This window comes from Micromonospora sp. NPDC048040 (assembly GCF_055587185.1).
The window spans coordinates 1-195983 of sequence record NZ_JBVJGT010000008.1 but is presented as its reverse complement, the minus strand read 5'-3'; the positions used below and the strand labels follow the sequence as shown (position 1 = coordinate 195983).

Annotated in this window: 171 protein-coding genes and 2 pseudogenes; 100 read left to right on the top strand and 73 right to left on the bottom strand. The window is 73.9% G+C overall.

The window, feature by feature from the left end; translation table 11 throughout:
- Positions 1–110 precede the first annotated feature (110 nt).
- The 4 genes from ACZ6O2_RS12165 to ACZ6O2_RS12150 form a co-directional block, all read right to left on the bottom strand.
- On the bottom strand, positions 111–2900 hold the full coding sequence (locus tag ACZ6O2_RS12165; protein WP_466022842.1) for a hypothetical protein: 2790 nt from the start codon (positions 2898–2900) through the stop codon (positions 111–113).
- 76 nt (positions 2901–2976) lie between these two features.
- A complete protein-coding gene (locus ACZ6O2_RS12160; protein WP_466022841.1) occupies positions 2977–3249 on the bottom strand; it encodes a cupin domain-containing protein in 273 nt (90 codons plus the stop codon).
- 26 nt (positions 3250–3275) lie between these two features.
- The gene (locus ACZ6O2_RS12155; protein ID WP_466022848.1) at positions 3276–4226 is read right to left on the bottom strand and encodes an LLM class F420-dependent oxidoreductase; all 951 of its coding nucleotides are present in this window, start codon (positions 4224–4226) and stop codon (positions 3276–3278) included.
- Positions 4227–4228: 2 nt separating this feature from the next.
- The gene (locus ACZ6O2_RS12150) at positions 4229–5014 is read right to left on the bottom strand and encodes an ABC transporter ATP-binding protein (RefSeq protein ID WP_350704120.1); all 786 of its coding nucleotides are present in this window, start codon (positions 5012–5014) and stop codon (positions 4229–4231) included.
- Positions 5015–5326: 312 nt separating this feature from the next.
- Here ACZ6O2_RS12150 and ACZ6O2_RS12145 point away from each other — a divergent pair, with 312 nt between their 5' ends.
- Together ACZ6O2_RS12145 and ACZ6O2_RS12140 are read left to right on the top strand one after the other, a co-directional pair.
- Positions 5327–6355, top strand: coding sequence for an ABC transporter substrate-binding protein (locus ACZ6O2_RS12145; protein WP_466022840.1), 1029 nt, complete (start codon positions 5327–5329; stop codon positions 6353–6355).
- Positions 6356–6536: 181 nt separating this feature from the next.
- Positions 6537–7352 (top strand): ABC transporter permease, encoded by an 816-nt coding sequence (locus tag ACZ6O2_RS12140; protein WP_466022847.1) that lies wholly within the window; start codon positions 6537–6539, stop codon positions 7350–7352.
- Between the two features lie 191 nt (positions 7353–7543).
- On the opposite strand, the gene ACZ6O2_RS12135 is transcribed toward ACZ6O2_RS12140, so the two are convergent.
- Positions 7544–8725, bottom strand: a complete 1182-nt coding sequence (locus ACZ6O2_RS12135) for an ABC transporter substrate-binding protein (protein WP_466022839.1) — start codon at positions 8723–8725, stop codon at positions 7544–7546.
- Positions 8726–9174: 449 nt separating this feature from the next.
- On the opposite strand from ACZ6O2_RS12135, the gene ACZ6O2_RS12130 reads away from it, so the two are divergent.
- The 4 genes from ACZ6O2_RS12130 to ACZ6O2_RS12115 all read left to right on the top strand — a co-directional run bounded on the left by ACZ6O2_RS12130 (position 9175) and on the right by ACZ6O2_RS12115 (position 13769).
- The gene (locus ACZ6O2_RS12130; RefSeq protein WP_466022838.1) at positions 9175–12309 is read left to right on the top strand and encodes a sensor histidine kinase; all 3135 of its coding nucleotides are present in this window, start codon (positions 9175–9177) and stop codon (positions 12307–12309) included.
- On the top strand, positions 12306–12713 hold the full coding sequence (locus ACZ6O2_RS12125) for a roadblock/LC7 domain-containing protein (protein ID WP_067359650.1): 408 nt from the start codon (positions 12306–12308) through the stop codon (positions 12711–12713). The genes ACZ6O2_RS12130 and ACZ6O2_RS12125 overlap by 4 nt, the downstream gene beginning before the upstream one ends.
- A gap of 86 nt (positions 12714–12799) precedes the next feature.
- Positions 12800–13165 carry a DUF742 domain-containing protein gene (locus ACZ6O2_RS12120; protein WP_350704113.1) on the top strand — a complete coding sequence of 122 codons (366 nt, stop codon included), beginning with the start codon at positions 12800–12802 and terminating at the stop codon, positions 13163–13165.
- Positions 13146–13769: a GTP-binding protein gene (locus tag ACZ6O2_RS12115; RefSeq protein WP_350704111.1), complete on the top strand. Its 624-nt coding sequence runs from the start codon at positions 13146–13148 to the stop codon at positions 13767–13769. Before ACZ6O2_RS12120 ends, ACZ6O2_RS12115 begins: the two co-directional genes overlap by 20 nt.
- Positions 13770–13835: 66 nt before the next feature.
- Here ACZ6O2_RS12115 and ACZ6O2_RS12110 read toward each other — a convergent pair whose 3' ends face one another.
- Both ACZ6O2_RS12110 and nirD read right to left on the bottom strand, forming a co-directional pair.
- Complete coding sequence (locus tag ACZ6O2_RS12110; RefSeq protein WP_350704110.1) at positions 13836–14924, bottom strand: uroporphyrinogen-III synthase; 1089 nt, start codon at positions 14922–14924, stop codon at positions 13836–13838.
- Entirely contained in the window at positions 14925–15275 is a 351-nt protein-coding gene (nirD, locus tag ACZ6O2_RS12105) for a nitrite reductase small subunit NirD (RefSeq protein ID WP_466022846.1), read from the bottom strand.
- Between the two features lie 209 nt (positions 15276–15484).
- On the opposite strand from nirD, the gene ACZ6O2_RS12100 reads away from it, so the two are divergent.
- The 6 genes from ACZ6O2_RS12100 to glmM all read left to right on the top strand — a co-directional run bounded on the left by ACZ6O2_RS12100 (position 15485) and on the right by glmM (position 19794).
- Entirely contained in the window at positions 15485–16201 is a 717-nt protein-coding gene (locus ACZ6O2_RS12100; RefSeq protein ID WP_466022837.1) for a methyltransferase domain-containing protein, read from the top strand.
- Positions 16202–16403: 202 nt separating this feature from the next.
- Positions 16404–16661, top strand: a complete 258-nt coding sequence (locus ACZ6O2_RS12095) for a DUF6364 family protein (protein WP_466022836.1) — start codon at positions 16404–16406, stop codon at positions 16659–16661.
- Positions 16651–16944 (top strand): type II toxin-antitoxin system PemK/MazF family toxin, encoded by a 294-nt coding sequence (locus tag ACZ6O2_RS12090; RefSeq protein WP_350680954.1) that lies wholly within the window; start codon positions 16651–16653, stop codon positions 16942–16944. The genes ACZ6O2_RS12095 and ACZ6O2_RS12090 overlap by 11 nt, the downstream gene beginning before the upstream one ends.
- Before the next feature lie 453 nt (positions 16945–17397).
- Positions 17398–17841: a 50S ribosomal protein L13 gene (gene rplM / locus ACZ6O2_RS12085; RefSeq protein WP_350704107.1), complete on the top strand. Its 444-nt coding sequence runs from the start codon at positions 17398–17400 to the stop codon at positions 17839–17841.
- Between the two features lie 20 nt (positions 17842–17861).
- The gene (gene rpsI, locus ACZ6O2_RS12080) at positions 17862–18329 is read left to right on the top strand and encodes a 30S ribosomal protein S9 (protein WP_350680952.1); all 468 of its coding nucleotides are present in this window, start codon (positions 17862–17864) and stop codon (positions 18327–18329) included.
- Between the two features lie 109 nt (positions 18330–18438).
- Positions 18439–19794, top strand: a complete 1356-nt coding sequence (glmM, locus tag ACZ6O2_RS12075; RefSeq protein ID WP_350704106.1) for a phosphoglucosamine mutase — start codon at positions 18439–18441, stop codon at positions 19792–19794.
- A 109-nt stretch (positions 19795–19903) separates the two neighbouring features.
- On the opposite strand, the gene ACZ6O2_RS12070 is transcribed toward glmM, so the two are convergent.
- Together ACZ6O2_RS12070 and ACZ6O2_RS12065 are read right to left on the bottom strand one after the other, a co-directional pair.
- Positions 19904–20653: an ABC transporter ATP-binding protein gene (locus ACZ6O2_RS12070; protein WP_466022835.1), complete on the bottom strand. Its 750-nt coding sequence runs from the start codon at positions 20651–20653 to the stop codon at positions 19904–19906.
- 2 nt (positions 20654–20655) lie between these two features.
- On the bottom strand, positions 20656–23484 hold the full coding sequence (locus tag ACZ6O2_RS12065) for an FtsX-like permease family protein (RefSeq protein ID WP_466022834.1): 2829 nt from the start codon (positions 23482–23484) through the stop codon (positions 20656–20658).
- Between the two features lie 98 nt (positions 23485–23582).
- Between ACZ6O2_RS12065 and ACZ6O2_RS12060 the strand changes: the two genes are divergently transcribed.
- The gene (locus ACZ6O2_RS12060) at positions 23583–24188 is read left to right on the top strand and encodes a PadR family transcriptional regulator (protein ID WP_466022833.1); all 606 of its coding nucleotides are present in this window, start codon (positions 23583–23585) and stop codon (positions 24186–24188) included.
- A 20-nt stretch (positions 24189–24208) separates the two neighbouring features.
- Here ACZ6O2_RS12060 and ACZ6O2_RS12055 read toward each other — a convergent pair whose 3' ends face one another.
- The 3 genes from ACZ6O2_RS12055 to ACZ6O2_RS12045 form a co-directional block, all read right to left on the bottom strand.
- Positions 24209–25405: a pyridoxal phosphate-dependent aminotransferase gene (locus ACZ6O2_RS12055; RefSeq protein WP_466022832.1), complete on the bottom strand. Its 1197-nt coding sequence runs from the start codon at positions 25403–25405 to the stop codon at positions 24209–24211.
- A gap of 31 nt (positions 25406–25436) precedes the next feature.
- The gene (locus ACZ6O2_RS12050; protein ID WP_350704098.1) at positions 25437–25949 is read right to left on the bottom strand and encodes an MmpS family transport accessory protein; all 513 of its coding nucleotides are present in this window, start codon (positions 25947–25949) and stop codon (positions 25437–25439) included.
- 259 nt (positions 25950–26208) lie between these two features.
- Entirely contained in the window at positions 26209–26664 is a 456-nt protein-coding gene (locus tag ACZ6O2_RS12045) for an MmpS family transport accessory protein (protein ID WP_466022831.1), read from the bottom strand.
- 218 nt (positions 26665–26882) lie between these two features.
- Here ACZ6O2_RS12045 and glmS point away from each other — a divergent pair, with 218 nt between their 5' ends.
- The gene (gene glmS, locus ACZ6O2_RS12040) at positions 26883–28796 is read left to right on the top strand and encodes a glutamine--fructose-6-phosphate transaminase (isomerizing) (protein WP_350704094.1); all 1914 of its coding nucleotides are present in this window, start codon (positions 26883–26885) and stop codon (positions 28794–28796) included.
- Between the two features lie 166 nt (positions 28797–28962).
- Here glmS and ACZ6O2_RS12035 read toward each other — a convergent pair whose 3' ends face one another.
- Positions 28963–30546 (bottom strand): alpha/beta hydrolase, encoded by a 1584-nt coding sequence (locus ACZ6O2_RS12035; protein WP_466022830.1) that lies wholly within the window; start codon positions 30544–30546, stop codon positions 28963–28965.
- Between the two features lie 185 nt (positions 30547–30731).
- Entirely contained in the window at positions 30732–31028 is a 297-nt protein-coding gene (locus tag ACZ6O2_RS12030; protein WP_466022829.1) for a hypothetical protein, read from the bottom strand.
- 175 nt (positions 31029–31203) lie between these two features.
- On the opposite strand from ACZ6O2_RS12030, the gene ACZ6O2_RS12025 reads away from it, so the two are divergent.
- The 14 genes from ACZ6O2_RS12025 (at position 31204) to ACZ6O2_RS11960 (ending at position 45485) form a co-directional block, all read left to right on the top strand.
- Positions 31204–31572: a holo-ACP synthase gene (locus tag ACZ6O2_RS12025; protein WP_350704088.1), complete on the top strand. Its 369-nt coding sequence runs from the start codon at positions 31204–31206 to the stop codon at positions 31570–31572.
- Positions 31573–31622: 50 nt separating this feature from the next.
- Positions 31623–33092, top strand: coding sequence for an NAD(P)H-hydrate dehydratase (locus ACZ6O2_RS12020; protein WP_350704086.1), 1470 nt, complete (start codon positions 31623–31625; stop codon positions 33090–33092).
- 96 nt (positions 33093–33188) lie between these two features.
- Entirely contained in the window at positions 33189–34307 is a 1119-nt protein-coding gene (gene alr, locus ACZ6O2_RS12015) for an alanine racemase (protein WP_466022828.1), read from the top strand.
- Positions 34304–35395 (top strand): alpha/beta fold hydrolase, encoded by a 1092-nt coding sequence (locus tag ACZ6O2_RS12010; RefSeq protein WP_350704082.1) that lies wholly within the window; start codon positions 34304–34306, stop codon positions 35393–35395. The genes alr and ACZ6O2_RS12010 overlap by 4 nt, the downstream gene beginning before the upstream one ends.
- Positions 35392–35874, top strand: a complete 483-nt coding sequence (gene tsaE / locus ACZ6O2_RS12005; protein ID WP_466022827.1) for a tRNA (adenosine(37)-N6)-threonylcarbamoyltransferase complex ATPase subunit type 1 TsaE — start codon at positions 35392–35394, stop codon at positions 35872–35874. The genes ACZ6O2_RS12010 and tsaE overlap by 4 nt, the downstream gene beginning before the upstream one ends.
- A 60-nt stretch (positions 35875–35934) precedes the next feature.
- On the top strand, positions 35935–36636 hold the full coding sequence (gene ung / locus ACZ6O2_RS12000) for a uracil-DNA glycosylase (protein WP_350704078.1): 702 nt from the start codon (positions 35935–35937) through the stop codon (positions 36634–36636).
- An 86-nt stretch (positions 36637–36722) separates the two neighbouring features.
- Positions 36723–37574, top strand: coding sequence for a maleylpyruvate isomerase family mycothiol-dependent enzyme (locus ACZ6O2_RS11995; RefSeq protein WP_350704076.1), 852 nt, complete (start codon positions 36723–36725; stop codon positions 37572–37574).
- Positions 37575–37620: 46 nt separating this feature from the next.
- Positions 37621–38298 (top strand): tRNA (adenosine(37)-N6)-threonylcarbamoyltransferase complex dimerization subunit type 1 TsaB, encoded by a 678-nt coding sequence (tsaB, locus tag ACZ6O2_RS11990; protein WP_357455348.1) that lies wholly within the window; start codon positions 37621–37623, stop codon positions 38296–38298.
- Complete coding sequence (rimI, locus tag ACZ6O2_RS11985) at positions 38295–38759, top strand: ribosomal protein S18-alanine N-acetyltransferase (RefSeq protein ID WP_350704073.1); 465 nt, start codon at positions 38295–38297, stop codon at positions 38757–38759. Before tsaB ends, rimI begins: the two co-directional genes overlap by 4 nt.
- The gene (gene tsaD / locus ACZ6O2_RS11980; RefSeq protein WP_466022826.1) at positions 38752–39798 is read left to right on the top strand and encodes a tRNA (adenosine(37)-N6)-threonylcarbamoyltransferase complex transferase subunit TsaD; all 1047 of its coding nucleotides are present in this window, start codon (positions 38752–38754) and stop codon (positions 39796–39798) included. Before rimI ends, tsaD begins: the two co-directional genes overlap by 8 nt.
- An 18-nt stretch (positions 39799–39816) precedes the next feature.
- A complete protein-coding gene (locus tag ACZ6O2_RS11975) occupies positions 39817–40071 on the top strand; it encodes a hypothetical protein (protein ID WP_350704069.1) in 255 nt (84 codons plus the stop codon).
- A 148-nt stretch (positions 40072–40219) separates the two neighbouring features.
- Positions 40220–41920, top strand: a complete 1701-nt coding sequence (locus tag ACZ6O2_RS11970; protein ID WP_466022825.1) for an ABC transporter transmembrane domain-containing protein — start codon at positions 40220–40222, stop codon at positions 41918–41920.
- Complete coding sequence (locus ACZ6O2_RS11965) at positions 41920–43698, top strand: ABC transporter ATP-binding protein (protein ID WP_466022824.1); 1779 nt, start codon at positions 41920–41922, stop codon at positions 43696–43698. Before ACZ6O2_RS11970 ends, ACZ6O2_RS11965 begins: the two co-directional genes overlap by 1 nt.
- 209 nt (positions 43699–43907) lie before the next feature.
- Positions 43908–45485 (top strand): Na+/H+ antiporter, encoded by a 1578-nt coding sequence (locus ACZ6O2_RS11960; RefSeq protein ID WP_466022823.1) that lies wholly within the window; start codon positions 43908–43910, stop codon positions 45483–45485.
- 97 nt (positions 45486–45582) lie between these two features.
- Here the strand turns inward: ACZ6O2_RS11960 and ACZ6O2_RS11955 are convergent, their stop codons facing one another.
- The 6 genes from ACZ6O2_RS11955 to ACZ6O2_RS11930 form a co-directional block, all read right to left on the bottom strand.
- Complete coding sequence (locus tag ACZ6O2_RS11955) at positions 45583–46764, bottom strand: ROK family protein (RefSeq protein WP_466022822.1); 1182 nt, start codon at positions 46762–46764, stop codon at positions 45583–45585.
- Between the two features lie 28 nt (positions 46765–46792).
- Complete coding sequence (locus ACZ6O2_RS11950; RefSeq protein ID WP_466022821.1) at positions 46793–48049, bottom strand: sugar ABC transporter permease; 1257 nt, start codon at positions 48047–48049, stop codon at positions 46793–46795.
- Positions 48046–48864 (bottom strand): ATP-binding cassette domain-containing protein, encoded by an 819-nt coding sequence (locus ACZ6O2_RS11945; RefSeq protein WP_466022820.1) that lies wholly within the window; start codon positions 48862–48864, stop codon positions 48046–48048. Before ACZ6O2_RS11945 ends, ACZ6O2_RS11950 begins: the two co-directional genes overlap by 4 nt.
- Positions 48865–48972: 108 nt before the next feature.
- Positions 48973–50070, bottom strand: a complete 1098-nt coding sequence (locus ACZ6O2_RS11940; RefSeq protein ID WP_350704054.1) for a sugar ABC transporter substrate-binding protein — start codon at positions 50068–50070, stop codon at positions 48973–48975.
- A gap of 193 nt (positions 50071–50263) precedes the next feature.
- Positions 50264–50743: a Cys-tRNA(Pro) deacylase gene (ybaK, locus tag ACZ6O2_RS11935; protein ID WP_466022819.1), complete on the bottom strand. Its 480-nt coding sequence runs from the start codon at positions 50741–50743 to the stop codon at positions 50264–50266.
- A gap of 50 nt (positions 50744–50793) precedes the next feature.
- Positions 50794–51978 (bottom strand): THUMP-like domain-containing protein, encoded by a 1185-nt coding sequence (locus ACZ6O2_RS11930; RefSeq protein WP_466022818.1) that lies wholly within the window; start codon positions 51976–51978, stop codon positions 50794–50796.
- A 249-nt stretch (positions 51979–52227) separates the two neighbouring features.
- Here ACZ6O2_RS11930 and groES point away from each other — a divergent pair, with 249 nt between their 5' ends.
- Both groES and groL read left to right on the top strand, forming a co-directional pair.
- On the top strand, positions 52228–52542 hold the full coding sequence (groES, locus tag ACZ6O2_RS11925) for a co-chaperone GroES (RefSeq protein WP_089012574.1): 315 nt from the start codon (positions 52228–52230) through the stop codon (positions 52540–52542).
- 70 nt (positions 52543–52612) lie between these two features.
- Positions 52613–54259 carry a chaperonin GroEL gene (gene groL, locus ACZ6O2_RS11920; RefSeq protein ID WP_350704048.1) on the top strand — a complete coding sequence of 549 codons (1647 nt, stop codon included), beginning with the start codon at positions 52613–52615 and terminating at the stop codon, positions 54257–54259.
- Positions 54260–54412: 153 nt separating this feature from the next.
- On the opposite strand, the gene ACZ6O2_RS11915 is transcribed toward groL, so the two are convergent.
- Complete coding sequence (locus tag ACZ6O2_RS11915; protein ID WP_350679881.1) at positions 54413–54796, bottom strand: WhiB family transcriptional regulator; 384 nt, start codon at positions 54794–54796, stop codon at positions 54413–54415.
- Between the two features lie 253 nt (positions 54797–55049).
- On the opposite strand from ACZ6O2_RS11915, the gene ACZ6O2_RS11910 reads away from it, so the two are divergent.
- Positions 55050–55880, top strand: a complete 831-nt coding sequence (locus ACZ6O2_RS11910; protein WP_466022817.1) for a helix-turn-helix transcriptional regulator — start codon at positions 55050–55052, stop codon at positions 55878–55880.
- Between the two features lie 158 nt (positions 55881–56038).
- Here the strand turns inward: ACZ6O2_RS11910 and ACZ6O2_RS11905 are convergent, their stop codons facing one another.
- Positions 56039–56449: a DUF5319 domain-containing protein gene (locus ACZ6O2_RS11905; protein ID WP_350704042.1), complete on the bottom strand. Its 411-nt coding sequence runs from the start codon at positions 56447–56449 to the stop codon at positions 56039–56041.
- A gap of 185 nt (positions 56450–56634) precedes the next feature.
- Between ACZ6O2_RS11905 and guaB the strand changes: the two genes are divergently transcribed.
- The 4 genes from guaB to ACZ6O2_RS11885 all read left to right on the top strand — a co-directional run bounded on the left by guaB (position 56635) and on the right by ACZ6O2_RS11885 (position 62388).
- Positions 56635–58197: an IMP dehydrogenase gene (gene guaB / locus ACZ6O2_RS11900; RefSeq protein ID WP_350704041.1), complete on the top strand. Its 1563-nt coding sequence runs from the start codon at positions 56635–56637 to the stop codon at positions 58195–58197.
- Positions 58198–58226: 29 nt separating this feature from the next.
- A complete protein-coding gene (locus tag ACZ6O2_RS11895; RefSeq protein WP_350704039.1) occupies positions 58227–59345 on the top strand; it encodes a GuaB3 family IMP dehydrogenase-related protein in 1119 nt (372 codons plus the stop codon).
- 49 nt (positions 59346–59394) lie between these two features.
- Positions 59395–60819 carry a M1 family metallopeptidase gene (locus tag ACZ6O2_RS11890; protein WP_466022816.1) on the top strand — a complete coding sequence of 475 codons (1425 nt, stop codon included), beginning with the start codon at positions 59395–59397 and terminating at the stop codon, positions 60817–60819.
- A gap of 105 nt (positions 60820–60924) precedes the next feature.
- Positions 60925–62388 (top strand): M1 family metallopeptidase, encoded by a 1464-nt coding sequence (locus ACZ6O2_RS11885; RefSeq protein WP_350704035.1) that lies wholly within the window; start codon positions 60925–60927, stop codon positions 62386–62388.
- A 6-nt stretch (positions 62389–62394) separates the two neighbouring features.
- On the opposite strand, the gene ACZ6O2_RS11880 is transcribed toward ACZ6O2_RS11885, so the two are convergent.
- The gene (locus ACZ6O2_RS11880) at positions 62395–63522 is read right to left on the bottom strand and encodes an LCP family protein (protein ID WP_466022815.1); all 1128 of its coding nucleotides are present in this window, start codon (positions 63520–63522) and stop codon (positions 62395–62397) included.
- 135 nt (positions 63523–63657) lie between these two features.
- Between ACZ6O2_RS11880 and ACZ6O2_RS11875 the strand changes: the two genes are divergently transcribed.
- Positions 63658–65355 (top strand): FAD-dependent oxidoreductase, encoded by a 1698-nt coding sequence (locus ACZ6O2_RS11875; protein ID WP_466022814.1) that lies wholly within the window; start codon positions 63658–63660, stop codon positions 65353–65355.
- A gap of 145 nt (positions 65356–65500) precedes the next feature.
- Entirely contained in the window at positions 65501–67054 is a 1554-nt protein-coding gene (guaA, locus tag ACZ6O2_RS11870; RefSeq protein ID WP_350704029.1) for a glutamine-hydrolyzing GMP synthase, read from the top strand.
- A gap of 7 nt (positions 67055–67061) precedes the next feature.
- On the opposite strand, the gene ACZ6O2_RS11865 is transcribed toward guaA, so the two are convergent.
- Positions 67062–67406: a PspC domain-containing protein gene (locus ACZ6O2_RS11865; RefSeq protein ID WP_466022813.1), complete on the bottom strand. Its 345-nt coding sequence runs from the start codon at positions 67404–67406 to the stop codon at positions 67062–67064.
- Positions 67407–67550: 144 nt separating this feature from the next.
- Here ACZ6O2_RS11865 and ACZ6O2_RS11860 point away from each other — a divergent pair, with 144 nt between their 5' ends.
- From ACZ6O2_RS11860 to ACZ6O2_RS11850, 3 genes are all read left to right on the top strand, one after another.
- Positions 67551–68498 carry an NUDIX domain-containing protein gene (locus ACZ6O2_RS11860; protein WP_350704025.1) on the top strand — a complete coding sequence of 316 codons (948 nt, stop codon included), beginning with the start codon at positions 67551–67553 and terminating at the stop codon, positions 68496–68498.
- 128 nt (positions 68499–68626) lie between these two features.
- The gene (locus ACZ6O2_RS11855; RefSeq protein ID WP_466022812.1) at positions 68627–69535 is read left to right on the top strand and encodes an NUDIX hydrolase; all 909 of its coding nucleotides are present in this window, start codon (positions 68627–68629) and stop codon (positions 69533–69535) included.
- 425 nt (positions 69536–69960) lie between these two features.
- Positions 69961–70878, top strand: coding sequence for a CDP-alcohol phosphatidyltransferase family protein (locus tag ACZ6O2_RS11850; RefSeq protein ID WP_466022811.1), 918 nt, complete (start codon positions 69961–69963; stop codon positions 70876–70878).
- Positions 70879–70949: 71 nt separating this feature from the next.
- On the opposite strand, the gene ACZ6O2_RS11845 is transcribed toward ACZ6O2_RS11850, so the two are convergent.
- The 3 genes and pseudogenes from ACZ6O2_RS11845 to ACZ6O2_RS11835 all read right to left on the bottom strand — a co-directional run bounded on the left by ACZ6O2_RS11845 (position 70950) and on the right by ACZ6O2_RS11835 (position 74642).
- Positions 70950–72203, bottom strand: coding sequence for a phosphatidylserine decarboxylase (locus ACZ6O2_RS11845; protein WP_350704019.1), 1254 nt, complete (start codon positions 72201–72203; stop codon positions 70950–70952).
- A gap of 502 nt (positions 72204–72705) precedes the next feature.
- Positions 72706–72966 (bottom strand): annotated as a pseudogene (locus ACZ6O2_RS11840) (hypothetical protein); the annotation flags it as partial.
- Positions 72963–74642, bottom strand: a complete 1680-nt coding sequence (locus tag ACZ6O2_RS11835) for a PspC domain-containing protein (protein ID WP_466022810.1) — start codon at positions 74640–74642, stop codon at positions 72963–72965. The gene ACZ6O2_RS11835 and the pseudogene ACZ6O2_RS11840, both read right to left, overlap by 4 nt.
- 172 nt (positions 74643–74814) lie before the next feature.
- Between ACZ6O2_RS11835 and ACZ6O2_RS11830 the strand changes: the two genes are divergently transcribed.
- From ACZ6O2_RS11830 to ACZ6O2_RS11820, 3 genes are all read left to right on the top strand, one after another.
- Positions 74815–76080: a PspC domain-containing protein gene (locus tag ACZ6O2_RS11830; protein ID WP_350704015.1), complete on the top strand. Its 1266-nt coding sequence runs from the start codon at positions 74815–74817 to the stop codon at positions 76078–76080.
- Positions 76080–76766 (top strand): response regulator transcription factor, encoded by a 687-nt coding sequence (locus ACZ6O2_RS11825; protein WP_350704013.1) that lies wholly within the window; start codon positions 76080–76082, stop codon positions 76764–76766. The genes ACZ6O2_RS11830 and ACZ6O2_RS11825 overlap by 1 nt, the downstream gene beginning before the upstream one ends.
- A gap of 189 nt (positions 76767–76955) precedes the next feature.
- Complete coding sequence (locus ACZ6O2_RS11820) at positions 76956–78113, top strand: thioester domain-containing protein (RefSeq protein ID WP_466022809.1); 1158 nt, start codon at positions 76956–76958, stop codon at positions 78111–78113.
- A 76-nt stretch (positions 78114–78189) separates the two neighbouring features.
- Here ACZ6O2_RS11820 and ACZ6O2_RS11815 read toward each other — a convergent pair whose 3' ends face one another.
- Positions 78190–78924: a PIG-L deacetylase family protein gene (locus ACZ6O2_RS11815; RefSeq protein ID WP_466022808.1), complete on the bottom strand. Its 735-nt coding sequence runs from the start codon at positions 78922–78924 to the stop codon at positions 78190–78192.
- Positions 78925–79353: 429 nt separating this feature from the next.
- On the opposite strand from ACZ6O2_RS11815, the gene ACZ6O2_RS11810 reads away from it, so the two are divergent.
- From ACZ6O2_RS11810 to ACZ6O2_RS11790, 5 genes are all read left to right on the top strand, one after another.
- Entirely contained in the window at positions 79354–80997 is a 1644-nt protein-coding gene (locus ACZ6O2_RS11810; RefSeq protein WP_466022807.1) for a peptide ABC transporter substrate-binding protein, read from the top strand.
- A gap of 146 nt (positions 80998–81143) precedes the next feature.
- Positions 81144–82070 carry an ABC transporter permease gene (locus tag ACZ6O2_RS11805; RefSeq protein ID WP_350704006.1) on the top strand — a complete coding sequence of 309 codons (927 nt, stop codon included), beginning with the start codon at positions 81144–81146 and terminating at the stop codon, positions 82068–82070.
- Between the two features lie 75 nt (positions 82071–82145).
- Positions 82146–83123 (top strand): ABC transporter permease, encoded by a 978-nt coding sequence (locus tag ACZ6O2_RS11800; RefSeq protein WP_466022806.1) that lies wholly within the window; start codon positions 82146–82148, stop codon positions 83121–83123.
- Between the two features lie 26 nt (positions 83124–83149).
- Positions 83150–84172: an ABC transporter ATP-binding protein gene (locus tag ACZ6O2_RS11795; RefSeq protein WP_350684244.1), complete on the top strand. Its 1023-nt coding sequence runs from the start codon at positions 83150–83152 to the stop codon at positions 84170–84172.
- The gene (locus ACZ6O2_RS11790) at positions 84165–85178 is read left to right on the top strand and encodes an ABC transporter ATP-binding protein (RefSeq protein WP_350704002.1); all 1014 of its coding nucleotides are present in this window, start codon (positions 84165–84167) and stop codon (positions 85176–85178) included. The genes ACZ6O2_RS11795 and ACZ6O2_RS11790 overlap by 8 nt, the downstream gene beginning before the upstream one ends.
- Positions 85179–85322: 144 nt before the next feature.
- On the opposite strand, the gene ACZ6O2_RS11785 is transcribed toward ACZ6O2_RS11790, so the two are convergent.
- Positions 85323–85712, bottom strand: coding sequence for a chorismate mutase (locus ACZ6O2_RS11785; protein ID WP_466022805.1), 390 nt, complete (start codon positions 85710–85712; stop codon positions 85323–85325).
- Between the two features lie 264 nt (positions 85713–85976).
- Complete coding sequence (locus tag ACZ6O2_RS11780; RefSeq protein WP_466022804.1) at positions 85977–87827, bottom strand: bifunctional metallophosphatase/5'-nucleotidase; 1851 nt, start codon at positions 87825–87827, stop codon at positions 85977–85979.
- A gap of 301 nt (positions 87828–88128) precedes the next feature.
- On the opposite strand from ACZ6O2_RS11780, the gene pcrA reads away from it, so the two are divergent.
- Positions 88129–90534, top strand: coding sequence for a DNA helicase PcrA (gene pcrA, locus ACZ6O2_RS11775; protein ID WP_350703996.1), 2406 nt, complete (start codon positions 88129–88131; stop codon positions 90532–90534).
- Positions 90535–90591: 57 nt separating this feature from the next.
- Here the strand turns inward: pcrA and ACZ6O2_RS11770 are convergent, their stop codons facing one another.
- Entirely contained in the window at positions 90592–91353 is a 762-nt protein-coding gene (locus ACZ6O2_RS11770) for a M23 family metallopeptidase (RefSeq protein ID WP_466022803.1), read from the bottom strand.
- A 274-nt stretch (positions 91354–91627) separates the two neighbouring features.
- Positions 91628–92347: a M23 family metallopeptidase gene (locus ACZ6O2_RS11765; RefSeq protein WP_350703993.1), complete on the bottom strand. Its 720-nt coding sequence runs from the start codon at positions 92345–92347 to the stop codon at positions 91628–91630.
- 452 nt (positions 92348–92799) lie between these two features.
- Here ACZ6O2_RS11765 and ACZ6O2_RS11760 point away from each other — a divergent pair, with 452 nt between their 5' ends.
- The 3 genes from ACZ6O2_RS11760 (at position 92800) to sucD (ending at position 95773) form a co-directional block, all read left to right on the top strand.
- Positions 92800–93204, top strand: coding sequence for a cobalamin B12-binding domain-containing protein (locus ACZ6O2_RS11760; protein ID WP_350684229.1), 405 nt, complete (start codon positions 92800–92802; stop codon positions 93202–93204).
- A gap of 500 nt (positions 93205–93704) precedes the next feature.
- Positions 93705–94883: an ADP-forming succinate--CoA ligase subunit beta gene (sucC, locus tag ACZ6O2_RS11755; RefSeq protein WP_350703991.1), complete on the top strand. Its 1179-nt coding sequence runs from the start codon at positions 93705–93707 to the stop codon at positions 94881–94883.
- Between the two features lie 2 nt (positions 94884–94885).
- On the top strand, positions 94886–95773 hold the full coding sequence (gene sucD, locus ACZ6O2_RS11750) for a succinate--CoA ligase subunit alpha (RefSeq protein WP_350684227.1): 888 nt from the start codon (positions 94886–94888) through the stop codon (positions 95771–95773).
- 46 nt (positions 95774–95819) lie between these two features.
- On the opposite strand, the gene ACZ6O2_RS11745 is transcribed toward sucD, so the two are convergent.
- Positions 95820–96086 (bottom strand): hypothetical protein, encoded by a 267-nt coding sequence (locus tag ACZ6O2_RS11745; RefSeq protein WP_350703990.1) that lies wholly within the window; start codon positions 96084–96086, stop codon positions 95820–95822.
- Positions 96087–96242: 156 nt separating this feature from the next.
- Between ACZ6O2_RS11745 and ACZ6O2_RS11740 the strand changes: the two genes are divergently transcribed.
- Positions 96243–97547 carry a cell division protein PerM gene (locus ACZ6O2_RS11740; RefSeq protein ID WP_466022802.1) on the top strand — a complete coding sequence of 435 codons (1305 nt, stop codon included), beginning with the start codon at positions 96243–96245 and terminating at the stop codon, positions 97545–97547.
- Between the two features lie 64 nt (positions 97548–97611).
- Here ACZ6O2_RS11740 and ACZ6O2_RS11735 read toward each other — a convergent pair whose 3' ends face one another.
- A complete protein-coding gene (locus ACZ6O2_RS11735) occupies positions 97612–98211 on the bottom strand; it encodes a DUF4190 domain-containing protein (RefSeq protein WP_466022801.1) in 600 nt (199 codons plus the stop codon).
- 20 nt (positions 98212–98231) lie between these two features.
- A complete protein-coding gene (locus tag ACZ6O2_RS11730; RefSeq protein WP_350703985.1) occupies positions 98232–98534 on the bottom strand; it encodes a CD225/dispanin family protein in 303 nt (100 codons plus the stop codon).
- Between the two features lie 182 nt (positions 98535–98716).
- Here ACZ6O2_RS11730 and purN point away from each other — a divergent pair, with 182 nt between their 5' ends.
- Positions 98717–99337 carry a phosphoribosylglycinamide formyltransferase gene (gene purN, locus ACZ6O2_RS11725; RefSeq protein WP_350703983.1) on the top strand — a complete coding sequence of 207 codons (621 nt, stop codon included), beginning with the start codon at positions 98717–98719 and terminating at the stop codon, positions 99335–99337.
- The gene (purH, locus tag ACZ6O2_RS11720) at positions 99334–100905 is read left to right on the top strand and encodes a bifunctional phosphoribosylaminoimidazolecarboxamide formyltransferase/IMP cyclohydrolase (RefSeq protein WP_466022800.1); all 1572 of its coding nucleotides are present in this window, start codon (positions 99334–99336) and stop codon (positions 100903–100905) included. The genes purN and purH overlap by 4 nt, the downstream gene beginning before the upstream one ends.
- 131 nt (positions 100906–101036) lie before the next feature.
- Here the strand turns inward: purH and ACZ6O2_RS11715 are convergent, their stop codons facing one another.
- The 5 genes from ACZ6O2_RS11715 to ACZ6O2_RS11695 form a co-directional block, all read right to left on the bottom strand.
- Positions 101037–102065: an ABC transporter ATP-binding protein gene (locus tag ACZ6O2_RS11715; protein WP_466022799.1), complete on the bottom strand. Its 1029-nt coding sequence runs from the start codon at positions 102063–102065 to the stop codon at positions 101037–101039.
- A complete protein-coding gene (locus ACZ6O2_RS11710) occupies positions 102049–103086 on the bottom strand; it encodes an ABC transporter ATP-binding protein (protein ID WP_350703977.1) in 1038 nt (345 codons plus the stop codon). The genes ACZ6O2_RS11715 and ACZ6O2_RS11710 overlap by 17 nt, the downstream gene beginning before the upstream one ends.
- 53 nt (positions 103087–103139) lie before the next feature.
- Positions 103140–104096, bottom strand: a complete 957-nt coding sequence (locus ACZ6O2_RS11705) for an ABC transporter permease (protein ID WP_350703975.1) — start codon at positions 104094–104096, stop codon at positions 103140–103142.
- A complete protein-coding gene (locus tag ACZ6O2_RS11700; RefSeq protein WP_350703973.1) occupies positions 104089–105027 on the bottom strand; it encodes an ABC transporter permease in 939 nt (312 codons plus the stop codon). The genes ACZ6O2_RS11705 and ACZ6O2_RS11700 overlap by 8 nt, the downstream gene beginning before the upstream one ends.
- 85 nt (positions 105028–105112) lie before the next feature.
- Complete coding sequence (locus ACZ6O2_RS11695) at positions 105113–106717, bottom strand: peptide ABC transporter substrate-binding protein (RefSeq protein ID WP_350703971.1); 1605 nt, start codon at positions 106715–106717, stop codon at positions 105113–105115.
- A gap of 429 nt (positions 106718–107146) precedes the next feature.
- Between ACZ6O2_RS11695 and ACZ6O2_RS11690 the strand changes: the two genes are divergently transcribed.
- Together ACZ6O2_RS11690 and mdh are read left to right on the top strand one after the other, a co-directional pair.
- Positions 107147–108007 carry a bifunctional methylenetetrahydrofolate dehydrogenase/methenyltetrahydrofolate cyclohydrolase gene (locus tag ACZ6O2_RS11690; RefSeq protein WP_350703969.1) on the top strand — a complete coding sequence of 287 codons (861 nt, stop codon included), beginning with the start codon at positions 107147–107149 and terminating at the stop codon, positions 108005–108007.
- 171 nt (positions 108008–108178) lie between these two features.
- Entirely contained in the window at positions 108179–109129 is a 951-nt protein-coding gene (gene mdh / locus ACZ6O2_RS11685) for a malate dehydrogenase (RefSeq protein ID WP_350703967.1), read from the top strand.
- Between the two features lie 59 nt (positions 109130–109188).
- Here mdh and ACZ6O2_RS11680 read toward each other — a convergent pair whose 3' ends face one another.
- Positions 109189–109995, bottom strand: a complete 807-nt coding sequence (locus ACZ6O2_RS11680) for an MBL fold metallo-hydrolase (protein WP_466022798.1) — start codon at positions 109993–109995, stop codon at positions 109189–109191.
- A gap of 135 nt (positions 109996–110130) precedes the next feature.
- Here ACZ6O2_RS11680 and ACZ6O2_RS11675 point away from each other — a divergent pair, with 135 nt between their 5' ends.
- Positions 110131–111348: an NADP-dependent isocitrate dehydrogenase gene (locus ACZ6O2_RS11675; RefSeq protein ID WP_350703963.1), complete on the top strand. Its 1218-nt coding sequence runs from the start codon at positions 110131–110133 to the stop codon at positions 111346–111348.
- A gap of 387 nt (positions 111349–111735) precedes the next feature.
- Here ACZ6O2_RS11675 and galT read toward each other — a convergent pair whose 3' ends face one another.
- The 4 genes from galT to ACZ6O2_RS11655 all read right to left on the bottom strand — a co-directional run bounded on the left by galT (position 111736) and on the right by ACZ6O2_RS11655 (position 116905).
- Positions 111736–112812: a galactose-1-phosphate uridylyltransferase gene (galT, locus tag ACZ6O2_RS11670; protein ID WP_466022797.1), complete on the bottom strand. Its 1077-nt coding sequence runs from the start codon at positions 112810–112812 to the stop codon at positions 111736–111738.
- A complete protein-coding gene (locus ACZ6O2_RS11665) occupies positions 112809–113630 on the bottom strand; it encodes a DeoR/GlpR family DNA-binding transcription regulator (RefSeq protein ID WP_350703959.1) in 822 nt (273 codons plus the stop codon). The genes galT and ACZ6O2_RS11665 overlap by 4 nt, the downstream gene beginning before the upstream one ends.
- 103 nt (positions 113631–113733) lie before the next feature.
- Complete coding sequence (cysC, locus tag ACZ6O2_RS11660; RefSeq protein WP_466022796.1) at positions 113734–115263, bottom strand: adenylyl-sulfate kinase; 1530 nt, start codon at positions 115261–115263, stop codon at positions 113734–113736.
- Between the two features lie 139 nt (positions 115264–115402).
- The gene (locus tag ACZ6O2_RS11655; RefSeq protein ID WP_350703956.1) at positions 115403–116905 is read right to left on the bottom strand and encodes a glycosyltransferase family A protein; all 1503 of its coding nucleotides are present in this window, start codon (positions 116903–116905) and stop codon (positions 115403–115405) included.
- 225 nt (positions 116906–117130) lie between these two features.
- Between ACZ6O2_RS11655 and ACZ6O2_RS11650 the strand changes: the two genes are divergently transcribed.
- The 5 genes from ACZ6O2_RS11650 to ACZ6O2_RS11630 all read left to right on the top strand — a co-directional run bounded on the left by ACZ6O2_RS11650 (position 117131) and on the right by ACZ6O2_RS11630 (position 121326).
- Positions 117131–118045, top strand: a complete 915-nt coding sequence (locus ACZ6O2_RS11650) for an ABC transporter ATP-binding protein (RefSeq protein ID WP_350703954.1) — start codon at positions 117131–117133, stop codon at positions 118043–118045.
- The gene (locus ACZ6O2_RS11645) at positions 118038–118916 is read left to right on the top strand and encodes an ABC transporter permease (protein WP_363701158.1); all 879 of its coding nucleotides are present in this window, start codon (positions 118038–118040) and stop codon (positions 118914–118916) included. The genes ACZ6O2_RS11650 and ACZ6O2_RS11645 overlap by 8 nt, the downstream gene beginning before the upstream one ends.
- Entirely contained in the window at positions 118913–119872 is a 960-nt protein-coding gene (locus ACZ6O2_RS11640) for an ABC transporter ATP-binding protein (protein ID WP_466022795.1), read from the top strand. The genes ACZ6O2_RS11645 and ACZ6O2_RS11640 overlap by 4 nt, the downstream gene beginning before the upstream one ends.
- A 2-nt stretch (positions 119873–119874) precedes the next feature.
- On the top strand, positions 119875–120585 hold the full coding sequence (locus tag ACZ6O2_RS11635) for an ABC transporter permease (protein ID WP_466022794.1): 711 nt from the start codon (positions 119875–119877) through the stop codon (positions 120583–120585).
- A gap of 114 nt (positions 120586–120699) precedes the next feature.
- On the top strand, positions 120700–121326 hold the full coding sequence (locus tag ACZ6O2_RS11630; protein ID WP_466022793.1) for a hypothetical protein: 627 nt from the start codon (positions 120700–120702) through the stop codon (positions 121324–121326).
- Positions 121327–121363: 37 nt separating this feature from the next.
- Here ACZ6O2_RS11630 and valS read toward each other — a convergent pair whose 3' ends face one another.
- Positions 121364–123928, bottom strand: coding sequence for a valine--tRNA ligase (valS, locus tag ACZ6O2_RS11625; protein WP_466022792.1), 2565 nt, complete (start codon positions 123926–123928; stop codon positions 121364–121366).
- A gap of 56 nt (positions 123929–123984) precedes the next feature.
- Here valS and ACZ6O2_RS11620 point away from each other — a divergent pair, with 56 nt between their 5' ends.
- Entirely contained in the window at positions 123985–124644 is a 660-nt protein-coding gene (locus ACZ6O2_RS11620) for a nitroreductase family protein (RefSeq protein ID WP_466022791.1), read from the top strand.
- Positions 124645–124707: 63 nt separating this feature from the next.
- Here ACZ6O2_RS11620 and ACZ6O2_RS11615 read toward each other — a convergent pair whose 3' ends face one another.
- From ACZ6O2_RS11615 to ACZ6O2_RS11595, 5 genes are all read right to left on the bottom strand, one after another.
- On the bottom strand, positions 124708–126285 hold the full coding sequence (locus ACZ6O2_RS11615) for a trypsin-like serine protease (protein WP_466022790.1): 1578 nt from the start codon (positions 126283–126285) through the stop codon (positions 124708–124710).
- Between the two features lie 136 nt (positions 126286–126421).
- Positions 126422–128290, bottom strand: a complete 1869-nt coding sequence (locus ACZ6O2_RS11610) for an ABC transporter ATP-binding protein (RefSeq protein WP_350703939.1) — start codon at positions 128288–128290, stop codon at positions 126422–126424.
- Positions 128287–130107 (bottom strand): ABC transporter ATP-binding protein, encoded by a 1821-nt coding sequence (locus tag ACZ6O2_RS11605; protein ID WP_466022789.1) that lies wholly within the window; start codon positions 130105–130107, stop codon positions 128287–128289. Before ACZ6O2_RS11605 ends, ACZ6O2_RS11610 begins: the two co-directional genes overlap by 4 nt.
- Positions 130108–130155: 48 nt before the next feature.
- Complete coding sequence (locus ACZ6O2_RS11600) at positions 130156–130656, bottom strand: methylated-DNA--[protein]-cysteine S-methyltransferase (RefSeq protein WP_350703935.1); 501 nt, start codon at positions 130654–130656, stop codon at positions 130156–130158.
- Positions 130653–132113: an AlkA N-terminal domain-containing protein gene (locus ACZ6O2_RS11595; protein WP_350703933.1), complete on the bottom strand. Its 1461-nt coding sequence runs from the start codon at positions 132111–132113 to the stop codon at positions 130653–130655. Before ACZ6O2_RS11595 ends, ACZ6O2_RS11600 begins: the two co-directional genes overlap by 4 nt.
- Positions 132114–132255: 142 nt before the next feature.
- Here ACZ6O2_RS11595 and ACZ6O2_RS11590 point away from each other — a divergent pair, with 142 nt between their 5' ends.
- Together ACZ6O2_RS11590 and ACZ6O2_RS11585 are read left to right on the top strand one after the other, a co-directional pair.
- Positions 132256–132738, top strand: coding sequence for a hypothetical protein (locus ACZ6O2_RS11590; protein ID WP_350703931.1), 483 nt, complete (start codon positions 132256–132258; stop codon positions 132736–132738).
- A gap of 49 nt (positions 132739–132787) precedes the next feature.
- A complete protein-coding gene (locus ACZ6O2_RS11585; RefSeq protein WP_466022788.1) occupies positions 132788–133522 on the top strand; it encodes a Type 1 glutamine amidotransferase-like domain-containing protein in 735 nt (244 codons plus the stop codon).
- 3 nt (positions 133523–133525) lie between these two features.
- On the opposite strand, the gene ACZ6O2_RS11580 is transcribed toward ACZ6O2_RS11585, so the two are convergent.
- Positions 133526–134086: an exonuclease gene (locus ACZ6O2_RS11580; protein WP_466022787.1), complete on the bottom strand. Its 561-nt coding sequence runs from the start codon at positions 134084–134086 to the stop codon at positions 133526–133528.
- A 133-nt stretch (positions 134087–134219) separates the two neighbouring features.
- On the opposite strand from ACZ6O2_RS11580, the gene ychF reads away from it, so the two are divergent.
- On the top strand, positions 134220–135305 hold the full coding sequence (gene ychF / locus ACZ6O2_RS11575) for a redox-regulated ATPase YchF (protein WP_350703927.1): 1086 nt from the start codon (positions 134220–134222) through the stop codon (positions 135303–135305).
- A 230-nt stretch (positions 135306–135535) separates the two neighbouring features.
- On the opposite strand, the gene ACZ6O2_RS11570 is transcribed toward ychF, so the two are convergent.
- Positions 135536–136402 (bottom strand): SDR family oxidoreductase, encoded by an 867-nt coding sequence (locus tag ACZ6O2_RS11570; protein WP_466022786.1) that lies wholly within the window; start codon positions 136400–136402, stop codon positions 135536–135538.
- A gap of 118 nt (positions 136403–136520) precedes the next feature.
- Between ACZ6O2_RS11570 and ACZ6O2_RS11565 the strand changes: the two genes are divergently transcribed.
- The 4 genes from ACZ6O2_RS11565 (at position 136521) to ACZ6O2_RS11550 (ending at position 139229) form a co-directional block, all read left to right on the top strand.
- Positions 136521–137135, top strand: a complete 615-nt coding sequence (locus ACZ6O2_RS11565) for a TetR/AcrR family transcriptional regulator (protein ID WP_350703924.1) — start codon at positions 136521–136523, stop codon at positions 137133–137135.
- An 84-nt stretch (positions 137136–137219) separates the two neighbouring features.
- Entirely contained in the window at positions 137220–137681 is a 462-nt protein-coding gene (locus ACZ6O2_RS11560; protein WP_466022785.1) for a hypothetical protein, read from the top strand.
- A complete protein-coding gene (locus ACZ6O2_RS11555) occupies positions 137668–138228 on the top strand; it encodes a DUF3995 domain-containing protein (RefSeq protein ID WP_466022784.1) in 561 nt (186 codons plus the stop codon). The genes ACZ6O2_RS11560 and ACZ6O2_RS11555 overlap by 14 nt, the downstream gene beginning before the upstream one ends.
- On the top strand, positions 138225–139229 hold the full coding sequence (locus tag ACZ6O2_RS11550) for a YwqG family protein (protein ID WP_466022783.1): 1005 nt from the start codon (positions 138225–138227) through the stop codon (positions 139227–139229). Before ACZ6O2_RS11555 ends, ACZ6O2_RS11550 begins: the two co-directional genes overlap by 4 nt.
- Positions 139230–139591: 362 nt before the next feature.
- Here the strand turns inward: ACZ6O2_RS11550 and ACZ6O2_RS11545 are convergent, their stop codons facing one another.
- Together ACZ6O2_RS11545 and ACZ6O2_RS11540 are read right to left on the bottom strand one after the other, a co-directional pair.
- Positions 139592–139954, bottom strand: a complete 363-nt coding sequence (locus ACZ6O2_RS11545; RefSeq protein WP_091103067.1) for a PH domain-containing protein — start codon at positions 139952–139954, stop codon at positions 139592–139594.
- Between the two features lie 79 nt (positions 139955–140033).
- The gene (locus ACZ6O2_RS11540) at positions 140034–140918 is read right to left on the bottom strand and encodes a LysR family transcriptional regulator (protein ID WP_350704165.1); all 885 of its coding nucleotides are present in this window, start codon (positions 140916–140918) and stop codon (positions 140034–140036) included.
- A gap of 87 nt (positions 140919–141005) precedes the next feature.
- Here ACZ6O2_RS11540 and ACZ6O2_RS11535 point away from each other — a divergent pair, with 87 nt between their 5' ends.
- Together ACZ6O2_RS11535 and ACZ6O2_RS11530 are read left to right on the top strand one after the other, a co-directional pair.
- Positions 141006–141368: a DUF1801 domain-containing protein gene (locus ACZ6O2_RS11535; protein ID WP_466022782.1), complete on the top strand. Its 363-nt coding sequence runs from the start codon at positions 141006–141008 to the stop codon at positions 141366–141368.
- A complete protein-coding gene (locus tag ACZ6O2_RS11530) occupies positions 141365–141757 on the top strand; it encodes a VOC family protein (RefSeq protein WP_350703914.1) in 393 nt (130 codons plus the stop codon). Before ACZ6O2_RS11535 ends, ACZ6O2_RS11530 begins: the two co-directional genes overlap by 4 nt.
- Before the next feature lie 12 nt (positions 141758–141769).
- On the opposite strand, the gene ACZ6O2_RS11525 is transcribed toward ACZ6O2_RS11530, so the two are convergent.
- Entirely contained in the window at positions 141770–142075 is a 306-nt protein-coding gene (locus ACZ6O2_RS11525) for a 4a-hydroxytetrahydrobiopterin dehydratase (protein ID WP_350703912.1), read from the bottom strand.
- A 183-nt stretch (positions 142076–142258) separates the two neighbouring features.
- On the opposite strand from ACZ6O2_RS11525, the gene ACZ6O2_RS11520 reads away from it, so the two are divergent.
- On the top strand, positions 142259–142699 hold the full coding sequence (locus ACZ6O2_RS11520; RefSeq protein WP_350703910.1) for a (deoxy)nucleoside triphosphate pyrophosphohydrolase: 441 nt from the start codon (positions 142259–142261) through the stop codon (positions 142697–142699).
- A gap of 76 nt (positions 142700–142775) precedes the next feature.
- Here the strand turns inward: ACZ6O2_RS11520 and ACZ6O2_RS11515 are convergent, their stop codons facing one another.
- The 6 genes from ACZ6O2_RS11515 to ACZ6O2_RS11490 form a co-directional block, all read right to left on the bottom strand.
- On the bottom strand, positions 142776–143873 hold the full coding sequence (locus ACZ6O2_RS11515) for a succinate dehydrogenase/fumarate reductase iron-sulfur subunit (RefSeq protein ID WP_350703908.1): 1098 nt from the start codon (positions 143871–143873) through the stop codon (positions 142776–142778).
- Positions 143873–145825 carry a fumarate reductase/succinate dehydrogenase flavoprotein subunit gene (locus ACZ6O2_RS11510; protein ID WP_350703906.1) on the bottom strand — a complete coding sequence of 651 codons (1953 nt, stop codon included), beginning with the start codon at positions 145823–145825 and terminating at the stop codon, positions 143873–143875. Before ACZ6O2_RS11510 ends, ACZ6O2_RS11515 begins: the two co-directional genes overlap by 1 nt.
- A 12-nt stretch (positions 145826–145837) precedes the next feature.
- Positions 145838–146644, bottom strand: a complete 807-nt coding sequence (locus tag ACZ6O2_RS11505; RefSeq protein WP_350703904.1) for a hypothetical protein — start codon at positions 146642–146644, stop codon at positions 145838–145840.
- A gap of 386 nt (positions 146645–147030) precedes the next feature.
- Positions 147031–148485: a metallopeptidase TldD-related protein gene (locus ACZ6O2_RS11500; protein WP_466022781.1), complete on the bottom strand. Its 1455-nt coding sequence runs from the start codon at positions 148483–148485 to the stop codon at positions 147031–147033.
- Positions 148486–148674: 189 nt separating this feature from the next.
- Complete coding sequence (locus ACZ6O2_RS11495; protein ID WP_466022780.1) at positions 148675–150111, bottom strand: TldD/PmbA family protein; 1437 nt, start codon at positions 150109–150111, stop codon at positions 148675–148677.
- Between the two features lie 113 nt (positions 150112–150224).
- Entirely contained in the window at positions 150225–150773 is a 549-nt protein-coding gene (locus ACZ6O2_RS11490) for a Uma2 family endonuclease (protein WP_466022845.1), read from the bottom strand.
- A 273-nt stretch (positions 150774–151046) separates the two neighbouring features.
- Here ACZ6O2_RS11490 and ACZ6O2_RS11485 point away from each other — a divergent pair, with 273 nt between their 5' ends.
- The 5 genes from ACZ6O2_RS11485 to ACZ6O2_RS11465 all read left to right on the top strand — a co-directional run bounded on the left by ACZ6O2_RS11485 (position 151047) and on the right by ACZ6O2_RS11465 (position 157163).
- On the top strand, positions 151047–152102 hold the full coding sequence (locus ACZ6O2_RS11485; protein WP_350704163.1) for an ABC transporter ATP-binding protein: 1056 nt from the start codon (positions 151047–151049) through the stop codon (positions 152100–152102).
- Between the two features lie 55 nt (positions 152103–152157).
- Positions 152158–153261, top strand: coding sequence for an ABC transporter ATP-binding protein (locus ACZ6O2_RS11480; RefSeq protein ID WP_466022779.1), 1104 nt, complete (start codon positions 152158–152160; stop codon positions 153259–153261).
- Positions 153258–154265 carry an ABC transporter permease gene (locus tag ACZ6O2_RS11475; protein WP_350703894.1) on the top strand — a complete coding sequence of 336 codons (1008 nt, stop codon included), beginning with the start codon at positions 153258–153260 and terminating at the stop codon, positions 154263–154265. The genes ACZ6O2_RS11480 and ACZ6O2_RS11475 overlap by 4 nt, the downstream gene beginning before the upstream one ends.
- 10 nt (positions 154266–154275) lie before the next feature.
- Complete coding sequence (locus tag ACZ6O2_RS11470) at positions 154276–155262, top strand: ABC transporter permease (RefSeq protein WP_393261362.1); 987 nt, start codon at positions 154276–154278, stop codon at positions 155260–155262.
- A gap of 158 nt (positions 155263–155420) precedes the next feature.
- A complete protein-coding gene (locus ACZ6O2_RS11465) occupies positions 155421–157163 on the top strand; it encodes an ABC transporter substrate-binding protein (protein ID WP_466022778.1) in 1743 nt (580 codons plus the stop codon).
- A gap of 135 nt (positions 157164–157298) precedes the next feature.
- On the opposite strand, the gene ACZ6O2_RS11460 is transcribed toward ACZ6O2_RS11465, so the two are convergent.
- On the bottom strand, positions 157299–159440 hold the full coding sequence (locus ACZ6O2_RS11460; RefSeq protein ID WP_466022777.1) for a S9 family peptidase: 2142 nt from the start codon (positions 159438–159440) through the stop codon (positions 157299–157301).
- Between the two features lie 86 nt (positions 159441–159526).
- Here ACZ6O2_RS11460 and mshB point away from each other — a divergent pair, with 86 nt between their 5' ends.
- The 3 genes from mshB to ACZ6O2_RS11445 all read left to right on the top strand — a co-directional run bounded on the left by mshB (position 159527) and on the right by ACZ6O2_RS11445 (position 161460).
- On the top strand, positions 159527–160453 hold the full coding sequence (mshB, locus tag ACZ6O2_RS11455; protein ID WP_350703887.1) for an N-acetyl-1-D-myo-inositol-2-amino-2-deoxy-alpha-D-glucopyranoside deacetylase: 927 nt from the start codon (positions 159527–159529) through the stop codon (positions 160451–160453).
- A gap of 17 nt (positions 160454–160470) precedes the next feature.
- Positions 160471–160914, top strand: coding sequence for a hypothetical protein (locus tag ACZ6O2_RS11450; RefSeq protein WP_466022844.1), 444 nt, complete (start codon positions 160471–160473; stop codon positions 160912–160914).
- A 78-nt stretch (positions 160915–160992) separates the two neighbouring features.
- On the top strand, positions 160993–161460 hold the full coding sequence (locus ACZ6O2_RS11445; RefSeq protein WP_350703886.1) for a hypothetical protein: 468 nt from the start codon (positions 160993–160995) through the stop codon (positions 161458–161460).
- Positions 161461–161644: 184 nt separating this feature from the next.
- Here the strand turns inward: ACZ6O2_RS11445 and ACZ6O2_RS11440 are convergent, their stop codons facing one another.
- The gene (locus ACZ6O2_RS11440) at positions 161645–162595 is read right to left on the bottom strand and encodes a GNAT family N-acetyltransferase (RefSeq protein WP_466022776.1); all 951 of its coding nucleotides are present in this window, start codon (positions 162593–162595) and stop codon (positions 161645–161647) included.
- A gap of 79 nt (positions 162596–162674) precedes the next feature.
- Here ACZ6O2_RS11440 and fdxA point away from each other — a divergent pair, with 79 nt between their 5' ends.
- From fdxA to ACZ6O2_RS11410, 6 genes are all read left to right on the top strand, one after another.
- A complete protein-coding gene (gene fdxA, locus ACZ6O2_RS11435; protein ID WP_089005361.1) occupies positions 162675–163001 on the top strand; it encodes a ferredoxin in 327 nt (108 codons plus the stop codon).
- Complete coding sequence (dapC, locus tag ACZ6O2_RS11430) at positions 162998–164104, top strand: succinyldiaminopimelate transaminase (protein ID WP_466022843.1); 1107 nt, start codon at positions 162998–163000, stop codon at positions 164102–164104. The genes fdxA and dapC overlap by 4 nt, the downstream gene beginning before the upstream one ends.
- A 273-nt stretch (positions 164105–164377) precedes the next feature.
- Positions 164378–164989, top strand: coding sequence for a hypothetical protein (locus tag ACZ6O2_RS11425; RefSeq protein ID WP_350703882.1), 612 nt, complete (start codon positions 164378–164380; stop codon positions 164987–164989).
- Positions 164989–166014, top strand: a complete 1026-nt coding sequence (locus tag ACZ6O2_RS11420; RefSeq protein WP_466022775.1) for a prephenate dehydrogenase — start codon at positions 164989–164991, stop codon at positions 166012–166014. The genes ACZ6O2_RS11425 and ACZ6O2_RS11420 overlap by 1 nt, the downstream gene beginning before the upstream one ends.
- A 142-nt stretch (positions 166015–166156) precedes the next feature.
- On the top strand, positions 166157–166801 hold the full coding sequence (locus ACZ6O2_RS11415) for an SIMPL domain-containing protein (RefSeq protein WP_350703879.1): 645 nt from the start codon (positions 166157–166159) through the stop codon (positions 166799–166801).
- Positions 166801–167448, top strand: a complete 648-nt coding sequence (locus ACZ6O2_RS11410) for a nucleoside/nucleotide kinase family protein (RefSeq protein ID WP_466022774.1) — start codon at positions 166801–166803, stop codon at positions 167446–167448. The genes ACZ6O2_RS11415 and ACZ6O2_RS11410 overlap by 1 nt, the downstream gene beginning before the upstream one ends.
- Before the next feature lie 31 nt (positions 167449–167479).
- Here ACZ6O2_RS11410 and ACZ6O2_RS11405 read toward each other — a convergent pair whose 3' ends face one another.
- Complete coding sequence (locus ACZ6O2_RS11405; RefSeq protein WP_466022773.1) at positions 167480–170107, bottom strand: hypothetical protein; 2628 nt, start codon at positions 170105–170107, stop codon at positions 167480–167482.
- A gap of 103 nt (positions 170108–170210) precedes the next feature.
- Positions 170211–170768, bottom strand: coding sequence for a sugar O-acetyltransferase (locus ACZ6O2_RS11400; RefSeq protein WP_466022772.1), 558 nt, complete (start codon positions 170766–170768; stop codon positions 170211–170213).
- A gap of 96 nt (positions 170769–170864) precedes the next feature.
- On the opposite strand from ACZ6O2_RS11400, the gene ACZ6O2_RS11395 reads away from it, so the two are divergent.
- Positions 170865–174245: a S8 family serine peptidase gene (locus ACZ6O2_RS11395; protein ID WP_466022771.1), complete on the top strand. Its 3381-nt coding sequence runs from the start codon at positions 170865–170867 to the stop codon at positions 174243–174245.
- Between the two features lie 51 nt (positions 174246–174296).
- Here the strand turns inward: ACZ6O2_RS11395 and dapD are convergent, their stop codons facing one another.
- Positions 174297–175253, bottom strand: a complete 957-nt coding sequence (dapD, locus tag ACZ6O2_RS11390; RefSeq protein ID WP_363706708.1) for a 2,3,4,5-tetrahydropyridine-2,6-dicarboxylate N-succinyltransferase — start codon at positions 175251–175253, stop codon at positions 174297–174299.
- Between the two features lie 130 nt (positions 175254–175383).
- Between dapD and dapE the strand changes: the two genes are divergently transcribed.
- Complete coding sequence (gene dapE, locus ACZ6O2_RS11385) at positions 175384–176457, top strand: succinyl-diaminopimelate desuccinylase (protein ID WP_350703868.1); 1074 nt, start codon at positions 175384–175386, stop codon at positions 176455–176457.
- A 154-nt stretch (positions 176458–176611) separates the two neighbouring features.
- On the opposite strand, the gene ACZ6O2_RS11380 is transcribed toward dapE, so the two are convergent.
- Positions 176612–176776: a hypothetical protein gene (locus tag ACZ6O2_RS11380; RefSeq protein WP_350703867.1), complete on the bottom strand. Its 165-nt coding sequence runs from the start codon at positions 176774–176776 to the stop codon at positions 176612–176614.
- A 155-nt stretch (positions 176777–176931) separates the two neighbouring features.
- Here ACZ6O2_RS11380 and ACZ6O2_RS11375 point away from each other — a divergent pair.
- The 7 genes and pseudogenes from ACZ6O2_RS11375 to ACZ6O2_RS11345 form a co-directional block, all read left to right on the top strand.
- A pseudogene (locus tag ACZ6O2_RS11375) lies at positions 176932–177771 on the top strand (LOG family protein); the annotation flags it as partial.
- Between the two features lie 147 nt (positions 177772–177918).
- Positions 177919–178464, top strand: coding sequence for an LOG family protein (locus tag ACZ6O2_RS11370; RefSeq protein ID WP_350703865.1), 546 nt, complete (start codon positions 177919–177921; stop codon positions 178462–178464).
- Between the two features lie 79 nt (positions 178465–178543).
- Positions 178544–182095 carry an ATP-dependent helicase gene (locus ACZ6O2_RS11365; RefSeq protein WP_466022770.1) on the top strand — a complete coding sequence of 1184 codons (3552 nt, stop codon included), beginning with the start codon at positions 178544–178546 and terminating at the stop codon, positions 182093–182095.
- Between the two features lie 103 nt (positions 182096–182198).
- Positions 182199–185675, top strand: a complete 3477-nt coding sequence (locus ACZ6O2_RS11360) for an ATP-dependent helicase (RefSeq protein WP_466022769.1) — start codon at positions 182199–182201, stop codon at positions 185673–185675.
- Between the two features lie 206 nt (positions 185676–185881).
- Complete coding sequence (locus tag ACZ6O2_RS11355) at positions 185882–186085, top strand: cold-shock protein (protein ID WP_067374184.1); 204 nt, start codon at positions 185882–185884, stop codon at positions 186083–186085.
- Between the two features lie 222 nt (positions 186086–186307).
- Positions 186308–187654 (top strand): DEAD/DEAH box helicase, encoded by a 1347-nt coding sequence (locus ACZ6O2_RS11350; RefSeq protein WP_466022768.1) that lies wholly within the window; start codon positions 186308–186310, stop codon positions 187652–187654.
- Between the two features lie 231 nt (positions 187655–187885).
- Positions 187886–188074, top strand: coding sequence for a hypothetical protein (locus ACZ6O2_RS11345; protein ID WP_350703858.1), 189 nt, complete (start codon positions 187886–187888; stop codon positions 188072–188074).
- Between the two features lie 138 nt (positions 188075–188212).
- Here the strand turns inward: ACZ6O2_RS11345 and ACZ6O2_RS11340 are convergent, their stop codons facing one another.
- From ACZ6O2_RS11340 to ACZ6O2_RS11325, 4 genes are read right to left on the bottom strand one after another with little or no spacing between them, the layout of a single operon-like run.
- Entirely contained in the window at positions 188213–188662 is a 450-nt protein-coding gene (locus ACZ6O2_RS11340; RefSeq protein WP_350703856.1) for an RrF2 family transcriptional regulator, read from the bottom strand.
- A gap of 1 nt (position 188663) precedes the next feature.
- Positions 188664–189548 (bottom strand): ABC transporter permease, encoded by an 885-nt coding sequence (locus ACZ6O2_RS11335; protein ID WP_466022767.1) that lies wholly within the window; start codon positions 189546–189548, stop codon positions 188664–188666.
- On the bottom strand, positions 189538–190317 hold the full coding sequence (locus ACZ6O2_RS11330; protein WP_350703852.1) for an ABC transporter ATP-binding protein: 780 nt from the start codon (positions 190315–190317) through the stop codon (positions 189538–189540). The genes ACZ6O2_RS11335 and ACZ6O2_RS11330 overlap by 11 nt, the downstream gene beginning before the upstream one ends.
- Positions 190314–191378, bottom strand: coding sequence for an ABC transporter substrate-binding protein (locus tag ACZ6O2_RS11325; protein ID WP_466022766.1), 1065 nt, complete (start codon positions 191376–191378; stop codon positions 190314–190316). The genes ACZ6O2_RS11330 and ACZ6O2_RS11325 overlap by 4 nt, the downstream gene beginning before the upstream one ends.
- 263 nt (positions 191379–191641) lie before the next feature.
- Between ACZ6O2_RS11325 and ACZ6O2_RS11320 the strand changes: the two genes are divergently transcribed.
- From ACZ6O2_RS11320 to nudC, 3 genes are read left to right on the top strand one after another with little or no spacing between them, the layout of a single operon-like run.
- A complete protein-coding gene (locus ACZ6O2_RS11320; RefSeq protein ID WP_466022765.1) occupies positions 191642–192952 on the top strand; it encodes a M16 family metallopeptidase in 1311 nt (436 codons plus the stop codon).
- A gap of 55 nt (positions 192953–193007) precedes the next feature.
- On the top strand, positions 193008–194351 hold the full coding sequence (locus ACZ6O2_RS11315) for a M16 family metallopeptidase (protein WP_466022764.1): 1344 nt from the start codon (positions 193008–193010) through the stop codon (positions 194349–194351).
- Positions 194348–195286, top strand: a complete 939-nt coding sequence (nudC, locus tag ACZ6O2_RS11310; protein ID WP_350703844.1) for an NAD(+) diphosphatase — start codon at positions 194348–194350, stop codon at positions 195284–195286. The genes ACZ6O2_RS11315 and nudC overlap by 4 nt, the downstream gene beginning before the upstream one ends.
- 164 nt (positions 195287–195450) lie before the next feature.
- Here the strand turns inward: nudC and ACZ6O2_RS11305 are convergent, their stop codons facing one another.
- Positions 195451–195723, bottom strand: coding sequence for a hypothetical protein (locus ACZ6O2_RS11305; protein ID WP_350704157.1), 273 nt, complete (start codon positions 195721–195723; stop codon positions 195451–195453).
- Positions 195724–195983 lie beyond the last annotated feature (260 nt).

The window sequence follows — 195983 nt, the reverse complement described above, 5'->3', positions numbered from 1 at the left end:
CCCCCCCCCCCCCCCCCCCCCCCCCCCCCCCCCCCCCCCCCCCCCCCCCCCCCCCCCCCCCCCCCCCCCCCCCCCCCCCCCCCCCCCCCCCCGCTCGGGCTGGGGCCCAGTCAGTCGCGATGGTGGCGGCCGGTGGACCGCAACGACCGCCGACCGCTCCCCTGCTCGGGCTCGTTGTCCGCGGTCGGACCGCTCAGGCCGGCGACCCAGTCCACGTATTCCTCGTCCTGTGCCGTCAGCGGCTCGGACTCCCGGTCCGCCGGAGCGTCCTCGGCCCGGGACCGGTTGCGCCGGAACAGCCCCAGCCGACCACGTGTCCGGCCCTCGGGCTGCTCGGCCGGGCCGCCCGACGCCGCGCCGTCGGCCGGCGTCTCGGGCGCCTCGGCGGCAGCGGTCCCGTTCCCCGACGCGGCGTCCACCGGCGCCGGCGTGGGGCCCCCGGGTCGCGCGGTGGCGAGGGCGTCCCAGTTCGCCGCCCGGGCCAGGTCGGGCAGCGGGGCCCGGTGCCGGGGCCGGGGCGCCGGCTCGGGCGTGGGCCCCGCGGCGGCCGGGCGGGGCGCGTCGAGGGCGTCGTCGGGCCCGACCCGGGGCGCTGTCGGCCACGCCGGTCCGGACTGCCAGGGCGGCCGGAACGCCCGATCCGGCTCGCCGACCCGCCCGGTCGCCGGCTCGTCGGCGGGGAAGAGTGGCACCGCGTGCGGATCGCTGGCGTCCGGCTCGTGGGAGTTGGCCCTGGACGTCGTGCCGAACAGGTCGGTGGCCCCGGCGGTCGGGGCGGCTCCGTCGATCCGCTCCGCTTCGTCGATCCGCTCCGCTTCGGTGGCCGGACCGACTTGGGTGGTGGAACCGAGTTCGCTGGTCGGACCAGGTTCGGTGGCCGGCCCGGCTTCGGTGGCCGGCCCGGCTTCGCTGGTCGGACCGACTTCGGTGGTCGGACCCACCTCGGTGGTCGGGGCCGGGCCGGCGGCACTGCTCGCCGTCTGAGCGGTTGTGTCGGCCCCGGCGGGCCCTGTCCCTGCCGCAGCGGTGGTCGCTGCCGCAGCCCCAGCCCCGGGGCGCGGCGTCGCCGGTGGGGGAGCCGGATCGGCGGGGGAGTCGATGACTGCGGGCGTCGGGTCGGCGCTGTTCGCCGCCGCGGCCGCCGGCTGTTTCGTCGACCGGGGCTTGCGGGTGCGGCGGGGCTTGGGGGCGGCCGGGACGGTCGGCGGCGCGGGGGGCGGGGCGGCCTCGGCCGCAACCGGTGGGTGCTCGCCCGCAGCCGTACGGGCCTGGGCGCCCTCGTCAGCGCGGTGCTGCCTGGCGGCGGGCACGGCCTCCACCGGGGGCGGCGATCCGGCCGCTCCCGTCGCGTCCGTAACCGCCGGTACCGGCGATCCCGCCGTATCCGTCGCCGCTGGCGACTCGGCCGATCCCGCCACATCCGTCGCCGCCGATGACTCGGCAGCGGCCACCGCATCCGTTGTCGTCCGCGACCTGGCCGGGTGTGCCGCTTCGGCGACCGTCGGGGCCGGCGATCGCGGTGGGGGCACCGTATCCGTCTCTGGGTGCGCCGCGTCCGTGATCGGCGGGGGTGGTGATCCGGTAGCGGGCGCGGCGTCCGTTGTCGCCGGTGACCCGGCTGCCTGCGCCGCGTCCGTGACCGTCGGAGGTGGCGACCCGGCAGAAGCCAGCGCGTCCGTGATCGGCGAGGATGGCGACTCGGCAGAGGCCGCCGCGTCCGTGACCGCCGGGGGCGGCGATCCCGCGGCCCGGTCCGGGGCCACGGAAGTCGGGGCCGGAGCGGCGGCGGGTGTCGTCGGGACGGTGGTGCCGTCGGCCGGCCAGTCCCAGTGCGCCGGGACGGCCCGGGGCGGCGGGGCGTCGTCGCCGGCGGTCCCGCCGGAGTCCGTACCCCCATGCCGGTCGGCGGCGACGCGCCCGGCGTCGGCCAGGTCGACCGTCGCCGGCTCGTCGGCCCCGGCGGCCGGCTCCGGGGCGTGCGGCAGCGCCCCGGCGGGCAGCGGGCGCAGGATGTCGGTCGGCTCGATGGCGCCGCCGGGGGCGGTGCGCGTGACGAGCGGCCAGCGCAGCAGCGCGGCGGCGGCCGAACCGAGCGCGCCGGTGGCCACCGCGAACAACGCCCCGTAGTACGGCGTGAGCTGGTAGCGGTCGGTCGCGTCGCCCGGACCGGCGGTCAGGTAGGCGAACGCCACCAGCACCGGACCCACCACCCCGATCGTGCCGCTGACCAGCGGCGGGTGGCCGCGCCACCGGGCCAGCCCGCCGGTCGCCGCGCCGGCGAGCAGCGCCACCAGGGGCAGGATCACCAGGGCCAGTCGCTGGGCCGCGCCGGCGTCGAGCCAGGCCGGCTCCAGCACCCCGAGTCGTACGCTGGGCAGCGGCCCGGTCGAGGCGACCGACGGCGCCGTCGACAGCAGCGCCAGCAGCCAGACCGCGCCCGCGACCGCCGCCATGTTCCATCCCACCGGCGGCCGGAGCAGGACGGCGAGTGCGGCGCCCGCGCCGGCCAGCGCGCCGAGGATGGCGCAGATGCCGACGGCCCAGACCGGGTCCATCGCGACGAGTTCGGCGGCCCGGGCGGGCTGCATGCAGAGCGGCGCGACGACGGTCGCGCCCAGCGCGGCGCCGCTGGCGACGGCGAGGTGGCGGCCGGTGCCGGCCACCATGCCGTCCCGGCGGGCGAGGCGTTCGGTGAGCACCGCGCCGACCACGGCGGCGCTGGCGGCGAACCAGCCCGCCCAGACGAGCTGGGCCGGCCAATGGTTGACGGTGGCGCCGGTGAAGGTGCCGCCGAGCCGGACAATGCCGAAGCCGAACGCGACGCCGAGCTGACCGGCCCCGGCCAGCAGGCTCACCCCGAGCGCCGTGAGCAGCAGTCTGCCCCAGGTCCGATAGGCCATGTCCGGCACGTTACGCACCTGTTGGGCAGGTCGCCACCGGCGCGCCGCGAGCGGGGTCGACCCGCCCGGCCAGCGGTTACTTCAGCTCGACCAGCCGCGGCAGGCACGTCGTGTCGCCGACGTTGGTCGACATGTGCCCGGCGCCCGGGTCCCGGTGGACCACCCCGCCGGTCGGCTCGTCGGCGTCGATCGTGGTCCCGTCGATCGTCTGCACGACGTCCTTCGCGCCCTGGACCGCCACCACCGGGTACGGGTGGTCGTGCCGGTGCAGCGGCTGCTGCTCGCCCGGCTCCAGCCGGATGTGCCACACCCGGACCCGGTCGTTCCCGTACACGATCTCCTGGCCCACCGGGCCGAGTTAGAGCTGCGCGTCGGTCACCGGGTTGCGTCCAGCCGAGGGAGCACCTCGGCGGCGATGAGCTCCAGGTGGTCGAGGTCCGCGAGGTCGATCAGCCGAAGGTGCACCCGCGTGGCTCCGATCGCGGCGAACTCCCCGATCCGGTCGACGAGCTGCGCGGGCGAGCCGACCACCGGGTCCTCCGGCGGCAGCGCGCTCTTGACGTGCAGCGGGGCGGCCCGGCGCTGCGCCTCGGCGTCGGTACGGCCGATGGCGACCAGGATCCCGGCGGAGAGCGTCAGCGGGCCGCGCCCCGAATCGGCCCGGCCGGCCCGGTCGCAGGCCTCCCGCACCCGCTCGTACGCCTCGGCGGTCTCGTCGACGGCCTTGAACGGCACGTTGAACTCGTCGGCGTACCGGGCGGCGAGGTCGGGGGTGCGCTTCGGGCCGCGTCCGCCGACGATGACCGTCGGCCCGGGCACCTGCACGGGCTTCGGCAGCGCGGGGGCGTCGACCAGCCGGTAGTGGTCGCCGGTGAAGCTGTACGTCTCGCCCGGCGGGGTCCGCCACAGCCCGGTGATGACCTCCAGCTGCTCGGCCAGCCGGTCGAAGCGCTCGCCGATCCGCGGGAACGGGATGCCGTAGGAGTTGTGCTCCCGCTCGTACCAGCCGGCGCCGATGCCCAGCTCGACCCGGCCGCCGCTCATCTGGTCGACCTGGGCCACCATCACCGCCAGCGGGCCGGGCAGCCGGAAGGTCGCCGACGTGACCAGGGTGCCGAGCCGGATCCGGGTGGTCTCCCGGGCCAGTGCGGCCAGGGTCAGCCAGGCGTCGGTCGGGCCGGGCAGCCCCGGCTCGTCGCCCATCGCCTGGTAGTGGTCGGCGCGGAAGAAGCCGTCGAACCCGCCGGCCTCGGCCAGCCGGGCGAAGCGGAGCTGGTCGTCGTAGGTGGCGCCCCGGTGCGGCTCCGTGAAGACGGTGACCCGCATGCTCATCGCCCCTCAGTGCCGGCCGCCGCCGGCAGGTCCCGCTCCATGAGGAGCTCGTGCAGGTCGGCGCTGACCCGGGCGACGTCCGCCAGGTGCGCGTTGCGGCCGAGCGTGCGCGGCCGGGGGATGTCCACGTCGACCACCTTGCGGATCCGGCCGGGCCGGGGGCTGAGCACGACCACCCGGTCGGCCAGCAGCACCGCCTCGTCGATCGAGTGGGTGACGAAGACGACGGTGGCCTGGGACTCCATGTGTACCCGCTGGAGTTCGCCGGAGAGTTCCTCGCGGGTGAGCGCGTCGAGCGCGGAGAACGGCTCGTCCATCAGCATCACCCGGGGCTCGCCGATCAGCGACCGGCACAGCGAGACCCGCTGCTGCATGCCGCCGGAGAGCTCGTGCGGCAGCCGCTTCTCGAAGCCGCCCAGCCCGGCGAGTTCCAGCAGCTCCCGGGCCCGTTCGCGGTGCTTCGCCCGCTTCCAACCGAAGATCTCCACGGGGAGCAGGACGTTGTCCAGCACGGTGCGCCAGGGGAGCAGGGCCGGCCGCTGGAACAGCATGGCGATGTCGGGGCGGGGCCTGGTGATCGGCGTACCGGCCACGGTGATCTCGCCGTCGGACACCGGCAGGAGGCCGGCGATCAGGCGCAGCAGCGTGGACTTGCCGCACCCGGAGCGGCCGAGCACCGCCACGAACTCGCCATCGGCGACGTGCAGGTCGATGCCGCGCAGCGCCTCCACCCGGCCACTGCGGCCGTCGAAGGTGCGGGACACCCCGGACAGGCGGATCATCTCCGGCGGCCTCCCTGAGTCTGTGATCAGCAGTCGCGGCACAGGGTATCCGGCCTGCCCGCACGTCGCATCGTCCGGGGTGGATCACCTGGCCGATCCGCAGTGGATGGCGGCGGGCCGTCACGGGCGGACACGAGTTGTGTCCGTACCGCAACCCGATACGGCTGGCACCGCAAAGGTTGTTTTCTCGTACGCTGTGCCCGCGATGGATCCCCTCACGACGGTGGAGCCGGCAACCCCTCCGCCGGCCCGCCGGACAACCCCCACCGGGCGGCGGCGAGCCGTACCGGTCGGAAAGGACATGGTGTACTGATGAGAAGGCTGACCCGTACGGTCGCCACAGCCGCGCTGGCCACCGCCCTCGCCCTGGTCTCCGCGTGCAGCGGCTCGGACTCCGGCGACGGCGCCAAGGGCGGCAACGGCGGGGCGCTGGAGAAGGTGACCTACCTCACCTCGTTCGGCAACTTCGGCCGTGACTCCTACGCCTGGGTGGCGAAGGAGAAGGGCTTCTTCAAGGAGGCCGGGTTCGACGTCGAGATCAAGCCGGGGCAGGGCACCGGCATGGTGATCCAGACGATCGTCGGCGGGCAGGCCGACTTCGGCCCGATCGACCTCACCGGTGGGCTGCTCCAGTTCGGCAACGGCCAGGCCAAGGACTTCGTCGCGGTCGCCGCCATCCAGCAGCGCACCATGGCCGCCATCGCGACCGTCGAGGGCAAGGGCATCGCGTCGCCGAAGGACCTGGAGGGCAAGAAGCTCGCCGACACCCCCACCTCCGTCGTCCGCAACCTCTTCCCGACGTACGCCCGGATGGCCGGCGTGGACGCCAACAAGGTGACCTGGGTCAACGGCGAGGCGCAGGCGCTGATCGGCACCCTCGCCGCCGGCACGGTGGACGGCATCGGCCAGTTCGTCGTCGGCCAGCCCACCATCGAGACCGTGACCAAGAAGAAGGCCGTCCTGCTGCCGTACAGCAACGTGATGCAGGACCTCTACGGCAACGTGCTGATCACCTCCTCCAAGATCGCCAAGGAGAAGCCGGAGATGGTCAAGCGGTTCACGCAGGCCCTGATGAAGGGCCTCGAGTACTCGCTGGCCAACCCGCAGGAGGCGGGCAACATCCTGAAGAAGAACGTCGACGCCGCCAACCCGGCTGCCGCCGCCGCCGAGCTGCAGCTGATGGCCGGCTACGTGCGGTCCAGCAACTCCGGCACCCAGCTCGGCACGCTGGACAGCGGCCGGGTGGCCAAGAGCATCGCGATCCTGCAGGGCGCGGGCCAGCTCAAGCAGAACATCACCCCCGACCAGATCATCGACTTCAGCCTCGCGCCGAAGGCCTGATCGACGCCGACAGTGCGGCGGGGGTGTGACCCACCGGGATGACCGGAGGGCGCACCCCCGCCGCGTGCCGGCCCTGGCCGGCAGGAGAGGAGGACCCGTGACGGAGACGACAGGTACCCGGTCCGACCCGACCGAGGCGGGGCGCGAGGCCGTCGCTCCGGCCCCGGCCGGCGCGCCCGGGGTGGCGACGCCCACCACGCCGCCGGTTGCGGCGGCCGCCCGCCGGTCCGGCGTACGCCCGGCGGCGGTCGGCCTGCCGCTGCTCGGCGCGCTGATCGCGCTGACCGTCTGGTGGCTGGTCACGTCGGTGCTGGAGCTGGTGCACCCGGCGTCCCTGCCGCCGCCGCAGGCGGTGTGGAGATCGTTGACGGCGTCGGCCGACGTGCTGCTGCCGGCGCTGGGGGTGACCACCCTGCTGACGCTGGTCGGCTTCCTGCTCTCGGCGGTCGCCGGGGTGCTGATCGGGATGGCGCTGGCCGCGTCCCGCCGCGTCGAGCGGATGTTCGCGCCGCTGCTCGTGGCGGTCAACGCGGTGCCGAAGATCGCCCTCGGCCCGCTGCTGGTGGTCTCGGTCGGCTGGGGGGAGAAGCCCATCCTGACCATGGTGTTCCTGCTGTGCTTCTTCCCGATCGTGCTCTCCACCGCGACGGGTCTCACCACCACCCCGGCGGACCTGGCCGAGCTGGCCAGGTCGCTGAACGCGTCGTGGTGGCAGGCGTTCCGCAAGGTGCGCTTCCCGGCCGCGCTGCCGCAGGTCTTCGTGGGCCTCAAGGTGGCGATGCCGCTGGCCGCGATCGGCGCGGTGATCGGCGAGTTCTACTCGGACAAGCCGGGGCTGGGCTACCAGATCCTGCAGTACAACGGCATCGGCGACACCGCGACCGCCTGGGCGGCGATCGTGCTGATCGCGCTGATGAGCATCCTGCTCTACAGCGCTCTCTCCCTGGTCGAGCGGCTCGCGCTGCCCTGGGTCCGGGCCACCACGTCGGCCCGGTGACCCACGGCGGACCGGTGACCCGGGTTCGACCGGTGACTGCGGACGTCGACCGGTGACCCGGCGTCTACCGGTGACCCGGCGTCGACCGATGGCCCGCTAGACCAGCCAAGGTGTGGCCCGCCGTACCCGGCGCAGGGATCAAGCCTGACCGCCCGGAGCCGGGTACGGCGGGCCACACCGCCCCACCACCCTCACCCCGCGAGGCGCCACCGGCCGTTGCGGGCGACCAGGGTGGTCAGGGCCTGCGGCATCAGGCCGGAGTGGTTGTCCGGCGTCATCCGGATCGGGCCGGACAGGCCGTCCATCTGCGACGTCTCCAGCACGTCGCGGATGCCGTCGCGGTCCACCCGGCCGGGCTCGCCGCCGGCGCGCAGTTCGGCGTCGGCGATGAGCTGCACGGCGTCGGCCGCGAACGAGGACGAGCCGTTGTAGCCGCCGAAGCGGGCGGTGTAGTCCTGGAACCACTGCCGGCGGGCCGCCTTCGCCGGGGTGGTGGCGATGACGTCGTCGATCACCATGGTCTGGGTGAAGACCAGGGTCGCCCGCTCGGTCGCCCGGGCGGCGGTGCCGAGGAAGAGGTCGCCGGCGGCCGCCGCGTCGAAGAAGAGCGATCCCTTGAACTTGGCCTGCTGGGCCGCGGTGGCGGCGAGCGCCGCCTGCTCCGGCGAGGTCCACACCACCAGCGCGTCCGGCTCGTCCTCGGTCAGCGCCTTGATCTGCTCGCCGACCTCGGTGTCGGTGGTCTTGACCGATTCCGCGCCCGGTGGCTTGATGCCGCTCTTCGCGAACTCGCTGCGCAGCGCGGCCAGCCCCTCGCGGCCGTAGTCGTCGTCGCTGTACAGCACGCCGGCCGTCTTGACGCCCTTGCGTTGCATCTCGACGGCGAGGGCGGCGGCGCTGTCGGCCGCGTTGGGGGCGAGCTTGAACACGTACCGCCGGTCGGCGATCGGGCTGGACACCGCGCCGGACGAGGCGAGTGCAATGGTGGGAATTCGCTTCTCGTTGATGGTCCGGACGGCGCCGACCGCGCATTCGTTGCAGCCGCCCATGATGATCGCGCTGACTTGCGAATCGGCGCTGAAGTCACCGATGTTGCGCAACGACTCGGCCGGGTCCGACCGGTTGTCCTTCACCTTGAGTTCGATCCTCCGGCCGTTCAGCGCGCCCGAGGAGTTAAGTTGCTCGATCTTTAGTTCCAACGCCCGCTGGTACGCCTTGCCGGCGGTCGCCGCCGCGCCGGAGAGTTCGAGGTCCGCCGCGATGACGATGGGACTGGTGTCCTGCTCGTCCGCGCCGAACTGGCAGCCGGTGAGCGTGGTGGCCAGCACGGCCGATGCGAGCGCCGCGGCGGTCGCGGAGCGGATGGTGCTCAACTCAGTCCTCCAGATGCGGCCCGGGGCGCTGCCCGGTCACCGCCGGGTTGTTTCCGTCCTCAGTGGAGGAACGGTATCGGTCTGCCGTACGGTGTGCGCGAAGCCTGCAAAACCTTGCCAACGCCGGGCCCTGTGGTCAAGCGCGCACGTCGGAGCCGTTTCGGGACGCGCATCCCACATGGTGGGGCCGCGAGAAGTTTGCCGGCGCTCACTAATCCGACACGGATGACCACTCTGGAGTTACATGCCCTGTTCACGGGCATGAAGAATTGAAGGTATTAGTTGACCGGATCACGGGATGCGTGCCCTCCGACCGTTTCTTTCCCCACTGCGGCTTCCCAAACTGGATCGCTTCTGATGAAATCGCGGCCGTGCCGCGTGTGGCGCAGTCCGCTGCACCGGGCGCGAGTCGGCGGGGCAGGCGTGGAAGAAACGACGGAGGCGATGTCGTGAGCACCGGACCGACGACCCTGCCCGGCGGCGGCGGCGAGAGCGAGCAGTCGAAGCGCCGGAGGATGCCCCGGCTGCGCGACGCGCGGATCCGCTCCAAGCTCGCGCTGATCCTGGTGGTGCCGGTCGCCGCGGTGATCGCGCTGGCCACCGTCCGGCTCATCTCCGTCGGCGAGGGCGCCCTGGACGCGACCCAGGCCCGGGCCGTCACCGCGCTCTCCATCGACATCTCCGCGATGACCCAGGACCTGCACGCCGAGCGGATGGCGGCGTCCGCCTTCCTGGCCGCGCCGCAGCAGAAGGCCGACGCCTACAACCTGCGGGTGCGCAGCACCGACGCGCGGATCGACGCCTACCGGGCGGAGCGCGGGCGGATCGGCGAGGTGCCGGCCGCCGTCCGGAACCGGCTGGCCACCATCGACGAGCACCTGGAGACGCTGGCCGCCACCCGGCAGAAGGTGCTGGACCGCCAGCAGATGGCGGTCGCCGAGGCGGCGCTGCGCTACGGGGTCATCATCACCGACCTGGTCGCGTACGGCGACGGGCTCGCCCAGCTGCCCGGCGAGGAGCGGCTGGCCGACGCCCGGCGTGCGGTCGCCGCGTTCGCCCGCGCCAAGGCGGCCGTCGCCGAGGAGCAGTCGGTCGCCTTCACCGCGCTGAGCGCCGGCTCGCTCGACGAGGAACAGTTCTCCTCCTTCGTCGCCACCCTGACCAGCCAGCAGGAGGCGCTGCTCGCCTTCTCCCTGGCCGCCGACCCGACCCAGCGCGCCCTCGTCGACGGCACCGTCTCCGGCGACGCGGTCACCCTCGCCGACCGGGTCGCGGCCGACATCACCCGCTCGGTCGGGCAGCGCCCGCTGGTGACCGCCCAGGAGGCCACCGCCGCCTTCGGCGCGGTCAACGACCTCATGCGGTGGGCCGAGATCCGGCTCCAGGACCGGCTGCTCGACCAGGCCGACCAGGCCCGCGCGGACGTCATCCGGCAGGCCGTCGTCGAGTCGGTGCTGGTGCTGCTCACGCTCGCGATCGCGGTCAGCCTCGCCGTGGTGCTGGCCCGCTCGCTCAACCGCTCGCTGCGCCGGCTGCGGGAGGGCGCCCTCTCGGTGGCCAACCACGACCTGCCGGACGCGGTGAAGCGGCTCCAGAACGTCGGCAACGTCGGCGACGGCGGCGTCGACGAGATCGTCCGGGAGGTGCGCGACCCGATCCGGCTCGACAGCCGCGACGAGGTCGGGCAGGTGGCGCTCGCCTTCAACGTCGTGCACCGCGAGGCGGTCCGCGTGGCCGCCGAGCAGGCCGCGCTGCGCACCAGCGTCTCGGCGATGTTCCTCAACCTGGCCCGGCGCAGTCAGACCCTGGTCGACCGGATGATCGGCGAGCTGGACGCGATCGAGCGCGGTGAGGAGGACCCGAAGCGGCTGGCGCAGCTCTTCGAGCTGGACCACCTCGCCACCCGGATGCGCCGCAACGACGAGAACCTGCTCGTCCTGGCCGGCGCTGACTCGGCCGTGCCGCGCCGCGACGACGCCCTCCTGGTGGACGTGCTGCGCGCCGCGCAGTCCGAGGTCGAGCTCTACAACCGGATCGAGTTCGGCACCGTCGACACCGACATCTCGGTGGCCGCGCACGCGGTCAACGACGTGGTCCGGCTGGTCGCCGAGCTGCTCGACAACGCCACCCGCTTCTCGCCGCCGACGACGACCGTGGTCGCCGACGGCCGGCGCATCCGGGACTACGTGCTGATCCAGGTGGAGGACCGGGGCCTCGGCCTGACCGACGAGCAGTTGGACTCGCTGAACCGCCGGCTGGCGGCCCCGCCGAGCGTCGACGTCGCGGCGTTCCGGCTGATGGGTCTGGCCGTGGTCAGTCGGCTCGCCTCCCGCTACGGCATCCGGGTGGAGCTGCGTCGCAACGTGGAGGGCGGCACCGTCGCCCAGGTGACGCTCCCCGCCGCGACGGTGGTGCTGCCGCAGCTCCCCAGCCGCGACCAGCAGATCACCCGGCCCCGGCAGCCGCTCGCCGTCGAGCAGACGCCGCTCACCCCTGTCGGTCTCGGCGAGCCGCTCGCCGGAACGGGGCGTACCGCCACCCTCACCGACCAGTGGCGGTCCGCGCCAGCGCCGTGGCAGGCGCCCGAGCAGGCGCGGGACGCCGCGTCCCCGGTGCAGGCCGGCGGCCTGACCGGGACGCCGTCGGCCCCTCCGGCGACGCCGGCCCAGCCGACCTTCACCGGCGGTGGGGTCTCGGTCGGCACGCCGACCGTCGCCTACCCCGCGATCGAGCCGCTGCCCAAGCGTGTCCCCGGGGCGGAGGCCACCGCGCCGGCCGCGCCGGTGCTGCCGGCCGGCCCGACCGCCGGCCAACCGGCCACCACCCCGCTGCCGGCCGGCCCCGCCGCGGCCGGCGGATTCGGAGCAGGCGCGGGCCGCGGCCTCGGGGCCAACCTGGCTGCCACCGCCCCGACCGCGCCGATCACACCGGCCGCGCCGATCACCCCGCGCGCCGAGCTGCCGGCCGAGGCGCCCATCTTCCGCGAGATGGAGGCGGTGTGGTTCCGCTCGCACGGCAACGACGCCACCGCCATCTTCACCCGCCCGGACTTCAGCCAGCCGCCGCAGGCCCAGCCGTCCGCCGGCCAGCCGGCCACGGCCCAGCCGACGACGGGCGAGTCGCGCCCGCCACGGCTGCCCACGCGTACGCCGGGCAGCACGGCCACCCCGCCGCCCGCGCAGCCGCCGCCGGCGTACACCCCGCCGGCCCCGGCCCCGGCGCGGCCCGTGACGCTGGACGCGACCCCCGCGACGCCGGCCGCGACGCCGGTCGCGGACCCGCCGACGGCGGCGCCCGCGGCGGACGCGGACGCCTGGCGGACGGCGGCCGACGAGGGCTGGTCCCGGGCCAGCCGGGCCGCGGAGCCGGCCGCCGCCGGCACCACCCGGTCCGGGCTGCCCAAGCGGGTGCCGCAGGCGCAGCTCGTGCCCGGCGGGATCGAGCCCCAGGGCGGCCGCGACCGCAGCCGGCGCACCCCCGACGAAGTACGGGGTCTGTTGTCGGCCTACCACCGCGGCGTGCAGCGCGGCCGGGCGGCCGGAACGGACCAGAACAGCACCTCGACCAAGGAGACGAGTCGATGAACAGGCCAGCGGCCATGCAGGACATGAGTTGGTTGCTCACCAACTTCGCCGACAGCGTGGCGGGTATCGCCCACGTGGTGGCGGTGTCCGCCGACGGGCTGCTGCTCGCCTCCTCGCGGGACCTGCCCGCGGACCGGGCGGACCAGCTCGCGGCGATCACCTCGGGCGTGGTCAGCCTGACCGAGGGCGCCGCCCGGATGTTCAGCGCCGGCGGTGTGCTGCAGACGGTCATCGAGATGGACAGCGGCTACCTCTTCCTGATGTCGATCAGCGACGGCTCGTCGATGGCGGTGCTGGCGGCCCGCAGCTGCGACGTCGGGCAGGTGGGTTACGAGATGGCGCTCCTGGTGGAGCGGGTCGGCGCGGCGCTGGTGCCGCTGCCCCGGGACGCCGTGCGGTCGTAGCCGGGTTGCGACGCGGGCTCCGCGTCGGCGAGGGACGAGGAGACCGGTGCCACAAGGGCCCGGCCGGGAAAGGGAGGTGATCGCGGATGGACCAACGGCGCGCGGACCCGCGCGGCGCGCTGGTACGGCCGTACGCCGTCACCCGCGGTCGGACCGAGGCGCAGATGGACATCGCCCTGGAGGCGGTCCTGTCGGCCACCCCAACCCAGGTCGCGGAGTCCCGCTTCGCGGGGCACGACAAGCACCGCATCGCCACCGTCTGCGAGGGGCGGGCGCAGTCGCTGGCCGAGATCGCCGCGTACACCCGGATGCCGCTGGGCGTCACCCGGGTGCTGGTCGCCGACATGGTGGCCGAGAGCCTGCTGACGCTACACACTGCCGCTCCCGCCGAGGGGTTCGAGGAGCGGATGGAAATCCTTGGAAGGGTGCTAAGTGGACTTCGCAGGCTATGACCCCGCCGGGGCCCGCCAGAGCCGGGGAATCATCTCCGCGAAGATCGTGGTCGCGGGCGGCTTCGGCGTGGGAAAGACGACCCTGGTCGGCGCGATCTCGGAGATCACCCCGCTCAGGACCGAGGCGGTGATGACCGCGGCCGGGGTCGGCATCGACGACCCGTCCAAGGTGCCGGGGAAGCAGACCACCACGGTCGCCATGGACTTCGGCCGGATCACCATGGCCGAGGACCTGATCCTGTACCTCTTCGGCACGCCCGGCCAGACCCGGTTCTGGTTCATGTGGGACGAGATCATCAAGGGGGCGGTGGGCGCGGCCGTCCTCGTGGACACCCGCCGGATCACCGACGCCTTCGCGCCGCTGGACTACTTCGAGAACCGCAGGCTGCCGTACGTGGTGGCGTTGAACCGGTTCGACGGCGCGCCGCAGTACGAACTGGAGGAGGTCCGGGAGGCGCTGGCCATCTCGCCGGACGTGCCGCTGGTGTTGACCGACGCCCGGCACCGGGAGTCGGTCAAGCAGGTGCTGGTGACCGTCGTGGAGCACGCCATGATCCGCCTCCAGTCCGAGCACGGCCGCGGCTTCCCGGCTCGGGTCGGCTGAGAACGGCCACGGCTGGACGGTGCCCGTGGCCGCCCCGGTGCGGGCGGCAGGGGCCGCCCCGCCGCGTCAGTCGACCCGGAGCCGGTAGCCGCGCTTGACGACGGTCTGTACCACCCGGGGCGCCCGCAGCCCGGCGCGCAGCCGGGCGACCGCCATCTCCACCGCGTGCTCGTCGGCGCCGCGCGGCAGCGTCCGCAACAGCGCGGTCCGGGACAGCACCCGGCCGGGGGAGTGCGCCAGCGCCCGGAGCACGGCCATCGGCGCCGGGGCGAGCGGGCGCAGCTCGCCGTCGACCACGGCGGCGTGCCCGCGCAGGGTGAGCAGGTGGCCGGCCGCCCTCAGGGTGACCGTGCGGCGCGGCAGCTCGTCCACGATGGTCCGGACCAGGGCGCCCAGCCGCGCCCGGGACGGCGCGCTGACCGGCACCCCGCGCCGCAGCAGCGGCTCCGCGGTGACCGCCCCCACGCAACTGGCCAGCACGTCACGCCGGAACGCGTCCAGCACCGCGTCGCCGCGGTCCCCGGCGGCGCGCAGCAGCGCCTCCGCCGCCGGGGCCGAGGTGAACGTGACGGCGTCGACCAGCCGGCCGGCGACCAGGTCGATCAGGCGGTGCAGCGGGGCCGGGTCGGTCGGCGCCGCCCACCGGTAGACCGGCACCTCGATCACGGTGGCCCCGGCCGCCTCCAGCGCCGTCGTGCACTCCGGCTGCCGCTCGCCGTGCAGCTGCATGGCGATCACCTGCCCGGCGACGCCGCGCCGGCATAGGTGGTCGACCACCTCGTCGCAGCTCTCCGATTCCGGTGACCACTGGTCGTGCAGGCCGGCGGCGCGGATCGCCCCGCGCGCCTTCGGGCCCCGGGCCACCACGTACGCGCCGGCGAGGACGCCGCGCAGCGGCTCGGCCAGCCCCCAGCCCTCGGCGGCCGCCAGCCAGCCGCGCATCCCGATGCCGGTGTTGGCCATCAGGATGTCGGGTGGCCGGTCCAGGCAGGCCCGGGTGGCTTCGCGCAGGCCGGTGTCGTCGGCCAGCGGCACGATCCGCAGTGCCGGGGCGATCACCACCCGGGCGCCCCGCCGCCGGAGCAGCGCGGCGAGTTCGTCCCGCCGGCGGTCGGCGGTCACCCCGATGGTGAAGCCGGCCAGTTCGTCGCGCATTCACCCCTCCTGTCGCAGCCGCACCTCGACCAGACCGTCCCGGCAGCGCACCTCGTGCCGGGGCACGGCGACCCCGGGCAGGTCCAGACGGACCCCGGTGCGCAGGTCGTACGCCTGCTTGTGCAGCGGCGAGGCGACCGTCGGCACCCCGCCCCGGCTGCCGACGACGCCTCTCGACAGCACGTACGCCCGGCCGACGGGGTCGAGGTTGTCGCGGGCGAACAACCCGTCGGCGGTGCGGAAGAGGGCCACCTGCACGGCGTCGACCAGCGCCGCGACGCCCCGCTCGGGCTCCAGCCGGTCGAGCGGGCAGACGGGCCTCCAGACGCGCGTCGTGGCGGCCGGGACCATGGCGGTCGCCACCTCCCGGGGCCTCCGCTCCGGTCGAGTCGCCGCCCGTGCACCGTCCGTCATGCCGGCAAAGCGTGCCGGCGGGCGGTTTCCGGTCCGGGTCCCGTCTGTTTCGGTCCTGTCAAGAGCCCCTCACACCGCACCGGAGCGGCGAGCCGAATCGCGGCGCTTATAATGTGAGACAACTGTCCCGGGATATGGGCTGCGACATGGGTGTGAGTGCGGCCTTCGACGCGGTGGCCGGCAGCTACGACGAGGCCCGCCGGCGGCTGGTGCCCTGCTTCGACGCGTTCTACGGCACGGCCGTGGAGGTGGCCGCGCCGCCGCTGCGGGCCGCGCTGGCGTCGGGGCGTACCCCCGAGGTGCTGGACCTGGGCGCGGGCACCGGGCTGCTGTCGCTGCTGCTCGCGGCGGCGGTGCCGGGGGTGCGGCTGACCCTGGTCGACGCCGCGCCGGCCATGCTCGCGGTCGCCGCCGAGCACCTGCGGGCCCGGTCGGTGCCACACCGCACGGTGACGGCCGACCTGGCCGACCCGCTGCCCGCCGGTCGCTACGACGCGGTGGTCAGCGCGCTGGCCATCCACCACCTCGACGATGCCGGCAAGCGCACGCTCTACCGACGTGCGGCGGCGGCGTTGGTGCCCGGCGGCGTGTTCGTCAACGCCGAGCAGGTCGCCGGTCCGACCCCGGAGCTCGACCGGCGCTACCACGAGGTGTGGCTGGCGCAGGTCGCCGCGCTGGGCTCCGGCGCCGAGGAGATCGCCGCCGCCGAGGGCCGGATGGCGTACGACCGGCCGGCGCCGGTCGCCGCGCAGTGCCGCTGGCTGGCCGAGGCGGGACTGGCCGACGTCGACTGCTTCTTCAAGCAGTGGCGGTTCGCCGTGTTCGGCGGCCGACGTGGGCCCGACGCCGAGGCGGCCGGCTGACCGGGCGGCCTCGGGGACCGGACGTGTGGATGTGCGGGACTGTCGAGCTGCCCCGGTGGGCGGGGGCCGGGCTCGGCACGTTGATGCTGGCGCGGCGCACCGACCGGATGGTCGCCACGGGCCAGCCGGGGGCTTTGTCTGGTTTGCCGGCTGGCGGCGAGCGGGATGACTGCCGGTCGTACCGCTGGGTAGTCTGCACGGCATGACTGCCAAGGTGACCCTGTCGTTCTCCGACGAGACGATCGAGGAGGCCCGGCGGTTCGCCAAGCGCGAAGGGCTCTCCCTGTCGGCGTGGATGGACCAGGCGGCCCGGGAGAAGGCGCTGCGCGAGGTCTTCACCGCGCACGCCGCCGCCGTCGGCCGGGCCGGGCTCGACCTCGAGTCCGCCGCCCTCGCCGACGCCCGCGAGGTGGGCATGGTCGACGACGTGCTCCTCGGCGGGCGCCCGCGTGCTGCGTAGGGGCGAGGTCTGGCGCATCGACGGCGCCCGGGAACGGCTCGGGCTGGTGATCAGCTCCGACGTCTACAACTCCACCGACGTGCCGATCGTCATCGTGGCCGAGGTGGTCGAGGAGGCGCTGCTGCGCGACTCGCCCCTGGCGGTGCCGATGGGCGCGTACGTGGTGATGCCCGACCGGCTCTCCTCGCCGATGAAGAAGTGGTTCACCGAGTGCGTGGACGTCGCCGACACCGAGACCATGCTCCGGGTCGGCCGGGCGTTGCGCATCCTGCAACAGCTCTGACGCTCGGCGTGCCGGCGGTGCAACTCGTCGGGCTGGCGGTGCTGGCGACGGCGGGGGCCGCGTACCCCCGACTGGTGCCGGGGCCCGGGTGACCTTCGGGAACTTCGTGGCGACGGCGGCCGGCGCGTCGCTGGTGCTCTTCGCCACCCGGGAGCAGCGCGGACGCGGTGTATGTCGCCTTCGTCGTGGCGTACGCCGTGTGTTTCGGGGCGACCTGGTTGGTCTACCAGCGGCTGGGCCCGCGCCGGTCGGCCGGGGTGTGACCCCGGCTATGCTCTGTGACGGGCCAGGCGGGGCGGTACCCCGTTTTGACCTGCCGACGGGGCGGCGGGTATCGTTGCCTGCTGTTGTACGACATCCAGAGGCGTGCCGCCTGAGGTACGCTTGGTCGTTCGTGCGCGCCCGGTAACCTCGGCGCGCGACCCCAGACCGACGACGAGACAAGGTATACCTGTGCGTACGTACAGCCCGAAGCCGGGTGAGATCGAGCGTCAGTGGCACGTCATCGACGCCTCTGATGTCGTGCTGGGCCGCCTGGCCACCCACGCCGCCACGCTGCTGCGCGGCAAGCACAAGCCGACTTTCGCGCCGCACGTCGACACGGGCGACTTCGTCGTCATCGTGAACGCGGGCAAGGTGGCGCTGACCGGCAACAAGCGGCAGCAGAAGGTCGCCTACCGCCACTCCGGTTACCCGGGTGGTCTGAAGCAGGTCGGCTACGACGAGCTGCTGACCAAGCGTCCCGAGCGGGCCATCGAGCTCGCCGTCAAGGGGATGCTTCCGCACAACAAGCTCGGCCGTAAGCTCATCAAGAAGCTGAAGGTCTACGCCGGTGCCGAGCACCCGCACGGCGCGCAGCAGCCGGTGCCGTTCGAGATCAAGCAGATCGCGCAGTGAGCGCGGGCGAAGGAATCAGCATGACCGACATCACCGCCACCGAGGTTGCCCCCGAGGAGGCCACCGAGGCGCCGGCGCCCGTCGCCCGCGCGCCTCGTGGTGACCGGCCGATTCAGACCGTGGGTCGCCGCAAGGAGGCCATCGTCCGGGTCCGCATCGTGCCGGGCACCGGCAAGATCACCTGCAACGGTCGGGACCTCGAGGCCTACTTCCCGAGCAAGGTGCACCAGCAGCTGATCAAGGACCCGCTGGTCACCGCCGAGAAGCCGGAGGCGTTCGACGTCATCGCCAACCTGCGCGGCGGCGGCACCACCGGTCAGGCCGGCGCGCTCCGGCTGGCCATCGCCCGGGCCCTGATCGTCAGCGAGCCGGACGACCGTCCGGCGCTGAAGAAGGCCGGCTTCCTCACCCGGGACGCCCGGGTCAAGGAAAGCAAGAAGTACGGCCTCAAGAAGGCCCGTAAGGCTCCCCAGTACTCGAAGCGCTGACCTTCAGCGGCACGTTGTACTTCTGACGAACGGCCGGGTCGCCTCCCCTCGACGGGAGGCGGCCCGGCCGTTCGCCTTTCTCTGGACCGTTCATCGGAGGTTGGCGGGTATGGGTCGGTTGTTCGGCACGGATGGCGTACGCGGGCGGGCGAATGCGGATCTCACGCCCGAGTTGGCGCTCGCGGTGGCGGTCGCCGCCGCGCACACGCTTGCCGAGTCGGACAAGAGCCATCCCCCGCTCGCCGTGGTCGGCCGGGACACCCGGGCCAGCGGCGAGATGCTGGAGGCCGCCGTCGTGGCCGGGCTCACCAGCGCCGGCGCCAACGTGGTGCGGGTGGGCGTGCTGCCGACGCCGGCCGTGGCGTTCCTCACCGCCGAGGCCAAGGCAGACCTGGGCGTCATGCTCTCCGCCTCGCACAACCCGATGCCGGACAACGGGATCAAGCTCTTCGCCGCCGGCGGGCACAAGCTGCCCGACGAGATCGAGATGCAGATCGAGTCGGCCGTCGCGGCGAACGCCACCACCGCCTGGGAGCGGCCGATCGGCGCCGGCGTCGGCCGGGTGCACGACCTGCTCGACGGCGCCGACCACTACGTGCAGCACCTGGTCGGCACCGTGCCGCACCGTCTCGACGGGATCAAGGTCGTGGTCGACTGCGCCAACGGCGCGGCCGCCGAGGTGGCGCCGGTGGCGTACCGGGAGGCCGGGGCCGAGGTCGTCGCGATCCACGCCGAGCCCGACGGCCTGAACATCAACGACGAGTGCGGCTCCAACCACATCGAGGCCCTGCGGGCCGCCGTGGTCGAGCACGGCGCGCACCTGGGCATCGCGCACGACGGCGACGCCGACCGGTGCGTCGCGGTGACCGCCGACGGCGACGAGGTCGACGGCGACCAGGTGATGGCGATCCTCGCCCTCGCCATGCGGGAGGCCGGCACGCTGACGCAGGACACGCTGGTCGCGACCGTGATGAGCAACCTGGGCCTGCGCCTGGCGATGTCCCGCGAGGGCATCCGGCTGGTCGAGACCAAGGTCGGCGACCGGTACGTGCTGGAGGAGCTGCGGGCGTCCGGGCTGGCGCTGGGCGGCGAGCAGAGCGGCCACATCGTGATGCCCGCGTACGCCACCACCGGCGACGGCGTGCTGACCGGGCTGCACCTGATGTCGCGGATGGCGGCGACCGGCAAGTCCCTGGCCGAGCTGGCCGGCGTGCTCACCCGGCTGCCGCAGGTGCTGGTCAACGTTCCCGTCGGCGACCGCACGGTCGGCGCGGCCGCGCCCGCCGTCCGGGCCGAGGTCGAGCGGGCCGAGGCGGAGCTGGGGGAGACCGGCCGGGTGCTGCTCCGCCCGTCCGGCACCGAGCCCCTGGTCCGCGTCATGGTCGAGGCCGCCACGGAGCACGTCGCCCGCGAGACGGCCGAGCGCATCGCCGGCGCGGTGCGCGTCGCCAGCCCGACCGCCTGACTTCTCCCTTCGGTCCGGGTTCGCCGCCGGCGGGCCCGGGCCGTCGCCTTTCCGGAGCGGTCGGGAGCCGGCCTGAGTCCTCCGCCAGGGGCGGCTGCCGGCGGCCGGTCTACAGGCGCAGGCCCGCGGCGCGCCGGAAGGTGGCCGCCGGGTCCTCGCCGTCGGTGAGGTCCACGTCCTCGACGATCCGCCCGTCGCCGAGGCGGATCAGCCGGTCGCACCGGGCGGCCACCGCCCGCTCGTGGGTGGCGAGCAGGATCGTCATGCCGTGCCGGTCCCGCAGGTCCAGCAGCAGGTCGAGGATCTGCCCGCCGGTGGCCGAGTCGAGGTTGCCGGTCGGCTCGTCGGCGAGCAGCAGCCCGGGGGAGCCCATCAGCGCCCGGGCGATCGCGACCCGCTGCTGCTGACCGCCGGAGAGCTGGGCCGGCAGGGCCCGTTCCCGCCCGGCCAGGCCCACCGCGTCGAGCAGCTCCCGGGCCCGGGCGGCGTGGTCGGCCCGCCCCCGGCGGGGCAGCATCGGCGCGATCACGTTGTCCAGCACGGTCAGCGCGGGCAGCAGGTGGTAGCGCTGGAAGACGAAGCCGACCCGCTGCCGGTACCGGGTCAGGGCCGACCGGCCGAGCCCGGTGATCTCCAGTTCGTCCACGGTGACGGTGCCGCCGTCGACCTGCTCGATCGCGCCGATCATGTGCAGCAGCGTGGACTTCCCGGAGCCGCTGGGCCCGGTCAGCGCCACCACCGTCCCGGCCGGGATCTCCAGGGACACGTCGTCGATCGCGGTCACCTGCTGCGGGCCGGCCCCGAACCGTCGGACCAGCCCGGCGACCCGGACCGTGCTGCCCACCGTCGTCGTCTCCATCGTCACTCCTCCGCGAGCAGTCGTGCGGTCGGCAGCCGGCGCAGCAGCGCGGCCGGGACCAGGGCGGCCATCGAGGTGACCAGGACACCGGCCACCGCCACCAGCGCGGCGACCGTGACCAACGCGCCGGGCAGGGCGCCGACCAGCCAGGCCGCCCCGGCCAGCCCGAGGCCGGCACCGGTGACCGCGCCGAGCAGTCCGAGGGCCAGCCCCTCGTACCCGATCAGGCGGCCCAGCGCGGCGTCGCTCCAGCCGACCGCGCGCAGGGTGGCCAGTTCGGCGGCCCGGTCCCGGATGTTCAGGTAGAGCACGTCGGCGACCGCGGCGGCGCCGAGCAGCACCGTCGCGACGGCGGCCATGGTGTCCGCGCCGCGCACGCTCAGCGACACCGTGTCGCCGAGCAGGCTGCCGACGATGGCGCCGCGGAACGCGTACCCGGCGGCGGCGACCAGGGTCAGCGCGGCCACCCCGATGGCCAGGGCGCCGGCCCCGAGCAGGGTGCGGCCGGGCGTGCGGGCCAGGTTGGCCAGGGCCAGGCCGGCCAGGGTGCGCGGCCGGCGCACCCAGCGCGCCGTCGCCACCGCCGGGCGCAGCGCGGCGGCCGGGTGGGCACGCGCGGCCCGCAGGGCCGGCGTCAGGCCCGCGACCAGTGCCAGCAGCAGCGCCACCGGTACGGCCAGCGCCGCCCGCCGCCACCCCACGTCGATGCCGAGCGCGGCCCCGAGCGGGATCGCCAGCGCCAGCGAGAGCAGCCCGGCCGCCAGCCCGAGGGCGGCGACCTCGCCGAGGATCAGCGCGCCGATCCGCCGGGCCGGCCAGCCCAGGCAGGCGAGCACCGCCAGTTCGGACCGCCGGTCCCGGACGGCGGCGGCGACCGCGTTGCCGAGGAAGAGCGCGCAGACCACCAGCACCAGCACGAAGAGCGCGACGCTCTTTCGGTCCACCGCCTTCGTGATCACCGAGGCGACCCCGAGTGCCGACCAGTTCTCGGTCAGCCGCAGCGCCGGCCGGCCGAACGACCCGGCGGGCAGCTCCACGGCCTGCGGGGTGGGGGACGAGCCGAGCGTGATGTCGACGTCGAGCCCGGTGACCTGGGCGATCCGCTCGGCGACCAGCCGGACCTGTTCGGCGGCGCGTTCGTTGTAGCCGCCCACGTCGGCGACCCGGACCCGGATCGCGCTGATCGGGGCCTTCGCCTGTGGACTGCCGCCGCCCGCCAGCAGCGCCGGCACGCTGTCCAGGTTGGTCAGCAGCAGCGGCGGGGCGGAGAAGTGGCCGGCGGGGTTGCCGCCCGGCTCCAGCGGACGACCGCCCAGGGCGTCCCGGCTGCGGGCGTCCGCGCCCTGCGCCGACGGCGGCTCGTACGTCTCCAGCGGCACCCGCCCGAGGTCGCTGAAGCCGGTCAGCTTCTCCGGGTCGAAGACCCCCACGGCCCGCCAGCCCCGGTACAGTTCGCCCGGCGCGCCCTTCTTCAGCGGGAGCTTGCGCAGCGACCGCGCCCCCGTGTCCTCGGCGAGCCAGGGGCGCGGGAAGGGGTTGAAGGTGAACTGATCGCCGTACACCTCCGGATCGGCCGCCGGGAGCGCACCGACCCGCAGCGTGCCGTCGGGCAGCCGGTCGTACCGCGTCGGCCCCGCCTGGACCATCGCCTGGAGCTGGCCGAAACAGCAGCCGGCCGGGGAGAGGCCCGCGGCGAGCCGGGTGCGCCAGCCGGCGGCCACGTCGTGCCGGGCTTCGCCGGCGGGCAGCTCGGGGCCGCGCCGCAGGGCGCGCTCCAGCGCGTCGAGTTCGACGCCGGCCGGTCGGGCCGCGGGCAGCCGTGTGAAGCTGGCGCGCAGCTCCTCGTCGACGAAGGGGGTGCTGGTCGCGAGCACCGGCACGTTGAGCATCTCCGCCGAGCCGGTCCGCTTGACGGTCGTGGTGTCGTCCGGGCCCAGCGCCCGCCCGTCGACCACTGCCCCGCCCAGGCCGACGAGACGGTCCTCGGCGGCCGGGTCCACGGCGGCGAGCAGGAGCGGCACCGTCAGGCTGACCGCGATCCGCAGCCGGTCCGAGGTGGACGAGGGGCCCGTACCGCCGTCGGGGAAGACGCCCCGGCCGGCCTCGAACCGGCCGTCGGGGAGCAGCCGCACGGCCACCAGCGACCACGCCTCGCGTTCCGAGTACGCGCCGGGGCTGCCCAGGGCGTACCGGGGGTCGCAGACGGGCCGGGTGCGGCCGTCGGGCAGCACCTCGCGCGGCGAGGGGCCGCACACGTCGGCCCACGGATAGCTGCGTCCGTCGGTGTACGGCGTGGAGTCGCTGGAGTGGGACACGTCCGTGCGGGGGTAGATCAACGGGTGGGTGGTGACGTACACGTAGCGGGACCGGCCCGGCGCGCCGGAGAGGCCGCGTTCGGCGACGAAGCGGGGATCGATGCGGATGACCTGCCGGTCGAGCGACCGGTCCACCGCCCCGGTCAGGTCCAGCGGGGTCGGCACGGGGGCGGTGGAGTAGCCGAGCATGGCGATGGGGGCGGCGACGTCCACCCCGGTGACCGCCTTCACCTGCTCGTACTGTGCCATCGTGATGCCGCCGAAGAGGCCGGAGAGGTAGTTGGGCTGGACCAGCCGGCGTTCGGCCTCCAGCGGGGTGCGCGCGCCCTTCGGGCGGACCAGGATGTCGTAGGCGGCCTCGGTGTTCCGTTCGACGGCGCCGGTGACGGCGAGTCGTGAGGTGGTGGTGGCGCCGGTCAGGACGACGAAACCGGTGGTCGCCACCAGCACGCCGACCAGCAGCGCCACCGACCGTCCCGCACGGCCGCGAAGCTGCTTCCAGACGATGTTGAGCATGTCGCGCCTCCCCGTGTGCTGAACACACTGTGCGCGATACATTGTGACAATGCAAGGCCCATCGGGGTGGGCCAGCCCGGATCGGATCGGAGAAGACGGTGGCGATACAGCACGCGGTCCTGGCCCTGCTCGCCGGCGGCCCCAGCTACGGCTACGAGCTGAAGGGCGCCTTCGAGGAGGCGGTCGGCCCGCAGTGGGGCCCGCTCAACATCGGGCACCTCTACCAGATTCTCGACCGGCTCTCCCGGGACGGCCTGGTGGTGGCCGAACGGCATCCGCAGCCGGTCAAGCCCGACCGGGTGGTCTACGAGATCACCCCGGACGGTCACGCCGAGCTGGACCGCTGGCTCGCCGAGCCCAGCCCGCGCAGCGGCGGGTTCCGGGACGACTTCTTCCTCAAGGTGACCGCCGCGGCCCGGTCCGGCGACCCGGCCACCGTGCGGACGGTGCTCGGCAACCAACGCGGTCACCTGATGCGGGAGCTGCGCAACCTCGACGGGCTGCGCCGCCGGGCCGACGACCCGGTGGTCGGCCTGCTGCTCTCGGCGGCGAGTCGGCACGTCGAGGCCGACCTGGCCTTCGTCGACGACGCCGAGGGGGTGCTGCTCGCCGACGGCGGCGCGGTGGTCGCCAGGCTTCGGGCGTCCCGCTCGGAGGGGACGCCGGCGGAGCGGGGGAGCGGCCCGACCCGCGCCGCCGGCTGACGATCAGGCGCAGGCGCCGGTCACCGCGTGTCGGTGAGCCGGCGCAGCCGGGTGACGGCCTCGGTCAGGACCTCCGGGCGCTTGCAGAAGGCGAAGCGGACCAGCCGGCGACCGGCCTCGGCGTCGTCGTAGAAGACCTGGGTCGGGACGGCGACCACCCCGCACCGCTCGGGCAGGGACCGGCAGAACTCCACGCCGTCGCGCCCGCCCAGCGCGGTGACGTCGGCGGTGACGAAGTACGTCCCCTCCGGCGCCAGCACCTCGAACCCGGCGTCGGTCAGCCCGCCGACGAGCTGGTCCCGGCGGGCCTGCATGCCGTCCCGGAAGCCCGTGAAGTAGTCGTCCGGCAGGGCCAGCGCCACCGCGACCGCCGGCTGCAACGGCGCGGCGTTGACGAAGGTGAGGAACTGCTTCACCCGCAGCACCGCCGAGACCAGCGCCGCCGGCCCGCTCACCCAGCCGACCTTCCAGCCCGTGCAGGAGAACGTCTTGCCGGCCGAGGAGATGCGCAGCGTCCGCTCGCGCATGCCGGGCAGGGTCGCCAGCGGCACGTGACCGGCGGCGGCGTCGGTGAAGACGAGGTGCTCGTACACCTCGTCGGTCACCGCGTACGCGCCGTGCTCCCGGCACAGCTCGGCGACCAGGGCCAGCTCGTCGGGGGTGAACACCTTGCCGGTCGGGTTGTGCGGCGAGTTCAGCAGCACCAGCCGGGTGCGCGGGCCGAACGCGGCGCGCAGGGCCGCCGGGTCGAAGGCGTACCGGCCGTCGGCGGCGGGACGCAGCGTGACCGGGCGCCGGACCGCGCCGGCCAGCGCGATCGAGGCGGCGTACGAGTCGTAGTACGGCTCGAAGCAGACCACCTCGTCGCCCGGCTCGCAGAGCCCGAGGACCGCCGCCGCGATCGCCTCGGTGGCGCCCGCCGTCACCACGATCTCGCCGTCCGGGTCGTACTCCAGCCCCCAGAACCGGCGCTGGTGCGCGGCCACCGCCGCGCGCAACGCCGGGACGCCCGGCCCCGGCGGGTACTGGTTCTGCCCGGTGCGCAGCGCCTCGGCCGCGGCGGCGAGCATCTCCGCCGGCCCGTCGGTGTCCGGGAAGCCCTGGCCGAGGTTGACCGCGCCGGTGCGCACGGCCAGGGCGGACATCTCGGCGAAGACGGTCGTCCCGAACGCGCGCATCCGCGCCACCAGCGGGTCGACATCGGCGGTGGTCGTCACGCCCGCCAGCCTACGGACTCCCGGCCCGGGTTCAACCCGTCGTCCCCTTGTTGCAGGTGACCTGCCACCGGCCGCCGTCCGCGGCTACGGCCCGGCCGTCGACGGTGATGCGGCAGCCGATCGTGCTGTTCCGGTCGGGGCCGGTGGCCAGCACCATCACCCGCTCGGCGTCGTGTGCGCGCAACCGCATCCGCCAGGGCAGGGTGACTCCTTCGGTCTGGACGAAGTCACCGTTGGCGTCGTAGTACTCCACGTCGGCTGGCCCGCGGCCGGTCACCTCGTAGACGACGGTGACCGTGCCCGGCCCGTCGGAGGGCGTCCGTGCCGGTGCGACAGTCCGTGCCGGCACGGCCGGCGGAGTCGTCGGGGCCGGCTCCGCCGTCGGCCACCCGCCGCCTGCCGGTTGCTGGTACGGGCGGGGCAGGTGGGCGAGCGGGCGGTCCGGGTCGCCCCCGTCGGCGGTGCTGACAAGGCGGTCGGCGAGGCCGAGACAGGCGCAGATGCCGAAGACGACGACCGCGCCGGCGGCGACGCGGAGGTCCACCGTGGGAGGGCGTTTGCCCGGCGCGCGCGGGCCGGAGGGGGCCGCATCGGGTGCGGGCGGGCCTGCCGGCGGGGTCGGCTCGGGCGACGGCGTGGCGTGGGACATGGCTGTGCTCCGGGAAGGAGGGCGGGGCGGCCGCGAAGGGGTCCAGGGCGGTCGCCGGTCGATCACGCTGCGGACCGGCGGCTCACTCTAGACGGGCAGGCGTCGATCCGATGCCGGTTGCCGGTCGGTCCGCACGGCGCGGACGGGTACGGCCTCACGGGGCGCAGGTCAGTCGCCACGCGCCGGCGGTAATGGTGTCCTCGGCCGGTGGGCGCCCGGTCACCGAGGCCCGGCAACTGAACTGTCCTCGGTAGTCCAGCACCTGCGACGCGATCAGCATCACCCGCGCCTGACCGTCCGCCGTGAACGAGTGGCGCCACGGGAGTCCCTGACGCTCCAACTGGTGGAGAGTGCCGGCGGCGTCGAAGTACTCGATGTCCGCCGGACCGGTTCCGAACACCTCGTACACGACGGTCACCGGGCCGCTCGGCGTCGGTGAGGGCTCGGCCGAGGTGGCGGCCGGCTGCGGGACGGCCTCCTGCTCCGCTCCGCTGGAGAGCGTGCAACCCGTCGTCGTGAGCAGGCCGCAGGCGAGCAGCGCGGCGACCCGCATCCGCCGGCGTCGTCGGGGGTCGGCGGGTCGGGCAGCGGCGGAACGGGGCGTGGACATGCGGCTGCCTCTCCTCCGGGAAACGGGCGCGCGGCCGTCAGGGTGCCGTACGCGGCCGACGCGGGCAAGCCACTTCCCGTGCGGGTTTCGCCCCCGGCGTACGGGGGTGGCTGTTTGTCCTCCCGGGTCCCGCCCGTTACCCGATCGCTCAAATTCAGTGATCGTTTACCCGGCTTTCGCGCACACGCGATGAGCGGAACTGGGTTAGGCTGCGGGACATGTGTGGAATCGTGGGTTACGCCGGCGCGCGCCCGGCGCTCGGAATCGTGCTCGACGGACTGCGGCGGCTGGAGTACCGCGGCTACGACTCGGCCGGCGTCGCCATCGTCTGCGACGGCGAGCTGCTGACCGAGAAGAAGGCCGGCAAGCTGGCCAACCTGGAGAAGGTGCTCTCCGAGCGGGCCGCCGAGGACCCGACGTCCTGCGCGGCCAGCCCCATCGGCATCGGGGACGGCACCACCGGCATCGGGCACACCCGGTGGGCCACCCACGGCGGCCCGACCGACCGCAACGCCCACCCGCACCTCGCCCCCGACGGCCGCGTCGCCGTGATCCACAACGGCATCATCGAGAACTTCGCGAAGCTCCGCGCCGAGCTGGAGGCCGACGGCGTCCAGTTCAGCAGCGACACCGACACCGAGTGCGCGGCGCACCTGCTCTCCGCCGCACTGGCCGACCTGCGCGCCGCCGGCCACCCCGAGGGCCCGCAGCTGCTCGCCGCCGGCATGCGGGTGGTCTGCCAGCGCCTGGAGGGCGCGTTCACCCTGCTCGCCGTCGACGCTGCGGTGCCCGGCGCCGTCGTCGGCGCCCGCCGCAACTCGCCGCTGGTCGTCGGCCGGGGCGACGGGGAGAACTACCTCGCCAGCGACGTGGCCGCGTTCATCGAGCACACCCGGGACGCGGTGGAGCTGGGCCAGGACCAGATCGTCCTCATCACCGGCGACACCATCGAGATCACCGACTTCTCGGGCCAGCCTGCCAGCGGCAAGGACTTCCACATCGACTGGGACTCCTCGGCCGCGGAGAAGGGCGGCTACGACTGGTTCATGCTCAAGGAGATCGAGGAGCAGCCCCAGGCCATCGCCGACACCCTGCTCGGCCGGCTCACCGACACCGGCGAGATCATGCTCGACGAGGTCCGCCTCAGCGACCAGGACCTGCGCGACGTCGACAAGATCTTCATCGTCGCCTGCGGCACCGCCTACCACTCCGGCCTGGTCGCCAAGTACGCCATCGAGCACTGGACCCGGATCCCCTGCGAGGTGGAGCTGGCCAGCGAGTTCCGCTACCGCGACCCGGTTCTCGACCGGTCCACGCTGATCGTCGTGATCTCGCAGTCCGGCGAGACGATGGACACGCTGATGGCGCTGCGGCACGCCAAGGAGCAGAAGGCCCGCGTCCTGGCCATCTGCAACACCAACGGCTCCACCATTCCCCGCGAGTCCGACGCCGTCCTCTACACCCACGGCGGCCCCGAGATCGCCGTCGCCTCGACCAAGGCGTTCCTGACCCAGCTCGTCGCGTGCTACCTGATCGGCCTGCACCTGGCCCAGGTGCGGGGGATCAAGTTCGCCGACGAGGTGGCCGCCGTCGTCGAGCAGCTCCACCGGATGCCGGGCAAGCTGCGCGAGCTGCTGGACCGCATCGAGCCGGTCCGTGAGCTGGCCCGCGACCTCAAGACCGAGCCGACCGTGCTGTTCATCGGCCGGCACGTCGGCTACCCGGTGGCCCTGGAAGGCGCGCTCAAGCTCAAGGAGCTGGCGTACATGCACGCCGAGGGCTTCGCCGCCGGCGAGCTGAAGCACGGCCCGATCGCCCTGATCGACAAGGGCACCCCGGTGATCTGCATCGTGCCGTCGCCTGTCGGCCGGGGCATGCTGCACGACAAGGTGGTCTCCAACATCCAGGAGGTGCGGGCGCGCGGCGCCCGGACCATCGTGATCGCGGAGGAGGGCGACGAGGCGGTCGTCCGCTACGCCGACCACCTGATCTACGTGCCGCGTACGCCGACACTGCTCGCGCCGCTGGTCACCACCGTGCCGTTGCAGGTCCTCGCCGCCGAGATCGCCGCCGCCAGGGGGCACGACGTGGACCAGCCCCGCAACCTGGCCAAGTCGGTGACGGTCGAGTGACGCCGGCCGGCGGCGGGGCGCCCACCGCGCCGCCGGCCGATCCCGGGACCCCTGGGGACCCGCTGCCCGTCCGGGGCCGTTCGTCGCCGAGGTCTCAGGTGTCGTCGCCACGCTCAACGTCTGGGTGGGCGGCGGGCGGGTCGTCCGCGAGTGCGAACAGGTCGCGTCAGCGGCCGAGCACCACGCGGGCCATGCCGTCCAGCGCCGGGTTGTCGGCCGCCCAGTAGCCGCTGTGCCCGTGCCGGCCGCTGGGGAAGGTGCGCCCGCCGAAGCCCGGGTGGGCCGGGTCCTGGCCGAACCACAGCTCGCGTTCCGGCCCGCCGGCCAGCCGGGCGGCCCCACCGAGCGGCGACGCGGCGAGCAGAGCCTGCCGGGCCAGCTCGTCCGGCGGCCGGGCGAGCCGGATCACGTCGTCCGGCGCGGTGCTCGCCCAGACCTGCCCGGGTGGCAGGCCCAGCTCGGCGGCGTGCGCGACCCCCACCCCGGGCGAGCCGACGAAGACCAGCGCGTCGGCGTCCAGCCCGTGGTCGCGGGCGGCCGTGCCGACCACCAGCGAGCCGTAGCTGTGGCCCAGCACGGTCTGCCGGCCCGACGGCCCGTCGTGGGTCGCCCGCAGCCCCTCCTGGAACCGGTGCAGCGCCGGGCCCGCGTCCCGGGCCTGCCCCGGCCAGGCCGCCTCGTGCAGGAAGTCGGGGGCGTCGTAGTCCAGCCAGAGCACCGCGGCGGTCTCCTCCTCCGGCGCGATGTCGGCGCAGCGGGACAGCACCCGCGCCGCCCGGCCCAGCTCGCCGGGCGCGTCGTGCAGGCCGGCGGTCATCCCCGGCACGTACGTCAGCGTCCGCGCCGCCCGGTCCGGGTTGCCCAGCGCCACGACCGCGCGGCCCTCGCCGGCGGTGTCCAGCCCCAGCAGGTACGCCCGGGGCGCCTCGCCGGCGGCCAGGCGCCCGGTCAGCGCGTCCAGCCCCGCCAGTGCCCGCTCGACCCGCAGCAGCCCGGCCAGCTCGACCGGCCCGCGCGGCACCCGCTCCAGCAGGCGGCGCCGCGCGGCGACCAACTCCTCCCGCCGCGCCCCGAGCAGCAGGCGGTTGGCCTGGTCGCGGGCGGCCACCGGCACCCCGTCGAGGCGCCCGACGAGCGCCGCCTCGTGCGCCACCAGCCACCGCCGCTGGGCGGGGGTGAGCCCGGCCCACCACGCCCGCACCGCGGCCGGGGTGGCGCCGGGCGGGGGCCGTCCGGGCGGCGGCGGGGCGACCCACGTCGACCGGGCGGCGGCGGACAGGGCGTCCAGTCGGCCGGCCGCCTCCCGGTCGGCCGCCCCGGCCAGCGCCAGCGCCTCCCGGATCGCCGCGCCCACCCCGGCCGCGACCTGCCCCGACCGTGGGGAGGCCGGCGCGCGGGCGGGATCGGCGGCGACCCGCCCCTGCCGGTCGACCAGCAGCCCGGCGCCGTCCGCGCGCGTCACCGCGGCGGCGAGCCGGGCCTTCGCCGCCCCCAGCCGACCGGCGAACTCGGCCAGCGCCTGATCGGCCTCGATCAGGGCGGGGGAGACCGTGGTCAGCTCGGTGCGCAGCGCCGCGAGCCGGGCGTCGGCGGCCCCGCCAGCGCCGCCCGACCAGTCGGCGCGCAGCGCCGCCGCCCCGGCGGACAACTCGTCGGCCCGGCGCCCGACCCGGTCGGTCAACCCCCGCCAGGCCGCCCCGGCGGCCCGCCAGGCATCCGGGTCGACCGCCCAGAGCTGCCGGTATCCCACGGCCGGCGCCCGCTCGGCGGGGTGTGCCGGCCGCCCGGACGGCCCGGCTCGGCCCGGTGCCCGCTCGGCGGGGTGCGCCGGCCGCCCGGCGGGGCCCGCTTGGCTCGCCGCGGGTGGTGCCGGCGCAGCTCCGGCCACCAGTGGTGCCGACCCGGTATTGCCCGCTGCCGGTCGTGCCGGCGCGGTCACCGGGCGAGGGCGGCGAGCCGGCCGGCCGCCCGGTCGTCCACGGACTCGTACGCCTCGGCCGCGGCCCGCACCGCACCGGCCGTCGCGGCCACCTGGGCGCCGAGCGCGCCGAACCAGGAGTGCACCGCCGACTCCAGCCCGGGCAGCGCCGCCCCGGCCGCCCACTCCGGGGTCGGCACCACCAGCCCGGTAACCCCGGCCAGCCCGTGCCCCAGCCGGTACGCGTCGTCGTCGAGCGCGCTCGCCGCCCGGCGCAGCGCGTCGGGTCGTACGGTGATCGGCTCCTCGGTCATCCTCGGCCCCCGTGCCTCGCGGAACATCGACGACCGGAACGCTAGGCGGCGTCCACACCCCCGCAGGCGCCCTGTGGACGACGGCCCCGGCGGGCGGACACCCGTCGTCCACAGGTGTTGCCCGGCCCCGAGCCGGCGGCTAATGTGCGGCCGCCCACGCCGGTAGGGTGAGCCCGTGATCGTCGCTGTCGGCATCGACGTCGTCCTGGTCGAGCGGTTCGCCCGGGCCCTGGCGCGGACGCCGCTGCTCGCCGACCGGCTCTTCACGGAGGCCGAGCGCTACACCAGCTCCGGCAACCCGCGTTCGCCGGAGTCGCTGGCCGCCCGGTTCGCCGCCAAGGAGGCGGTCGCCAAGGCGCTCGGCGCGCCGGCCGGGCTGAGCTGGCACGACTGCGAGATCGTGCCGGACCCGGACGGCCGCCCCTGGCTGACCGTCTCCGGCACGGTCGCGGCGGCGGCCACCGAGCGCGGGGTCAACCGCTGGCATCTCTCGTTGTCCCACGACGGTGGGATCGCCTCGGCCATGGTGGTCGCGGAACGGTGATCGGAGCGCGCCGACCTGGCGCGCCGGGAAGCTCGGACGGGGGCGGTGGCGTGAGACCGGTGTGGCGGGTCGCGGACGTACGCGCGGCGGAGGCGGGGCTGACGGCCGCCCTTCCGCCCGGGACGCTGATGAAGCGGGCCGCCGCCGGGCTGGCCCGCCGCTGCGCGCTGCTGCTCGCCGACCGGGGCGGGGTCTACGCCGCCCGGGTGCTGCTGCTGGTCGGCTCCGGCGACAACGGCGGCGACACGCTCCTGGCCGGCGCGCACCTGGCCCGTCGCGGCGCGGCCGTGTCGGCGCTGCTGCTCAGCCCCGGCCGGGCGCACGCCGAGGGGCTGGCCGCGCTGCGGGCCGCCGGCGGGCGGATCGTGGATCGGCCGCCGGCGACGGTCGACATGGTGCTGGACGGCATCGTCGGGATCGGCGGGCGGGGCGGGCTCCGGGACACCGCCGACCAGCTCGCCGCCAGCCTGGTGCGGCACTGCGGGCGCGACGGCGCCCCCGCCACCGTGGTCGCGGTGGACGTGCCCAGCGGTGTCGCGGTCGACACCGGGGACGTGCCGCTGACCGCCACCGGGCGGCCGAGCGCCGTCCGCGCCGACGTGACGGTCGCGTTCGGCGCGCTGAAGCCCGCGCTGGTGGTGGGCCCGGCCGCCGCGCTCGCCGGTCAGGTGGAACTGGTCGACATCGGGCTGGAGCCGTGGCTGCGTGGCAGCCCCGCGCTGCGCGTGACCGAGTGGTCGGACGTCGTGGACTGGTGGCCCCGGCTCGGCCCGGCGTCGGAGAAGTACGCCCGGGGCGTGGTGGGTGTCGCCACCGGCTCGGCCACCTACCCCGGCGCGGCGGTGCTCTCGGTCGCCGGGGCGCTGGCCGGCCCGACCGGCATGGTCCGCTACGCCGGCTCCGCCCGGGCCGACGTGCTGCACCGGCACCCCTCGGTGATCGCGACCGACCGGGTCGCCGACGCGGGGCGGGTGCAGGCGTGGGTCTGCGGCTCCGGGCTGGGCACCGGCGAGGAGGCGGCCCGGGAACTGCGCGCGGTGCTCTCCGCCCCGGTGCCCGTGGTGCTCGACGCCGACGCGCTGACCCTGCTGGTCGACGGCTCGCTCGCCGACCGGCTGCGCAGGCGGGACGCCCCGATCGTGGTCACCCCGCACGACCGCGAGTTCACCCGGCTCTGCGGGGAGACGCCGGGCGCCGACCGGGTGGCGGCCACGCTGCGGCTGGCCGCCTGGATGAACGCCGTGGTGCTGCTCAAGGGCGACCGCACGGTGATCGGCACGCCGGACGGCCGGGCGTACGTCAATCCGACCGGCACGGCGGCGCTGGCCACCGGGGGCACCGGCGACGTGCTGGCCGGGCTGCTCGGCTCGCTGCTCGCGGCCGGGCTGGCGCCGGAGCGCGCGGCGGCCTCGGCCGCGTACCTGCACGGGCTGGCCGGTCGGGAGGCGGCCCGGGGCGGGCCGGTGACCGCGCCCGACGTGGCCGACGCCCTCCGCCCGGTCCTCGCCCGTCTCGGCTGACCGCAGCGGCTCCGGCGGCCTGGGCCGGGGAGATCAGCCCGCAGCGGCTCCGCCGGCCTGGGCCGGGGAGATCAGCGCGGAAAGTAGGCTGGGGGCATGTGGCAGGCCGAGGTGCGGGTGGATCTGGACGCGATCCGCGAGAACGTGAGCCGGCTGCGGGCCGGCACCGCCGCCGAGTTGATGGCGGTGGTCAAGGGCGACGGCTACGGCCACGGCATGGTCCCGGCCGCCCGCGCCGCGCTGGACGCCGGGGCGGACTGGCTGGGCGTCTGCACGCTGGACGAGGCGCTGACGCTGCGCCGGGCCGGGATCACCGTGCCGGTGCTGGCCTGGCTCCTCGCGCCCGGGCTGCCGCTGCACGAGGGGGTCGCCGCCGGGGTCGACCTCGGCGCCGCCAGCCTGCCCCAGCTCGACGAGATGGTCGAGGCGGGCCGCGCGGCCGGGCGACCGGCCCGGCTGCACCTCAAGATCGACACCGGGCTGTCCCGGGGCGGCGCGACCGTCGCCGACTGGCCGGCCCTGCTCGACGCCGCCGCCAAGGCGCAGGCCGACGGCCTGGTCGAGGTGGTCGGGGTGTGGAGCCACTTCGTCTACGCGGACTCGCCCGGCCACCCGACCATCGACCGCCAACTCGCCGTCTTCCACGAGGGCATCGGCATGGCCGAGCAGGCCGGCCTGCGGCCCCGCTACCGGCACCTGGCCAACTCCGCCGCCACGCTGACCCGACCGGACGCGCACTTCGACCTGGTCCGGCCCGGGCTCGCCATCTACGGGCTCTCCCCGGTGGCCGGCGAGAGCTACGGGCTGCGCCCGGCGATGACCGCCCGGGCCCGGGTGATGCTCGCCAAGCGCGTCCCCGCCGGCTCCGGCGTCTCGTACGGGCACACCTACACCACCGACCGGGAGGCGAACCTGGCCGTGGTGCCGCTCGGCTACGCCGACGGGGTGCCCCGGCACACCTCCAACAGCGGGCCGGTGCAGCTCGGCGGCCGGCGGCGGCGGATCTCGGGCCGGGTCTGCATGGACCAGTTCGTGCTCGACTGCGGCGACGACCCGGTGGCCGCCGGCGACGTGGTCACGCTCTTCGGCAGCGGCGCCGGCGGCGAGCCCACGGCCGACGACTGGGCCGAGGCGGCCGGCACCATCAACTACGAGATCGTCACCCGGTTCGGCAGCAGCCGGGTGCCCCGCGTCTACGACGGCGAGCGCCCGTGACGTCCCGTTCCCGGATTCCGCTGCCCCGCTCCGGGCACGCCCGGGCCGCCGTGGGCGCGCTGGCCGCCGTCGGGGTCGCCGCCGCCGGGCTCGCGGCCGGCGTCGCCACCGAACGCGCCCTGGTCCGCAAGCTCAAGTCCGACCCCACCGACCGGTACGCCGACGAGGTCTTCGGCGAGCAGCGGTACGACGAGGCGTTCCGGCTGGAGATGCCCGACGGCACCGACATCCACGTCGAGGTGGTCGAGCCGACCCGGCCGACGCCCGGCAACCCGACCGTGGTGCTGGTGCACGGCTTCTGCCTGGACATGGGCACCTTCCACTTCCAGCGCAAGGTGCTCGCCGAGCGGGGCGAGCACCGGATCGTCGCGTACGACCAGCCGGGGCACGGCCGGTCCGGGCGGCTGGAGACGGGCGAGTACGACCTCACCGCGCTCGGCCGGACGCTGCGCGAGGTGATCGACCGCGTCGCCCCGGAGGGGCCGCTGGTGCTCGTCGGCCACTCGATGGGCGGCATGACGATCATGGCCTTCGCCGAGCTGTTCCCGGAGCTGTTCGGCGACCGGGTCGTCGGCACCGTGCTGATGGCCACCTCGGGCGGCCTGCTCGCCGAGACCAAGCTGGTGGCGCCGGCGCTGCTCGGCCGGGTCGGCGCGCCCGTGCTCTACATGGTCGGCAACGTCACCCGCTACGGCGGCACGGTGATCGACCGCGCCCGCAAGTCCACCACCAACGTGGCCTGGCTGCTCACCCGCAGATACGGCTTCGGCACCCGCCACCCCAGCCCGGCCCTGGTGTCGTACGTCGAGACGATGAACTCGCGCACGTCCGCCGACACGGTGACGCGCTACCTGCGGACGCTGGCGACGCACTCCCGCTTCCCGGCGCTCGCCGCGCTGGCGGACACCCCCGTGCTGGTGGTCGTCGGCGACAAGGACATGATCACCCCGGTGACCCACTCGGAGGAGATCGTCCGGCGGCTGCCGCACGCCGAGTTCGTCAAGATCTCCGACAGCGGGCACGTGGTGATGCTGGAGCACGCCGACGAGGTCAACGCGGCACTGACGCGCTTCCTGGAGGAGCTGTGACGCATGTCGTCGAGCTGCCGACGGTCGACGACACCCACGGGTTCGGGCGGCGGCTGGCCGGGCTGCTGCGCGCCGGCGACCTGCTGCTGCTGACCGGGCCGCTGGGCGCCGGCAAGACCGCGTTGACCCAGGGCATCGGGGCCGGGCTCGGGGTGCTCGGCGACATCACCTCGCCCACCTTCGTGATCGCCCGGGTGCACCCACCGGATCCGGCCCGGGGCGGCACGGTGGCGCTGGTGCACGCCGACGCGTACCGGCTGGGCGACGCCGCCGATCCGCGCGCCGAGATCGACGACCTCGACCTGGACGCCTCGGTGGACGAGTCGGTGACCGTGGTCGAGTGGGGCGAGGGCCTGGTCGAGCAGCTGGTCGAGGCACACTTGCGGGTGCGCGTCGACCGGCGTGACGACGACACCCGGGTGGTCGAGCTGGAGCCGGTCGGCGGCGACTGGGCGCAGCGCCTCGCCGCCCTCGGGTGAGCGCTGTCGTACCGTCTGCCTAGAGTGCGCGGGACGGATTCGACAGGCGAAAGGTTGCCGATGCCCGACGACGCCCCCACCCTGGACCTGCTGGCGCTGCTGCCGGAGGACTGGCGTGCCGTGCTCACCCCGCACCTCGACCCGGCCCGCACCGCCGAGCTGGCCGCGTTCGTCGCCGGGGAATACGCGACCCGCACCGTCTTCCCGCCGGTCGACGACCTCTTCTCGGCCTACCGGCTCTGCGCGCCGGCCGACTGCCGGGTGCTGATCCTCGGGCAGGACCCGTATCACAAGGCGGGGCAGGCGCACGGGCTCAGCTTCAGCGTGCGGGAGGGCGTGAGCGTGCCGCCGTCGCTGCGCAACGTCTTCAAGGAGCTCGGCGAGGACGTCGGCGTGCCGAAGCCGCGCAGCGGCAACCTGAGCGGTTGGGCGGCGCAGGGCGTCCTGCTGCTCAACTCGGTGCTCACCGTCCGCGAGGCCACGCCCGGTTCGCACGCGAACCGCGGCTGGGAGGAGTTCACCGACGCCACCATCCGGGCGCTCGACGCGCTGGACTCCCGGGTGGTCTTCCTGCTCTGGGGCGGCTACGCGCGCAAGAAGGCCGCGCTGGTCACCAACCCGCAGCACGTGGTGCTGGAGGCCGGGCACCCCAGCCCGATGAACCCGCGCGGCTTCCTGGGCAGCCGGCCGTTCAGCGCGGCCAACAAGGCCCTCGCCGACGCGGGCCTGCCCACGGTCGACTGGGAGCGCTCGGCCGGCTGACGAAGTCCGCAAGCTGCGGGTCACCGGGCGGCGACCGTCCGCTGTAGCCTGTGCCTCCAGCGGTCGGCGAGCCGGGAGGCGGGCGGATGACGGCGACGGTCAGCGACGAACGGTGGCGGGTGGCGCGGACGGCGCTGGCGGAGCAGACAGACCGCTTCGTCGATCTGGTCCGCGCCGCCCCGCCGCAGGCCATGGCCACGGCCGACTGGTCGGTGGCGGACACGCTCGCCCACGTCGGCTCCATCGCGTGGCTGTACGTCTGCCTGGTGGATCCGGAACGCCCGCTCCCACCGGTGCCGGGCGTCGACACGCTGCTGTCCGGGACCACCGTCGACACGGTGGCGGACTTCAACGACGTGATGCTCGGCCACCTCACCGAGCGCGACCCGCAGCCCCTGCTCGACCGGTTGCAGGCCGACGTGAAGCAGTTCCTGGTCGCCTGCGAGGGGCGGCGCCCCGACGAGACGGTGCCGTGGCTCGCCGGGGCGCAGGTTCCCCTCGCCGGGCTCTGCGCCCACCTGGTCAACGAGGTGCTCATCCACGGGCACGACGTCGCCCGTGCCACCGGGCAGCCCTGGGAGATCCCCAGCCCGCACGCCGTGCTCTTCCTGGAGCTGTTCCTGGCCGGCGTGGTCCGACACGGCTACGGGCGGCTGATCGACGGCGGCTCGCCGCCGAGCGAGCGCCGCATCGTGGTCGAGTTCCGCTCGGCGTACGCGGCCCCGGTCCGGCTGCTGCTGCACCGGGGGGTGGTGTCGTTCGCCGAGCCGGACGCCCGGCCCGACGTGCGGATCGACCACGATCCCGCCACGCTCAGCCTGATGATGTTCGGCCGGATCAGCCGGGCCCGGGCGGTGCTCAGCGGCAAGGTGCGCATCAGCGGGCGGCGTCCCTGGCTGCTGCCGGCCTTCCAGCGCAAGTTCCGCACCCCGAGCTGACCCGCGTCGCCGGGGCTGCCGACCGGGGCGGCTAGGCTGGCTTACCGTGCTCGTACTGGTGGTGGACAGCTCGACGCCCGCGGTGACGGCGGCGCTGGTGGAGGTCACGGCGGACGGCGTCGCGACGCGGGCGTACCGCTGCACGGTCGACGCCCGCGCCCACGGCGAACTGCTCGCCCCACAGGTCGACGCGGTGCTCGCCGACGTCGACGCCCGCCCGGCCGACCTGGGCGCGATCGTCGCCGGGCTCGGCCCCGGCCCGTTCACCGGGCTCCGGGTGGGGCTGGTCACCGCCGCCACCATGGGCCAGGTGCTGGGCGTGCCGACGTACGGCGTCTGCTCGCTGGACGCCGTCGGCCACCCGGCGGCTGCCGGCGAGCCGGTGCTGGCGGCGAGCGACGCGCGCCGCCGGGAGATCTACTGGGCGGTCTACGACGGCGCGGGCCAGCGGATCGTCGGGCCGGAGGTGTCGGCCCCGGCGGTCGCCGCCGAGCGCGCCCGCGGCCTGGCCGTCACGGTCGCGGTCGGCGACGGCGCGCACCGGTACGCGGACACCCTCGGCCTGCCCGTGCGGGCCGAGCCGCGCTACCCGGACGCCGGCGTGCTGGCGACCCTGGCCGCCGAGCGGATCCGGGCCGGCGCCCCCGGTGAGGCGCTCACCCCGCTCTACCTGCGCCGGCCGGACGCCGTGGCGGCGACGGCCCGCAAGCCGGTCCTGCCATGACCGGGGTGCGCCTCCAACGGTTCCGGTGGTGGCACATCGACGAGGTGCTGCCGATCGAGGCGGACCTGTTCGGCGCCGAACAGTGGTCGGCGGCGATGTTCTGGAACGAGCTGGCCAACGGGCACTTCTACCTGGTCGCCACCGACGACGACGGCACCGTGCTGGGCTACGCCGGGCTCACCGCGGCCCCGCCCGACGAGGCGTGGGTGCAGAACATCGCGGTACGCCGGGACGCCCAGCGGCGCGGCATCGGCCGGCTGCTGCTGGAGGCGCTGCTCGCCGAGGCGGCCCGGCTCGGGTCCCGCAGCACCCTGCTGGAGGTCGCGGCGGACAACGCCCCGGCCCAACTGCTCTACGCGGCGTACGGCTTCGAGCCGATCGGCGTGCGGCGCGGCTACTACCAACCGAGCAACACCGACGCGCTGGTCATGCAGCGCACCCGGGAGGTGGGCGATGACTGACGAACCCCTGGTCCTCGGCATCGAGACGTCCTGCGACGAGACCGGCGTCGGCATCGTGCGCGGGCACACGCTGCTGGCCGACGCGCTCGCCTCCAGCGTCGAGCAGCACGCCCGGTTCGGCGGGGTGGTGCCCGAGGTGGCCAGCCGGGCGCACCTGGAGGCCATCGTGCCGACCATGGACCGGGCGCTGAAGGAGGCGGGGGTGACCCTCGCCGACATCGACGCGATCGCGGTCACCTCCGGCCCGGGGCTGGCCGGCGCGCTGCTGGTCGGGGTGGCCGCCGCCAAGGGCTACGCGCTCGCCGCCGAGAAGCCGGTCTACGGCGTCAACCACCTGGCCGCGCACGTCGCCGTGGACACCCTGGAGCACGGCCCGCTGCCCGAGCCGGCGATCGCCCTGCTGGTCTCCGGCGGGCACTCCTCCCTGCTGCTCGTCGACGACCTGGCCCGGGGCGTCACCCCGCTCGGCGCCACGATCGACGACGCGGCCGGCGAGGCGTTCGACAAGGTGGCCCGGCTGCTGGGCCTGCCGTTCCCCGGCGGGCCGTACATCGACCGGGAGGCCCGGGCCGGCGACCCGGCCGCCATCGGCTTCCCGCGCGGCCTGACCGCCGCCAAGGACCTCACCGCCCACCGCTACGACTTCTCCTTCTCGGGACTGAAGACGGCGGTGGCCCGCTGGGTCGAGGCGCGGCAGCGGGCGGGCGAGCCGGTGCCGGTCGCCGACGTGGCCGCGTCCTTCCAGGAGGCGGTCTGCGACGTGCTGGTGCGCAAGGCGCTGGACGCCTGCCGGGCCAACGGTGTCGAGACGCTGGTGATCGGCGGCGGCGTGGCGGCCAACTCGCGGCTGCGGGCGATGGCCGAGCACCGCGCCGCCAAGGACGGCATCCGGGTCCGGGTGCCCCGACCGAGGCTCTGCACGGACAACGGCGCGATGGTCGCCGCCCTCGGCTCGCACCTGGTCGCCTCGGGTGTCGCGCCGAGCCGGCTGGACCTGCCCGCCGACTCGGCCATGCCGCTGACCACCGTCAGCGTGTGAGACTCAGGGACGGATGACGTGATCGTGCGGATGTGGGAGGCGCGGGCCGAGCCGTACGGCGTCGCCGACCTGATCACCTGGGTCTGCGACACGGCGCTGCCGGAGTTCGAGCACGACCCGATGCACCTGTCCAGCGAGGTGTTCTCCTCCACGGACCATCGGGTGGTGGTCATCTCCAAGTGGCGCAGCAATCCCCGCCCGCTGCCGGAGCCGCCGGCGATGCTGCTCGCCCGCCCGCCGCACTCGTGGGACTTCACCCAGGTCGACCGCTGACCGGCGTGCCGCCGTTCGACGTGGGTCGCGGCGTGCCGCCGCCGTTCGGCGTGAGCCGGGGCGTGCCGCCGTTCGACGTGAGCCGGGGCACGTCGCGGCGGTAATTGGTTGGCGGCCCGGCCGGCCGGCCGCCTAGCGTCGGTGGGTCATGCGCTTCTCACCGGCCGGCGACCCCGGCACACCCGACACCCGCTCGGCGACCCGCTACCTGCTGTGGCTGGCCGGGCGGCACAAGGTGCTGTTCACCGTCGGCATCCTGCTCGGCGTCGTCTGGATGGTCGCCCAGGCGCTGGTGCCGGCGGCCGTCGGCCGGGCCGTCGACGGGCTCACCCGCGGGGACGAGGACGCGCTGCTCACCTGGGGGCTGGTGCTGCTGGGCCTGGGCGTGCTCCAGGCGGTCGCCGGGATCCTGCGGCACCGCTGCGCGGTGCACAACTTCCTCGCCGGGGCGTACCGGACGGTGCAGCTGACCGTGGGCGCGGCGAACCGGCTCGGCGCCGCGCTGCCCCGCCGGGTGGCCGCCGGCGAGGTGGTGAGCATCGGCACGGCCGACATCAACCAGATCGGCTCGGCGATCGACATCACCGCCCGGGGCACCGGCGCCGTCGTCGCGATCGTGACCGTCGGGGTGATCCTGCTCGGCGCCTCCCTGCCGCTCGGGCTGGTCGTGGTGCTCGGCGTGCCGCTGCTGATGGCGGTGGTCGGGCTGCTCATCCGACCCCTGCACCGGCAGCAGCAGGCCTACCGGGACTCCGAGGGGGCGCTGACCACCCGGGCCGGCGACATCGTCTCCGGGCTGCGGGTGCTGCGTGGCGTCGGCGGCGAGCCGATGCTCTCCGCCCGCTACCGCGCGCGGTCCCAGGCGCTGCGCGCCGACGGCCTCCGGGTGGCCCGGGTCGAGTCGCTGCTGGAGGCGGCGCAGGTGCTGCTCCCCGGCGCGTTCCTGGTGCTGGTCACCTGGCTCGGCGCCCGGTTCGCGCTGCGTGGCGAGATCAGCGCCGGCCAGCTCGTGGCGTTCTACGGCTACACCGCGTTCCTGGTCAGCCCGCTGCGGCAGCTCACCGAGGCGGTGGACAAGCTGACCCGGGGGCACGTCGCCGCCCGGCGCGTGGTGCGGCTGCTGCGGCTCGACCCGGAACTGGTGGACCCGCCCCGCCCGGCGGCGCTGCCGGACGGCCCCGGTGAGTTGGTCGACGTGGAGTCGGGCGTGACCCTGCGGCCCGGCCGGTTCACCGCGCTCGCCGCGACCGCGCCCGAGGACGCGGCGGCGATCGTCGACCGCCTCGGCCGGTACGTCGACTCGGACGCGACGCTGCACGGCGTACCGCTGCGGGCGCTGCCGCTGGCGACGGTGCGGGAGCGGATTCTGGTGGCCGACAACAACGCGCACCTGTTCACCGGCCCGCTGCGCGCGGAGCTGGACCCGCACGACCGGGCCGACGAGGCGGCGATCGCGGCGGCGCTGGCGGCGGCGAGCGCGACGGACATCGTGGAGGCCCTGCCCGACGGGCTGGCCAGCACCGTGGCCGAGCGGGGGCGGGAGTTCTCCGGTGGCCAGCAGCAGCGGCTGCGGCTGGCCCGGGCGCTCGTCGCCGACCCGGAGACCCTGCTGCTGGTCGAGCCGACCAGCGCCGTGGACGCGCACACCGAGGCCCGCATCGCCGAGCGGCTCGGCGCGGCCCGGGCCGGCCGGACCACCCTGGTCTGCACCACCAGCCCGCTCGTGCTGAGCCGCGCCGACCATGTGATCTTCGTGGAGGACGGCAAGGTGGTGGCCGAGGGGACGCACACCGCACTGCTCGACGGCGAACCGCGCTACCGGGCGACGGTCAGCCGGGGGGAGGACTGATGGCCGCCGCACTGCCGGTCGCCGACGCGCGCCAGGTGCGCCGCTACGCCCGTACGCTGGTGCGCCGGCACCCACGCGCGCTCGGCGTGGCGCTCGGCCTGCACGCCCTGGCCGCGGCGGCCGGCCTGGTCGCGCCGTGGCTGCTCGGCGACCTGGTCGAGGGGATCTCCCGGGGCACGACGGGCGTCACCGTCGACCGGATCGCGCTGCTGATCGCCGGCTTCGTGCTGGCGCAGTCGGTGCTGGTGCGGTTCGCCCACCTGGCGTCGGCGCGGCTCGGCGAGCGGGTGCTGGCCGAGCTGCGCGAGGAGTTCGTCGACCGGATCCTGGCGCTGCCGCTGGCCACCGTGGAGCGGGCCGGGACGGGCGACCTGCTCACCCGGACGTCCCGGGACGTCTCCGCGCTGTCCCGGACGGTCCGGTTCGCGGTGCCCGAGACGCTGATCGCGGTCGTCACCGGCTGCTTCATCGTCGGCGCGCTGCTCCTGGTCAACCCGCTGCTCGCGGTGCCCTGCCTGGTCGCGGTGCCGCTGCTGTGGGCCGGCACCCGGTGGTACCTGCGCCGCGCCCCGGACGGCTACCTGCGGGAGAACGCCGCCTACTCCGACATCACCGACGGGATCAGCGAGACCGTCGAGGGCTCACGCACCACCGAGGCGTTGCGGCAGGAGGCGCGCCGCCGGGCCCGCACCGACGCCGACATCCGCCGGTCGTACGCGGCCGAGCGCTACACCCTGCGGCTGCGCACGGTGTTCTTCCCGGTCACCGAGATCGGCTACGTGGTGCCGGTGGTCGCCACGCTGATCATCGGCGGCTGGTTCCACCTGAAGGGTTGGGTGAGCCTCGGCGAGGTCACCGCCGCCACGCTCTACGTTCAGCAACTCATCGACCCGGTCGACCGGCTGCTCTCCTGGCTGGACGAGTTGCAGGTCGGCGGCGCCTCGCTGGCGCGCCTGCTCGGGGTGGCCGACGCCGACGCCCCGACCACGTCCCCGGCCCCGGCCGGGGCGCCGACGCGGGCGGGCACCGACGTGCCGGCGGGCGACCGGCGGCTCGCCGCCCGGGACGTCCGGTACGCGTACCGGACGGGGCGGGACGTGCTGCACGGGGTGACCCTGGTGCCGGAGCCGGGGGAGAAGCTGGCGATGGTCGGCCCCTCGGGCGCCGGAAAGTCCACCCTCGGCCGGCTGCTCGCCGGGGTGCACGCGCCCCGTTCCGGCTCGGTCACCGTGGCGGGACGGCGGCTCGACGAGCTGCCCCTGGCCGAGCTGCGGACGCACGTCGCGCTGGTCACCCAGGAGCACCACGTCTTCATCGGCACGCTGCGGGACAACGTGGCGATGGTCCGGCCGGGCGCCGACGAGGCGGCCGTCCGGTCGGCGCTGGCCGCCGTCGACGCGCTCGACTGGGCCGACGCGCTGCCGGACGGGCTCGACACGGTGGTCGGCGCCGGCGGGCACCCGCTGTCGCCCGCGCAGGCGCAGCAGTTGGCGCTGGCCCGGCTGGTGCTGGCCGACCCGCACACGCTGGTGCTGGACGAGGCCACCTCGTTGATCGACCCCCGGGCCGCCCGGCACCTGGAGCGCTCCCTCGCGGCCGTGCTCCAGGGCCGGACGGTGATCGCCATCGCGCACCGCCTCTTCTCGGCGCACGACGCCGACCGGGTCGCGGTGGTCGAGGACGGCCGGATCATCGAGATCGGCCCGCACGACGAGCTGGTCGCCGCGGGCGGTTCCTACGCGGCCCTCTGGCGCTCCTGGCACGGCACCCGCTCCTGACGCCGTCCGCCCGTCACCGGCCCTGACGCCGACCGCCCGTCACCGGCCCTGACGCCGTCCGCCCGTCACCCGCTCCTGACGTCGCGCCGCCCGTCACCCGTTCGACGGTTCGGCGGTGCCGCGTCCGCGTGCCGTACCACGATGTTGCCAGTGGCAGGCGGTCGCGCACCCGCCACTGCGGCGCGGCCGGCGGGTGACGGGGGAGCGACGTGGGCGGTCTCGAACTCATCGTGGTGCTGGGCGTCACGGTGCTGGTCGGCACCACCCTCGGCGGGCGGTACAGCGTGGCGCCCCCGGTCCTGCTCATCGCGATGGGCGCGCTGTTGGCGCTCCTGCCGCCGCTGTCGCACGTGGCGCTGGAGCCCGAGGTGGTGCTGCTGCTGTTCCTGCCGGCGATCCTCTACCGGGAGAGCATCACCACCAGCCTGCGCGAGATCCGCACCAACCTGCTGGCGATCACGCTGCTGGCGGTGGGGCTGGTGGTGGCGACGATGGTCGCCGTGTCGCTCGTCGCGCAGCGGCTCGGCATCGACCCGGCCGCGGCCTGGGTGCTCGGCGCGGTGCTCGCGCCGACCGACGCCGCGGCGGTCTCCGGCCTGGCCAAGCGGATGCCGCGCCGCATCCTCACCACCCTGCACGCGGAGAGCCTGATCAACGACGGCACCGCGCTGGTGCTCTTCACCGTCGCGGTGGGCCTGATCGTCGGGGGCACCGAACCGAGCGCGCTCGGGCTCGCCGAGCGGTTCGTCGGTGCGTCGGCCGGGGGCGTCGTCGCCGGCCTGCTGGTCGGCTGGGCGGTGATCGTGGTCCGGCGACGCCTCGACGATCCGCTGCGCGAGGGCGCGCTGAGCGTTCTCACGCCGTTCGTCGCGTTCCTCCTCGCCGAACTCGTCCACGCCAGCGGGGTGCTGGCCGTGGTGGTCGCCGGCCTCGTGCTCTCCTACGCGGCCCCCCGGGTCGTCCGGGCCCGCTCCCGGGTGCTGGCGTACGCCTTCTGGGACCTCGCCACCTTCCTGATCAACGGGGGGCTCTTCGTGCTTCTCGGGATGCAGATCCCGCGCGCGCTGCGCGGCCTCACCAGCCTGTCGACGGCGCGGGCGCTGGCCATCGCGGTCGCGGTGACCTGCGTCGTCGTGGCGACGCGGATGCTCTGGATCCACCTGGCGGCGTTCGGTTTCCGGGCCGCCAACCGCCGCCCGTCGCTGCAGGGTGAGCAGGTCGACTGGCGGGTGCGTACGGCGGCCGGGTGGGCGGGGTTCCGGGGCGCGGTGTCCCTCGCGGCGGCCCTCGCGGTGCCGGTGACGACCCCCACCGGCACGCCCGTCCACGGGCGTGACCTGATCATCTTCACGACCGCCGTCGTCATCCTGATCACGATGCTGATCCAGGGCACCACGCTGCCGGCCGTCGTCGGGTGGGCGGGTCTGGTCGGCGACACCCGGCGCGTCGACGAACTGCGCCTGGCCCGGACACGGGCCACGGAGGCCGCCCTGGCGGCGCTGCCCGAGGTCGCCGACCGGCTCGGCGCCGGGCCGGACGCGGTCGACCGGATCAGGGCCGACTACGAGCAGCACCTCGACGACGTCCGCTCCGCCGACCGGGGCCGGTCGGCGGAGCAGGCCCGGGACCTCGACCGGCGGCTGCGGCTCGCCGTACTGGAACACAAGCGCCGCGAGATCACCAGGTTGCGGGACACGAACCAGATCGACGACATCGTGCTCCGGGACGTGCAGGCCGTCCTCGACATCGAGGAGATACGGCTGCTGGGACCGGAGCCGAACGAGTAGCCCGCCACGTCGCCCGGCTCCCGCGGAACCCGCCTGCCCGGTGCGGCCCGGTGGGCGGGTCAGGTGCGGCGGAGCACGCCTCGACCGTCCGTCGTCCTCAACCGACGTCGAGCGGGTCGGCGAGCAGCCGCTCGAAGGCCAGCTCGGCGGCGCCGATCAGCGCCGCGTCGTCGCCCAGCTTCGGGGTGCGCAGCCGGACGTGCTCCAGGCAGGCCGGCAGGGCGATCGAGTTGAGCCGGCTGCGTACCTGGGCGGCGGCGGCGAGGTAGAGGTCCCGCATCGTGCCGCCGAAGATGACCAGCTCCGGGTTGAAGATGTTCACCAGGTTGGCTACCCCGAAGCCGAGCCAGTCGCCGGCCTGGCGGACGGCGGTCTGCGCCCGGGCGTCGCCGCGGTCGGCGGCCTCGAAGACGGCCAGCAGCGCGTCCCGGCCCCGCGCGTCGGTGCGGCCGGCGGCGCGCAGCAGCGCGTGCTCGCCGATCTGGGTCTCCCAGCAGCCGCGGGAGCCGCATTCGCAGGGCGCGCCGTCGGGGACGACCACCATGTGCCCGACCTCGCCGCCGTAGCCGCCGTGCCCCGTGAGTCGGCGGCCGCCGGCGATGATGCCGGCGCCCACGCCCACGTCCCCGTACAGGTAGATGACGTTGTCGCAGCCGGCCGCCGTGCCGCGCGCGTGCTCGGCGAACGCCGCCACGTCGGCCACGTTGCCGACCGTGACCGGGACCTCGCAGCCCAGTTCGGCGGCGAGCGCCGCGCCGATCGGCTCGTCCACCCAGCCGGTGGTCGGTCCCAGCCGGACCAGCCCGTCGTCGCGGCGGACCATGCCGCAGACCGCGACGCCCGCGCCGACGCAGACCGCGTCGGCCGGCACGGTCTGCTGCATCTCCTTGACCGCCCCGGCCAGCAGCGGCGCGGCCTCCGCGGCGGTCAGGCCCCGGGGGCGTTCCTGCTCCCGGCGGTCGAGCACCGCGCCGCCGAGGCCGACCCGCGCGGCCCGCAGCCGGTCCACCTCGATGCTGTACGCGTACGCGTGCACCCGCTCCGACTCGGGCCGGACGACCAGCGACGGCCGTCCGGCCCGGCCGGTCTCCTTCGGCGTCCCCTCGCTGACCAGCCCGGCGCCGGCCAGGTCGGCGGTCAGCGCGCCGATGGTGCTGCGGTTGAGCCCCAGCGCGCTGGTCAGTTCCGCACGGGTGGTCGCCCCGTGGATGTGCACGTACCGCAGCAACGCGCCCAGGTTCTGCCGGCGGATCTCGTCCTGGCTCGGTCCTGCGCGCATTGCTGTCGTCACTTCCGTGGTGCGGTGGTCAGCGGGTGCCGGTGGCCGTGGAGCGGCGACGCGACAGTGCGTCGACACCCGCGGCGAGCAGCAGCACCAGCCCGGTGAACACGTACTTCAGCCCCGAGCTGAGGTTGAGCAGGCTCATGCCGTTGATGATGACCGCCACCACCGCGCCCCCGAGCACGGCGTTGATCATCCGCCCCTTGCCGCCGAAGAGGCTGGTGCCGCCGATGACCGCCGCCCCGACCGCGTACAGCAGCACATTACTGCCACCGGTGTTCGGGTCCACCGACCTGTCGCGGCTGGCGGCGATGATGCCGCCCACGGCCGCCATGGTCGAGCAGATCACGAACGCGGAGATCCGGATCCGGTCCACGTTGATGCCGGCCCGACGGGCGGCCTCCTGGTTGCCGCCGACGGCGTACAGGTGCCGGCCGTACGTGGTGCGGGTCAGCACGAACGTCCAGCCGACCAGGAGCACGGCGAGGATCGGCACCACGATCGGCATGCCCCGGTTGGAGCTGATCAGCGGGTTGATGCTGCGCTCCTGGTTGAGCACGTACACCGCGAGGCCGAGGACGACCGCGAGCGCCGCGATCCGGGCGGACACCACGGCGAGCGGTTCGGCGACCAGGCCACGGGCGACGCGGTTGCGGTGCCGCAGCAGTTGCGCGGCGGCGTAGCCGGCGACCGCGACGGCGAAGAGCACCCACCCGATCAGCGGCGGCACCCAGCGGTTCTCGATCGCGATGATCGTTTCGTCGCGGATGGTGATGTTGCTGCCCTCCTCCATGAGGAGGAGCACCACGCCCTGGAACGCCAGGAAGCCGGCGAGCGTGACCACGAAGGACGGGATGCCCACCTTGGCGACCAGGATGCCGAGGGTGAGGCCGATGACCATGCCGGTCGCGAGCGCGGCGGCCACCGCGACGTACCAGGGATGGCCCAGCACCGTCGCCACGTTGGCGAGGATCGCCGCGCAGACGCCGCTGGCGAAGCCGGCGGAGAGGTCGATCTCGCCGAGCAACAGGACGAAGATCAGGCCCATCGCGATCGCGGTGACCGCCGCGCCCTGCGTGAACAGGTTGGCGAAGTTCGCCGCCGAGAAGAAGACCGGGCGGACGATCGCGAACACCGTGCAGAGGACGACCAGGCCGATGACGGCCGGCAGCGAGCCGAGGTCGCCCCCGCGTACGCGGGCCAGGTAGTTGCGGACGTGACCGCCGACGGTGGGTGCCGGGGCGACGGCCGCCGGCCCTTCCTTGCGTACTGCGGTGGTCATCGGAGGGCCTCCGGGTTGCTGGCGACGGGCTGCCCGCCGTTGTCGGTCTGCCCGTTGCCCCCGCCGAGGCCGACCGCGCCGGACCGGCCGGCGGTGATCAGCTCGACCACCTGGGCGTGGGTGATGTCGGTGGTCCTCACCTGGGCGACCATCTGGCCGAGGTAGAGCGCGGCGATCCGGTCGGAGACGGCGAAGACGTCGTTCATGTTGTGTGAGATGAGCACCACGGCCAGTCCGTTGTCGGCGAGCCGGCGCACCAGTTCGAGCACCTGCGCGGTCTGCGCGACGCCGAGCGCGGCGGTCGGCTCGTCCAGGATGACCAGCCTGCTGTTCCACAGCACCGCCTTGGCGATCGCCACGGTCTGGCGCTGGCCGCCGGAGAGGCTGGAGACGTGCTGCCGGAGCGACCTGACGGTCCGCACGCTCAGCCCGGCCAGGGTCTCGGCGGCCATCTGCTCCATGGTCGGCTCGTCGAGCACGATGCCACTGCGCTTCTCCCGGCCGAGGAACATGTTCTGCACGATGTCGAGGTTGTCGCAGAGCGCGAGGTCCTGGTAGACGACCTCGATGCCGAGCGAGGCCGAGTCGCGCGGGCTGTTGACGGTCACCGGGCGGCCGTCGAAGAGGAACACGCCAGCGTCGGTGGGATGGATGCCGCTGATGCACTTGACCAGGGTCGACTTGCCGGCACCGTTGTCGCCGACCAGCGCGGTCACCTCGCCCGCGTGGGCGGAGAAGGCGACGTCGCGCAGGACCTGGACGGGACCGAAGCTCTTGTCGATCCCGCGTAGCTCCAGCAGGGGGATTGCGGACACGGGGGTCTCCTTCGGGCGGCGGGGGGAGGTCGGATCCCGTCCGGCGTGCGCGCCGCCCGGCACGGGGAGGTCCGTGCCGGGCGGCGCCGCCTGGAGCGGGTACGGGGGTCAGCTGATGCCGGCGTCGGCGCAGAGCTTGGCGTACGCCCCGGCGCAGACCTCGTCCTTGGTCACGAAGCCGTCGGCGATGACGTCCTTGACGTTCTCCTTGTAGATCGCCTTCGGGGTGAGCAGCACGGCGGCGACGTCCTTGCCGCTCTCCGGGTCCTTGACGGTCTGGCCGGTCTCCTTCCGCTCGCCCATGGCCAGCGCGATGGCCAGGTCGGAGGCGGCCTTGGCCTCCTCGCGGATCGCCTTGTAGACGGTCATGCACTGGTCGCCGGCGAGGATGTTCTGCAGGCCCTGCGGGGTCGCGTCCTGGCCGGTCACCGGCACCTTGCCGTTGAGCTTGTTCTTCTTGAGCACCGAGATGGCCGCGTTGCCGAGGCCGTCGTTGGCGGCGAGGACGCCGTCGATCCTGCCCTGGGTCGAGGTGAGCATCTGCTCGAAGATCACGCCGGCCTGCGCGTTGTCCCAGTCCGGAACCGCCTGGTCCGGGCCCTTGGTGTACTCCTTCGAGTCGAACTTCGGCTTGAGCACCGAGTCGTACCCGTTCTTGAACAGGGTGGCGTTGTTGTCGGTCGGGGAGCCGTTGAGGTACGCCACGACCGGGTTCTTCGCGCCCTTGTCGGTCAGGCACTTGCTCAGGCCCTCACCCTGGAGCTTGCCGACGGCCTCGTTGTCGAAGCTGACGTAGTACTCGGCGCCGCCGCCGAGGGTGAGCCGGTCGTAGTCGATGGTCGCCACGCCCTGGGACTTGGCCCGCTCCAGCACCGCCTTGCCGGTGCCCGAGTCGAGGTTGACGATCATCAGCGCGGTCGCCCCGTTGGTGATCATCTGGTCGGCGATCGTGGAGAACTGGGACTTGTCGCCCTGGGCGTTCTGGATGTCGTACTGGACACCGGCCGCCTTGAACGCCTCCTCCAGGAACTTGCGGTCCGCGCCCTCCCAGCGGGCGGAGGACTTGCTGTCCGGGAGGATCACGCCGATCTTCGGGGCCCGGGTGCCGCCGGCCTGGTCGCCGCCGCCGGTCTCGTCGCCGCAGGCGGTCATGCCGCCGGTGGCGAGCAGGCCCACGGCGGCGAGGGTGAGGAAGCCCTTGCGCATGTGCAGGGTCCTTTCGGGGGTGGGGATGATGCTGGTTTGTTGTGTCCGGCAACGTATTCCGCGTCACACCGCGGACACAAGGGTGCCGAGGTGGCAAGTTTGTTGTCGGCAGTAACAATTCAGCAACGTCTCTGTCGCCCGGCCGTCGCCCTGCGCGGGAGCGCTCTCCCGCCGGCTCCGGGAGCGGCGCAGCTCAGCGGGCGGACAGCGGGGCCGTGGCCGCCCCGGTGAGGGCGACCAGGTCCTGTGGGGCGAGCTGGAGCTGGAGGCCGCGCCGGCCCGCCGAGACGTAGACGGTGGGATGGTCGAGCGCCGACGAGTCGAGCACCGTGGGCAGCCGCCGGCGCTGACCGAGCGGGCTGATCCCGCCGCGCACGTAGCCGGTGGCCCGTTCGGCCACCGCCCGGTCGGCCATGGCGGCCCGCTTGCCGCCGACCGCCGCGGCGAGCGCCTTGAGGTCCAGCTCGCCGGTGACCGGCACGACCGCCACGGTCAGCGCGCCGTCGACCTCGGTGACCAGCGACTTGAACACCCGCTCCGGCGGCACCCCCAGCGCCGCCGCGACCAGCGCGCCGTAGTTCGGCGCGTCGGGGGAGACGTCGTACGGATGCGTGCTGTGGGCGATCTTCCGCTTCGTCAGCAGCGCGGTCGCCGGAGTGCCCTGTCCCGCCATGACCGTCAAGCTAACCCGGGTCCGGGTGACCCGCGAGCCGATAAGGCCGGCTACCCGACCGGCCGGCAGACCAGCGCCGTCGGCGCCCCGGCGACCCGGGTCAGCACCAGGCTGGCCGCCTCGTCGCCGGCCAGCCGCAGATCCCGCCGCAGCTTCTCCGGCTCCAGCGCGGAGCCGCGCTTGAGGATCTCCACCCGCCCGACCCGGCGCTCCCGCAGCAGCGCCCGCAGCCGCTTGAGCGAGAACGGCAGCACGTCGGTGACCTCCAGGCAGCGGGCGAACGGGGTCGCCGCCGGGGCGTCCGCGTAGAGGTAGGCGATGCTCGGGTCGGCCAGCGTCGAGTCGAGGGTGCCGGCCAGCTCCGCGACCAGGTGCGCGCGGACCACCGCCGGATCCGGGTCGTACAGGAAGCGGCGGACCGGCCCGACCGGCGCCTCGGCGTCGCCGGAGCCGGTCAGCGCGTGCGCGGCGGCACCGCGCAGCAGGGTGGCCCGGCGGGGGACCTCGGCGAGCCGGCCGCACCACAGCGCCGCCTCGACCAGGTCGCCGTCCGCGCTCACCCACTCCGCCTCGGCGCCCGCGGGGATCAGCGCGTGGTCGATCCCGGGTGCCACCTTCACCACCGTGTACGGCACCCGCGCGGCCAGGCCGACGACGAAGTCCCAGGGCGGGGAGTAGGCGTTCGGGTCGAAGACCCGCCGCCCGGTGCCCGCCTTCCGCCGCGCCGGGTCGCAGAACACCCCGTCGACCCGGCTGACGTCGAACGCCGTGGCGTCGCCGCACTCCACCGTGAACAGCTCGGCCAGCCCGGCCGCCGCCGCGTTGGCGGCGGCCATCGCGGCGGTCACCGGGTCGGCCTCCACCCCGTACACCCGGATGCCGGCCCGCGCGGCGGCGAGCGCGTCCGCGCCGAGGCCGCACCCGAGGTCGGCCAGGGTGCGCACGCCGGCGGCGCGCAGCCGGCCGGCGCGCCGCGCCGCGACGGGGCCGCGGGTGGCCTGCTCCAGCCCGGCCCGGGTCAGGAACATCCCCGCCGCCGCCGGCCCGAACTTGCCGACCGCCCGGCGGCGCAGCTCGGCCTGGGTGAGCGCGGCCGCCGCCAGCGCGGGCGGCATCCCGGCGGAGCGGAGCGCGGCCGCCGCGGCCAGCGGGTCGCCGCCGGCCACCCGCGCGGCCGCGTCGAGCGCGACCGACCCCTCGGGCGTACGCAGGGCGGCGAGCTGGTCGAGGTCCACGCGGTCATTCTGGCCGCCCGGCCCGACGCGCCGGCCGGCGGGTTGGCACTCTCCTTGACGGAGTGCTAGCCGAGGAATAACCTGCGATTAGCACTCTCACCCCGAGGGTGCCAGCTTCCGGGCCGTCAGGCCTGGGCGCTGAACGCCAGGCGGACCGGCACCCGCGACGACGGCCCCGCCCGGTGGCATGTGGCAGATTGACGCTGGTCGGCTCGCCGGCCGGTAACGAAACCAGTACCCCAGGAGGGTATGCCCGTGACTACCGCGACCAAGGTTGCGATCAAGCCGCTCGAGGACCGGATCCTGGTCCAGGCGAACGAGGCTGAGACCACCACGGCGTCGGGCATCGTGATCCCCGACACCGCCAAGGAGAAGCCGCAGGAGGGCACCGTCCTCGCTGTCGGCCCGGGCCGCGTCGACGACAAGGGCAACCGGATCCCGGTTGACGTCAAGGTCGGCGACACCGTCATCTACTCGAAGTACGGCGGCACCGAGGTCAAGTACGCCGGCGAGGAGTACCTGGTGCTCTCCGCCCGCGACGTCCTCGCGGTCATCGAGAAGTAAGCAACCGATCAGTGTCGTTGCCCCGGTCCGGCTCGCCGGGCCGGGGCAACGTCGCTTCGAAGGGACATTCATGGCGAAGATCCTGAGCTTCTCGGACGACGCCCGGCACCTGCTCGAGCACGGTGTCAACGCCCTCGCGGACGCGGTCAAGGTGACCCTCGGCCCGCGCGGGCGCAACGTCGTCCTGGACAAGAAATTCGGTGCGCCCACGATCACCAACGACGGCGTGACCATCGCCAAGGAGATCGAGCTCACCAACCCGTACGAGAACCTCGGCGCGCAGCTGGTCAAGGAGGTGGCGACCAAGACCAACGACGTCGCCGGCGACGGGACCACCACCGCCACCGTGCTGGCCCAGGCGATGGTCCGCGAGGGCCTGCGCAACGTGGCGGCCGGCGCCAACCCGACCGGCCTCAAGCGGGGCATCGACGCGGCGGCCGCCAAGGTCTCCGAGGCGCTGCTCGGCCGCGCGGTCGAGGTCGCCGACAAGAAGTCGATCGCGCACGTCGCGACCATCTCCGCGCAGGACGCCACCATCGGCGAGCTGATCGCCGAGGCGATGGAGCGGGTCGGCCGCGACGGTGTCATCACCGTCGAGGAGGGCTCCGCGCTCACCACCGAGCTGGACGTCACCGAGGGCCTCCAGTTCGACAAGGGCTTCATCTCGCCGAACTTCGTCACCGACGTGGAGGGGCAGGAGTCGGTCCTGGAGGACCCGTACATCCTGATCACCACCCAGAAGATCTCGGCGATCGAGGAGCTGCTGCCGCTGCTGGAGAAGGTCCTCCAGAACAGCAAGCCGCTGCTGATCATCGCCGAGGACGTCGAGGGCCAGGCGCTGTCCACCCTGGTGGTCAACTCGATCCGCAAGACCCTCAAGGTCTGCGCGGTCAAGGCCCCGGGCTTCGGCGACCGCCGCAAGGCGATGCTGCAGGACATGGCGATCCTCACCGGCGCCGAGCTGGTCGCCCCGGAGCTGGGCTACAAGCTCGACCAGGTGGGCCTGGAGGTGCTCGGCAGCGCCCGGCGCGTGGTGGTCGACAAGGAGAACACCACGATCGTCGACGGCGGCGGCCAGGCGAGCGAGGTCGCGGACCGGGTGGCCCAGATCCGCAAGGAGATCGAGGCCTCCGACTCCGACTGGGACCGGGAGAAGCTCGCCGAGCGGCTGGCCAAGCTGTCCGGCGGCATCGCGGTCATCAAGGTCGGTGCCGCGACCGAGGTCGAGATGAAGGAGCGCAAGCACCGCATCGAGGACGCGATCGCCGCGACCAAGGCCGCGGTCGAGGAGGGCACCGTCCCGGGCGGCGGCGCCGCCCTGGCGCAGATCCTGCCGGCGCTGGACGACGACCTCGGCTTCACCGGTGACGAGAAGGTCGGCGTCTCGATCGTGCGCAAGGCGCTGGTCGAGCCGCTGCGCTGGATCGCCCAGAACGCCGGCCACGACGGCTACGTCGTGGTGCAGAAGGTCGTCGGCAAGGAGTGGGGCCACGGCCTCGACGCCGCCAGCGGCGAGTACGTCGACCTGGCGAAGTCCGGCATCCTCGACCCGGTGAAGGTGACCCGCAACGCGGTCAGCAACGCCGCGTCGATCGCCGGCCTGCTGCTCACCACGGAGAGCCTCGTGGTGGAGAAGCCGGAGAAGGCCGAGCCGGCCGCCGCCGGTGGGCACGGCCACGGCCACGGTCACGGCCACCAGCACGGCCCGGGCTTCTGACCCTCGCCGTACGCCTCGTCGGGGCGCACCGTCCGCGTGACGGTGCGCCCCGACGCCTTTTCGCGGGCGGCACGCCGCCGTGGACCTGGGGACGGCGCGACGCCGCGCCCCGGGCGGGGGCGCGGCGTCGGTGTGGTCCTCGGGTGGCCGGGCTCAGGCGATCTTGCGCTGGGCCGGGACGGTCGACTTGTGCGGCCGGCCCAGGCGAGCCTCCAGGCGGGCGATGTCGACCCGGGTCTGGCGGCGGTCGGCCAGGTCCTCCCAGCCGACGGCGAGCAGCCGCAGCCGCTCGGACTCGCTGAAGCCGCCCCACACGCCGTACGGCTCCCGCACGGAGAGGGCGTGCGCGGCGCACTCGGCCCGGACGGGGCAGGTGCGGCAGACGGCCTTGGCGCCGGACTCGCGGCGCAGGCGCGACGAGCCGCGCTCGCCGTCGGGGTGGAAGAACTGTGCGCTGTCCCGGCCCCGGCAGGCACCGAGCCGCTGCCAGTCCCAGAGATCGACGATGGGTCCGGGCAGTCTACGTACGTTCGACATCAGCACCCCTCCTCCCGCGCGGCACCGCGGAGATCCATGTGAACCGGCGTCCGGGCGGCGGTCCGCGCAGGCGCGCCGTTTCCGGCCTGGATGCTCCCTACCCGGACCTTCCCCGGCTCACACTTCTGTGATCGAAAACCTTGGACAACTAGCGGCATCTGCCCTACTTGTCGGAAAAGTTCGGAGGATTGCCGGGAACCTCCTCGCGACCGGACTCGGTCATGGTCTGCTCGTGGGCGGAGAGGAGACCACTGTGCGTACGGTTCTCGTGTGCGTTCGGACACCGCTTGCGGCGCAGCATCTGACGTCCGCGGCGGCCCGGCTCGGGCTGTCCGCCGTCGTGCGGACCGCCGTCTCCGATCCCGAGGTGATGTTGCGTCTGGCCGAGCGTCCGGCCGACGTGGTGCTGGCGGACACGGCCCTCACCCGGCCGGACAGCGCGGGCTTCGTGCGCCGGGTGCTCGCCCGCGCGCCGCAGGCCTCCGTGCTGCTGCTCGGCACCGAGGAGTCGGAGGCGGCCGCCGCCACCATCAGCGCCGGCGCCCGGGGCCTGATCCAGGGCGCGGACCACGACCTGACCAGCGCGGTGGCCAAGGCCCTGCTGCTGCTCGTCGCCCCCGGCCGGGCGACCCGGAGCCGGATCGCCGACCCGGCGCGGGACACCGCGGCGGTCGGCGGGTCCCGCGCCACCCCGGCCGGCCGACCGCCGGCCGACCCGGGCCCCGCCTGGTCGACCCCGTCCGCCGACGGCGCGGGCGGCGCGCCGACGGTGGTGCCGGCGCAACGCGGCGACGACCCCGCCGAGCCGGCCGACCCGGCCGGTGAGCCGGCGGAGGCGGTGCCCGCGGGGCAGCGGGGCGCGTCCGGCGCGCGCGGCGGCCGGTCCCAGATCGGGCTGACCGAGCGCGAACTCCAGGTGCTGCTCGGCATGGCGGAGGGCAAGAGCAACGCCGAGATCGGCCGGGAGTTGTTCGTCTCGGAGGACACGGTGAAGACCCACGCCCGCCGGCTGTTCCGCAAGCTCGGCGCCCGGGACCGCGCGCACGCCGTGGCCGCCGGTTTCCGCGCCGGGTTGGTGGCCTGAGCCCGGATGCCGGGCCGGTGGGCCGAGCCCGGAAGCGCCTGGCCGATGGGGTGGCGAGCGCGGCCGCCGGCTGCAGCTCGGTGCCGAGCGCGCGGCGCCGGGCCGGTGAGCTGTCGGTGTGGCTGACGGCCTGTGCCCCCAGCGGCGGCGCGCGTGCCTCAGCTCTCCGTGTCGTGTTCCTCGTCCGAGCCCTCGGTCAGGGTGTCGTGCACGCCGTCCGCGTAGCCCCGGGCGTAGTCCCAGGTGACGTAGTGGTCCGGGTCGGGGTCGTAGGCCGGCTCGTGCACCCGGGGCCGCCCGGAGCTGAGCAGGTGACGCAGGTTGCCCCGGAGCAGGTCCCAGTCGAAGTAGTGCGGCTCCCGGCAGTCCTCGCACTCGATGACCAGCCCGCGCACCCCGATCGGCGCCAGCAGCGCCTGGTAGATCTCCAGGTCGGCGAGGTCTTCCAGCACGTCCTGCCGCTCGACGTCGGTCAGCGGGTCGAGCGGGGCGTCGTCGCCCGGATCGTGCAGACCGGCGGCCGGATCGGCCGGGTCGCCGTTGAAGGGGTCGATGGGCTCGTCGTGCACCCCCTCACCGTAGACCCAACGCAGGGGCCGCGTCCGCCCCCGGGCCCTCGGTGACCTGCGCCGCCACCGGCGGAAGCGGCCCAGGTCAGTGGGTACGATGGGACGACGCGCAGTCACCCGGCGTGCGCCGGCGCCCGCCCGCGCCACCTCGCTGAAGCCCGTCCGAGCAGCTCAGGGGAGCAATCGTGGAAATTTCGCCCAGCACCGATCTGCCGACCGCCGCCGACAGCGGCGAGCTGGGCGGCCACCTGCCGGAGTTGCCCGCCGGCTCGGCCCGGGTGGTCCCGCTCGGCCTGACCTTCGACGACGTGCTGCTCCAGCCGGGCGAGTCGGACGTGGTGCCCAGCCGGGTCAACACGGTGACGAAGCTGACCCGCAACATCAACCTGAGCGTCCCGCTGCTCTCCAGCGCGATGGACACGGTGACCGAGGCGCGGATGGCGATCGCGATGGCCCGCCAGGGCGGCATCGGCGTGCTGCACCGCAACCTCTCCCTGGAGGACCAGGCCCTCCAGGTCGACCTGGTCAAGCGCTCCGAGTCCGGCATGATCACCAACCCGGTGACCGCCAGCCCCAACGACACCCTCCGGGACGTGGACGCGCTCTGCGGGCGCTACCGCATCTCCGGCGTGCCGGTGGTGGACGGCGAGGGCCAGCTGGTCGGCATCGTCACCAACCGCGACATGCGCTTCGTCTCCGACCCGGCCACCCCCGTCCGCGAGATCATGACCCGCACCCCGCTGGTCACCGCCCCGGTCGGGGTGAGCAAGGACGACGCCCTGGGCCTGCTGCGCCAGCACAAGGTCGAGAAGCTGCCGATCGTCGACGAGTCGGGCCGGCTGCGCGGGCTGATCACGGTCAAGGACTTCACCAAGAGCGAGCAGTACCCGAACGCCACCAAGGACGACGCCGGCCGGCTGCGGGTCGCCGCCGCCGTCGGGGTGGGCGACGACGCGTACAAGCGGGCCCGGGCGCTGGTCGACGCGGGCGTCGACGTGCTGATCGTGGACACCGCGCACGGCCACCAGCGGGCGGTGCTGGACATGGTCCGCCAGCTCAAGAAGGACGTCACGATCGATATCGTCGGCGGCAACGTGGCCACGTACGCCGGCGCGAAGGCGCTGGTCGACGCGGGCGCCGACGGCGTGAAGGTCGGGGTCGGCCCGGGTGCCATCTGCACCACGCGGATCGTCGCCGGGGTCGGTGTACCGCAGATCACCGCGATCATGGAGGCGGCCCGCGCCGCGCGGCCGGCCGGCGTCCCCGTGATCGGCGACGGCGGCATCCAGTACTCGGGCGACATCGCCAAGGCGCTGGTCGCGGGCGCCGACACGGTGATGCTCGGCAGCCTGCTGGCCGGCTGCGAGGAGAGCCCCGGCGAGCTGATCTTCATCAACGGCAAGCAGTACAAGGCCTACCGGGGTATGGGCTCGCTCGGCGCGATGCAGTCCCGCGGCCAGGCCAAGTCCTACTCGAAGGACCGCTACTTCCAGCAGGACGTGCTCGCCGAGGACAAGCTGGTCCCCGAGGGCGTCGAGGGCCAGGTGCCCTACCGCGGCCCGCTGTCCGCCGTCGCCCACCAGCTCATCGGCGGGCTGCGCGCCGCGATGGGGTACGTCGGCGCGGAGAGCATCCCCGAGCTGCACCGCCGCGGTCAGCTCATCCGGATCACGGCGGCCGGGCTCAAGGAGAGCCACCCGCACGACATCCAGATGACCGTCGAGGCGCCCAACTACCACTCCCGCTGACCATCCCCCTGTGACAACTGGAGTCCCCCATGCGTGACGTGGTCGAGATCGGGCTGGGCAAGACCGCGCAGCGCGGCTACCACCTGGACGACATCGCCATCGTGCCGAGCCGCCGGACGCGGGACGTCGACGACGTCTCCACCGCCTGGCAGCTCGACGCGTACCAGTTCGGCATCCCCTGCGTCGGGCACCCCTCCGACGCGACGATGAGCCCGGCGTCCGCCGTCCGGCTCGGCCAGCTCGGCGGTCTCGGCGTGCTCAACGTCGAGGGCCTGTGGACCCGCTACGAGAACCCGACGAAGGTCCTGGAGGAGCTGTCCGCGCTGGGCGAGGACGCCCGTGCCACCAAGCGGCTCCAGGAGGTGTACGCGGAGCCGATCCGCCCCGACCTGATCGCCGAGCGGGTCCGTGAGCTGCGCGCCGGCGGCGGGACGGTGGCCGTGCGGGTCAGCCCGCAGCACACCCTGGCGCTGGCCCCGGTGATCCTCGACGCCGGCGTCGACATCCTGGTCATCCAGGGCACCATCGTCTCGGCCGAGCACGTCTCCACCACCGAGGAGCCGCTGAACCTCAAGGAGTTCATCGCCGACCTGGACCTCCCGGTCATCGTCGGCGGCTGCACCGACTACAAGACGGCGCTGCACCTGATGCGCACCGGCGCGGCCGGTGTGATCGTCGGCATCGGCGGCGACGACTGGTCGACCACGGACTCCGTGCTCGGCATCCGGGTGCCGATGGCGACCGCGATCGCCGACGCCGCCGCGGCCCGCCGCGACTACCTCGACGAGACCGGTGGCCGGTACGTGCACCTGATCGCCGACGGCGACATCCAGACCTCGGGCGACATCGCGAAGGCCCTCGGCTGCGGCGCGGACGCGGTGATGCTCGGCGAGCCGCTGTCGCTCTGCGCGGAGGCGCCGGCCGGCGGCGCCTGGTGGCACTCCGCCGCCAGCCACCCGTCCCTGCCCCGGGGCGCGTTCGAGGTGGCCGGCGAGCCGCTGGGGTCGATGGAGCAGCTGCTCTTCGGCCCGGCCGACGAGCCGGACGGCCAGCTCAACCTCTTCGGCGGGCTGCGCCGGGCGATGGCCAAGTGCGGCTACCGCGACCTCAAGGAGTTCCAGAAGGTCGGTCTGGTCCTCGACCGCTGACCGCACCAAGAAGCACCGCGCGCACCGGTCGCGCCGATAGGCTCGGCCGGTGCGTCGTACTCGTGACCGGATCCGCCCGACGCTCGTCGCCGTGGCGGCGGCGGTCGCGCTGCTGGTCGCCTGCACCACCGACGCCCCCGACCGGCAGGGCGGGCGCGACGGTCTGCGCCCGGGCAGCGTCGACCTCGCCGACCCGTACGTGCCGGGCGCCGGAAACGGCGGGTACGACGTCTCGCACTACCGCCTGACGGTCCGCTACGACCCGGCGACCGACCGGTTGACCGGGCGGGCGAAGGTCGTGGCGACGGCGGTGCACGGGCTGTCCCGGTTCACCCTCGACCTCGTCGGCCTCGACGTCACCGCGGTCACGACGGACGGCGCCCGCGCCGAGCACCGGCGCGACGGCGACGAGCTGGTGGTCACCCCGCGCCACGGGCTGCCGCAGGGCCGGCGGTTCGCGGTCGAGGTGGACTACTCGGGCGTGCCGACCGCGAAGGCCGACGGGCAGCTCGGCAGCGGCGGGTTCCTGCACACCGCCGACGGCGCGATCGCGCTCGGGCAGCCCTGGTCGGCGGCCACCTGGTTCCCGGTCAACGACCACCCGTCGGACAAGGCCACGTACGACATCGAGGTGACCGTTCCGGACGGGCTGGCCGCGCTGAGCAACGGGGTGCCGGGGGAGAGGACGAGCGCCGACGGCTGGACCACCTGGCGGTGGGCCGAGCGGGCACCGATGGCCAGCTACCTCACCACCCTCGTGATCGGCGCCTACCGGGTGGAGACCGGCACGCACGCCGGCAAGCCGATGGTCACCGCCGTGCCGGCGCGCCTGCCGGCCACCGGCCCGGAGGCCGCCTCGCTCGCCCGCACCGGCGAGATCGCCGACTTCCTGGCCAGCCGGTTCGGGCCGTACCCGTTCGACGCCTACGGCGGGGTCGTGGTCACCGACGACCGGGTCGGCTACGCGCTCGAGAACCAGTCCCGGCCGGTCTACGGGCCCGGCTTCTTCCGCAACGGCCGCCCCAACCCGGGGGTGGTCGCACACGAGCTGGCCCACCAGTGGTTCGGCAACAGCGTGACGCTGACCCGGTGGAGCGACATCTGGCTCAACGAGGGCTTCGCCAGCTACGCGGAGTGGCTGTGGGAGGAGCACGACGGCGGTCGCACCGCGCAGCGCGCCTTCGAACTGGAGTACGCCGCCACCGACTGGTCCCGCCCGGTCGTCGACCCCGGACGGTCGGGGCTGTTCGGCACGGCCGTCTACAAGCGCGGGGCGCTCACCGTGCACGCGCTGCGCCGCACGGTCGGCGACGACGCGTTCTTCCGCATCCTGCGCACCTGGACGGCCCAGCGGCGGGGCGGCAACGCCACCACCGAGGACCTGGTCGTCCTGGCCGAACGGGTCTCCGGGAGGTCCCTGCGCCAGCTCTTCGACGCCTGGCTCGTCGGCGACTCCGCCCCCGCCCTGCCCTGACGCGGATTTCAGGGCCGCTCGGTAGGCTGCCGCGGACCGGCCGGGCGCGGGTCCGGCACGGGTCGCCGGCGGGGCAGCCGGCGGCACAGGGGAAGGGACGAGGCGATGACGCTGTCGCGGCGGGTTCTGGGCGCGGGCACCGGCCTGCTGCTGGTCGGGGCGCTCGGGTTGACCGGGTGCGGGTCGGCCGACGAACCGGCCCCGGCCCCGGCCACGACCGCCGCGTCGCCGAGCGCGGCCCGCCAGTTCAAGCCCGGGGCGGCCGGCGTCGGCGACGAGTACTTCCCGACCTACGGCAACGGCGGGTACGACGTCAGCCGCTACACGGTCAAGGTCCGCTACCACCCGGAGCAGGACCGGCTCACCGGCACCACCACGCTCCAGGCGGCGGCGACGCAGGACCTGTCGGCGTTCAACCTGGACCTGGCCGGGCTGACCGTGCGGTCGGTGACGGTGGACGGCGCCCCGGCGAAGCACAGCCGCAAGGACGACGAGTTGGTGGTCACGCCGGCCACCGGCCTGATCGCGGGTAACGGCTTCGTCGCCGAGATCGCGTACGAGGGCGAGCCGGAGCCGCTGCGCAACGAGATCCTCGGCGTCGGGGGCTTCCTGCACACCGGCGACGGCGCCATCGCGCTCGGCCAGCCCGAGTCGGCGAGCACCTGGTTCCCGGTCAACGACCACCCCTCGGACAAGGCCACCTACGACTTCGAGATCACCGTCCCGAAGGGACTGACGGCGGTCAGCAACGGCGTGCCGGAGGGGAAGAGCACGGCCGGCGACTGGACCACCTGGAAGTGGGCCGAGCGCAGCCCGATGGCGAGCTACCTCAGCACCGTCGTGATCGGAAAGTTCCGGATCACGGAGGGCAAGCACAAGGGGCGGCCGGTGTTCCACGCGGTCACCACCGACCTGCCGGAGGGTGCGGCGGACCGGTCGATCGCCGACACGGTCGAGGTGGCCGACTACCTGGAGAGCGTCTTCGGGCCGTACCCGTTCGGGGCGTACGGCGGCGTGGTGATCTCCGACGCCCGGATCCGGTACGCCCTGGAGACGCAGAGCCGCCCGGTCTACTCGGCGGGCTTCTTCCGCAGCGGCGAGAACACCGGGGTGGTCGCGCACGAGCTGGCCCACCAGTGGTTCGGCAACAGCGTGTCGCTGGCGAGGTGGCAGGACATCTGGCTCAACGAGGGGCTCGCCACGTACGCCGAGTGGCTCTGGGCCGAGCACGACGGCGGGCGCACCGCCCAGCAGGCGTTCGACGACCGGTACGCCGGATCGTCCGGCCAGGTCTGGCGGACGCCGCCCGGCGAGCCGGGGGTGGCGAACCTGTTCAGCGAGTCGGTCTACCAGCGCGGCGGGATGACCGTGCACGCGCTGCGGGTGGCCGTCGGCGACAAGGCGTTCTTCGAGATCCTGAGGACGTGGGCGGCGCAGAAGCGGGACGCCAACGCCACCACGGCCGAGTTCGTCGCGCTGGCCGAGCGGGTCTCGGGCAAGAAGCTCGACGACCTCTTCGACGACTGGCTGCGCGGCACCGAGCGCCCCGCCCGGCCCGAGCCGCTGTGACGGCGGTCAGCCCTTGACGCGCAGCTCCGGGTGGGCGGCGAGGTACGCGTCCGCCCGGCCGGCGCGCAGCTCGGTGAGGAACGTCCGGCCGGTCGGTTTGAGCTGCTCGCCCCGGTAGGCGCTGCCCTGGCCCACCCCCTCGCCGGGCAGGCCGACCAGCACGAACCGGTCCGGCGACAGCCCGCCGAGGGCGTACGCGACGTCCACGATCCGCGGCCCGCCCGCGTAGACCAGCGTGTCGCCGAGCGCGTCCACCACCCGCTGGACGCGCTCCGGCTGCCGGGCCAGGTCCTCGTCGAGGATCTTGGTCACCAGCGCCTTGACCAGCTGCTGCTGGTGGCGCTGCCGGGCGTAGTCGCCGCCGGTGATGTAGCGCTGCCGGGCGTAGTCCAGCGCCTGCCAGCCGGTGAGGTGTCGCTCGCCCTTCTCGTAGACCATCTGCGGCCCGACGTAGCCGCCGCCGCCCGGGGCGGGCTCCCGGTGCCGGCCGTCGGGGCGGCGGTGCAGCGAGACCACCCGCTGGTCGACGTAGAGGTCCACCCCGCCCAGCTCGTCCACCAGCTTGTCGAAGCCGTTGAAGGTGAGCACCGCGCCGGCGTCGAAGCGCAGCCCGGTGTAGCCGCTGACCGTGCTGCGCAGCAGCTCGTAGCCCTGCTCGGTGCTCGGCTCCTTGGGCTTGCCCGGCACCCGGCTGCCGTAACTCATCGCGTGGGTGAGCTTGGTCTTCCCGCCGCCGTAGTCGGCCTTCGGAAAGGCCGGGATGTCGACCAGCAGGTCGCGGGGGAGGGAGAAGAGGTACGCCCGGTCGAGCCCCTTCGGCACGTGGACCACCAGCACGGCGTCGCCGTGCGGCTCCCAGCCGGGCACGCTGACCCGGGTGTCCACCCCGACCAGCAGGAGGTTGAGCGGGCCGGTGATGCCGGCGCCCGGCGGAGCCGTGGGGCTCGGGGTGGGATCCGCGGTCGGTGTGGCGCTCGCGGTCGGCGTGGCGGCGGTCGGGCCGATCCGCCGCGACCCGTCGTCGCCGACGAGGCGGGTGACCACCAGCACGCCGGCGGCCACCAGCACCACCGCCGCGAGGGCGGCGAGCCCCAGCAGCCACCTCGGGCGCTGTGCCCCTGTCCCCTGAGCCATGCGACACCCCCGTGTGAGACAACGTTCGGACTCCGGGCCCGGGTTCGGGTGGGCGTCCCCGGATCGACGGACGGGAGCATGATCGCGCGGAAACCCGTGCTGGCGCGATGGCTACTCAGCGGTAATGATGCGTTCATGCGGTACGACGTGGTCGTCATCGGGTCCGGCTTCGGCGGCAGCGTCACCGCGCTCCGGCTGGCCGAGAAGGGCTATGCGGTCGGTGTGCTGGAGGCCGGGCGCCGCTTCGCCGACGACGAGTTCCCGCAGACCTCCTGGCGGCTGCGCCGCTTCCTCTGGGCGCCCCGCCTCGGCTGCTACGGCCTCCAGCGGATCACCCTGCTGCGGGCGGCCGACCGGAAGGCCGGCGGCGGGGTGCTGGTGCTCTCCGGGGCCGGGGTGGGCGGCGGTTCGCTGGTCTACGCGAACACCCTCTACGAGCCGCTGGACGCCTTCTACGCCGACCCGCAGTGGCGGGGCATCACCGACTGGCGCGACGAGCTGGCCCGCCACTACGACCAGGCGAAGCGGATGCTCGGCGTGACCGCGTACCCCGTCGTCACTCCCGCGGACCGGGCGATGCGGGCGGTGGCCGAGCGGATGGGGGTCGGGCACACCTTCCACGCCACCCCGGTCGGCGTGCACATCGGTCGGCCCGGTCAGCGGGTCGCCGACCCCTACTTCGGCGGCGCCGGCCCGGAGCGCACCGGCTGCACGCACTGCGGCGCGTGCATGACGGGCTGCCGGTACGGCGCGAAGAACACCCTGGTCAAGAACTACCTGTGGCTGGCCGAGCGGCTCGGCGCCCGGGTGCACCCGCTGACCATGGTGACCGCCGTGCGCCCGGCCGACGGCGGCGGGTACGCGGTGCACACCGTGCGCACCGGGGCCTGGCCGCGCGCACGGCGGCAGGTGGTCCACGCCGACCAGGTCGTCTTCGCGGCCGGCGCCCTCGGCACGCAGCGGCTGCTGCACGCGATGCGGGCCGAGGGGGCGCTGCCCGCGCTCTCGCCCCGCCTCGGCGAGCTGACCCGGACCAACTCGGAGGCGATCCTCGGCGCCTCGGTGCCCCGCCGGCGGGCCCGCGCCGACGGGCTCGACTTCACCGAGGGGGTGGCGATCACCAGCTCGTTCCACCCCGACCCGCAGACCCACATCGAGCCGGTCCGCTACGGGCGGGGCTCCAACGCGATGGGGCTGCTCCAGTCGCTGCTGGTCGACGGCGGCCCGCACCGGGTGCGCCGCTGGCTCGGCACGCTGCTGCGCCGGCCCGGCCCGGCGGCCCGGCTGCTGTCGGTGCGCGACTGGTCGGAGCGGACGGTGATCGCCCTGGTGATGCAGTCGGCGGACAACTCGCTGACCACCCGGTTGCGGCGCGGCCCGTGGGGGCGGCGCCTGGTCTCCGGGCCGGGGCACGGCGTGCCCAACCCGACGTGGATCCCCGCGGGCAACCGGGCGGCCCGGCTGCTCGCCGAGGAGATCGGCGGTACGCCCGGCGGGGCGCTGACCGAGCCGTTCGACATCCCGATGACCGCGCACATCCTCGGCGGGGCGGTGATCGGCGCCACCCCGGCCGACGGCGTGGTCGACCCGTGGCACCGGGTCTTCGGCCACCCGGGGCTGCACGTGGTCGACGGCGCGGCGGTCTCGGCGAACCTCGGGGTGAACCCGTCGCTGACCATCACCGCCCAGGCGGAACGCGCCATGTCCTTCTGGCCCAACAAGGGTGATCCGGACCCCCGCCCACCGCTGGGCTCCCCGTACGCCCGGATGGACCCGGTCCCCCCGCGCCACCCGGCGGTGCCCCCGCACGCCCCCGGCGCCCTCCGCCCCTGATCTCCCGCGGTCTTGCACTTTCGGCCCCCGTTGTGCGGCTTTCGGGCCGCATGTCCGGGCGGAAGGTGCAAGATCGCGCGCGGCGGGGGTGACGTGTGCCGGGGTGTCGTGGGCGCGGGCGTGACGGTGGGTAGGCTTTCTGCACATGAGCACGCCTCGCCCCGTCCTCGTGGTGGACTTCGGAGCCCAGTACGCCCAGCTCATCGCGCGCCGGGTGCGCGAGGCCAACGTCTACTCCGAGATCGTGCCCCACTCGATGCCCGTCGCCGAGATGCTGGCGAAGGACCCGGCCGCGATCATCCTCTCCGGTGGTCCGTCCAGCGTCTACGCGCCGGACGCCCCGCAGATCGACGCCGGCATGTTCGACTCCGGAGTGCCGGTCTTCGGCATCTGCTACGGCTTCCAGGCGATGGCCCAGGCCCTCGGCGGCACGGTGGCCCGCACCGGCAACCGCGAGTACGGCGGCACCCCGCTGCGCGCCCGCCCGGAGGCCGGCGTGCTGCTCCGCGAGCTGCCGGACGACCTGCCGGTGTGGATGAGCCACGGCGACTGCGTCACGGAGGCCCCGGCGGGCTTCGCGGTGACCGCCGAGTCGGCGGGCGCGCCGGTCGCCGCGTTCGAGGACCTGGCCGGCCGCCGGGCCGGCGTGCAGTTCCACCCGGAGGTCGGGCACACCGCGCACGGCCAGGAGATGCTGCGCCGCTTCCTCTACGACATCGCCGGCATCGCGCCGACCTGGACGCCCGAGAACATCATCGACGAGCAGGTCGCCCGGATCCGCGAGCAGGTGGGCGACAAGGAGGTCATCTGCGCACTGAGCGGCGGGGTCGACTCGGCCGTCGCCGCCGCGCTGGTGCACCGGGCCATCGGCGACCAGCTCACCTGCGTCTTCGTCGACCACGGCCTGCTGCGCGCGGGCGAGGCCGAGCAGGTGGAGAAGGACTACGTCGCCGCCACCGGGATCAAGCTGAAGGTGGTCGACGCCGCCGACCGGTTCCTGGGCGCGCTGGCCGGGGTGACCGACCCGGAGCAGAAGCGCAAGATCATCGGCCGGGAGTTCATCCGGGTCTTCGAGGCCGCCGCGCGGGAGATCGCCGCCCACGGCGACGTCGAGTTCCTCGTCCAGGGCACTCTCTACCCGGACGTGGTCGAGTCCGGCGGCGGCACCGGCACCGCCAACATCAAGAGCCACCACAACGTCGGCGGCCTGCCGGAGGACCTGAAGTTCAGCCTGGTCGAGCCGCTGCGCACGCTGTTCAAGGACGAGGTCCGGGCGCTCGGTCTCCAGCTCGGCCTGCCGGAGGCGATGGTCTGGCGGCACCCGTTCCCGGGTCCCGGCCTGGCGATCCGGATCATCGGCGCGGTCGACCGGGAGCGTCTCGACCTGCTCCGCCAGGCCGACCTGATCGCCCGCGAGGAGTTGACCGCCGCCGGGCTGGACCGGGGCGTCTGGCAGTTCCCGGTGGTGCTCCTGGCCGACGTGCGCAGCGTCGGGGTGCAGGGCGACGGCCGCAGCTACGGGCATCCCGTGGTGCTGCGGCCGGTCTCCAGCGAGGACGCGATGACCGCCGACTGGTCCCGGCTGCCGTACGAGGTGATCGCCCGGATCTCCACCCGGATCACCAACGAGGTCGCCGAGGTCAACCGGGTGGTGCTCGACGTCACCAGCAAGCCGCCGGGCACCATCGAGTGGGAGTGACCCGGCCTCACGCCGCCGGCGGGTAGGTCGGCGGCGTGGGCTGCGCCACGGTCGGCTGCGCCACCGTGGGCGCCACGGTCGGCTGCGCCACCGTGGGCGGCGCGGCCTGCGCCGGGTGCGGCCAGGCGGGGGCGTCGGCCGGCTCCTCGGGCATCAGGAACCACATGATCGGGTACGCGAGCAGCGCGAGCCCGCCGGTGAGCAGGCCGGTGACCGCGAAGACCACCCGGACGAGCGTGGGGTCGACGGCGAAGTAGCGGCCGAGGCCGCTGGCCACCCCGGCGACCATCCGGTCCGTGACGGGGCGGCGGAGCTGCTTGTACGGGGGCTGGGAAGAGGCGGTGGAAGTCATGCCTCCACCATCCGCGCCGCCGACCCGGCCGACCTCGGTGACCGCCCGGAGCCTTACCCTGACCTGCCCCTGAGGCGCGAGCATTGAGTCAGGAATCTGACTCTTTTCGATGCAGGTAACCCGGGCGGGGGAGAATTTGGCCCCGTGACCACCATGCTGGAGCCGCTCCGCAGGATCGCGGCATACGCAGTTTGTGCTGATTCGGTCGGCCGAGTGTTGCTGGTCCGCGCATCGGAGCGCTCCGGCACTCCCGGCACGTGGTCGCTGCCCGGCGGGGCGGTCGATCACGGTGAGGACCCGAACCACACCGTCGTCCGCGAGACCGCCGCCGAGACCGGTCTCTCCGTCACCGTCGACGGCCTGCACGACGTGCTGGCCGACATGCGGGCGCTGCCGGACCGGGGCATCACCATCCACACCGACCGCCTGATCTACCACGTCTCCGTCCGGGGCGGGACCCTCACCGACCGGGTCGACCGGCCGACCGACCTGGCCCGCTGGTTCACCCCGGAGGAGGCCCGCGAGCTGCCGCTGCGGTCGTTCACGGCGCGCGCCCTCGGGGTGCCCGCCTCGTCCGCCGACATCGTGCCGGACGAGCCGCCGGAGTTCCCCTCGTTCTACGCCGTGCCCGGTCCGGACGGGCTGCACCGGGCCCAGCGCTTCGCCGCGTACGCCGTGGTGACCGACCCGGACGGGCGGGTGCTGCTCACCCGGGTCTCCGACGGCTACCCGGGCGCGGGCTGCTGGCACCTGCCCGGCGGCGGCACGGACTACGGCGAGCAGCCCGGCGCGGCCCTGATCCGGGAACTGGTCGAGGAGACCGGGCAGACCGGCCGCCTCGTCGAGCTGCTCGGCGTGGCCAGCCACCGGGACGCCGCGTCCCTGGGCCCGGAGGGTTACCCGATCGACTGGCACGGCGTCCGCGCGTTCTACCGGGTCGTGGTCGACAAACCGGCCCCGCCCACCGTCGCCGACGTGGGCGGCTCCACCTGTGAGGCCCGCTGGTTCGCCCGCGAGGAGCTGGGCGCCCTCCCCACCGACCGCCTGACCGAGGTCACCGCCGAGGCCGTCCAGGCCGCCCGACTGGCCTGACCCGGCCCCCGCGCCCCTTCTCCCACCCGTCCGTTGATCATGAGGTTGACCGGGCGGCACGTCGGTTCCGCTGCCGCTAACCTCATGATCGACGGAGCGGGTCGGCGCGGGCGGGGGAGTGCGGGCGGGTGGAGGAACGGCGGCGGGTCGGGGCGTACGGGGTGTGTCGGGGCGCCGACGGTCGGGTGCTGCTGGCCCGGGGCTCGGCTTCGTGTCCGTTCCCCGGGGTGTGGCAGCTGCCCGGCGGCGGGCTGGAGCACGCGGAGGATCCGGCGCACGCCGTGGTCCGTGAGTTCGCCGAGGAGACCGGCCTCGCCGTGGAGGTGACCGGGCTCCGGGCCGTGCTCGCCGACGTGGCCACGTTCCGTGACTCCGGGGTCGCGGTGCACACCGACCGCCTCGTCTTCGACGTCGCGGTGCGTGGCGGCGAACCGCGGCCGGAGCCGGCCGGCGGCAGCGACGAGCTGGCCTGGTTCGCCCCCGACGAGGCGGCGGCGGTGCCGCTGATGCCGTTCACCGCCGAGGTGCTCGGCCTCCCCGTCGCGCCCCTGCCGGCGGGCCTGCCCCGGGCGCTGCCCCACGAGGGCGCGCCGTCGGCCGACCGGCGGCAGCGCTTCGGGGCGTACGGGCTGGTGACCGACCCGGCCGGGCGGGTGCTGCTCGCCATGATCGCCGACGGCTACCCGGGGGCCGGCCGCTGGCACCTGCCCGGCGGCGGCACCGACCACGGGGAGCAGCCGGTCGCCGCCCTGCTGCGCGAGCTGGTCGAGGAGTCCGGTCAGCTCGGCCGGGTGGTCGAGCTGGTCGGCGTCGACAACCTGCACAACCCGGCCGCGCTGGGCCCGGAGGGGCGCCCGCTGGACTGGCACGGCATCCGGGTGGTCTACCGGGTGGCGGTCGACGCGCCGACCGAGCCGCGGGTGACGGAGCTGGCCGGGGGCTCGACCGCCCGGGCCGCCTGGTTCACCCCGGAGCAGCTCGCCGGGCTGCGGCTCACCGAGATCGCCGCCCTGGCGCTGGGCCACCGGTCCCGCTGACGACGGTCGCCGGCCCGCGCCCTGGTGCGCCCGGCTGGCTGTGACATTGATGACGGTCCGTAATCGGACATCGGGGCTGGCGGCGGTCGCTGGCCGGGCCGGTGGCGAGGGCGTCCGGTACATTCGATGTGGGGTTGGTGGAGGAAACGGGCGATGGAGCCCGGGTTGGGAACAAGAGGGCGGTTCGCGCGGTTTAAGGGAGATATAAGTACCGCCGGCAGCTATCGCCAATCCCCGTTCCCTTATGCGATGGTGTACTCCGCAAAATGGCTGCCGGGCCAGAAAGGTCCGGCATGAGACAGCCGGACACCCGCCCCCGTGCGGTCAGCCGATCCGGTGATGGAGGAAACGTGCCGAGAGCCCCATGGCGCCGGCGTCGTACCACTGACAGTCCGCGCCCCGCAGGGCGTCGCTGGGCGGGCTCCTTGCGCCGCAGCAGCACGTTCGCCCGGCAGGTGCTGCTGGTCCGGGTGGGCCGCCGCGACGGCGACCTGCGCGGCGCCACCGACCTGTCGCTGCCCGAGCACCGGTACGCCGACCGGCCGCGCCGCCGCTACGGTCTGAACCGGTTCGAGCGCGGCGACGTCGCGTCGATCGCCCCGGTCAGCCCCGCCCTCCCGCCGGCGACCCCGGTCGACGAGCCGGCGAGGGCGATCCCGCTGCTCCCCGGCGAGCGGACGGTCGCCCGCCGGATGAAGTTCGCGGTGGTCAACGCCTGCACGCTCAGCAGCCTGATGCTCGGCATGCTGGCGATCTTCCTCGCCATGCAGGGCGAGGTGCGGGTCGCCGCGCTGTGCCTGATCGCCTGCGTGGTGTTCGACGGCCTCGACGGCGCGCTCGCCCGCAAGTTCGGCGTGGCCAGCCCGTTCGGCGCGCAGATGGACTCGCTGGCCGACATGTGCTCGTTCGGCCTGGCCGCCCCCGTGGTGGTCTACGCCTCGCTGGCCGGGTCGGTGTCCACCGCGGCGGCGGCGGTGGCGTGCGCCCTCGTCGCGGCGTGCGCGGCCATCCGGCTCGCCCGGTTCAACGTCTCGCCGAAGGACGGCCGGTTCTTCTGCGGCGTGCCCACCACGATGGCGGCCGCCGTCCTCGCCCTCACCGTCGCCATCGGGCTGCCGGTGCCGGGCACGGTCCAGGTCGCCGGCGTGGCGCTGCTCGCCTTCGCCATGGTCTCCAGCTTCCCGTACGCGAAGCTGGCCCGCCTGGTCAAGCTGCCGCCGTGGGTGTGGCTGGCCCCGGTGATCGGCGCGCTGGTCGACATCCGGCTCACCTTCGCCCTGATCGTGGTCGGTTACCTGGTCAGCGGCCCGGTGCTCTGGCTTCGCCAGCGTCGCACCGCCTGACCCCCACGTACGCCGAAAGGGGCGCCGCGATCCCGCGGCGCCCCTTTCGTGTCTGCCCCGTGCCCGCCGCGTCAGCGCCAGCGGGCGATGACGGTGGAGCCGCCGACCACCTTGTCGCCGGGCCCGACGAGCGGCTCGGCGGCGTCGGCCGGCAGGTAGACGTCGGTGCGCGAGCCGAACCGGATCAGCCCGAACCGCTCGCCCCTGGCCAGCAGCGCGCCGATCGGCGCCCGCTGCACGATCCGCCGGGCGATCAGGCCGGTGCGCTGCGCCACGACCACCGTGCCGTGCGCGGTGTCCAGCACCGTGTACGCGGCGACGTTGTGCTCCGCCGCCGGCTTCATCGCGTTGGCGAAGCCGCCGTCGGCGACGAAGTAGTCGACCACCTTGCCGGCGACCGGGGCGCGGTTGACGTGCACGTCCAGCACCGAGAGGAAGACCGCGACCCGCAGCCACTCACCCGCGCCGAAGCGCTCGTCGTGCAGCCGCTGGACCGACAGCACCTGGCCGTCGGCCGCGGCGACCACCGCCGACGGGTCCTCCGGCACGTCGCGCTCCGGGTCCCGGAAGAAGGCCGCCACCGGCGCGGCGGCCAGGGCGGGGAGCAGCCAGAGCTTCGACTTCGGCCGGGCGAGCCGGGTCAGCGCGGCCAGGCCGAGCGTGATGCCGGCGGCAGCCACCCCGTTGGAGTCGATGTGCATGCCGCGGGTCAGCGGCACGCTCGACGGGCGGTACGCCGGGGCGAGCGACGCCGCCGAGGCGGCGTCGGCCGGGGTGAAGCGGAGCCGGTACACCCGCAGCGGCGGGTTGTTGCGCAGCACCAGGTCGGTGCCGACGCCGTACAGCGCGCCCTGCCGGTCCAGCTCCGCCGCCGCGCCCGCCGTGCGCCCCGGCGTGGCGGTCGTCGCCACGCTCAGCACCGCGCCGTCGGTGAGATACTTCGTCAGGCCTTCGACGGCGCCGCGGGTCTCGTCGGCCGTGCCGGTGAACGGCTCCCCGGCGATGACCACCGCGGCGGGCTCGGCCTCGGTGAGCGTGTCGACCACGCGGACCCGGTCGGCGACCCAGCGCCCCTGGGCGGTGACGTGCTCCCGCAGTGCCCCGGGGCCGGTCGACCCGGCGGGCACCAGCGTGAGGGTGTCGCCGGGCAGCAGCGCGTCGATCGCCGCGGCCAGCACCGCGGACTCCGGCGTCGCGCCGACCAGCAGGGCGGCCTTCGGGTCGTTCATCCGGGCCAGCTCGGCGACGAGGGTACGGGCGGCTCGCTCGCCGATGCCGACCGGACCGGAGCGGCCGGCGGGGCGCACGGCGGGGGACTGCGTCATGTCGGACGGGCTCCTGACGGGGTAGAGACGGGAATCGCGGCGGGACCGCCACGGCGGCGCGGTCCGGCCGGCTCGGCGGCCACGTCGGCGCGGTCCGGCCGGCGGAGGCGAGATCTCCACCGGCCAGCATAGGCGGCTGCGGAGGCGGGCCGCACCGCTGTGGTCAGCCGCGCGGGCGCTCCTCGCCGGACGGCGCGCCGCCGACCGGGCCCGGCCGGTCGTCCTCGTCGGCGGGCCGGTCCTCGACCGCGTCGGGGCGGACGTCGGTGACCGCCTCGGTGGGCGACTCGTCGGCGTCGTCCCCGGTCCGTGGGCCGGCCGTCGGCGTGCCCGACACCGGCGCGGACACCTCCCACTCGGACGGCCCGCCCCATTCGGACCGCTGGCCCCAGTCCGACCGCCCGGTGCCCCATGCCGCCGGCTCGTCGGCCGGGGCCGGCCGGTCGAGGTCCCACCGGGTCGGATCGACGTCGGCGGTGTGCCGGTCCGGCTCGTCACCGGCGGGTTCGGCGGCCGGCTGGGCGGAGGTGGGCCCGACGCGGTCCGGGGCGGGGGCCGCGTCCTTGCCGGTCGCGGCGGAGCGCCCGGAGCGCAGCGCGCCCACCAGGCCCAGGAGACCGATCACGATCAGCGCGCCGGCCAGGAACCAGCCGACGGGTGGCAGGGCGAGCCCGAGCAACTTGGCGAGCAGCCACCACGCGGCGAGCCCGACGAAGATCAGCCCGAAGGCGAACGACACGACGTCGGTGCGGTGGGCCTTCACCGGGTCACCTCCAGGTTGCCGGCGTTCACGTGGACGTAGAGGCGCAGTGTGCCGCCGCCGGCGCCGTCGGCACCCAGGTCGGTCGTCTCCCGGAGCGGGCCGTCCAGCCCGCCGGAGTGCTTGCCGAAGACGACCGCGTCACCGGCGTTGACGTCGGTCACCGTGGTGACGTCGACGTTCGGCGGCACCACCACGGTGCACTCCCCGAAGTTGACGGAGACCGTGATCTCGGTGTTCTTCTTGTCGAAGTCGACCGCCCGCAGGTCGAGGGTCGCGTCGCCGAAGCTGTTCTCGTACCGGACGGCGAGGTCGCGGTGGTCGGTGGGGGCCCAGGTCACGTTGCCGTCGACGCCCCGGACCCGGTCGTAGGACTCGGCCACGGTGGCCATCCCGAGGGCGGCGGCGGCCACCACGCCGAGCGCGATCAGCCACCGGGCCCGCCCGAACCAGGTACCGACCAGCAGACCGAGCCCGATGGTGGCCAGGGTGGCGGCGAAGTACGCCGACGCCCCGACGTCGAAGACGTCCAGCAGGTCGAGGACGGCGACCACGCCGAGGACGAGGAAGATCAGCGAGAAGGTCACCGCGCCGAGCGGGGAGCGCTCACGCGGGCGCTTCGGCGGCTTCGGCGGTCGCGGCGGTCGCGGCGGCAGTGGCGGGATGCCCGCCTGGCCGGCGTACGGGCCGTGCGGGGCGAACGGGGGCCGGTAGCTCGGCGGCAGGGGCGCGGGGCGGGCCGGTGCGCCCCCCGAGGTCGCGCCGGGCCAGCCGGACGTGGGCGCGGCCGGCGGCCAGCCGGCGGTCGGCGTACCCCCGGGGAAGGGGGCCGGCGCGGGCGGGGCGGTCGGCGCGGGCGGGGCGGCCGGCGGCCAGGCGGGCAGCTCGGCGGTCGGCTCGGCCGGCTGGCCGGTGACCGGGACGTTGTCCGCGGGCGCGGCCGGCGCCGGGGCCCCGCCGGGGGCCACGGCGACGCTCGGCGGGGCCTGGTACGCGGCCGGCGCGGGATAGCTGACCGGCGGCACCGGGCCGGGCGGGGCGGCCGGTGCGGGCGGGACCGTACCGGCCGGCGTGGCCCCGGTGCCCCGGTTGTCCCGGTTGAGCATCAGCGCCCCGCCGATCAGGATCGTGGCACCGAGCAGCACCGCCCGGAACGCGTCGGTGACGATGTAGCCGAAGCTGACCGCGACCAGGATGCTGAGCACGATCACGGTGATCGGGGACATGCTGGACCGGCCCCGACCGAGCATCGACTCGACGGGGGAGGCGCTGTCCCCCTCGCCGGGGATGATCAGCCAGGCGGTGACGTAGACCAGGATGCCGATGCCGCCGAAGAAGCCGAGCACGGCGAGGAGCACCCGCCAGAGCACCGGGTCGGTGTTGGTGGCCCGGCCGATCGCCGCGCAGACGCCGGCCAGGTAGCGGCCGTCGCGGGGGCGGACCAGCCCGTACCGGGAGGTGAAGCCTGCGCCGCCGGACGGCGGCTGCGGCCCGGCGCCCGGATCCACGCCCGGCCCGGCGCCGGGCGGCGGCGTCCACCCGACGGCGCCCGGCGCGGCCACCGGCGGCGGCGCCCCGGAGGCGGTGGACGCGGTCCCGTCGGCGGGCGTCGCGGCGGGCGGCGGTCCACCGGGCTGTGCCGCCCCGGGACGGGGGGACTGGGCAGCTTCCTCGGTCATGCCCTCGATCCTGCTGCCCCGACCGCCCGGACGACCTCAGGACCCGACCCTGACCCCACCCTGAGATCCGGGCGGCCGGAATGTCGGGGGCGTCCCCGTGGTCGGGCGGCGGCGCAGCGTGTGACGATCGAACCGGCGCCGGCAGCGAACGGTCGCCCGCCCCGTGCCCGTCGTGACCAGGGAGCCTCCGATCGACGCCGTGACCCAGCCACCTCGCCTCTACCGCGCCCCCGAGCACCGGATGGCCGCCGGGGTGGCCGCCGGCATCGCCGACCACCTCGGCATCTCCGTGCTGCGGGTGCGGGTCGCCTTCATGGTGCTGCTCGGGCTGAGTGGTCTCGGCCTGCTGCTCTACGCGGCCTTCTGGGCGGTCGTGCCGCTGCGGCCCGGCGACACCGCCGTACCGCCCCGCCGGGACGTCGCCCAGCTGCTGCCGTTCGTGGCGATCGGCCTCGGCGTGCTGCTGGTGCAGATGATGGTCTTCGACTCGGTCGGCGCGGCCGGCACCGCCGGGTGGCTGGTCGCGATCATCGCGGTCGGCGCCGGGGTGATCTGGCACCAGTCGGCCCCGGAGCGGCGGCGGCAGTGGGGCGACTCCATGCCGGTGCCGTGGCTGGGCGCGGTGGTGGAGGAGAGCGACCGGCGGGCCTTCGTGCTCCGGTTCATCGGCGGCGGGGTGCTGGTCGCGGTCGGCATAATCGGCGTCGCCGCGGTCTACTCCCCGGCGCAGAACTTCGACGCGGTGCTCAACGGCGTGATCTTCGCCCTGGTCGGGCTCGCCGGGGTCGGGGTGGTGGCCGCGCCGGTGCTGTGGCGGACGTTCAACCAGCTCCGCTCGGAGCGCGAGGGGCGCATCCGTGAGCAGGAGCGGGCCGAGCTGGCCGCGATGGTGCACGACCAGGTGCTGCACACCCTGGCCCTGATCCAGCGCAACGCGGCCGACGTGAAGACGGTCCAGCGGCTCGCCCGGGGGCAGGAACGCTCGCTGCGCAACTGGCTCTACAAGCCCACCGGATCGCCGACCGAGCGCTTCGCCGCCGCGCTGGAGCAGGCCGCCGCCGAGGTCGAGGACACCTTCGCGATCACCGTCGAGGCGGTGGTGGTCGGCGACCGGGAGACCGACGAGCGGGTCGGCGCGCTGGTCGCGGCCGGGCGCGAGGCGCTGGTGAACGCCGCCCGGCACGCCGGGGTGCAGACGGTCTCGCTGTACGCCGAGGTCGAGCCGGAACAGGTCAGTGTCTTCGTCCGGGACCGGGGGAAGGGCTTCGACCCGGATACGGTGGAGGATCACCGGCACGGCGTCCGGGGCTCGATCATCGGGCGGATGAAGCGGCACGGCGGCCGGGCGGAGATCCGGTCCGAGCCGGGGGAGGGGACCGAGGTCCGGTTGATCCTGCCGATCTCCCGGGACTCGTCCACGGCGGAAAGGGACAAGTGATGACCGAGCAGTCGATGGAACCGGTCGAGGGAGCGGGTGCCGGCGCGGAGCGGCTGCGGGTCTTCCTCGTCGACGACCACGCCATGTTCCGCGCGGGGGTCCGCGCCGAGCTGGGTGCGCACGTCGAGGTGGTGGGGGAGGCGAGCACGGTCGGCGAGGCGGTCACCCGGATCGCCGCCACGCTGCCCGACGTGGTGCTGCTCGACGTGCACATGCCGGATGGCGGCGGTCGCGCGGTGCTGGAGGCGATGCGGCGTACCCATCCGCAGGTCAAGTTCCTGGCGTTGAGCGTCTCGGACGCGGCGGAGGACGTGATCGGGCTGATCCGGGCCGGCGCGCGGGGCTACGTCACCAAGACGATCTCCCCGGAGGAGCTGGCCGCCGCGATCCGCCGGGTGGCCGACGGCGACGCCGTGTTCAGCCCCCGGCTGGCGGGGTTCGTGCTGGACGCGTTCGCGGCCCGTCCGGACGCGCCGGTGGCCGATCCGGAGCTGGACCAGCTCACCAACCGTGAGCGCGAGGTGCTGCGGCTGCTCGCCCGGGGGTACGCCTACAAGGAGATCGCCAAGGAGCTCTACATCTCGATCAAGACGGTCGAGACGCACGTGTCGAACGTGCTGCGCAAGCTCCAGATGTCCAACAGGTACGAGTTGTCCCGCTGGGCGGCCGACCGTCGCCTCGTGTGATCCACCTCTTTTCCCCTCCATTTCGGGCGGAAGCGACGAACCTGGCCCGCAGGGGCTGACAAACGATCAATTCGCGTCCCATAATGCCCCGTCGCGTTCTCGCGTGCGGGTGGTGCGAACCCGCGGGAACGGCGGCTTCGCTAACCCGCCGTTCGGCGGGTCACCCCTGGGGAGAGGTACGCGAATCTGATGTTCGGACAACGAGGACGGCGCTGGGCGCGGATCGCCCTGGCGACCGTCGCCGGTGGTGCGCTGGCGCTCGGCTTCGCCGCGCCGGCCGCCGCCGCCGAGACGACCGGCGTGGCCAAGTCGGTGGGCGGCAGCGTCAAGCTGCTGCTCGACGGAAAGCCGAAGAACGCCGGCGCGCTGGCGCTGAAGATCGACGGGAAGCTCGTCCCGGCCTTCTGCATCGACTACCACACCAATGTGGCGATCGACGGCACGTACAAGGAGGGCACCTGGGACGAGTCCCAGGTGAAGAACCTCGGCAAGGTGCAGTGGGTGCTCACCCACGGCTACCCGAACGCCGACTCGGCGACGCTGCTGGCCGCCGCCGGCGCTGCCGTCCCCGAGAAGGCCGACGCCAAGAAGCTGCTCTACTTCGGCACCCAGACCGCCATCTGGCACTTCAGTGACGGGATCACCCTCGGTGACTGGGTCAAGGACAAGGGCCTGCTCGGCAAGCAGCAGTACGACGTGATCAAGCGGGTCCACGACTACCTCGTCGCCAACGCCACCGACCAGCCCGAGCCGAAGGCCGAGCTGAGCGTCGACCCGGCCAGCGCCAAGGCCACGGTCGGCGACAAGGCCGGCCCGTTCACGGTCAAGGGCCCGGCCGGCGACATCGCCGTCGCGGTCAGCGGCGGCTCGGCGGTCGACGCCGAGGGCAAGCCGGTCACCACGACCACCAACGGTGGGCAGTTCTGGCTGACCGCGGACGGCGCCGGCGAGGTCGAGGCGACCGTCTCCGCCAAGGGTTCGGTCTCCTTCGGCCGGGTCTTCCTCTTCACCGGCGAGAAGGCCGCGCAGAAGCTGATCCTCGGCGGCAGCACCGGTGAGACCGTGACCGCCAGGGCCGAGGCCACCTTCGCCGCGGCCCCGACCGAGTCGCCGTCGCCGAGCGCGCCGGCCGAGTCGCCCTCGCCGAGCGTCCCGGCGGAGTCGCCGTCGCCGAGCGCGCCGGCCGAGAGCCCGGCCCCGTCGACCTCCCCCGCCAGTAACGGCGGGGACCTGCCGCTGACCGGCTCCCCGATCGCCGCCGCGATCGCGGCCGGTGTGGCGCTGCTGGCCGCGGGTGCGGTCACCGTGCTGATGGTCCGCCGTCGCAAGCTGCGCTTCACGGCCTGACCGACGTCCGTTCCGCGGCTCCGGCCCCGGCACCCGCTCCGCGCGGTGCCGGGGCCGGACCCGTCCGGCGGTCAGGTCACCCGGTGCGCAGCACGGTGAACGCCTCGGCCAGCCGGCCGGCCGGCAGCCCGGCCTCGTCGGCCGCTGCGGTGAGCTGGTCCCGGACCCAGGTCTCCACGTCCATCCGCGCGGTCTGCGAGCGGTGCGCGCGCATCGCGGCGACCTTGCGCGCGTACTGACCGGTGACGTCGACGGTGTGGTCCGGCGCCGGGCCGCCGGCGTACCAGATCTCCCGGACCACCCACGGCCGGAGCCCCTCGGCCAGCAGTTCGGGGTGGGCGCACGGGTTGCGCGCGTCCGGGTAGACCGCGCAGGTCGTGGCCTCGCCCACGGCGAGGTGGTCGGGGTGGCCCGGCCCGGCGAGGTGTTCCCATCGGCGCAGCGGCGAGCTGGTCAGCACCCGGTCGGGCCGGTGCCGGCGGATCGCCGCGGTGACGTCCCGGCGCAGGTCGAGCGTCGGGGCGAGGACGCCGTCGACGTACCCGTCGAGGAACTCCACCTGCCGTACGCCGACCGCGGCGGCGGCCGCCCGCTGCTCCTCCTCCCGCAGCCGGGTCACCGACCCGCGCCCGGTGCTGTCGCAGCCACCCGCCTCGCCCCGGGTGACGATCAGGTACGCGACCTCGATGCCCTCCTCCACCCAGTTGGCCATTGTGCCCGCACAGCCGAAGTCGATATCGTCCGGATGGGCAAAAACTGCCAGCGCCCGGACGACGTCCGAAAGTGCGGGAGCGGACGCGGGAAAGCTCACAAGCGTCGAGCGTACGCCCGGGGTGTCGATCCCGCAGAACCGTGTCTTTCCTGCTCAGAGCAGTACGACCGGCACCGATCATGATCTTTTTTCAAGTATCGGCAACGTGGCGAGCAACTAACGGCTTGATAACGGCACCTTCACGGAACGGGCCGGTAAGTGTCACAGTGGCAGCACCTCACCCCTCGAGTGAGGCACTCCGCACGGCCTGACGACCACGGCCGCCGTCTGTGAACGGTGTTCCGTGGTGGTCTTGCGTGCGCGGTGCCGAGCCCGGCGGGCGGGGCGGCCCGGCGGATCGGTACAACATCTTGTCCCGTTTCACTGCGGTGAAACCGGCGTCCCGCGCTGCGGGCCGGCGGACGTGTCACCCCCTTGCGTGCGTGAAACCCACGACGGAACCAGGTTAGAAAGAGGAGGCCCCTCGGAATGAGAGTCTCGAAGCGGGCAGGCAGCGCGGTCGCGCTGGGCGCGGCGTTCGCGCTCGTCGCGTCCGGTTGCTCGAGCAGCGACAGCGACGGCGGCGACGCCGGCGCCAGCGCCGACGGCGCGATCACCATCGAGGGCACCCAGCCGGAGAACGGCCTGGTCCCGTCGAACACCACCGAGACCGGTGGCGGCAAGATCATCGACTGGATGTGGACCGGTCTGGTCGAGTACCCGAACGACGGCAGCGCTCCGCGCAACGCCCTCGCCGAGTCGATCGAGACGACCGACTCCAAGGTCTACACCATCAAGATCAAGAAGGACACGAAGTTCCACGACGGCACCGTCGTCAAGGCCAAGAACTTCGTGGACGCCTGGAACTGGGGCGCCTACTCGCCGAACGGTGCGCAGAACGGCAGCTTCTTCGCCGACATCCAGGGCTTCGGGGACGTCAACACCGAGGACCCGGACGGCGCCGAGGGCCCGCAGAAGGCCCCCGAGCCGGCCAAGAAGGAGATGTCCGGCCTGAAGGTCGTCGACGACTGGACCTTCGAGGTCACCCTCGCCGCGCCGACCGCCGTGTTCCCGACCAAGCTCGGCTACAGCACCTTCATGCCGCTGCCGGACGCGTTCTTCACCCAGGGCGCCGAGGCGTTCGGCAAGAAGCCGATCGGTAACGGCCCGGTCAAGTTCGTGTCGTGGGAAGACGACGTCCAGATCAAGCTGACGCGCTTCGACGACTACACGCTGCGCGACAAGATGAAGATCAAGGACGTCACGCTCAAGATCTACCAGGACGACACGGCGGCCTACAACGACCTGCTCGCCGGCAACATCGACTTCATGCAGCAGGTCCCGGTCTCCTCGCTCGCGGGCGACAAGTGGAAGCAGGACCTGACCGACCGGGCGATCTCCTCGACCACCCCGTCGACCGGCATCATCGCCTTCCCGATCTACGACAAGCGCTTCCAGAACGCCAAGCTGCGCAAGGCGATCTCGATGTCGATCAACCGCCAGGAGATCAGCGACAAGATCTTCTTCGGCAACCGGAAGCCGGCCGACAGCTGGGCCAACCCGCTGACCCCGGGTGCCAAGCCGGGTAACTGCACCGCCTGCACCTACAACGTCGACGAGGCCAAGAAGCTCCTGGCCGAGGCCGGCGGCTTCACCGGCGAGCTGGTCATGTACTACAACGCCGACGCCAGCCACAAGGAGTGGATGGAGGCCGTCGCGCAGCAGGTCAAGACCAACCTGGGCATCAACGCCCGCGCCGAGGGCATGCCGACCTTCGCGGTGTTCCGTCAGAACATCAACGCCCACAAGATGAAGGGCATGTACCGCGCCGGCTGGCAGCAGGACTACCCGGACGTCGAGAACTGGGTCAACCCGCTCTACGTCAAGGGTGGCTCCTCGAACGACGGTCTGTACAGCAACCCGCAGGTCGACGCCCTGGCCAAGGAGGCCAGCTCCGCGCCGAGCCTGGAGGCCGCGCACGAGAAGTTCGCTCAGGCGGTCGCCATCATCGACCAGGACGTTCCCACGGTTCCGATCTACTTCGGCGGCCAGCAGTCCGGCCACTCGGAGAAGATCAAGAAGCTCGAGCTGACCAACGTCGGCGAGCTGGACCTCACCTCGGTCGAGCTCTGATCCGAACGGTCTGACCCCGGGTCGGGCTCACCTACCGGTGGGCCCGACCCGGGCCGTTCCGTGAGGGAGTGTTACAACAGTCCCTCGCCACGTCCGTCATCCCCGTGTCGGCCGTCCGACGCGCCCCCTGTCTGGAGGACCACCCCATGGGCCGTTATCTGTTGAGACGGCTGCTCCAACTCATCCCGGTCTTCATCGGAACGACGTTCCTGATCTACTGGCTGGTCTGGTCGGTGCCCGGCGACCCGTTCGCCGGCAAGTGCGGCGAACGCGCCTGCCCGGACGCCTACGTCAACATGATGACCGAGAAGTTCAAGCTGGATCAGTCCATCTGGGTGCAGTACGGCAACTACATGCAGAACCTGTTCCAGGGCGACTTCGGGCAGACGTTCGGCGGCCGGGAGATCGGCGACATCATCGCCACGTCGTACCCGAACACTTTGAAGCTGGCCCTGGTGGCCCTCGTCATCGAGGCGGTCATCGGCCTCACCGCGGGTGTGCTGACCGGCCTGCGCCGTAACGGCTTCCTGGACAACCTGGTCCTGGTCTCCAGCCTCTTCCTGATCGCGCTGCCGATCTTCGTCATCGGCTTCGTGCTCCAGTGGGTGCTCGGCGTGCAGTGGGGCGTCATCAAGCCCACCGTCTCCAGCGAGATGCGTATCTCGGAGCTGATCGTGCCCGGCTTCGTGCTGGGTAGCGCCTCGATGGCGTACATCGCCCGGGTCGCCCGGACGAGCATCGCGGAGAACCGGCGCGCCGACTACGTCCGCACCGCGATCGCCAAGGGCCTGCCGATGCGGCGGGTGGTCGGGGTGCACCTGCTGCGCAACTCCCTCATCCCGGTGGTCACCCTGCTCGGCACCGACCTCGGTGCCCTGATGGGCGGCGCGATCGTGACCGAGGGCATCTTCCAGATCAACGGGATCGGCCGCCAGGTCTTCCGCGCGATCGTCACCAAGGAGAGCGCTACGGTTGTCTCCATCGTGGTGGTCCTGGTGCTGGTCTACCTGGTCATGAACCTCGTGGTGGACCTGCTCTACGCCGCCCTGGACCCGAGGATCCGCTATGAGTGAGCGCAGCGAACGAAACTTGGTCATTGCAGCGTGCCCGGGCACCCACGCCCGGGTCGAGCGGAGCGAGGTGCCGGCATGAGCGACCCCAGTGCCGCGTCGATCGTCAGTACGCCCCCGGCCACCGCGCCGACCGAGCTGGGCGCGCCCACCAACGCGGGCCAGCCGGAGAACGCCCGCAAGGAGAAGCCGCGCGGCCTGCTCGGCGACGCCTGGCTCATCCTGCGTCGCAAGCCGCTGTTCTGGATCTCCGCGGCGTTCATCGTCATCTTCCTGGTGATGACCGCCTTCCCGTCGCTGTTCAGCTCCGGCGACCCGGCGAACGGCGACCTGAAGAACAGCCTCGTCGGCCCGTCGTCGGAAGCCTGGTTCGGCTACGACTTCCAGGGGCGCGACGTCTACGCCCGGGTGATCTACGGCGCCCGCGCCTCCATCGTGGTCTCCGTGCTCTCGGTGCTCGGCGTGCTGCTGATCGGCGGCGCGATGGGCATCATGGCCGGCTACCGGGGCGGCTGGGTGGACGCCCTGCTCTCCCGCGTCGCCGACGTCTTCTTCGGCCTGCCCTTCGTGCTGGGCGCCATCGTCATCCTGACCACCTTCAACGGGTCGGGCACGAGCAACAGCAAGGCCGAGATCATGGCCCTGGTGAGCATGTCCCTGGTCGTGCTGGGCTGGCCGGTCGTGATGCGGCTGATGCGCTCCTCGGTGCTGGCCACCAAGGAGGCCGACTACATCGTCGCCGCCCGGGCGCTGGGTGCCGGCACCGGCCGGATCATCCTCAAGCACCTGCTGCCGAACAGCCTCGCGCCGCTGCTGGTCTACGGGACGATCCTGGTCGGCTCGTTCATCGGTGCCGAGGCGACGCTGTCCTTCCTGGGCGTCGGCCTGAAGAGCCCGGTGGTCTCCTGGGGCATCATGATCAACGAGGCCCAGTCCCTCATCCGGGTCGCGCCGTACCTGCTCTTCTTCCCGGCCGCCTTCCTCGTCACCGCCGTGCTGAGCTTCGTGGTGCTCGGTGAGACGGTCCGCGAGGCCCTCGATCCGAAACTCCGCTAGGGGCGATTCAGTTGTCCGACATTCTCGTGTCCGAGCAGTCCGCGGCGGGTACCTCCGGTCGCCCCTCCGGCCGTCTGCTCGAGGTCGACGACCTCCGCGTGGAGTTCCGCACCCGGGACGGCGTCGCGAAGGTCATCAACGGGGTCACGTACCACGTCGACGCGGGGGAGACCCTCGCCGTGCTCGGCGAGTCCGGCTCCGGTAAGAGCGTCACCGCGCAGACCATCATGGGCATCCTGGACACGCCGCCCGGTTTCGTCACCGGCGGTCAGGTCCGCTTCCACGGCAAGGACATGCTGAAGATGTCCTTCGAGGAGCGTCGCCGCATCCGCGGTGAGGGGATCGCCATGATCTTCCAGGACGCGCTCTCCGCGCTCAACCCGGTTTTCACCGTCGGCTTCCAGATCGCCGAGCAGTTCCGGGTGCGGCGCGGCATGAGCCGTGCCGACGCCAAGAAGCGCGCGATCGAGATGCTCGACCAGGTCAAGATCCCGAACGCCAAGGGCCGGTTCAGCAACTACCCGCACCAGTTCTCGGGTGGTATGCGGCAGCGCGCGATGATCGCGATGTCGCTGGCGCTGGACCCGGAGGTGCTGATCGCGGACGAGCCGACCACCGCGCTGGACGTGACGGTGCAGGCCCAGATCATGGACCTGCTCGCCGAACTCCAGCGGGAGCGGCAGATGGGCATGATCCTGATCACCCACGACCTCGGCGTGGTCGCCGACGTCGCGGACCGGATCGCGGTCATGTACGCGGGTCGCATCGTCGAGGAAGCCAACGTGTACGACCTGTACGCCAAGCCGGCGCACCCGTACACGATCGGTCTGATCAACTCGATTCCCCGGCTGGACGAGAAGGGGCAGCAGCTCCGGACCATCAAGGGCCTCCCGCCGAACCTGATGAACATCCCGCCGGGCTGCCCGTTCAACCCGCGCTGCCCCATGGCGCAGCCGGTCTGCCGGGAGAAGGTCCCGCCGCTGCTGCAGGTGGGTGCCGGCCGGGCCAGCGCCTGCCACTTCGCCGAGGAGCTGGTGAACCGTGACTGAGAACATCCTCGAGGTCCGTGACCTGGTCAAGCACTACCCGGTGACCCGGGGTGTGGTCTTCAAGAAGACCATCGGCCAGGTCAAGGCGGTGGACGGGGTCTCCTTCGACCTCAAGGCCGGCGAGACCCTGGGTGTGGTCGGCGAGTCCGGCTGCGGCAAGTCGACCCTGGCCCGGGTCCTGATGAACCTGGAGCGGCCGACTTCCGGCAGCGTGCTCTACAAGGGCCAGGACATCTCCAAGTTCTCCGGCGGGGCGCTGCGGCGGCTGCGGCGGCAGATCCAGCTGGTGATGCAGGACCCGTACACCTCGCTGAACCCGCGGATGACGGTCGGCGACCTCATCGGCGAGCCGTTCGAGATCCACCCGGAGGTGGCGCCGAAGGGCAGCCGCCGGGGCAAGGTGATGGAACTGCTCGACCTGGTGGGTCTGAACCCGGAGCACATCAACCGGTACCCGCACCAGTTCTCCGGCGGTCAGCGGCAGCGCATCGGCATCGCCCGGGCGCTCGCCCTGCGGCCCGAGATCATCGTCTGCGACGAGCCGGTGTCGGCCCTGGACGTGTCGATCCAGGCGCAGGTGATGAACCTGCTGGAGCAGCTCCAGGGCGAGTTCGGCCTGTCGTACGTCTTCATCGCGCACGACCTGTCGGTGGTCCGGCACCTGTCGGACCGGGTCGCGGTGATGTACCTCGGCAAGATCGCGGAGATCGGCACCGAGGACGAGATCTACGAGCGGCCGACCCACCCGTACACCCAGGCGCTGCTGTCGGCGGTGCCGGTGCCGGACCCGACCGTCCGCGAGAACAAGGCGATCATCCGCCTCACCGGTGACGTGCCGTCGCCGGTCAGCCCGCCCTCGGGCTGCCGGTTCCGGACCCGCTGCTGGAAGGCGCAGGACGTCTGCGCCCAGCAGGTCCCGCTGCTGGAGATCCGGTCGGGCTCGGACCACCCGAGCGCGTGCCACTTCGCCGAGAAGCGGGAGATCGTGCAGACGCACGAGGTGTGACAACCACGGGACCGCCTGCCGACGTCACCGCGACGACGGCAGGCGGTTCCGTCGTTTCCGGGCGGGCGGGCGCGGCGGCCGGCGGCCGGGACGCGACCACCGCGCCGCCCGGTGCGCCCGCCCGCCGCCCCGCCCCGGTACGCCTCACAGGGGGCCGCGGCCGGCGCGGAGCAGCAGCAGCGCGAGCTGCGTGCCGTCGGCGCCGAGGGCGACCCGGAAACGCTCCAGGATCTCCCGCTCCCGGGAGAGCACGAGCCGCGTGCCGCCGGAGGCCATCCGGGTCGCCCCGACCTCCTGGGAGAGGCGGGCCCGCTCCTGCCACAGCTCGATGAGCGCCCGGTCGATCTCGTCGATCCGTTCCCGGATCTCCACGATCCGGGCGGCCGCGCCCGGCTCCGCGGCGCCGGTGCGCGCCTCCGGCTTCGCGTCGTCGGCGCCGCCCGGCGCGTCGACCTGGCCGGATGCCCCCGGGTCGGGCCGGCCCGCCCCGGGCCGCGTCAGGCTGCCGTTGGACTCCACCACGTCTGTCATCATCGGGTACCCCTCGCCGTCAGGTGCCCGGTGCCCGGATCCCGGGACGGAGAAAGCCCCGGGCTCCAGGAGCCCGGGGCTTTCTCGTAGGTCTGTTGATCAGGCGCGACCCACGGCTGCCGGACTCCCGGTGCCGTAGTAAAAGTAGAAGCGCTGACCGAACACGCCGTCGAGTATGCCGACCCAGGGCCGGCGCGCGCAAGGATTCGGCCGGACACGTGGCCGGCGGCACGGTCCCGGCGCCGGCGACGCCGGGACCGTGCCCGGTCAGCCGAGGCGGGTGATGCGGTCGGCCGGCCCGGGGGCGACCGGCTCGCCGGCGCCCAGGTACGCGATCAGCGCGTCGACGTCGAAGCCGGGGGCCGTGCTGCGGCCGGTGCCGGCGCGCAGCTCGGTGAAGCCGTCCCCGCCGTTGGCCAGGAAGTCGTTCGTGGTGACCCGGTAGCTGGCCGCCGGGTCGACCGGCACCCCGTCGAGCGCCAGGGCGCTCACCCGCGAGCCCGCCGGGGCGGTGGTGTCGTAGGAGTAGGTCAGCCCGGCGGAGACCTGGAGGATGCGCTGGGTGGTCTGCCCGTTGAAGCCGACGAACTGCTGCTCCAGCACGTTGCGTAGCTGGGCGCCGGTGAGGGTCTGGGTGACCACCAGGTTGTTGAACGGCTGGACGGTGAAGGCCTCGCCGTACGTGATCTCACCCGGCGCCTCGCCGCCGGCGGAGGCGGCGTACGGCAGCGACGCCCGGATGCCGCCCGGGTTCATCAGCGCGATCTGCGCCCCGGCCGACCGGGTGTACGCGAGCTGCGCGTCGGCGATCACGTCACCGAGCGGGCTCTCGCCGTTGGGGCGGGCGTCGCGGACGACGTCGGCCGACACCCGGCCCACCACCCGGTTGGCGATGGGCGCCACGGCCGCCCGGTACTTGTCGGCCAGCGCCTTGGCGGCCGGGTCCACCAGGTCGGGGTTGCGCACGTACGTGCCCGGCGCGCTCTGCTGCCAGGTGCCGTCCGGGTTGCGGACGCCGTTCTCGACGACCACGTTGCGGGCGGAGATCCCGGTGAACCGGCCGGTGCGCCGGTCCAGCGAGTAGTCCACGTCGGTGATCAGCTGGCCGTTGTTGCCGGCGCTGGTGACGACGCTCTGCGCGCCCGAGGAGTTCGGCAGGGAGCAGGAGTAGAAGCGGTGCGTGTGGCCGGAGACGACCAGCCCGAACTCCGGCCGCAGGCCGCGGACGATGTCCACGATCGGGCCCGAGAAGTTCGCGCAGTCCGAGACGCCCGGGGTGGCCGGCGGCGGCGACTGCGCGCCGCCCTCGTGCACCAGCAGCACCATCGCCTTGACGCCGAAGAGCTTGAGCAGCCCGCCCCACTTGTTGGCGGTCGCCACCTCGTCGGTGAACCGCACCGAGGCGATGCCGGCCGGGTTGACGATGTCCGGGGTGCCTTCCAGGGTCACGCCGACGAAGCCGACCGGCACGCCGCCGACGAACTTCACGTCGACCGGGGGCAGGATCGGCAGCCCTGTCTTCCTGCTGACGGTGTTGGCGGCGAGGTACGTGAAATTCGCGCCGGCGAAGCCGTCCCCGTCCTGGCAGCCGTCGACCGGGTGGCAGCCGCCCTTGTTGATCCGGATCAGCTCGTCGACGCCCTCGTCGAACTCGTGGTTGCCGACCGAGCTGACCTCCAGCCCGATCTCGTCCATCAGCTCGATGGTCGGCTCGTCGTGGAAGGCGGCGCTGACCAGCGGGGTGGCGCCGATCAGGTCGCCGGCCCCGACGGTGGTGGTGACCCGCCCCTCGGCGGCGGCCTCGGCGCGCAGCCGCTTCAGCCAGGTGGCGAGGTACTCCACCCCGCCGGCCGGGGTGCCGTTGACCACCGCGCCGCTGCCGCCGGGCGGGTCGATGGCGCCGTGGAAGTCGTTGTAGCTGAGGAAGTTGCCCTTGACCTCGCCGCCCGTGGGGGTGGCGTAGGAGACCGAGACGGGGGCGAGGGCGGCCCACGGGTCGTCGGCGGGGGCCGGGGCGGGCCGGGAAGCGGTGGGCAGCGTGGCGACGACGGCCAACGCGAGGGCGGGCGCGGCGAGGTGACGCAGCGCCGACCGACCGCGCGAACGCGGCTGAGTCATGGTCGTTCTCCCAGTCGTGTACGGGGGAAGGAGCCGGATTTTCACCGTCATCGTTCTGTACCCGGGCCGGCGGCACCAGACAGGACAGGGTGACATCTTCGTCTCAACCTGGCACGCCCCGCCGGACCCGCCCGGCACGCCGCGCCGGATCGGCCCGCGCCCAGGTGCCCGTCCGGTCGCTCCGGCGGTCGCTCGGGCAGGCCCGGGCCCTCGGCTCGGCCGGTCCACCGATGACGGCCCGGTCGCGCCGGGGTCCACGCGGCGGGGAAGTGTCCGGCCGGCGGCATAGACTCGCCGTGCGATGCATCCTCTCTTCGACATCCCCGTGTCCCCGCCCGCGCCGGCGCCTGCCCCGACCCCGCCGCACCGGCCGGGGTCCGCCGCCGCCCGCCTCGACCCGCAGGCCCTGGTCGAGGGTCTCAACGGGCCCCAGCGCGACGCCGTCACCCACGCCGGCTCGCCGCTGCTGATCGTGGCCGGCGCCGGCTCGGGCAAGACCCGGGTGCTCACCCACCGGATCGCCTACCTGCTGGCCGCCCGGGACGTGCACCCCGGCGAGATCATCGCGATCACCTTCACCAACAAGGCCGCCGGCGAGATGAAGGAGCGCGTCGCGCACCTCGTCGGCCCGCGTGCCCGGCTGATGTGGGTGTCGACGTTCCACTCCGCGTGCGTGCGCATCCTGCGCGCCGAGCACGAGCACGCCGGGCTGAAGTCGACCTTCTCGATCTACGACGCGGACGACTCCCGCCGGCTGATGCAGATGGTCGCCCGGGAGCTCGACCTCGACCCGAAGCGCTACCCGGCGCGCGGGCTCGCCGCCCAGGTCTCCAACCTGAAGAACGAGCTGGTCGACCCGGAGGAGTTCGCGGGCCGCGCCAAGGGCCCCAACGAGCGGGCGCTGGCGGAGGCCTACACGCTCTACCAGCGGCGGCTGCGCGAGGCGCACGCGCTCGACTTCGACGACCTGATCATGACGACGGTGCACCTGCTCCAGTCCCACCCGCACGTCGCGGAGAGCTACCGCCGGCGGTTCCGGCACGTGCTGGTCGACGAATACCAGGACACCAACCACGCCCAGTACGTGCTGATCAAGGAGCTGGTCTCGGGCACGGACGGGATCGAGCCGGCGGAGCTGTGCGTGGTCGGCGACGCCGACCAGTCCATCTACGCGTTCCGCGGCGCGACGATCCGCAACATCCTGGAGTTCGAGCGCGACTTCAGCGACGCCCGCACGATCCTGCTGGAGCAGAACTACCGCTCGACCCAGACGATTCTCAACGCCGCCAACGCGGTGATCGACCGCAACACCTCGCGCAAGCCGAAGCGGCTGTGGAGCGAGGCGGGCGCCGGCGAGCGGATCGTCGGCTACGTGGCGGACACCGAGCACGCCGAGGCCGACTGGGTGGCCAGGGAGATCGACCGGCTGGTCGACGCCGACGAGACCCGCCCCGGTGACGTGGCCGTCTTCTACCGCACCAACGCCCAGTCCCGGGTCTTCGAGGAGGTGTTCATCCGGGTCGGCCTGCCCTACAAGGTGGTCGGCGGGGTGCGCTTCTACGAACGCAAGGAGGTCCGCGACGCGTTGGCCTACCTGCGCGCGGTGGTCAACGACGACGACACGGTCAGCCTGCGCCGGATCCTCAACACCCCCCGACGGGGCATCGGCGACCGCGCCGAGGCGTGCGTGGAGGCCCTGTCCAGCCGGGACCGGATCTCCTTCGGCGCGGCGCTGCGGCGGGCGAAGGACGCGCCGGGCATCTCCACCCGGGCGGCCAACGGCATCGCGGACTTCGTCGACCTGCTCGACGGCGCCCGCGAGCTGGCCGAGACCGGCACCCCGGAGGAGGTGCTGGAGGCGCTGCTGACCCGCTCGGGTTACCTCACCGAGCTGGAGGAGAGCCTCGACCCGCAGGACGCCGGTCGGGTCGACAACCTCCAGGAGCTGGTCAGCGTCGCCCGGGAGTACACGGAGCGGATCGAGGCGACCGGCGAGGAGGGGGAGCGGGCCACCGTGGCCGGCTTCCTGGAGCAGGTCGCGCTGGTCGCCGACGCCGACCAGGTGCCGACCGACGACCCGGACCACCAGGGCGTGGTCACCCTGATGACGCTGCACACCGCCAAGGGGCTGGAGTTCCCGGTCGTCTTCCTGACCGGCCTGGAGGACGGCGTCTTCCCGCACCTGCGCTCGCTCGGCGACACCCGGGAGCTGGAGGAGGAGCGCCGGCTGGCGTACGTGGGCATCACCCGGGCCCGCCAGCGCCTCTACCTCTCCCGGGCGGTGACCCGCTCGGCGTGGGGGCAGCCGTCCTACAACCCGCCGTCCCGGTTCCTGGAGGAGCTGCCGCCGGAGCTGGTCCGCTGGGAGCGCACCGAGGGGTCGTACACCTCGTGGGCCGGTGGGGGCGGCGGCGTCGGGGGCCGCGCGGACCGTGTGCCCGGCGGGCGCGGCGGCTTCAACGGCGGCACCCCCAAGGCCGCCCAGTTGGCGAAGCGGCTCGGCGTCGACGCCAGCCGGCTGACCACGGCGAGCGAGCTGCCGCAGGGGCCGAAGGTGTCCGCCGGTGACCGGGTCAACCACCAGCGCTACGGCCTGGGGCGGGTGCTCGCGGTGGAGGGGCACGGCCCGGGCGCCCGGGCGCAGATCGACTTCGGTGACCAGACGATGTGGCTGGTGCTGCGGCACGCGCCGATCGACAAGCTCTGAGACGACCACGGCCCGGCCCGGCGGCACGCCGGACCGGGCCGTCCCGGTCGGTACGGGTCAGCAGGCCACGTCGATGCCCCGGGCGCGCAGGAACGGCGCCGGGTCGATCTGGTTCCACATCTGGCCCTGGTGGACCTCGAAGTGCAGGTGCGGCCCGGTGGAGTCGCCCGTGGAGCCCTCCAGGCCGATGGTCTCGCCGGCGCCCACCTTGTCGCCCACGCCCACCTTGGCGGTGCTGAGGTGGGCGTAGTGGGTCAGGTAGCCGTTGCCGTGGTCGACGACGACGGAGATGCCGTACCCGTCGCCGACGTCGCCGGCCTTGGTGACCGTGCCGCCGAAGGCGGCGCGGACCGGGGTGCCGGCGGGCAGCGCGAAGTCGATGCCGGCGTGCAGGGTGCCCCAGCGCGGGCCGTAGCAGGAGGTGATCGCGGCGCCCTTCATCGGGACGACCCAGCTCGGCTTCGGCTTGCTGGTCTTCTTCGGCGTCGGCTTGGCGGTGGTCGCCTTCGGGCTGGGCTTCGCCGACGGGCTGGCCGTCGTGGGGCTCGGCGTCGGGCTGGCCGAGGGGGTGGCCGGGACGGCCGACTCGCGGGCGGCGCGGTCGGCGCGGTCGGCGGCCTCGGCGCGGGCCTGCGCGTCGAGGGAGACGGCGGCCGGGACGGAGGGCTCGTCGTTGCCGGTGGCCGCGAAGGCGGCGCCGCCGAGACCGAGGCCGACCAGGGCCGCCGCGGCGACGGTCACGCGGGTGCGGCCGCCGGCCCGCCTCCGGTGCCGGGCGGGGGCGTCGGGGGTGTTCTCGTTCTGGGTGTCTTCCTGCACGGCGGACCTTCACTGGTCGAGGGGGCACTTGACCTCGAAATACTGGTGTCAGCGGGGCCGGCAGCGGGTAGGGGGATCGGGTCGGGACGGAACGACGGTGGCCGGTGCCGTCCGTTAACTCCCGAGTTGGGGCTTTGGTAGCGATAAGTGATCATGGTCGATCGTGGCGCCGGTCACACTCGCGCCTGTGACCCAGCAGACTTTCGCCCGCTGGCGGCCGACGAAAAACCGCCCGGATCGACAGATCCGGGCGGTCAACGGTCGGTACGCAGCGTCAGGACGCGGCTGCGTCGTTGTAATATGCCTCGGTTTGTAGCTTGATGTCCACTCCGCGCTCCTGGAGCCACGGCACCGGGTCGCGCGGCTCGCCCTTGACATGAACCTCCAGGTGGAGGTGGGAGCCGTAGGAGTGGCCGGTGTTGCCGACGAGCCCGAGCTGGTCGCCCGCCTTGACCTGCTGCCCCTGCTGCACGCTCAGCGCAGAGGAGTGGCCGTAGATCGCCTCGCTGCCGTCGGCGTGCTGGACGATCACCGTGTAGCCGTAACCGCCGAACCAGCCGGCCTTGGTGACGGTGCCGGCGTGGATGGCGACGTAGGGCGTGCCCTCGGGGGCGACCAGGTCGACGCCGGTGTGCAGCTTGCCCCAGCGCATGCCGTAGGGCGTGTTGAACTCGAAGCTCTCCAGGGGGAGCCGCCAGACCTCGCGCTCGGCGGCGTCCTCGGCTCCGGCGGCGCGGGTGCTGTCGCGGGAGGCGCGGTCGGCGGCGTCGGCGCGGGCCGCGGCGTCCTGGCTCAGCGTCGAGGCGGCCTTCAGCTCGTCGAGGACCGACGGGTCGACGCTCTTCGCGTCCGGCATGGCGCTCGCGCCGAGCGCGACGACACCGGCCCCGACGAGGGCGGTGGTGACGACGGCGGCGTAGCGGCTACGCGGGGGGGTGGGTACGCGGCGGCGGCCGCGATATCGATCGGGCTCAGACGACAGGCGCTGGCGCACGCACACCCTCCGTTGTCGGGGATCCGATGCGGCTTCCTCGACGCTCGTGAAGCTTCGATGAACGTCGGCTGGCCGCGTCGTCACCCGTCCGTGGACCTGATGACAACCGTGGACACGTTAGCCAACCACCAGGCCCGTCACAAGCCGAAGCGCCGAATTGCTACCGCGTTCTGTCCCTTTGCGTCCGTGATTGTCATGCCTCGTTCCCGTCGAACGGCGCCCCCGTAACTGCCCGTTCGTCGCGCAGCGTGACCGAACGGCGGAGTCGTCCGGCTTGACGGCGGTGATCATCTACGGCATGCGTACCGTCTGTGGGGGCAACCTCCCCCCCCCCCCCCCGGGTGTCGCCGGCCGGTGTGCCGTGCGCTTCGCCGCCCGGATTTCCCGGGCCGGGCGGGGCGGGTTACCGTTCGTTCAGGTGAAGCCGCGGAGCCGGTGAAAGGGATGCGCAGATGAGCTCTCGTGTTCGGGTCGTCGTCGCCAAGCCGGGCCTGGACGGCCACGACCGTGGCGCCAAGGTCGTCGCGCGTGCCCTCCGGGACGCCGGTATGGAGGTCATCTACACCGGCCTGCACCAGACCCCGGAGCAGATCGTGGAGACCGCGATCCAGGAGGACGCCGACGCGGTCGGGCTCTCCGTGCTGTCCGGGGCGCACATGACGCTCTTCCGGCGCGTGGTGGAGCTGCTCGGTGAGCGGGACGCCCGCGACATCGTCGTCTTCGGCGGCGGCATCATCCCCGACGCGGACATCCCCGAGCTGCAGAAGCTGGGCGTCGCCAAGATCTTCACGCCGGGCGCCACCACCGCCTCGATCGTGGAGTGGGTCCGGGAGAACGTCGCGCAGCCGGTCGCCTGACGGTCGGTCAGCATCCCGCCGGAGGGCGAGGACGTGCTGTTCACGGACTCGGGGCGGTCGACGGGTCACAGACGGCTCAGGCCGGTCGACGGCTGACGTCGGGCAGGGGGAGGGGCCGGACGCACCCCTCACACGTCCGGCCCCTCTATGCACGATGCCCCGCCGCCACCCCTCGACCGACAGGGCATCGGCCGTCTCCCGTCGCCGCGCTGCATCAGCGCTCCGACACCTGACTCAACGACGCCCCTGCGGAGGGGTTACGCAGCCCGGACAACATCGTCCGGACGGCTGACGTCGGGGCCCGAAGTCGCGGAAAGGCCGCGCGACGCCGCTGGCTGTGCATTACCGCACACCGCGCACCCGCTCGGTTGCGGCCGGTGTCCACCTCGCTAGGCTGCGCCCAATGGCCTGTTTCAACTGATGACAGGCGTCAAACTGTTTTCCATAACGCTGGTGGCGGCGCGACGGCGCGCCGCGGAGACGGGACGGGACGCGCAAACGTGGACCTGTACGAGTACCAGGGGCGGGACCTGTTCGAGCGGCACGGCTTGCCCGTGCTCGCCGGCGGCGTCGCCACGACCCCGGAGGAGGCCCGCGCGATCGCCGAACGCCTCGGCGGTCGGGTGGTCGTCAAGGCGCAGGTGAAGGTCGGGGGCCGGGGCAAGGCCGGCGGCGTGAAGCTGGCCGAGGGCGCGGATGAGACGGTGGCCCGGGCCACCGACATCCTCGGCATGGACATCAAGGGTCACACGGTCCACAAGGTCATGATCACCGTGACCGCGGACGTGGCCGAGGAGTACTACTTCTCCTACCTGCTCGACCGGGCGAACCGCACCTTCCTCTGCATCGCCAGCGTCGCGGGCGGCATGGACATCGAGCAGGTCGCCGCCGACACCCCGGAGAAGGTCGTCAAGGCCCCGATCGACGCCAACACCGGCGTCGACGAGGCGAAGGCGCGCGAGATCGTCGCCGCCGCCGGCTTCCCGGCCGAGGTCGCCGACCAGGTCGTCGAGGTCGCCGTGGGCCTGTGGAAGGCCTTCGTCGCCGAGGACGCCACGCTGGTCGAGGTGAACCCGCTGGCCAAGACCGGCGAGGGCAAGCTGCTGCTGCTCGACGCCAAGGTCACCCTGGACGAGAACGCCGGCTTCCGGCACCCGGACCACGAGGCGCTCGTCGACCAGGCCGCGGTGGACCCGCTGGAGCAGGCCGCCAAGGAGAAGGACCTCAACTACGTCAAGCTCGACGGCGAGGTCGGCATCATCGGCAACGGCGCGGGCCTGGTCATGTCGACCCTCGACGTGGTCGCGTACGCCGGCGAGCGGCACGGCGGCGTCAAGCCGGCCAACTTCCTCGACATCGGCGGCGGCGCGAGCGCCGCGGTGATGGCGAACGGGCTGGAGATCGTCCTGTCCGACCCGTCGGTGAAGAGCGTCTTCGTCAACGTCTTCGGCGGCATCACCGCCTGCGACGAGGTCGCCAACGGCATCGTGCAGGCGCTGGCCCTGCTCGAGCAGCGCGGCGAGAAGGTCACCAAGCCGCTGGTCGTCCGCCTCGACGGCAACAACGCCGAGGCCGGCCGGGCGATCCTCGACGGCGCGAACAACCCGCTGGTCCAGCGGGTGGACACGATGGATGGCGCGGCCGAGCGGGCCGCCGAGCTGGCGGCTGCGGGGGTCTGACAATGGCTATCTGGCTGACCAAGGACTCGAAGGTCATCGTCCAGGGGATGACCGGTTCCGAGGGTTCCAAGCACACCCGGCGGATGCTCGCCGCGGGCACCAACGTCGTCGGCGGCGTCAACCCGCGCAAGGCGGGCCAGACCGTCGACTTCGACGGCACCGAGCTGCCGGTCTTCGCCAGCGTCGCGGACGCGATGGCGCAGACCGGTGCCGACGTGACCGTGATCTTCGTGCCGCCGCAGTTCACCAAGGGCGCGGTCGTCGAGGCGATCGACGCCGGGATCGACCTGGCCGTGGTGATCACCGAGGGCGTGCCGGTGCACGACACCGCCGCGTTCTGGGCGTACAACGTGGCCAAGGGCGAGCGGACCCGGATCATCGGGCCGAACTGCCCGGGCATCGCCTCGCCGGGCGCCTCCAACGCCGGGATCATCCCGGCCGACATCACCGGCACCGGCCGCATCGGCCTGGTCAGCAAGAGCGGCACGCTGACCTACCAGATGATGTACGAGCTGCGCGACATCGGCTTCTCGACCTGCGTCGGCATCGGCGGTGACCCGATCATCGGCACCACCCACATCGACGCGCTGGCCGCGTTCGAGGCCGACCCGGACACCGACGCGATCGTCATGATCGGTGAGATCGGCGGCGACGCCGAGGAGCGGGCCGCCGAGTTCATCAAGGCGAACGTGACCAAGCCGGTGGTCGGCTACATCGCCGGCTTCACCGCGCCTCCCGGCAAGACCATGGGGCACGCCGGCGCGATCATCTCCGGCTCCGCCGGCACGGCCGAGGCCAAGAAGAGCGCGCTGGAGGCCGTCGGCGTCAAGGTCGGTAAGACGCCGACCGAGACCGCCAAGCTGATGCGGGAGATCATGTCCGCCGGCTGATCCAGGCTGGTGTACGACCAGGGGGCCGACCGTTCGCGGTCGGCCCTCAGTCGTTGTAGAGCGGGTAGTTGCCGCCGGCCCAGAGGACGCCACTGCCGATGATGTTGAGCACGCCGAACGCGATCGCCAACCAGCCGAGCACCGGCGACTGCCCGAAGCGCTTGGCGTCCCGGATCGACAGGTAGCCGAAGACGATCCCCAGGATGCCGCAGCAGAGCAGGCCGAGGATGATGCCGAGCACGCCCCAGAGCGTGGTGCGGTCCTGGCCGGCCACGGGCGGTGGCGGCGGGGGCGGCGGGTACGGAGCGTTCACGGCTTCCCTCCGGACGTCGGTGCCGCGACTTCGGTCGCGTCCCTGGGCCGAGGCTAGACCGGATCGGGGGCGGGAGACGGTGGATCACGGAACTCGCCGCCGCTCGGAGGCGGTATCGGACTGCCACCGCGCGCGCGGCATGCCAGAGTAGACCCGATGTCCTCCGTCACCCCTGATCAGCCGAGCCGCCCCGGCGTCGAGGCCGGCACCGACGCCCGGCCGGCCGCGCCCGGCGGGCGCGCCCGGCGGGTGCCCGCGCCGCGGAGCGGTGAGCCCCCTCGCAACCGCGCCCCGCTGGCCGTCGCCGCGGCGGTCGCCGCCGGCTGGGCGGCGCTCACCTCGTGGCTGCCGGTGGTGGTCGTGCTCTGGTTGTTCCAGCTCAGCGAGGGTGCCGCCTCCGTGCCGAGCGCGTTCCGCGCCGGGCTGGCCGGCTGGCTGCTCGGGCACGGCGTCCCGCTCGACACCGGCGCCGGCCCGCTCGGGCTGGCTCCGCTGGCGTTGACCGCGTTGGTGGTCTGGCGACTGACCCGGGCGGGCGTGCACACCAGCCGGGCGATCGGCGCGCGCGGTGGGGGGTCGCCCCGGCAGGCGCTCGTCGCGGCCGGCGCGGTCGGCATCGCGTACGCGCTGATCGGCGTGCTCGCGGCGGTGCTGGCCGGCGCGGGCGGCCCTGCGGTGTCACCGGTCCGCGCCGGGGTCACCCTCGCGGTGCTGGGCACGCTCGCCGCCCTGGTCGGCTCAGCCCGGACGACCCGCGTCGCCGGCCTGCTGGCCGCGCGGTCCCCGGAGCCGCTGCGGGACGGGATCCGCACCGGGCTGGTCGCCGGGCTGCTGCTGCTCGCCGCGGGCGGCGGGGCGGCGGGGCTCGCCGTGGCCACCGGGGGCGGTGACGCCGCCGACCTCATCGGGGCCTATCGCACCGGGGTCGCCGGGCAGGCCGGGATCACCCTGGTCAGCCTCGCCTACGCGCCCAACGCCACCATCTGGTCGGTCAGCTACCTGCTCGGGCCGGGTTTCGCCGTCGGCACGGACACGGCGGTCCGCACCAGCGAGGTGTCCCTCGGCGCGCTGCCGGCCGTCCCGCTGCTGGCGGGGCTGCCGCGCGGCCCGGTCGACGGCATCGGGGCGGCCCTGCTCGCGGTGCCGGTCCTCGCCGGGATGGCGGCGGGCTGGCTGCTGGCCCGCCGGCTGCTCCGGCTCGCCGCCGACGACCGGACGCCGCTGCGCTGGGGCCCGCTGCTCGGGCCGGCGGCGCTCGCCGGGCCGGTGGCCGGTGTGCTGCTGGGCGCCGCCGCGGCGGCCTCCGCCGGATCGCTGGGCGGCGGCCGGCTGGCCGAGGTGGGGCCCGTCGCCTGGCAGGTGGCCGGCGTGGCGACCGCGGTCATCGCGGTGGGCGCGCTGCTGGGCGCCGCCGCGACCCGGGCGCTCTCCCGCCCTGCCGACCCGCCCCGCGCCCGCTGAGGCCCGCCGGTACGCCGAAGGGGCGCCCCGGACGAGCCGGGACGCCCCTTTCGTGCCGGGCCGGTCAGGGCTGGTAGGTGACCCCGAAGATCAGCAGGGCGATCTGGAGCAGGCCCAGCACGGCGCCGATGGCGCCGCAGATCAGGCCGGCGAGGGCCTGACCCTGGTTGTCGGCCAGGCCCTGGGCGGCCTTCTGCTTGCCCATCCAGCCGGTCACCCCGGCGGCGATGCCCAGCGGGATGCCGAGGTAGCAGCAGACCAGCGGGATCGACGCGATGCCGAGGATCATCGACACCAGGCCGAGGGTGTTCTGCTGCTGCCCCGGCCCCTTGCCGGCGAAGCCGGCGTTCGGGTACATGGGCGGCGGCGGGTACGCCTGCTGGGCGTACGGATCCTGGTACGGCTGCCCGTACGGCTGGCCGGAGGTCGGCGGCTGCCCGTACGGCTGGCCGGAGGTCGGCGGCTGCCCGTACGGCTGGCCCGAGGTCGGCGGCTGGCCGTAGGGGTTCTGCGGTGCGGCGTACGGGTCGTTCGGCTGCCCGGAAATGGGCTGCTGACCGTACGGCGCCGCCGGCGGCGGGGCGTACGGGTCGTGGTGCGGCGCGGTCGGGTCCTGGTGCGGCTGCTGACCGTAGGGATCCTGACCGGGGTAACCGGGCTGCATGCGAACTCCTCGCAGTTCTGTCAGTAGGAGCTGGCCGAGCTGCCGCCGCCAGCCAGTCCGGCGAGGCCACCGAGCAGGCAGCACACCAGAACGATCACGTACCAGCTGATGCCGACGATCAGCGCCCACTTGGACCACTTCTTCGACTCGGCGGCCGCGGCCTGGGCCCCGGCGTAGTCGCCCTGCTGCAGCAGGGTGTTCACCTTCGAGGCGTTGATGATGGCCGGGATGGCCAGCGGCCAGAAGAGGAAGATGGCGACGATCGACATCGCCATGTTGTTGTTGACCGGCGGTTGCTGCTGCGGCTGGTATCCGGGCTGCATTTCGGCGTACTCCTCATTCCACTCGACACCTCTGGGGTGCCGGATCACTGACGGGTGCGGGCCGGACGCGTGCGCCGGTCCCGAGCGACCGGCAGCGTACCCGGTTCTGCCCGATCACGTCGTCGGTGAATGTCGCGCTGCCCAGCGGATGGAACCGTCGGCCTGCCCGATAGGCTGGTCAGGTGACCGAGCCCGCGTCCGCCGCCCGCATCGTCGTCCTCGTCTCCGGCTCCGGCTCCAACCTCCAGGCCCTGCTCGACGCCTGTGCCGATCCGGCGTACGGAGCCCGGGTGGTCGCCGTCGGGGCCGACCGCGACGGCATCGCCGGGCTGGAGCGGGCCGCCGCGGCGGGTGTGCCGACCTTCGTCGAGCGGGTCGCCGACCACCCCACCCGCGAGGACTGGGACGCCGCGTTGACCGCCCGCGTCGCCGAGCACCGGCCCGACCTGGTCATCTCCGCCGGTTTCCTCAAGCTGGTCGGCCCGCGCTTCCTGGCCGCCTTCGGCGACCGCTACCTGAACACGCACAACACGCTGCTGCCGGCGTTCCCCGGCATCCACGGTCCGCGCGACGCCCTCGCCTACGGCGTGAAGGTCACCGGGGCGACGTTGTTCTTCGTCGACGCCGGCATGGACACCGGCCCGATCGTCGCGCAGGTCGCCGTGCCGGTGCGCGACGACGACGACGTGGAGACGCTCACCGAGCGCATCAAGGACGCCGAGCGGCACCAGCTCGTCGAGCAGGTGGGCCGCCTGGTCCGCGAAGGTTGGACGATCACCGGAAGAAAGGTCACGGTTCCGTGAGTTCCACTCAGGACGAACGCCGCCCGATCAGGCGGGCGCTGGTCAGCGTCTACGACAAGACCGGCCTGGTCGAGCTGGCCCGGGCGCTGCACGCGGCCGGGGTGGAGATCGTCTCGACCGGCAGCACGGCCTCGACCATCGCCGATGCCGGAGTGCCGGTGACCCCGGTGGAGGCGGTGACCGGCTTCCCGGAGATCCTCGACGGCCGGGTCAAGACGCTGCACCCGAAGGTGCACGGCGGGCTCCTCGCCGACCTGCGCAAGGACTCGCACGCCGCCCAGCTCGACGAGCACGGCATCGCGGGGATCGACCTGCTGGTCTCCAACCTCTACCCGTTCCAGGCCACGGTCGCCTCCGGCGCGGGCGTCGAGGAGTGCGTCGAGCAGATCGACATCGGCGGGCCGGCGATGGTCCGGGCGGCCGCCAAGAACCACGCCTCGGTCGCCGTGGTGACCGATCCGGCCGCGTACCCGGCCCTGCTCGCCGCGCTCGACGAGGGCGGCTTCACCCTGGCCCAGCGCCGCGTGCTGGCCGCCCAGGCGTTCGCGGTCATCGCCGAGTACGACGTGGCGGTGGCCGAGTGGTGCGCCGCCGTGCTGGCGCCCGAGCAGGACGGCTGGCCGGGCTTCGCCGGGCTGTCGCTGCGCCGCTCGGCGGTGCTGCGCTACGGCGAGAACCCGCACCAGGCGGCGGCCCTCTACGTCGACCCGTCCAGCCCCGCCGGGCTCGCCCAGGCGGAGCAGCTGCACGGCAAGGAGATGTCGTACAACAACTACGTCGACGCGGACGCCGCGTGGCGGGCGGCCAACGACTTCGCCGACCAGCCGGCGGTGGCGATCATCAAGCACGCCAACCCGTGCGGCATCGCCGTCGGCGTCGACGTGGCCGACGCGCACCGCAAGGCGCACGCCTGCGACCCGGTGTCCGCGTACGGCGGGGTGATCGCGGTCAACCGGCCGGTCTCGGTCGAGCTGGCCCGGCAGGTCTCGGAGATCTTCACCGAGGTGCTGGTGGCGCCCGGTTTCGACGAGGGCGCCGTGGAGGTGCTCCAGGGCAAGAAGAACATCCGGCTGCTGCGCGCGCCGGCCTTCGACCCGCTGCCGGCCGAGTGGCGGCAGGTCACCGGGGGCGTGCTGGTGCAGATGGCGGACCGGATCGACGCCGACGGTGACGACCCGGCCAACTGGCGGCTGGCCGCGGGCGAGGCGGCCGACGAGGCGACCCTGCGCGACCTGGCCTTCGCCTGGCGGGCGGTGCGCGCGGTGAAGAGCAACGCGATCCTGCTGGCGAAGGACGGGGCGACCGTCGGCGTCGGGATGGGCCAGGTCAACAGGGTCGACTCGGCGCAGCTCGCGGTCAGCCGGGCCGGGGCGGAACGCGCCCGCGGCGCGGTCTGCGCCTCCGACGCGTTCTTCCCGTTCGCCGACGGTCCGAAGATCCTCATCGACGCGGGCGTCCGCGCGATCGTCCAGCCGGGCGGCTCGATCCGCGACGAGGAGGTGATCGCCGCCGCCAAGCAGGCCGGCGTCACCATGTACTTCACCGCCACCCGCCACTTCTTCCACTGACCCCCAGCCCTCTAACTCCTCGCCCCTCGCTTCTCAGCGATCTTGCACTTTGTGCCCCGGCATCCGGGACGAAGCACGCGATCCGCGGGCACAAAGTGCAAGATCGCGGGCGCGGGCGCCGGCGCGGGGGGTCAGGGGGCGGGGCGGAGTTCGGCGAAGTGGCACGCCGAGGGGTGCGGGTCCGCCGCGCGGAGCACCGTGTGCGGCTCCTCGCGGGCGCAGACCTCCTGGGCCTTCCAGCAGCGGGTGCGGAAGTGGCAGCCGCTCGGCGGGTCGGCCGGGCTCGGCACGTCGCCGGTGAGCCGGATCATGGTGCGCTGGTCGCGGGCGTCCGGGTCCGGCACCGGCACCGCCGACAGCAACGCCTGGGTGTACGGGTGGGTGGCCCGCTCGTAGATCTCGTCCTCGGTGCCGATCTCCACGATCTTTCCGAGGTACATCACGGCGACCCGGTCGGAGATGTGCCGGACCACCGACAGGTCGTGGGCGATGAAGATGTACGACAGGCCGAACTCGTCCTGAAGCTGCTCCAGCAGGTTGATCACCTGCGCCTGGATCGACACGTCGAGCGCGGAGACGGGCTCGTCGCAGACGATGATCTCGGGCCGCAGGGCGAGCGCCCGGGCGATGCCGATGCGCTGCCGCTGACCGCCGGAGAACTGGTGCGGGTACCGGTTGATGTGCTCCGGGTTGAGGCCGACCACGTCGAGCAGTTCCTGCACCCGCTGCCGACGGCTGCCCTTCGGCGCCGCGTCGGGGTGGATCTCGAACGGCTCACCGATGATGTCGCCGACCGTCATCCGTGGATTCAGCGAGGTGTACGGGTCCTGCATGACCATCTGCATGTTGCGCCGCAACCGGCGCAGCTCGGCGCCGGAGGCCTTGAACAGGTCCCGGCCCTCCAGGGTGGCCCGGCCCGCGGTCGGCGTCTCCAGCCGCATCAGCAGCCGGGCCAGGGTGGACTTGCCGCAGCCGGACTCGCCGACCACGCCGAGGGTCTCGCCTCGTCGCAGCTCGAAGCTGACCCCGTCGACGGCCTTGACCGCGCCGACCTGCTTCTGGAACAACACGCCCTGGCGGATCGGGAAGTGCTTGACGAGGTTGTCGACGGCGAGGATCGTCTCGCCCCGGACCTTGGTCGGGCTAGCGGGCGCTGTCATCACGGACCTCCTGCGCGAAGTGGCACGCGCTGGTCCGGCCGTCGCCGAGGACCAGGTCGTGCGGCACCACGTCCACGCAGACCTGCTGCACGTACGGGCACCGGGGGTGGAAGGGGCAGCCGGACGGGATCCGCATCAGGTTGGGCGGCAGCCCCTTGATGGTGGAGAGCTGCTGACCCCGCACGTCCATCCGCGGAATCGACTCCAGCAGCCCCTTCGTGTACGGGTGGGCCGGCGCCCGGTACAGCGAGCGGACGTCGGCGTGCTCGACGATCCGGCCGGCGTACATGACGGCGATCCGGTCCGCGACGCCGGCGACCACGCCGAGGTCGTGGGTGATCAGGATCATCGCCATGTCGAGATCGCGGCGCAGGTCGGCCAGCAGGTCCATGATCTGGGCCTGCACGGTGACGTCCAGCGCCGTGGTCGGCTCGTCGGCGATCAGCACCTTCGGGTTCATGGCCAGCGCCATCGCGATCATGACGCGCTGGCGCATGCCGCCGGAGAACTGGTGCGGGTAGTCCCCGAGCCGGTTGGCGGCGGCCGGGATCTTCACCAGGTCCATCAGCTCGACGGCCCGCCGGCGGGCGTCCGCCCTGGACATGCCCTCGCGCTGGCGCAGCGTCTCGCCGATCTGCCAACCCACCGGGAAGACGGGGTTCAGCGCGGAGAGGGCGTCCTGGAAGATCATCGCGATCTCCTTGCCCCGCACCTGCCGGCGCTGCTCCTCCGACAGCTTCAGCAGGTCCCGACCCTGGTAGAGGATCTGACCGGAGCGGATCAGCGCCGGGGGAGTGTCGAGGATGCCCATGATCGCCTGCGCGGTGACCGACTTGCCGGAGCCGGATTCGCCGAGCACGGCGAGCGTCTCGCCGGGGTCGAGGTGGTACGAGACCCCGTTGATCACCTTGGCCACGCCCTCGCCGGTGCGGAACTCGACGTGCAGGTCCCGTACGTCCAGCAGGTGCCCGCCCTCGGGCGTCGGGGAGGCCGGCGTCGGCCGGACGGCGGACTGGCTCACGGTGCCTGCCTTTCGTTCGCGACTGCGGGGCTCGCTGCGCTCGTTCGCATCCGTCACCGCAGCTTCGGGTCGAACGCGTCGCGGATCGCGTCGCCGAGCATGATGAACGCCAGCACGGTCAGCGCGAGGAACGTCGAGGGGACGACCAGCGGCGTGGCCGACTCCCGCATGTGCACCCGGCCGGCGTCGATGTCGATGCCCCAGGAGATCGTCGGCGCCTTCAGGCCGATGCCGAGGAAGGAGAGCGTCGCCTCGGCGGCGATGAACGAGCCGAGCGCGATGGTCAGCACCACGATCGCCGGGGCGAGCGCGTTCGGCAGGATGTGCCGCAGCATGATCCGGCCGTCGCCGGCGCCGAGCATCCGGGCCGCCGCCACGTAGTCCTGCTCCTTCGCGGTGATCACCGAGGAGCGGACGACGCGGGCGGCGGTGGTCCAGCCGAGGATCGCCAGCACGAAGATCACCGCGCCGATCCGGACCGCGGAGCTGTCGCTGTTCACCCGCTTCAGCAGCACGATCGCGGCGAGCAGCAGCGGGATGCCGAGCACGATGTCGATCACCCGGGAGAGCACCGCGTCGACCCAGCGGCCGAAGTAGCCGGCAACCATCCCGACGACGAGCGCGATCAGGCCGGTGAGCAGCGCGGAGAGGGCGCCGACCAGCAGCGACGCGCGGGCGCCGTACACCGCCCGGGAGTACGTGTCGCAGCCCTGGAAGTCGTACCCGAAGATCGCCCCGCCGGACGGGCCGGCGTGCTGGCGGGCCAGCACGCAGTCGCGGGGGTCGTTCGAGGTGAACAGGCCGGGGACGGCGGCCATGGCGGCGACCAGCACCACCAAGGCGAGGCTGACCCAGAAGATCGGGTTGCGGCGCAGGTCGCGCCAGGCGTCGCCGGCCAGGCTGCGCGGCTTCTGCGGTACGCCCGCCTGCCCCGGCGCGCCCGGTTCGCCCGACGGCCCCCGCCGCGCGGCCTGGTTCTCCGAAGCGGCGACAGTCTCGAAGTCACTCATAGCGGATCCTCGGGTCGAGTACGGCGTACAGGACGTCCACCACCAGGTTGGAGACGAGGTAGACCACGACGAGCACGCTGACGATGCCCACCACCAGCGGGCCGTCCTCGGTGCGGATGCCGCGGAAGAGGTTGAAGCCGACACCGGGGATGTTGAACACGCCCTCGGTGATGATCGCGCCGCTCATCAGGTTGCCCAGTTCGACGCCGAGGAAGGTGACCACCGGGATGAGCGAGTTGCGCAGCACGTGGACGCTGACGATGCGCCGCTTGGCCAGTCCCTTGGAGCGGGCGGTCCGGACGTAGTCGGCGCGCAGGTTCTCCGCCACCGAGGTCCGGGTCAGCCGCAGCGCGGTGGCCAGCGAGAGGGAGCCGAGCACGATGCCGGGCAGCAGCAGCGCGTACAGGTCGGGGTCGGCGCCGGCGGTGGGCGGGAAGAGCTGCCACTTGACGCCGAGGAGGTACTGGGCGAGGGGGGCGAGCACGATCGTGGGGATGCCGAGCACCAGCAGGGTCAGCAGCAGCGTCGAGTTGTCGAAGATGCTGGCCCGCCGGATGCCGGCGAGGACGCCCGCGGTGACCCCGAAGACGATGGTGACGGCCATGGCGATCAGCGCCAGCTTGACCGTGACGGGCCAGGCGGCGGCGAGGATGTCGCCGATCGAGCGCCCGGTCAGCGACTGCCCGAGGTCGCCCTGCAGGAGGTTCTTGATGTAGTCGAAGTAGCGGTAGAAGAAGCCGCCGACCCCGGTCTGGTCGAGGTGGAACTTCTCCGTCAGGTATGCCCGCTGCGCGGCCGTGACCGGGCGCTCCCCGGCCAGCGCCTGGATGGGGTCGCCCTGGCCGGCGAACATCAGCGCGTAGACGATCAGCGTGGTTCCGAAGAACGCGAGGACCATCTGGAGCAGACGCCTCAGGATGAAGCGGAACATACTTGGCAGTCTCTCTGAAAAAGGGTGAAGAGGATGGCGGGTCGGGCCACCGTCCGCCGGTGACCCGACCCGTCGTGCCGCGCTGTTACTTGACGGCCTCGATCTTCAGCAGGTCGACCCGGTCGAAGAGGTCCATCTCCACGTTCTTGACCTTGGTCGAGTGGCCGAAGTTGTTCTGGCCGTACCGCAGCGGGATGACCGGCAGGTCCTTGGCCAGCAGGTCCTCCGCCGCCTGGTACTTCTTGACCGCCTCGTCCTCGTTCGCGGCGCTGGCGCCCTCGGCGAGCAGCTTGTCGAACGCCGGGTTGCTGTAGCCGTAGTAGTTCGACGAGCCGTTGCTGCTGTACAGCGGGCCCAGGTAGTTCTCCATGGACGGGTAGTCCATGACCCAGCCCATCCGGAACAGGCCGACCGGCTGCTTGGCCTTGAGCTTGGTCAGCAGGTCCGCGAACTTCGGCTCGGCGTTGCCCACGCAGTCCACGCCCAGGTTGGCCTTGAGCTGGTTGCAGGTCGCGTCGATCCAGTCCTTGTGGCCGCCGTCGCCGTTGTAGGACAGCTCGATCTTCGCCGGGCCGCCCGCGGCCTGGTACAGCGCCTTGGCCTTGGCCGGGTCGAACTCGCCGGCCTCGCCGATGGTGTTGTCGCGGTAGCCCGCGACGACCGGCGAGACGAACGAGCGGGCGGGCTGCTGCGAGTCCTTGAAGATCGACTTGGTGATCTCGTCCCGGTCGATCGCCATCGAGATGGCCTTGCGCACGTCCGGGTTGCTGAATTCCTTCTGGAACGTCGGGAACGCCAGCACCTGGAGCGACGAGGCCGGGCTCTGCTTGAACCGGTCACCGAGGTCGGTGCCGGCCGTCGACAGGTTCTCGGTCGGGATGGTCTTGATGACGTCCAGGTTGTCCGACAGCACGTCCGCGTACGCGGCGGTCGGCTGCTGGTAGATCCGGAACTCGACGCCGGCCACCTTCGGCTTCTCGCCGGGGAAGGCGTCGTACTTCTCGACCTCGACCTTGGCGTCGTGCTGCCAGGTCCCCTTCATCTTGAACGGGCCCTGGCCCACCGGCGCCTGCTCGTAACCCTCGGCCAGCACCCCGGGCGCGGAGAACGCGGCCTTCGGCATCGGGTAGAAGGCGGTGTAGCCGAGCATGGTCTTGAACTCGCTGTACGGCTCGGAGAGCGTGACGGTGAAGGTCAGGTCGTCGACCTTCTTCAGGCCGGTCAGCGTCCTGGCCTTCGGCGTCTCGCCCTGCAGGTCCTCGTAGCCGGCGATCTTCTCGAAGAAGTAGCTCGAGTTCTGCCCGTTCGGCGCGTAGGCGCCGTAGTTCCAGGCGTCGAGGTAGTTGTCGGCGGTGACCTTCTCGCCGTTGTGGAAGGTGTAGCCGTCCTTGAGCTTGACCGTCCAGGTCGTGTTGTCCTCGGACGTCACCGACTCGGCCGCCACCTCGTACGGCTTGTTGGCCTCGTCGTAGTCGACCAGCGGGCTGAACAGGGCGCTGAGCACCTGCGAGCCGCTCGTCTCGTTGGTGTTGGTCGGCACCAGGTGCTGCGGCTCGGCGATCTCGATCCGCACGGCCGCGTCGGGGTTGCTCTCGCCGGATCCGCCGTCGCCGCCCGAGCCGCAGGCCACCAGGCCCAGGGTCACCGCGAGCGGGAGGGCGGTCCAGGTAGCGAGCCTGCGCACGCGCATGTAGCCTCCTCGTCTCCTCACGCTGCGCAGTCAGGCCCGGCGCTGGGTTTACGCTGCGCAACGTTGGGCAACGGTAGGTCGCGGGTTGGCGTTCGGCAACGAGCGCGTTGCGAAGCGATAACGGGGCCGGGCTCGGGGTCTTGCGGCGGCCAAGTTCTCCTGCTATAGCCGTCGGGTCGACAAATGCCGCCTCACCTGCGGACCGTCGTGAGGGCGGTGGCCGTCGCCGCCGCCTCTCGACCCTCCCGCGCTGTTCCGTCCCCGCTGTCCGGCACCGTCCCCGCCGCAGCCGGCGCGTCCGGATCCGGCTGTGACCGGACCCACGCTTGTTAACTCACAGTGATGAAATGCACGTCACTCTTCGTGATCGGATGGCTGGCTGACGCAGGTCGTCGGATCACCGGGCTTCGACCGTGAGACGATCTGGGCGTGACGGCGACGCTTCTGGACGGCAAGGCGACCGCGGCCGAGATCAAGGACGAGCTGCGGACGCGGGTCAAGGCACTGGCGGAACGCGGCATCACCCCCGGGCTGGGCACCGTCCTGGTCGGCGCCGACCCCGGGTCCCAGGCGTACGTCAACGGCAAGCACCGCGACTGCGCCGAGGTGGGCATCGCCTCGATCCGCCGGGAGCTGCCGGCCGACGCCACCCAGGAGCAGGTCGACGCGGTGCTCGCCGAGCTCAACGCCGACCCGGCCTGCCACGGCTACATCGTCCAGCTGCCGCTGCCGGGTCACCTCGACACCCAGCGGGTGCTGGAGCTGATCGACCCCGACAAGGACGCCGACGGCCTGCACCCGGTCAACCTCGGCCGGCTCGTCCTCGGCTACGAGGGCCCGCTGCCCTGCACCCCGCGCGGCATCGTCGAGCTGCTCCGCCGGCACGACGTGGCGCTGCGCGGGGCGAAGGTCGCCGTGGTCGGCCGGGGCAACACGGTCGGCCGCCCGCTCGGCCTGCTGCTGACCCGGCGCAGCGAGAACGCCACCGTGACGCTGTGCCACACCGGCACCCTCGACCTCGCCGCGCACACCCGCGCCGCCGACATCGTCATCGTGGCCGCCGGGGTGCCGGGCCTGCTCACCGCCGACATGGTCACGCCGGGCGCGGTGGTGGTCGACGTGGGCATCACCCGGGTGATCGGCCCGGACGGCAAGGGCCGCTACACCGGTGACGTCGCCCCGGAGACGGCCGAGGTGGCCGGCAAGCTGGTGCCGATGCCGGGCGGTGTCGGCCCGATGACCCGCGCAATGCTGCTGACCAACGTCGTCGAGCGCGCCGAACGCGACTGAGGTGCGGGGCAGGGCCCCCAGGTGGAAGAGGGCACTTCCCGACATCTCGGTGTGTGCCGGAGCCCGCTTGCACCGCCCATCGGGGTCATAACCGTCCGCCCCTGACCGGATCGGTGCCAGGATGACTGATACGGTCCGGAAAACCGACTGGTAGCAGGGAGTGGGACGACCATGGGTAAGAAGGTCACTGTCGTCGGGGCCGGCTTCTACGGCTCCACCACCGCGCAGCGCCTGGCCGAGTACGACGTCTTCGACACCGTCGTGATCACCGACATCGTGGAGGGCAAGCCCGCGGGTCTCGCCCTGGACCTCAACCAGTCGCGCGCGGTCGAGGGCTTCGAGACCAAGGTCGTCGGCGTGACCACGGGCCCGAACGGCGAGGGCTACGAGGCGATCGAGGGCTCGGACGTCGTGGTGATCACCGCCGGCCTGCCGCGCAAGCCGGGCATGAGCCGGATGGACCTGCTGGAGACGAACGCGAAGATCGTCCGCCAGGTCTCCGAGAACGTCGCCAAGTACGCCCCGAACGCCGTCGTCATCGTCGTGTCCAACCCGCTGGACGAGATGACCGCGCTGGCCCAGCTCGCCACCCAGTTCCCGAAGAACCGGGTGCTCGGCCAGGCCGGCATGCTGGACACCGCCCGGTTCACCAACTTCGTCGCCGAGGCGCTGAGCGTACCGGTTAAGTCGGTGAAGACCCTGACCCTCGGCTCGCACGGCGACACGATGGTGCCGGTGCCGTCGAAGAGCACGGTGAACGGCAAGCCGCTGCGCGACGCGATGCCGGCCGAGCAGATCGAGGAGCTGGTCGTCAAGACCCGCAACGGCGGCGCCGAGGTGGTCGCGCTGCTCAAGACCGGCTCGGCGTACTACGCCCCGTCCGCCGCCGCCGCCCGGATGGCCAAGGCCGTCGCGGAGGACTCCGGCGAGGTCATGCCGGTCTGCGCCTGGGTCGACGGCGAGTACGGCATCTCCGGCGTCTACCTGGGCGTCGAGGCGGAGATCGGGGCCGAGGGCGTCAAGCGGGTCGTCGAGACCGACCTGGACGCCGACGAGCTGGCCAGCCTGAAGGAGGCCGCCGAGGCCGTCCGCGCCAAGCAGGCCGACGTCGCCAACATGTGATCCGTCACCCGACGAGGGGGCACGCCGGTCCGCCGGCGTGCCCCCTCGTCGTCGCGCCCCTACAACGCCACGAACGCCTCGCCGAGGTGCGGGGTGGCGAGCACCGCGGGGCCGCGCGCGGCCAGGTCGCGCAGCAGCGCCACCCGCGACGCGCGGGCCGCCGCGGCGTCCTCCTCGTGGGCGTACGCCAGCTCCGGGTCGACCAGTTGCACGGCGTGCACCAGCAGGTCGCCGGTGACCAGCAGCCGCTCGTCGCCGACCTCCAGCAGCACCGACTGGTGCCCGGGCGTGTGCCCCGGCGTCGGCAGCAGTCGTACCGTCGGATCGAGGCGCACCTCGCCGTCGACCACCCGGAGCTGGCCGGCGGCGCGCAACGGTGCGACCAGCCCGGCCGGCAGCCCGGGGTTGATGCTCTCCACAGCGGCCAGCTCGGCCCGTTGGAGCACGTAGTCGGCGTTCGGGAAGTACGGCGTGGCCGGCGTGCCCGTGACCGCCCAGCCGACGTGGTCGGTGTGCAGGTGGGTGAGCACCACCGTGCGCACGTCGGACGGGTCGATGCCGGCGGCGGCGAGCTCGCCCGGCAGCCGCCCGGGCACCGGCGCCCAACTCGACGCGGGGGCGCCGGCCGGGCCGATCCCGGCGTCGACCAGGGTCACCGGGCCGTCCCCGGCGCGGATCGCGAAGCTGCGGAACGGCAGCCACCACCGCCCGTCGACGGTCACCGTGGCCGGGTCCCGCCGGTCGGCCGCGCGCCAGTGTTCGGGCGTGGCGTCCGGGAACGCCTCGGCGCGGGGCTGGAAGAACGGCCCCTCGCCGTCGGTGAGCGCGGTGACCGTGATAGACCCGAGGGTGCGGCGCGGTGGCATCGGGCGATGGTGCCAGCGCGGTCCCGTGCCGTGCTACCCCGTTTGCGGCCGACCGAGGCCGGCTGGGGACTGCCGGCCAGTTTCCAGTACGCTCGTACTGCTTGAGCACGAGTCCCCCGAGAGGAGCGCCGGCCGATGGCGAAGATCAAGGTAAACAACCCGGTCGTGGAGCTCGACGGCGACGAGATGACCCGGATCATCTGGAAGCAGATCCGGGAGCAGCTGATCCTGCCCTACCTCGACGTCGACCTGCACTACTACGACCTGTCGATTCAGTACCGCGACGAGACCGACGACCAGGTCACCGTGGACGCCGCCAACGCCATCAAGCAGCACGGCGTCGGCGTCAAGTGCGCGACCATCACCCCCGACGAGGCCCGGGTCGAGGAGTTCGGCCTGAAGAAGATGTGGCGGTCGCCGAACGGCACCATCCGCAACATCCTCGGCGGCGTCGTCTTCCGCGAGCCGATCATCATGTCCAACGTGCCGCGGCTGGTCCCCGGCTGGACCAAGCCGATCATCATCGGCCGGCACGCCCACGGCGACCAGTACAAGGCCACCGACTTCGTCGTCCCCGGCCCGGGCACGGTGACCATCACCTACACCCCGACCGACGGCTCCGCGCCGGTGGAGATGGAGGTCGCCAACTTCCCCGGCGGCGGCGTCGCCATGGGCATGTACAACTTCGACGAGTCGATCCGGGACTTCGCCCGCGCCTCGATGCGCTACGGCCTGGACCGCGGCTACCCGGTCTACCTGTCGACGAAGAACACCATCCTCAAGGCGTACGACGGCCGGTTCAAGGACATCTTCGCCGAGGTGTTCGAGAACGAGTTCAAGGCCGAGTTCGAGGCCGCCGGCATCAGCTACGAGCACCGGCTGATCGACGACATGGTCGCCGCCGCGCTGAAGTGGGAGGGCGGCTTCGTCTGGGCCTGCAAGAACTACGACGGTGACGTGCAGTCCGACACCGTCGCCCAGGGCTTCGGCTCGCTGGGCCTGATGACGTCGGTGCTGATGACCCCGGACGGCCGTACGGTCGAGGCCGAGGCCGCGCACGGCACCGTCACCCGGCACTACCGGCAGTACCAGAAGGGCGAGAAGACCTCGACCAACCCGATCGCCTCCATCTACGCCTGGACCCGGGGCCTGGCCCACCGGGGCAAGCTGGACGGCACCCCGGCGGTCACCGAGTTCGCCAACACCCTGGAGCAGGTCATCATCGACACCGTCGAGGGCGGCCAGATGACCAAGGACCTCGCGCTGCTCATCTCGCGGGACGCCCCGTGGCTGACCACCGACGAGTTCATGAACGCCCTGGACGAGAACCTGGCGCGCAAGCTCTCCGCCTGATCTCCTCCGCCACACCGACCGAGCCCGCCGGCCCCGCCGGCGGGCTCCGTCGTCTCCGCCCCGGGCGAGTTTCGTGGCCCGCGCGGCGTGTCGCGGGCTGACACGCGGAGCGCGTCACTCCGTCCGGCGCGCCTCGTTGACCAGGGTGGACGAGATGCCAGTCGCGTCCAGGAAGGTTGACCGCGGTCGCCTCGCGGCAAGCGTGCCGATCAGCCAGCCTTCCCGGCTGTCGCGCACAGCCAGCCGTCCCTTCCCTGCGGGGGGCCCTGTCCCGGGCCCCCCGCGCCCTGTCTGCCACCTCCGCCGGCCGGCCTCCGGCTGTCGGCCGATGGTGCCGTCAGAGGTGGTGAAGGGCTTCCCATGGGCGTCAACCGGGGTGCCCTTGCCTCATCCGGCGCGGAGCAGTTCGGCGGCACGTTCCGGGGCGATGTCGTTGATGAAGACGCCCATGCCGGACTCCGAGCCGGCCAGGTACTTCAGCTTGTCCCGGGCCCGCCGAATGCTGAACAGTTGCAGGTGCAGGTGGCCCAGCTCGCGGTCGGCGCGTACCGGGGCCTGGTGCCAGGCGGCGATGTAGGGCATCGGCAGGTCGAACAGCCCGTCGAAGCGGCGCAGCACGTCCAGGTAGAGCGGCCCGAAGGCGTCCCGCTCGGCGTCGTCGAGCGCCGGGATGTCCGGCACCGGCCGGTGCGGGGCCACGTGCACCTCGAACGGCCAGCGCGCGGCGGCCGGAACGTACGCGGTCCAGTGTTCGTTGGCGGCGACCACCCGGTCGCCCGCGGCCCGTTCGGCGGCGAGCACGTCGGCGTAGAGGTTGCGTCCGCCGGTGCGGTCGGCGTGCCGGCGGGCGGCGGCCAGCATCGCCCGGGTGCGCGGCGTCACGAAGGGGTACGCGTAGACCTGACCGTGCGGGTGGTGCAGCGTCACCCCGATCTCCACGCCCCGGTTCTCGAACGGGAAGACCTGCTCCACGCCGGGCAGCTCGCTCAGCGCGGCGGTCCGGTCGGCGAGCGCGTCCAGCACGGTACGCACCCGGCGCGGCGGCAGGCCGGCGAAGGAGGCATTGTGGTCGTCGGTGAAGCAGACCACCTCGCAACGGCCCCGGCCGGGCCGGACCGGGGTGAACGGCGTGATCTCGGCCGGCTCGTCGGCCACCCGGCCGCTCAGCGAGGGGAACCGGTTCTCGAAGACGGCGACGTCGTAGTCGGGGGCGGGGATCTCGCTGAGCCGGTCGGCGGTGGTGGGGCAGAGCGGGCACTGGTCGGCCGGCGGGAGGAAGGTGCGGGTCTGCCGGTGCACGGCGACCGCCACCCACTCGTCGGTCAGCGGGTCGTGGCGCAGCTGCGACGCGGGCGGCAGCGGGGGCAGCTCGCGCCGGTCCGGCTGGTCGCGGACGGCGTCGTCCCGCTCGTCGAAGTAGATCAGTTCGCGGCCGTCGGCCAGCTCGATCGCGGTGCGCTTCATCGCGCCGCCCCCGTCGCCGTCGGCGTGGCCGCCCGCGCCCCGTCCGCCGCCGGCACGACCACCAGTTGGCCCACCCGGTCGTCGAGCGAGCGCCGCGCCTCGGGAGGCAACCGGTCGTCGGTGACCAGCACGTGGGCGGCGGAGAGCTCGACGATGGCGGAGATGCCGACCGTGCCCCACTTGGTGTGGTCGGCGAGCACCACCAGCCGGTCGGCGGCGGCCACCAGCGCCCGGTCGGTCTCCGCCTCCATCAGGTTGGGCGTGGTGAACCCGGCCCGCTCGCTGATCCCGTGCACGCCGAGGAAGAGCAGGTCCAGGTGCAGCGACCGGATCGCGCCGACGGCCAGCGGCCCGACCAGGGCGTCGGACGGCGTACGCACCCCGCCGGTGAGCACCACGGTCTGGTCCGGGCGGCCCCCGACGTGCAGGATCTCGGCCACCGGCAGCGAGTTGGTGACCACGGTCAGGCCCGGCACGTCGACCAGCCGGCGGGCCAGCTCGGCGGTGGTGGTGCCGGCTGACAGGGCGATCGCCGCGCCCGGCCGGACCAGTTCCGCGGCCCGCGCCGCGATGGCCGCCTTCTCCGCCAACTGCCGCACCGACTTGGCCCGGAACCCCGGCTCGTCGGTCGAGCCGGGGCCGGCGACCGTGGCGCCGCCGTGCACCTTGGCCAGCAGGCCACGCTCGTGCAGCGTCTCCAGGTCGCGCCGGATGGTCATGTCGGAGACGCCGAACTCGACGGCCAGGTCGGTGACCCGCACCCCGCCGGTGGCGCGCACCCGGTCCAGGATGGCCGCCTGGCGCTGCTGAGCCAGCATCCGTCGCACCTCCGTGCCCCCGCGCTCTCACGCGGTCGAACGTGTTCGAACAAAGACGAACACTAGCGCGGAGGGGCGACCCGCGGAAGGAGACAGGGGCGGATCAGATGGACTGGAGCTTGGGCTCGACCCAGCCGGTCTCGGTCAGGTGGTGCAGGACGGCCTGGACCGCCTCGTCGACCGTCAGGTCGCTGGTGTCGACGACCAGGTCCGCGTCGGTCGGCTCCTCGTAGGGGTCGTCGATGCCGGTCATCCCGGTGAGCAGGCCCGCCCGGGCCCGGGCGTACAGGCCCTTGCGGTCGCGCTGCTCGCAGACCTCCAGCGGGGTCGCGACGTGCACCAGCAGGAAACCGGCCCCGGCGGCCAGGGCCATCTCCCGGGCGGTCGCGCGCGCCTGGGCGTACGGGGCGATCGGGCAGCAGATGCCGACGCCGCGGTGCCGGGCGATCTCGGCGGCCACCCAGCCGATCCGCCGCACGTTGAGGTCGCGGTCGGCCTTGCCGAAGCCCAGGCCGGCGGAGAGCTCCCGGCGCACCACGTCGCCGTCGAGCAGCGTGATCGTCCGGTCGCCCTGCTCGCGCAGCGCGTCGGCGAGGCCGCGCGCGATCGTCGACTTGCCGGAGCCGGAGAGCCCCGTCAGGAAGACCACCAGGCCCCGGTGCCGCCGGGGCGGACGGGCCCGGGCCAGCTCCCTCGCCACCGCCGGCGGGGTGTGCCACTCGGGCAGCGGGAAGCCCCGGTCCAGCAGGTCGTCGATCTCCGCCTGCGTCAGGGCCAAGCGCCGGTTGCGCGGCGGGATGTCCTCCCGCCAGCGCCACTGCCCGTCGCGGTTGTCGTAGGCCAGCTCGCGTGGCACCAGCACCCGCAGGCCCGCGCCCGAGAGCATCTCACCGGTGGAGAGCAGGTGCGTCACCCCGTACGCCGCCGACACCCGGGCCCGCAGCAGGGCGTCGCTGATCTCGTCGCGGCGCCGGCTGAGCGGCACGGCGACCAGCGTGGCCGGCGGCATCCGGTCCCGGGCGGCGAAGATGCCGCGCACCAGCGCCTCCGGGGGCAGCCCACCGACGCCGTCCTCGCCGACGGGGATCATCACCAGCAGGTGGGCGCCGAGGGTGCGGGCGGCGTGGGCGATCTGGGCGAGCTGCGGCCGGTGCAGCGGGCGGTCGGCGACCACCCCGAGCACCCGGCCGGGCGGCAGCAGCGCGCGTACCTCCTCGGGGGTGCGGCGCAGCCGCTGGAACGGGCCGTGGCCGCCGTCGCCGAGCCGGCGGACCGCGCCCCCGACGCCCGCCACCCCGTCGCGGACCTGCCAGGCGTCGGCGACCTCCAGCGCCGCGACCGGTGCGCCCTCGCCGTCGGTCAGCACCAGGGTGCGGCGCGCCTCGTCGCGCGGGTCCAGGCCCTGGGCGAGCGCCGCGGGCACCTGGAGCGTCACCGGCACCGGCCACGGGGCGCCGTCGGCGAGCCGGCCCCGGCGGCTCACCGAGACCAGGTCGGCGCGGGTCATGAAGCCGGTCAGCGGGGCGTACGCCCCGGTCAGCAGCAGCTCCAGGTCGGCGAGCTCGCCGGGGCGCGGCGTGTACGCCGGCGCGTCCCGGAGCACCTCGTCGGGCACCACCCAGCCGTTGCTCATCCATCCCCCCAACCCGCTGACCGGCACACAGTTTCTCAGCCTGTCGGCGATCGGTCGAGAGCGCCACTCCACGCCGCGCCGCGCCCGGCGGCCCGGCCGGCGGCTCTCGGCGGTGGGCGGGTCGCCGCCGGCGTTCCGGTCAGCGCCGTCCGATCCGGCGCCGGACGGCCCGGCGCAACCGGGTCCAGAGCGCCCGTTCGTCCTCCACCGCCGGGGCGGCGCCGTCGCCGGCCGGACGCAGCACCAGCGGCAGCCGGGTGTCCTCGGTCCACCCGGCGCAGGTGACCCGGGCCTTCAGCGACCAGGTGCCCACGTCGAGGGCGGCGCCGTCGACCGTGGCGACGGCACGGTGCACGAGATGCCGCTCGCCGGCGGGGCCGGGCACCCAGCGGGTGTCGGAGGTGACCGGCAGGAGGACCTCCTCGCTCGTCTCCCGGCGCCGGGCGACGACGTCCAGCCTGCTCCGGCCCAGCGCGGCCGTCATGTCCCGCAGCACCGGGTCGAGGCCGTCGACGGGCAGCACCAGCAGGTCCCGGTCGCCGTCCGCGGCGAAGGTGACGGGGCGGCCGGCGGATTCCAGCCGGGCGGAGACGGTGACCGTCAGCGCCGTACCGGCCACCTCGTGGCGGTCGACGGTGCCGGCGGCGCGGACGCCCGTCTCCCACTCGGCCAGCCGGCGCAGGTCCGCGACCCGGCCCTGCTCGGCGAGGTGCGCCAGCACCCGTTGCAGCGGGGGCAGGCCGGCGGCGACCCCGGGCGCGAAGCGCTCCCGGATCACCCCCTGGATCTCCCGGACGACCTGCGCGAGCCACTCCTCGGGGGCGTCGAGCATCCGCCGGCCGCGTACCCGGTTGAGCATCTCGTTGCGCAGCCAGCGCCGGTGCAGCCGGTCGCGCAGCGGCCCCGGCTCGGTGTGCGCGTCGACGATGTCGAGCGCCTCCCGCAGGCTGGCGTAGTACTCCGCCGGGTCCAGCCGGGTCGCCGTGACGTTCCCGGCGTCGCCGCGGCGGGTGTGGTGGTAGCAGGTGTAGTCCGACAGCACGCACGTCCGCCTCGACAGGAAGTACGACCGGACCACCATCCGGTGGTCCTCCAGGCGCCGCGGCGACCCCTCCGGGAACCGCAGCCCGTGCTCGTCGAGGAAGGCGCGACGGAACATCTTGTGGCAGGTGAGACTGTCGATCAGCGGCGAGTTGGCCAGCGTGGCGTCGAACCGGTTCCGCCGGAACAGCTCGCGCGGCACGCCGCGCCCGTGCCCGGCCATCCGGCCGACCACCACGTCGGCGTCGTGCGTCCGCGCGCAGTCGTGCAGCCGTTCGAGCGCCTCGTCGCCGAGCCAGTCGTCGTCGTCGGCGAACAGCACGTACTCGCCCCGGGCCTGCGCCACACCGAGGTTGCGCGGCCGGGACGGCCAGCCCGAGTTCTCGATCCGCAGCACCCGGAAGTGCGGGTGCGCGGCGGCGAGTTCCGCCAGCCGGGCGGGGGTGCCGTCGGTCGAGCCGTCGTCGACGAAGACCGCCTCGAACTCCGCCGGAGGCAGTGACTGGCGCAGCAGCGAGGCCACCAGCTTCTCGATGTGCGGCCCGCTGTCGTGCGTGGGCACCACCACGCTCACCTTGGGCGACCCCGTACCGCCGATCATGCTCTCTCCCGTGTGTCGGTCGGCCCCGGTGGATTCCGGTCCACCCCGGGCAGCGTGCACCGCTCTAGAGTGGACGCCTTTCCCGCCGTCCTGGTTGCGCGGAGATTTCCGCGGAGGTTCCCCGGTGCGGGGCGCGGACCCTAGGGGGCGTGGGCGGCAAGGATCAGGGGAGCGCCGGGGGCGTGCCGCTCCCAGCAGGGGCGTCGGCCTCCTACGCTGGACGTCGTGACACTGATCGCGACCGAGTCGCTGACCAAGACGTACGGGGGTGGGGTCACCGCGCTGGCCGACCTGACCGTCGCGGTCGAGCCGGGGATCATCGGACTGGTCGGCGCGAACGGCGCCGGCAAGTCCACGCTGATCAAGATCCTGCTCGGCCTCCTCGCCCCGACCAGCGGGCGGGTCCGGGTACTCGGGCTCGACCCGACCACCGACTCCGCCGGGGTCCGCGCCCGGGTCGGCTACATGCCCGAGCACGACGCCCTGCCGCCGGACCTCTCGGCCGCCGAGCTGGTCACCCACCTCGGCCGGATCAGCGGGCTGCCGCGTACGGTCGCCCGCGAGCGGGCCTCCGAGGCGCTGCGGCACGTCGGGCTCTACGAGGAGCGCTACCGCCCGGTCGGCGGCTACTCCACCGGCATGAAGCAGCGGGTGAAGCTCGCCCAGGCCCTGGTGCACGACCCCGACCTGCTGCTGCTCGACGAGCCGACCAACGGCCTCGACCCGGCCGGCCGGGACGCCATGCTGGCCCTGGTGCACCGGATCGGCACCGAGTTCGGCATCTCCGTGCTGGTCTGCTCGCACCTGCTCGGCGAGGTGGAGCGGATCTGCGACACGCTGGTCGCCATCGACGGCGGGCGGCTGCTGCGGGCCGACCACATCTCCGCCATGACGTCGGCCACCGACGTGCTCGCCGTCGAGGTCAGCGAGGGCACCGAGGAACTGGCCGCCCGGCTCGCCGCTCTGCGCCTGCCGGTACGCCGGGACGGGCGGCTGCTGCTCGTCGAACTCGCCGACGACGCCACCTACGACCTCATCCTCGGCGCGGTCGCCGAGCTGGACCTGCCGCTGCACCGGCTGGACCAGCGCCGGCACCGGGTCGCCGAGCTCTTCGCCACGAGGGAGCCCAGCCATGCCTGAGCCCACCGGTGTCATCCACGACATCGGATACCAGCGCTACACCGGCCCCCGCCTGGGGCGTCGGCAGGTCTTCGGCGCGCTCTACCTGCACGGGCTGCGTACGGCGTTCGGGTTCGGGCGCAGCGCCAAGGCCAAGATCTTCCCCTGGCTGGTGGTCGGCATCGTCACCGTGGTGGCCGCGGGCCTCACCGCGGTGCGCAGCCAGATCGGCGAGGCGGTGATGACGTACGCCCAGTTCGCCGACAACATGAGCTGGCTGGTCATCTTCTTCGTCGCGGTGGTCGCCCCCGAGCTGGTCTCCCGGGACCTGCGCAGCGGGGTGCTGCCCCTCTACTTCTCCCGGCCGCTGCCCCGGTCGGACTACCCGCTGGCCAAGCTGCTGGCGCTGGTGACCGCGCTCTGGCTGCTGCTCGGCGGCCCGCAGCTGGTGATGTTCCTGGGCGCCGCCTTCACCACCGACGACGGCATGCGCGGAGTCTGGAACGAGCTGCTCGACCTGCTGCCGGGCCTGCTCTACGCCGGGCTCTGGGCGGTGGTCTTCGCCTCGGTCGGCCTGCTGGTCGCGTCGCTGACCGGCAAGCGGGCGTTCGCGGCCGGCGGGATCGTGGCGGTGTTCCTGATGACCACCCCGGTCGTCGGCACCCTGTCGATCATGCCGTCCCGGACGGTCAACGAGCTGGCCTTCCTCGCCTCGCCGTCCACGCTGGTGCGGGGCGTCGGCGACTGGGCCCTCGGCGACCTGCTTCCCAAGGGACAGGAGGGGCTCATGATCGGCGACTTCGGCCCGGTCTACGCGGCCGCCGCCGTGCTGCTGGTGGCCGGCTGCGTCGCCCTGCTGCTGCTGCGATACCGGAAGGTGGCCGCCCGATGACCACGACGAGCGCCGACCCCGCGGCGGGGGCCGCGACCGCCGCCGCCAGCACCCTGGACCTCGCCGGCGTCTCCCGCTGGTACGGCAACGTGGTGGCGGTCAACGACGTCAGCATGACCCTCGGCCCCGGCGTCACCGGGCTGCTCGGCCCGAACGGCGCGGGCAAGACCACCCTGCTGCACATGATGGCCGGCTTCCTGGCCCCGTCGCGCGGCGCGGTGACCCTGGACGGCCGGCCCACCTGGCGCAACCCGGAGGTCTACCGCCGGCTGGGCCTGGTGAGCGAGCGGGAGGCGGTGCACACGTTCCTCACCGCGTACGAGTTCGTGCTGGCCAGCGCGAAGCTGCACCGGCTGCCGGACCCGGCGGCGGCGGCCCGCCGGGCGATCGCCCTGGTGGAGATGGAGGCGGCGCAGGACCGCCGGATCGGCACGTACTCCAAGGGCATGCGGCAGCGCGCCCGGGTGGCCGCCGCGCTCGTGCACGAGCCGCAGGTGCTGCTGCTGGACGAGCCGTTCAACGGGATGGACCCGCGTCAGCGGCTGCACATGATGGAGCTGCTGCACCGCCTCGGCGACGCCGGCCGGACGATCCTGTTCAGCTCGCACATCCTGGAGGAGGTCGAGCAGGTCTCCGGCACCGTCCAGGTGATGGTCGCCGGCCGGCTCGCCGCCTCCGGCGACTTCCGCACCATCCGCCGGCTGATGACCAACCGGCCGCACGTCTTCGCCGTCCACTCCACCGACGATCGGGCGCTCGCCGTGGCGCTGATGGCGGAGGCGTCGGTGACCGGGGTGGAGCTGGGCCGCGCGGGGCTGACCGTGCGGGCCGGCGACTACGGCGCGTTCACCCGCGCGCTGCCGAAGATCGCCCTGGCCAAGGGCATCCGGGTGCGGCAACTGGTGCCCGAGGACGAGTCCCTGGAGAGCGTCTTCTCCTACCTGGTGGAGGCCTGAGCATGTCTACCGTTTCCTGGATCACCGCGCGGGGGCTGTTCGGGCGTCGCCGGTTCCTCCTGCTGGTGCCGCTCCCGGCGGTGCTGGTGCTGCTCGCCGTGCTCTCCCGCTCGCTCGGGGTGGACCCGGGCGAGTGGGGCCCGCCGGTGCTGGTCGGCCTCGGCCTGGCCGTGGTGCTGCCGGTGGTCGCGTTGATCGTCGGCACCGGCGTGCTGGGGGCCGAGATCGACGACGGCACGGTCGTGCACATCCTGACCAAGCCGCTGCCGCGCTGGCAGATCGTGCTGCCGAAGCTGGCGGTGGCCACCGGCGTCACGGCGGTCACCGTCGCCGTGCCGCTCTACGTCGCGGGCGTGCTCGCCCACTCGGTACGCCTCGGCCTGGCGCTCGCCGCCGCGGCGGCGGTCGGTGCGCTGGCGTACTCGGCGCTGTTCCTGGCGCTGAGCCTGCTCACCCGGCGGCCCGTGCTGCTCGGCCTGGTCTACGTGCTCATCTGGGAGGGGCTGCTCGGCAACGTCGTCACCGGCACCCAGGTGCTCTCCATCCAGCAGTACGTGATCGCCCTCGCCGACCGGCTGGCCCCCACCGGGCTGCTGGAGGCCAGCGTCTCGGTGCCCGTGGCGGCGGTGATGACCGCGCTGATCAGCGTCGGCTTCACCGTGCTGGCGATCGACCGGCTCCGCTCGTTCAGCGTGGCCGGCGAGACGAGCTGACCCCCGCGTGACGGCCGTCCGGGCGGCCCGACCCCCGATGGTAGGGCTGGCCGGATGGACCGGGCCGCGCCGCCGGGCGAGGCTGTGGAAGTGAGTGCGGAAGCGGGTCTGGTCATGTCGCGCGATTCCTACCCCGGTGCCGGCCGGCACCGGCTGGTCAGCCTGGCGGTCGCCGGGCTCGCGGCGGCGGCGACCACCACGGCCGCCCAGGCCAGCGGGCACTTCCACTGGTGGGCGGGGTTCGTGCTGATCCCCGGGGCACTGATCGCCGCCACCGGCGGGCCGCTGCTGGCCCGGGGCGGCGGGCGCGCCTTCGCCGGCTACGTGGTCGCCTGTCTCGGCGCGCTGGTGTTCGCGGTCGGGGCGCTGCTGATGTTCGGGGCGTTCGGCAGGGGCTGGCCGCTGATGGTCATCCTGCCGTGCCTGGCGGTCGCCGGCACCTACCACTGGCGGCCGGTCCACCCGCTGGCCCGGGGGCTGCACCGGGCGGTCGCCCTGCTGGCGCTGGCCGGCGCCCTGCTGCTCGGCGGGACGCTGCAACTGACCCGCGCCGGCCTGGTCGACGTGGGGACCGCCCCCATGTGGGGCGCGTTCCTGATGCTGGCCGGGGTGATCGTGCTGGGAAACGCCGTCGAGCTGACCCGGCACCGGATGCCGTACCGGCTCCAGGCGATCACCCTGCTGGTCGGCCCCGCCGTCGCCGCCTTCCTGCTCGGCCTGCGCCTGCTGCGCGGCTGGTGACCCCGCCGCGCCCCGTCGGGGCGCGGCGGGGCCGCGCTCAGAAGGCGCAGGCGATCACCAGCTCGGTGGTGCGGTCGGGGAGCAGGTCCAGTTTCGTGATCCGGCCGGCGGCGCGGAGGTCGTCGGCGACCGTGGTGAGCTGGTCCAGCAGGGCCGCCGGGCCGAGCGCCTCGGCCAGCGGCACCTCCGCCCGCATCGACAGTTTTCGCTCCGACTTGGCCCGGCGCACCTGGCTGAGCGCGTCCCCGGCCAGCCGCAGCAGCTCCGGCTCGCCGGTGCCCTCGATCGCCCGGCCCACCTCGTACGTGGTCGGCCAGGGCGCGCGGTGCACCGAGCCGTAGCGCCACCAGGACCAGACCTCCTCGGTCGCGTACGGCAGCACCGGGGCGAACAGCCGCAACTGCACCGAGAGCGCGGTGGCCAGCGCCGCCCGGGCCGAGTCCGCCCCCGGCCCGGAGCCGTAGGCGCGCTCCTTCACCAGCTCGATGTAGTCGTCGCAGAACCGCCAGAAGAACGACTCGGCCGCCTGCAACGCCGCCGTGTGGTCGTACGCCTCCAGCGCGGCGGTCGCGGCGGCGACCACGCCGGACAGTTCGGCGAGCATGGCGCGGTCCAGCGGCTCGGTCGCCGGGGCGCGCAACGCGTCGGCGGCGCCCAGCCCGAGGGCGAACCTCGACGCGTTGAGCAGCTTGGTGGCCAGCCGCCGGCCGACCTTGATCTGGGCCGGGTCGAAGGCGAGGTCCATGCCCGGCTTGCCGTTCGCCGCCCAGTACCGCACCGCGTCGGAGCCGTGCTGCTCCAGCAACGCCATCGGGGTGACCACGTTGCCCTTGGACTTGGACATCTTCTTGCGGTCCGGGTCCAGGATCCAGCCGGAGAGCACCGCGTCCCGCCAGGGCAGCACCCCGTGCTCCACGTGCGAGCGGACCACGGTGGAGAAGAGCCAGGTACGGATGATCTCCTGCCCCTGCGGGCGCAGGTCCATCGGGAAGACCCGCGCGAACAGGTCCGGGTCGGTCTCCCAGCCGCCCACGATCTGCGGGGTCAGCGACGAGGTGGCCCAGGTGTCGAGCACGTCCGGGTCGCCGACGAAGCCACCCGGCCGGCCACGCCGGGACTCCTCGAACCCGGGCGGGGCGTCGCTGGACGGGTCGACCGGCAGTGCGGACTCGTCCGGCGTGAGAGGGTGCGTGTAGTCCGGCTCGCCAGCGTCGTCGAGCCGGTACCACACCGGCACCGGCACGCCGAAGAAGCGCTGCCGGCTGACCAGCCAGTCACCGGTCAGGCCGCCCACCCAGTGCTCGTAGCGGTGCCGCATGTGCTCCGGCACCCAGCGCAGCTCCCCGCCCCGGGCCAGCAGTTCCTCGCGCAGGGCGACGTCCCGGCCGCCGTTGCGCAGATACCACTGCCGGGTCGAGACGATCTCCAGCGGCCGGTCGCCGCGCTCGTAGAACTTCACCGGGTGGGTGATCGGGCGCGGCTCGCCGACCAGGTCGCCGGCGTCGGCGAGCATCTGCACCAGCGTCCGCCGGGCACCGTTGACGGTCTGCCCGGCCAGCGCCGCGTAGGGCTGCGTCGGCACCCCGGCGGGCGCCTCCGGCAGCAGCCGGCCGTCCCGGCCGATCACCACCCGGGTGTCCAGCCGCAGCTCCCGCCACCAGGTCACGTCGGTCAGGTCGCCGAACGTGCAGACCATCGCGATGCCGGTGCCCTTGGCCGGGTCCGCCAGCGGGTGCGCCCGCACCGGCACCTCGACCCCGAACACCGGCGTACGCGCGGTGCCGCCGACCAGGTCCGCGTACCGCTCGTCGTCGGGGTGGCAGACCAGCGCCACGCAGGCCGGCAGCAGCTCCGGCCGGGTGGTGTCGATCAGCACCTCGCGCCCGGCCGGCCCGGCGAACCGCAGCCGGTGGTACGCCCCGGGCCGCTCCCGGTCCTCCAGCTCCGCCTGGGCGACGGCGGTGGCGAACCCGACGTCCCACAGCGTCGGGGCCTCCGCCTGGTACGCCTCGCCCCGGGCCAGGTTGCGCAGGAACGCCCGCTGCGAGGTCGCCCGGGCCACCCGCCCGATCGTCGTGTACGTCAACGTCCAGTCCACGGAGAGCCCGAGCCGCCGCCACAGCGCCTCGAAGACCTGCTCGTCGGCGACCGTCAGCCGCTCGCACAGCTCGATGAAGTTGCGCCGGGAGACCGGCGTCGGGTCCCGGCGGGCGGCGTCGTCGACGGGGGCGGCCGGCGGCATCCACGACGGGTCGTACGGCAGCGTCGGGTCGCAGCGCACGCCGTGGACGTTCTGCACCCGACGCTCGGTCGGCAGGCCGTTGTCGTCCCAGCCCATCGGGTAGAACACCGCCCGCCCGCGCATCCGCTGGAACCGGGCCACGATGTCGGTGTGCGTGTACGAGAAGACGTGGCCCATGTGCAGCTCGCCGGATACGGTCGGCGGCGGGGTGTCGATCGCGTATACGTCGGCCCGCTCCTTCGAGCGGTCGAACGCGTACGTGCCTTCCTCCTGCCAGCGGCGCGCCCAGGTCTCCTCGAGCCCGTCCAGGGTCGGACGCTCGGGGACGCCGGCGCGGGCCGTCCTCGCCGTATCGGTCATCCGTCGATCGTAGGCACCGGCCAACGGCCGGACCACGGGTTAACCGGCGTGCCACGATGGATGTCGTGCCGACACTCCCGCTGAGCCCCGACGAGCTGCTCACCACCACCCGCTCGGTCCGCAGGCGGCTGGACCTCACCCGACCCGTGCCGATGGAACTGGTCCGCGAGTGCCTGGAGATCGCCCTCCAGGCGCCGTCCGGGTCGAACCGGCAGGGCTGGCAGTGGATCGTGGTGACCGACCCGGCGAAGCGGGACCTGATCGGCCGGATCTACCAGCGCGCGGCGCACGGCTACCTCGCCTCGGAGCGCTCGGCCGCCCGGCTCTTCGCCGACGACCCGGAGCGGGCCGAGGTGCAGCGCCGGGTGGGGGAGAGCGTGGCCTGGCTCGCCGACCGGATGGGGCAGGTGCCGGTGCTGCTCGTCCCGTGCATCGAGGTGGACTCCGGCGAGCTGCCGGCCGGCAACCAGGCGGGGCTCTGGGGGTCGGTGCTGCCGGCCGCGTGGAGCTACATGCTCGCCGCCCGGACGCGCGGCCTCGGCACCGCCTGGACCACGCTGCACCTGGCGTACGAGGCGGAGGTCGCCGAGCTGCTCGGGCTGCCCGCGACCGTGCGCCAGGCCGCGTTGATCCCCACCGCGTTCCACACCGGGGAGGGCTTCCGGCCGGCACGGCGGCGGCCCCTGGACGAGGTCCTGCACGTCGACCGCTGGTGAGCCGTCGGCGCGACGGTCGAGCGGCCCGGTGCCGGCGACCCGGTCGACGGGCCGCCGGCCGGGTCAGCGGGGGGCCGGGCCGCTCAGCGGGCCCTTGGTGGCCAGCCGGATCCGCAGGCCCCCGTAGGTGCGGGCGTTCGCCCGGTCGAGGATCGTGGAGACCGGGGCGTACGAGTTGCGCTCGTTCGGGTTGGTGCACGCGCCCTGCCCCGGGTCGCCCTGCGACAGGATGCCCAGCGCCTTGCCGTCGGCCTCGGTGAAGAGCGGGCCGCCGCTGTCGCCCGGGCGGGCGCAGATGCGCACGTCGATGCCGCCGCTGGTCTTGCCGATGATCTCCCCGCAGCGGGTGCCGGGCACGTAGCCGGCCCCGGCGCCCGAGTCGACGTACTGCTCGCCGGCCTTCGGCGTGTACGCCGCCCCGGTGGCGCAGACCACCCAGCCGGGCTGGATGGCGCTCCACGGCACGTACCCGGTGATCGCCACGTCGCGGCTGCCCCGGGTGGCGCACCCGGTGCTGTCCGGCACGCACCAGTAGTTGACCAGGCTGGGCACCTGCGTCGCCCCCGCCGGGTACGCCCACCGCCCGATCGCGCCCGACTGGTACGGCATGATCGCGTAGTCGTACGGGTAGGCGTTCTCGGCCAGCCCCGACCTCGACGACTCGACCGTCATCGGCACCTTCGGGCCGAGGAACTTGTGCCAGGTGCGGTCCACCAGTTGGTGCCGCCCCCCGACGACGCAGTGCCCCGCCGTCAGCACGTACGGGTCGCGCAGCCCGACGAGCACGTTGAAGCCCGTCGTGCAGCCGCCCACGGTGCCGTCGTCGCGCGGCACGTCCAGCCGGATGCCGCCGCGCATCGGCGCCTGCGCGCAGTCGCGCGGGTCGCAGGCCTTCTGCACCGCGGTGTCGGCGACCCGGGCCTGCGCGCGGGCCGGCACCCCGGCGGCGCGCAGCGCGTCGGCCAGCCGGGGATCGTCGGCGGCGATCCGGTCGCCGGTCAACACGACGACCTCGTTGGCCCGCTCTTCCACCACCACGTCGGCGCCGGCCGTGGCGTCGAGCGCGGTGGCCAGCCGGGTCGCCGCCTCGGTGAGCTGCCGCAGCGGGTGGCGCACCGGCACCACCCGGACGTGCGCCGCGTCCGGCATGCCGGTCAGCGCCGCCCGGACCGGTTCGACGCCGGTGGCGGCGACGGTCAGCACGCCGCCGGCGGCCTGGTCCAGCCACATCCCGCCGTACGCGGCGGGGAACTCCGTGGCGAGCCGGGCGGCCAGCGGCGCGGACAGCTCCTGGAGGGCGAGCCGCCGGGCCGCCTCGCCGGCGTCGACCCGGTAGCGGTCGCGCAGGTAGGAGACCGAGGCGGGGCTGTCGGCGGCGACCTCGGCGGCCGGTCGGGCCCGGAGGGACGCCGCCGCGCCCGGCGTGGCCCCGCCTCCGGGGCGGTTGCCGAGTCCGCTGTCGGCGCGGGCCGGCGCGCCCGTCGGGGCGGCGTCGTCGCCCGGCGACGCCGGGGATTCCTGCGCGGCGGGCGTGGCCGGCGTCCGGCCGGCGTCGCCGAACGGAATCCCGGCGACCGCCGCCGCCCCCAGCGCGCAGGCGACGACCACCCCGGCCACCATCACCCGTCGTCCGAACCGCACTCGCAACCTCCCCCGTCGCCGCCGCCGGGACGACCACCTGGTGGACGCGCCGCTCGGCGCGGTGAGTCTAGTGGCACAGGTGATCTTCGTGGGACCCGCCGGCCGCGTGCGGCGGGGCGACGCCACGGACCGTGGCTCACACCAGCGAGTCGCGCCACTGCCGGTGCAGGGCGGCGTAACGGCCGCCGGCGGCGGCGAGCCGGCCGGGCGGGCCGTCCTCGACGATCCGGCCGCCGTCGAGCACCAGCACCCGGTCGGCCGTCTCCACCGTGGAGAGCCGGTGCGCGATCACCAGGGCGGTGCGGTCGCGCAGGACGGTGCCGAGGGCGCGCTGCACCAGCCGCTCGGTCGGCACGTCCAGCGAGGAGGTCGCCTCGTCCAGGACCAGCACCGCCGGGTCGGCCAGGAACGCCCGGGCGAACGCGACGAGCTGCCGCTGCCCGGCGGAGAGCCGGCCGCCGCGCCGGTGGACCTGCGTGGCGTACCCCTCGGGGAGGGCCGCGATGAAGTCGTGCGCGCCGATCGCCCGGGCGGCGGCCTCCACGGCGGCGTCGTCGGCGCCGGGACGGCCGAACCGGATGTTCTCCGCGACCGTCCCGCCGAAGAGGTGGGTCTCCTGGGTCACCAGCACCACCGCGCGGCGCAGCTCCGCGTCGGCGACCTCGCGCAGGTCGACGCCGTCCAGGCTGACCGTGCCGGCGAGCGGGTCGTGGAACCGGGCGAGCAGCTTGGCGACGGTCGACTTGCCGGCGCCGGTCGGCCCGATCAGCGCCACGGTCTGCCCGGCCGGGACGGCGAGGTCGAGCCCGGCGAGGATGGGCGCGTCCGGCCGGTAGCCGAAGGTGACCGCGCGGAAGGCGACCGCCCCGCGCCCCGGCCCGGCGGGCAGCGGCACGGGCCGGGCCGGCTCGGCCACCGAGGGCCGCTCGTCGAGCACCCCGGCCAGTTTCTCCAGGGCCGCCGTGGCCGACTGCAACGAGTTGTAGAACTGGCTCAGCTCCTGCATCGGCTCGAAGAACCGCCGCAGGTAGAGCAGGAACGCGGCCAGCACCCCGATCTCGGTCGCCCCGCCGAGCACCCGCCAACCGCCGTAGCAGAGCACCACCGCCACGGTCACGTTGCCGATCACCTTGATCCCCGGCGAGTACGTCGCCATCAGCCGGAACGCGTGCCGGCTCGCCACCCGGTAGTCGTCGTTGACCGCCGCGAAGATCCGCTGGTTGCGCGGCTCCCGACGGAACGCCTGCACCGCCCGGATGCCCCGCATCGACTCCACGAAGTGGACGATGACCAGCGCCACGGTCTCCCGGGTGCGCCGCCACGCGTCCGCCGACGCCCGCGCGAACCAGCGGGACAGCCAGAACAGGAACGGGAACGCGAGCAGGGTCACCGCGGCCAGCGGCGGGTCCAGCCAGAGCAGGATGCCGGCCACCGACAGGATCGACAGCACCGCCAGCACCAGGCCGTCGATGCCGCCGCCGACCAGTTCCCCGATCGAGTCCAGGTCGCTGGTGAGCCGGGAGACCATCCGGCCGGAGGTGTACCGCTCGTGGAACGCCACCGACAGGCGCAGGAAGTGGCCGTACACCCGCTGGCGGAGGTCGAGCAGGATGGCCTGGCCGATCCGCGCGGAGAGGGTGAGGAACCCCCGGCGGGCGGCGTACTCGACGACGGTGGCGGCGGCGAACGCGGCGGCGACGGCCAGCAGCGGGCCGGGCTCGCCGGCCCGCAGCGGCGCGATGGCCCGGTCGATGCCGAGCATGACGAGGTACGGCCCGGCCATCGCGGCGGCGTTCTGGCCGAGCAGCAGCGCGACGGCCAGCCCGAGCCGGCGCCGGTGCGGGCGCACCAGGTCGCGCAGCAGCACCCGGCTGCGGGCCCGGAGGCGGGCCACCGCCTCCGGCGTGGTGTCCTCGGCGTGGCTGCGGTCGGCGTCGGGGTCGGTGGCGACGCCGCGCCACCGGGCGAGGTCCGCCCCGCCCGGGTGGGCGGCCCCGCCGGTCACGACCGCACCAGGCCGCGACCGTCGGGCGGCGCCGGGGCCGGCTCGGCGGAGAGCACCGCGCGGTACGCCGGCACGTCGGCGAGCAGCTCGGAGTGCCGCCCGACGGCGGTGATCCGGCCCCCCTCCAGCAGCGCCACCCGGTCGGCGAGGGCGATCGTGGAGGGCCGGTGGACCACCAGCAGCGCGGTCGTGCTGCGCAGCACCCGCTTCAACGCGGCCTCCACCAGTGCCTCGGTGTGCACGTCGAGCGCGGAGAGCGGGTCGTCCAGCACGAGCAGCGCCGGCCGGCCGAGCACCGCCCGGGCCAGGGCCAGCCGCTGGCGTTGCCCGCCGGAGAGCGACAGCCCCTGCTCGCCCACCCGGGTGGCCAGCCCCCACGGCAGCTCGTACGCGAAGTCCGCCTGGGCGAGCGTGAGGGCGGCCCGGACCTCGTCCTCCCCGGCCTCCGGCCGGCCCAGGGTGAGGTTCTCCCACACCGACATGGAGAACAGCGTCGGCTCCTCGAAGGCCACCCCGACCAGCCGGCGCAGCGAGGACAGCCGCAGGTCGCGCAGGTCGTGCCCGTCCAGGGTGATCCGGCCACCGGTCACGTCGTGCAGCCGGGGCACCAGGGAGAGCAGTGTGCTCTTGCCGCAGCCGGTCGCCCCGACCAGCGCCACGGTCTCGCCCGGCTCGACGGTCAGGTCGACCTCCCGCAGCACCGGCGTCGTGGTGCCCGGGTAGCGGAACGAGACCCGCTCGAAGCGCAGCCCGCCGCGCACCTCGCCGCGGCGCAGGGCGACCGCGCCCGGGGCGTCCACGATGGCGGGTGGGCTGTCCAGCACCTCCAGCACCCGGTCGGCGGCGGTCGCCGCCTCCTGGCCGTTGGCGACGATCCAGCCCAGCGACTGCACCGGCCAGATCAGCATCAGCTGGAGGCTGACGAACGCGACCAGCTCACCGATGGTCAGCACGCCCCCGGCGGTGGCCGCCGCGCCGGCCACCAGCACCACGCCCAGGGTCAGGTTCGGCACCAGGTCGAGCAGGGCGGAGGTGCGGGCCAGCAGCCGGCCCTTGCCGACCCCGGTGTCGTGCAGCGCCCGGGCGTCGGCCGCGAACCGGGCGGCCAGTTCCCGCCCCCGCCCGTACGCCTTCATCGTGCGCAGCCCCTGCGCGGTCTCCTCGACCAGCGTGGCCACGTCGCCCTGCTGGTCCTGCATCCGGCGGGAGGCGGCGTGGTAGCGCCGGGCGAAGCGCCGGGTGATCAGGAACAGCGGCACCGCGCTCGCCGCCACCAGCAGCCCCAGCGCGGGGTGCAGCCGGATCAGCAGCGCCACCACGGCCAGGTAGGTCACCAGATTGAGGACCAGGAAGAACAGGCCGAAGGAGAGGAACCGGCGCAGCACCGACAGGTCGCTGGTGATCCGGGACAGGAGCTGGCCGGACTGCCACCGGTCGTGGAAGCTGGCCGGCAGCCGCTGCAGGTGGGCGTAGACGTCGGCGCGGATCGCCGCCTCGATCCGCATCGAGGACGACGACTGCACCCAGCGCCGGATGAAGATCAGCAGCGCCTCGACCAGGCCGAGCAGCAGCGCCAGCCCGGCCAGCCGGAACAGCCCGGCCGGGTCCTGCCGGGCGACCGGGCCGTCCACCACCCGCTGCGTCACCAGCGGTACGGCGATGCCCGCCCCGGTGGCGGCGAGCCCGGCCAGCAGCAGCCAGCCGAACTCGGCCGCGTGGGGGCGCAGGTAGTGGCGCAGCCGCCAGAGGTTGCGCAGCGGGTGCGGGCCGGCCTCGACCCCCCGGGGAGCCGGGTTGCCGTCGCCGTCCGCAGGCACTACCCGACGGTAGCGGCAAACGGGTGCGGCGCCGCTGTCAGCTTCCCGTCACGACCGCTCGTGCCCGAGAAGCCACTTCTTCACGTCCAGCCCCCAGCGGTAGCCGCCGAGCGTCCCGTCGGTGCGCAGCACCCGGTGGCAGGGGACGAACAGGGCGACCGCGTTGCGGGCGCAGGCCGCCGCGGCGGCCCGTACGGCCGCGGGGCGGCCGGCCAGCCCGGCGAACCCGGTGTAGGTCACCGGATCACCCGGCTTCACCTCGCGCAGCACCTGCCAGGCGTGCGCCATGAACACGCCGCCGGTGTGCTGCTCCACCGGCACGGTGTCGATCGCGGTCAGCTCCCCGTCCAGGTAGGCCGCGACGGCGGCGGTGACCGGGCCGAGGTCGGCCCGGCGTCGCAGCGGCGCCCGCAGCGTCGGGTGCACCAGGGGGAGCAGGTGCTCGGGTTCGCCGGTGAAGCCCGCCGCCCGGACCGCCCCGTCCGGGCCGGCCACGATGCTGAGCGGTCCGGCGGGGGTGTCGACGACGGTGCTGTCGTTCATGCTCATGCTGCTCTCCAGAGTCGGATCACCGCGTACGAGCGCCAGGGGCGCCAGCGGTCGGCGTACGCGTCGAGGGTCAACGGGGCGTCGGGCAGGCCGAGGGCGGCGGCGCCCCGGCGCACCGCGAGGTCGGTGGGGAGGAGGACGTCCGGGTCGCCGAGGGCGCGCATCGCGACGTAGCCGGCGGTCCAGGGGCCGATCCCGGGCAGCGCCAGCAGCCGCCGGACGGTCTCCTCCCGGTCCCCGCCGGGCGCCAGGTCCAGCGACCCGTCGGCGACGGCCCCGGCCAGGGCACGGATCGTCGCCCGCCGCCCCGCCGGCATCCCGAACACCTCGTCCGGCGCCCCGAGCACCTCCTCCGCGGTGGGGAAGCCGGCCAGCCACGGCCCGGGCCCCTCCCCGGTGTCGGAGGGGCCGGGGACGGGCGGACGGAGGTGGTCCAGCAGGCGGGTGAGGGTGGTGCGGGCCGAGCGGACGGAGACCTGCTGGCCGACGATCGCGCGCAGGGCCATCTCGAAGCCGTCGACCGAGCGGGGGAGACGGATGCCCGGCTCGGCGGCGACCGCCCCGGCCAGGGCCGGGTCGGCGGCGAGGGTGCCGTCGACGGCGACCGGGTCGGCGTCGAGGTCGAGCAGGCGGCGGCAGCGGGCCACCGCGGGAGCCAGGTCGCGCATGTCGGTCAGCCGCAGGGTGGCGGTCACGTGCCCGTCCGCCGGGGTCAGGGTCGCCTCGCCCGGGCCGTGCGGCAGCCGCAGGCCCCGGCGGTACGTCCCGTCGCGCACCTCCTCGACGCCGGGCAGCGCGCGCAGCGCGAGGAAGTCCAGCAGCGCCCCCGCGTGCAGCGGCGGGCGGTACGCGAGCCGCAGCGTGATGGTGCCCGCCCCGCCCGGCGCGGCGCACCGGCCGCGGGCGGTACGCAGCTCGGACGGGGCCGTCCCGTACACCTCGCGGACCGTGTCGTTGAACTGCCGGACGCTGCCGAACCCGGCGGCGAACGCGATCTCCGCCATGCCCAGGCCGGTGGTCTCGATCAGGGTGCGGGCGGTCTGCGCGCGCTGCGCCCGGGCCAGGGCGAGGGGGCCGGCGCCCATCTCCGCCCGCAGCATCCGGTGCAGGTGCCGCTCGGTGTAGCCGAGCCGGGCGGCCAGCCCCGGGATGCCGTCCCGGTCGACGACCCCGTCGGCGATGAGCCGCATCGCCCGGCCGACCACGTCCGCCCGGACGTCCCAGTGCGGGGAGCCGGGGGCGGCGTCCGGCCGGCACCGCCGGCAGGCGCGCAGCCCGGCGCCCTGGGCCGCCGCGGCGGAGGGGAAGAACCGGACGTTCTGCCGCTTCGGCGTCATCGCGGGGCAGGACGGCCGGCAGTAGATCCCGGTCGAGGTCACGCCGGTGTAGAACCAGCCGTCGAACCGCTGGTCGCGGCTGTCGACGGCCCGGTAGCACCGCTCGAAGTCCAATTCCACGTCACCGATGATGCCCCTGCTCGGCGCCCCCGGCTCGCGGAAATCGGACGCGGCCGTGCGGGTGGGAACGGGACGTCCGGCGCGGAAAGTGTCGGTTGTGGTCGGTACCGTCCGGGCCACCAACTCAAGAAGGGGTGCGGCAATGGCGAGCGTGGCGGGTCGGGAAGCGGCGTCGACACGGGACGGGCACCCCCCGCTGGACGACGCGGTGGTGCAGGGCTTCTACGACCGGATGCGCGCGGTCGCCCCGTCCGCCGTCGGCGCGATCGAGCGGGACCGGGCCGGTGACCCGGGTCGGGCGTTCGGCGACACCGCCTGCGGTCGGCTGGTGCGTTCGCTGGACGCCGACGGGCTCCGCGCGCTGGGCATGTGGGTGCACCACTGGTGCATGCGCTTCTACGACGACGACACCCGGGTGGCGCTGCGCCTGGTCCGGGAGATCGCCGGCCGCCCCGGGCTGGGCTGGACGGCCGACGAGGTGCGCTGGATGCTCCGCGAGTCGTACGCGGCGGGTCCCGCCGCCGAGGCCCGCTTCACGTTGCCGCTCGCCGCCGCCGGGGCACTGGCCCCGGGCGCCCTGCGGATCGAGCCGGTCGTCCCGCGCCAGCCCGGCCCCCGCGACTGACCGACGGCGCGGCAGGATGGGCGGCGCCGACACCGACGGAAGGACGACCGTGCCCGCCAGCGAACCGACCATCCTCGCCACCAGCATGGGCATCTACGCTCCCCGCCGCGAGGGCGGGGCCCGGCGGGTCAACCCCGTCTTCGACCTCGCCGCCGAGCTGGCCGGGGCCGGGCCCGAGCCGAGGCTCTGCTTCCTCAACCAGGCCGAGGGCGACCAGCCGACCACGCTGGCCCGGGTCTACGAGGCGTTCGCCGGCAGCCGGTTCCGGATGACGCACCTGGCGCTCTTCCCGATGCCGAACGTCGACGAAATCCGCGCCCACCTGCTCGCCCAAGACGTGATCTGGGTGGGTGGCGGCAGCGTCGCGAACCTCTGCGCGGTGTGGCGGGTGCACGGCCTCGGCGAGATCCTGCGGGAGTGCTGGGAGGCCGGCGTCGTGTTGGGCGGCGTCTCCGCCGGCTCGATCTGCTGGCACGCCGGCGGCGCCACCGACAGCTTCGGCACCACCCTGCGCGGCTTCACCGACGGGCTGGGCTGGCTGCCCTACGGCAACGGCGTGCACTACGACAGCGAGGAGCAGCGCCGGCCGCTGATGCACCGGCTGGTCGGCGACGGCACGCTGCCGACCGCGCACTGCACCGACGACGGCACCGGTCTGCTCTACCGGGGCGAGCGGCTGGTCGAGGCGGTCGCGGACCGTCCGGGCGTCTGCGCGTACGAGGTCAGCCGCGGCCCGGACGGCAGCGTGCGGGAGACCCCGATCGGGCCGCGCCTGCTCGGCTGACTCCTACCGCTCCCGGCCGCGGCGGCGCAGGGCCGCGTCGAAGACCTGCGCCAGCTCGGCGGCGTCCTCCCCGGCGTGGTGGGTGTGCGGCACGTCGGTCAGGCCCAGCTCGTGCTTGATCGTGCCCTTGCGGGTCCGCACCCACTCGCAGCCGGTCAGCCCCATCCAGTAGCTGCGCAGGTCGACACCGGAACCGGTGGCGCCGAACGGGCTGTGCCCGACGAACCGGGTGAAGTACCAGTGCACGAACATGCCGTCCCAGACGGCCGGGGCGGCGAGGAACACCGGGCGGCCGATCTTGCGCAGGCCGTTGACCCATCTCGCGGCGGCGCCCATCGCCTCCTCGGCCGGGGGCGCCTCCCGCAGCAGCCGGTCCCGGTCCAGGCCGGAGACGGCGAGCGCGGCCGGCACGAACTCGTCGGAGATCGGCTTCAGCTCGGTGTAGAAGGTCAGCTCGGGGTGGCCGGCGACGGCCATGCCGAGCGAGATCATGCTGTACGGCCCGGGGATCGGCCCGTCCGCCTCCACGTCGACCGCGACGTACAGCTCCGGCAGCCGGCTCATCCCGCCTCCTTGGGGTCGCTCGCGCGGAACCGTGGCACCGTAACAACGGTCGGGCGCTCTCCGGCGGCCGTTTTCCGCCGGGGTGGAACCTGCCTCTCCAAGGGCGGCGGCGAACGGCGTAAGCTGGCTCGTCGTGAGTCTCACCATCGGCATCGTCGGCCTGCCCAACGTCGGCAAGAGCACCCTGTTCAACGCGCTGACCAAGAACGACGTGCTCGCGGCGAACTACCCGTTCGCCACCATCGAGCCCAACGTCGGCGTTGTCGGGCTGCCGGACGAGCGGCTGCACAAGCTCGCCGAGATCTTCAGCTCGCAGAAGGTGCTGCCCGCCCCCGTGTCGTTCGTCGACATCGCCGGCCTGGTGCGCGGCGCCTCCAAGGGGCAGGGCCGGGGCAACGCGTTCCTGGCGAACATCCGCGACGCCTCGGCGATCTGCCAGGTGGTGCGGGCCTTCTCCGACCCGAACGTGGTGCACGTCGACGGCAAGGTCTCCCCGGCCGACGACATCGAGACGATCAACACCGAGCTGATCCTCGCCGACCTCCAGACCCTAGAGAAGGCGGTGCCGCGGCTGGAGAAGGAGGCCAAGCTCCGCAAGGACCGGGCCGCCGCGGTGACCGCCGCCAAGAAGGCCGTCGAGCTGCTCGACACCGGCGTCACCCTCTACGCGGGTGCCAAGGACGCGGGCATCGAGCTGGAGCACCTGCGCGAGCTGCACCTGCTCACCACGAAGCCCTTCCTGTACGTCTTCAACGTCGACGAGGCCGAGCTGGGCAACGCCGAGTTCCTCGACGAACTGCGCGCCCTGGTCGCCCCGGCCGAGGCCGTCTTCATGGACGCCAAGATCGAGTCCGAGCTGGTGGACCTGCCCGAGGAGGAGGCCCGCGAGCTGTTGGAGTCGATCGGTCAGCAGGAGCCGGGCCTGGACCAGCTCGTCCGGGTCGGCTTCCGCACGCTCGGGCTCCAGACGTACCTCACCGCCGGCCCCAAGGAGGCGCGGGCCTGGACCGTCCCGGTCGGCGCGACCGCGCCGGAGGCCGCGGGGGTCATCCACTCCGACTTCCAGCGCGGCTTCATCAAGGCCGAGGTGGTCTCCTACGCCGACCTGGTCGCCGCCGGATCGATGGCGGCGGCCAAGGCGGCGGGCAAGGTCCGCATCGAGGGCAAGGAGTACGTGATGCAGGACGGCGACGTCGTGGAGTTCCGCTTCAACGTCTGATCCGGCGCGTTTCCCCAGGTCAGGAAGGTGTGCCCGCGCTCTGGGGCACACCGGGGGCGCAGCCCCACGCGTCAAGGTCCGCTCCTCGCTGACGGCCGCCGGCGCACGTCCGGCGAGATCGCCGCTGCAGCCGGCGTCATCGAGGCGTACGGCGTGGTCCAGCTTCTCGTGCAGCTCGCCCAGGTCAGGCCCGCCTGACCTGGGCGCCTCAACCTCCTCGCGGCGACGGCTCAGGTCAGCGCGGCCCCCGGTGCCGGGACCGCCTTCTCGGCGGCGCGACTCACCTCTTCCCACCCCGCCCAGGTGTCCATGCGTCGCTTCGAGATGTCGAAGGCGAGGTCGTAGACCATGCTGCCGAGCAGCAGTCGCAGCGGCGGGTCGTCGCTGGCGACCAGCGTCATCAGGGCCTCGGCCGCCAGCCGTGGCTCGCTGTCGATGGACCCCTCGGCCCACCGCTTCGCCAGTTCCGCCCGCAGCGAGTCGTAGGCGGGGTGCGGGGTGGTCGCCCTGCTGCTGGTGTAGAGGTCCGTCCAGTAGCCGCCCGGCTGCACGATGGTGACCTTGACACCGAACGGGGCGGCCTCGGCGGCCAGCGCCTCGCTCATGCCCTCCAGTGCGAACTTGCTCGCGCTGTAGAGCCCTGTGCTGGGAAAACCGCCGAGCGCGCCGATGCTGGAGATCTGCACGATGTGCCCGGCGCCCTGGGTGCGCAGGTGCGGCAGGACGGCCTGGCTGACCCAGAGCGCGCCGAAGAAGTTGAGGTCCAGTTGCGCGCGGGCCTCGGCTTCGGTGAACTCCTCCACCATGCCGGCGAAGAGCGCCCCGGCGTTGTTCACCACGATGTCGAGCCGGCCGAAGTGCCGCACCGCCCGGGCGACGACGTCGACGACCGCCTCGCGGTCGGTGACGTCGAGGCGCAGTGCCAGCAGCCGGTCGGGGTGTCGGGCGGCGAGGTCGTCGAGCGGCGAGACGTCGCGGGCGGCACCGACGACGCGGTCACCGGCGGCGAGCGCGGCCTCGGTGAAGGCGCGGCCGAGGCCACGGCTGGCCCCGGTGATGAACCAGACCCGGGACGCGGCGGTGCCTGAGGTTTCCATGGGGGAGTCCTTCCCGTCGAACGAGACGGACCGTCTCGTCTCGCTGTTGGGGCGACCCTACCCGATCGGGCCCGACTGTCAAGACGGACCGTCTCGTCTCTCTTGTTAGATTGGACCCGTGCCCACGCAGAAGGTCGCCCCCGACGCCAGCCGCCGCAGCCAGACCGCGCGGCGAGCCATCCTTGCCGCCGCCTTCGACCTCGTCGGCGAGGTGGGGTACGCGAAGCTCAGCATCGAGGGCATCGCCGCCGCCGCCGGCGTGGGCAAACAAACCATCTACCGCTGGTGGCCCTCGAAGGGCGCGCTGCTGTTCGACGCCTTTCTCGCGCTCACCACGGAGGGGCAGGACGGCCAGGGTGGCGCGCTACCCGACACCGGCGACCTGGCGGCCGACCTGAAGGTGGTCCTGCGGGCGACCGTCGCGGAACTGAACGACCCGCGCTACGACCAGCCCATGCGCGCCCTGCACACCGAGATCGTCCACGATCCCGCCCTGGCCGCCGACTACGCGAAGCGGTTGGACGAGCCCATGCGGGAGCTGAAGAAGGAGCGCCTGCGCGCCGCCCAGCGTGCGGGGCAGTTGGCCGAGGACGTCGAACTCGACGTGGCCGTCGACATGTTGTTCGGGCCGGTCCTCAACCGGTGGCTCCAGCGCACCGGCCCCCTGACCCCGGAGTACGCCGACCGGGTGGTGGACACGGCGCTGCGCGGCCTCCGGCCACGCGACCGGTAGCCCCCGCTGTTCCCTCCCCTTGGGGAGGCGGATCCCCCCGGAACGGGAGTGGGACGGGGGTCGGCCGCGGCTACGGTCGCAGCCATGGTCGACAACGTTCACTCCCGGCGATGGCCGGCGTACGCCCTGGCCGTGCTTTTCCTCGGGTACGCCGCGGGAAAGGCCGTCTTCGCCGCACAGTCCCGGCTCGGGTTCCCGGGTGGCCCGGTCGTGTCCGCCGCCGAGCACGAGAGCTACGCCCGCGACGTCATGGGCGTGGCCACCGCGCAGTGGTCGGCGACCGCTACCGGGTTGTTGGCCGCGTGTCTCGCCGTCGCCACGGTGACGACGCTGGGGCGTCGGGTGCCGAGGACGATGATGCTGCTGGCGCTCGCCGGCATGCTGCTGGCCGTCGGAGCCGGCGCGATGATCATGGTCGTGGACGGCTTCGTCGGCATCGGTGTGGGCTGGCAGTGGTACCACGCGGTCCTCGGGCTCGTCGTGATCGGGCTGCTCCTGGAGACGATCCGGTCCTACGCGACGGCGACGAAGCATGTCGCGGCCTGATCGCGCGCGCTGGGGCGCGTTCGGGGCGGCGGCCTGCGCCGCGGCCTACGGCTCGATGAAACTCGCGCAGGCGCTGGGGGCCAACGCGCTCGCCGACAAGGACCCGCTGCCCCCGGAGATGCGGGAACGGCTGCTCGCGCGAGACCCGCTGTTCGTGGCGAGCCACTGGGTGCTGGCCACCGCCGCCGTGGTCGGCGTCGTGGTCGCGCTGGCCACGCTGCGGCCCTGGCGGGCGGCCCTCCCGCGCCGCCTGCTGCTCGCGATCGCCGGGACGCTGGGGGGCTTCATGATCGCCCGGTCGATCGGGGTGCTGGGGTTCGGCTTCGTCGGCGACACGCTGCTGCTGACCGGAGTCCGCCCGCCCCCGGCCGGGCACGCCGCGCTGGCCCGCGAACTGGCACGGTGGGACCTGCTGCTGTGGTCGCCGTTCTTCCTGCTCTGGGGGTTGTGCTGGACGGCAGCGGGATGGCGGCTGCACCGGAGGTCCACTGTGACCGGTGGTCCGGCGTCGGCGGTGGGTGCGGTGAGCCCTACCATCTCGCCATGATCACTGCGCCGTTGGCACCCGACGTACTCGCCCGCTACCCCGGGCTGGAGAAGCTCGGCCGCACGGCCACCCGGCTGCACCCCCGCCGCGGGACGGTCACAGCCACGGAGAGCCACGTCGGAGGGCCGCTGCTGTGGCCGGCCGACGAGCCCTGGCCCACCTGCGCCACCCCGTGCATGGTGCAGGAGGAGGTGCCGATCCCGGCCGAGCTGTTGACCCGGATGCGCGAGGCGGAGAGCCGCCGTACGGTGGCCCACGTGCTGGCCGACGGCGAGATCGAGCTGCACGAGGAACTCGCCCGGCTGGTCGGCCCGGGTTTCAGCGGTTGGGGCTCGGTGAACGGCGGCCCGACCGTGGGCTACCGGTACGGGCCGCGATCCCACCCCCGGCCGAACCCGATGGTGGCGCTGGCGCAACTGCGCGCGGCGGACGTCCCGGACCTGCCCCGGCCCGGCGGGGCGGACCTGTTGCAGGTGCTGTGGTGCCCGTTCGAGCACGACACGCCGCCGTGGGGGCCGATCGTGGAGCTGCGGTGGCGGCGGGAGGCGGACGTCACCGCCACGCTGACGGAGCCGCCGCGCGGTGAGACCGGGGCGGAAGGGTACGTGCCCCAGCCGTGCCGGCTGCACCCGGAGCAGATCGTCGAGTATCCGTACATCGAGGAGCTGCCGGCGGACCTGCGGGAGCTCGCCGAGGCGGACGAGGAGTACCTCGACACCTTCATGGCGCCCGGATGGAAGGTCGGCGGGTACGCCCGGTGGAGCCTCACGGACCTGCTCCCGACGCCGTGCCCTCGCTGCGCCGGTCCCACCACGCTGGCCCTCGTCATCGACTCCTCGGAGCACGGGGCCGACCGGTGGCGCCCGACCCGGGCGGACGGCGCACCGGACGACGACGACCCGTACGAGCCGACCGGGGTGGTCGTCGGTCGCTATGGCGCGCTGCGCATCTTCGTGTGCCTGGCCTGTCCGGACGTGCCGTTCCTGCTCGACCAGCAGTGAGGCCTGTGGTGTCGACGAATCCGTGACTGTCCGGGCCGACCCCCACGGTCCCTGATCGGGCACGGCGTGGACCGCTGCCATGCCGCCGTCCCCCCCGTCACCCCCCGTCGCCGGCGAGTGGAACACCAGGGGTGTCAAACACGTGCGTTGACAGCCATGGTGTTCCACTCGCGGGCGTAGCGGGTCAGGCCCCCGGTGTCGAGCCCACGGTCTCCGCCGGGGACGCCCAGCACCTGCGCCACCGGGTCTTCTGTGACCACGCTGCCGCCGGACGGCCGACGCCGCCTGCTCCGGGCCGACCACGACGGCCCCTGTACCCGCCGCCCGCTCAGGCGCTGAGAACTTCGGCCGCGCCGAGCAGCTCAGCTGATGTGGTGCAGGATCACGTTGTGCACGTGGTGGCTCTTCTGGGCGCCGCGGAACTCCACCTCGTAGGTGTGCGTGCCGACGTGGATCGCGATCGCGCCGGTGGAGAAGAACGAGCCGCCCCAGGACTTGTTGCTGACCACGCTGACGCTCGTGATCTTCGAGTACGGGATGCTGGTGATGGCGTACCGCTTGCCGACGAAGGAGCGGTCCTGGATGATCACGCGCCGGTCGGTCAGGCCGATGAAGCCCGTGCCCGTGCCGACGGCGTCGTAGACGGCGATGATCTGTTCCCCCTGGAGCAGGCCGCTCTGGATCTGCTGGAACTGCTCCTTGCGGTCGTACGTCGCGTTGGCCATGACCCCCACGGTAGGCCGGGTGCGCCAGCCCAAGATCAATGAGACGGCCGCCGGGGCGGAACCTCGTTGGTGGCGCGGGTCAGCGTACGTTCGCGTCGGTCGCGGCCCGGACGAACTCGCGGACCCGGGCCGTGGTGTTGCTCTCCCGCCAGACCAGGCCGCGCCGGATCGGCGGCGCGTCGCGGATCGGCACGTACGCCACGTCGGGGCGGGGGTAGTAGCGCCGGGTGTGCTCGCCCACGGGCAGCACGCCCCGCCCCATCGCGACCAACGTCAGCATCTCCGAGAAGGTGTTGCCGGCCGGCCCCTTCGGCACCGGCCGCCCCGACGGGGTGTGCTCGGGCGTGCGGTCGCGCTTGAACTCCGCCGAGGTCACCGCCGGGTACTGCACCACCGGGTGGTCGCCGAGCACCTCCAGGGAGACGGACTCCTGCCGGGTCAGCGGGTGCCCCGCCGGCACCGCGAGCACCCGCTCCTCCTCCAGCAGCGCCGGCCCGCAGGCCATCCCGTCGAACGGGTACGCGGCCATCAGGATGTCGATCGAGCCGTCCACCAGGCTCGGCCGCGAGTTGAAGAGCTGGACCTCGTGCACCTCGACCTGGCAGTCCGGGTGGCGCTGCGCGAACAGGGCGACGGCCTTGAGCAGCGCCGGGGCGGTCCACTCGCCGAGGAAGGCGACCCGCAGCCGCCCGGTGACGCCCCGCCCCGCCTCGACGGCCCGGCGTACCGCCTCGTCCATGCCAGCGACCAGCGGCGCCAGGTCGTCGGCGAGCTGCCGGCCGATGGGGGTGAGCTGCACGACCCGGCTGGTGCGGGCGAACAGCGGGGCGCCGATGCGACGTTCCAGCTTCTTGACCACGTGGCTGATCCGCCCGGTCGTCACCCGCAGGCGTTCGGCCGTCCGGCCGAAGTGCAACTCCTCGGCGAGCGTCAGGAAGGTCTCCAGCTCGTGGCGTTCCAGCACGTCGGTGTCCCGTCGTTGAATCCGGCTCAACGATCGTAGTGCGATCGCGTCTTGGTCAGCCGGGCCGGGCGGCGCATCGTGGGGGTCATGGAAACGACGACAGTGACCGACTACCTGGCGGGCCTCGACGCCCCGCTGCGGGAGATCGGCGAGAAGCTCCTCCCCGTCATCGAGGCGGCGCTGCCGGGCGCGACCGGGGCGGTGTGGCACGGCCACCCGGTCTGGGGCCTCGGCGACCGGCCGGGCCGGCGACCCGTCTGCCTGGTGAAGGCGTACGCCGCGTATGTCACCTTCGGGCTGTGGCGCGGGCGGGAGATCACCGATCCGTCGGGGCGGCTCGTCCCGGGCGCCCGGCAGATGGCCGCGGTGAAGCTGCGGAACCTCGCCGACGTCGACCCGGCCCTGTTCACCGACTGGCTGCGCCAGGCCCACGACCTGGAGGCGAAGTGAGCGCGGTGCGGGTCACGGGCTTCGACCACCTGGTGCTCAACGTCTCCGACGTCGAGCGGGCGCTGGGCTTCTACTGCGACGTGCTGGGCCTGGCCCCGGTGCGGGTCGACGAGTGGCGGGCCGGCAAGGTCCCGTTCCCGTCGGTACGCGTCAGCCCGGAGACCATCATCGACCTCGTCCGTCGGGACCGGGGCGAATCCAACGTGGACCACTTCTGCCTGGTGGTGGAGCCGCTGGACTGGCAGCACGCCGTCGACGCGGGGGTGTTCACAGTCCTGGAGGGGCCGGTGGGCCGGTTCGGCGCGCGCGGCAGCGCCACCTCCCTCTACGTGCGGGACCCGGACGGCAACTCCGTCGAGCTGCGCTGGTACCCCCAGGATGCCGCGTAGCCGGCGCGTGGATCAGGGCTGGGTGACGGCGCGGTACGCGTCCTCGATGCGGGCGGCCAGCAGCACCTCGCGCTCGGTCAGTGGGGCGTTGCCGTGCCCGACCTTGATGTGCGTGTGGTCGGCGCGGCGGCTGATCTCGGGCCGCAGGTGCAGCGCGTCGGCGACCACCTTCACCCGCTCGGTGAGGGCCGCGTGCTGCGTGTCGTCGATCACGAGGGTCCGTCGGATCTGCTCACCCTCCCGGGTCCAACCGGTGAGCAGGGTGAGGGCGTCGCTGAGGTAGTCGTGCTTCGCCCGGCCGTTGAACAGCACGCGCATCACCGCACCTCCCAGGCGCCGTTGCCGGCTTGTGGCCAAATCGTCGCCGTCCCGTGTCTTGTCGGTGCCCTCTAGTCTGTCGTCGCACGGTGGGTGTGTCCACGCCCACACTTCCGTGTTCTCCTGCCCTGACGGTCGGCCACGCTACCCAAACCGCCGATTGATCTGGCACGCTGGACGCCCGTGCGGACCGAACGGGCTAACGGCGGCGGGCAGGCCGAGCGACGGGACCTGAGGGTCGTCGTCGGGGCGGCGATCATCAGGAACGGCAGGGTGCTCGCCTGCGCCCGGGCCGCCCCGCCCGAGGTGGCGGGCATGTGGGAGTTCCCCGGCGGCAAGGTGGAGCCGGGCGAGAGCGAGACCGCCGCGCTCGTCCGCGAGTGCGCCGAGGAACTCGCCGTACGCGTGGAGATCGGCGACCGGGTCGGCCGTAACGTCCGGATGGCGCACGGCCGCTCCGTGCTCAAGGTGTACGCGGCCCGCCTGCTGCACGGCGACCAGCCGCGGGCGCTGGAGCACTCGGCACTGCGCTGGCTCTCCGCCGACGAGTTGGACAGCGTCACCTGGCTGCCTGCCGACGCCCCCATCGTCGCCGCCCTCCGCCCGATCCTCGCGCCCGGCTGAGCCGAAGCGGACACTCGGGCGAAAACGGGACGGGGGCCGGCGGCAACAGCCGCGGCCCCCGTCATCGTCGACGCCCTCAGTGCTTGTCCTGCTCCGGGTGGGCGAAGTTCAGGTGCTCCGGCGGCAGCGGGAAGGTCACGTCCTCGCCGAACGGCGACGGCGCCGCCGCCCGGTCGAAGGTGAGCTCCGTCAGCGGAAGCCTGCCGTGGGTGTCCACGGCCGGCGCCGTCGGCTTCGGCACCTCGCGGTGCCAGTTGACGCCGCGCTGCGCCTGCACCTCGGACTGCGAGTCGTGCGAGCCGCCAGCGTGCGAGTGCACGCCCCCGTGGGCCACGCTGCCGTGCACCGCACCGCTGGCGTGCCCGCTGGTCACGATGGTCTGAGGCACCTGACCCCTCCGGAAGATCTTGCTACCAAGCCACACGAGGGGATCGTACCTGCGGTCGACGACCCGCTCCTTCATGGGGATGATCCCGTTGTCCGTGATCTTGATGTGCTCCGGGCAGACCTCGGTGCAGCACTTGGTGATGTTGCAGAATCCGAGGCCCTGTTCGGCCTGCGCGTACTCCTTGCGGTCGGTCTTCGCGTCGAGCGGGTGCATGTCCAGCTCCGCGGCCCGGATGAAGAACCGCGGCCCGGAGAACGCCTGCTTGTTCTCCTCGTGGTCCCGGATCACGTGGCAGACGTTCTGGCACAGGAAGCACTCGATGCACTTGCGGAACTCCTGCGAGCGCTCCACGTCGACCTGCTGCATCCGGTACTCGCCCGGGGCCAGGTCGGCCGGCGGCGCGAACGCCGGGGTCTCCCGCGCCTTCTCGTAGTTGAACGAGACGTCGGTGACCAGGTCCCGGATGACCGGGAAGGTGCGCAGTGGGGTGACCGTGACCGTCTCGTCCTCCGTGAAGGTGGACATCCGGGTCATGCAGCTCAGCCGCGGCTTGCCGTTGATCTCCATCGAACAGGAGCCGCACTTGCCGGCCTTGCAGTTCCACCGGCAGGCCAGGTCCGGGGCGTCGGTGGCCTGGAGCCGGTGGATGACGTCGAGGACCACCTCGCCCTCGTTCACCTCGACCATGTAGTCCTGCAGGTCGCCGCCGTTCTCGTCGCCGCGCCAGATGCGGAACTGGCGCTTGGCGCCGGGCTTGCCGGCCCCGGGGGACTTCTGCTCCGCCATTACTTGCCCGCCTCCTCGGCCTCGGCGTCGGCGACGAGGGCGTCGAACTCGGCGAGCTCCTCGTCCGTGAGGTACTTGGCCAGCTCCGCGCGGTCGAAGAGGCCGATCAGCTCCGCGCGCATCTTCGGCAGCGGCTTGCGCTCCAGGCGCACGGTGTCGCCGTCCAGCGAGCAGACCAGGTTGACGCGGCGCCACATCGGGTCCATCGCCGGGTAGTCCTCCCGGGTGTGGCCGCCGCGCGACTCCTGCCGCTCCAGCGCCGCCTTGGCGGTGCACTCCGAGACCACCAGCATGTTGCGCAGGTCCAGCGCCAGGTGCCAGCCCGGGTTGTAGCGGCGCCCGCCGCTCGCGCTGACCTTGGCCACCCGCTCGCGCAGCTCCGCCAGCCGGGTCAGCGCGTCGGCCAGCTCGCCCTCGCGCCGGATGATCCCGACGAGGTCGCCCATCACCGCCTGGAGGTCCTGCTGGAGGGTGTACGGGCTCTCGCCGGTGTCCCGCTGCAACGGTGCCAGCGCGGTCTCCACCGCGGCCTCCACCGCCGCGACGTGGACCTTCGGGCGGGCCGGCAGGCTGTCGGCGTACGTGGCGGCGTGGCCGCCCGCGCGCTTGCCAAAGACCAGCAGGTCGGAAAGCGAGTTGCCGCCGAGCCGGTTGGAGCCGTGCATGCCGCCGGAGACCTCACCCGCGGCGAAGAGCCCCCGCACGGTGCCGTACGCGGCGCCCGAGTCCGGGTCCACCTCCACGCCGCCCATCACGTAGTGGCAGGTCGGGCCGACCTCCATCGGCTCCTTGGTGATGTCGACGTCGGCCAGCTCCTTGAACTGGTGGTACATCGACGGCAGGCGGCGGCGGATCTCCTCGGCCGGCAGCCGGGAGGCGATGTCCAGGTAGACGCCGCCGGCGGGGGTGCCCCGGCCGGCCTTGACCTCGCTGTTGATCGCCCGGGCCACCTCGTCGCGGGGCAACAGCTCCGGCGGACGCCGGTTGTTGTCCGGATCCTTGTACCAGCGATCCGCCTCGGCCTCGTTGTCCGCGTACTGCTTGCGGAAGACGTCGGGGACGTAGTCGAACATGAACCGCTTGCCGTCGGAGTTCTTCAGCACGCCGCCGTCGCCGCGCACCGACTCGGTGACCAGGATCCCCTTCACCGACACCGGCCAGACCATGCCGGTCGGGTGGAACTGGAGGAACTCCATGTTGATCAGCGTCGCGCCGGCGCGCAGGGCCAGCGCGTGCCCGTCCCCCGTGTACTCCCAGGAGTTCGAGGTGACCTTGTAGGAGCGGCCGACGCCGCCGGTCGCCAGCACCACGGCCGGCGCCTCGAAGAGGACGAACTCGCCGGACTCCCGGTAGTAGCCGAACGCGCCGGCGACCCGGTCGCCGTCGAGCAGCAACTCGGTGATGGTGGTCTCGGCGAAGACCTTGATCCGGGCGTCGTACGAGCCGTGCTCCCGCTTGTCCTCCTGCTGGAGGGAGACGATCTTCTGCTGGAGGGTGCGGATCAGCTCCAGGCCGGTTCGGTCACCGACGTGCGCCAGGCGCGGGTACTCGTGGCCGCCGAAGTTGCGCTGCGAGATCTTCCCGTCCTTGGTGCGGTCGAAGAGCGCGCCGTACGTCTCCAGCTCCCAGATCCGCTGCGGCGACTCCTTCGCGTGCAGCTCGGCCATCCGGAAGTTGTTGAGGAACTTGCCGCCGCGCATGGTGTCGCGGAAGTGCACCTGCCAGTTGTCCCGGCTGTTCACGTTGCCCATCGCGGCGGCGGCGCCGCCCTCGGCCATCACCGTGTGCGCCTTGCCGAAGAGCGACTTCGAGATGATGGCGGTCTTCTTGCCGGCGAGCCGGGCCTCGATCGCCGCGCGCAGGCCGGCGCCGCCGGCCCCGATCACGACGACGTCGTAGTGGTGCCGTTCGATTCGCGTGGTAGAGCTCGGGTGGTGGTGAGGATTGGTCATGTCAGGGGCCCTCTAGTTGATGAACCGCAGGTCGTTGAACCAGCCCGCCGCGACCGCCATGACGTAGAAGTCCGTCAGGGCCAGGGTGCCGAGGGTGATCCAGGCGAGCTGCATGTGCCGGACGTTCAGGGCGGAGATGAAGGTCCAGGCCCGGTAGCGCACCGGGTGCTTGGAGAAGTGCTTGAGCCGCCCGCCGATGATGTGCCGGCAGGAGTGGCAGGAGATCGTGTACGCCCACAGCATGACCACGTTGCCGAGCAGGATGATGTTGCCCAGACCGAACCCGAAGCCCTTCGGCGAGTGGAAGGCCAGGATCGCGTCCCAGGTGTTGATCAGCGAGATGACGGCGGCGGCGTAGAAGAAGTAGCGGTGCAGGTTCTGGCCGAGCAGCGGGAACCGGGTCTCGCCGCCGTACGACTGGTGCCCGTCCGGCACCGCGCACGCGGGCGGCGACAGCCAGAACGACCGGTAGTACGCCTTGCGGTAGTAGTAGCAGGTGAGGCGGAACAGCAGCAGGAACGGCAGGGTCAGCGCGGCGTCCGGAATGATCCACCAGCCGGGCAGGAAGCTGCCGAAGTGCGAGGAGCCCTCGACGCACCGTTCGGTGACGCAGGGGGAGTAGAACGGGGTCAGGTAGTGGTACGCGTCGACCCAGTAGTAGTCGTGCATGAAGACCCGGACCGTCGCGTACGCGACCCACGCGCCGAGCCCGATCACGGTGAGCAGTGGGGCGAGCCACCAGCGATCGGTACGCAACGTCTTCGCCGCGATGGCGGCGCGTGCCCGCGCTCCCCGCGGCCTCGTTGCCGTTGATGTCATTCGAGTCGTCTCCCTGACGGGGCCCGCACGCGCGGGCGGATCAGTTTCCGGTCGGCACGCGGACCGGCGAACCCGCACCCGCTTGCCACGTCATGCGCACACCAACGACCGCGCCGGCGATACGGCGCAGCTAAGTGACACACGTTACGCCGATCTTTGCGGGCCGTCCGCGCAAGGCAGTGTCCCGTGTGTCCCGGCCGGTGGAAAGCCCCGAACGATGATCGATGTCCGGATGTTAAGAACCTCACCGGTTGCCTGTCCGGCGTACGCGCGCGACTCACCCGGAAGCGTCGCCGGCCCGGAGTCCGTCGTGGAGCGGGCCGCCGGGCTCCGTCGTGGAGCGGGCCCGCCGGGTCGGGCTCCGATCCGTGCAGCGGGCCGTGGGGTCAGCCGGAGGCGCCGCCCGTGAAGTTCCAGGAGGCCAGTCGCAGCGGCGGGGCCTCCCACCAGACGCCGTCCGTCCGGTCCGGCTGGCGTACCGCCCGGCTGCCGACGCCGAGCACCACGCCGGGACCGAGGGCGCGGGGGTAGGACTCGGTGAAGCGCAGGTCGCGGACCGCCCGGGTCACCACGCCGTCCTCCACCAGCCAGACGCCGTTGCGGGTCAGGCCCGTGACGACCAGGCTCTTCGGATCGAGCACCCGGGTGTACCAGAGGTCGCTGACCAGCAGCCCCCGCCGCACCCGACCGACCAGCCCGGTGGTGTCCCCGTCGACCACCGCACCCGGCACGCCGCCGCCCGCGCCGGCCGTGCCCGGTACGGCGGAGCCCGCCGCGTCGGCGCCCGACGTCGCTGCCGGCCCGCCGCCGGTGGCTCCGGCGCCCGTCGGCCCGGCCGCCTGCAGGCGCAGGTTGCGGGGCATCGGGCCCCACGTCGCGGCGCCGGCCAGCGCGTGTCCGGTCGAGGCCGCGCCGGCCTCGGCGGCGGTGCGCCGGTCGTGCGCCACCGCCCGGGTGGTGCCCGCCTCGACCAGGGTCACGGCGTGCCGGGGCGTGCCCTCGACGTCGAACGGCAGCCCGGAGCCGCCGAGCGGATCGTCGACCAGGGTGACCGCCGGGTCGAACTGGGCCGCCCCCGGCTCGGCGAAGGACTGCCGCTCGGCGTACCGCTTGCCGTTGAAGCCGAACCAGGAGAGGTTCTGGAGCAGGTCGGCGACGGCGGCCGGCTCCAGCACCACCTCGTAGCGGCCGGGCGGCAACTCGACCGGGTCGGCCGCGGCGCGCGCCTTGGCCGCGGCCCGGGCGCCGAGCGCGGCACCGTCGACTTCGGCCAGCCGGTCGGCGCAGAACCGGGCCACGCCGTCGGAGCCGCCGGTGCGGGCGATGCCGTCCATCGCCGCCTCGGCGGCGCGGCCCGACGTCGAGTGCCCGGCCGAGTTGGCGAACGCGGAGGAGCGGTGCGCCGTGCGGCAGTAGCCGGCCGCCTCCAGCCCGCCGGCCGCCGCCACGAACGCGCGCACCAACTCGGCCCGCTCGTCCGGCTCGGCGTACGCGGTGGCCTCGTCGAAGGCCGCGGCGGTCGGCGCCGGCGCCGGCGGGGCGAGGCCCGGCCAGGCCGGGTCGGGCGGGCAGAGCCGCGCCGCGGCGAGGGTGCGCTCGACCAGCGCGCGCAGCCCGTCGGCGGTGACCACGCTGCCGCTGCCGGCGGCCGTGCGCCCGCCGACGTGCAGCCGCAGCCGGACCTCGACGCTGGACTCGGCCACGTTCTGGTGGATGAACGAGTTGGCGAACCGGGTCAGCGCCAGGTCGGCTCGGGTGACCACCGCCTCGGCCTGCGCGTCGGGCCCGCCGAGCCGGCGGACCAGCTCCACCACCTGACCGGCGATCTCCAGCTCACTCATGCTGCACCCCCTTCGCTCGCGACTGCGGGACTCGGTCTCTGCGCTCGCTCATTCCTCGCGCTCACCGCATCCCTCTTCGTTCGCGACTGCGGGACTCGCTCGCTGCGCTCGCTCATTCCTCGCGCTCACCGCATCCCTCTTCGTTCGCGACTGCGGGACTCGCTCGCTGCGCTCGCTCATTCCTCGCGCTCACGCACGAACTCCTACCCGGACGTTGCGGAAGCGGGCCGGCGCGGCCGGGTGGCCGGTGTGGCCGACCTGGCCGGGCTGGCCCTTGCCGCAGTTGGGCGTGCCCCAGGCGACGGTCTCCGAGGAGAGTATGTCCATCGAGCGCCAGAAGAGGGGACCGATGCCGGTGTAGGTGGGGTTGCGCAGCATCCGCCCGCGCCGGCCCTTCTTCACCTCCCAGCCGATCTCGCAGCCGAACTGGAAGTTGAGCCGCTTGTCGTCGATCGACCATGAGCGGTTGACGTCCATCAGCACCCCGTCGTCGGTGGCGGCGACGATCTCCTCCAGGGTGTGCGGGCCGGGCTCCAGGCCCACGTTGGTCATCCGCACCATCGGCAGCCGGGCCCAGCCGTCGGCGCGTACGCTGCCGCCGTGGTCCAGGCCGGCGACGGCGGCCGAGTCCCGGCCGGCGAGCACGCCCACCCAACGCCCCTCGCGCACCGCGTCGCGCCTGATGGCCGGGGAGCCCTCGTCGTCGAAGCCGAAGCTGCCGAGCGCGCCGGGGATGGTGGGGTCGATGGTGACGTTCATGAGCTCGGAGCCGTAGCGCAGAGAGCCGAGCTGGGCCAGGTCCAACCAGGAGGTGCCGGCGAAGGCGGCCTCCCAGCCGAGGATCCGGTCCAGCTCGATGGCGTGCCCGACCGACTCGTGGATCTGCAGGGCGAGTTGCTCGCCGCCGAGGATGAGGTCGGTCTCGCCGGCGGGGCAGGGCGGCGCGGTGAGCAGCGCCCGGGCCTCCTCGGCGATCCGCGCCGCCTGCGCGGCCAGGTCGAGCGAGGTGACCAGCTCCCAGCCGGTGGTGCCGTATTGACCTCGGTAGCTCGGGTAGGAGCGGCGCTGGGTCTCCCCGTCACCGACAGCGGTGGCGGAGATGCCGCCGCCGCACTCGCGGATCCGCTGGTCGATCCGGTGCCCCTCGCTGGAGACGAACCACTTGGCCGTGTCCCAGACCTGGTAGAGGCCCTCGGCCACGTCGGCGCTGTGCTCCGCCATCGTCCGCGTGGCACCGACCAGCAGGTCGCCCTTGTCGGAGAGCGGCACGCCGAGCGGGTCCACCACGCAGGGGGACGCCCAGCTCGCGGTCACCGCCGGGGCCGGCACCAGGTCGATCGGCGGCCCCGGGACCCGCGCGCTCGCCGCGGCGATCCGCGCGGCGCGCCGGCCGGCCTCGCGGGCGGCGGCGTCGGACAGGTCCGGTACGGCGTGGAAGCCCCAGCTCGACCCGACCAGCGCGCGGACGCCCAGCCCGATGCTCTCGTCCTGGGTCAGCTCCTCGATGTCGCCGTTGCGGGCCGACATGGACTCGTAGCGGCGGTGCATGACCCGGGCGTCGGCATACCGGGCTCCCGCGTCGAGCGCGGCCTGCACCGCGGCGGCCGCCGCGTCGAACTCGGTCACGACGTCACTTCGCCGTGTTCCGTGCCGTCATGAGGCACCACCGGGCTGCGTCGATGATTCGCTCGCTGGAGCTCGCTCATGCGCCCGACCCTAGGCGAGCCCACCGACATCCGTCAGGTGAGCAGGTCCGCCGGCCGGATCGTGACCCGTACGGGCTCGGTCAGCTCCAGTTCGTCGCCGGCCTTGGTCACCGACCGCTCGACGTAGTGGGCGCCCTGCCGCTGGTACAGGTGCATGGTCAGGTTCTCCTGCTCCACGAGGAGGTACCACTCGATGCCGGCCGCCGCGTAGTAGTGCATCTTGAGCACCTTGTCGGTCGCGGCGTTGCTCGGTGAGATGATCTCGCACACCAGCCGCACATCGCGGGCGTCGATGACGAGCACGCGGAGATCGACGTCGTTGGTGATCACAAGGTCGGGTATCGGGATGCGTCCCGGCCGGAGCCGGACGTTCACCGCTTCCAGCACGCGTAGGCCGGCTGCCCGGACCGGTGCCCGGAGCACGGCGCGCAACTCGCCGGAGATGTTCTGGTGAAGAGGGGTGGCTCCTGGGGTCACGTGAAGGCTCCAGTCGAAGAGTTCGACGCGGTCCTGCGTCTCGCCGAGGGCGAGGTACTCCTCTTCGGTCCATGGGCCGTCGTGGCCGAACACCGCTGCGGTCATGGTCATCTCCACCTCATCGACGGGATCCTCCCGTGACTGACGCAGCCATGGTCGCACCTGAGGTGCGTCGGATGTCCCAGTTGTGGCGGTGGATGTGCTGGTGGGGGTGTCGGAGCCCGTTGCAGAGTCGTTACGCTGTGGCCCGCTGACAGCCCTCGGTTATGTAGCTTATTTTCACCCTCAGTGATTTCCTGTAGGTTCTCTTCGTCACTGAGGGAGGCGGTCGTGGGCAGTCCGGAGTCGGCGTCGTCCGGGGAACCGGGCCGCCCCAGCGTGCCGGAGCAGCGCTCCGGCCAGGACCCGTACCTGCGGGTGAGCGACCTGCGGGTCCGTTTCGACACCGAGGACGGCGTGGTGCGCGCGGTCGACGGGGTGTCGTTCGCGGTGGAGCGGGGGCGCACGCTCGGCATCGTCGGTGAGTCGGGCTCGGGCAAGAGCGTCACCTCGCTGGCCATCCTCGGCCTGCACAACGCCAAGCGGACCACCATCACGGGGGAGATCTCCGTCGGCGGGCGCCAACTGGTCGGCCTGCCGGAGGAGGAGGTACGCCGGCTGCGCGGCCGGGACATGGCGATGATCTTCCAGGACCCGCTGTCCGCGCTGCATCCGTACTTCACGGTGGGCAGGCAGATCGCCGAGGCGTACCGGGTGCACCACCCGAAGGCCGGCAAGCGCGAGGCCCGCCAGCGCGCGGTGGACATGCTGGGCCGGGTCGGCATCCCGCAGCCGGCCCGCCGCTTCGACCAGTACCCGCACGAGTTCTCCGGCGGCATGCGGCAGCGGGCGATGATCGCCATGGCGCTGGTCAACGACCCGGACCTGCTGATCGCCGACGAGCCGACGACCGCCCTGGACGTGACCGTGCAGGCGCAGATCCTCGACCTGCTGGCCGACCTCCAGGCCGAGTTCCACTCCGCGATCATCATGATCACGCACGACCTGGGCGTGGTCAGCCAGGTCGCCGACGAGGTGCTGGTCATGTACGGCGGGCGGGCCGTCGAGCACGGCAGCGTCGAGCAGGTGCTCCGGCGGCCGCAGCACCCGTACACCTGGGGCCTGCTCTCCAGCGTGCCCTCGCTGCACGGCGACGCGGACGCGGACCTGGTGCCGATCAAGGGCAACCCGCCCAGCCTGATCAACCTGCCGCCCGGCTGCGCCTTCCACCCGCGCTGCCGGTACGCCGGCCGCAACGGCGACCGCTCGCGCACCGAGGTCCCGGAGCTGCGCCCGGCGGGCGCGCCCGGCCACCTGGTGGCCTGCCACCTCTCCGCCGACGACCGGACCCGGTTGTACGCGGAGGACATCGCCCACGTGGGGGTGGCTCGGTGAGCGCGAGGAATGCAGCGGAGCGGAGTCCCGCAGTCGCGAACGAAGGTGGGACCCGATGAGTGTCGAGACGGTCGAGCCGCTGCTGCGGGTGCGCGGGCTGGCCAAGCACTTCCCGGTGCGCAGCGGGCTGCGGAGCACGGGCCTGGTGCGGGCCGTGGACGGGCTGGACTTCGACGTGCGCCCGGGCGAGACGCTCGGTCTGGTGGGGGAGTCCGGCTGCGGCAAGACGACGACCGGCCGGATGCTGGTCCGCCTGCTGGAGCCCAGCGCGGGGAGCATCGAGTTCGCCGGGCGGGACATCACCAACGCCGGCCGGCGTGAGCTGCGCCCGCTGCGGCAGGACCTTCAGATCATCTTCCAGGACCCGTACGCCTCGCTGAACCCCCGGCACACCGTCGGCCGGATCGTCGCGATGCCGTTGCAGGTCAACGGGATCGACCCGCCGGGCGGGATCAAGGCCCGGGTGCAGGAGCTGCTGGAGCTGGTCGGGCTGAACCCGGAGCACTACAACCGGTACCCGCACGAGTTCTCCGGCGGCCAGCGTCAGCGCATCGGCATCGCCCGCGCCCTGGCGCTGCGGCCGAAGCTGATCGTCGCCGACGAGCCGGTCTCCGCCCTGGACGTGTCGATCCAGGCGCAGGTGGTCAACCTGCTCCGCGACCTGCAGCGCGACCTGGGCCTGGCGTTCGTCTTCATCGCGCACGACCTGGCCGTGGTGCGGCACTTCTGCCAGCGGGTCGCCGTCATGTACCTCGGCAAGATCGTCGAGATCGGCGACCGGGACGACATCTACGAGCGCCCGCAGCACCCGTACACCCGGGCGCTGCTCTCGGCGATCCCGGACGTCACCAAGCTCGGCCCGGCCGGCCGGATCCGGCTGGCCGGCGACGTGCCCACCCCGCTCAACCCGCCGTCGGGCTGCCGGTTCCGCACCCGTTGCTGGAAGGCGCAGGACATCTGCGCCACCGAGGAGCCGGCGCTGGTGTCCCGCGACGGCGGGGGCCAGGCCGCGGCCTGCCACTTCCCGGAGCGGGGGCCCGTCGAGGCCGCCCCGGCGACGTCGGCCGCCGAGCCGGCGGACGGCGCGGGCGGCGAGCCGGCGGACGCGGGCGGCGAGCCGGCGGGCACGGGTGCGGGCGTCGAGGAGGTGTCGAGATGAGCATGTCCCCGGTGGAGGGCGTGGCGCTGGCCGAGATCGACTCGGGTGGCGGCGCCGACGCGCCGAAGGAGAAGGGCTTCGTCGGCCGATCGCCCGGCCAACTCGCCATGCTCCGGCTGCGCCGCGACCGGACGGCGATGGTCAGCGGGGGGATGCTGGTCTTCTTCGTGCTGGTGGCGCTCGCCGCGCCGCTGATCGAGGCGTTCTACGGGATCAGCCCGCGCGACCAGTTCCAGGCCAAGCTGGACGGCTTCGGCATGCCGCTGGGCTACGCCGGTGGCGTGTCGGGGGACCACTTCTTCGGGCTGGAGCCCAACCTCGGTCGGGACATCTTCATCCGGCTGGTGTACGGCCTGCGTACCTCACTGCTGATCGCCTTCGCGGCGGCGGTGATCACGGCGGCCATCGGCATCGCGCTCGGCGCGCTCGCCGGCTACCTCGGCGGCTGGCTCGACGCGGTGATCAACTGGATCACCGACCTGACCCTGGCCATGCCGTTCCTGATCATCGCGCTGGCCCTGACCCCGACCCTGACGCTGCGCTTCTACGGCGAGCGGGACGCGGTCTCGCCCGCCTTCGGGGTCGGGGTGCTGATCGCCGTCTTCGCGATCTTCGGCTGGACCGGCACCGCCCGGCTGGTCCGCGGCCAGGTGATCGCGCTGCGCGAGCGGGAGTTCGTGGAGGCCGCCAAGGCCAGCGGCGCCGGGTTGGCGCACATGCTCTTCCGGCAACTGCTGCCGAACATCTGGGCGCCGATCCTGGTGTCGTTCTCGTTGGCGGTGCCGCAGTTCATCACCAGCGAGGCCGCACTGTCGTTCATCGGCGTCGGGCTGACCGAGGAGACGCCGAGCTTCGGTCGGATGATCTACCAGAGCCTGGACTACCTCCAGACCGACCCGGCGTTCGTCTTCTTCCCCGGCATCACGATCTTCGCGCTCGTGTTCGCGTTCAACCTCTTCGGCGACGCGCTGCGCGACGCGCTCGACCCGAAGTCGTCCCGGTAGGGGGCATCCGATGGCGCGCTTTCTGATCAAGCGGATCTTCTCCGCGGTGCTCACCCTGTTCGCGGTGAGCGTGCTGACCTTCCTGATGTTCTTCGCGCTGCCCCGCGACCCCGTCAGCGGCATGTGCCCGAAGAACTGCAACCCCGAGCGGCTGGAGCGGGTCCGTGAGGAGTTGGGCCTGCGTGACCCGCTGATCACCCAGTACGCCGGCTACATGAAGGGCATCTTCACCGGGCGGGACCTGGGCAGCGCCCAGGGCGGCCGGTGCGACGCGCCCTGCCTGGGCTGGTCGTACGTCAACAACGAGGCGGTGCTGGACACCATCGCCCGGGTGCTGCCGGTGACGCTGAGCATCGTGATCCCGGCGGCGATCCTCTGGCTGCTGCTCGGCGTCGGCCTCGGCATGGTCTCGGCGCTGCGCCGCGGCACCTGGCTCGACCGGGCCGCGATCGGCTTCTCGCTGACCGGCGCCTCGCTCCAGCTCTACTTCGTCGGCGCGGTGCTGCTGCTGGTCTTCGTCTACAACCTGCGCCTGCTGCCCGTGCCGAGCTACACGTCGATCTTCGACAATCCCCTGAAGTGGGCCAGCGGCCTGGTGCTCTCCTGGGTCGCGCTGGCCTTCCTCTTCTCCGCCATCTACGCCCGGCTGTCGAGGGCGCAGATGCTGGAGACGCTCTCCGAGGACTTCGTGCGCACCGCGCGGGCGAAGGGCCTGGCGAAACCGAAGGTGTACGGGCGGCACGCGCTGCGCGCCGCGATCACTCCGGTGGTCACCATCGCCGGCCTGGACGTCGGGGCTGCGCTGGGCGGCACGGTGATCACCGAGACCACCTTCGGCATCCAGGGGCTGGGGCGGACCGCCGTCGAGGCGGTGCGCGCCGGCGACCTGCCCACCATCATGGCGACCGTGCTCATCTCGGCGGTCTTCGTGGTGCTCGCCAACGTGCTGGTCGACCTGCTCTACGCCGCCATCGACCCCCGCGTACGGCTCGGGTGACCCGCCCGTCCCGGCCGGCGCGCCCGCCCCGGGCGTCCGCCGGTCGGACGGCGGTGAAATTTATCGACAACTGTTACACAACTCGTAGGTTTTCTTCTTTACGATCCTCGGGACGTCGGCGTTCACGCCCGGCGGCACCTGGGTGGAGGAGGTAGGAGATGCGACCACGCGTGGCGGCCGCCGCAGGCGGCGCGATCGCACTGGTTGTGGCATTGGGTGCGTGCTCGGAGAACACGGGCGAGGGCACCACGGTGGACACCAACCGGCAGCAGACCGGGGTCATCGCGACCGACCCGAAGGACTCCATGGGTCCGGCGGCCGAGGTGCCGGGCGCCCAGAAGGGCGGCACCTTCACCATCATCCGGGAGACCCCCATCTCCCACCTGGACCCGCAGCGGACGTACTCGTTCGCCGGCCTGATGACGTCGCCGCTGTTCTCCCGTTACCTGACCACGTGGAAGGACGACGGCAAGGGCGGCCTGGTTCTCGTCGGCGACCTGGCCGAGACGCCGGGCACCAACGTCAACAACGACTGCAAGGTCTGGGAATTCAAGATCAAGGACGGGGTCAAGTTCGAGGACGGCCGCCCGATCACCTCCAAGGAGATCGCGTACGGCATCGCCCGATCCTTCGACCCGGACCTGTCGGGCGGCCCCACCTACATCCAGGAGTGGCTGGCCGACAGCCCGCAGTTCGACACCAAGTGGGACTTCAAGAAGAACAAGACCTCGTTGCCCCCGGGCCTGAGCACCCCGGACGCGAAGACCCTGCGCTTCGAGTTCGCCAAGCCCCGCTGTGACCTGCCGTTCGCGGTCTCGCTGCCGACCACCGCGCCGCTGCCGGCCGACAAGGACACCGGCGTCAACCTGGACCACCAGCCGTTCTCGTCCGGTCCCTACAAGATCGCCAAGAACCAGGTCGGCGTGCAGATCACCCTGGACCGCAACCCGCACTGGGACCCGAACACCGACCCGGTGCGGCACCAGTACCCGGACCAGTTCGTCTGGAGCTTCGGCGCGACGGCCGACGCCGCGAACAACCGGGTGATCGCTGACAACGGCGCCGACCAGAGCGCCGTCGCCTTCAACTACGTGCCCGCCTCGCTGGTCGCCAAGGTCGCCAACGACCCGGCGCTCAAGGAGCGGACCATCCTCTCCCCGACGCCGAGCTCCAACCAGCTCGTCATCAACAACCAGCGGGTCAAGGACCTGAAGGTCCGCCAGGCGCTGAACTACGCCATCGACCGCGAGGGCCTGATCAAGTCGGTCGGCGGGCAGACCGTGGCCTCGCCGATGACCACGCTGATGCCGCCGTCCACGATCGGCTTCAAGGCGTACGACGCCTACCCGGCCGGCGCCAACGGCAACGTCGACAAGGCCAAGGAACTGCTCGGCGGCCAGACGCCGGAGCTGGTCCTCGGCGTCGCGGACAACACGAGCGAGCAGCAGATCGCCACCCAGCTCAAGGGCAACCTGGAGCGGGCCGGCTTCAAGATCACCGTCCGGAACATCCCGGACGACTCGAAGCTCGACGAGGTCAAGAAGAAGGACAACCCCTGGGACCTGTACATCGGTAACTGGGCGGCGGACTGGCCGAGCGGCGCCTCGATCCTGCCGGTGCTCTACGACGGCCGTACCATCAAGCCCGAGGGCAACAGCAACAGCGCGTTCTTCAACGACCCGGCGATCAACGCCGAGTTCGACCGGATCCTGGCCCTGCCGCCGGGTGAGCAGGGCCCGGAGTGGGCCAAGCTCGACGAGCGGATCATGAAGGAGCACGCCCCGGTCGTGCCGCTCTTCGTCGACGTGGCCTACCTGGTGCACGGCTCCAAGGCCGGTGGGGTCTTCGTCTCCAGCGTCTTCGGCTACCCGGCCTTCGTGAACGCGTACGTCAAGCAGTAACCCTCAGGCACCAACCCCACGGACGGGCCCCGGTCGACAGCGTCGTCGACCGGGGCCTCCGCGCGTTCGGCGCCGCCTGCCACGCCGCTGGCCCGCCGGCACCGGTCCGGCCGTCCCGGCCGGGTGGGGCGGCCGTCAGAGGTGTTGGCGGACGAAGTCCAGCTCCAGCCTGAGCAGGCGTTCCGCCGTGCCGCCGGCGGCCATGTGGGTGGCCCCGGTCAGCGGGAGCACCGAGTGCGGCCGGCCGGTCGCCAGCAGCGCCGCCGACAGGCGCAGGGTGTGCGCGGCCACCACGTTGTCGTCGACCAGGCCGTGCACCAGCAGCAGCGGCCGGGCCGACTCCGGATCGGCCACCGGCTCGCCGGCCAGCTCCACCAGCGAGTGGTGCGCGTAGACGTCCGTGCCGTCCTCCGGCAGGCCCAGGTAGCGCTCCGTGTACGCGGTGTCGTACAGCGCCCAGTCGGTGACCGGCGCCCCGACGATGCCACACCGGAACAGCTCCGGGTGCCGCAGCACCGCCAGCCCCGCCAGCCAGCCGCCGAACGACCAGCCGCGCACGGCCACCCGGCCGAGATCGAGGTCGGGGTGCTTGCCGGCCAACGCGGTGAGCGCGTCCACCTGGTCGAGCAGCACGACGTCGGCCACCCGCCGGTGGATCGCCTTCTCGAAGGAGGGGGCCACGCCCGGGGTGCCGCGGTTGTCGACGGTGACCACCGCGAAGCCGGCGTCGGCCCACCACTGGCGCTCCAGCCAGGCCGAGCGGGCGGCGAGCACCTCCTGGTGCCCCGGGCCGCCGTAGACGTCCAGCAGCACCGGCAGCCGCCGCCCGGTGACGTAGTTGTCCGGGTAGAGCACCGCCGTCGGCAGCCGCCGGTCGGTGACCCGCTCCAGCAGCGGCAGCGGCGAGTACGGCGGGGTCGCGGCGAGCGAACGCAGCACGGCCACCTCGCGCTCGCCCTGCCACACCGTCCACCGGGTGCCCGGGTGGTCGAGCGAGGCGCTGCCCACCACCAGCACGTCCCCGCCGACGGCGGCGGTGTGCCAGCCCGGGTCGGTGGTGATCCGGCGGGCGTCGACGCCGCCGCCGATCGTGGTGCGCACCCGGAACAGGTGCCGCTCGCTCGGCTCCCCGTCGCTCGCCTCCACCAGCAGGTCGGCCGGGCCGGTGCCGCCGGGCAGCCGCCCCACCACCCGTCGCACGTAGAGCGACGGCGGGGTGAGCAGGGTCCCGTCGGCGAAGAGGCAACGGGCGTCGTACCCGTCGTGGGCCAGTTCCCCGCCGACCAGCACCCGGCCGTCCGGCAGGTGCGCCGGGGTGCCGGGGATCGGCTCCACCCAGCGCGGGTCGGCCAGTTCGGCGTGCACCTGCGTCTCGCCGGTACGCGGGTCGACCGCGAGCACCAGGCCGTGCTGCTGGGAACGGCGCAGCACGGTGATCAGCGGCCCGCCGTCGGCCCAGTGCACCGCGGTCAGGTACGGGTAGGTCTCCCGGTCCCAGTGCACGTCGACCCAGCCGTCGTCGAGGTCGAGCAGGTGCAGGCTGACCTCGGCGTTCGGGCCGCCCGCCCGGGGGTACGCGACCGTGGTCGGCGGGCTCGCCGGGTCGGCCGGGTCGTGCAGGTGCCAGCGGTCCAGCCGGGAGTCGTCCACCCGGGCGGCCAGCACGGAGCGCCCGTCGGGCGCCCACCAATAGCCGCGGAACCGGTCGAACTCCTCCGCCGCGATGTGCTCGGCCAACCCCCAGGTCACCCCGGAGTCCTCGCCGGCGAGCAGGCTGTCCGTGCCGTCGTGTTCGACCACCCGCAGCTGACCCCGGCGGACCCCCTCGGCGGCGTCGGTCACGTACGCCAGGCGCTGCCCGGTCGGGTCGGGCCGGGGGTCGAGCACCGGGCCGACGGTGGCCACCTCGACCACGTCGCCGTGCACCAGGTCGGCCCGGAACAGCCGCCCGGCCAGCGCGAAGACCGCCACCCGGCCGGCGGCGTCCAGCGCGTACGAGCCGATGCCGGAGGCGCTCAGCCGCAGCCGCTCGCGCAGCGCGCGCTCGCCGGGGCTGAGCGCGTCGACGTCCGCGTCCGCCCCGAGCAGCGCCGCCGGGTCGGCGACCAGCCGCTCCTCGCCGGTCGCCACGTCCAGCAGCCAGAGCGCGTCGGCCGGGTCCTCCGGGCCGGCCGAGCGCAGGAAGACCACCCGGGAGCCGTCGTCGGCCACGGCGACCGCGCGCGGCGCTCCGCGGCTGAACCGGCGGGTGCGGGCGGCCAGCTCCGGAAAGTCCACAGGCCAGATCGTAGATCGGCGCCGGGGGTGATGTGGCCGACCTGCGTGGACGCGTCACGGCCGGCGGAGGAGAACCGCCGGATAGAGTGACCACCGTGACGACGCTGCCCGACCGCCGCCTCCTGCTGGTCCACGCGCACCCCGACGACGAGTCCATCGGCACCGGCTCGACGATGGCGCACTACGCCGCCGCCGGTGCCCACGTCACCCTGGTGACCTGCACGCTCGGCGAGGAGGGCGAGATCCACGTGCCGGCGCTGGCCCAACTCGCCGCCGCCGAGGCGGACCAGCTCGGCGGCTGGCGGATCGCCGAGCTGAACGCCGCGTGCGCCGCGCTCGGCGTCACCGACCACCGCTTCCTCGGTGGCGCCGGCCGCTACCGCGACTCCGGCATGATGGGGCTCGCCACCAACGAGCACCCCCGGGCCTTCTGGCAGGCCGACCTCGACGAGGCCGCCGGCCACCTGGTGGAGATCATGCGGGAGGTACGCCCGCAGGTCGTGGTCACCTACGACGGCAACGGCTTCTACGGGCACCCCGACCACATCCAGGCGCACCGGGTGACGATGCGCGCCGTCGAGCTGGCCCGCGCCGAGGGCATCGCCCCGGCCAAGGTCTACTGGACGGCCATGCCGCAGAGCGTCCTGGAAGCCGGGATGGAGCACTTCGGCGGCTCGTCGGACAACCCCTTCGCCGGCATCGACCAGGCCACCGAGCTGCCGTTCTGCACGCCGGACGCGCAGATCGCGGCGCGGATCGACGCCACCGACCAGCATGCGGCCAAGGAGGCGGCGATGCGCGCGCACGCCACCCAGATCCCCGACACCTCCTGGCTCTACTCGATCGCCGGCAACTTCGGCAGCGAGTTCATGGGCGTGGAGTACTACACCCTCGCGGTGGGCGAGAAGGGCCCGGGCAGCGGGCCGTACGGCTGGGAGGACGACCTCTTCGCCGGGCTCGACGTCGCCGACGGCCCGGACCGGTCCCCGGTCGGGGCGGCCGGCCTCCGGTGACGCTGCCCACCGCGCCGATGCCGGTCGTCCCCGAGGAGAGCGCCCCGCCACCGCCGCCCGGCCGGTCCCGGCTGCTGCTCGACCTGGCCCTGCGGGTGGCCGGTGGGCTGGTCGCCGTCCTCGGCGGGGTGCTGACCGCGGTGCTGGAGCTGCTGCTCGCCACGCTCCGGGTCGGCGGGCAGCTGATCGGCGTCTCGGTGGTCCTCGCCGTCGCCGCCAACATCGCGCTGAGCTGGTTCGCCCACGAGGCGGTCGGCCGTCGCTGGGCGGTGGCGCTGCCCGCGCTGCCCTGGTTCGTCCTGATGGCGGTCGCGGCGGTCCGCACCACCGAGGGGGACCTGCTCGTCGCCGGCGACAACTGGGTCGGCCTGGCGATGATCGTGGCCGGCGCGATGACCTTCGCGGTGATGGGCTTCCGGCAGGTCCTGGCGCCGCCGCCGCCCGTCCGTCCGGGGGACTGACGACACCCAGGTTCCGGTGGTAGACATTCCTGCCAGGAAGCCCGCCGCGGAGGCGGGCGGTACGGCGGGAGGCGTGCGATGAGGGAGCGGTGGCGCGCGATCGGGATACTCGCGGTCGCGCTGTTCGGGGTCAACGTGGTCGCCCGGCTGGTCATCCGGTTCGGCTTCGACGGCGACGACACCACCGCCGCCGACCGGGTGTCGCTCGGGATGTTCGCGGTGATCGGGCTGGTGCTGGCCGTGGTCGCCTTCCTCTGGGGCAAACGTCGGCCGGTCGCCGCCTGGGGGTCCGACATGGCCGCCGCGGTCGGCGTCGCGCTGCTGCTGACGGTGCTGGTCGGGCCGCTGCTGGTCGGGGAGAACCCGTTCGGCGGGGGCGCGGGCACGTTCTTCGCCCAGATCTGGCTCTACCTCGCGGCCACCGGCGTCGGGGTGCTGCTCGGCTACCTGCTGCTCACGGCGCTCGGCCTCGACCACCGCTCGCAGTCCCTCAAGCGGTACGCCGAGCTGAAGGCCACCAAGCCCCGCAAGGTCGTCCGTCGCTGACCCGCACGCGGCCGCCGGTCCACGGGCGCGCGCCGGCCGCGCCGGGACCGGCCTGGGCGCTCGTGGCGACACCATGCCCTGTCCGGCCCTGTCGAGCTGCCCGCACAGATGGGGCACGGCACCCGCCCAGAGGGCGGGGCCCGAGGGCGGGCGCGACTCCGGCACGCGGCGGAGGGCGGTGCGGTCAGTGCGGGGCGGTGCGGGTGAGGTAGGTGTGGTGGGTGGTGAAGCCCAGGGTCCGGTAGAGGGCCACCGCCGGGGTGTTGCGCTGCTCGACCTGGAGGAAGGCGCGCGAGGCGCCGGTCGCGGCGCCCCAGTCCGCGAGCGCGCGGATGACCCGGCCCGCCAGGCCCTGCCGCCTCGCCTCGGGCCGCACCTCGATCACGCTGAGCCCGAGCCAGCGCCCCGACCCGGTGACCGTGCCGCGGCCGACGGCGACCAGCGCGCCGTCGGCGTACACGTGGGCGAAGCGGACCTGGCCCACGGCGGTGAGCACGTGCCGGGCGGCGTCCGGCAGGCCGCCCTTGCTGCCCGCGACGACGGCGAGCCAGTCGTCCGACGGCGTGGCAGCCAGCTCGACCGGCGGTGACCCGGCGGCTGCTGGCGGCAGCCCCGCCAGCGGCACGGTCTGCACCAGCACGGGCGGGCCGCTGCCCCAGCCCCGCGCGTCCAGTTCGGCGCCGACCGGGGCGGCGAGCGGCAGCGGGGTGTTGACCAGCGCCGGTTGGCCGAGGACGGCGTACCAGCGCTCCACCGCGTCGAGCGCGGCGGGCAGCGGCCGGTCCGGGTCGCCCACCGGCAGCGCCGAGTTGGCCCGGCCGGTCCAGCCGTCGGCGGCGCGCAGCAGCCAGTCCCCGAGCCGACCCCGGACGGCGGCGGGCCACGCCTCGTCGGCGGCCAGCTCCAACTCGATCACGGCCGCGGCGGTGGGCCGGCGGGTCGGCGGCACCCGCTTGGCCCGGTGCACCTCGGCCACCGGGACCCGGAGCCGGCCCTGCGTGGTGGCGAGAGTGAGATGAGTCTCGCTCAGCTCGACCAGCTCGCCGAGGGCGTCCGAGAAGAGGGGCCGGCCTTCGCGAATCCCCACAATCCGGCGAACCACGATCCGGTGTCCCACATCCTGCTGTCGGAGCACGATCGACCCCCTCCCCGGCGAGATACTAGGCTCTTACCGTCGCGGGTGATCGCGGCGTGTCTTGCGGAGGAGAAGACCGGTGACCTACATCATCGCCGAGCCGTGCGTGGATGTGCTCGACAAGGCATGCATCGAGGAGTGCCCGGTCGACTGCATTTACGAGGGCAACAGGATGCTCTACATCCACCCCGACGAGTGCGTCGACTGTGGTGCCTGTGAGCCCGTCTGCCCGGTCGAGGCGATCTTCTACGAGGACGACGTCCCGGAGCAGTGGAAGGACTACACCGGCGCCAACTACGAGTTCTTCGAGGACCTGGGCTCGCCCGGTGGCGCCTCGAAGATCGGCAAGGTGGAGAAGGACGCGTCCTTCGTCGCCGCGCAGCCGCCGCGCGGCGAGGGCCACTGAACCGCCCCGCGCCGGTCTCGTCGCGGCTGCCCGAGTTCACCTGGGACACCCTGGACGCCGCGGCCGCACTGGCCGCGGCGCACCCGGAGGGCCTGATCAACCTCTCCATGGGCACGCCGGTCGACCCGGTGCCCGAGGTGATCCGGCGGGCGCTCGCCGAGGCGTCCGACGCCCCGGGGTACCCGCTGACCGCCGGCACGCCGGCGCTGCGCGAGGCGATCGCCGCCTGGGTAGCGCGGGCCTGCGGAGCGGGCGTCGACGGCCTCGGCGTGCTGCCGACGATCGGCTCCAAGGAACTCGTCGCCTGGCTGCCCACCCTGCTCGGGGTGGGCCCCGGTGACGTCGTCGTGGTGCCGTCGGTCGCCTACCCGACGTACGAGGACGGGGCCCGGCTCGCCGGCGCCACCGTCGTGCGCGCCGACTCGCTGACCGCGGTCGGCCCGACCCCCCGGGTGCGCCTGGTCTGGGTCAACTCGCCGGGCAACCCGACCGGGCGGGTGCTGCCGGCGGCCCACCTGCGCAAGGTGGTCGACTGGGCCCGGGAGCGCGGCGCGGTGGTCGCCAGCGACGAGTGCTACCTGCCCCTGGGCTGGTCCACCGAGCCGGTCTCGGTGCTCTCGCCCGAGGTCTGCGGCGGGTCGTACGACGGCGTGCTGGCGGTGCACTCGCTCTCCAAGCGGTCCAACCTGGCCGGCTACCGGGCCGGGTTCGTCGCCGGCGACCCGGCGCTCGTGGCGGAGCTGCTCAAGGTCCGCAAGCACGCCGGCATGATCGTGCCCGCGCCCGTGCAGGCCGCGATGGTGGCCGCGCTGGGCGACGAGCGGCACGCCGACGAGCAGCGGGAGCGCTACCGGGCCCGGCGGGAGATCCTGCACGCCGCGTTCACCGGGGCCGGCTTCACGGTCGAGCACTCCGAGGCGGGCCTCTACCTCTGGCTGACCCGGGGCGAGGACTGCTGGGAGACGGTCGACTGGCTGGCCCGCCGGGGCATCCTGGCCGCCGCCGGCGCCCTCTACGGCCCGGGCGGCCGGCAGCACGTCCGGGTGGCGCTGACCGAGTCCGACGCGCACGTGGCGGCGGTCGCCGGCCGGCTGCGCGGCTGACCCCGCGCGACTGCGGCGCCCCCCGAAGCGCCCGCCGTACGACCGCGGCGCCCGCCGGGAGCGATGGGCTCGACGGGGTCGCCCGGGGTGCCCTCCGGGCGGTAGTCTGCCGCGGGCCTCGCATGTGATCTTGCGTCACGTCGCGGTCGTGCGCGCGCCCGGAGAGGTCGAGGTCGGGGGGCGTGGTGATGGACGGCGGTGCGCGGGTGGCCGGGAGCGGTCGGCCGGCCAGCGAGGCCGGGGCGTCCCGGTCCGGCGCGAGGGCGGGCTGAGGTGCGCTACCTGCACCCGCTGCTGCGGGACCGGAACATCGACGGCGTGCGGCAGGCGTCCCTGGCGACGGCCGCCGTGATCTTCGGCGTGCTGAACGTCGCCGTGCTCCGGCAGGCCGAGCTGCGCGACAGCGGGGCCAAGATACTGGCCGTGCTGGTGTCCGCGCTCAGCCTGGCCCTCATCGGTGGCGTGGTGCAGCGGCTGTTCCTGCTGATCTGGGCTCACCCGGTGCTGGGCCGGTGGGTCTACGAGTCGTCGTCGGGCACCTGGGGGGTGGCCCACATCGGCCTGCGCGGCGGTGAGCTGACCTACTCCGTCCAGCTCTACCGGACCGAGCAGGACGCCATGGCGGCGGTCCGCCGCGAGCCCGGGTTCGTCGCCCGCTGCTTCGCCACCGTCTCGTCCGTCGGCGTCACGTACGACAAGGGCCAGCTCGAACTCATCTACAAGATCGGTGACGCGCACGAGGACTACGCCCCGCGCAGCGGCATGCTGACCCTCACGCCGCTCGGCGAGCGGGAGATGAAGGGGTACTGGAAAAGCGATATCCTCGGCGCCGAAGCGAGTCGGGGCGTCCTCGACATGTACCGACCGAAACGCCGAGGTGCCTGATGCGTGAGAGACCCGGCGGGCCGTTGCGGGCCGCCGTGGTGGGCACCGGCCTGATCGGCGGGTCGATCCTGGTGCGGCTGCACGAGGCGGGCGTGGACGTCGCCGGCTGGGATCCCGACGAGGCCACCCGGGCGGAGGGACGCCGGCGGGGGATCGCCTTCCCCGACGAACTGGTCGAGGCGGTGCGGGACCGTGACCTGGTGTTCCTCTGCGGGCCACTGCCGACCCTGCCGGACGCCCTGGTCACCGTCGCCGCCCACACGCCCGAGGGCTGCGTGGTCACCGACGTGGGCAGCACCAAGGGCGGGTTGGCGGCCTTCGCCGTCGAGCGCGGCCTGACCGGCCGGTTCGTCCCCGGGCACCCGATGGCCGGCACGGAGCGGTTCGGGCTGACCGCCGCCGTGCCGGCGCTTTTCGAGGGAGCGGCCTGGGTGCTCTGCCCGGCGCCGGAGGGCATCGACGCGTTCCGGCTCCTGGCCGGCCTCGTCGTGGACGTCTTCGCGGCCCGGGTGGTGCCGATGTCCCCGTCCGTGCACGACGCGGTGGTGGCCCTGTCGTCCCACGTCCCCCACCTGCTGGCCGGCAGCCTCGCCGGGGCGGTGGCCCGGTCGGACGTCCGGGACGCCGTGCTCGGGCTCGCCGCGGGCAGCTTCCGGGACGGCACCCGGATCGCCGGTACTCCCGCGAAGCGGACCGCGGACATGTTGTTTCACAACCGCGAGCAGGTGGTCCGGCAGCTCGACCGGGTGCGCGCCTTCCTGGACGAGTTGTCGGCGGCATTGGTCCGCGACGACCTGGACGCGCTTGTCGAGGGCTACCGGCAGGCCCGCGACCTGCGGACGGCCCTGCTCGACCGGGACCTGCACGCGTCCCGGCGGGAGTTCCCGACGAGCGGGGACCACGCCGACGAGATCGCGTACCTGCTGGCGCTGGGCGAGGCGGGCGGGCACCTCACCGGCTGCCGCGTCGGCCCCGGCACCGTCGCCTACACCGGCCACCTCCCGGAACCCGCCGGCCCCGCCTGACCGGGCCTCCCGCAGCGTCCCCTGCGCCTGCAAACCGGTGCCGAGGACGCCTCGGCGCGCCACGGCACGTCGGCCGGTGGTCGCCCGCGTCGCTTCCCGCGCGGGGCGGGCGGGCGGACTGGAGCGCGGTTAGGGTGAGGGCATGGTGGACGGGCCGGTGGTGGCGGTGCGCGGCGAGGCGTACCGGGAGGTCCCTCCCGAGATCGCCCGGTTCACGGTGACCGCCACGGCCCGCGACCGGGACCGGGAGGCCACCCTGACCCGGCTGGCCGAGCGGGCCGCCGCCGTCCGGGTGCTGCTCGACGGCTACGGCCCCGCGATCGACCGGCGGGAGACCGGCGAGCTGCGGGTCCGGCCGGAGACCCGGCGCTCCGGCGAGCGGGTGGTCGCGTACCACGGCAGCGTGGCGACCACCGTGACGGTCAGCGACTTCACCGCGCTCGGCGACCTGATGCTGCGCCTGGCCGACCAGGACCAGGTCGAGGTGGCCGGGCCGTGGTGGTCGCTGCGGCCGGACAGCCCGGCCCACCGGGAGGCCCGGCACGCCGCGATCGCCGACGCGCTGTTGCGCGCCCGCGAGTACGCGGAGGCGCTCGGCGCCCGGGTGACCGCCCTGATCGAGCTGGCCGACGCGGGCGCGGCGGAGCGGCCCATGATGAGCCGGATGGCGTACGGGACGGGCGGCGCCGAGGGCGGGCCGCCGGAGCTGGAGCTGGACCCGCAGCCGCAGACCGCGCAGGCGGCGGTGCAGGCGCGGTTCGCGATCAGCGAGCCGGTTCTCGGCTGATGACGACCGCCCGGGTCGTCGGGGTCGACGAGTTGGTCGCGCGGGCGCGCGCCCTCGCCGACGCCGGCCCGCGTCAGCTGCTCGGCATCGTGGGGGCGCCCGGCGCGGGCAAGTCCACGCTGGCGGAGCGGATCGTCGAGGCGGTCGGCCCCGCCGCCCGGCTGGTGCCGATGGACGGCTTCCACCTGGCCCAGGCCGAGCTGCACCGGTTGGGCCGGGCCGAGCGCAAGGGCGCCGTCGACACGTTCGACGCCAACGGCTACGTCTCGATGCTGCGGCGGCTGCGCCGGCTGGAGCCGACCGCCGTCTACGCGCCGGCGTTCCGGCGGGACCTGGAGGAGCCGGTGGCCGGGGCGATCGAGGTGCCGCCGTCGGTGCGGCTGGTGGTCACCGAGGGCAACTACCTGCTGCTGGGCACGCCGCCCTGGGACGAGGTGCGGTCGTTGCTGCACGAGGCGTGGTTCCTCGACCTGGACGCCGAGCTGCGGCTGCGCCGGCTGACCGCCCGGCACCAGGCGTACGGGCGGTCGGCGGAGCAGGCCCGGGCGTGGGCGACGGGCAGCGACGAGGCCAACGCCGCCCTGGTGGCGGGCACCGCGCACGCCGCCGACCTGGTCGTCCGGCTCGACGAGCCGCCGCCGGCCTGACCCGCGCCCTGCCCACCGCCGCCGGTCGGGGTCAGCCGGTGCCGCGCCGGGGCGCCGGCACGCCCCGCCGCAGCAGCGAGGCCACCCGCGAGCGTTCCCGCTGGAACTCGGCCGCCTCCGGATAGCCGCTGTGGTTGCGGATCGGCGGGTCGGCCACCTCCCCGTCGCTGGGGTGCAGCGCCTCCGGGTCGCGTACGGCGACGTCGCGTTCCCCCGCCGTCACCTGCCAGCCGAGGGGGTCGGTGGCCCGCCAGAAGTTGGTCCAGCGGGCGCGCCCACCGGGGGGCGTCAGCGCGTCGGCCAGCACCGGCAGCCGGTCGGGCCCGAAGTACGCCGGGAAGACCCGCCCGTAGAGCCGGGTGAGCTGGCAGCCGTAGGAGAAGTACCAGATCCGCCGGCGCGCCCGGGCGGGGAGCTGGAGGATCACCGCGGCGCAGATCACCGTGCCCTGGCTGTGCCCGGAGAGGATGATCCCGTCCACGGCCCGGGGGTCGTGCTCGTCCAGCGCCAGCAGCCCCGCCGCGCGGGTCCGCAACTCGGGCACGGCCCGCTCGGCGTAGCTGGGCGGGGCGAGCGGGTGCGCGGCCCGGGGCCAGAAGGTGCCGACGTCCCAGAGCACGCCGACCGAGCGGCGGACGAGGTCGTTCCGGTAGACCAGCAGACCCACGGCGCCGACGAGCACAGGCAGCCAGCCGAGCAGCCGGTCGCCCACGCCGGAGATCCACTCGACCACGGCGGCGCCGCCGGTCGCCGCCGTGGGGTGGGGCTGGACGCCGGAGAGCGCGGCGGCGTAGCCGAGGGTGACCAGCACCCCGGCTGCGGCGGCGTAGCGACCGACCAGCCGCACCGCGTGCTCGCCGACCAGCCGGTGCAGCGCCCGCCAGGCGCTCACCTGCCGGCAGCGCCGCAGGTCGTGGCCGGAGAGCCGGTGACCGGCGGGCACCAGCTCCGCGTACTCGTGGCGGCGCAGGCGGAGGAAGAGCAGGCCGGCCCGGGCGGCCGTGGCGACGAGCGTGAGCAGGGCGACGGCGAACGCGAGCCCGGCCCAGGTCACCGGGACCGGGGGCGCCACGGGGGAGACCGCGTCGGCCGTCGCGCCGCCGCCGAGCCGGCCGGTGACCCAGTAGAGCAGGCCGGCGCAGTAGGAGACGCAGAGCACCCAGCCGAAGCCGGCGATGAGCGCCGGGGCCCGGCCGCCCCAGGCCAGGTCGGTGTGGGGCTCCAGCGGCTGCCGCTCGGCCGGCGTCGGCACGCGCGGCAGCAGCAGGCCGGTCGCGGCGAGCGCGACGACCCCGACGGCGAGCATCCATACCTCCAACGGCGGGGGCGCGGGCGGGATCCCGGGCAGCCGGCCCGCGATCCAGGCGACGCCGAGGGCGAGCAGCAGGGCGGCCGCCGCCGGCGCGGCGAGCGCCCGCCGCCCCGACCGGCTCACCGACCCGATCGCGATCAGCAGCAGCAGTTGCCCGGTGCCGAACCAGGCGACGACGCGGTCGACGCCGGGCAGCGACCGGTCGGCCGGGCACGGCGGCGCGGCGGGCTGCCGGCCGCAGCCGGGCACCCGGCGCAGGTCGGCCAGCGGGGTGCCCGCGGGCCCGTCGGGCAGCAGCAGGATCAGCAGGGTGCCCGCCAGCCCGGCGCCGGTGAGCACGATGACCGCCACGCTCCAGCGGCCGAGCGGGGCGTGGCCGGCGCGCCGGGTCAGCCAGGGCCGCGCGAGCGCCACGACCGCGATCAGCACCGCGGCGGCGAGCGCGGCCACGGTGGGCCAGGCGACGGCGGCCCGGGCGCCGCGGGGCGGGTCCATCGTGAGGACCGCACCGAGTGGTACGGCGGCGGCCACGACGGCGCCGGTGCAGAGGTGCAGCACGGCCGCACGGCGCAGTTGCCCCTCCCCGGCCCAGAAGGTGGGGTGCTGGAGCGGGTTGCCCAGCGGGCCGGATGGCGGCTCGGGCGGCGGTGGCTCCGGCGCGGGCCGCGCGGGCTCCTCCGTCGGGGTTCCGTCGGGCGGCCGGGCGCCGGCGAGGGGGACCGGCTCGGCGGGCATCTGCGCCTCGTACTGGTAGGTCCGCCAGCTCACCAGGCCGAGCAGGGCCAGCACGCCGAGCGGTGCGAGCAGGCCGACGGCGAGGGGCCGCGCGCCCTCGCTCCACCAGCCCTGCCCGAGGAACTCCCAGGGGCCGGGGATCCGGCGCAGGCAGTCCTCGTCGACGCACTGCCAGCCCACGAGGTCGACCCCGACGCCGGTGAAGGTGAGCGCGAGCGTGCCGGTGAGGCTCAGGCAGAACAGCCGGATCAACCAGGCGGTGACCCCCGGCCGGCCGGCCGGGCGTTCGTCGTCCGGGTCCGCCGGGATGCCCGGCCGGGCGTGCAGCGCGACGTTGGCCAGGGTGAAGGGCAGCAGCAGCGTCCACAGCGCCCGCTCCACGTCACGCGCGGTCCGCCCGCCGGAGGTCAGCTGCCCCCAGCTGTACGCCTCGACGACGACGGGGTCGTCCGGCCCGGCGGCGGGGGAGCGGTAGAAGCCGGTGACCGGGTCGCCCGCGACGCGCCAGGGTGGGGGCGGGTCGGCCCCCGGCGCGGGCCGCAGGCCGAGGATCTGGCCCGGGGGCGTGTTGGAGACCCCGTGCACGCGCAGTTCGAGCACCCGACCGATCATCCCCGCCTCCTGGTGACGACGTCACCACCCACAGTGCCGTGGGCGGGGTCGTCCGCGCCAGTCGCGGATGGACGTTTGTGCAGGTGGTGGGCTTGATCGGGGGTCAGTCGAGCTGGCGTACGACGCGAGCCGGATTACCCAGCGCGACGACGTTGGCCGGCAGGTCCTTCGTCACGACGGCACCCGCGCCGACGACGGTGTTCTCCCCGACGGTGACGCCGGCGAGCACGATCGCGCCGCCGCCGAGCCAGACGTTGTCGCCGATGGTGATCGGCTTGGCCGCCTCCCACTTGTCACGGCGCGGCCCGGGCTCGACGGGGTGGGTGGGGGTGAGCAGCTGCACGTTCGGTCCGATCTGGACGTCGGCGCCGATGATGATCGGGGCGACGTCGAGGAAGACCGCGTTGAAGTTGACGAAGCTGCGCGGCCCGATCCGGATCTGCCAGCCGTAGTCGCAGTAGAAGGGCGGTCGTACCCAGGTCTCCTCGCCCACCTCGCCGAGCAGTTCGCGCAGGGCCGCGAGCCGGCCCTCGGGGTCGGCCACGGGACTGGTGTTGAAGCGTTCCATCAGTCGCGCGGCGCGGTCCAGGTCGGCGACGATCTCCGGCTCGTTGGCGATGTACGGCTCGCCGGCGAGCATGCGTTCCTTCATGGAGGTCACCGGTCGATCATCCCGGAAGGCGGTGTCTCCGTTGGCTGCTCCGTCATCATCGCGTCTTTATTCTGCATACCCGGTATGTAAACATGATGACTGTCAATGCGCGTCTCTCCACAGGTAGTAACGCCCGACGAGGAGGATCCGTTGCAGCGAAGAAGAAAACTGGCCGGTCTCGGTCTCGTGCTCGGTCTGGTGCTCGGCACCCCGGGGCTGGCCGTGGCCCAGGCGCCCGCCGGCCCTGCCGTCCGTCCTGACCCGACCGCCGGCCGGGGTGCCGTCGCCCCGGCGCCGCAGCCGGGCAGTCGTCCCACCACCGTCACCCTGATCACCGGGGACCGGGTCACCGTGACCGGCGCCGGGGCGAGCGTGCGTCCCGGGCCGGGGCGCGAGAAGATCCGCTTCCTGACCCGCCGCGAGCAGGGCCGGCTCAGTGTCGTGCCGCAGGACGCGGTGGCGCCGATCCAGGCGGGGCGGGTCGACCGGCGGCTGTTCGACGTCACCGGGCTGATCGAGGCCGGCTACGACGACGCCCGCCGCGACGACCTGCCGGTGCTGTTCACCAGCGGGTCGGGCGCCGCCCGGCGTGCGGCGGCGCCGGCCGGGGTGACCGTCACCCGCGAGTTGTCCGCCGTCCGCGGGGTCGCCGCGACGGCGGCCAAGGACCGGGCCGGCGAGGTGTGGGCGGCGGTCACCGCCGCCGGGGCGCGGGTCGGCGCGGCGGGGGGTGTCGACCGGATCTGGCTCGACGGCCGGCGGCGGATCACCCTCGACCGCAGCGTGCCGCAGATCGGCGCGCCGGCCGCCCACCAGGCCGGTCTCACCGGCCGGGGCGTGCGGGTGGCGGTGCTGGACACCGGGCTGGACGCCACGCACCCGGACCTGGCCGGCCGGGTGGCGCAGGCGCGCAACTTCACCGAGGAGGCCGTGGCCGGCGACGTGGTCGGGCACGGCACCCACGTCGCCTCGATCATCGCCGGCAGCGGCGCCGCCTCCGGTGGCCGGCACCGGGGCGTGGCCCCCGACGCGACGCTGCTCGACGGCAAGGTCTGCGAGACGTACGGCTGCCCCGAGTCGGCGATCCTCGCCGGCATGCAGTGGGCCGCGGTCGAGCAGCGGGCCGACGTGGTCAACCTGAGCCTCGGCGGCTTCGACACGCCGGAGGTCGACCCGCTGGAGGAGGCCGTCAACGCGCTCACCGCGCAGACCGGCGCCCTCTTCGTGATCAGCGCCGGCAACGACGGCACCTTCGCCCCGGTCAGTTCCCCCGGCACCGCCGACGCCGCCCTCTCCGTGGGTGCCGTCGACCGGGACGACACCCTCGCCGGCTTCTCCAGCCGCGGCCCCCGGGTCGGCGACGACGCGCTCAAGCCGGACATCACCGCCCCCGGCGTGGGGATCGTCGCGGCCCGCAGCCGGGACGGGGTGATCGGCGAGCCGGCCGGGGACGGGTACGTGGCCCTGTCCGGCACGTCCATGGCCGCGCCGCACGTCACCGGCGCGGTGGCGCTGCTCGCCCAGCAGCACACCGACTGGACTGCCGGCCGGCTCAAGGCCACCCTGATGGCCTCGGCGCAGCCCCACCCGGAGCTGACCGCGTACGAGCAGGGCGCCGGGCGGGTCGACGTGGCCCGCGCGATCGGTCAGACGGTGACCAGCGACCCGGCCAGCGTCTCCTTCGGCCGGGCGCTCTGGCCCCACCACGACGACGCCCCGATCACCCGCACGGTGACCTGGCGCAACGACGGCCCGGCCGCGGTCACCCTGGACCTGGCCGTCGAGGTGACCCGCCCGGACGGCGAGCCGGCCCCCGCCGGCATGTTCACCCTCGGCGCCGACCGGGTCAGCGTGCCGGCCGGCGGCACGGCGAGCGCCACCGTCACCGCCGACACCCGGGTCGCCGGGCCGGACGGCCACTACACCGGCCGGGTCGTCGCCCGCTCCGGCGACACGGTGGCGGTCACCCCGCTGGCCGTGCACCGGGAGGTGGAGAGCTACAACGTGACGGTCCGCCACCTGGGCCGGGACGGCGCGGCCGTCGGCGAGCACGGCACCACGCTGGTCTCGCTGGACGAATTCGCCACGTACGACCTGTACGACCCGGACGGCACCGCCGAGCTGCGGCTGCCGAAGGGCCGGTACGGACTGAACAGCCTCGTGTTCGAGGTGGACGGCGAGCAGTTCGCCGGGGTCACGCAGATCGTCCAGCCGGAGCTGGTGGTCGCCGGGGACACCCGGGTCACCGTGGACGCCCGGCAGGGCAGGCCGATCCGGATGAGCGTCCCGCAGGGTTCGGCCACCACGGTGCTGGTCGACACCGGCGCGAACTTCCTCGTCGACGAGGGCAGCTACGGCTTCGGCCTGCTGGCCTTCGACTTCGACGGTCTCTTCAGCGCCGGTCTCGGCCGGTCGGTGTCGGGGGAGCGTTTCGTCGCCACGATCAGCAGCCAGTGGGCCGACCGGGAGGCCGCCAGCAGCCCCTACCTCTACGCCCTCAGCGAGGCGACGCCCGGCCGGATGCCGACCGGCTTCGTCCGGGACTACCGGGCGAAGGACCTGGCCACCGTCACCCACCGGTTCCGGGCCGCACCTTCCGGGCTGGTGACCGAGCGGGTGGTCTTCCCGCACCTGGAGCCCGACGTCGGCGGCTGGGCGGTCATCCTGCCCACCGCGGCGCCGGGGCAGCGGGTCGAGCACTACAACACGCGGGGCGTGCGCTGGTCCTCGGAGCTGAACTTCGGGGTGCCGACCGAGGAGGGCTGGACCGACGTCAAGGCGGTGCTCGTCTCCGAGGAGCGGAGCCTGCGGGCCGGCCGGCACCACCGGGAGAGCTGGAACGGCGCGCCGTACGGGCCGTCCCTCCCGGGGGCCGGGATCACCCGCCGGGGCGACCGCATCGAGGTCGGCGTGCCGTTGCACAGTGACGCCGAGGGGCACCCGGGCGGCTCCGTAGCCGACACCGCCCGCACCGCCCTCTACCGCGACGGGGTGCTGGTCGGGGAGACCCCGGAACCGGCGTACGGCCGGTTCGAGGTGCCGCCCGGCGCGGCGGACTACCGGCTGGAGGTGCTGTCGAAGCGGAGCTTCACCGACCTCGCCACCGAGGTCGCGGCGACGTGGACGTTCCGGTCCCGGCACGTCGCCGGGGACGACCCGGCCGCGCTGCCGGTGTCGGCGATCCGCTTCGCGCCCCGGCTCGACCAGGACCACGCGGCGCCGGCCGGGCGCACCTTCGCCATCCCGGTGCTGGTGCAGCGGCAGCCTGGCGCACCGTCGGCCCGGGTGGCCGCGTTGACCGTCGACGTCTCCTACGACGGCGGGAAGACGTGGCAGCGGGCCCGGGTACGGCCCGGCGGGGACGGCTGGACGGCCACCGTCGAGCACCCGGCCGGCGCCGGACACGTCTCGCTGCGGGCCACCGCCCGGGACACCGCCGGCAACACGGTCACCCAGCGCGTCATCCAGGCGTACCGCCTGCGGTGAGGCGTACCCCCTCCGGGTCCGCGGCCGACCGCGGGCCCGGAGGGGCGGCCGTCAGTCGTTGGCGTGCAGGGCGGCGTTCAGTTCGATGCCCCGGCCGGTGCGCTGCTTCGCCTCCAGCGCCCCGGTGACCGAGTTGCGCCAGAACAGCAGGCCGTCCACGCCGGAGAGCTCGCGGGCCTTGACCACCCGGCCGTCCGGCAGCGTGATCTTCGACGCGGCGGTGATGTAGCACCCGGCCTCGACCACGCAGTCGTCGCCGAGGGAGATCCCGACACCGGCGTTCGCGCCGATCAGGCTCCGCTCGCCGATGCGCACCTTCTCGGTGCCGCCGCCGGAGAGGGTGCCCATGATGGAGGCGCCGCCGCCGATGTCGGAGCCGTCGCCGACCAGCACGCCCTGCACGATCCGCCCCTCGACCATCGAGGTGCCGAGCGTGCCGGCGTTGAAGTTGACGAAACCCTCGTGCATGACCGTGGTGCCGGCGGCGAGGTGCGCGCCGAGCCGCACCCGGTCGGCGTCCGCGATCCGGACACCGGAGGGCACCACGTAGTCGGTCATCCGGGGGAACTTGTCCACCCCGTGGACGGCCAGGTGGCGGCCGGCCGCCCGCTCGATGACCCGCAGCTCGTCCACCCGCTCCGGCGGGCACGGCCCGGCGGAGGTCCACGCGACGTTCGCCAGCTTGCCGAAGATGCCGTCGAGGTTCAGCTCGTTGGGACGCACCAGGCGGTGCGAGAGCAGGTGCAGCCGCAGGTACGCGTCGGCGGCGTCCTTGATCGGGTCGTCCAGCGAGCCGATCACGGTGACCACCTGGACGGTACGCAGCCCGGGCAGCGCCCGGTCGCCGACCGCCCCCGGCGGCAGGTCCAGCACGTCCGCCTCGTCCTCGCCGGCGACCAGCGGCAGCTCGCCGAGCCCCAGCTTGCCGGTCGGGTACCAGGTGTCGAGCACCTGGTCGTCAGCGGTCACGGTGGCCAGGCCGATGCCCCAGGCGGATTCGGACGTCACTGATTCACCTCTCGTTCGTGGCTGCGGGTCGCCGGTTCCCCTCGCGCCCCCGCGCGGCCGCGTCCCACGCCGGTCGCCCGGGGAACGCTCGCTCCTCGCGCTCACCCGACCTGACGGTACCGTGCGAACCATGGAGAACCCGCTGACCCCCGAGGTCCTGGCCGATCCGGTGGCCCTGACCCGTGCGCTGGTCGACATAGAGTCCGTGTCCCTCGACGAGAAGGCCATCGCCGACTGCGTGGAGGAGGTGCTGCGGGGCGTGCCGCACCTGACCACCTACCGGCACGGCAACACGGTGATGGCGCGGACCGACCTGGGTCGGGACCAGCGGATCGTGCTCGCCGGCCACCTGGACACGGTGCCGCTGAACAACAACTTCCCGTCGAGCATGCGCGGCGACCTGATGTACGGCTGCGGCACCTCCGACATGAAGTCCGGGGTGGCGTACGCGCTGCACCTGGCGGTGACCCTGCCGGACCCGCGCTACGACGTGACGTACTTCTTCTACGAGGCCGAGGAGATCGAGTCGAAGTACAACGGCCTCTTCCTCGTCGCCGAGGCGCACCCGGAGTGGCTGGAGGCGGACTTCGCGGTGCTGCTGGAGCCGACGTACGGGATCGTCGAGGCGGGCTGCCAGGGCACCATGCGGGTGATCGTCACCACCACCGGCGTACGCGCCCACTCGGCCCGCTCGTGGCACGGGGTGAACGCGATCCACGCGGCGGGCGAGGTGCTCGACCGGCTGACCCGGTACGAGGCGCGGCGCGTCACCATCGACGGCTGCGACTACCGGGAGGGGATGAACGCGGTCCGCATCAACGGCGGCGTGGCCGGCAACGTGGTGCCGGACCGGTGCGAAGTCGAGGTCAACTACCGGTTCGCGCCGGACCGTACGCCGGCCGAGGCCGAGGCGCACGTGCGGGAGGTCTTCGCCGGCTTCGACGTGCGGGTCACCGACTCGGCCGCCGGTGCCCCGCCCGGGCTGGAGGCGGCTCCGGCCCGGGAGTTCCTCGCGGCGGTCGGTGCCGCCCCGATCGGCAAGCTGGGCTGGACGGACGTGGCCCGGTTCGCGGCGATGGGCATCCCGGCCCTGAACTTCGGCCCCGGCGACCCGAACCTGGCCCACCACCCGGACGAGCACGTCGAGATCAGCAAGATCCGGGACGGCGCCGCCACGCTGCACCGCTGGCTCGCCCCCGCCTGACGGCCTCCTGGGCGGTCGTCCCGGCGCCTGCCGGCCGCCCGCCCCCGGTGGTCGCCCCATGTGCGACCGGGAGGCCCGCGTCGGCCGGGCGGTGCCCGGTGACGCGAACCTCCCGGTCGCGGGTCGTCGGTGCGGTCGGACGGTGCTGGTGCGGTCAGACGGTGGCGGACGCGTCGGCGGTGGGCCGGGCGTCGGCCGGACCGCCCTGGTCGGCGGCGGACGGCTCCATCAGGCGGGCGCGGCGGCGCTCGGCCACCACGTCGCGGATCCGGCGCTGCATCTGTCGCCGGATCCGGATCATCTCGCTGTTGCTGATCACGCTGGCTCCTCCCCCGAAGGCGCGCGCCGGGGCATACCCGGTATGTGAATAGTAAGACGTACGGGCGACCGAATTAGTTGCCCATGATCCGGAACTAATTTCCGGGCTCGTCGCCCCGCGCACCCGGCGGGTGTCGCTCCACTACGGTTGCTCCCATGGGTCAGAGCAACGGGCGGGAGGCCGGCCGCGAGCCGGGACGGGAACGGCACCGGGGGGCCGTGACACTGCGTCGGCAGGCGATCCCGAGCAGCACCGCCGACCAGCGCCTGCTCGACTCGCGGGGGCGCGGCGACTGGAAGACCAAGGACGCCTGGCGGGCCCTGCGCATCCTCTCCGAGTTCGTGGAGGGCTTCGACACCCTCGCCGACCTGCCCCCGGCGGTGAGCGTCTTCGGCTCCGCCCGCAGCCGGCCGGAGAGCCCGGAGTGCCGGCTGGCCGAGGCGCTGGGCGGGGCCCTGGCCCGGGCAGGCTACGCGGTGATCACCGGCGGCGGGCCGGGCGTGATGGAGGCGGCCAACCGGGGTGCCAGCGAGGCGGGCGGGCTATCCGTCGGGCTCGGCATCGAGCTTCCCTTCGAGCAGGGCCTCAACGACTGGGTCGACCTGGCGATCGACTTCCGCTACTTCTTCGCCCGCAAGACGATGTTCGTCAAGTACGCGCAGGCGTTCGTCGTGCTGCCCGGCGGGTTCGGCACCATGGACGAGCTCTTCGAGGCGCTCACCCTGGTGCAGACGGGCAAGGTCACCCGGTTCCCGGTGGTGCTGATGGGCGCCGACTACTGGCGTGGCCTGCTCGACTGGTTGCGCGACACCATGGCCGCCGACGGCAAGATCGGGTCGATCGACCTGGAACTGATCTGCGTGACCGACGACGTCGACGCGGCGGTCCGGCACATCGTGGAGGCCGAGGCCTCGCTCTCCGCCGAGCAGGAGGCGGTCCGCGAGGAGGCCGTGGCCGTCGCCGCCGCCGAGCAGCAGGCCGCCGCGACGGCCGGGGCGGCGACCGGCGGCGGGTCGACCGGCGGCGCCGACGTGCCCGGCGACGCCACGTCGCGCGGCGGTGCGTCGGGTGGCGATGCGTCGGCCGGGGCCGCGTCGGCCGGGCCGCGCCGGGCGGGCGACGCGAGCGGGGAGCGCTGAGGCGTGGCGGCGATCTGCGTGTTCTGCGCCTCCTCCCGTACGCTCGACCGCCGCTGGCTCGACCTCGCGGCCGAGACGGGCGCGGAGATCGCCCGGCGTGGGCACACGCTGGTCAGCGGGGGTGGGTGCGTCGGCATGATGGGCGCGTTGGCGGACGGCGCGCGGGCCGCCGGCGGGCGGACGATCGGGGTGATCCCGCAGTCGCTGGTCGACCTGGAGGTCGCCGACCTGGCGTCGGACGAGCTGCTCGTGACCGACTCGATGGCCAGTCGCAAGACTCTGATGATCGACAAGTCGGACGCGTTCCTCACACTGCCCGGCGGCCTCGGTACCCTCGACGAGCTGTTCGAGGTCTGGACGACGGCGACGCTCGCCCTGCACGCCAAGCCGATGGTGCTGGTCGACACCGACGGCTTCTACCGCCCGATGCTCGACTGGCTGCGCGCCCTGGCCGACCAGACCTTCCTCAAGCCCGCCGGGCTCGACCTGCTCACCGTGACCGACACGGTCCCCGCCGCCCTGGACGCCCTCGAACTCCGCCTGACCTGAGCCACCCCCACCCTCCTGCGTGCCGCGCGGGGCGGGGTGGCGAGGTGGGGGTGTCGTACCGGCGTGGTGGGATGGGGGGATGCAGGCGTACCGGCTGGTGCGCCGGCCCGCCGAGGCGGCCCCGGGAGGCCACCGGTCCGGTGGGCCGGCCCGGGGGGACGGGCGGCCAGGTGGGCCGGCCGGCGGTGCCGCGCACCGGGGGACGGCGCGGCTGACCGACCCGCGCCAGGCGGAGGTCGTCGCGCACACCGACGGGCCGATGCTGGTGCTCGGCGGCCCCGGCACGGGCAAGACCAGCACCCTCGTCGAGGCGGTCGCCGCGCGGGTGGCCGAGGGCGTCGACCCGGAGCGGATCCTGGTGCTCACCTTCGGCCGCCGGGGCGCCACCGCGCTGCGCCAGCGGATCGAGGCCCGGGCCGCCGGGGGCGGGCACCGCGTGCTGCGCGAGCCGCTGGTGCGCACCTTCCCGGCGTACGCCTTCGGGCTGCTGCGCCGGGCCGCGGCCGAGCGGGGAGAGCCGTCCCCCCGGCTGCTCACCGGCCCCGAGCAGGATCTGATCATCCGCGAGCTGCTCGACGTGGTCGGTGAGGAACCGGGCGACGACCCGGTCGGCTGGCCGGAGGACCTGCGCCCCGCGCTGCGCACCCGGGCCTTCGCGGCACAACTGCGCGACCTGCTGATGCGCGCCGCCGAGCGCGGGGTCGGCCCCGTCGAGCTGGCCCGGCTGGGCGAGAAGCTCGGCCGCGCCGACTGGCCGGCCGCCGCGCGCTTCCTCCGGGAGTACGTGGCCGTGCTCGCCCTGCGCGACGTCAGCAACCGCGGCTCCGTCGCGTACGACCCGGCCGAGCTGGTCCGGGCCGCCACCGGGATGCTGCTCGACGACCCCGAGCTGCTCGCGGCCGAGCGACGCCGGCTGGCGTACGTCTACGTCGACGAGCTGGCCGACACCGATCCCGCCCAGCAGGAACTGCTCGCGACGGTGGCCGGCGGCGGCAAGTCCCTCGTCGCGTTCGCCGACCCTGATTCGTCCACGTACGCCTTCCGCGGCGCGGACCCCGCCGTGGTGACCACGTTCCCGCACCGCTTCCGCACCGCCTCCGGGGCGCCCGCGGCGCAGGTGGTGCTGACCACCTCCTACCGGGCCGGCCCCCGGCTGCTCGCCGCGTCCGGCCGGCTGGCGCGGCGGCTGCGCGGTCCGGCGGCGCACCGCAGACTGCACCCGCTGCCCGCCGCGCCACCGGGCTCGGTGGAGGTGCGCACCTTCCGCTCGGCCACCAGCGAGGCGGCCTGGCTGGCCCACGCCCTGCGCGAGGCGCACCTGCTCGGCGGCGTGCCGTGGTCGGAGATGGCCGTGCTGGTGCGCTCCACCGGGCGGCAGCTGCCCTCGCTGCAACGCGCGCTGCACGCCGCCGGGGTGCCCACCGTGGTGCACGGCGAGGACCTGCCGCTGCACCTGCAACCGGCGGTCGCGCCGCTGCTGCTCCTGTTGCGCTGCGCGCTGGAGCCCGAGCGGCTCGACGAGGAGGCCGCCGTCGCCCTGCTGCACTCGCCGCTCGGCGGCGCCGATCCGCTGGCCGAGCGGCGGCTGCGGCAGGGGCTGCGGGCCCTGGCGCTGGCCGCCGGCGACCGCCGGCCCTCGGGCGAGCTGATCGTCGAGGCGTTGCGCGACCCGGCCGAGCTGGCCGGTATCGAGCGGCGCTGGGCCGAGCCGGCGCAGACGGTGGCCGGCCTGCTGGCCGTCGCCCGGGAGACCGCCGCCCGGCCCGGCGCCACCGCGGAGGACGTGCTGTGGGCGGTCTGGCGGGCCAGCGGGCTGGCCGAGCTGTGGTCCGCCGCGATCGGCCGGGGTCAGACGGTGGCCGGCGAGGGGGACGTGGCCCGGCGCCGGCGCGCCGAGGCCGCCGACCGGGACCTCGATGCCGTGATGGTGCTCTTCGACGCGGCGGCCCGGTTCACGGACCGGCTGCCCGGCGCGCGCACCGAGGTCTTCCTCGACCACGTCCTCGGCCAGGACCTGCCGGCCGACACGATCGCCCCCACCGCCGACCGGGGTGAGGCGGTCCGGCTGCTCACCGCGCACGCCGCGAAGGGGCTGGAGTGGGACCTGGTGGCGGTCGCCGGGGTGCAGGAGGGCGTCTGGCCCGACCTGCGGCTGCGCGGCAGCCTGCTCGGCTCCGAGCGGCTGGTCGACGTGCTCGCCGGCCGGGCGGTCGGCGCCGGCACGGTGGCCACCCTGGTCGGGCAGACCTCGGCGCTGCTCGACGAGGAGCGGCGGCTGTTCCACGTGGCGGTCACCCGGGCCCGGCGTCGACTGCTGGTCAGCGCGGTCGCCTCCGCCGCTGTCGGCGGCGACGACCACGAGGAACAGCCGAGCCGTTTCCTCTACGAGCTGGGCCCGACCGACCCGCCCGCGCCGGACGACGGCTCCCCGCCCGGCCGGCCGGACCCGTCCGGGCCGACGCAGGCCGGTGACCCCGCGGCGCCGACTTCGGCCGAGCCGGCGCGGGCCGGGTCGACGTCGGGCGGGTCGAGCCCGGACCGGCCAGGAGCCGGGGCGGGGGCGGGCGACGGCCCGGTGACGGCGGCCGAGGAGGAACCGGACCGGCCGAGGACGCTGCCGGTGAGCCGGCCGCCCCGCGCGCTCACCCTGCCGGCGCTGGTCGCGGAGTTGCGTACGGCGGTCAGCGACCCGGACGCGCCCTACGCCCGGCGGCAGGCGGCGGCGGCCGAGTTGGCCCGCCTCGCGGCCGCCGGGGTGGCCGGCGCGCACCCGGACGACTGGTGGGGGCTGCGGCAGCTCTCCGACGACCGCCCGCTCGTCGACGAGGGGGAGCCGGTCCGGGTCACCCCGTCGGGCATGGAGAGCGCGCTGCGGTGCAGCCTGCGCTGGCTGCTGGAGCGGCACGGCGGCAGCGCCCCCGCCAGCGCCGCCCAGGGGGTCGGCAACCTCGTGCACGCCGCCGCGATGCTCGCCGAGGACGCGAGCGTCGACCGGGGCGCCCTGCTGGACTACGTCGCCGCCCGGTTCGACGCGATCGAGCTGGCCGCCCGCTGGATGGTCGGGCCCGAGCGGGCCCGCGCCGAGGGGATGGTCGACAAGCTGCTGCGCTGGCTGGCGGCCAACCCGCGCCGGCTGCTCGCGATCGAGCACGAGTTCGCGGTGCGCCTCGACGACCCGCACCGGCCCGTCGAGCTGGTCGGCCGGGTGGACCGGCTGGAGGTCGACGCCGACGGCCGGCTGGTCGTGATCGACCTGAAGACCGGGAAGTCCACCGCGGTCACCGCGCACGACCTGGCCGAGCACCCGCAGCTCGGTGCGTACCAGGCGGCGGTCGAGGCGGGAGCGTTCGCCGAGTTCGGCGAGGAGTCCGGCGGGGCGGCGCTCGTGCAGCTCGGCACCGGGGCGAAGGACGCGAAGGAGCAGAGCCAGCCACCGGCCGGGGAGGGCCCGGAGGCCGGCTGGGCGACCGCGCTGGTGCGGCGCACCGCCGATACGATGGCCGCCGCCACGTTCGCCGCCGTCGCCAACTCGAAGTGCCGGGTCTGCCCGGTGCGGTCGAGCTGCCCCGTGTCCGGGCAGGGCCGCCAGGTGGTCGAGCCGCCGACCGCCCGCCGCCCCGACCAACCGTGAGCCTGAGAATGAGGTTGCGAGCCCTGGGGCCGCGAACCAGGACGGCACCGTGAGTGTGAGGAGTGAGTTTGCGAGCCCCGCAGTCGCGAACTGAGGCGGAGCGGTGACCCAGCCCGCCCTGTTCGGCACGGCGACACCGGCGCCCCGGGTCGCCGACGCCGGCCCCCGGTACACGCCGGTGGAGCTGGCGAAGCTGCTGCGGCTGCCGGCGCCCACCCGGGAGCAGGCGGCCATCATCGCCGCGCCCGTGGAGCCCCTGCTGGTGGTCGCGGGCGCGGGCTCGGGCAAGACCGAGACGATGGCGGCCCGGGTGGTCTGGCTGGTCGCCAACTCGCACGTGCGGCCGGAGCAGGTGCTCGGGCTCACCTTCACCCGCAAGGCCGCCGGCGAGCTGGCGCACCGGGTGCGTACGCGGCTCGACCAGTTGGTGCGGCGGCTGGGGCGGCGGGGGCGGGACCCGCTCGACGACCCGCTGGCGGGGGAGCCGACCGTCTCCACCTACCACTCGTACGCGGGCCGGATCGTCACCGAGCACGGGCTGCGGGCCGGCTACGAGCCGTCCACCCGGCTGCTCACCGAGGCGTCCCGCTGGCAGCTCGTCGACCTGCTGGTGCGCAACTACGACGGCGACATGTCCGAGGTGGACCGGATGCCGAGCACGGTCACCGACGCCGTGCTGGCGCTCGCCGGCGAGCTGGACGAACACCTGGTCGACCCGGACGAGCTGGCCGCCTGGACGGGCCGGTTCTTCGCCGAGGTGCAGGCCCGCCCCGGCCGGGTCTACGCCGACGTGCGCAAGGCCCTGGCCCTCCAGCAGACCCGGCTGAAGCTGCTCCCGCTGGTGCGCGCGTACGCCCGGCGGAAGGAGGACTTCGAGGCGATGGACTTCGCCGACCAGCTCGCCCGGGCGGCCCGGGTGGCCCGGGACCACCCGGGGGTCGGCGAGATCGAGCGGGACCGCTTCCGGGTGGTGCTGCTGGACGAGTACCAGGACACCAGCCACGCCCAGGTGGTGCTGCTCAACGCGCTGTTCGGCGGCGGGCACCCGGTGACCGCGGTCGGTGACCCGTGCCAGTCGATCTACGGCTGGCGGGGGGCGAGCGCCGGCACCCTGGACCGCTTCCCCACGGAGTTCGCCCGCGCCGACGGCGCGCCGGCCGAGGTGCTCGGCCTCACCACGAGCTGGCGCAACCGCCCCGAGATCCTCGGCGTCGCCAACGCCCTGGCCACCCCGCTGCGGGCCGCCGGCGCCCGGGTGCCGGAGCTGCACGCCGCGATGAGCGTCAAGGACCCGGTGCCGCACCGCAGCGCCCGCGGCGCCGCCGGCGGCACCGTCCACTGCGCCCTGCTCCCGACGTACGCCGACGAGGCCGACTGGATCGCCGACAGCGTGCTGCACGCCTGGCGCGGGGCGGCTGCCATGCCCGGCGCGCTGCCCGAGCACATCCCGGTGCCGCTGCGGCCGACGACGGCCGTGCTCGTGCGGCTGCGCAGTCAGATCCCCGCGATCGAGTCGGCACTGCGCGAGCGCGGGCTGCCCGTCGAGGTGGTCGGCCTGGGCGGCCTGCTGGACACCCCCGAGGTGCGGGACGTGGTGTGCACGCTGCGGGTGCTGGCGGACCCGACGGACGGGGCGGCCCTGCTGCGGCTGCTGACCGGGGCGCGCTGGCGGATCGGCCCGCGTGACCTGGTGGCTCTGCACCGGCGGGCGAAGGGCATCGCCGCCGCCCGGCGGAAGCTCGCCGACGACGGCAGCCCGGAGATCACCCCCGACCTGCTCGACGAGGCGACCCTGGTCGAGGCGCTGGCCGACCTCGGCCCGGCGCAGGCGTACTCGGCGGAGGGCTACGCGCGGCTGCGCGCGTACGCCCGGGAGCTGGGGCTGCTGCGCTACCGGCTGGACCAGTCCCTGCCGGAGCTGATCGCGGACATCGAGCGCACGATCGGCCTGGACGTGGAGGTGGCCGTACGCGCCGGCCGGGACGGCGCCGGGGACGCCGGCCTGGCCCGGGGCCACCTGGACGCGCTCGGCGACGTCGCCGCCCGGTTCGGCGGCGAGACGCCGGGCGCCACCCTGTCGGGCTTCCTGGCCTACCTCGCCGCCGCCGAGGACGAGGAGCGCGGCCTCAGCCCGGGCGAGGTGGAGGTGGTCGAGGGGGCGGTGCAGATCCTCACCGCGCACGCCGCGAAGGGCCTGGAGTGGGACGTGGTCGCGGTGGCCGGGCTGAGCCGGGGCGTGTGGCCGGGGCCGGTGCGCAACTCCGACCACTGGCTGGGCGGGCTCGGGGTGCTGCCGTTCCCGCTGCGCGGCGACGCCGACGGGCTGCCCGAGCTGGGCCTGGGCGGCACCGAGGACCAGCGCGGGGTGGCCCGGGCGCTGGAGGACTTCACCGACGCCTGGCGGGCGCACGACGAGCGGGAGGAGCGCCGGCTGGCGTACGTGGCGGTGACCCGGCCCCGCCGGCTGCTGCTCTGCTCCGGCCACTGGTGGGGGGAGGGGACCAAGCGGCCGCGCGGCCCGTCGGTGCTGCTGCGGGAGGTGCACGACGCCTGCCTGGACGGCCGCGCGGGGCACCTGGTCGACGAGTGGGCGCCGGAGCCGCCGGGCGACGCGGTCAACCCGACCACCGAGGTGGTGCTCCGCGCCGAGTGGCCGGCCGATCCGCTCGGCGCCCGCCGCCCGGCACTGGCCGAGGCAGCCGTTCTGGTCCGCCGCTTCCTCGCCGACGGCGACGCGGCGGGCCGCCCGCCGGCCGGCGGGCGGGGCGCGGCCGGCCCGGAACCCGGTGACGAGGCGGGCCCGGAACGGCCGGCCGACGGCGACGACGCCGCCGGGGCGGGAGCTGAGCCGCCGGCCGGCGACCCGGACCTCGCGCGGTGGCGGCGGGAGGCCGACCTGCTGCTCGCCGAGCGGGCCGAGCTGACCCGGCAGGCCGGCGCGGTCGAGGTGGCGCTGCCCGGGCACCTCTCGGTGACCCAGCTGGTGGCGCTGCGCCGGGATCCGGCGGCGCTGGCCCGGGCGCTGCGCCGTCCGGTGCCCACCGAGCCGAGCCCGTACGCCCGCCGGGGCACCGCCTTCCACACGTGGCTGGAGCAGCGGTTCGGCGCCGATCGGCTGCTCGACCTGGACGAGCTGCCGGGCGCGGCCGACGCCGACGCCGCGCCTGACGAGGCGCTCGCCGAACTCCAGGAGCGCTTCCTGGCCAGCGAGTGGGCCGACCGGGTGCCGGTCGAGGTGGAGGTGCCGTTCGCCACGGTGATCGCCGGGGTGGTGGTGCGGGGCCGGATGGACGCGGTCTTCGCCCGCCCCGGCGGGCGGTTCGACGTGGTCGACTGGAAGACCGGCCGGCAGCCGGCCGGACCCGCCGCCGAGGTGGCCGCGGTGCAGCTCGCGGTCTACCGGCTGGCCTGGGCGGAGCTGGCCGGGGTGCCGGTGGAGCGGGTCGGCGCGGCGTTCCACTACGTGCGCGACGACGTCACCGTGCGCCCGGCCGACCTGCTCGACGCCGACGGGCTCACCGCGCTGATCACCTCGGTGCCGGAAAACCCGGCAGACGATGGTCATCCGGCGAATCCGTGATAGGTTGGTCGGGTTGCAGTTATGGTTCCCAGAGACTCTGTGTGCGCCTGGAGGATTGTGGCCCCAGGCGCTCTTTGTTGTGTCCGGAGTTCTCCGGGCGGGGCGACCAGAAGCGACAAGCGAGCCAGGCAGTTCCGCCTGGCGCGCTCCTCTTCGGGCCCGCAACAGGTGCGGGCCCGACGTTCCGTCAAGGAGACGAGACAAAAATGGCTATTGGCACCGTCAAGTGGTTCAACGCTGACAAGGGCTTCGGCTTCATCACCCCGGACGGCGGCGGCGCCGACGTCTTCGCCCACTTCTCGGCCATCCAGACCTCCGGCTACCGGAGCCTGGACGAGAACCAGCGGGTCGAGTTCGAGGTGACCCAGGGCCAGAAGGGCCCGCAGGCGGAGAACATCCGCCCGCTCTGATCTTCGGATCTTCGCGTAACACCCACCGCGCCCTCCGGGCGTGGTGACGGGACCGGTCCGCCCCGCCGTCCACCTGCGTACGCAGGCGGCGGAACGCGGCGGCGGGCCGGCCCGTACCCCTTTCGGTTCGTGCTTGTGAGTCACCCGCGGCCTGGTCCGCCGGTGACAGCGCCGCCTTTGGCGCCCTCCCTCGACACGTGCCGCGTCGAGGAAGGCTTCCGCATGACCACCGTCGTACCGTCGTTCGCCCATACCGGGCTGGCCCCGGCGCTGCTCGCCGAGCTGGCCGCCCAGGGCATCACCGAGCCGTTCCCGATCCAGTCGGCGACGCTGCCGGACTCGCTCGCCGGCCGGGACGTGCTCGGCCGGGGCCGTACCGGCTCCGGCAAGACCCTCGCCTTCGGGCTCCCCGTGCTGTCGCGCACCGCCGGCCGCCGGGCCCGCCCGGGCCGGCCGCTGGCCCTGGTGCTGGTGCCGACCCGGGAGCTGGCTCAGCAGGTCACCACCGCACTCGACCCGTACGCCCGGGCCGTCGGGCTGCGCTGCGCCACCGTCGTCGGCGGCCTGTCGCTGCAGCGCCAGGCGGACGCCCTGCGCGCGGGCGCCGAACTGGTCGTGGCCACCCCCGGGCGGCTGCACGACCTCATCAACCGCGGCGACGCCCGGCTGGACCAGGTCGCGATCACCGTGCTCGACGAGGCCGACCAGATGGCCGACATGGGCTTCCTGCCGCAGGTGACGAAGCTGCTGGAGCAGGTCGCCCCGGACGGGCAGCGGATGCTCTTCTCGGCCACTCTGGACGGCGGCGTGGACAAGCTGGTCCGCCGCTTCCTCACCGACCCGGTCTCGCACTCGGTCGACCCGGGCACCGCCACCGTGACCGCGATGACCCACCACGTCCTGCACGTCGACGCGGCGGACAAGCCGGCCGCGCTGACCTGGATCGCCGCCCGCGAGGGACGCACCATCCTGTTCATGGGCACCAAGCACCGCGCCGACCGGGTCGCCCGCCAACTGTTGGCCAAGGGCGTACGCGCGGCCGCGCTGCACGGCGGCAAGTCGCAGCCGCAGCGCACCCGGATCCTGGAGCAGTTCCGCACGGGGCAGGTGACCGCGCTGGTCGCCACCGACGTGGCGGCCCGGGGCATCCACGTCGACGGGCTGGACCTGGTGGTCAACGTGGACCCGCCCACCGAGGCGAAGGACTACCTGCACCGCGGTGGGCGTACCGCCCGGGCGGGGGAGTCGGGCACGGTGGTCACCCTGGTCCTGCCCGAGCAGCGCCGGGACGTGTCCCGGCTGATGAGCACTGCCGGCATCCGCCCCGAGTCCGTCCAGGTACGCCCCGGCGACGAGGCACTGGCCCGGGTGACCGGCGCCCGTGAGCCGTCCGGGGTGCCGGTGACGATCGCGCCGCCCCCGCCGCAGGCCGCCGCCACGTCGGCCGCCGGACGCTCGGGTGGCCGGGCCGGCGAGGGCGGGCGTGCCGGCGAGGGTGGCCGGTCTCCGCACCGCGCCTCGGGGCGGCCCCGCCGGCCGCGGCGGCCCCGGACGCCCCGCGCCTCCTGACGCCCGCCCGCCCGCCCTCGGCCCGGCCCGGTCGGTCTCGGGTGTGGGCAGGCACCCGTACCGGACCGGTCGTGACGGTCCGCGAACACCCGTTCCAGACCGGCGCCGGCTGAGTCGGGAATCAGCGGACGTTACGTCCGATCGGTGACTGTTCCGGTGGCCGGTGGTGGTGGAAGCTGGGGGCCGGGGGGAACGACCCGGGCGGGACCGCCCGGCGCGGGAGGGGTGATCATGGCGAGCGACGTCGGCACGGGCGCGGTGCGTGAACTGCTGCTGGTGCTCGCGGTCGCGCTCGCCGGGCTGCTGCTCGCCATGGTCGCGGTCTTCACGCCGTGGCACGCCACCCCGGACGGGGCCGCGCCGGCCGCCCCGGTCGAGCTGCACAGCCCGACCGGGGGGCCGACCACCATCGCCGGCTGACTCACCGCCGTCGCCGTCAGCCACCGCCGTCGCCCTGGGCCGCGCCGTCGCCCTGGGCCGCCCGCTGAGCCGCCAGCGCCGCCCGCTGAGCCGCCACCGTCCGAGCGCCGCGGCGGGGCCGCCGCCGGGAGCCGGCGGTCAGCGGGTGGGGGTCTGCCGCGTGTCAACCGCCGGGTGCTGCGTGCCCAGCAGGTCGGCGAGGGTGGTCCGGTCGACCACCAGGGCGACCGCCCCGTGCACGGCCAGCCAGACGTCCCGGAGGCCGGTCGCCGCGCCCCGGTAGCCGGCCTGTTCGGCCGGCAGCCCGCGGACCGTCGTCAGCGATCCGCCCACCGCGCGGAGCACGTCGCCGACGCTGATCTCGGCCGCGGGGCGGGCGAGGGTGTACCCGCCGTCCGTGCCGCGGTGGCTGTGCAGCAGGCCGGCCCGGCGCAGGTCGACCAGGATGCCCTGGAGGAAGCTCAGCGGGATGTCCTGGCGGCCGGCCAGGGCCGCGGCCTTGACCAGCCCGCCGCCGCCGACCGGGTCGGCGGCGGCGACGGCGAGCATGGCCTGGAGCGCGTAGTCGCTGCGCGCGGAGACGTACACGTCACTGACCGGCCTGGTCCAGCACGCCCCAGCGGCGCCGGATCGCCTTGTCGGCCGCCCCGAACGCGGCGTCGACCACCAGGCCCAGGACCAGGATCACGATCATGGTGGAGATCAGCCAGGGCGAGTCCGACAGCTCCCGGGAGTAGGTCAGCTGGGCGCCCAGCGAGGTCTGCGAGATGCCGACCACGATCAGCTCGCCGGCCATCAGGCTGCGCCAGGAGAACGCCCAGCCCTGCTTGAGGCCGGCCACGATGGCCGGCAGCGCGGCGGGCGCGATGACGTACCGGTACAGGTTCAGCCCCCGGGCGCCGAGGTTGCGGCCGGCGCGCAGCAGCAGCGGCGGCACGTAGTCCACACCGGCGATCACGCCGTTGGCGATGGACGGCGCGGCGCCGAGCACCACCACGAAGAAGATCGCCTTCTCGCTCAGCTCGAAGAGCAGGATCGCCAGCGGGAACCAGGCGATCGAGGGCATGGTCTGCAGTGCCGTGATCATCGAGCCGATCGCCGCCCGCAGGATCCGCGACCGGGCCACCGCGAGGCCGACCAGCAGGCCCACGGCGACCGAGAACACGTAGCCGACCGCCGCCCGGCGCAGCGTCGTGGCGAGTCCGTCCCAGAGCTGGACGCCGCTGACCTGCCGGAGCAGTTCCTGCCCCACGGCGGCCGGGCCGGGCAACGCGTACTCGGGCTTCCAGCCGGTCCAGACCACGACCTGCCACGCGCCGACGGCGATGCTGAGCGCGGCCAGCTTCGGCCAGGTCGCGGCCCAGAACCGGGCGGCCCGCGGCCGGCTCTGCTCCCGGCCGGCCAGTTCCAGGGCGTCCAGCCCCGAGATCTCCGCGTCGGTACGCGGGACGGCGGCGAGGGTGTCACCGGCCATGGCGGCCCACCTCCGTACGCAGGCGGTCGGTGACCTCGGCGGCGACCGCGGCGACCTCGGGGGAGTCGATGCGTCGCGGCCGGGGCACGTCGACCGGGGTGGACCAGATGATCCGGCCGGGTCGGCTGGAGAGCAGGATGATCCGGTCGGCGAGCCGGGCCGCCTCGCGGACGTTGTGCGTCACGAAGAGCACGGTGAGCCGCCGCTCGGCCCAGATCCGTTCCAGCTCGTCGTGCAGGATGTCGCGGGTCATCGCGTCCAGCGCGCCGAACGGCTCGTCCATCAGCAGCACCGGCGTGTCCAGGGCGAGGGTGCGGGCCAGCGCCACCCGCTGGCGCATGCCGCCGGAGAGCTCGTGGGGGCGCTTGCGGCCGAAGTCGGCCAGGTGCACCGTGCCCAGCAGCTCGGCGACCCGTTCCCGGCGCGCGGCCCGGGGCAGCCCGCGCAGCCTGAGCGGCACCTCGACGTTGCCCTCGACGGTCAGCCAGGGGAAGAGGGCCGGCTCCTGGAACATCAACCCCGGCTCGACCCCCTCGCCGAGGGCGATCCGCCCGCCGCTGGGCCGGTCCAGGCCGGCCACGAGGTTGAGCAGCGTGCTCTTGCCGCAGCCGGAGGCTCCGACCAGGCAGACGAACTCGCCGGGCGCGACGTCGAGGGAGACCCCGTCCAGGGCGAGGACGGCGTTCGGCCCGCGCCCGTACACCTTGGTGACGCCGTGCAGCGCGACCGGGCCGGTCGCGCTGCGGGGCGCCGTCGTGGTCGACGTCATGGTTGCGCGACCTCGGCCTTGCCCTGGCCCTTGAGCACCTCGTTGAGGTGCGTCAGGTCGTAGAGCCCGTCGAGGCTGACCGGCTGGGTCAGCCCGACCGCGACGGCGTGGTCGAGCCCGGTCTTCAGCGAGGAGGCGATGGGGTCGTTGGTGAACTCCAGCGTCGGCCAGGCCTGCTTGATCAGCTTGAGGTCCAGCGGCTTGCCGCTGATCTTGCCGATGTGGTCGGAGACGGCCTGCTGCGCCTCGTCGGGCTTGCCGTTGACGAACTCGTTCGCCGCCACCTGCCCCTCGACCAGCTTCTTCACCACGTCGGGGTGGGCCTTGAGGAACTTGGTGCTGACGATCAGGTTGGTGATCACGAACTTGCCGTCCGGCCAGAGGTCGCGCTCGTCGACGAGCACCTTCCCGCCGGCGTTGACCAGCCGGGAGACGAACGGCTCGGGCACCCAGGCGCCGTCGATCGCCCCGCTGCCGAACGTCTCCACCGTCTGGGCGTTCTCCTGCGGGACGATCTTGACGTCGCCGCCGCCCTCCTTGGTCGTCGTGAGGCCCTTCTCCTTGAGCCAGTGGCGGATCGCCACGTCCTGCGTGTTGCCGAGCTGCGGGGTGGCGATCTTCTTGCCCCGCAGTTGCTCGACCGACGTGATCTCCGGCTTCACCACGAGCGCGACGCCGCCGGAGGCCGCGCCGGAGACGACCCGGACGGCCTCGCCCTTGGACTTCGAGAAGGCGTTCACGGTGGGGTTCGGGCCGATGTACGTGGCGTCGAGCGCGCCGGAGAAGATCGCCTCGATCGCGGCGGGGCCGGCGTTGAAGGTCTTCGTCTCCAGCGTGACGCCGGTGCCGAGCTTCTCGGCGAAGATGCCCTTCTCCACGCCGACCACCGCCGGCGCGTGGGTGATGTTGGGAAAGTAGCCGAGCCGCAGGGTCACCGGGCCGGAGCCGCCACCCGCGCTCTCGCTGTCGTCGCCGCAGGCGGCGGCGGTGCCCAGGGTCGCCGCGCCGACGACGGCGAGGGTGGCCAGGGAGACCAACCGACGCATGGGGAGCCGTCTCATCGTCCATCCAATCCGCAGTATTCCTACTTAGTTGGTAGGAAGAGTGGGTCAGGTGGTGGGCTGGCGTCAAGGGTCAACCACATGACGGGACTGGCGTCTCAGCAAAGGCGGCAATCTATACCCGTTGGATGGGTTTCGTGGCCGCCGGGCCCGGCGTCGCCGCCGGCTGCCGGGACCGGCGGGCGCGCCGGTTGGTACGCCGGCCGCGGCGGCTGGCCGAAGGTCGGCGATGGCGCGGGTGCCGACGCGCTAGGGTCGATCCCGTGGCGGCGCGGAGATCGAGAATTCCAGCGACGAAGTACCCGGTCGAGCGGTTCACCCTCGACAACGGCCTGCGGGTGGTCCTGACCCCCGACCGCAGCGCCCCGGTGATCGGGGTGGCGGTGGTCTACGACGTCGGCATCCGCTCGGAACCGGAGGGGCGCACCGGCTTCGCCCACCTCTTCGAGCACCTGATGTTCCAGGGCTCGGAGAACCTGGAGAAGCTGGCCCACTTCCGGCACGTGCAGGGGGCGGGCGGCACCTTCAACGGCTCGACCCACCTCGACTACACCGACTACTTCGAGACGCTGCCGAGCAACGCCCTGGAGCGGGCGCTGTTCCTGGAGGCCGACCGGATGCGTGGCCCGCGGCTGACCGAGGAGAACCTGCGCAACCAGGTCGACGTGGTCAAGGAGGAGATCCGGGTCAACGTGCTCAACCGGCCGTACGGGGGCTTCCCCTGGCTGACCCTGCCGCCGGTCATGTTCGACACCTTCCCGAACGCGCACGACGGCTACGGCTCCTTCGTCGACCTGGAATCGGCCACCGTCGCCGACGCCGCCGACTTCTTCCGCCGCTACTACGCCAGCGGCAACGCGGTGCTGGCCGTCAGCGGCGACATCGACGTCGCCGAGGCGACCGCGCTGGTCGAGCGGCACTTCGGCGACGTGCCGGCCCGGCCCGCGCCGGAGCGGCCCGACTTCGCCGAGCCCGACCTGACCGCGGAGCGGCGCACCTCGTACACCGACAGGCTGGCCCCGCTGCCGGCGGTGGCCGGCGCCTGGCGGGTGCCCGACCCGGTCACCGACTTCGCCGGCTACCTGCCGTACGTCGTGCTGGCCGAGGTGCTCACCGACGGCGACGCCTCCCGGCTGGTGGAGCGGCTGGTGCAGCGGGACCGGGCGGTGACCAGCCTCGGCGGCTACCTCGGCTTCATGGGCGACCCGTTCGACGTGCGGGACCCGACGGCGCTGCTGCTCCAGGCGCACCTGCCGCCCGGCGGGGACGTGGACAAGGTGCTGCGCGCCATCGACGAGGAGCTGGACCGGCTGGCCACCGACGGTCTGACGGAGGGCGAGCTGGCCCGCACCCAGGCCCGGATGGCGACCCACCTGCTGCGCGACACCGACGCGGTGCTCGGCCGGGCGCTGCGGATGGCCGTGCTGGAGCAGCAGCGCGGCGAGCCGGGGCTGCTCAACGACCTGCCCCGGCTCGTGGGCGAGGTCACCGACGAGCAGGTCCGGGCCGCCGCGGCCACCCTGCGGCCCGAGCGCCGCGCGTCCATCGAGGTCATCGCCGGAGGCGCCCGATGAGCGCGAGGAGTGAGCCGGGTCTGCGAGCCCCGCAGTCGCGAACGGAGGAAGGCCGATGACGGCAACCGGACAGGCCGGGCCGCGGGAGCTGCCGCCGCTCGGCCCGAACCGCAGGCTCAAGCTGCCGAAGCAGGCCGAGCGCACGCTGGGCAACGGGCTGACCGTGATCGCCGTACGCCGGCCGGCGGTGCCCCTGGTCGAGCTGCGGCTCTGGATGCCCTTCGGCCGCAGCCACCTCGCCCGGGGCGCGATGCTCGCCCAGACCCTGCTCTCCGGCACCGAGGGCATGTCCAGCGTGCAGATCGCCGCCGAGCTGCAGAAGGTCGGCGGCGGGCTGTCCGCCGGGATCGACCCGGACCGGCTGATGCTCTCCGGCGCCGGCCTGGTCACCGGGCTGGACCGGATGCTGGAGATCCTCGCCGACGTGCTCACCGGCGCGACCTACCCGAACGAGGACGTGGCGACCGAGCGGGACCGGCTGGTCGACCGGATCCAGGTCGCGCAGAGCCAGCCCTCGCACCTGGCCCGCACCGCCCTGCTCAAGCGGGTCTACGGCACGCACCCGTACGCGGTGCAGACGCCGGACCCGGAGGCGGTCCGCGCGGTCCGGCCGGGGGTGTTGCGCACCCTGCACGCCCAGCGGGTGCACCCCGCCGACGCGGTGCTGGTGCTGGTCGGCGACGTGCAGCCGGAGCGGGCGCTGGACGCCGCCGAGAAGGCACTGTCGGGGTGGAACGGCGCCGGGCACACCGCCGACCTGCCGCCCGCCCCGCCGCTGGAGCCCGGGCCGCTGCTGCTGGTCGACCGGCCGGGGTCGGTGCAGTCCTCGCTGCGCATCGCGCTGCCGGCGGTGCCCCGCACCCATCCCGACCACGCCGCGCTGCAACTGGCCAACCTGGTCTTCGGCGGCTACTTCTCCTCCCGCTGGGTGGAGAACATCCGCGAGGACAAGGGCTACACCTACGGCCCCCACTCGCTCGTCGAGCACTCGGTGGCCGGGTCGGTGCTGGTCGCCGCCGCCGAGGTGGCCACCGAGGTCACCGGGCCGGCGCTGCTGGAGACGACGTACGAGCTGGGCCGGCTGGCCAGCCTCCCGCCCCGGGAGGACGAGCTGGAACAGGCCCGCCAGTACGCGCTCGGCACCCTCCAGCTCGGCATGTCCACCCAGGCCGGGCTGGCCTCGCTGACCAGCGCGTACGCCGGCAACGGGCTGCGGCTGGAGTTCCTGGCCGAGCACGCCGCCCGGCTGGCGAAGGCCACCGTGGCCGACGTGGCCGAGGCGGCGGCCCGCTACCTCGCCCCGGCCCGTGCGGTGACCGTGGTGCTCGGCGACGCCGAGCGGATCGCACCGCAGCTCGCCGCGCTGACCCCGGTCGTCACCGAGCCGGCGCGGCCGTGAGCGGGGAGCCCACGCCGCCGCTGGCCCGCTCCACCCTGGACCGGGCGGCGCACCGGCGCACGGATCCGGGGTGGCTGGCGCAGGCGTGGGCCGGGGCGCGGGTGCTGGTGCTCGACTCCGGCGACGAGGGCCGGGCGCTCGTGCGCACCGACACGTCGCCGCCGGCGTTGGTGCTGCTGGATTCGGCCGACCTGCCGCCGGCGGCGTCCCCGATGTTCCTCGGCGTCGAGCCCGACGGCGTGCCGGTCTTCGCCGTGGACGCCCCGCTGCCGGCGGTGCCCGGCGCCCGGCCGGCGCACCTGCGCGAGGTCGGTCACCTGCTGGTCGACCGGGACGCCGGGCTGTTCACCACCGCGCTGGCACTGGTCAACTGGCACCTGCGGCACCGTTACTCGTCGGCCACGGGGCATCCGACGGAGGTGGACGAGGCCGGCTGGTCCCGCGTCGACCGGGCCGGGGAGCGGATCTGGCCGCGTACCGACCCGGCGATGATCGTGCTGGTGCACGACGGCGTGCCGGGGCCGGGCGGGCGGTGCCTGCTCGGCAACAACGCCACCTGGCCGCAGACCCCCGGCGAGCGCCGCTTCTCCTGCCTCGCGGGCTACGTCGAGCCGGGGGAGTCGGCCGAGGCCGCCGTGCTGCGCGAGGTCCGCGAGGAGGTCGGTGTCCCGGTCGAGGACATCGCGTACGCGGGCAGCCAGGCGTGGCCGTTCCCCGGCTCGCTGATGCTGGGCTTCCTCGCCACGGCCGACCCGGAGCACCCGGTGCGGCTCGACCCGGCGGAGATCGCGTACGCCCGGTGGTTCACCCGCACCGAGATCGGGGCGGCCCTGGCGGGGCGGCCGGTGGATGTGGGCGGCGCCCGGCTGGTCCTGCCGCCGCGGTCGTCCATCGCACTGTTCCTGATCCACCGCTGGCTCGACGGCCACTGCTGAACCGGCACCTGCGGGGCCGGGCCGGTGGCCGCGCGAACGTGCGGTCCCGGCCCGTGGCCGCCGTTGCCGCGACGGTCACGGGCCGGGAACACGGGCCGTCGTGGTCGGCTGGGCAAGGAACGCGGCGGGGGAGCCGGTCGGCCACGACGGACGTCTCGGAGGGGTCAGCTGCCCCGGTCGCTTCGTGTTCGCCAGCCGAGGGCCGGCTCGTCGAGCGGGAGCACCTTGACCCGCTGTTTTCCGGAGCGGACCGCGCCCACCGTGGACAGGGCCCGGGCCAGCAGCAGCGCGGCGTCCCGGTCCTCGGCGTGCACGATCTGTCGGCGTGGTTCGGGCGTGGTGGTCTCGTCCCGCAGGCGGCCGCCGCACGCCCAGGCGGCGACGATGTCCACGTCGGCGGCGGCGCGGATGTCGGTGCGAACGATCAGGAAACGCATGTGGGTCTCCGGATGAACCGCGACGGTGGGGAACGGGTGGAAGTTCCACGTCACTCTGTCGCCATGCTACGCCGCCCGAGGGTCTCAGCAAGTGAAACACGACGATCGGTGCGGAGCCTCGTCCGATCAGCGGATGCCTGGTCAACGCGGACGCGGGCCGGAAACGCGGCGGGGGGGGGGGGGGGGGGGGGGGGGGGGGGGGGGGGGGGGGGGGGGGGGGGGGGGGGGGGGGGGGGGGGGGGGGGGGGGGGGGGGGGGGG

Coding starts and splice junctions, on each gene's coding strand:
- ACZ6O2_RS12030 (WP_466022829.1), bottom strand. CDS start 31,028: ATGACCGAGGAGCCGATCACCGTACGACCCGACGCGCTGCGCCGGGCG.
- dapE (WP_350703868.1), top strand. CDS start 175,384: ATGGAGAACCCGCTGACCCCCGAGGTCCTGGCCGATCCGGTGGCCCTG.
- ACZ6O2_RS11705 (WP_350703975.1), bottom strand. CDS start 104,096: ATGAGTGACTTCGAGACTGTCGCCGCTTCGGAGAACCAGGCCGCGCGG.
- ACZ6O2_RS11490 (WP_466022845.1), bottom strand. CDS start 150,773: ATGACCGCAGCGGTGTTCGGCCACGACGGCCCATGGACCGAAGAGGAG.
- sucD (WP_350684227.1), top strand. CDS start 94,886: ATGGCTATCTGGCTGACCAAGGACTCGAAGGTCATCGTCCAGGGGATG.
- ACZ6O2_RS11405 (WP_466022773.1), bottom strand. CDS start 170,107: ATGATCGGTCGGGTGCTCGAACTGCGCGTGCACGGGGTCTCCAACACG.
- ACZ6O2_RS11525 (WP_350703912.1), bottom strand. CDS start 142,075: ATGCGCGTGCTGTTCAACGGCCGGGCGAAGCACGACTACCTCAGCGAC.
- nirD (WP_466022846.1), bottom strand. CDS start 15,275: ATGGTCCCGGCCGCCACGACGCGCGTCTGGAGGCCCGTCTGCCCGCTC.
- ACZ6O2_RS12045 (WP_466022831.1), bottom strand. CDS start 26,664: ATGTCCACGCCCCGTTCCGCCGCTGCCCGACCCGCCGACCCCCGACGA.
- glmS (WP_350704094.1), top strand. CDS start 26,883: ATGTGTGGAATCGTGGGTTACGCCGGCGCGCGCCCGGCGCTCGGAATC.
- ACZ6O2_RS11810 (WP_466022807.1), top strand. CDS start 79,354: ATGAGAGTCTCGAAGCGGGCAGGCAGCGCGGTCGCGCTGGGCGCGGCG.
- glmM (WP_350704106.1), top strand. CDS start 18,439: ATGGGTCGGTTGTTCGGCACGGATGGCGTACGCGGGCGGGCGAATGCG.
- galT (WP_466022797.1), bottom strand. CDS start 112,812: ATGAAGCGCACCGCGATCGAGCTGGCCGACGGCCGCGAACTGATCTAC.
- ACZ6O2_RS11680 (WP_466022798.1), bottom strand. CDS start 109,995: ATGCCACCGCGCCGCACCCTCGGGTCTATCACGGTCACCGCGCTCACC.
- ACZ6O2_RS12070 (WP_466022835.1), bottom strand. CDS start 20,653: ATGGAGACGACGACGGTGGGCAGCACGGTCCGGGTCGCCGGGCTGGTC.
- ACZ6O2_RS11325 (WP_466022766.1), bottom strand. CDS start 191,378: ATGAGACGGCTCCCCATGCGTCGGTTGGTCTCCCTGGCCACCCTCGCC.
- ACZ6O2_RS11800 (WP_466022806.1), top strand. CDS start 82,146: ATGAGCGACCCCAGTGCCGCGTCGATCGTCAGTACGCCCCCGGCCACC.
- ACZ6O2_RS12165 (WP_466022842.1), bottom strand. CDS start 2,900: ATGGCCTATCGGACCTGGGGCAGACTGCTGCTCACGGCGCTCGGGGTG.
- ACZ6O2_RS11480 (WP_466022779.1), top strand. CDS start 152,158: ATGAGTGTCGAGACGGTCGAGCCGCTGCTGCGGGTGCGCGGGCTGGCC.
- ACZ6O2_RS11550 (WP_466022783.1), top strand. CDS start 138,225: ATGATCACTGCGCCGTTGGCACCCGACGTACTCGCCCGCTACCCCGGG.
- ACZ6O2_RS11885 (WP_350704035.1), top strand. CDS start 60,925: ATGACGCTGTCGCGGCGGGTTCTGGGCGCGGGCACCGGCCTGCTGCTG.
- ACZ6O2_RS11570 (WP_466022786.1), bottom strand. CDS start 136,402: ATGGAAACCTCAGGCACCGCCGCGTCCCGGGTCTGGTTCATCACCGGG.
- ACZ6O2_RS11740 (WP_466022802.1), top strand. CDS start 96,243: ATGTCCTCCGTCACCCCTGATCAGCCGAGCCGCCCCGGCGTCGAGGCC.
- ACZ6O2_RS11835 (WP_466022810.1), bottom strand. CDS start 74,642: ATGACCGAGGAAGCTGCCCAGTCCCCCCGTCCCGGGGCGGCACAGCCC.
- ACZ6O2_RS12110 (WP_350704110.1), bottom strand. CDS start 14,924: ATGCGCGACGAACTGGCCGGCTTCACCATCGGGGTGACCGCCGACCGC.
- ACZ6O2_RS11580 (WP_466022787.1), bottom strand. CDS start 134,086: ATGAGCCGGCTGCCGGAGCTGTACGTCGCGGTCGACGTGGAGGCGGAC.
- ACZ6O2_RS11355 (WP_067374184.1), top strand. CDS start 185,882: ATGGCTATTGGCACCGTCAAGTGGTTCAACGCTGACAAGGGCTTCGGC.
- ACZ6O2_RS11805 (WP_350704006.1), top strand. CDS start 81,144: ATGGGCCGTTATCTGTTGAGACGGCTGCTCCAACTCATCCCGGTCTTC.
- ACZ6O2_RS11965 (WP_466022824.1), top strand. CDS start 41,920: ATGGCCGCCGCACTGCCGGTCGCCGACGCGCGCCAGGTGCGCCGCTAC.
- ACZ6O2_RS11345 (WP_350703858.1), top strand. CDS start 187,886: ATGGCGAGCGACGTCGGCACGGGCGCGGTGCGTGAACTGCTGCTGGTG.
- ACZ6O2_RS11950 (WP_466022821.1), bottom strand. CDS start 48,049: ATGACCACCGCAGTACGCAAGGAAGGGCCGGCGGCCGTCGCCCCGGCA.
- ACZ6O2_RS11415 (WP_350703879.1), top strand. CDS start 166,157: ATGGTGGACGGGCCGGTGGTGGCGGTGCGCGGCGAGGCGTACCGGGAG.
- ACZ6O2_RS11365 (WP_466022770.1), top strand. CDS start 178,544: ATGCAGGCGTACCGGCTGGTGCGCCGGCCCGCCGAGGCGGCCCCGGGA.
- ACZ6O2_RS11735 (WP_466022801.1), bottom strand. CDS start 98,211: ATGCAGCCCGGTTACCCCGGTCAGGATCCCTACGGTCAGCAGCCGCAC.
- ACZ6O2_RS11555 (WP_466022784.1), top strand. CDS start 137,668: ATGTCGCGGCCTGATCGCGCGCGCTGGGGCGCGTTCGGGGCGGCGGCC.
- ACZ6O2_RS11470 (WP_393261362.1), top strand. CDS start 154,276: ATGGCGCGCTTTCTGATCAAGCGGATCTTCTCCGCGGTGCTCACCCTG.
- ACZ6O2_RS11695 (WP_350703971.1), bottom strand. CDS start 106,717: ATGCGCGTGCGCAGGCTCGCTACCTGGACCGCCCTCCCGCTCGCGGTG.
- ACZ6O2_RS11730 (WP_350703985.1), bottom strand. CDS start 98,534: ATGCAGCCCGGATACCAGCCGCAGCAGCAACCGCCGGTCAACAACAAC.
- tsaD (WP_466022826.1), top strand. CDS start 38,752: ATGACTGACGAACCCCTGGTCCTCGGCATCGAGACGTCCTGCGACGAG.
- ACZ6O2_RS11305 (WP_350704157.1), bottom strand. CDS start 195,723: ATGCGTTTCCTGATCGTTCGCACCGACATCCGCGCCGCCGCCGACGTG.
- ung (WP_350704078.1), top strand. CDS start 35,935: ATGCCCGACGACGCCCCCACCCTGGACCTGCTGGCGCTGCTGCCGGAG.
- ACZ6O2_RS11510 (WP_350703906.1), bottom strand. CDS start 145,825: ATGACCAATCCTCACCACCACCCGAGCTCTACCACGCGAATCGAACGG.
- ACZ6O2_RS11665 (WP_350703959.1), bottom strand. CDS start 113,630: ATGCTGGCTCAGCAGCGCCAGGCGGCCATCCTGGACCGGGTGCGCGCC.
- groES (WP_089012574.1), top strand. CDS start 52,228: ATGCCCGTGACTACCGCGACCAAGGTTGCGATCAAGCCGCTCGAGGAC.
- guaA (WP_350704029.1), top strand. CDS start 65,501: ATGAGCACGCCTCGCCCCGTCCTCGTGGTGGACTTCGGAGCCCAGTAC.
- ACZ6O2_RS12100 (WP_466022837.1), top strand. CDS start 15,485: ATGGGTGTGAGTGCGGCCTTCGACGCGGTGGCCGGCAGCTACGACGAG.
- ACZ6O2_RS11655 (WP_350703956.1), bottom strand. CDS start 116,905: ATGATCGGCGGTACGGGGTCGCCCAAGGTGAGCGTGGTGGTGCCCACG.
- ACZ6O2_RS11970 (WP_466022825.1), top strand. CDS start 40,220: ATGCGCTTCTCACCGGCCGGCGACCCCGGCACACCCGACACCCGCTCG.
- ACZ6O2_RS11350 (WP_466022768.1), top strand. CDS start 186,308: ATGACCACCGTCGTACCGTCGTTCGCCCATACCGGGCTGGCCCCGGCG.
- ACZ6O2_RS11940 (WP_350704054.1), bottom strand. CDS start 50,070: ATGCGCAAGGGCTTCCTCACCCTCGCCGCCGTGGGCCTGCTCGCCACC.
- ACZ6O2_RS11845 (WP_350704019.1), bottom strand. CDS start 72,203: ATGACGCAGTCCCCCGCCGTGCGCCCCGCCGGCCGCTCCGGTCCGGTC.
- ACZ6O2_RS12145 (WP_466022840.1), top strand. CDS start 5,327: ATGAGAAGGCTGACCCGTACGGTCGCCACAGCCGCGCTGGCCACCGCC.
- ACZ6O2_RS11445 (WP_350703886.1), top strand. CDS start 160,993: ATGAGGGAGCGGTGGCGCGCGATCGGGATACTCGCGGTCGCGCTGTTC.
- ACZ6O2_RS11995 (WP_350704076.1), top strand. CDS start 36,723: ATGACGGCGACGGTCAGCGACGAACGGTGGCGGGTGGCGCGGACGGCG.
- ACZ6O2_RS11410 (WP_466022774.1), top strand. CDS start 166,801: ATGACGACCGCCCGGGTCGTCGGGGTCGACGAGTTGGTCGCGCGGGCG.
- ACZ6O2_RS11895 (WP_350704039.1), top strand. CDS start 58,227: ATGCGTGACGTGGTCGAGATCGGGCTGGGCAAGACCGCGCAGCGCGGC.
- ACZ6O2_RS11515 (WP_350703908.1), bottom strand. CDS start 143,873: ATGGCGGAGCAGAAGTCCCCCGGGGCCGGCAAGCCCGGCGCCAAGCGC.
- ACZ6O2_RS11590 (WP_350703931.1), top strand. CDS start 132,256: ATGGCGAGCGTGGCGGGTCGGGAAGCGGCGTCGACACGGGACGGGCAC.
- ACZ6O2_RS11465 (WP_466022778.1), top strand. CDS start 155,421: ATGCGACCACGCGTGGCGGCCGCCGCAGGCGGCGCGATCGCACTGGTT.
- ACZ6O2_RS11675 (WP_350703963.1), top strand. CDS start 110,131: ATGGCGAAGATCAAGGTAAACAACCCGGTCGTGGAGCTCGACGGCGAC.
- ACZ6O2_RS11395 (WP_466022771.1), top strand. CDS start 170,865: ATGCGCGTCTCTCCACAGGTAGTAACGCCCGACGAGGAGGATCCGTTG.
- ACZ6O2_RS11535 (WP_466022782.1), top strand. CDS start 141,006: ATGGAAACGACGACAGTGACCGACTACCTGGCGGGCCTCGACGCCCCG.
- cysC (WP_466022796.1), bottom strand. CDS start 115,263: ATGAGCAACGGCTGGGTGGTGCCCGACGAGGTGCTCCGGGACGCGCCG.
- ACZ6O2_RS11630 (WP_466022793.1), top strand. CDS start 120,700: ATGTCGCGCGATTCCTACCCCGGTGCCGGCCGGCACCGGCTGGTCAGC.
- ACZ6O2_RS11315 (WP_466022764.1), top strand. CDS start 193,008: ATGACGGCAACCGGACAGGCCGGGCCGCGGGAGCTGCCGCCGCTCGGC.
- ACZ6O2_RS12150 (WP_350704120.1), bottom strand. CDS start 5,014: ATGATCCGCCTGTCCGGGGTGTCCCGCACCTTCGACGGCCGCAGTGGC.
- ACZ6O2_RS11865 (WP_466022813.1), bottom strand. CDS start 67,406: ATGACTTCCACCGCCTCTTCCCAGCCCCCGTACAAGCAGCTCCGCCGC.
- alr (WP_466022828.1), top strand. CDS start 33,189: ATGTGGCAGGCCGAGGTGCGGGTGGATCTGGACGCGATCCGCGAGAAC.
- ACZ6O2_RS11420 (WP_466022775.1), top strand. CDS start 164,989: ATGCGTGAGAGACCCGGCGGGCCGTTGCGGGCCGCCGTGGTGGGCACC.
- ACZ6O2_RS11875 (WP_466022814.1), top strand. CDS start 63,658: ATGCGGTACGACGTGGTCGTCATCGGGTCCGGCTTCGGCGGCAGCGTC.
- ACZ6O2_RS11475 (WP_350703894.1), top strand. CDS start 153,258: ATGAGCATGTCCCCGGTGGAGGGCGTGGCGCTGGCCGAGATCGACTCG.
- ACZ6O2_RS11620 (WP_466022791.1), top strand. CDS start 123,985: ATGGATGTCGTGCCGACACTCCCGCTGAGCCCCGACGAGCTGCTCACC.
- ybaK (WP_466022819.1), bottom strand. CDS start 50,743: ATGGCGGGACAGGGCACTCCGGCGACCGCGCTGCTGACGAAGCGGAAG.
- ACZ6O2_RS11780 (WP_466022804.1), bottom strand. CDS start 87,827: ATGACTCAGCCGCGTTCGCGCGGTCGGTCGGCGCTGCGTCACCTCGCC.
- ACZ6O2_RS12125 (WP_067359650.1), top strand. CDS start 12,306: ATGAACAGGCCAGCGGCCATGCAGGACATGAGTTGGTTGCTCACCAAC.
- ACZ6O2_RS11700 (WP_350703973.1), bottom strand. CDS start 105,027: ATGTTCCGCTTCATCCTGAGGCGTCTGCTCCAGATGGTCCTCGCGTTC.
- mdh (WP_350703967.1), top strand. CDS start 108,179: ATGGGTAAGAAGGTCACTGTCGTCGGGGCCGGCTTCTACGGCTCCACC.
- ACZ6O2_RS11760 (WP_350684229.1), top strand. CDS start 92,800: ATGAGCTCTCGTGTTCGGGTCGTCGTCGCCAAGCCGGGCCTGGACGGC.
- ACZ6O2_RS11640 (WP_466022795.1), top strand. CDS start 118,913: ATGACCACGACGAGCGCCGACCCCGCGGCGGGGGCCGCGACCGCCGCC.
- rimI (WP_350704073.1), top strand. CDS start 38,295: ATGACCGGGGTGCGCCTCCAACGGTTCCGGTGGTGGCACATCGACGAG.
- ACZ6O2_RS11915 (WP_350679881.1), bottom strand. CDS start 54,796: ATGTCGAACGTACGTAGACTGCCCGGACCCATCGTCGATCTCTGGGAC.
- valS (WP_466022792.1), bottom strand. CDS start 123,928: ATGACCGATACGGCGAGGACGGCCCGCGCCGGCGTCCCCGAGCGTCCG.
- ACZ6O2_RS11500 (WP_466022781.1), bottom strand. CDS start 148,485: ATGAGTGAGCTGGAGATCGCCGGTCAGGTGGTGGAGCTGGTCCGCCGG.
- pcrA (WP_350703996.1), top strand. CDS start 88,129: ATGCATCCTCTCTTCGACATCCCCGTGTCCCCGCCCGCGCCGGCGCCT.
- ACZ6O2_RS11330 (WP_350703852.1), bottom strand. CDS start 190,317: ATGACGTCGACCACGACGGCGCCCCGCAGCGCGACCGGCCCGGTCGCG.
- ACZ6O2_RS11600 (WP_350703935.1), bottom strand. CDS start 130,656: ATGAGCATGAACGACAGCACCGTCGTCGACACCCCCGCCGGACCGCTC.
- ACZ6O2_RS11645 (WP_363701158.1), top strand. CDS start 118,038: ATGCCTGAGCCCACCGGTGTCATCCACGACATCGGATACCAGCGCTAC.
- ACZ6O2_RS11335 (WP_466022767.1), bottom strand. CDS start 189,548: ATGGCCGGTGACACCCTCGCCGCCGTCCCGCGTACCGACGCGGAGATC.
- ACZ6O2_RS11715 (WP_466022799.1), bottom strand. CDS start 102,065: ATGACAGCGCCCGCTAGCCCGACCAAGGTCCGGGGCGAGACGATCCTC.
- ACZ6O2_RS11450 (WP_466022844.1), top strand. CDS start 160,471: ATGCCGGTCGTCCCCGAGGAGAGCGCCCCGCCACCGCCGCCCGGCCGG.
- groL (WP_350704048.1), top strand. CDS start 52,613: ATGGCGAAGATCCTGAGCTTCTCGGACGACGCCCGGCACCTGCTCGAG.
- ACZ6O2_RS11545 (WP_091103067.1), bottom strand. CDS start 139,954: ATGGCCAACGCGACGTACGACCGCAAGGAGCAGTTCCAGCAGATCCAG.
- ACZ6O2_RS11785 (WP_466022805.1), bottom strand. CDS start 85,712: ATGATGACAGACGTGGTGGAGTCCAACGGCAGCCTGACGCGGCCCGGG.
- ACZ6O2_RS11505 (WP_350703904.1), bottom strand. CDS start 146,644: ATGACATCAACGGCAACGAGGCCGCGGGGAGCGCGGGCACGCGCCGCC.
- ACZ6O2_RS11880 (WP_466022815.1), bottom strand. CDS start 63,522: ATGGCTCAGGGGACAGGGGCACAGCGCCCGAGGTGGCTGCTGGGGCTC.
- ACZ6O2_RS11560 (WP_466022785.1), top strand. CDS start 137,220: ATGGTCGACAACGTTCACTCCCGGCGATGGCCGGCGTACGCCCTGGCC.
- ACZ6O2_RS11955 (WP_466022822.1), bottom strand. CDS start 46,764: ATGCGCGCAGGACCGAGCCAGGACGAGATCCGCCGGCAGAACCTGGGC.
- ACZ6O2_RS12095 (WP_466022836.1), top strand. CDS start 16,404: ATGACTGCCAAGGTGACCCTGTCGTTCTCCGACGAGACGATCGAGGAG.
- ACZ6O2_RS11820 (WP_466022809.1), top strand. CDS start 76,956: ATGTTCGGACAACGAGGACGGCGCTGGGCGCGGATCGCCCTGGCGACC.
- ACZ6O2_RS12155 (WP_466022848.1), bottom strand. CDS start 4,226: ATGCGGGTCACCGTCTTCACGGAGCCGCACCGGGGCGCCACCTACGAC.
- ACZ6O2_RS12120 (WP_350704113.1), top strand. CDS start 12,800: ATGGACCAACGGCGCGCGGACCCGCGCGGCGCGCTGGTACGGCCGTAC.
- ACZ6O2_RS11825 (WP_350704013.1), top strand. CDS start 76,080: ATGACCGAGCAGTCGATGGAACCGGTCGAGGGAGCGGGTGCCGGCGCG.
- ACZ6O2_RS11635 (WP_466022794.1), top strand. CDS start 119,875: ATGTCTACCGTTTCCTGGATCACCGCGCGGGGGCTGTTCGGGCGTCGC.
- ACZ6O2_RS12065 (WP_466022834.1), bottom strand. CDS start 23,484: ATGCTCAACATCGTCTGGAAGCAGCTTCGCGGCCGTGCGGGACGGTCG.
- rpsI (WP_350680952.1), top strand. CDS start 17,862: ATGACCGACATCACCGCCACCGAGGTTGCCCCCGAGGAGGCCACCGAG.